We start from the raw sequence: 230,686 nt of genomic DNA on the forward strand, positions 1-230,686 counted from the left end.
ATCGGCGTCGATCTGCGGCACGCTCACCTGATAGCTGGAGAACAGGCCGGCCAGGGTCGGCACCTTGGTGCTGGCCTGGATCAGCCCTTGCGTCTGCTTGTACAGCTCCTCGAAGCCGGCGTCGGAACGATCCTCCACTTGCAGGCGGAAGCCGCCGATCGTGCCGAGTCCATTGACCGGCGGAGGCGGGAAAATCGCAATGTAGGCGTCCTGAATACCGGCGTACTTCTGCTGCAGGGCCGCCGTGATCGCACCGGCCGATAGCGACGCGTCACGACGCTCCTCGAACGGCTTGAGCGTGACGAACACGATGCCCGAGTTGGTGCTGTTGGTGAAACCGTTGATCGACAGGCCCGGGAACGCCACCGCGCTCTCCACGCCCGGCTGCTTGAGCGCGATATCGCTCATGCGCCGGATCACGTCTTCCGAGCGGTCGAGCGACGCGGCGTCCGGCAGCTGCGCGAACGACACCAGGTACTGCTTGTCCTGCGGCGGTACGAAGCCGGTCGGCACATGCGCAAACCCAAACAGGCCCAGCAGCACCAAACCGCCATAGACCACCAGGGCAATCGAACCCGAACGCAGGATGCGCTTCACGCCACCCACGTAACCGTTCGCACTGCGCTCGAACAAGCGATTGAACGGACGGAACAGCCAGCCGAACGCACGATCGATGAAGAGGCTGAGCTTGTCCTTCGGTGCACCGCGTTCCTGCAGCAACAGGGCGGCCAGCGCGGGGCTAAGGGTGAGCGAATTGAAGGCGGAGATCACCGTGGAGATCGCGATGGTCAGCGCGAACTGGCGATAGAACTGGCCGGTGAGGCCGCTGATGAAGGCGGCCGGCACGAACACCGCGCACAGCACCAGCGCCGTGGCCACGATGGGCCCGGTCACTTCGGTCATCGCCTTGCGCGTCGCTTCCTTCGGCGAGAGTCCATGCTCGATATGTCGCTCGACGTTCTCCACCACCACGATGGCATCGTCCACCACGATGCCGATGGCCAGCACCAGGCCAAACAACGACAGCGCGTTGAGCGAGAAGCCCACCAGCAACATCACCGCGAAAGTGCCGATTAACGAGACGGGAACGGCCACCAACGGAATGACCGACGCGCGCCAGGTCTGCAGGAACAGGATCACCACCAGCACGACCAGCGCAATCGCCTCGAACAGCGTATGCACCACGGCTTCGATCGAGCCGCGCACGAATACCGTCGGGTCATACACGATCTGATAGTCGACACCCTGCGGGAAGTCCTTCTTCAGAGCCGCCATCGTGGCGCGCACTTCGTTGGAAATCTGGATCGCGTTGGAACCCGGGCGGGCAAAGATCGGCAACGCCACCGCGGGGTGGTTGTTGAGCAGGCTGCGCAGCGCGTAGTTGTCGGCGCCAAGCTCGACGCGTGCCACGTCGCGCAGGTGGGTCACGCCGCCGTTCGTGTCCGTGCGCACGATGATATTGAGGAAGTCTTCCTCGTTGATCAGGCGGCCCTGCGTGTTGATGTTGAGCTGAAAGGCGGCACTGTTCGGGCCTGGCGGTGCGTTCAGCGCACCGGCAGCTACGGCCACGTTCTGCTCTTCGATCGCGTGCACGACGTCACCGGTGGTCAACTGGCGCACGGCCAGGCGCTGCGGATCGAGCCATACGCGCATGCTGTATTCGCCAGCACCGAAAATCTGCGCGTCGCCAACGCCATCGAGACGGGCCAGCTGGTCCTTGATGTGCAGGCGCGCATAGTTCGACAGGTAGAGCATGTCGTAACGCTGATCCGGCGAGATCAGATGCACCACCATGGTCAGGTCGGGTGAACTCTTCTGCGTGGTCACGCCGAGCCGCTGTACTTCCTGCGGCAGGCGCGGTTGCGCCTGCGCCACGCGGTTCTGCACCTGCACCTGGGCATTGTCCAGGTCGGTGCCCAGCGCGAACGTGACGGTAAGCGTCATCGCACCGTCGCTGGTGGACTGCGAGCTGGTATAGAGCATGCCTTCCACGCCGTTGATCTGTTCTTCCAGCGGTGTGGCGACGGTTTCGGCGATCACCTTGGGGTTGGCGCCGGGATAGCTGGCGCGCACCACCACGGTGGGCGGCACCACTTCGGGGTATTCGCTGATCGGCAGCCGGAACAGCGCGATGCCGCCGGCAATCACGATCAGCACGGAGAGGACGCCAGCCAGAATCGGCCTGTCCACGAAAAATTGGGCGATTTTCATTGCATTCGTCCTGGTTGCTCTTTGGCACCATTCCCGCGCTGGGCGGGGATTTGGGAGATGCATCCTTCAAACGCGAGGTTGCAGGTTCCCTGGCCCTCTCCCGTTGGGCGGGAGAAGCGTCGTTGTGTGCTGCTTCGAGGAAGATTCGGTAGAACCGTCATCCCAGCGTTCGCTGGAATGACGAATTAGGAGCCGTGGTTACGGGTTCCGCGCCGCGTTCTGCACCGAGCTACCACCGGCCTGCGCCAGCTGCTTGTTCGGATCGAGGCTGCGCGTTTCCATCGCCACCTTGGTCGGGTTCACTTCCACACCCGGCCGCACGTGCTGTAGGCCGTTGACGATGACCACGTCCTTGGCGTCGAGGCCTTCCGTCACCACGCGCAGGCCATCGAGCAGGGGGCCGGTAACCACGCGGCGGTATTCAACCTTGCGATCCTTGTCGATCACGTAGACGAACTTGTTGCCGAGGTCGGTGGCGACAGCGCGGTCGTCGACCAGGGCACGTGGCTCGCGGCTATCGCTGCGCAGCTGGATGCGTACGTAGAGGCCCGGGGTGTAGCGCGCGTCAGCGTTGTCGAACACGGCACGCAGTCGGATCGTGCCGCTGCCCGCGCGCAGCTGGTTGTCGACGAAGTCGATGCGGCCGGTATGCGGAAAGCCCTTCTCGTCGGCCAGCGCCATGGTGATCTGCGGCGAGCTGCCATGTTCGCGACGCTGACGATCGAACTTCAGGTAGCTGTGTTCGTCCACATCGAAGTAGGCGTAGACCGGGTCGATGCTCACCACGCTGGTCAGCACGTCGCTGCTGGTGACCAGGTTGCCCGGCGTCACCAGGGCATTGCTGACGCGGCCATCGATCGGTGCGCGCACCTCGGTGAAGCTGAGATTGAGATGGGCGGCATCCAGCGCGGCCGTGGTCGAGGCGACCTGGGCCTTGGCGCTTTCGGCAGCGGTGGCCAGGCGGTCGGCTTCTTCACGGGCGACGGCGTGCTGTTCCAGCAGCCGGCGCCCGCGTTCGGCATTGGCCTGGGCCAGCACCTGCTCGGACCGGGCCTGGCTCAGGTTCGCGCTGAGGCGATCGACTTCGGCCTGGTAAGGGCGCGGGTCGATGCGAAACAGCAGCTGCCCCTTGCGCACGGCGGCGCCTTCCTGGAAGTGCACCGAGTCGACATAGCCGCCGACGCGTGGCCGCAACTGGATGGTGTCGACGGCCTGCAGGCGGCCGGTGAACTCGTCGGCGTCGTCGACCGGGCGGACCAGCACCTGAGAAACGGTGACCGGAGGCGGTGCCCCCGCAGGCGCCGTTTGGGCGTGGGTGTCAGCGCTATGGCCGAGCAAGCCCCAGCTGCCAGCCACCACGGCCAGGGCAAGAATGGCGAGGATCCATTGTTTCTTCATGTCGCGCTCCCAGATTGAAGTCGTCGGGGCAGGGGCACGCCGACGAACAGGGCCGAGAGATTAGGTGTACCATCGGGTTCAATAAATACGTTTTGGTGCAACGCAATAGTGACTGCGAGTCACGAATGGGGTGAGAAGCCAGCCTATGGAAGACTTTGCCGCAATCTCCGCCTTTGTCCGCGTCGTCGAGGCCAAAAGCTTTGCCGCCGCTGCCGCCCAACTGGGCATGACCCCTTCCGGGGTCAGTCGCGCCGTGTCGCGGCTGGAGGAACAGCTGGGCGCCCGGCTGCTGTTCCGCTCGACGCGTTCGCTGCGATTGACCGACGATGGGGCCTCGTTCCACGCACGTTGCAAGGAAATCCTTGCCGATCTCACCGAGGCCACTGAGGCGCTGGGCTATGCCAGCCGAAAGCCCAGCGGCAAGTTGCGGATCGGTGTCCCGGCTGCCGTGGGGCGTGCCGTGCTGATTCCGCGACTGGCCGAGTTCGAGCAGCGCTACCCGGATATCCGCCTCGAACTGTCGATGTGCGACTACGCCTATGACCTCAATGAGGAAGGCATCGACTGTGCCATTCGCCTGGGCCCGCTGGAAGATTCCAGCCTCATCGCACGCAAGATCGGCTACCTGCGCAACGTGGTATGCGCCTCGCCCGAGTATCTCGCGCGCTACGGGGCGCCGCAGAGCATCGAAGATCTCAAGCAGCATCGCTGCATCAACTACGTCGCTCCCAACGGCCGCCCACGACAGTGGCAGTTCGATACACCCAGTGGACAGGTCAGTGTCGACATCGATGCGCACATGCTGATCAATGATGCCGAGTCGGTGATCCAGGCCGTGGTGTCGGGGCTGGGCATCACTCAGACGCCGCACATCATTGCTGCCTGCATGCTCGACTTTGGCAAGCTAGAACTGGTGATGACCGACACCATGTCCACTGGCAAGCCAGTATGGATCGTCTATCCGCAGAAAAAGCACCTGTCGGCGCGCGTGCAGGCTTTCATCGAATGGGTGCGCGAGGTATTTGAACGTACCAATGAGCCGGAGCGGCACAAGAAACCAGTGGCAGTGACGGCGGAGCCCGAGCGCATCCGCGCTTGAGCACGGGCGCTTACGCGCCCGCCGGCACCAGCAGCAACAGGGCAATGCCCAGGGCGATGCGGTAGATCGCAAACGGCGTGAAGCGGTGGCTGCGGATATAGCCGAGCAGCCACTTCACGGCGATAAAGCCCACGATGCCGGACACGATGAAGCCGACCACCAGGGCAGTCCAGTCTTCGTGCACGCCACCTTCCTTCACCACCTTCAGCAACTCATAGCCGGAGGCGGCATACATGGTGGGAATACCGACCAGGAAGGCGAATTCGGTGGCGGCCGCGCGGTTGCTGGTACCCGCCAGCATGGCGGTGAAGATGGTGGCGGCGGAGCGCGAGGTGCCCGGGAAGATACCCGCCACCATCTGCGCGATACCGACCAGGATGGCCACCCGCCAGGTCACTTCCGTGCGATCCGGCTGCCGCGCCGCCAGGCGCTCGGCCGCAAGCATCCAGACACCGCCGATCACCAGCGCCCAGGCCACCGGTGTCACGGCTTCCGGCAGCTTGAAGCCGAGCTTCACCGCGACCAGACCCAGCACGGCCGTAATCAGAAAGGCCACCACCAGCTTCAGCAGATAGTCGCGATTGGCCGGTTCGCGCCAGCGGGTGAACAGCTCCCAGATGCGGCTCCAATAGATAAAGGTCACCGCCAGGATGGCGCCGGCCTGAATGCCTACATTGAACAGGTCCGAGCGTCCGCCGAGACCAAACTTCTCGGCAATCAGCAGATGCCCCGTGCTCGAGATCGGCAGAAACTCGGTAATGCCTTCGATGATGCCGAGCAGGATGACGTTGATCAGGTCACTCACGGGGAACGGACTCCGGATAAGGTGGCTGCCAGCTACGTAGCGGCACGCGGTGGCATAGCATAAGGGCAAGCATCACGATGCGCTTCACCGGTCACCCGACAAGGCACGAGCGACGATTGTGAATGGCAGGACGATCGTGCAGCGCAGTCGATTCAACGGTGAGCCGATCGTGGGCGTGCTTGCCTGATTTCTGCTATCCATGGAAGAAATCTACGATGGGTGTCCCGGTCTTGCCCGATGTCCCCGTTCCATCCCCGCTTCGAGTGCTTGTGCTTGAAGATGATGACTTGTTGCGGGATCACGTGCTCACGCCCCAGCTGCGCAGGTTCGGCTTCGATGTCGTGGCCATTGGCAGGGCCTCGGACCTTGCGGTTCATACCGCGGAAAACTGGCCCGATATCCTGGTACTGGACGTGGGCCTGCCGGATGGGGACGGCTTTGACCTGGCCCGCCAGGTTCGCGCGCTGCGGCCGGAGGTGGGCATCGTCATGCTGACGGGGCGGCATGAGAACATCGATCGAGTACGTGGGCTGACCGAAGGGGCCGACGCCTACCTTTCGAAGCCGGTCGACATCGACGTGCTGGCCGCGACACTTTTCAGCCTGGCGCGCCGTTTGCGGAGCACACCGTCACCAGCGACGGGACGATGGCGACTGGATGCTGACGGCTGGTGCCTGCTTTCACCGGGGGGTGGCGTCGTTGCCATCACCAAGGCCGAGAGCCGGCTGCTGGCCGCGCTCCTCGAGACCCCGAATCAATTGGTCCTACGCAGCGAATTGATTGCCAAGTTCACGCCCAATGCCTACGACTTTGATCCGCACCGGCTGGATTCGCTCATCCACAGGTTGCGCAAAAAAGTAGAGCGCGTGCTTGGCGTGCCGTTGCCGTTGAATGCCGTGCACGGCGAAGGCTATGTGTTCGTGCTCATTTGACGCGTTGCGAAGCGGTCGCCGTCATCCTGAGACTCATGAAGGAACATCCTGGAGTGCGAGCCCTGCCCGCGCCATTTCCCCTGTTCCTGCAGGACTTTCGCTAGCCAGCGGAAGTCGGATCTGAAACCTGGTGCCGATGCCTGGCGCACTGTGTACCTCGATCCATCCATGAGCGTGGCGGACGAGGTTGTAGACGACAGTCAAGCCGACACCCGTGCCGCTGCCGATCGGCTTGGTCGTAAAGAACGGCTCGAAGATCCGGGATTTCGTCTCCTCGTTCATCCCGGCACCGTCATCGCGCAGCGTCAGCGACACGGTCTCCCGACCGTCCGGCGCCACGACGATTTCAAACCCGCCGCCCTCTGGCATAGCGTCCCGGGCGTTGGCCGCAATGTTCAGGATCGCCAGTTCGAACTGGCTGCGATCAAAGCGGATGGGCAGCGGGTAGCCGGGAGTCTGGATGGACATCGAGACATTTGACGGAAACAACTGGCGCAACAACGGATGCAGGTCCGACGTGGCCTCTGCCACATCGAAGATCTCGACGTGGGGAGAGTCGCGTCGACTGAAATTGAGCAGCTTGCGACTGATCGAGTCGGCACGACGTGCAGCCATCTCGACGCCGGCAAGCGCTTGCGCAAGCGCCATCGCGTCCGCGCGAGGTTCGGCGTCGGGCTCGTCCAGCCGGTGACGTTCTCTCGCAAAGCCCAGGATGATGCCGAGCACATTGTTGAAATCATGCGCAATGCCCTGTGCCAGCTGGCCGACGGCTTCCATCTTGTGGGCGTGCAGCAATTGTTCCTGCGCGCGTTCGCGTTCCAACATCTCCAGCTGCAATTGCCGCCGATGCATATCCGATTCCGCCAGCGCCTCGCGCAGCGCGCCGATGCTTCGGTCCAGGATGATCGTGATCAGCGCATAGCTGAACGTGCGGAACAGCAGGCTGCTATACGCGGCGAACACACCGCGATGCACGCTCGGATCGTGCAGGTAATCCGACGTCATGCCTGCCGCGAAGATCAGCAGTATCGAGACATAAATCGCCCATAGCGCACGACGCCCGAGCATTAGGCCGCCCAGGGCCAGCGCCATGACCAGCAGCGAATCGCCTGGTGACACCTTGTATCCGAAGGTCCCGTAAGCAAACAGACCCGAGACAAGTTGTACGGCAAGGAATTGTGTAACGGCCTGTTTGAACTTGCCGATGCGGATCAGGTAGACGCCAAGCCAGGCGGCCACCGTCATGGCCAGGTCGGTTCCCAGGTCGACGGTAATGGAAAGGCTCTTGCCCGATGCCGTCTTCTCGAAAAAGGCGGCTGTCATGTAAGCCCACTCGGACGACAACAAGTAGATCTTCATCAGTGGCGTTCGGCAGCCTTCGAAGGCCAGGAAGATCTGCATGAAGACGGCGTTGCGCCGATCGACAGGGTCACTGATCGGAATACGGTCTAACCAGGCTTTAAGGCGGTGCCACATCGCTTTTCTCGATGAGTGGTCAGTACTGAGGCGAATGTGCATGTCCGCATGCCAGGTCTTCGGCGGCTTGCCGATGTTGCGCGATGAGATTTGGTAAGTCGAGCGAAGAAGTCGTGCGTGACGGGGAACAGTGTCTTCCCTACTTTCCGTAGGGAGCCCTCTTGTGCCAGCCCCCGGCGTTGGCACAGTGCGGGTTTGGGGAAAACGGCAGTGAAAGTCGCAGGGGGCCTGCATCTGTGGTCCGCCAGTCACCATCGTGCGGCCCATGGATGGAGTGGGACGAAGCGATTTCATCGTTGAATGATGTCAGTGCGATGAAACCGTGCCGAGCTGGGCTTGTGTGAGACGCCGGTGCGCGATGTTGCCCAGAAACGGGTGGGCACACATCAATTTGTGGACGCACGTCCATCTTTGGGAGGAAAGAACATGCCTATGATTCGATACGGCGGCTTGCTCGCCGCAGGATTCTTATTGCTTGGCGCCATACCGCTTGGCGCCACGGCGGCCACCGCGCCTGCCACTGCGGTGCCGGCGCTCGCGCCGGACACTGCACGCATTACCGATGCGGTGGATAACAAGCGCCTGGTCACGGTGCAAGGCAGCCGTGCACTCAGGGCCGCCATTGCCAATGATGCGGGTGCGCTGTCCAGCGCCGTGCCTATCCACAACATGACGCTGCTACTCAAGCGCAGTCCGGAAAAGCAAGGCCGATTCGACGCCTATGTCAATGAGCTGAACAATCCGAGCTCGCCGCATTATCACCAGTGGCTGACGGCCACGCAGGTCGGCTCGATGTTTGGCCCGGCGCAATCGGACATTACCAAGGTGACGCAGTGGCTGACCTCGCAGGGCCTGAAGGTCGACAAGGTCCTGCCCACGGGCATGATGATCCGCTTCTCGGGCACGGCGTCGGCAGTCGGCAACGCCTTCCATACCCAGATGCATAGCTACCAGCTCAACGGCGAGTCGCATTTCGCGAATACGAGCGAGCAACAAATTCCTGAGGCGCTGTCGCCGGTGGTGATGGGTGTTGCGTCGCTGGACAACTTTTTTCCAAAACCGCAGTACCACAATGTCGGTGTGGTCCGTAAAGATAAGCACTCGGGCAAGTGGCAGCAGGTGGCCTTGAGCCCGGACTACACCGTCCCGCCGGGCGATCTGAACAAGCAGACCATCTACGACGTCGCGCCGGCAGATTTCAACAAGATCTACAACGTGGAGCCGCTTTGGGGCCAGGCCACGCCGATTCGTGGCGCGGGCCAGACGGTGGCGGTGCTCGAGCGTACCGACGTGCTGCCAGCTGACATCGCGACTTTCCGCAGCGCCTTCCTGCCGGCTGACGCCAAGGGCACGGTCAGTTATCTCAATCCGGTCGCGTTTGCCGGCGACACCAGCTGCGCAGACCCGGGCCGCAATGGGGACGAGGGCGAGGCGGCGCTGGATGCGGAATGGATCGGAGCCGCGGCACCGGATGCGCACGTGGTGTTCGCTTCCTGCGATGACAGCAACAGCCCCACGTTCGGCCCGTTCACGGCGGCGCTCAACATGCTCAACAATCAGGACGCGCCTCCACCGCCGGTATTCAGCCTCAGCTACGGTGAATGCGAAGTCCTCAGCATCACCAATGTCGTCAACACGGTGGGGCTGATCTGGCAGCAGGCTGCAGCCGAAGGCGTCACGGTCTATGTGTCTTCCGGCGATGCAGGCTCGGCTGGCTGCGACCAGAACCAACGCGCCGCATCATTCGGCATCAACGTCAATGCGATGTCATCCACGCCGTTCAACGTGTCGGTAGGTGGCACGGACTTCGACGACTTCGGCAAGACGGCCCATTACTGGACCTCGACCAACCTGGCTGGCGGGCTTTCCGCGCTGGGCTATATCCCGGAGCAGACCTGGAACGACTCCTGCGCCAGCAGCAAGCTCGATGCGGTACTCAATCTCAAGAACGGCGTGACGGCGTGCAACGCCGCCACAGGCCAAAACTACATGAACACCGCGGGCGGCAGCGGGGGCCCCAGCGTCTTGTGGAGCCAGCCGATCTGGCAGACGGGCGTCTACGGCGCGCCATCCAGCGCTACGCGCATGCAACCGGATATCGCCCTGTTCGCGGCCAACGGCCTGTATGGCCATGCGCTGATCTTCTGCATGTCCGACCCGAATGTTGGGGGCACCTCGTGTGACTACAGCAATCCGGACAACGTGTTGTTCAACAGCGCTGGTGGCACGTCCTTCGCAGCGCCGGCCATGGCTGGCATCCAGGCCTTGATCAACCAGGCCTCGGGTCAGAGCCATGGCAACATCGCACCGGCACTGTATGAGCTGGGCGCGAGGGAATACGGCACGAACGCATCACCGAACAAGGCCAAGCTGAGTGCGTGCAATTCGTCCAACGGCACGTCGCTCACCAACCATTGCGTATTCAACGACATCACCCAGGGCGACATCGACGAGCCCTGCTACGTCGGCACGAGCGACTGCTTTAGCGGTGCGGCACGCAACAGCTTTGGTGTGCTCAGCCACGGCGGCGATGTCGCGCTGGCACCGGCCTGGAAGACCGGCGCCGGCTACGATTACGCGACCGGCCTGGGCAGCGTCAATGTGGCAAACCTGGTCAATGCGATGGTGGCCTACGACCAGCCTCGCAAGCGCGGTTACGCCTCTCCGGGCGACTTCCTGAGTCCGTATCTGCCGGGGCAGGATGGCTACAGCGACATCGCGCTGGTCGATCCGGTGGCGGGTATCTTCACCGACATCGCGATGAAGGGCAGTATCGCGCTACAAACCAAGTCGCAGTCGGTCGCCAAGGGTTACACGATCGGCGCGATCGGCGCCTTCTATCCTCACATCGACGATCCGTCGGGCACCGGGCCGAACTTCTTCGTGCCCGGATTCGATCTGGCCAGCCTGGCCTGGACCGGCCCCGACGATCAACTCAAGGTCTGGCTGTCCAGTGGTTCGGGCGGGCAAGGCAGCTACCTGGCCCATGCTGTAGGCAACCCTTACGATCCGAACTGGACCCTGGTGGGTGCGGGCGACTTCGATGGCGTCGGCAAGGACGAACTGCTGTGGATGAACAACAGCACGGGCCAGATCGAGTGGTGGCAGCTCGATCTCGGACTGGTCTTCGTCCGCGGTGCTCGCAGCTACCACTTCGGCGTGGAAACCCCGACCCCGATGGCTTCCATGCCGGGCTATGTGCCCACCGTGGCTGACGTCAACGGCGACGGCTACGCCGATATCGTCTGGACCAATCCTTCCAACAACAATGTCTACGTATGGATCAACAACCAGGCGGGTGACTTCGTCAGGCAGCGCGTCGCCGATCACCAAGCTGGCTTCGTCCTGTATGGCGCCGGTGACCTCAATGGTGACGGCAAGACCGACTTGATCTGGACCAATCCGGCACACAACAAGATGGGTTGGTGGATCATGAATGGCTTCACCGTGGTCGACCAGCAGACTCGCGACGTGCCCAAGGGTTATGCGATGTCCAGCATCGCCGACTACGACGGCGACGGCCTGGCCGACATCCTGTGGGTAGGCAGCACGGGTGACGTCTACCAGTGGCAGAGCACCGGCAACGGTTTCCAGTCGCTCCGCGTGGTGGACTCCACCGGTGCGCCGCTGGTCATCCCGACCGGTGCCAAGGTGCAGGCCGTGCGACTGCAGGGCACCGCAGCCTCGGGTGGCGTGACGCTGCCGGCCTCGCCGTAAGTCTGGCCAGTGGCGGCGGAGCCTTGCTTCGCGGCCGGAACCAAGAGGGTCGGGCACATGCCCGACCCTTTTCGTTCCAAGCTTGGTCGAGCGATGCCAAGGCTGCCAGGCCATGGGCCTTAACGCGGAGAAGGCGACTGCCGCGCTTTGCTGGATGTCCGGTGCCGTGGCTGTGCGCTAAGCTGGGCAGTGCGCTGTCCGGTTGCCGCAATTTTGGGCAAGCTCCAGTCAACATTGCACCATTAATGTGCAAATCGGTCTTGGCCGTTGCTGGCCTGACCCTTTAAGTCACTGTCGTGCCAGGTTTTTATGGCGTGGCACACGCCTTGCTAATAAGGGTCATTGTTCTCTCCTTTCAACCCTCGAGGTTTGCCATGTCCGCCCAGAAAGTTCTCGATCTGATCCAGGAACACGAAGTCGAATTCGTCGACTTCCGCTTTGCCGACATGCTCGGCAAGCATCACCACGTCACGTTCCCGGCGCATTCCATCGACGAAGGCACCTTCGAGGACGGCAAGATGTTCGACGGCTCGTCGATCACCGGCTGGAAGGGCATCAACGAGTCCGACATGATCCTGCTGCCGGATCCGGACACCGCTTACATCGACCCGTTCAGCTCGCACACCCAGATGGTGCTGCATTGCGATGTGCTCGAGCCGTCGACCATGCAGGCCTACGGCCGCGACCCGCGCTCCATCGCCAAGCGCGGCGAGGCTTTCCTGAAGTCCACCGGCATTGCCGACACGGCCTTCTTCGGCCCAGAGCCGGAGTTCTTCATTTTCGATTCCGTGCGGTGGCAGAACGACATGGGCCGCGTGTTCTACGAAATCGGCTCCGAAGAAGCTGCGTGGAGCTCGCGCTACAAGTACGAGGACAACAACACCGGTCATCGCCCGGGTGTGAAGGGCGGCTACTTCCCGGTCAGCCCGGTCGATTCGCTGGGTGACCTTCGCGCCGACATGTGCAAGGTGCTGGAGTCGCTCGGCCAAGTCGTCGAAGTGCATCACCACGAAGTGGCCAATGCCGGCCAGTGTGAGATCGGCGTGCGCTTCAACACCCTGGTGCAGAAGGCCGACGAACTGATGACGATGAAGTACGTCATCAAGAACGTCGCCCACCAGAACGGCAAGACCGTCACCTTCATGCCCAAGCCCATCGTTGGCGACAACGGCAGCGGCATGCACGTGCACCAGTCGCTGGCGAAGGACGGCAATAACCTGTTCGCGGGTGATCTGTACGGCGGCCTGTCGCAGACGGCGCTGTGGTACATCGGCGGCATCTTCAAGCACGCCAGGGCCATCAATGCATTCGCCAACTCCACCACCAACAGCTACAAGCGCCTGGTGCCGGGTTACGAAGCGCCGGTGATGCTGGCCTACTCGGCCCGCAACCGCTCGGCCAGCTGCCGCATCCCGTACGTGTCCAGCCCGAAGGGCCGTCGTATCGAAGTGCGCTTCCCTGATCCGATGAACTCGGGCTACCTGGTGTTCACCGCGCTGATGATGGCCGGCCTCGACGGCATCATCAACAAGATCGACCCGGGTGCACCGGCCGACAAGGATCTGTACGACCTGCCGCCGGAAGAAGAGAAGAACATCCCGCAGGTGTGCTCCAGCCTCGACCAGGCGCTGGAAGCGCTCGACAAGGACCGCGACTTCCTCAAGGCCGGTGGCGTGTTCACCGACGACTTCATCGACGCCTACATCGGCGTGAAGATGCAGGAAGTGACCCGCTACCGCGCCAGCACGCATCCGCTGGAGTTCCAGATGTACTACGCGCTCTGATCGCGTAGCTCTGAGGCTGGGAAAAACAACGGGCGCCTAGGCGCCCGTTGTGCTTTTCAAAGCTGCGCGAAGTGCCGTGCGTCGCCCTGGATCGTTCTTGCTTGGCAGGGATTTCAGGCGGACAGCGACCGAATAGCAGGCAGTGCACCGGCTCCCTCGACCAAGTCGGAGGCGTACCTTCAGCATCTGGAACAGGTTGCGATAGGGGAACGTCATGCGCCAGCCCGCCAGATCCAGCGCCGTTCTCGGTGTGTTATTCATTTTGCTCGCGCTTGTCACGAGCCCACCCGCGCTCGCAGAGCAGGTGGCGTCGCCGATCATGTTGGCGAACGTCTATCACGCTGGCATCGCGCTTGACGATTATTGGGTCAGCGAAAAATACGATGGCGTGCGCGGCTATTGGGACGGCGAAAAACTCCTCACGCGCAGTGGCGCCTCCATCCATTCACCCGCCTGGTTCACGGCTGGCTGGCCAAAGACGCCGCTGGATGGCGAGCTTTGGGTAGGGCGTGGGGAATTCGAGGTGGCGTCGGCGATCATTCGCCAACAGCCCGCCGACGATGCCGCATGGCGTCGCGTTCGTTACATGGTGTTCGATCTGCCGGCACATCACGGCCCATTTACCGAACGCATCGCGGTGCTGAAGCGAACGGTAGATAGGCTCAACGTATCCTGGGTGCAGTACGTCCCGCAATACAAAGTTGCCAACGACGCCGCACTTAAAGCGAGGCTGGATCAGGTGGCGCAACTAGGTGGCGAAGGTCTGATGCTGCACCGTGGCGCCTCCCTCTATCGCGCAGGGCGCAACGATGATCTGTTGAAGTTCAAACCCTATGACGACGCGGAGGCCCGCGTGATCGCGCATCTCCCCGGCAAGGGAAAATACAGCGGCATGCTGGGTGCATTGCTGGTCGAAACGCCGGACGGAATGCGTTTCCGATTGGGCTCGGGCTTCACCGACGAACAGCGCGGCAACCCACCGCCCGTCGGCAGTCAGGTGACCTATCGATACCGCGGCACGACCTCAAGCGGCAAGCCTCGCTTCGCCACCTTCATGAGGATTCGTGAAGACAGGTGAACGCGGTCCACGAGGTGAAGGGCAACGGGCGTCGTAGTGTGACGTTCGAGGCCACGAAGAAAACACCTTCGTCCAGCACGGTCACTGGCCACCGGGCAGCCCGATCAGCAAGTTCATCCGTGATGGTTTTGCCGTTCGCGCAGCAGGATCCACAGGACCACGGCCGCCATGATATCCAGCACACCCAAGCTCGCAAACAAAGGGTGATAGCCGAGCTGGTCCGCCAACGCGCCGACCACGAGCGAGAACGCGAGTCCCCCTATCCATGCCGCCGAACCCGCCATGCCGGTCGCGGTGGCTACGACGCGGCTATCGAAAATGTCGGCTGAGAGTGTCATCAGTGCGCCCGATAACATCTGGTGAGCAAAGCCGCCCACGCAAAAAAGCACGATGGCCAAGGTCGCGCTATCAGCGAGTCCAATAGCAGCGGGACCCATCATCAGCGATGCGCCGAGCGTCATGACCAGCTTGCGCGAGGTCAGTAACGAAGCGCCGAAGCGACGCATCAGCCACGGCGCCAGGTAGCCGCCGAAGAGCGAACCGGCGTCCGCCGCCAGGAAGGGAAGCCATGCAAACGCCGCCACCTGCTGCAGGTCCATGTGGCGGGCTTCGTACAAGTAGAGCGGAATGAAGAAATTGAACGTTTGCCAGGCGGGCTCTGCCAGGAAGCGTGGAATGGCAATGCTCCAGAACTCGCGTGACGCCAACACGGTGTGCCACGCATCTGCCTTGCCCACGGGTGGGCTCATCGACCGGCCGTCAAGAATGTACGCGCGCTCAGCGGCGCCCAGCTTCGGGTCATGCTCAGGTTGACGATAGCCCGCATACCACAGGGCCGCCCATAAGAATCCCAAACCGCCCGTGACGACGAACGCGACCTGCCATCCCCAGTGCAAGATGCAAAAGATCACCAGGGGCGGCGCGATCATGCCGCCGAGCGACGAGCCGATATTGAACCAACCGGTGGCCACCGTACGTTCCTTGGGAGGGAACCACTCGGAGACGACCTTCAATCCGCTCGGTATGGCGGCGGATTCGGTCATGCCCAACAGCCCGCGAAAGAAGGCGAGGCTCAGCCAGCCGTTTGCGAACGCGTGAGCGCAATTGGAAAGAGACCAACCTACGGCAAATAAGGCAAAGCCCAGGCGCAGGCCAACTTGGTCCAGCAACCAGCCGGCGATGGGTTGCATGACCGTATACGCCCCTTGGAACGTCGCCACCACCCAGCTGTACTCGCGCGTCGACATGTCGAACGCCGCCTTGAGGGTAGGGGCGGCCACCGACAGGGAGGAGCGCGCGAGGTAATTGAGAACGGTGCCGAGGGCGACCAGGGAAATAATCCACCAGCGCCGGCCGTGGGTGAACATCAGATGGACCTCGCGCCGAAAGGACGAGCAAACAACACTTGAAGGGTGAACGCCGCCGCCGGACTCAGTTGGGCGTTACGGCGATGGCCGACACGATGGCCGACCCGCCCTCGGGCACGAAATCGAGAACGAGCTTGCCGTCCTTGACCTCCACGGGGAAGTGGCGCTCAACCGCCTTGAATGCACCGCCGGCGGCAGTCGACGGATTGAAGTGATCGAGCACGGTTGTAGCGCCGGTCTTCACCGAGAAGGTGCGCGACGCTGCTGCCGTGGCATCAGGCTCGGCAAAGAACAAGGTCACCTGCCAGCGCCCGTTGGGCAAGGGGATGCGGTACTGGAACGCTCCCTCACGATAGGCCGCATAAAGCGCCGGCTCTTTAGCGTCTTTGATCTGTCTTGGCGACACGTCGGGCCGCGACTCGTTGGAGCCATGCGGGAACGGGTTCAAGGTCTTGCCTTCGCCGCCGGCAAAAAAATTGTCCGAACCGAAGCGCTGACCATCAGCGGTCATCAGCCCACTCAAGCTGCCCGACTTGATATGCATGCCATGGGCGGCGTCAGGTGCGTTCCAGGTGATGGTGTCGCTAAGCGCGTGGCCATGAATCAGGGCGCTCACACGCACCTCATTCTTGCCAGGCCTCAAGGCAATGTTTGACCAGACACAGATGCGCTCGGGACAAGCTGCCTCGCCCAGTGCCACGCCATTTACGGCCAGGGTAGCCTTATCGGCATTGCTGTAGACCCGAACGTCGGTCACCGGGTAAGCGCGATCGACGTAACGGCGACTGGTGATATGGAGCACCGGCTCCGTCGACCACTGCGCCTTGTAGAAATAGAAGACGTCCTTTCTCACCTTGCGATCGAAACTGACCATGCCTTTATCGTTGAGATAAATGGCGTCTCCTTCCTCGCGCAGATCGGAAGGAAAATCGAACATGTTCCAGATCCACACGCCGGCCAGGTAATGGCGCGCTTCAAGTGCCTTCCATGACTGCTCATGCACCCAGCTCTGATATTCCTCCGGATGCGGCCGACCGAAGACATTGATCGGGCCCCCCAGCGGATTGTCCGTGTGCTGGCTAAGGCCGCCGCCTGCGCCATACTCACTCACGCCGACGGGCATCGCCGGATAGCGCGCATGCATCTTGTCCAGAAACGCGCCAAGGTCTTCGGGTTTGCCGTAGTACCAACCAAAGTAACGGTTGTAGCCAATCACATCGGTGACATTGCTGAGGATCTGTTGGCCTGGAATCGCATCCTCGCAGCAGTCTGCGTAGGCGGTCGGGCGGGACGGATCTTCCTGCTTGGCTCGATCGTTGAGCGCCTTGAGCATCACCAGCGATTGCGCCGGTGTTTTTATGCCCAATTGCACCGGCCGGATATCGGTCTCGTTGCCGACCGACCAGGTCACGATGGACGGATGGTTGTAGTTCTGCCGGATCAGTTCAACCAGCTGGGACTTGCCGTTATCGATGAGCGCCTTCGTCGGCGCCTCGTTGCTGAGCGAGGACTGATGCACAAACGGTACTTCGGCCCACATGACCATGCCCGTTCTGTCGGCCGCGTCATACCACTCCTGGGCGTGCTGGTAGTGTGCGCCACGAATGGTATTCACGCCCATTTCGGCCATGATCGCCATGTCTTCGGCGTGATCCTGAGGCGACAGCGCCCAACCTTTGCCGAGTCGGTCCTGATGTCGCGACGCGCCACGTAGGGGAAGCGGCTGGCCGTTCAAGCTGAAGCCGTTGTTGGCATCGAAATGAAACGTGCGTACGCCGAGCGGTTGCTTCACTCGATCGATGAGGCGATCACGCTCGCGTAGTTCCACCGTCACGGCATAGAGATAGGGGTCTTCGCGACCACGCCAACGTCTTGGCTTCGGCAGTGTGAGCACCCGACGCACATCCGTAGCGGAAGCACCGGTCAGCTTGACGGCGACGCTGTCGCTGGCGACAGCGTGGTTGGCGGCGTCGCGCACGGTGGTCACCAAGGTCAAGGCGCGTTCCGACCCGGCGAGGTTGCGCAGTTTGGTAAGCACCATCACCTTTGCTTCGGTGTCGGTAACTTCCGGCGTGCTGAGATACACACCCGGGCTGCCGTAGTCGAGCAAATCGATCTGGGCGCTATCCGTATCGATAAGCGCGGCTTGGCGATAGATACCACCATTGACGAAGAAGTCGCCGCCGAGCGGAATGATGTTTTCGGTCGACGCGCCGATGGCCGGCTTGCTGTTGTCGGCCTTCACGACGATGACGTTGGTTGCCCCTGGCTTGAGCTGGTCCGTGACATCAAAACGGAAACGCGAGAAGGCGCCTTCATGTCGTCCGACATGGACACCGTTTACCCAGACCTCGGCGATATTGCCGACCGCATCGAACTGCAGGAATAGATGTCGCCCGGCAACATTCGCGGGCACATCCAGGTGCAAGCGATACCAGCCAATGCCATGGCTGTTATTCATCGCCGGTGATGGCGTCAGCCCGTATTCCCCGACGCGATTCCAGGTGTGGGGAATCGTGACGGTCTCCCAGCTGCGATCGTCGTAGCCAGCATCCGTGACCCCTGCCGGGTCGCCTCCAAAACGGAAACGCCAGCCGGCGGCAAGTTCGTGGACAGAACGCCCGGCATCGCCCTTGGTTGGGGTGGCGCTTTCAGCGCGCGATGCTAACGCTCCGGCAAAAACCAGGAATCCCATGAGCGATGCGGAGACAAGGACGTGCCGAAAACTCTGCCACAGCATTGCCGGTATTCCTGTTGTCGACATATTGGTTTGACCAATACTCCGGCAAGGATGTGGTCATGTCATGACGCGGAGCAACACACCGCCCCGCTCACCCCGCTGCCCATCGACGTGCCCGACCGGTGCTTCCGGCCAGCCGAATTCACCAGTTCCACATCGTCCCGTCTTCCAGTCGAGCAACCGGGAGATACGCTGGGTTATAGGGGTATTTCGCGGCCTCGGCCTCATCGATATCCACGCCATGTCCGACCGCGTCGCCGGGATACAGATAGCCTTGATCGAAGTGATAGGCGTGGGGGAACACGGCGTCTGTCTCGGCGGAATGACGCATGTATTCCTGGATGCCGAAGTTCGGCACCCAGCTGTCGAAGTGCAATGCCGCGCCCATGGTGACCGGCGACAGGTCGGTCGCGCCGTGACTGCCGGTGCGTATCTGATACAACGCCGCCAGATCGGCGATGCGCCGAAGGTGGGTGATGCCGCCCGCGCGCACGACGGTGGTGCGGATATAGTCGATCAGCTGATTCTGAATCAGGTCCTTGGCATCCCAGATCGTATTGAAGATCTCGCCCACGGCCAGCGGCGTGGTGGTGTGCTCGCGAATCAGACGGAAGGCCTCTTGGTTCTCGGCAGGCGTTGCGTCTTCCAGCCAAAACAGCGCATAAGGTTCGAGCGCCTTGCCGAGCCTTGCCGCTTCGATAGGCGTGAGCCGGTGATGTGCGTCGTGAAGCAACTCGATATCGAAACCGAACTTTTCGCGCAGCTTCTCAAACAGGGTCGGCACGAATCTGAGGTATTTACACGTGTTCCACATCGTTTCCTGAGGCAGTCCGATGCCGGCGGGTTCGTAGAACAGCTTGCCACGCCCCACGCCGTATACATCCTTCATGCCCGGCACGCCCGACTGCGCGCGGATGGCTTTGTAACCGAGGTCGATGTAGCGAGCGACTTCGTCCAACGTTTCCGCGAGGTCGGAGCCATTGGCATGACCATAGACCAGGACGCGATCGCGGCTTTGGCCGCCGAGCAAGTCGTACAGTGGCATACCGGCCATCTTGGCCTTGATGTCCCACAGCGCGGTATCTACCGCCGCAATGGCTGACATGGTTACCGGACCGCGCCGCCAGTAGGCGCCGCGATAAAGGTATTGCCAAATATCCTCGATGCGGCGCGGATCCTTGCCGATCAGGCAGGGGATGACGTGCTCTTCAAGATAGGCAACGACTGCCTTCTCGCGACCGTTGAGGGTAGCATCGCCAATGCCATGGACCCCCTGATCTGTCTCGATTTTCAACGTCACGAAATTGCGACCTGGGCAGCTGACGATCACTCGGGCGCGTTCAATCTTCATGGAGGGTATGGCTCTTCCATTTCGGTGGAGGGGGACTATACTGAATTTATCTTATTCTGCCTTTCCAATTTAGACAATATTGGTCTTACTACTTTTGTGACGCGATATGACCACGACTAAGAAAGGCCGCAAGCCCGCCACCAGTGAAGCCCCGGCGACCCCGGCCAACGGTCGCCTCTATCAGCGCGTCGCTCACCAGTTGTTCCAGGACTTGGCCAAGGGCAAATATGGCGTTGGCGATCGGTTGCCCGCTGAGCGCGAATTGGCCATCGAGCATGACGTCAGCCGCCCGGCGGTACGCGAGGCGATGATTGCGCTCGAGGTGCAGGGGTTGATCGACGTGCGGGTAGGTTCCGGCGCTTATGTACGACGGCTGCCAGGCATCAATGACCGACCCGGCTTCAATGTGACGGCGTTTGAGCTGACCGAGGCGCGACTGTTGTTCGAGGGCGAAAGCGCGGCCTTGGCGGCGACCAATATCACCGACGCCGAACTGGACGAACTCGAGGCACTCGTGCGGGAGATCTCGGACGAGAATCGGCGCCGCAGCGTCAGCGAGAATGCCGATCGCGATTTCCACATGTCGATTGCACGGGCAACGCGCAACCTCGCCATCATCAACGCCATTGAAGAGCTGTGGCGCCTGCGCTCGACGTCGCCCGAGTGCGCGTTGCTGCACGCCAAAGCGCGCGCAGCCAATGTGCGACCGGTAGTCGAAGAGCACAGCGCCATCGTCGAAGCGCTGCGCACTCGCGACCCGGCCAAGGCGCGCGCTGCCATGCGGGCTCACCTGGCCGCGGTCATCGATCACCTGCTGTTTGCAACCGAGGAGCAGGCGTTGGCCAAGGCACGCGAGGCGGTGGCTTCAACGCGCCGCCGTTTCGGCAGTATCGCTTCGATCTGACCCCCATGGCGCATCCATGGGTGCGCCATCCGAATCGGGTCTCGCCCCGATGACCTGATCCAGCGATTCACCCATCCGGCTCCGCCGCACAAGTTGCGGCCAATCGCCATGGACGGGTCGCGAAAGATCCCTCAGCCCCTGGTTGGCCACATTGAGCTGGCATAGCGCTCGCGCTCAGACCTGCCTGGCCATCCTGACGGCGTTGGGCGGCTCGCTGACCTTTGGCGAACCGAGGGAACGCATGGAGTCGTCTCGGCGATTTTCGGTCCACGCGGACTATTGGCGACCTCATGGACGTGTTCCGAGGCGGATGGCGCCGGGCTCACCTCGCTTTTAACCCGAATTGATCTTTGGCCACCGAATTGTTGCTACGCATCATCTTTGCCGTGGCATCAGCATGCCGGAATGAGCGTTTCCCCGCTAAAGGGGCCATTGGCGGCGATTTGCGTATGGGTCAATCGCTTGCCGCAATGCACAAGCTGCATCGCAACACCGCGCGGATGTTGAAAAAAGAACACGTTGGGCAACCGAATTGATTGACGCCTCTATATAGCATTGGCAGTATTTGGTCTTACCAATATGGCTAATGGGGAGAGGCCAATCTATGAACAGGAAAATTTTGAGCCAGTGGGTTCAAGCTGTACTCGCTGGGTGCCTGCTCGTAAACCTGCCGGCCATGGCTGCTGACACTGACGCTTCTGCGCAAGCGCAACCGAACGCCGCCACCGGCCAAACGCCACCATCGGCCCCGGCTCCGACCAAGGAGTTGGCGGCCGTCACGGTGACAGCGGAAAAGCGAGTCGAGAACCTTCAGAAGGTGCCGGTTGCGGTGACGGTGGTGAATACCGATCAGATCGCCGCGTTTGGCGTTCGCGACTTCAATGACTTGAATCGCGTGGCACCGTCCCTTGTCATAAAGCCAGCGGAGAACCCGGTAAACGCCTCGCTTTCGGTCCGCGGCGTCGGGACCTTCGCCTTCTCCATCGGTGTCGAACCCAGCGTGGCGGTTGTCGTGGACGACGTGCCGATCGGCTTCCAGCCGCGTGCATTCACTGACCTTACCGACATCGCGCAAATCGAAGTGCTTCGCGGACCTCAGAGCACGCTATACGGCAAGTCCGCTTCGGCGGGCCTCATCAACATCACCACCTTGCCACCCTCCGACAAATTGACGGCGCAGGTCAGCGCGTTGGCCACCGGTGACGGCGAAACTAGTGGCACGGCGGTGTTTTCCGGGCCAATCACCGATCACCTCGGTTTCCGCAGCAGCTTCAACTACGACGACTTCGGCGGCAATGTCACCAATCTGTACAACGGCAACGATGTCAACGGACGCCGTGTATCCGCCACGCGCAACAAACTCGTGTGGGACCCCACGGATGCCCTCAATGTCACCTTTGGCTTCGACTACATCGACGGCCATACCACGACCGGTCGCCCCTTCATCGCACTCGGTCCCACTGCCAATTTACGCGGAAAATTCGCGCCGTCGGTGTTTGCGCCGGGTGTCGATGTCGGGCCGGACAATACCAATGTGGTGAACAACTACACGACGGGTACTGACTACACCGATACGGCTGGCTCGGTGAAAGTCTCTTATGACTTGGGCGGCCCAACGCTAATGTCCATTACTTCGCTGGACAGCTACAAAATGTTCGACCGACTCGATCAGGACGAGTCGGCCCTTCCGCAACTTGATAACCGTCAGTTCGGTACTTTCGCATCGCATCAGACGACGCAGGAATTCCGCCTGCTTTCGCCCGGTCAGGATCGTTTCCGCTATACCTTGGGTCTGTTCTACGCGGACGTGGATTACAGCCGAAACTTCGGCCGCGGCCCGTACTTCTCGCTGGCCTCGTGGTACGCGACCTCTACTTCGAAACAGTATGCGGGCTTTGGACAGCTCGAATACGACGTGCTTCCCGAAACCACCCTGATCCTGGGCGGCCGACAGAGCTACGAGAAGATCGGCTACACCTTCAGCGATTTCTTGGCCAAGGCATCATTTGCCGGAAGCAACAGCGATACGTTCGGCACGTACAAGATTGGTGTCCAACAGCAGGTCAGCGACGACATCATGCTGTATTTCACCAATGCGACCGGACACAAAGGCGAGACCTACGATCTCTCGACGGGATTCAATGCGCTGCGAGCCGCCGGTGGTCCCGTCAAGCCGGAGACGTCGACCGACTACGAGTTGGGCGCTCGTATGCAGTTCCTCGATCGGCACCTGACCCTCAACACGACGTTGTTCAATACCAATTACAAGGATTTTCAGGCCCAAGGTATCGAGACGCTCGCTGACGGCACCACCAACTACCGCCTCGCCAACGTCGGCAAGCTGCGTACGCGCGGCATCGAATTGGAGAGCGCCTACCATGTGAACCAAGACCTGACCTTCGGTGGGTCGGTGACCTATCTCGACGCCAAGATCACCAGCTTTCCCTACGCACAGTGCTATCCCAACCAGACCCTGGCCGAAGGCTGTGTTGGCACGTCGGTGAAGAGCCAGAATCTCGCGGGGGCGCGGCCGCCCTTGGCGCCAAAGTGGAAGTTGACGGCGAACGTCGATTACACCCATCCCCTTGGATCGACGGGTCTGCTCGGTGTCGTGACGGGTGCGTATACCTTCCAGAGCGCGGTGAACTATTCGCTCAGCCAGGATCCGTTGACGGTGCAGGGGGCGTATGGCATCGCGAATTTCCAGATTGGTGTGCGTGAAGAAACAGGTCGCTGGGAAGTCATGGGCTTCGTCAACAACGCATTCAACAAGCACTACTACTCCAACTTGACCAACTCGACGAGCAACTACAGTAGCCAGTTGGCCGTGCAGTCGTATTTGCCGCGGGACTTCGAACGCTACTTCGGAGTGCGTGCGACCTACAATTTCCAATGATTAGCCGGCGTCGCTAAGGCGCGGTGGAGCAGTAGACCCATTAGGAGAAGTATCGTGTGTCCGGGACTTTTGCCCGGCGCACGATGCCCGGCCATGATCGAACCAGTGAGGTGCCGTGCTCGCATCATCGACGATCACAAGGAATGGCGCGGACGTCGTGTGTTTCGGCGAGTTGTTGATGCGCCTTTCGCCTCCGGGGAACGAACTTCTGCTCCAGTCTCCGGGGCTCAAGGTCCATTTTGGCGGCGCAGAGGCCAACGTCGCGGCGTCACTCGCCATCCTGGGGCACCGCAGCGTCATGGTCAGCACGCTACCCGACCATGCGATTGGCCGGGCATGTGCCGGTGAGCTACAGCGCCACGGTGTCGGCACGGCCATCCGCTTTGTGGACGGGCGCATGGGCTTGTACTTCCTCACGCCGGGTGCGATGCAACGTCCCGCCGAGGTGCTCTACGACCGCGCTGGGTCGGCTTTTGCCTCCGCTTCCCGCGACTCTTACGATTGGCCAAGCCTTCTGTCAGGAGCGCAATGGCTGCACCTTTCCGGCATCAACCTCGCCCTTGGGCCGAACACGGCACAGGCCGCGCTCGATGCCGCTCGCGCCGCGCGTGTCGCAGGTGTTTCGATATCGTTTGACTGCAACTATCACGGCAAGCTGTGGGGAGCACGCGCCAACGAAGCTCCGGCCCTGTTGCACGAAATGGTCACCGAGTGCAATCTGGTTTTCGGGGACGACCGCGATATCGCCCTTATCCTGGGCAATGATTTCGCTTACGACAAGGTAGCCGATCGCTTTAGCGCCGCCGCCGCGGCGGCGTTCAAGGCCTGGCCGCATCTGCGGCGCCTGGCAACGACCGAACGCCACTATCACAGCGTCGATCGCCAGGACGTTCGCGCGATGTGCGCGTCCAACGATGCCATCGTCACAACGCGGTCATTCGCACTGAACGGCATCGTCGACCGCATGGGTGCTGGTGACGCGTTCGCCGCCGGATTTCTTCATGGGCTGCTTGGCCGTACTGAAGATGCAGCGACATTGGATTTCGCCATCGCGGCGTTCTGTCTCAAGCACTCCGTGGCCGGTGACGTGAATCTGCTGCGCGAGTCCGAGATACGGTCGTTCCTGACGGAGCAGGGTTTCGAGGTGAGGCGTTAGGCGAGGCTGTCTTAAGAGCACGATGAGCCGCGCCTGTTGAGTACAGATCGCGAGATCTTCCATGGCAGCCTCGACATCCACGAGGGCCGATCTTGGAGCGACTCGACGCTCGAGAGCACCGTCCCTGCGAAGCACGACGACGCTAATCTTAAAAGCGAAGTCGCCCACTCTGGTGAATCAGGCTTCGACCATAGGGCTGTTCTCGCTATCGGCAATCACACGATTACGGCCGGCGTGTTTGGCGCGATATAGCGCGGCATCCGCGTCCATGCAGAGCCGCTGCAAGCCGTGGCCGGACGCATCGGTGGAGGCCAGGCCAAAGCTCGCAGAAAACGATACGACCGTACCGTCTCTATCCACTTCGGTCGCTCCAATGGCTATCCGGATGCGATCGGCGATGGCCATGCCCTGATCGCGTAGCTCTAGGCTGGAAAAGCAACGGGCGCCTAGGCGCCCGTTGCTTTTTATTGAAGGTGCGAGGAAGAATGCGGCCTCACCCGTGCCATGGCCATGGGTATCGCAGGCCTATATTAGGGGCCAGGGAATCGTCTGGGAGCTTTGAGGGCTATACATCGGCCTGTGCCCGAACTCTTCGTATAGCCGGGAGCTGTCAGCATTCGCCACGGCAGCGGTCAATGCCTGAGATGCCTTTGCCTGCTCGAGGATGCGCGTCAGTTCGGCCGCCGAGGCGTGACGCAGCGAGGCGTCCCGACCGATGGCTTCCAGCAATTCAATCGTGTCCGACATGTGTCTGTCCTTTTCGGTGATTGTCATCGTGTTGCCGAGCAACTCGCGCCCAGTCATCCAAACAAGTCGACTGAGCGCAACGGCCGTTGGAAGATAGCACCTACAACTCAGAGCGGCGCCCCCAAGGCGTGACCATGGGTATCGTTGACCTACAAGGGCCAGGGAACGTTCTGGGTAACTTGGGGTGAGTACATGAGTTTTTGTCCAAACTCCTCGGATAGACGGGAGCTGTCAGCATTCGCCACGGCAGCGGTCAGAGCCTGAGATGCTTTTGCCTGCTCGAGGATGCGGATCAGCTCGGCCGCCGATGCGTGACGCAGCGAGGCGTCCCGACCGATGGCTTCCAACAATTCAATCGTGTCCGACATGTGTCTGTCCTTTTCCCTGTGATGGTCATGCAACAACGTAATGGATCCAGCGCGCCGATGTCATGCAGTCACCAATTTGATCAAGCTTGATAGCGACCGTCATTAGTGCCTACTGACATTTCAGAGTTGCCATCGGGGCCTATTTTTCCGAGGTAGCGATTGCAGGAATGTTTGTTGCCTGCACGGCGTCTCTCCTCTCACGAGGTGACGCTTGCCTTGTGTTGCTCGTCCAGTGCTTCAAGTCGTTCTAGAACCGCGCGGTTTGGCTTCAAGGTTTTGGCAGGGGGCAATACCACAGTTTCCTCGACAGGCAAGTCGACATGCGGCAGGTCGCGCAAGGCGATGCGGCGGATGCGCGGTTGCTCGATCGGCAGCGTCGCTCCGCGGTAGAGGATGATTTCGTGGTCGAGCGGATAGTCCTGGCTCAACAGGTCCACCAACACCTGCCGGTACGCAGCCCCAGTCTCGAAGCGCGCTAGCGACCGATCGCCGACCAGGCCGACCTGCCATAGCACCAGATAGCCGGCGGGGTCGATGCGACGTTCAAAGAACAGCAGCTGACTGGCCTCGAAGTGCTGGCACCCGAAGGTGCCGGGATCGATGCCCAGGTCGGCATAGAGGCAATCCTCGGCGGAAATGCCTGGCTCCATATGCGCCTGGAAACCTTCCGCTCTGGCGACCTCGATGGCTTTGTGCGGCGACAAGGCAAAGATGCCGGGATGCCCGTAGAAGACGCCGCAAACGCGTTTGCCGGCACGCACCTCGGCCATCATCAGGTCGACCCACTGCTGATAAGTTTGCCTTCTCGATTTGCCTTCCTGGTAGTAGGGCTGAAGGCTGCGCACATCCGGGTGCATGCGTTGCAGCCAAATCTCCACGACGTTGTCGGAAAGCCCAGCGAATATCACATCCGCCTGCTCGATATAGCTACGGGCCAGCGGCGTAAGGTGCGATCCTAGGGTCATGCCCAGTCCGACACAGGATAGGCTGCCGCGGTTTTCGTCGTTCGGTGGTAGTAGCGAGGATGTTTTCATCGCCTGATAGTAGCGTAGCGCAATCGAAATGGGAGCATGCCGAGGAGACGAACGACAGAGCCATTTAGCAGTCCAGGCGCCTGAGGCGCCAAGCACGCAAGGGGGGTGTCCGTGAGGCCTTTAAAGCCGCACGGTGGCGGCCTGGGTTTTGCCCTGACGCGCGAGATGGCGAGCCGGCACGGTGGCGAACTGCGCTATGTCAGCCGGCCCGGTGAATCGCCATTTCGCCGGTGACCTATGTCACTGTATAAGAGCTAATGGCTCAGACGGACTGCTGCTCTCGGTATCGGCAATGACGCGATTGCGGCCGGCGTGTTTGGCGCGATATAGCGCGGCATCCGCGTCCATGCAGAGCCGCTGCAAGCCGTGGCCGGACGCATCGGTGGAGGCCAGGCCAAAGCTCGCAGAAAACGATACGACCGTACCGTCTCTATCCACTTCGGTCGCTCCAATGGCTATCCGGATGCGATCGGCGATGGCCATGCCCTGGTCGCGAGAGCAGTCGAGCAGCAGGATGCCGAACTCCTCGCCGCCCAGGCGTCCGAACAGGTCGATGGGACGCAATTGCTGTTGGCAGATGGCGACGGTGCGCCTCAGCACAGCATCTCCCATGGCGTGGCCATAGGTATCGTTAACCTGCTTGAAGTGGTCCAGGTCGAGCGAAATCAGGCAGGCCTGACCGAGTTTTTTCTCCAGCAGGCGCAGGGCAAGATCAGCCTCGCTGATGAAATGCTGGTGGTTGAAGATACCGGTGAGACCGTCGTGAAAGGACAGCTTTTTAAAGCGGAGCTGTGAGCGTTTGAGCCGGAACAGCCAGAAGACAATGGATACCAACACCGACAGCAGCAGGACGATATAGAGCCGGCTGGTTTCGACCGCCCTGGTGTCCAGTGCCTGCTGCAATCGCAGGATATCGTTCTGCTTGCTCAAGCCTTCCGTCGTGAGTTTCTGGACGTGCATGTGCTGTTGTGCCACCTCGTAGGCCAGCGTCCTGGCGCTGATGTCACTGAGATAACCTTTGTCCTGAACGGCATAGTGTTCGTAGTACGAGAGTGCGGCGGGGCTATTGCCCTTACTTTTCTCGATCCGGTAGAGCACCTCATAGGCATCTCTGAGCGACTCGCTGATGTCGTCCTGGCCAAACATCGCCACGGCAGCGAGGGCCGCTTTCCTTGCATCGTCGTCATGGCCGAGTTTTGCAAAGGCTCGGGCCCGCTGCACCTCTGCAGACAGCGCGTGGGGGTAGTAGTGGTTGACGCGAATGCTGGGGCCAATACGGTCAAGCAGGGCTAGGTCCTTGGCTGGCCGGTCTTCTTCGAGATAGACATCGCCGAGGATCAGCCACACGGTGTTTGAGATGACCGGTTGCCGATCGGCTACGCAGGTGTCGATAGCTCGTTGCAGTTCAGGGCTTGATGATGTGAGCTGCTTGCTGTTGTAGAGCGCCGCAACCTGTAGAGAGAGCGGGCGACACTGGGTTTCTCCAGGAGGAATGGCGCTCGTCATCATCTGCGCATACTTGATGGCCAGATCGGTCTGACCGGCTAAATCCAGCATCTGCGACAGATTCATCAGGACGGTGAAGCGGGCTAGCGGGTCCTTTGTCTGAGGCAAGTCGGCTGCCAGACGATTGGCCAGTACGAAGGCCTCTTCGTAACGTCGATTGACGCCCAGATTGGTCAAGAGGAGTGCCGACGCCTTGGCTGCCAGATTTACGTCACCGGAATGATCTGCGATATCGTGAAGCTGGGACTCCGATTTGCTGTAGTTCCCTTGAAACATGGTCTCCCATGCGTCGAGGTAACGCAGATGCCATTGCGCGCCCGGGCTTAGCTGGGGTGCTTCGCGATGAATCTGCTCCAGCATCTGCACGAACCGTGGATGATCTTTGGTGCGTAGACTCTCGATCTGGTCGAGGACTGATGCTGGATCCGTAACGGGTGTGGTGGCATGGCCTATTGGCACGAGCGCGCACCAAATCAGGCCCACCAAGTTGGGCCATGACTTGAGGCGGCCCGGCAGCCGGGACACGTTGACTTCGTCTATGTCTTCAGCGGCAACTGCGACTAGCCGAGGTCGGTCGACGGGGGAGGCTGAGGCGCATCCTCATCTTCCTGCTCCGGCTCCTCATCTTCATGCCCCGGAGACTGGGAAATCTGCGGCGTAAGCATCAGCTTTTGTCCGAACTCTTCGGCTAGCCGTGTACTGTCACCGGATGCCACCGCGGCGGTGAGCGCCTCGGATGCTTGCGCCTGTTCGAGCATGTCGGCGAGGTCGTCGGTCGATGCATGTCGCAGCGATGCGTCTTGGCCGATCGCCACCAGCAAATCAATCGTGTCTGTCATGTTTTTCCCCTGTTTCTTGAAATCGTCATACAGCTGCTTGACGGATCTGGCGTGCCGATACTGCGTGGTCAGCCGCACTTATTCATAGCACAAGCTGCTATCGGATAAGGCCTTCGCCCGAAGCTGGTATCTGCGGCAAGGCCATCCCCCGATGGCGTTCCTCGGTTCACGCCAGGGCGGTGGCCTTTTCCAGCTTGTCCAGGGCCTCCAATCGCTCTTGAACGGCTAGGTTCGGCCGTAAGGCTTCAGCTGGGGGCAGCACCACGGTTTCCTCGGTAGGCAGCTCGACGTGGGGCAGATCGCGCAAGGCGATGCGCCGGATCCGAGGCTTCTGGATCGGCAGCGTCGCCCCGCGGTAGATAATGATCTCGTGGTCGAGTGGATAGTCCTGGCTCAGTACATCGACCAGGACTTGCCGGTAGGCCGGCCCCGTCTGAAAGCGTCCCAGCGAGCGATCGCCGACCAGTCCAACCTGCCAAAGCACTAGATAGCCGGTGGGATCGATACGCCGCTCGTAGAAAAGCAGCTGACTGGCCTCGAAGTGCTGACAGCCGACGCGGCCGGGATCGATCCCCAGATCGGCGTAGAGGCAGTCTTCGGCGGAGATGCCCGGTTCCATATGTGCGGCGAACCCCTCCCCTCGGGCCGTCTCGATGGCCTTGTGCGGGGACCAGGCGAAGATACCGGGATGCCCGTAGAACACCCCGCAAACATGTTTGCCTGCGCGTACCTCGGCCATCATCAGCTCGACCCACTGTCGATAGGTCTTCATGCGCGACTTGCCTTCCTGGTAGTAGGCCTGAAGACTGCGCACATCCGGGTGCATGCGTTGCAGCCACACCTCCACGACGTTATCGGAAAGGCCCGCGAACACCACGTCCGCCTGCTCGATATGGCTGCGTGCCAGCGGCGTCAAATGGGAGCCCAGGGTCATGCCCATGCCGACGCAGGCAAGGCTACCGCGGCGCTCGTTGTTCGCTGGAAGTGGCGTAGGTGTGCTCATCGCCTGATAGTAGGGCAACTCGCGGGGGCGGCGCTGCTCGAGGTGACGAACGACACAGCCAAGAGCAGTCCAGCGTGCTAAACGCGCCAAGGCCGCCATCTTGTACCTAAGGTCGTTGAAGCGGTATGCGATCGGCGACACCGGCAAGCGCTTCAGTCGAGTGCTCTGAACCCCAAAGTCTGTGCTGCTCTAAATGCCATAGTCTGTGCCGTTAGATGGATCGCGGCACAGACTTTGCGCTGCAAGCGCAGGCAAAGTTTGGGTTAAGTCCTATAAATCAACGTGATATGGCAGCCTCGTCGCGCCAGAATGGGCAAGGAGCGGGTCATAGTCCGTACTTTCCTGCTTAATTTCTGGCGGAAACGAAGAACTTACTGACCTTTCACTGAGCGCCCGAGTCGCCACACGTCAGCCCATGCAACCACCGACCGGTTGAAGCCAGGTCAAGCCAGGTGGCGGGCTCCGTCAGACCCAACATGAGGCAGAGGGGTGTGCCGGCAGGCGAATAACCCGGATAAAAACCGCCCGGAAGATGCCACTCTGCCCTGGTACGAAGGACGAACTTATTGGACACATGCCGCCCGTAAACGCCCATAAAGGTCGGGCAGTGGAAGGCCAGAGAACGCCGCCGGGCGTCTGGTCGTGCGAGTCGCGCATCACTGGGGTTGGTGAACGAATAAGTACGTGTTCGTCATGATCACTAAGCGAAGCGTGCCCGTAAGGCAGCGCTCGAAGCATTCTTCCATGTCCACAACGTACGCTTTGCCACGGTCATTGCCGAACGCGTGCAGGCGATCCAGACGGCCATGCCGCTGACGTGCGCCGTAACTACTCGTTCAAGCCAGCCTGCTTCGCCGCCGCTTAACTCCAATGATGATTTCCCGTCGCTGGCCGTTAGCGGACCTTGCGGTTGAGGCCGCCGTCAGAAGCGAACCCTAGGGAAGACCTACCGCCCATTCAATTAGGGCTCGCTGCCACGCCAGCAGGTTCGAGAATTTCCCTGGTTTACGAGCCAAATCAGCAAACGGAAATTCCCGCAGCACTAGACCAATGACATCACTGGCCCGCTTCTGGACCTATGACTCCATGTAGAAGACATACTCGTCGGCCTTAATCATTTGTTGTCGCCAGAGTTCGGCCATGGGCATCGGCCGCAAGATCTGCCGGTGAAGAACTGGTCCAAAGAGCCCACATGAGGCGCATCTCCGCTCTCTGGAAGACATCGTCTGTACGTTGACGCGACAACGACGAGCACTAGTTCACCTTGCGCCAAACCTCAATCCTATGCCCCTCCCTCACGAGTTTAAGCGGACAGGCATGGTTACGCCGACTCCACCGGTGAAATATCCGGGCTAAAGCACCCCAGATTCATCCACTCGATTCCTTCAATAGCCCGAAGTCACGTTCCTTCACAGATACGAAAAAGGAGAGTTGCTTCATGAATATGACTTCGCCGCAACGCTGGACCGCCCGCACCACACGTTTCCTGACGTCTGTCCTAGCGCTCGCCGTGAGCCTGGTCGCGTCGGTTGCCGCACAGGCGCCGCAGCCCGCGACAGTGCTGTTCGACAACGTGCGCATCTTCGACGGCAAGAGTGCGTCGCTGACGGGGCCGTCAAACGTGCTGGTACGCGGCAACCGGATCGAGCGGATTTCGACCACACCCATCTCTCCCGACGCGGCCAAGGGCGCCACCGTCATCGACGGCGGCGGCCGTACCCTGATGCCGGGGCTTATCGATGCGCACTGGCACGCAACCTTGGTGCGGCCTACGCCCGCGCAGGCGCTGACCGCCGATATCGGTTACACCATGCTCATCGCCGGTGCCGAGGCCACCGACACACTTATGCGCGGCTTCACCACCGTACGCGACTTAGGCGGCCCCTCCTTCGCCTTGAAGCGCGCCATTGACGAAGGCGTAGTGGTGGGCCCGCGTATCTTTCCGTCGGGGGCCATACTCACGGTCACCGGCGGTCACGGCGACTTCCGTCAATTGTTCGAAGTGCCGCGGATTGAAGGCATGCCGCTGGCGCGCATGGAGCAACTTGGCGCGGCCAAAGTCACCGATTCGCCCGACGAGGTAACGCGGCGTGCCCGCGAGCAAATGATGCTGGGCGCGTCACAGATCAAGCTGACGGCCAGCGGCGGCGTTTCGTCGCCACACAGCCCGATCGACGTTATTACGTTCACCACAGCCGAGCTGAGCGCCGCTGTGAAAGTGGCCAACGACCGAGGCACCTACGTCGCCGCACACGCGTACACGCCGGCGGCGATGCAGCGCGCCATTCTCGCTGGCGTCCAATGCATCGAGCACGGGCAGTTGATGGACGAGGCGACCGCGAAGCTCATGGCCGAAAAGGGCACCTGGCTCAGCATCCAGCCGTTTCCTGACGGGATGGAACAAATCTTCCCGCCCGGCTCCGACGAGCGCGAGAAGGCGCTCGAGGTGATGAACGGCACGGATCGCGCGTACGAGCTCGCGAAGAAATATCACCTCAAGACAGCGTTTGGCTCCGACGTCCTATTCTCGCCTGAACTGGCCAAGCGCCAAGGTTCGCTGCTGGCGAGTCTCACCAAGTGGTACACGCCGGCCGAGGCGCTGGGTATGGCCACGGGCGCCAACGGCGAGCTGCTTGCACTATCGGGTGAGCGTAGCCCCTACCGGGGCAAGCTTGGCGTGGTCGAGGAAGGTGCGCTCGCCGATCTGCTATTGGTCGACGGCGATCCGATCGCCAACATCAAGCTTGTCGCCGACCCGGCGAAGAACTTCGTTGTGATCATGAAGGACGGCAAGATCTACAAGAACACGGTGGGGCAACACCCGTAGCACATCACGCGCCCCCGCGGCCAAAGGAAAACGGCTAACAAAGTCCATCAACCATCGCATACATCACAGACTCTACCGACGCTCAACGCCCTCGCGCTGCCGGCTGACCAGCCCAGTGCATCCGCAAACAAAAAGAGGCCTTGCATCGCTGCAAGGTCTTCAGTGGGTTCTCGGCGGGGAACCGAACTTGGTCCATGAAACTTTGATCTACGCAGCTAAACCTCCTGGCCGCACTCGACACCCTGGCAATTCTGATCAGCGTGGATTGCTGCGATAACAACCAACTGAGAGGACTTTGGGCATATCCGTCTTGGGTTGCTCCTTCAGACGGTCGTTGCGACACACTGCAAATAGAAAGGTCCGAACTGGGGTATCCGTAATATAGTGCGGCGCAGGGTCCGGGCGGCTAGCTCTTCGGATAAAGGGCGACAGTTCGTCTGCAGGACCTTAGCGGCCAGCGAACACGACAGCTGGTGATAGCTTCAGCACGGGGCGCACGCTGAGCAATGCAGCCGCCAGACTGACCAGCGTCACCATGGCCATGCCGAAGATGGGCGTGAACCACATCATGCGGAATGGGTAGTGCAGCGCACCGAAGGCCTTTCCGGCTGCACTGCACAGTCCGAGGCCCAGCCCTGTGCCCAGCAAGGCACATAAGCCCGCCTGGGCGAACAGCATGTGCACCAGTTGCTTCGACGTGGCGCCCATGGCCCCCAGTACGGCGTACTGCTTGAGATTCTCGTTGGTGAAGATGTAGAGCATCACGCCGGTCACGCCAAAACCCACGATCATCGCCAGGAACAGCATGGTGGCGACGTCGCCGACGTCCTCCGAGTTGCGAAGGAACCAGTAGACCGTATCGGTCTTGAAGTCGGCGGCCGTGCGTGCGCGCAAGCCTGTGCGCGCCTCAATGCGCCGCGCCAGTTCGCGCGGGGCGGTTCCAGGTGTCGCGGTAGCGAGCACAAAGGTGAGGCGATGGCGTTCCGATGGAAGGAACCGGCTGGCATTGGCCACCGTGGTGTAGAGCAGAGGACGGGCGGGGTAGCGGGGAAGTGCCTGCACGTTATCCACCACCAGTGCGCGCCGATCATTGATCTGCAGCGTGTCGCCCGCTTGCAGTTCACGGCTCGGTACATCGAGGTGGGCCCGGCCATAGGGCCACTGGTCCCGTCGCCGCGAGGGAGTCTTGAGCTTGCCGTCAGTCCCTCCCGCGCTGACGAGCACTGCATCGGGCGTGCGCAGCAGGACAGTTGCAGCCTTGTTCTTCGTCGCGGGCACGCCGGCCAGCGAGGCGTCGTCCATGCCAACGATCTGATAGGACTGGAAACTCCCGTTTGGGAAATGGATGTCCGTGGTACCCAGCGTCATGGGCACGGCCGCACGGACGCCCTCCACGCTGCGCACGCGATAGAGCGCAGCATCGGGCATGTTGATGGTCTGCTCCACCGACGCCACCGAAGGATCCATGATCCACACGTCTGCATACGGGTGCTCCGAGATCAGCGCGAAGCCCCACGTCATGAAGCCGCTGAAATAAGACAGCGCAAACGTCACCAGAAACGACGTGAAGGTGATGCCGAAAATCAGGCCGGCGTACTTCGCACGGTCGCCCAGCAACATTCGGATGGCGAGGCGAAACATCAGCGGCTCTCCCCGTTCCAGCCGCCGCCCAATGCCTTATAAAGCACAATGAGATCCGTGCGTTGCGTCGTCAGGCTCTGTTCCATCGCGCTTTCGGACTGCAGCACACGCCGTTGTTGGTCCAGCACGGCGCGAAAGTCCGTGATGCCGCCCTGATAGAGCGCACGGGCGTGTGCCAGTGCACGCATCTGGGCGGCATGGGATGCGGCCAGTGCATCATGGCGCTTGTGTTCCTCCTGGCAGGCGGCCAGCGCGTCTTCGACTTCCTGCATGGCGGTGAGGATGGACAGGCGATAGGCGATCAGCGCCTGCTGTGCCTGTTCGTCGCGCACATGGATCATGGCCTTGATCTGGCCATGGCGGAACACCGGCCAACTGAAGGCGGGGCCGATAGACCAGAGCGTGCTCTGCCGGTTGAAGAAGTTGTCTGCGGTAAAACTTGCCAGTCCCATCGATGCGTTGAGCGAGAACTGAGGATAGAGTTCGGCCGTGGCCGCACCGACGCGGGCCGTCGCCGCCGCGACTTGCCGCTCGGCGTGCTGGAGGTCAGGCCGGCGACGCAGGAGATCCGACGGCATGTCGGCGTCCGGAGCGGCCGGCATGGGGCCGAACGCGCGCGCCTGCGTCAGTTCACTGGCAAGGTCCCCGGGTGACGTGCCGAGCAGAACGGCAAGTTGGTGGATGGCCTGCTCGGCCTGTGCATCTCGCGGTGGCAAGGCGGCATCGGCATCGCGCAGCTGCGCTTCGGCTTGCGCCACGTCCTCGTCGGTTGCCATGCCTCCGGCGTAGCGGGCCTGCGCCAAGGTGAGGGCATCCCGTTGCAGGTCACTGCCACGTTGGGCCAGTGCGTGCTGCACCTGTGCATCGCGCAGTGTCATGTACGTGCGCGCAACCTCCGCCACCAGTGATAGCTGCACGGCGTCGCGATCGAAGGCCACCCCTTCGGCGTCCGCCTTCGCCGCTTCGACGCTGCGTCGGGTCCCGCCGAAAAGATCCAGTTCCCAGCTCGCGTCGAAGCCGGCCTGGAAAAGATTCTCCACGCCCGTGCCGTTGCCCAGTTCGCCGCCTCGTCCAAACGGTGACACCCCCGGCGCATTCTTGCTCTGGCCACCACGTTGTGCCGAGCCTCTGGCATCCACACTGGGCCACAAGTGTGCGGAAGACGCGGTGGCCAACGCGCGTGCTTCGCGAATCCGCGAATCGGCGAGTTGCAGGCTGGGATTGGCCTGGAGTGCGCGCTCGATCAGTGCGTCCAGCTCCCGGTCGCCAAATGCCGACCACCATTGGGCAGAGACGGACACGTGCGTGCCTCCCTGCGTATTTGGCTCGCTCCAGTGCGCGGGTATCGGTTCGGACGGGCGGTGGTACTCCGGGCCAACAGTGCACGCGGTTGCCGCGATGGTGATCGCCAGCACGGCCGGCGCGCGCAAAAACGATGGGGACGATTCCCGGTCGTTCATCGGCGAGACTCCGCTGCCTTGTCTCCTGGCAGGGCGGGCGCTTCAATGTAGACGTCCATCCATTGACCCACGTACACGGGCAGCCTGGCGGGGTCGAAGCTGTAGACGACCTGCAACACGCGCGAGTCGACGCGTTCCGTGCTGTCGCCCGTCACGACGGCACGGGGAACGATGGCCGGCTCGATGTGCTCGAAGTGCAGCGGCATGCTGATCCGTGGATTCCCACGGAGGAACGCCGTCGCCTTCGCGCCCGGCTGGACGCGCCACGCATCGTTCTGGTCGATGCTCGCGCGTACCCAGAGGCGACGAACGTCGCCTAACAGCAGCAACGGCGTGCCTCCAACCGACGTGACGGCTTCCCCGGGATGGATGTTGATCTGGAGCACCTTGCCGGTGGCCGGCGCAAGTACGGTACGAAGGGCCATCTCTTTCCGAAGGCGGTCGACTTCTGCCTGTGCGCTGGCCACGGCCGCGACCGTCATCGCGACATGGGCGCGACGAGTCTTCATCTCCTCCGCGCTGACGGCACGGTGGTCGGGCACCTGTTCGGCGAGCTCGAGCATCCCGGTGGCCTGGTCCGCGGCAGCCCTGGCTTCTTGCACCTTCGCGGACGCCGGCAGGAGTTGTGCCTCCAGGTCGCGCTTGTCGAGCTCGAAGAGCGGGGTGCCTGCGTCCACGAGGGCGCCCCATGTCACCCGCACGGCGGTGACGATGCCGGCGACCGGCGAACCGACGGCGATGTCTCCCGACTGCGATTCGACCACGCCTGGGCCAGCAACATACGCGGCATACGGAACGTTGGGGAAGTCCACCGACGCGGTGGTAGACGTAGCCTCGCCTTGTCCGTCGAAAACGATTGCAGCGAGGGTGACGCCGACACCCAGCACAGCCAGTGCGGGAATCAGGTTACTAGCTTTCATGGAACCCCTCGGGTGGCGCGGTTCTCAGGTCGACGATGCGGCCGTCATCCATGTGCGCAATGCGGTCAGCGAACGAAAGAATGCGGGTATCGTGCGTCACGATGATCAGGGCGCGTTCCTCTTCCCTGGCGAGGTCTCGCAGCAGCTCGATCACGGCGTGCCCGGTGGCGTGATCCAGGCTGCTGGTGGGCTCGTCGCACAGAATGATCTGCGGCGCATGCACGAGCGCACGCGCGATAGCGACGCGCTGCTGTTGTCCGCCGCTGAGCTTAGGTGGCGGCACGTGAACACGATCGCCCAGGCCCACGCGCTCAAGCAGGCGACGCGACCGCGCTTCCGCTTCCTGCCGAGGCACGCCCTGTATCAACAGCGGAACGGCCACGTTATCGAGGGCCGGCAGCGCCGGCAGCAAGTTGAATGCCTGGAAGACGAAACCAATGTGGCGGCCGCGGAATACGGTGCGCGCCTGTCGTTCCATATGCCGCAAGTTCTCGCCGAGGATTTCGCACTCGCCCGCATCTGGATCGAGCAGGGCGGCCAGGATCGAGATCAGGCTGGTCTTGCCGCACCCCGAGGGGCCCACCAGCATTAGCAGCTCGCGCTTGTTCACCTCGAGATTTACGCCGCGCAAAGCCGGCACGCTGGCGTCGCCCGTTCCATAGGACTTGTGTAGATTCCTGCAACGAACGGCGAGATGGGGTGGCCAGGTCATGACGGAGTGAACAGGACGCATCATTCGACAAAAGCCAGCTTGGACGACCAGACTTAGCTGGGCATTAGGGCATCCAGCGTATGTGCCGGCATGTCGCGACCCACGTCGCTGCGCCTACAATGCAGCATGCGCATACTGGTGGTGGAAGACGACGCGATGATTGCCGACGCGGTGCTGCAGGCATTGCGCGATGCTGCTTACGCGGCCGATCGCGTGGGCGATGGCCAGTCCGCCGTGGCCGCGCTGGCCAACCACGAATACGACGCCGTGCTGCTGGATCTTGGCCTGCCCCGCAAGGACGGCATGGATGTGCTTCGGCACATCCGCCAGGCGGGTGACTCCGTGCCAGTTTTGGTAATGACGGCGCGTGACGCGATCGCCGAGCGCATTGCCACACTCGATCTAGGCGCTGACGATTACCTCATCAAGCCATTCGACGTGAACGAATTGCTCGCCAGGTTGCGCGCCGTGGGTCGGCGGCTCGCGGGGCAGGCATCCAGCGAACTGGTGCATGGCCTGTTGTCGCTGAACCCCGTCACGCACCGCGCGCGTTTCGGTGACGTGGAATGCGAATTATCGGCACGAGAGTTCGCGCTGCTGCAGGCGCTGGTGTTGCGCCGCGGTGCCATTACTTCGCGCGAGAGCCTCGAAACCGCGCTGTATGGATGGAACGAAGAGGTGGAGAGCAACGCCGTGGAATTTCTCATCCATCGCGTGCGCCGGAAGCTGGGCACGTCGGTGATTCGGAACGTGAGAGGAGTCGGATGGACGCTAGGCAATTCCCCGCCGCACGATCCCTGAGAATTCAGCTTTCGCTAGGGATGGCCGCGGCCATTCTGGTCGTGGGAAGCGTGGCTGGCATCGCATCGTTCTACTTCGCGTTCGACGAAGCGCACAGCCTGCAAGACGAAACCTTGCAACAGGTGGGACGGATCATCGTCCGCATGCCACCGGAACTTGCCGACCGATGGGGTGTGCTGGGTGCGGATGCCGCCTCGCCCGAGTCGGTGGTCGTCGCCCATCTCGGCGAGGCCGGTCCCGATGGCGCGTGCGGAACCTCGCAAGGCATCACGCTGCCATGTCAACTTGGCGATGGCTTTCATACGCTGGACCTGGGGCACAAGCGTTGGCGGGTGCTGGTGGCATCCACTTCGGCGGGCCAGCGTTTTGCGATTACCCAGCCCACGTCCCTTCGCGACGAGATCGCCCGCGACGGAGCACTGCGCATTGTGACGCTCATGTTGTGCTTGCTGGCGGCGCTGGTTCCGTTAATGGCGCTGATCGTGCGCCGCATGCTGTCGCCCGTGGCGCAACTGGCCGACCGGCTGGACAGAGCGGACGACCACGCCATTGACGCACTGCCGGAGATAAACATCCCGTCCGAAGTGGCGCCGTTCGTGCGGTCGATCAACCGCCTGCTCGCGCGGCTGCGAGAGTCGATGGCGCAACAGCGTCGCTTTGTCGCGGACGCGGCCCACGAGCTTCGCTCACCACTGGCTGCACTCAACCTGCAAATGCAAAACCTGGGCAAGGCCGATCTTCCTGCGGATACGCTGGCCCGACTGGAATCGGTACGCGCGGGCCTTTCGCGCAGTACGCATCTCATCGGCCAGCTGCTCTCGCTCGCGCGACTGCAGCACGAGACATCGTCTTTGCGTGGAGTCACGCCCGTGCATGACGTGATCCGCCAGGTAGTAGTCGAAGCAGATACCTACGCCACGAGCAAACAGATCGATCTCGGTGTGGAACGGCTCGTAGCCATCGATCTACCAGTCGAAAGGCAGGCGCTGCATAGCGCCTTGCGCAACCTCGTCGACAACGCCATTCGCTACACGCCACCGGGAGGGCGGGTGGATATACGCGTTCAACGCGAGGACCCGTGGGTACGGATTGACGTTGAGGACAGTGGCCCGGGCATGTCGCCGGACGAGTTGGCACGGGCCTGCGAGCCGTTCTTCCGTGGACAAGGTTCGGGAGAGGCTGGCAGCGGACTCGGCCTAGCCATCGTTTGTGACGCTGCTCGGACGATAAACGGAAAGTTCACGCTGACCTCTAAAGGAACGGGCCTGCTCGCGACGCTTCGACTCCCCATCACGTAGCCCTTATACCGACACGCTGGTACCAGCAGCCAGGTGCTTTTGGCATGTTTGAGCACGAGCCATGGCAAGTAACAGCCAGTAATTTTCGCTAGTGTTGTGAGGGGCGCTTGGAATATCGATGGGGATCGGGTGCCATAGCGCTCTTGCTGTCAGAGGGGCATATGCCCGACCGCAGCGAGTGACATGGCTCCAACCATCGCGCTACCAAGCAACGTCCATCCCATGCCGACCTTGAATCGGAGCATCGCGAGCATGGAGGCGGCCGCTAACGCCGTGGCCAGCACGTGCAGCGTGGACCATTGCGGCACTTCCATTGCCAGGGCGCCTAAGCGCTCCGTGCGCACCGTTCCGAACAGCGTGTGCAGGGCGAACCAGACCGAGAGGTTCAGCACGACGCCCACGATGGCAGCGGTGACGGCCGAGAGCGCTGCATTGAGCGTGTGCTGACTGCGCAGGGATTCCACGTAGGGGGCGCCGAGGAAGATCCACAAGAAGCACGGCGCAAAAGTCACCCAAGTGGCGAGCACGGATCCGATGACGCCCGCCGTCATGGGCGACACGCCTACCTGGTGATGGAAGGCCCCAAGGAACGCCACAAACTGCAACACCATGATCAGCGGACCCGGCGTGGTTTCCGCCAAGGCCAGTCCATCGAGCATCTGTCCGGGGCTGATCCATTGAAAGTGTTCGACGGCACGCTGGGCAACGTAGGCCAGCACCGCATACGCGCCGCCGAATGTCACCACGGCCGTTTGCGAAAAGAAGATGCCCTGCTGAGCCACCACGCTATGCAAGCCAAAGCTGCCGATCACCAGGGCGACCGGCAGTAGCCAGATGACCAGCCAGGTCAGCAAGATGCGCACGGCACGACGAGCTGACGGCATCGTGTGCCGAAGGTGGCCCTGACCGAGCAGTCGGTCAATCAGGTATTCCGAGGACGCATCAGCTTCCGTGGACTTGGGTGGCGGAAAGCTCTGGGGCAACCACCAGCGCCCGACCACGCCCAACAATGCGGCCGTGACAACGATGAGCGGGAACGGCACCTTGAACACATAGATGGCCACGAACGCCAAGCCGGCAATGCCGACCATTACCCGGTTCTTCAGGGCCTTTCGACCGATGCGCAGCACCGCTTCCACCACAACCGCCAACACCGCTGCCTTCAACCCAAAGAACACGGCCGCGATGAGCGGAACATTTCCAAACAGGGCATAGATGATGCTGAGCCCTAGGATGGTGATGAAGCCGGGCAATACAAAGAGAAAGCCTGCGATGAGGCCACCCGTGGTTCGGTGGAGCATCCAGCCAATGTAGATGGCCAATTGCGCAGCCTCGGGGCCTGGCAGCAACATGCAGTAGTTCAGAGCATGCAGAAACCGTGCATCGCTGATCCATTTGTGTCGCTCGACCAGTTCACGATGCATCACTGCAATCTGGCCAGCGGGGCCGCCGAAACTGAGCATGCCCACCTTGGCCCACACCAAAGTCGCCTCGCGCAAGGAGGGCTTTTCTGCCTCAAGAACAGTGGCGGCGGTGTCCATCATGGCGGCCATGGGGTGGTGCTCGATGCTCAACGAGGTGATCAGTGCGATGCGTGGTGTGCTTGGGCGTCCAACGCGGCACGGAAGCCCTGGGCCAGATCCGTCGCTTTGCCCTTGCCCCAGAAATGAGTGAAGTAGAAGTTGGGGCTCTCACCGATCATGTGGTTGTGTAAAGCCACTACGTGGATGCCGGCATGGCGCAACGCCATCAGCACGGGGCGAACATCTTCGGCGCGCATGATGAAGTCGCCATCGACGGCGGCCAGTTCATCGCTGCCACTGAACGCAGCCCAGGTGGTCAGGCCCATCGAGGCGCCGACCTTCTGGCCGTGCATCTGACCTTCCGTGCCGATCGTGACCTTGGCCACGCCGTCGGTGACCGGAGCCGGATGGCCCACGATTGTGGCGAGGGCATCAGCATTCATGGCGCCGGGTGAGGGCGTCGGGCCACCGAACCCATCAGCGGGTTGTGTATGCGCCGCGCGCACCGCCTTGATGGCATCCCACACCGCTTTCACGCCGGCTGCCAACTGGGTCGGTGAACCATCGCCGCCGATGTGCATGAAGTAGACGTGGGGCTGGTCGTAGAAGAAGTGGTTGTGTAGACCGGTGACCTGCAACCCATGGGCGAAGGCGGCATCCATCGCTGCATCCACTTCGTCCTGGAACACCACCGTGTCACCCATCACCATCGCCTCGTTACCCATCGAGGTGAAGGCAGCCCAAGACCCGAGTCCGGCGGCGGGCGGCAAGCGCATGCCGTCCACCGTGACCTGCACGTCGCTGCGGCTCCAACCGATCTTCACGACGCCATCGGGTTGCGCCTTGGCTTCCACGCCGGCCGCTTTGCTGATCGTTGCTGGATCTAAGGTCGCGGCGGCGGCTGGCAAGGTAGCGACCATGCTTAGCGTCAACAACATCGCACTCAGCGGGCGCGCGCAGCGTCCAACGAACGTCTTCGTCATTAGGATTCTCCGGGGGTGTCGAGGTAGGCGGCGTACAAGCTGTCGAGGACAATGCTGATGTCGGCCAGGAGGCCGTCATCGTCATCTCCGCGTCGGGAGCGGGCGCCCGTCATCACGCTGGCAAATCCGGCGGCATCCGCCATGGGCACGCCACCCACATCGAGGTAGTGCACTAGGCGGCCGACGCGAACCAGACCGGGGTCGTTGTCCAAGCCGAAACTGGCGGCCAGCACTTCAAAGCTGACTCGCGGACCCACGTGCGTGAACGTGGCCCCGTCGAAATCAAAGCCCAGGGCGTCCGCCGGCCAGTCGACAGGACTAGCCAGCCACAAGAACTGGGCCTCTGGATCAATGAAACGGCGGATCAACCAGGCCGAAGCGACTCGATCCACCCATAGGTGCCGACGGGTGGCCCAGCATCGACCTCGATGGTCGACCGGATCGCGGCGAGTGATGGCCCCTTGGGCGGGGTGCGGCTCGTCCGGGGAGAACTGGGCATTGATCGCCTGTTCGACATCACGCAGGGCACCTTCCGCCTGATCCCGAGCGGGGCCGGGGAAGAAGTCGATGGCGGCCACCCCGTCCACCTCCCGACGTAGAGCGGCCAGTTGGCGTCGCGCCTCTACTTCCGACAAACCCGAGAGGCTGGTCGTCAGTTGAGTCAGTCGTTCCAGGCTGTCGGCATAGAGCGCCGTGCGGTCAAAGGCTTGGCGCAGCTCGGCTTCCTGCCCGTCATCGGCAGCCGTGAACGGAATGACGTGGGCCGATCCGCCAGCCTCCGTGACTTCGGCGGCCTGGCCCCGAAGAAAGACCCAGCTTGCTTCGTTGGAGGGGAGGACGTAGACGCCGTCGCGAATAGGGACCGCGCCGGCCGCTTTGAGGGCGCGCCAGAGCCGCATGCGGGGGTTCGGACTACGCCCCGTCAGCGAGGCGACCAGCATGACCCAGGTGGCTTGACTCCATGGCATGTTATGAATACTACATCTACGTTATAGTCATAACAACATAGATTGGGCTAAGGCCAATGTCAGGGCGAAGCTCCGATCATGGGGGCTCATCAGGATCCGGGAGGTTCGGCATGACCCAGCAGTTAGTCTTACGGCGCAGACGGACGGGGGCGCTCATGGCCCTCTTGGCGATGGCTACCACGGTGGCCTGCAGCAGTCCGGCGACGGGACACCTCCCGCTCACCACGGTGGCCGATGCGCCTCTGACCGGCGGCACCACGCGCTGGGATTACGCCAGTTTCGATCCAGCCATGCATCGCCTTTACTTGGCGCATCTGGGCGACAGCGTGGTCACCGTGTTCGACACACAGACCCAGAAAGTGGTGGCCGACGTGTCCAACATCAGCCACGTGCATGGCGTGCTGTTCGTGCCGGAGCTCGGGCGCGTCTACGCGTCAGCCACGGGCACCAATGAAGTCGTCGCCATTGATCCCGCCACGTTGAAGATCACCGCGCGCGTGCCGGCGGGGGACTACCCCGATGGCATGGCCTACGCCCCCGAGGTCCACAAGCTTTATGTGTCCGATGAGCATGGGGGCACCGACACGGCGATTGATGTGCGCACCAACACGCGGGTGGCCAGCATTCCCTTGGGCGGCGAGGTGGGCAACACGCAATACGATCCGGTGTCCCACCACATCTTTGCGAACGCACAGACCCGCAAACAGTTGGTCGAGATTGATCCGGCCAGCGACAAAGTCATCAGCCGGACGGATCTCCCGGGCGCAGAGGGCAACCATGGCCTCTACATTGATCCCGCTACGCACTTGGCCTTTATTGCATGCGAAGACAACCATAAGTTGATCGTGGTGAATCTCACGGAGAAACGCGTGCTTTTCACCTTCGATGTGGCTAAGGATCCAGACGTGCTGGCGTTCGATCGCGCCTTGGGTTGGCTGTATGTGGCGGGTGAGAGCGGTGAGGTCTCCGTATTCAATGTCCAGGGGCAGACAGTCAGCCCGGTGGCCACCGGTATGCTGGGTCCCAACGCCCACGTCGTGGCAGTGGACGAAGCCACACACCGCGCCTATTTCCCGCTGAAATCCCTGGCAGGGAAACCCATATTGCGGATCACCGAACCGCAGCGATGATCCGCAGCGGGAGGCGCGCCCTCAGGCGTGCTGCTTGCTGGGAAAGAACACCGTGGCCGGCGCATTGGCCTGGGCGATTTCGACCGTGACGTGCGCCAGCTCCTCATGGATCGCCAAATACCCCCGCACCACCGCCGGTGTCAGCGGCTTGTCGGTGACCAGGCCCAGGATGCACGCATAACGACCTTTGCCGACCCGCCAGACGTGCAGGTCAGTGATGGCCGCGCCGGGGAGTTTGTCCGCCACCACCTCCCGGACTTCTTCGACAACCGGCGCATCCATGTCCGCATCAAGCAGGATGCGGCCGGATTGCTTGATCAGGCTGACGGCCCACTGGGCGACCAGCACGGCGCCCACGATGCCCATCACCGGATCCAACCAGCCAATGTTGAGGAACTTGCCGCCTAGCAGCGCCATGATGGCCAACACGGAGGTGGCCGCATCCGCCACCACATGCAGGTAGGCCGAACGGAGATTGAGATCGTGGTGGTGGCCATGGCCGGCGTGATCGCGAGCGTGGCCGTGATCATGTCCGTGCCCATGGTCGTGATCGTGATGGTGGCCGTCCTGCAATAGCCAGGCGCACAGCAGATTCACCAGCAGGCCCACCACCGCAATCGGGATAGCTTGGTCGTAGTGGATGAGGGCTGGGTGCACCAAGTGCTCCACGGACTGGACGAGCATGAGCATCGCCACGACACCCAGCAGGAGTGCGCTGCTATAACCACCCAGCACTTCGATCTTCCACGTGCCGAACGCAAAGCGCCGATCCGTGGCCAGTCGGCGGGCGAGAACGTAGGCACCCGCAGACACGCCCAGCGCCAGAGCGTGGGAACTCATGTGCCAACCGTCCGCCAGGAGCGCCATCGAGTTAAGGGCATAACCGCTGACGATCTCCACCACCATCATGATCGCGGTTATGACGACGGCCCGCAGCGTGTTCTTCTCGGCCAGCGGGTTGCCTTCGTTGAATTGATGGGAGTGCTGGAACGGCGCGGGGTCGGGCCTGGTCATGAGAGCTATCTCACATAAGGTATACCCCCCTATACTATGTTGATCGCCAGGAGATCGCCATGTCTCACACCATCCAGAACAAGAAAGCGCTGATCACCCGGGTGCGCCGGATCGGCGGCCAGGTGGCTTCGTTGGAAAAGGCACTGGAAGCCGATGCGGACTGTGACGCGGTGTTGCAGCAGGCGGCTTCGATCCGCGGGGCCGTCCAGGGGCTCATGGGCCTACTGCTAGAAGACCACCTAAAAGAGCATGTGGCCGCCAGTAACCCAAAGGCATTGCGGGAACTGGAGCCGGTCATGGCCGTACTGCGCAGCTATCTGCGTTAGCAGGAACACGAGCAAGGAATTCATTACCGCTAAAGGCACCCCGGGATTGCACCATGACGGCGCATTGTCCATGATGGTGCAATGAACGATGCGACCTCGCGTGGTTGGGCTGAGCCGCTGGCGACCGGAGTCGCGCTGGCGGATGCGCAACTGCGCCTGCTGTGGGTCAATCCTGCGTTGGCCGAGCTGCTGGCGGTTGGGCCGCGCAGCGCGGTGGGGCAGTCGCTGGCGGTGCTGCTCCATCGGCCGGAATGGATGGCGCTGGCGGAGCGCGCCTTGCTCGAACCATCGCCGCTGCAATTGCGCGGCATCGAGGTGCCTTCCTTACGCGGTGATGCGGGGCGCATGGATGTCTCGATGCAGCCGCTGTCGACGGGCGAACTGTTGCTGGAGGTGCATGCGCTGGCACCACCCGTGCCGTCGGACACGCCGCTGTCGGCCACCCTGCGTGGCTTCGCGCATGAAGTGAAGAACCCGCTGGCGGGCCTGCGCGGCGCCGCGCAGCTGCTGCAGCGCCGTGTGGATGACGAAGACCTGCGTTCGCTCGCCGGCCTGGTCATCGCCGAGGCCGATCGGTTGACAGCCTTGGCCAACCGGCTGTTGCGGCACGGTGGTGCCGTGCAGCTGGGACCCGTCAACGTGCATGAGCGACTGGAACGGCTGGGCGATCTGTTGCTGGCCGAGCCGTCCGCACCTGGCGTGCGGCACGACTACGATCCGAGCCTGCCGGATGTCTATGGCGACGACGATCGTCTGCTGCAGCTGCTGCTCAATCTCGCGCGCAACGCCATCGAGGCGGGCGCACAGACGCTCGTTTTCCGCACGCGCGCGGAACCCGCCGTGCGCTTGGGTGAGCGCACGGCGCGCATGGCCTTGCGGGTGGACGTGATCGACGACGGCCCGGGCGTGCCTGCGAGCTTGCGCGACACCTTGTTCGAACCCCTGGTATCCGGTCGCGCGGACGGCAGCGGCCTGGGTCTTGCGCTGGCGCGGGAGATCGCGCGCGAGCATGGGGGCGAACTGCGTTATGTCAGCCGCCCTGGTGAGACGGTGTTTTCCCTGTATCTGCCGATGGGCCATGCACATGAATGAGTCCCGCCCCGACATCTGGATTGCCGACGACGATCGCGGTGTGCGCTTCGTGTTGGCGGAGGCGCTGCGCGATGCGGGTCTGCACGTGCGCGAATTCAGCACCGGCGAGGAAGTGCGACTCGCCTTGCGCGATGCTCGTCCGGCCCTGTTGTTGACCGACGTACGCATGCCTGGGGAAGGGGGGCTTGCCTTGCTCGCTGCGCTAAAGGCGCAAGGCGTGGGGCCGGTGATCGTGATGAGTGCTTACACTGACGTCGCCACCGCCGCCGCTGCCTACCGTGCCGGCGCGGTGGACTACCTGGCCAAGCCGTTCGATCTCGATCAGGCTGTCGCCGCGGTGCAGCGCGCGCTGGCCGATGTCCCGGTGACCGCGTCGCCGCCGGTCGACGTGCCTCCCGCGCATGCGCTGCTCGGCGAGAGCGCGGCGATGCGTGAGGTGTTTCGCCTGATCGGTCGGGTCGCGGCCAGTGATCTCAACGTGCTGATCACCGGCGAGACCGGCACCGGCAAGGAGCTGGTGGCGCGGGCGCTGCACGAGGAAAGTGCGCGCCGCGGCAAGCCATTCGTCGCGCTCAATACCGCCGCCATCCCCAGCGAGTTGCTGGAAAGTGAGTTGTTTGGTCATGAAGCGGGCGCCTTCACCGGTGCCACGCGCCGCCACGCGGGCCGCTTCGAGCAGGCCGAGGGCGGCAGCTTGTTTCTCGATGAAATCGGCGACATGCCCTTGGCCTTGCAGACGCGGCTGCTGCGCGTACTGGCGGGCGGCGAGTTCTATCGCGTGGGTGGGCGCGAACTGATGCGCGGCAATGTGCGCATCATTGCCGCCACGCATCAGGATCTGGATATACGCGTCGCCACCGGCCAGTTTCGTCCTGACCTCAAGCATCGCCTCGACGTCGTGCGCATCGACTTGCCGCCATTGCGCGAGCGCCGCACCGATATTCCCTTGCTCGCGCAGCACTTCCTCGCCGCGGCGGCGCAGGAGCTGAGGCTGCCGGCCAAGCGTTTTTCCAAACCCGCACTCAAGGCGATTGCCCAACGGGATTTCCCGGGCAATGTGCGCGAGCTCGAAAACCTGTGCCGCCGCCTGGCAGTGATCGCACCGGGCACGGAAATCCTGCCATCCGATCTGGGCGCTTCCGCCGCCGTGCCCGCCGCCGGCGGCTGGACCGATGCGCTGCGCGAATGGGCGACCCAGGCGATCGCCGAAGGCGAGCTGGATATCCACACACGCGCCCGCGAGGCGCTCGACCAGACGCTGTTGCAAGCCGCGCTGGCCGCGCACGATGGACATCGGCAGCACGCGGCCGCTGCGCTTGGCGTGGGCCGCAATACCTTGACCCGCAAACTGGGCGCCTCGCGCAAGCGACGCCCCAGCCAAACCTGAGTAATCGCGCATGACCGTCACGATCCGGCCCGCAGAACGATCCGACCTTCCCCTGCTGGTGCAGTGGAACGCCGCCATGGCATGGGAAACCGAACAAAAGGCACTCGACCTCGCGGTGCTCGAACGCGGCGTGAAGGCCGTGTTCGACGAGCCGAGACGTGGTTTTTACCTGGTCGCGGATCACGACGGCGTGCCCGCAGGCTGCCTGCTCGTCACCTACGAATGGAGTGATTGGCGCGCCGGCGATTTCTGGTGGATACAGAGCGTGTATGTGGTGGCGGAAGCACGTCGCGCGGGCGTGTTCCGCAGCCTCTATGCGCACGTCGAACAGCGTGCGCGCGACGTCGGTGCCGTGGGCTTACGCCTTTACGTGGAAACCGAAAACGAACGCGCGCAGCGCACTTATGCGGGGCTGGGCATGGATCGCTGCCATTACTTCATGTATGAAACGGAGTTCGCCGCGTCATCGTGATTGCTTCAGGCGGGCAATAGATCGCGCCCGAAATCCCCGGCCGGTTGTGCCGAGCCGAACAGGAAGCCCTGCAGCAGCGAGCAGCCGGCGCGACGCAGGTGGTCGGCCTGCTCGCGCGTCTCCACGCCTTCGGCGACCACGGTCATGCCGAGCCCATGGGCCATCGCGATGATCGCGTCGGTGATGGCGGCATTGTCGGCATCGGTCGCGATATCTCGCACGAAGGTGCGATCGATCTTCAATGCGTCGATGGGGAAGTACTTCAGGTACGACAAGCTGCAATAGCCGGTGCCGAAGTCGTCCAGCGCCAGGCTCACGCCGAGATCCTTGATGCGCTGCATGAGCGCACGGCTCTGGTCGCCAGCCGACATCACCATGCGCTCGGTCAGCTCCAGCTCGATCAGCGAAGGCGGCAGGTCCGCTTCCTGCAGCGATGCCTGCAGCGCCGCGTGGAAGCCGGGGTGCTGGAACTGGGGTGCGGACACGTTCATCGCCACCACAATGGGGCGGCCCTCGCCATGCCATTCGCCGGCCTGGCGGCAGGCCTCGCGCATCACCCATTCGCCGAGCGGCACGATCAGCCCGGTTTCCTCGGCCACCGGAATGAACTGGTCGGGCGTGTAGACGTCGCGACCATCCACCTGCCAGCGCAGCAAGGCCTCCGCGCCGACGATGGCGCCGGTGTGCGCATTCACTTTCGGTTGGTAATGCAGGCGAAGGTCGCCTTGGCGCAGCGCCTTGCGCAAATCCTGTTCGATGCGCAGGCGCGCGGCGGGACGTTCGCTCATGGACGGGGTGAAGAAGCGGTAGCCGTTGCGGCCTTGCATCTTCACCTCGTACGTGGCGACGTCGGCGTTGCGCAGCATGGACTCGGCATCCTTCGCGTCATCCGGATAAACGCTGATGCCAGCGCTGAAATTGATCGTCAGATCGGCCAGCCTGCTCGCGCTGGATGCCTGCCACTCGCGCATCAGCTTCTCGCACAGCTGGCTCGCGCCGATGCGCCCATCCACATGCGACAGCAGCACCACGAATTCATCGCCGCCGACCCGGCTGACGGTGTCCTCATTGCGCAGGCTGTTGCGCAGGTGCGCGGCGAACGCGCGCAGCAAGGTATCGCCTGCGGTATGGCCAAGCGTGTCGTTGACCTGCTTGAAGTGGTCGATGTCGATATGCAGCAGCGCCGCCTGGTCGTTACGGCGCATGGCGGCGGCCAGCACTTGTTCCAGTCGCGATTGCAACAGGCTACGGTTGGGCAGTCCGGTGAGTGTGTCGTGCTGGGCAAGATGGGCCATCTTCAGCGCCAGCGCGCGCGTTTCGCTCACATCGTGAAAGACCAGGACGCCGCCGATCACGCTGCCCGCATGATCGTGGATCGAGGCGGCCGAGTCTTCGATGGGGGTCTCGAAGCCATTGCGGTGGAGCAGTACCGCATCCCCTTTCAGCTCGACGATGGCATCGCGTGCAATCGCGTCCAGCAACGGGTTGTACAGCGGCTCGCGCGTGCGGCTGTCGATCAGCTTGAACACCTCGCTCATCGGTCGCCCGATCGCCTCGGCATGGGTCCAACCGGTCATCGCCTCGGCGATCGGATTGAGCGACGTCACCCGATGCTGCAGGTCGGTGGTGATGACGGCGTCGCCGATCGAACGCAGGGTCACTTCGGCCAGCTCGCGTTCGCGGAACAGCGCTTCCTCGTAGGCCTTGCGCTGGCTGATGTCCTGGATCTGCGCCACGACGTGATATGGCGAGCCATCCCAGGTGCGCACGAGCGACACGCTCAGCTGCACGTGCACGCTGTGGCCGTCACGATGGAAGTAGCGCTTCTCCAGCTGGTAGTTCTCGCGCTTGCCCTCCATCAGCTCGCCGGCCAGCAATCGACTGGCGGCGAGGTCGTCGGTGTGGGTAATGTCGATGATCGTCTTGGACAGCAGCTCTTCTTCACCGTAACCAAGCATCTGGCACAGGGCGTCGTTGACGCGCAGCAGATGACCACCGGGCGCGACCAGTGCCATGCCGATCGAGGCGTGTTGAAACGCGCCATAGAAGCGCTGCTCGCTCTCGCGCAGCTGGGTTTCCAGCGCGTGGCGCTCGGTGATGTCGATGAATACGGTGAACACGCCACGCACCTGGCCGTCGTCGTCCAGGTCGGGCTGAAAATTGCCGTGCACGTAGCAGCGCGCCGAGCCGCTGAACAGTTCACCTTCGTACACCGCGGGCTCACCGGCGAGGGCCTGGGTCAAGCACGAACCGGCGCGTTGCATGCTCCAGGGATCGAGCACCTCGTCCACCGTGCGCCCGAGCATGTGTGCGGGGTCGACGCTCAGCCATTGTTGGTGGGTGGCATTGACGAAGCGGAAGCGCCGCTGACTGTCGATATAGGTGATGAGCGCGGGCGCACCTTCCACCACGTGCGCCGCCCATTGAGCCTCGCCACCGGCTGGTACGAACTCGCGATCAGTCTGTCGCATGCCTGTCGCCGCCGCCGGCGCTCCCCCTGCGCCTCCAGCGCGCATCATGCGACAAGTATGGTCGTCTGTGCAGGTGCTGGGTAGGCGAAATCCGACGTCGTTGTGATCTGGTGCGCGAGGCACCTTCAGGGCAAGCTCAATGCAAGCTTTCCGTCGGCGCGCCGAGCTGGCCTTCCGTATCAAGCAGGATGCGACCCAGGGCGTGCAGATCGGAGGCGATGCCGTAGCGGCCGGACAGGTCCGCCACCAGTGGTCCCAGGGCGCGCGGATGCAGCGGATAACCATGCGCCAGCACGCGGGCACGCCCGCCATGACCACGCTGCGCCAGGGTCACCGCGACCACGCCCAGTCCGGGCGCTTCGTGCGCGTAGAGCGCGGGCGCGTCGTAAGCGGCATCGGCTGCCGCGAAGGTCTCGAGCAAATAACCCGTCGCCGGTTCGGCCGCGTCGGTGCCTGGCAGCACAAGCGGCAGGTGATGGGCGTCCAGCAGGGCGGCATACTGGCGCAGCTCGAACACGAGGCCGGCCAGGTCATGCCCGCGCTGGCTGATATCGGTGTTCTGGCTACTCAACCAGTCGGCCGGGGACTGCACCTCAACGCGGCCTTCGACGTAGCGCATCCGCAGGCCGCGGGCGCTCAGGGCGGACTCGTCGCGATACGGCGTCAGTAAGGCGGCTTCCAACAAAGTCCACAGCGGCGCGAGGTTGACGTGCTCGTACTGCACGCAGGTCAGCGCCAGCAAGTCATTGCGGCTCAGGTAGCGGGCGTGCTCCAGCTGCACGCCGAGCGTACGCATAAGCCAGTCGGCCGTACGCTGTCCGGCCTCACCGCGGCCGACCAGCTCCACTTCGAGCTTCTCCGACAAGGGGTCGGCCAGCGACTCGGGGGCCAGCACGGTGATCGGCAGTAGCCGCATCGGGCCATCGGCGAAGGCCGCTTCGGGTTCCAGTGGCTGCGCCGGCATGTGGCCGTCATGCGTGCCGAAGGCCACCACGTTTTCCAGATGACCGCGCGGCACGCGCCGTGCCAGCTCGTCCAAGGTGGCCCAGACGGGAAAGCCCGGTCGCAGCAGCTCGACGGCGTCGAACAGCGCCCCAGCCACCGCGAGACGGGCCTGGCCGACCTGTGGAACCAGCGCATGCAGGTCCTCGGCCATCAAGGCGGCCAGTTCCGCCGCTTCGTCTCGGCTCAGCGTTCGGCGCGGCGACGCATCGCCGGAGGTCAGCTCCAGGGCCAGCACGATGGGCAGGGCGGTGAGTGTTGATGCTTCCACGGCTGGCAAATCCGAACGGCAAAGAACCAAATTCTAGCATTCGCCGGTTTTTGGGCTTCCGTGCCGTTGCACGGCGGGTTAGCCTTGAGGACTCGGCTTTTCGGACTTGTTTTGGCCATGGAAAACACGCTCAAGCGCGTCGGTGTGATCGGCGGCATCCGCATCCCGTTCTGCCGCAACAACACCGCCTACGCCGATGTCGGCAATTTCGGCATGTCGGTCAAGGTGCTTGGGTCGCTGGTGGAACGCTATGCCCTGCATGGCGTCGAGCTGGGCGAAGTGGCCATGGGCGCCGTGATCAAGCACCCGTCCGAGTGGAACCTGGCCCGCGAGGCGGTGCTTTCCTCGGGGCTGGCCCCGACCACGCCAGGCATCACCACGGCGCGCGCCTGCGGCACCTCGCTGGACAATGCCATCATCATCGCCAACAAGATCGCCACCGGGCAGATCGAGGCGGGCATGGCCGGCGGTTCGGACACCACCAGCGACGTGCCGATCGTGCTGGGCGAACGCCTGCGCAAGCGCCTGCTCGCGGTCAACCGCGGAAAGTCCTGGCAGGACAAGCTGCGCGCGGCTACCCAGGGTTTCTCGTTCAAGGAATTCAAGCCGGCGTTCCCGGGCGTGGCCGAGCCGCGCACGGGCATGTCGATGGGCGATCACTGCGAGAAGATGGCCAAGGAATGGCATATCGCCCGCCAGGCGCAGGACCAACTGGCGCTGGAAAGCCACCAGAAACTGGCCGCTGCCTATGAGGCGGGCTTCTTCGATGACCTGGTGGTGCCGTTCCGTGGGCTTAAGCGCGACGGTTTCCTGCGTGCGGATTCCAGCCTGGAAAAATTGGGCTCGTTGAAACCGGCGTTCGACAAAACCTCGGGCCACGGCACGCTCACGGCCGGCAATTCCACCGGTTTGTCCGATGGCGCGGCGGTGGTGCTGCTGGCCAGCGATGACTGGGCGGCCAAGCGCGGGCTCAAGGTCCAGGCATATTTCCGCGACGCCGAAGTGGCGGCGGTCGATTTTGTCCATGGCGAGGGCTTGTTGATGGCGCCCACCGTGGCGGTGCCGCGCATGCTGGCGCGCCATGGACTAACCCTGCAGGATTTCGATTTCTACGAAATCCACGAAGCCTTTGCCGCCCAGGTGCTGTGCACGTTGCGCGCGTGGGAAAGCGCTGAATACTGCAAGCATCGCCTCGGCCTCGAGCAGCCGCTGGGCTCGATCGATCCGGCCAAGCTCAATGTGCATGGCTCCAGCCTCGCCGCGGGTCATCCGTTTGCCGCCACCGGCGCACGCGTGGTCGCCACGCTGGCCAAGTTGCTGGAGCAGAAGGGTTCGGGCCGTGGCCTGATCTCCATTTGTACCGCCGGCGGCATGGGCGTTACCGCCATCCTGGAACGCTGAGCGGCCCGGTCCGGCCGCCGTTTTCGTGGTGAAACTGCGCACTACCGCCAGCCTGAGTCTCCTGGTGCTGGCCGTTGGCGTGGTCGGCACGGCATGGCTGAGCAGCCTGACCGACCACTGGCAGGGTCCCGCGGCTGCGCAGCCCGCGCATGTCGCGCGCGCACGCGCGCCGGCGCCGCGGCATGTGCGCCCCATGCATGAGGCCCGGCGCGCCGTGGCGGCGGCCAAGCCACATAAGGTGGCCGCCAAACCCGTTCGCCCCACGCCCTTGCCGACCTTGACCCCCGTCGACATGCCATCGGCTTCCGCCGCCTGGTTTGGCGCGCCGGAAGCGGTCAGTGGCCGCGTCCTCCTGCATCTCTCGGTCGACGGCAGTGGCCGGGTCAAACGCGCTTCGGTCGCCGAATCCAGTGGCCATGCCGGGCTGGATGACCGCGCCGTGCGCACCGCGCTGGGCTGGCGCTTTGCCGTGCCGGCGAATCATCCCGATGGGCTGGACGGCGTCCTGGTGATGCGCTTTGGCGACGATGCGGGCCCTGTCGCGCGTCTCCCTTGAGATAGAGAACAGGCCCCGAGTAGACAGCCAGCGTTCTACAACACACCCATGGCGCTCGATCCAAACGCGGTGATCAAGCGCGTATAGATCAGCTTGGGCGAACTGGCGACATCGGGGAAGTCGCCCACCGGTGTGTAACAGCTGAAGAACGCAGGATCGCTCGGGCGCATCGGCGTGCAGCCTGCCTTGAGCTCGTAGCTGGTGGCATAGCGGTAGGGCCACAGGTCGAAGATCGGCAGGCTGGCGGAGATATTGCCGATCGCCAGGCTCAGGCTGCTCTGCTGGCGTGGAGCGACGACCCAGGCGTTTTCGGGCTGGGTGTCGCGCAGGATGCTTTCGCGCAACTCGTTGGCAAAGCGCGCGTCATAGACGATCACGCCGGCCTCGGTGTTGTAGTGGTCCGAGCGCGGGTCGAAGTTGTGCGAGCCAACCATGGCGAAGTCGTCATCCACCACGAGGGATTTGGCATGCAGTCCGAAGCGTCGTCCTTCGCCGGTCAGCGGCGCCGGCCGATTGCGCCGGGCCTGGCTACGACTGCCAAGCAGTCCGCGTTCCGTGCCGATGCGACGTCGGGCTGCCTTGCCGTGCTCGCCTTGTTCGGCCGGTGGCGGTGCATCGTCCGCACTGGCCTCGGCATTGTCATCGGCCGGGCCGGCGGCGCGCGGTTTCATTTCGTAGATCTCGAAACCGAGGTCCTTGAGATAACGCTTGCGGTGTTTATACGAGATGGCGTACACGGCGAACGCATCCGTCGAGGCCAGTGAATTGGTCGACACGATGATGCGTGGCGGCGTCTCGCGCTGGTGCAGGTTCGCGAAAATGTCCTGCGCGCGTTGACTCAGTACGAGGTACGGCGTCTGCATCACGACCTCGTGCTTGGCGGCGCCGACCAGTCGCATCACATGCGCGGTGAACTCGCGCGCGTCGTGTTGCTGCGGCTGTTCGGTCTTGGCGGGCAAGTCGCTGAAATAGTCGACGCGACCGGTGCGCAAGGTCTCGCTGACCAAGGCATCGTCCAGCCACTCGCCGTCTTCGGCTTCGTCCAGCACGCGCGCCACGCGCTGCGGATGCGCGTAATGCGGCGGCGGCCAGGGCTGCGCTCCGTCGCCGTCGAGGATGCGCCGGTTGACGTCGCGCAGGTGGGTCAATGGGGTTGAGCGTTTGTGCTTCCAGAACGTTTCAAAGCTCGCTGCCATCGCGAGCGCGGCCGGACCGCCGACCATCACGTCGCGATCGACATAGTCGAAATCGGCGTCCCAGTCGAAGTAGCGATCCTGGTAGTTGCGCCCGCCGGTGATGCCAATGGCGTTGTCCACCAGCAACAGCTTGTTGTGCATGCGCTGGTTGAATTTGCGAAAACAGCAGACGATGCCGGCGGTGAATTCCACCGCGGAGGTCTGCGCCTCATGGAAGGTGGGGTTGTACAGGCGCACCTCGAGGTTCTCGTGCGCGCTGGCGAGACGATTGAGCAGGGCCGGGTCGCCGAATGAAAACAGCTGGTCGGCAAGAATGCGCACCTTGACGCCACGCCGCGCGGCTTTCAGCAGTTCGTTGAGCACCAGTTGGCCGGCATCGTCCTGATCCCAGATATAGGTCTGCACATCGATCGAGTGCTGCGCAGCGCGAATCAGGTTGAGGCGCGCCACCATCGCGGCCTCGCTGTCATTGAGCAGGGTGACCGCGTGTACCGGTTGCGCTTCGGTGGAGCTGGCCAGCGCATCGTGCGCGGCATCGAGCAGCGGGGAATCGATGGCGCAGTGATCGGCGCGGTCGCAGTCCAGCGGGTGCTGCATGTCCGCGGCGACGATGGCGTCGGCGCGATGGATGCGTGTAGGCGACACACTGCATCCCGAGGAGACCAGGATCGCGACAAGCAAAATGGAAAAGGCGATCCAGCGCTGAATCATGCGCCGATGATACGGGCTGCTGTTATCTCTTGGCGTAATCCAGGCTGATCGACATGCCCAGGTCGACACGATCCGACACCGCCGTGTGATGTCCGTTCATGCCGAAGTCGCTGCGTTGGATCGTGCCACGCACGGAGATGACGCAGTCCTGGGGTGCGCTTAGCGGGCAGCTCGATGGCAGCAGTTCGAAATGCGCCGGGCGCGTGACGCCGCGCAAGGTCAGCGTGCCACCCAGCTCGCCGCCCTTTTCCAGTTTGGCCAGCGAGATGGGATCGGAAACGAAGTGGATCGCAGGATAGTGCGCCACATCGAAGAATTCCGGGGCCAACACCCAGCGGCGAAATCGGTCCGAACTCATCTGGATGCTGTCGACGGCGATTTGCGCATCGACCACGGCGGTGTCGTGCAAGCTGCTCAAGGTCACGTCGCCGTTGATCTGCTCGAAACGGCCGGTAACCTGGGTCAGCCAAAGCAGGCGCACGCCGAAGGCGGCGTGCGAGCGGGCGGGATCAATACGGTAATCAGCGGCATGTACTGGCAGGACGGCCAGCAGAAGAACGGCAAGCAAGCCTGGAAAGCGCGGAATCACGGCGACCAGAAGGCATCCAGTCGTGCGTTACCCGGTTCCAGCGCGCCGCTGAGATGCAGCACGGCGAGACCGGCGGGCGGCATGCCGCGGAACTCATCCGAGCGGCCTTCGACCAGCAGGGCGACCAAGCGTTCGATACCGGGGTTGTGACCGATCAGCATGACGGTGCTGGCATCGCCGTGTTGATCGAGCAGGGCGAGCAACTCACCCGGGGTGGCGTCGTAGATGTCGTCCGTGAACTCGGGCTCGGGCACATGCTTCATCGCGGACAAGGCCAGGGTGGCCGTGTTGCGGGTGCGCTCGGATGGAGAGCACAGCACGCGATCGGGCTTCACGCCATGCGAGGCCAACCATTTGCCGGCAGCCCGGGCTTCCTGCTCGCCGCGTCCGCTGAGGCGCCGGTTGTGATCGTCGCCGCCGGTCGTGGCGGGCTGGGCTTCGGCGTGACGCAACAGGATGAGTTCGTGCATGGTTTTTGACTCCAAGGTGGCGCGGCATTGCGGTCACTGCTGGCGCTTGATCCAACGCAGGAGGTGCTTCCAGTCCTCCTGCTGGCTCCGGACGTTTTCCGAAGCGTAATCAAAGATGCCCTTACCGAGTGCGGTGAGCAACACATACGCCTGACTGTCGCGCAGTTGCGCCACGATCGGGAACGGTGAGCGCTCCGCCAGCTGCTCCATGGCGTCCTGGCTGGCGTGGGTCCAAGGTTTCAGCCGATTGCCGACCAGGCCGACCGGTAGCTTGCCGCGCTTGATGCGATTGATCTCCCGCAAGTGCTCCAGGAAATCGAACGTGGCATTGAGGTCGAAGGTTGACGGCAACACCGGCACCAGCAGCACGTCGGCCTTCTCAAGATAGGGTTCGAGGTCCCGTTCCTGCGATCCGGCAGGCGTGTCGATGAGCACGCGTTGGGTATCGGGGGGGAGTTTCTCCAGCGATCTACGACCGCCTTCCAGCGCCAGCACGCCCGGCACGTTATCCGGGCGCTGCGCGGCCCAGCGAAAGCCGGACTTTTGTCGGTCGGCGTCGACGATGGCCGTGTGCTTGCCATCCTGTGCCCAATGGGAAGCCAGCTGGGTGACCAGCGTGCTCTTGCCACAACCGCCTTTGCTGCTTGCTACCAGTACCGTCAGCATGATGCTGCCCCTGTGTCCAAGCTGGCGCCCAGCCTACACGAAGGGTGGGGCAGCGACGCAAGACCTAGGGATGCTCTGATCTATTCAACGGTAGTGGCATGATGTCCAGAAAGCCCGCCAGGTGTGGGGCGTGGCGCAGCGCAGGCTGGCCGCCTGGGCAAGCCACGCGCCGCGGCTGGCGGGCTTTCTGGACATCACCCGAAGGGCCGGTTCTGTTTGCCCGCAGCTCCGCGCCGCGCCGTCTCGACAGGCAGCCAGCCTGCCTTCCTCGCTCCTCAAAGCCGAGGACATCCATGTCCTCTCCCCGCGTGCGCCGACGCAGCGCGCATCTGCGGGCAAACAGAACCGGTGACACTACCGTTGAATAGATCAGAGCATCCCTAGAGCCTGTTAACGGGGCTCCCATCGTCATCCCGCCTTGTTCGGCTCCCAATCGGCAGGTGCATCGACGGTGATGTTGAAGTCGTGCAAGGCGGTCAGCAGCAGGCTCATCTCGGTGCCGCCGGAGCGCGCCAGCGTCAGCAGATGCTGGGCCAGGCCCAAATCGCCCTGGGCGCGTGCGGACAGTTGCCCGAAATTCTCCACCTGCCATACCAGGTTGCGGCGGGCGCGGCGGGCATCTTCCTGTTGGGCCGGGTCGTCCGAGAGGACCTCGCGCAAATGCAGGCCGAGCGAACGGGCCAAGGGGCTGGAACTCCATTCCAGGATCTTGCCCAGCTTCAGGCAGTCGTCCTTGATCGACTTGTCGTCCCCGGCGCCCTCGCACAATCGTGCGGTGGCCTGCAGCCCAGGCTGCGGTTGCGTGCCGGCCAGGCCGAACACCATCATCACCTGCACGCCTGAGGCGCCGGTGGCGGAGAGCGGGTTGATCACCGCGGGCGGCGGCGGCAGCAAGGTCACCGTGGTGGCCAGTGCCTTGAGGCTGGCGCCGGTGTAGTCGTCATAGAGCTTGCCCGCGGCTGCCTTGGCCAGGTCCTCGCGAGCCACCGCGCCCTTGTCGTCATGGCTATCGAGGCCCAGCTTCAGCAGCCACACGGCGGCGTTGTCCGGCGCCTGGGCGACGAGCTTGGTGAGGGCGTCGGGATTCGGGCAGGCGTCCGCCTTGGCGTCGCAATCGGTCAGCCGGGTCCAGCTGATCTCGGGGCCGGCATTGGGCGCCTGGGCCGCGCGCTCGATCAGGCTGTGGAAGCTGTTGAAGTCGGGCTGGTCGGCCAAGGGGCGTGCCAGCAAGGCGCCGCCGAGCAGTGGCAGGGGCTCCGCCTGGGGCGCGATGACGCTGACGAGGTCGCGTTGAAAGGCGACCAGGGCCTTGCGACGCGCGGCTTGTTGGGCCTCCGTGGACGTCGCCGAATGGCCGGTGGCGCGTGATTGAGCCGCAAAAACCGGGTTCGCAACGGCGGCAAAAACCAGGCCGAGCGTTAGGAGGCGCCGTCCGAGCATCGTGTCATCCTTCGCAAAACGAAGCACGCAGCATACTGCTCCCGCATTAAGCTCGCCTGATCCAGGGGTAGGCCTGGGGCGGGAGAAAGCGTCTGGGCTTGATAGCATGGCCGCTTCGCAGCGTTCGGGGTGTCTCTATCATCCTGCGCAGAACAGGAGACGGGTAGTGAACGACTTTTCGATGTTGGCCGATGGGCGTGCGGCGCCCTGGTTTGTCGGCTGGGGCACGCTGGCGCTGATCAATGCGGGTCTTGCCCAGGGCAAGAATCGCAGCGGCCTGCTGTGGTTTCTGCTGTCTCTGGTGATCGGGCCGCTCGCGACGCTGCTCCTGGTGGTGCTGCCCAAGGTCCGGTCGACGCTGTTCTGAGTTCAAGCTTGTGTAGGAGCGCACCCTGTGCGCTCCTACCGATACGGCGAGGACTATTCGCCCAGCGCTTCGCGCATGAATTCCGGCTGGGCCAGTGCGCCCTTGTGGATCTCGGCGTTGTAATAGCGGGTCGGGAAGTTCTTGCTGAGAGCGCCGCGCTCGCGGAAGCCTGCCAGGTCGCCACCCTTGCGCACCATGGTGCAACTCCACCAGCCGGTGGGGTAGCACGGCTGCGGGAACGGCAAGGTCTTCACGGCGCTGAAGCCGGCCGTACGCATGGCCGAGCGCATCGACTTGATCAGTTCCAGGTGCACCAGCGGCGATTCGCTCTGCTGCACCAGGATGCCGCCATGGCGCAGGGCCTTGTAGCAACTGGAGTAGAACGCGGCGTTGAACAGACCTTCAGCCGGACCCACCGGGTCGGTGGAGTCGACGATGATCAGGTCCAGCGATTCGGGCTCGGCCTCGGCCATGTACTTGATGCCGTCGATGAACAGCAGCTCGGCGCGCGGGTCGTGGTTGGAATCGCACAGCTCCGGGAAGTACTCCTCGGCCAGGCGCGTGACGCGTTCGTCGATCTCGACCTGCACGGCCGATTCCACTTCCTCGTGCTTGAGCACTTCACGCAAGGTGCCGCAGTCGCCGCCGCCAATGATTACCACGCGCTTGGCGCGCGCATGGGTGAACAGCGCCGGGTGGGTCATCATCTCGTGATAAAGGAAGTTGTCGCGGCTGGTCAGCATCACGCAGCCGTCGATGACCATCAGGTTGCCCCAGTCCGTGGTCTGGTAGATCTCGATGGTCTGGAACGGGGTTTTCTCGGCATGAAGCAGCTTCTCCACGCGGTAACCGATGGAGGAGCCGGAGGCCTGGTGGGCCTCGGTGAACCAGCTGGGATGCTGCGACATGGCGAATCCTGGGGAATCTTGACGGGTTAAGGGCCGCAGATTGTAGCCGTAATGGCCTCAAGGGGGCGCCTACTGGGCGCCAACGGAGCCAACCGCCGCAGGCACATTGTCACAGCAGGCCGTTACAATACCGGTCCGGCCCGTCACGCGATTCCGCCAGCGGGCCAAGGGATGCTCTGGCCCATTTCCTGAGGGCGTCACCGGTTCTGTCTGTCCTCCGGTGCGTGTTGCGTTGATGAAGACAGGCTGGTTGCCTGTCGAAACGACGCGGCGCGCACCGGAGGACAGACAGAACCGGCCCTTCGGGTGATGCCCAGAAAGCCCGCAGGCTGTAGCGCGCGGCTCGCCCAGGCAGCCAGCCTGCGCAGCGCCACGCCCCACACCCTGCAGGCTTTCTGGACATCATGCCGCCCTCAGGAAATGGGTCAGAGCATCCCTTAAGTCAACCCGGCCCCGCGGCGTGCGAGGCTTCCGGCCGGCTGACTTCGTGCTCTTACCGAGCAAGCGCGTCAAGGCTCGCCGCTGCGACGACATGTTCAGGGTGTCACACGCCCGTTGTACAAGGAGCCCTCCATGTCGAAGCACTGGAACATTGATGCTGCCCGCCACACCTACGCCGTCCCGCATTGGGGCGACGGCTACGTGGACGTGGATGCAGCAGGTCATATCGTCATGCGCCCGCGCGGCGCCCAAGGCCCGGCGCTATCGCTGCCGGCCATCGTGGACCGCGCCCGCGCCGAAGGCTTGCGCCTGCCGCTGCTTGTGCGCTTCCCCGACATCCTTGCCGACCGCCTGAAGCGGCTGCAGGATGCGTTCGCCAAGGCCATCGGCGAGTGGAGCTACGCGGGCGGCTACACGGCCGTCTATCCGATCAAGGTGAACCAGCAGCGCGGCGTGGCCGGCGAGTTGGTGGCGGCCGGCGAGCATGGCTTCGGTCTCGAAGCGGGCTCCAAGCCCGAGCTGATGGCCGTGCTGGCCATGGCCCGCCCCGGCAGCATCGTGATCTGCAACGGCTACAAGGATCGCGAATACGTGCGGCTGGCGCTGATCGGCCTCAAGCTCGGCCTGCGCGTGCACATCGTGATCGAGAAGCTGTCCGAGCTGGATCATGTATTCAGCGAAGCGAAGGCGCTGAATGTCGAGCCGCTGCTCGGCGTGCGCGTGCGCCTCGCCTCGATCGGCGCCGGCAAATGGCAAAACACCGGCGGCGACAAGGGCAAGTTCGGCCTCTCGCCCAGCCAGGTGCTGACCCTGGTGGAGCGCCTCGACCAGGCCGGCCTCAAGCACACGCTGAAGCTGCAGCATTTCCACATGGGTTCGCAGATTTCCAACGTGCGCGACATCGCCTCGGGCATGCGCGAGGCCACACGCTACTTCGTGGAGCTCAAGCGCATGGGCGTGCCGCTGGAGATCGTCGACGTCGGCGGCGGCCTTGGCGTGGACTACGAAGGCTCGCGTTCGCGCAGCCACAACTCCATCAACTATTCGATCGAACAATACGCGGCGACCATCGTGCAGTCGCTGGCCGAAGCGGTCGCCGAAGAAAACCTGCCGGCGCCGCACATCATCACCGAGGCCGGTCGCGCGATGACCGCTCACCACGCCGTGATGGTGGTGAACGTGACCGAGGTGGAGCCGGTCCCCGCCGGCAATATTCCGGCACCACACGAAGCCGAACCGGCCGTGTTGCGTCGCCTGCGCGAGACCTGGGCGGAACTCGACGCGCGTCCCGCGCTTGAGTTGTTCCATGAGGCGCAGCATCACCTCGTCGAAGGCCAGACCTTGTATGCGCTGGGTCAGCTCACGCTGGACGACCGCGCGCGGCTGGACGATATGTACTACGCCATTGCCAATGCTGTGCGTCTGCGCCTGTTGCCCGCCGAGCGTTCGCATCGTCAGGCGCTGGACGAGCTGGACGAGAAGCTGGTCGACAAGTACTTCGTCAATTTCTCGGTGTTCGAGTCGGTGCCGGACATCTGGGCAATCGAGCAGATCTTCCCGATCGCACCGATTGCGCGCCTGGATGAAGAGCCCACCCGCCGCGGCGTCATCGTCGATCTCACCTGCGACTCCGATGGCCGCATCGATCACTACGTCGATGCCGACGGTGTCGACGTGAGCCTGCCGCTGCATGCGTTGAACGAGGACGAGAGCTATCGCCTCGGCATCTTCATGGTCGGTGCCTACCAGGAGACGTTGGGCGACATCCACAACCTGTTCGGCGATACCGATGCGGTGAACGTGAGAGTGGACGGCGACTCGTACGTCTTTGCGCACAAGCGTCGTGGCGATACCACCGATCTCATGCTCGATTACGTCGGCTACGACCTGGAAGTCCTGCGTCGCAGCTATCGCGAGCGCATCGCTGCCGCGGGCGTCCAGGGCGATGCGGCCGAGCAGCTCTTCGTCACGCTCAACGAAGGTTTGACCGGCTATACCTATCTGTCCGAGGGCGTGCGCTAAACGTTCAAGCCACCGCCCTGTGAGGTGTGCCAGCCCGAGTCGCTAGACAAGGGCTGGTTGCACAACCAGCAACTGTTCAAGCTTCCCCGTTCCCCATCAATGCAGGAGTGGTTATGGCAAGTCTCGACGGCAAGGTGGCACTTATCACTGGCGCGGCCAGTGGCCTCGGCAAGGCAATCGCCGAGTTGTATGCGAAGAACGGTGCGGCGGTCGCCATCGCCGATATCAATCAGCAGGCGGCAGACGCCACGGCAGACGAAATCAAGGCAGCCGGCGGCAAGGCCATCGGTATCGCGATGGACGTGACCGACGAGGCCGCTGTCAACGCCGGCACCGACAAGGTGGTCGCCGCGTTTGGTCATTTGGACATTCTCATTTCCAACGCCGGCGTGCAGATCATCAATCCGATCGAGCAGTTCGCCTTCGCCGACTGGAAGAAGATGCTGGCCATCCATCTCGATGGCGGTTTTCTTACCACCAAGGCCGCGCTCCAGCACATGTACAAGGACGACCGCGGCGGCATCGTGATCTATATGGGCTCGGTGCATTCGCACGAAGCGTCCAAACTAAAGTCGGCCTACGTCACCGCCAAGCATGGCTTGCTCGGCCTGGCGCGCACGCTGGCGAAAGAAGGCGCGGCGCACAATGTGCGATCGCATGTGATCTGCCCCGGCTTCGTGCGCACGCCGCTGGTGGAAAAGCAGATTCCCGAGCAGGCCAAGGAGCTGGGTATCAGCGAGGCCGACGTGATCAAGAACGTGATGCTCAAGGACACCGTGGATGGCGTGTTCACCACGGTCGAGGACATCGCGCAGACGGCGCTGTATCTCGCTACGTTCCCGTCGGCCGCGTTGACCGGGCAATCCATCGTGGTCAGCCACGGCTGGTATATGCAGTAGCGCACCGCGCGCCGCATGCAGCCAGCAACGAGCGCCAGAGACGAGTAGCGAGGATGCCCGAACGAAGGGACGCGCCGGCGGGCTTGCTTGCCGGCATGGTTGTCGCGGTGCCGGAAACGGCCTGCCGCGAAGCATCTTCGTTGCGTGTCCCCGCTCGCGGACCGATCGGGCATGCATGCGGCTCGGCCTCCCCGCCCTCACCTCGCCCCTAACAGAGGATTGCCAGTGAAGATTGCCGACGTCATAGCCAATGCTTTCGCCATGCCGCTGACCAGCCCGGCGTTTCCACCGGGCCCGTATCGATTCGTCAACCGCGAATTCCTCGTCGTCACCTATCGTACCGATCTGGACGCGTTGCGCGCGGTGGTACCCGAACCGCTGGAGATCGATCAAGCGCTGGTGAAGTACGAATTCATCCGCATGCCCGACTCCACCGGCTTCGGCGATTACACCGAGTCGGGCCAGGTGATCCCCGTGAGCTTCCGCGGCGAGCGCGGCAGCTATGTGCACTCGATGTACCTCAACGACCACCCACCGATCGCCGGCGGCCGCGAGTTGTGGGGTTTCCCGAAGAAACTCGCCAGCCCGGTGCTGGATACCGAGATCGACACCATTGTCGGTACGCTCGACTACGGCAAGGTGCGCGTGGCCAAGGCCACCATGGGCTTCAAGCACCGCGAGGCCGATCGCGATGCGATCCTGGCCGGACTGGCGGCACCCAACTACCTCTTGAAGATCATCCCGCATGTGGATGGCACGCCGCGCATTTGCGAGCTGGTCCGCTACTACACCACCAACGTCACGCTCAAAGGTGCCTGGACCGGCCCGGCCTCACTGGAACTACACCCGCATGCGCTGGCACCAGTAGCCGACCTGCCGGTGCTGAAAGTGGAGTCGGCCCTCCACTTCATCACCGACCTGACCCTCGACCTGGGCACCGTCGTGTACGACTATCTAGCCGATTGAACCGGGGTTTATCCGTATGGACGTCCGTAAGAACAGTTCAGCACTTGAGTTGACCGATCTTGACCTTGTGCGAGAGCACCATAAGCAATACCAGGTCACTGCCCTGGTATTGCAGGGCGGGGGCGCGCTGGGAGCGTATCAGGCAGGCGTATACCAGTCGCTGGATGAGGCTGGCATCCATCCTAACTGGGTTGCAGGCATCTCCATCGGTGCGCTCAACGCGGCGATCATCGCCGGCAACGCGCCGGAGCATCGGGTCGAACGCTTGCGCGAGTTCTGGCAAACCATATGCCGCCCGCAGCTGATGCCGGTGTGGCCCACGCCGCCGCTGGAACCGGGTGCGTGGGAGCTGTCCTGGCAAAATGCCCTAAGCGGCTGGGCCGCGTTGCGCGCGCTCACCGAGGGGCAGCCCGGCTTCTTCTATCCGCGACCCTTTCCACTGCTGCAGTGGAATGCTTCGCCGGCAACGACAAGCTGGTACGACACGGCGCCGTTGAAGCTCACGCTGGAGCGACTGGTCGATTTCGATCGCATCAATCACAAGACGTCGATGCGCGTGTCGGTGGGCGCAGTCAATGTGCGCACCGGTAACTTCGCCTACTTCGACAACACGGAAGGCCCGCTGCGGGTCGAGCACTTCATGGCGTCAGGTGCCTTGCCGCCCGGTTTTCCCGCGATCGAGATCGATGGCGAGTTCTACTGGGATGGCGGCATGGTCTCCAATACGCCGCTCTACAAGGTGTTATCGGACGGAACGCGGCGCGACGCACTGATCTTCCAGGTGGATTTGTGGAGTTCACGGGGCGGGTTGCCGCGCGATCTGGCGGAAGTGACCTCACGCACGAAGGACATTCAGTTCTCCAGCCGCACACGCCTCATCACCGAATATATGGGGCTGCGGCAACGGCAGGAGCGGGTATTGCACGATGTGATGGCCCTGGTGCCGGAAGACCAGCGCAACCATCCCGCCTATCGCCACGCCGAGATCTACGCCAGCGGTGCCCTGGTTAACCTGTTCCACCTCATCTATCGCAACAAGCCTTACGAAGGACACTACAAAGACTACGAGTTCAGCATCGACAGCATGCGCCAGCACTGGAATGCCGGGTTGGACGACATGCAATGCACCATGGCCGAGCCGACTTGGTTCGAACGGCCGAGCGCCGAACATCCCTTTATTACCCACGACGTCCACTGCGACGACTGATCAACCAGGAAACACCATGAGTCTCAAGGCAGCATTTATCGGGCTCGGCGCCATGGGCACGCCGATGGCAGGGCATCTGAAGGCGCGCGGCCTGCTTCATGCGGTAGCCAGCCGCACCCAGGCCAACGCCGATGCCGTGGCGAAAGCGTTGGGCGTCATCGCGCCGCCGTTGGCCGAGCTTGCTGCGCAGTGCGATGTGATCGCGCTGTGCGTCACCGCCGACGCCGACGTGCTCGGCACGATCGACGCGCTTGCTCCGCATCTCAAGCCGGGCGCCATCGTGGTGGATCATTCCACCGTGGCACCCGACACGGCCAAGCAGGCTGCCGCACGATTGGCCGCGGTCGGTGCGCGCTTTCTCGACGCACCGGTATCCGGCGGCGTGGAAGGTGCGAAAAACGGCAAGCTATCGGTGATGGTGGGTGGCGATGCCGACGTGCTCGAACGCGCCCGCCCGGTACTGGAAGCCTATGCGTTGCGCATTACGCATCTGGGCGCCGTTGGCGCCGGCCAGGCGACCAAGGCCGTGAACCAGGTGCTGGTGGCGGGCATCGCGCAAGGCGTGTGCGAAGGCCTCGCGCTCGCCGAAGCCTTGGGCCTCGATCCCGAACGCCTGCTGCCCACGCTTGGGGCCGGCGCAGCCGGCAACTGGTTTCTGGAAAAGCGCGGCGCCACCATGCTGCGCAACGAGTTCAGCGTCGGCTTCAAGCTGGGCCTGCTGCACAAGGACTTGGGGATCGTGCAGCGCATTGCCGAAGGTGCCGGTACCAGCCGCAACGTGATCGAACGCTCGCTGGCCGACTACGCGGAACTGATGAGCCAGGGCTATGGCGATGATGACATTTCGGCGTTGATTCGTTTGAAGCGCAAGAGCTAAGTTGTACCGCGGGGAGGCCTGAAAAAGGCCTTTTCCCGTCATTCCAGCTTGACCAGCCCTTCGGCTGTTGAGAGCCGCTGGGATGACGACTTCGTTCAGACAACCCCTGGCGTTTCGAAAAAAAGGCCGTGTCGGGAGACACGGCCTTTCTTGTTTCGCCGAGTGCAGAAGATGCCTTACTTGCCTTCCTTCAACGCAATCGCATTGATGCCGGCCGAAGCGAGGCGCTGCTTGGCGGTTTCCAGTTCGGTGGCCGAGTGGAACGGGCCGAGGCGTACGCGGTTGTAGGTCTGGCCGTTGACGTTGACGGCGGCGACATTGGCGACGAAACCCTGCATGGCGAGCTTGGCCTTGAGCGTCTCAGCATCGGACGGGCTCGGGAACGCGCCGACCTGCAACAGGTAGCCACTCGCACCGGCTGCCGGCGCCGGCGCTTTCACTGCTGCCTCCGGGGCGGCGGTAATGGCCTCGGCGACCGCGACCGGCGCATTCACCGGTTTCTGGGCGGCCTGCTGCTGGGCAGCGCTCTGGGCCTCCTGCTGGGCCTGCTGCTTCTGCTGCTGCTCGGCCTTCGCCTGGGCGCTGATCACGGCATCGGGAATGCGCACTTCCTTTTCCGATAGCACGGAATAGAAGTCGTATTGCGGCTTCTTCGGCGCCGGCGCGTTGTCGGTGGCCGAGGTGGATTCCGAGGCCGCGGCACCGGCGTCACTGCCGCGCTGGGCGGTGGCCTGAGGATTGGGTTGCGGGCCATCGTTGGGGCGCGGTGCCATCGGCAGATGACCACGTGCCACGAACATCAGCACGGCACCGATCAGGATGCCGATGACGGCCCAACCCCAGCCCGGCATGCCACCGCTGTTATTGCGGACGGCCTGCCGACCTTTGCCCTTGCGTGCTGCCATTTACATCTTCTCCGGGGCGCTGAGGCCCAGCAAATCAAGACCGTTACGTATGACCTGGCGCGTAGCGACGGCGAGCGTAATGCGCGCATTGCGCAATTCCACGTCATCCACGATCCATTTGTGCTCGTGATAATAACTATGCAGGGCGCCCGCGAGCTCGCGCAGATATTGCGCGATCAGGTGCGGTTCCAGATTGCTGGCGGCGGCCTCGACCACTTCGGGGTAGCGCGACAGCTCGGTGAACAGTGCCTGCTCGTGTTCGCTGTCCAGCCGCGCGAGCTGCTTGATGCCGGCCACCGTGTCGAGCGCCGGCAGGCCGCGTTCGGCCAGTTCTTCCAGCACGCGGCAGACGCGGGCGTGGGCGTACTGGATGTAGTACACCGGGTTGTCATTGCTCTGCGAGCGCGCCAGGTCGATGTCGAAGACCAGCTGCGAGTCGGCCTTGCGCGAAATGAGGAAGTAGCGCGTGGCATCGCGGCCGGCTTCCTCGATCAGGTCGCGCAAGGTGAGGTAGCTGCCGGCGCGCTTGGACAGCTTCACTTCCTCGCCGCCGCGCATCACCGTCACCATCTGGTACAGCACGTAATGCGGCCAGTCCTTGGGAATACCGACATCCAGCGCCTGCAGGCCGGCCTTCACACGGGCCAGCGAGCCATGGTGATCGGAGCCCAGCACGGTCACGGCGTTCTCGTAGCCGCGCTGCCACTTGGTCAGGTGATAGGCCACGTCCGGCACGAAATAGGTGTAGCTGCCGTCGGACTTGCGCATGACGCGGTCTTTGTCGTCATTGAAGTCGGTCGAGCGCAGCCACAGCGCGCCGCCTTCCTCGTAGGTGTGGCCATGGGCGACCAGCCCGCGCACGGTCTCTTCCACCTTGCCGTCGGTGTAGAGCGAGGATTCCAGGAAGTACACGTCGAAGCCGACGCCGAAGGCCTTGAGGTCCAGGTCCTGCTCGTGGCGCAGCGCGGCGACGGCGAACTGGCGAATCGCTTCCAGATTCTCCGGATCCCTGGCACCGGTCACGCTATGGCCATCGGCCATCACCGACTCGCCGGCCAGGTAGGCCTTGGCCACCTCAGCGATGTAGTCACCGCGATAACCGTCCTGGGGCCAACCGGCATCGTCCGGCGTGAGGCCGCGCGCGCGCGCCTGCGTCGAGACAGCCAGGTTCTGGATCTGCACGCCGGCGTCGTTGTAGTAGAACTCGCGCTTGACCTTCCAGCCGGTGGCCTCGAGCAGGCGGCTCAGGCAGTCGCCGAGCACCGCGTTACGGCCGTGGCCGACGTGCAGCGGGCCGGTCGGGTTGGCCGAGACGAACTCGACGCCCACGGTCTTGCCGCCGCCGCTGGTGCTACGGCCGTAGGCATCGCCCTCGGCCATGATGCGGCCCAATTCGTCGTGGTACGCGCCGGGCGCCAGGAAGAAGTTGATGAAGCCGGGGCCGGCGATCTCCACCTTTTTCACCAGTGTATTGGCGGGCAGGGCAGCGACCAGCTTCTCGGCCAGCTCGCGCGGCTTGGCCCGCGCCGGCTTGGCCAGCAGCATGGCGGCGTTGGCGGCGAAATCGCCATGCTCAAGACTGCGCGCGCGCTCGATCACGAAGTTGGGCACTTCGAGATCCGCCGGCAGGGTGGAATCGTTCTGCAGGGTACGGATAGCCTGCAGCAGCAGTTCGCGCAGCTGTTCTTTCACGGCATTAGTCGGGCGACGATGGAACCGACAATCCTATCAGACCGGCGTCGACTGAGCCGGTCTGGCCAGGGCCATCCGACATGCTGCGTTGCGGATGGGCAGCCTGTGGATAAGTCTGTGGGGAAGATGACAGCGTGCATTGGCGCACCCCTCTGTTTTCCGACAGAAATTGCATTGTCATGAAAAATAGCACGATATTTCATGTATTTGCGATGTACATCTGAGGAGCGAGGCAGTAGTGGACTGGAAAGGGCCGCCCGCAGCCAAATGTGCATAAGTCGCAAAGCGCAAGCCGCGGGAGAAAGTCGTCGCCACGTCATTTCGCTGTCATGCGGCACTGCCACACTTATCTCGTTCCCCCGGCACCTCCCCGCTGGCGGGGACAGGGAGATTGCCGTTCCTCTCCTTTCTCCCCACAAGACGGCTACACGGCGCGGCCTCCCCCGCGCCGTTGTTCTTTTTTTTGCCGTCAAAGCATCCCCAGTGCCGCCATGGATGCCGGTTCTCCGCTACCAATCACCAGATGATCGAGTACGCGCACGCCGATCAATTGCAGTGCATCGCGCAGTTCGCAGGTGATCGCGCGATCGGCGGCGCTCGGCTCGGCCACGCCCGAGGGATGGTTGTGCGCAAAGATCACCGCCGACGCGTTGTGGCGGAGGCAAGCGCGGACGACCTCGCGCGGATGCACGCTGGCACCATCAATGGTGCCGCGAAACAACTCCTCGAACGCCAGCACGCGGTGGCGATTGTCGAGATAAAGGCAGCCGAACACTTCGTAGGGCAGGTGGCGCAGCCGGGCGCGCAGATAGAGACCGCTGTCGCGTGGGTTGCCCAGGCTGGGGCGTTCGGTCAGTTGTTCGCCCAGGGAGCGGCGCGCCAGTTCCAGTGCCGCGATGAGGCGGGCCCGCTTGGCCGGACCGATGCCGCGCAACCGCACCGTGCCGCTGGGGTCGCCCAGCAGCGCGGTCAGTCCGCCGCTGCTGCTCAGCAGTTCCCGGCCCAGCGCGATGGCGTCCTTGCCGGGCAGGCCGCTGCCCAGCAGCACGGCAATCAGTTCGGCATCGGATAGTGCCTGGCAGCCCCGCTCCAGCAGCTTCTCGCGGGGACGTTCCTGTTCCGGCCATTCACGAATGCTCATCCACGCATCCTCATGGCGGGATCAACCGTTGCCCATCAGGGCGGCGCTGAGCCTCGTGTCGGAGGGACTGCCGGGGAACGGTGAGTCCAGGCTGGCGGTAAACAGGGTTTCAAGAGTCGGCCCGCGGCGGCATGCGCGTGGCGAACTCGGCGGCCAGCCAGTCAACGAATACCCGCACCCGCGGAGATAACTGCCGATTCTGAGGATAGAGCACGTAGACCGGTGACGATGAGGGCGGAAAGCCAGGCAGTACGTCGACCAAACTACCGCGGGCGAAATCCTCCTGCAGGCGGTAACGCGGCACCTGGATCAGGCCCAGGCCCAGCCGCGCCATGGCGACGTAGGTTTCTGCCCCGGCCACGCTGGTGGTGACTGGCAGTGTGATCTGCCGTAGCGCCCCGTTTAGCAGGAACTCCAGCGGCATCACGCTACCGGTCGCGGATGAGACGAAGCCAATCATGCAGTGACCGGCGAGATCGTCGGGCGATCGCGGCATGCCGTGGCGTTCGAGATACCCGGGGCTGGCGCAGGTGGCCTCCTCCAGCACGGTCACCTGGCGGCCGACCATGCTGCTGTCGGCCGGCTTGCCGACACGCAAGACACAGTCGACGCCCTCGCGCACGAGATCGACATAGCGGTCGCCTTCGCCGATGCGCAACTGGATACCGGGGTAGCGCTCCAGGAAGCTGGGCAGGCCGGGGAGCATGAAGTGGCGCGCGAGCGTGCCCTGTACGTGCACACGCAACAGGCCGCTCGGTTTGGCGCCGGTGAAGGCGGCCTCGGCCTCCTCGATCTCGGCAAGAATGGCCACGCAGCGCTGGTAATAAGCCTCGCCATCCAAGGTGGGGCGGACCTGCCGGGTGGTGCGTTCCAGCAGACGCGCACCCAGGCGCGACTCCAGCCGCTTCACCACCTCGGTCACCGTGGATCGCGGCAGTTCGAGATCCTGCGCCGCGAGCGTGAAGCTACGGCGCTCCACGATACGTGCGAACAGGCGCATGGCATCGACCTTGTCCACGGCTTTGTTCCCAAAAACCGAATGATGATGGCGGATTTGAGCAGATTATCCGCCCGATGGAAAAGTCCATCCTCTCTCCACCGACAAACCGTCGGCCTTATCGAGGATGACTCCCATGTCTGCACAAACGTCCAAAGTTGCGATGGTCACCGGTGGTTCGCGCGGTATCGGCGCCGCCATCGCCGAGCGCCTGGCCCGCGATGGCTTTACCGTTGTCATCAATTACGCCGGCGATATGGCCTCCGCCGAGGCCTTGACGCGCAAGATCGAGGCAGCAGGTGGTCGTGCGCTGACCGCGCAGGCCGACGTGGCCGATCCAGCGGCGGTGCAGCGCCTGTTCGACGCGGCAGAGGCGGCCTTCGGTGGTGTGGACGTGCTGGTCAATGCCGCCGGTGTCATGCAACTGGCCACCATCGCCGCCAGCGATGACGCATTGTTTGATCGCACCATCGCGGTCAACCTGAAAGGCAGCTTCAACACGATGCGCGAAGCGGCCAAGCGCCTGCGCAACGGTGGCCGGGTGGTCAACTTCTCCACCAGCGTCGTGGGCCTGAATATGCCGACTTATGCCGTCTACGTGGCGACCAAGGCGGGTGTGGAAGCGCTGACCCATGTGATGTCCAAGGAGATGCGTGGTCGCCAGATCACCGTCAACGCCGTGGCGCCGGGGCCGACGGCCACGGACCTGTTCCTCAAGGGCAAGTCGCCGGAGCTGATCGACCAGCTCGCCAAGATGCCGCCGCTGGAGCGTCTGGGCCAACCGGAGGACATCGCCAATGTCGTGGCCTTTCTTGCCGGCCCGGACGGCGGCTGGGTGAATGGCCAGGTACTGCGCGCCAATGGCGGCATGGTCTGAAGCCAACTTCCTCGTGCCGCCCTGGTGCGGTGCGCTTTTTCAGCTAGGAGATCACCTCATGAAATACGTCATTGTCGTGACCGGCGCGTCCAGCGGCTTCGGCCTGATGAGCGCCCGTGCCCTGGCCCATGCCGGCCACACCGTTTACGCCGGCATGCGCGAAACGCTGGGCCGTAACGCAACCCGCGTGGCTGACGTGCAGCACGATGCGCGCGAACGCGGCATCGACCTGCGCCCGATCGAGATGGATGTGGCGTCGCAGGCGTCGGTCGACGCCGCCATCGCGCAGATCGTTGCCGCGCATGGCCGCCTCGACGTGGTGGTGCACAACGCCGGCCATATGTCGTACGGGCCGGCCGAGGCGTTCACGCCCGAGCAGTTTGCGGAACTTTATGATGTCAATGTCTTGAGCACCCAGCGCGTGAATCGCGCCGCGTTGCCACAACTGCGCAAACAGGGGCAAGGGCTGGTGGTGTGGGTGTCGTCCAGTAGCGTTCGTGGTGGTACGCCGCCCTATCTGGCACCGTACTTCGCCGCCAAGGCGGCCATGGATTCGCTGGCGGTGAGCTACGCGGGCGAGCTGGCGCGCTGGGGAATCGAGACAACCATCGTCGTACCCGGTGCCTTCACCCAGGGCACCAATCACTTCGCCCATGCCGGCGCGCCCGCCGATACCTCCGTGGCGCAAGTCTATGCCAGCGGCCCGACCGCCGACTTCGGCGAGGTGGCCTTCAAAGGCCTGGCCGCGCTGGAGCCGGCCGATGCCGACCCGCAAGCGGTGGCAGACGCGATCGTCGCCCTCGTCGATGCGCCGTTCGGCAAGCGCCCGTTCCGCGTGCATATCGATCCGTCGCAGGACGGCGCGGAAATCGTCAACGGTGTGGCCGATCGGGTAAGAGCCGAACTGCTCCGCCGCATCGGCTTGGAAGACATCCTCAGGCCGCATACCGTGGCATGAAGCGTGGAGCCGGGGAGCATCAGCTTCACCGGCTTTCACCCGCTGCACGAGCCAATGGTTTCCACCACGCGGTGTCACCGGGAGAACCTTGCGATTCCGGTAAGCTACGCCCCTAACCGGTTGTCAGGTCCCACACCATGAGTCTTGCCCAACGCCGCATCCTGCTGGGCGTATCCGGCGGCATCGCTGCCTACAAGTCGTGCGAACTGGTGCGCCGGCTGCGCGATCTCGACGCCGACGTCCGCGTGGTGATGACCGAGGGCGCGACGCATTTCGTCAGCGCCACCACCTTCCAGGCACTTTCCGGTCAGCCGGTACGCATGAGCCTGTGGGACGCCGAGGCCGAAGCGGCCATGGGCCATATCGAGCTGGCGCGTTGGGCCGAGCGCATCCTGATCGCACCGGCCAGCGCCGACCTGATCGCCCGCCTCGCCCACGGCATGGCCAACGACCTGCTCACCACGGTGTGCCTGGCCAGCGCCGCACCTGTCTACGTGGCGCCGGCGATGAACCAGCAGATGTGGGCGCATCCGGCCGTGCAGGCCAATATCGATACCTTGCGCCAGCGCGGCGTGCGCTTGCTGGGTCCCGCCTCGGGCGACCAGGCCTGTGGCGATATCGGCTCGGGTCGCATGCTGGAGCCGCTGGCGTTGCGTGAGGCGATGGTGGCGTCGTTCGGCCAGGCGGTGCTGCGCGGCTTGAAAGTGGTGGTGAGCGCGGGCCCGACCTACGAAGACATCGATCCGGTGCGCTTCATCGGCAACCGTAGTTCCGGTCAGATGGGTTTCGCTGTGGCTGACGCGGCCGCACAAGAAGGTGCCGAGGTCACCCTGGTGGCCGGCCCGGTGAGTTTGCCGACACCGCAAGGTATCGCGAGGCGCGTTGACGTTCGCAGCGCGGCGCAGATGCGCGATGCCGTGGTGGCTGCGGCCGCGCAGGCCGACATCTATATCGCCGCCGCCGCGGTGGGCGATTACCGCCCCGCGAGCGTGGCCAGCCAGAAGATCAAGAAGCATGACGGCGCGGCCCTGGTCCTGAACCTGGCGGAGAATCCGGACATCCTCGCCACACTGGCCGCGCAAACCGTGCGCCCCTTCTTGGTTGGATTCGCTGCCGAGACGCATGATGTGGAGCAATACGCGCGCGATAAACTGCAGCGCAAGGGACTGGACATGATTGCCGCCAACCAGGTCGGTGGTGGCCTCGGTTTCGAGGCTGCCGACAACGCGTTGACCCTCTACTGGCCCGACGGCGTCGCCGAGCTGGGGCGCACCTCCAAGACGGAGCTGGCGCATCAGCTGGTCGCCAAGGTGGCTGAGCGTTACCGGGCGGTGCGCGCATGAGGGGTGGGCAGGGCGTTGATGTCGAGCTGAAAATTCTTGATCCGCGGCTTGGGGATGTCATTCCGTTGCCCGAGCCGGCGACCGCGGGAAGCGCGGGGATGGATTTGCGTGCCGCCATCGAAGCGCCGCTGACCCTGCAGCCCGGCGAGAGCATGCTGGTGCCGAGCGGCATGGCCATACATATTGGTGATCCAGGCTGGTGCGCGCTGATCGTGCCGCGTTCGGGCCTGGGACATAAACACGGCCTGGTGATGGGAAACCTGGTCGGCGTGATCGATGCCGACTACCAGGGGCCACTGATGATTTCGTGCTGGAACCGTGGCACGCAGCCGTACACCATTGCCGTCGGTGATCGCATCGCCCAGCTGTTGCTGGTGCCGGTGGGGCAGGTGCGGTTGAACGTGGTGCAGGAGTTCGCGCCATCGCAGAGGGGCGAGGGCGGTTTCGGTTCGACCGGAGTTAACTAGGCTTTCCATCCGGCCGCCGAAGGCGCCCGCGATGCCGAACGGCCGCACTACCTGCTTGGGGACAGGGCATGGCAACAATCAGCGCACAAAGGCGATCGTTCGCCGGGACCATCGAGTGGCGCAGCCTGCTGCCACTGGCAGTGGGCACCTTCTTGGTGTTGATCGGGCTGTTCTGCCTGTGGCAGACCTGGCTGATCGCCGGCGAAAGCAGCGCCATCGAGCGGGTCCATGCGGCCCAGAAGCAGGTGGCCCAGTTGCTGGCCGCGGAGATCGCCAGCGAGCGCGGCCGTGTCCAGGCGGTGCTCGACGCCGACGACGCCGCCACTCTTGTCGCCGATCCTGCCGAGGCGGCCGTCGCCCTGCACCAGCAAATCCCGCAGGCGCTCGCACTGAATGTCTATAGCGGCGGCCTCGACGAAGTCATCCACGCCAATTACCGCGTGTTCGGCTACGGCAAAGCCGCCCAGTTGATGGCCGCGCAAACGGCTGACGGCGAGACGCTGGCGCAAACCGTCGCCGGTGGCCAGGGCGAACGCCACCTGACCCTGGTGCTGCCGGTTGGCCCATCCCGGCACCCGCAGGCCTGGGTCTGGGTGGAGTTGCCGTTCGGGCCCTTGCAGCAGCGTTTCGAATCCATTCCGCTTGCAGGCGGCAGACTGGAACTCCGGCAGGGTGACGATCGCGGCGATATGCGGTTGTTGTCGTCGGGCGAGCCATCGGCCGAGCGCGAGGCTGATCGAAGCGAACCGGTGGATGGCAGTACGTTGAGCGTGGTGGCCGCCTTGCCGGCGGCGTACATCGTGCTACCGAAAGTGTGGCCGCTGACGGCGTTGCTGAGTCTGCTCGCCCTTGGCGGCGGGTTATATCTGTTCTGGCTGCGCAGTCACCCGCGTCGCCAGTCTGGCGTGCAAGTTGAGGAAACTGTTTTGTCCGACATGATCGACAACAACCCGGAGCCAGCGAAGCTCGCGGCTCCCCGCCCCACCAAGTCCGCGCCGGCCGCGCCGGTAAAGGTGACGGTCGATCCCACCATCTTCCGCGCCTATGACGTGCGCGGCGTCGTGGGTACCTCGCTGACCAAGGACGTGGCCCGCCTGCTCGGTCAGGCGATCGGCGCCGTCATGCGCGAAAAGGGACTGGCGGAGATCGTGGTGGGCCGTGATGGTCGCCTTTCCGGCCCTGAACTGGCTGGCGCCCTGTCCGACGGACTGCGCATGGCGGGCATCGATGTGATCGACATTGGTGCCGTGCCGACGCCGGTGGTCTATTACGCCGCCTACCGTTTCAACACGGGCTCCGGCGTGGCGGTCACCGGCAGCCACAATCCCCCCGACTACAACGGCTTCAAGATCGTGGTGGGCGGAGAGACACTGTCCGAAGGCGCCATCCAGGATCTTTACCGTCGTATCACCGCGAACGGGCTCGAACGCGACGGCAAGGGCAATCTGCGCCATGTCGATGTGCTGCCCGACTACATCGAGCGCATTACCTCCGACGTGCAGGCCGAGCGTCGCCTGAAGATCGTGGTCGATAGCGGCAATGGCATCGCGGGCGCGGTCGCGCCGCAGGTGCTCGAAGGCATCGGTTGCGACGTGATCCCGCTTTACTGCGACGTCGATGGCACCTTTCCGAACCATCACCCCGATCCGTCCGATCCGCACAATCTGGAAGACCTGATCTTCGCGGTGAAGGAGACCGGCGCCGACCTGGGCATCGCCTTCGACGGCGATGGCGATCGCCTGGGCGTGGTCACCAAGGAAGGCGAAATCATCTTCCCCGATCGCACGCTGATGCTGTTTGCGCGCGATGTGTTGTCGCGCCAGCCCGGTGCCACGGTCATCTACGACGTCAAATGCACGGGTCACTTGAAGGGTGAAATCCTCGACGCCGGCGGCAGCCCGCTGATGTGGCGCACCGGTCACTCGCTGATCAAGGCCAAGATGCGCGAGACCGGTGCTGAACTGGCCGGCGAAATGAGCGGCCACTTCTTCTTCAAGGAGCGCTGGTACGGCTTCGACGACGGCATCTACGCGGGCGCGCGACTGCTTGAAATCCTGTCGGGCGATCCGGAAGAGCGTACCCCCGAAGCGATCTTCGCCACCTGTCCGAAGGGCGTTTCCACACCAGAACTCAAGGTGGAGATGGTGGAAGGCGAGCACTACCGCTTTATCGAGAAATTCCGCCAGCGCGCGACGTTTGGCGACGCCACGCTCACCACTATCGACGGTGTCCGCGCCGACTGGCCGGATGGCTGGGGCCTGGTGCGTCCGTCCAACACCACGCCAATCCTGGTGCTGCGTTTCGACGCGGACAATGCGGCGGCGCTGGAGCGCATCCAGAACGTGTTCCGTGCGCAGTTGCTGGCCATTGACCCGTCGTTGAAACTGCCGTTCTAGAGCGGGTTGAAGGCGGGTTGCGGGGGCTCCAAAACCGTCCACCGAGGCCAGCCGTTGCACCGCTTTCACGGTGCCCCGGTGAGCGGCTTTCGCGCCCCGCTACCCGCTTCCATCTCTACTGCTTGTCCTGCGCCGCCTTCACATCACGGTAGTGCTGAAGATCCTGCCCATTCTTCTGCTCCGCGGCGTCACGGGCATTCTGCTGGCGCTCGAGTGTATTGCGCAGGCCTGCCACGACATTGCGCTGCTTGCTGATGCTGTCGCTCAAGAACTTGGGAAGCGGCTGCTTGGCGCGTTCCAGATCGCCGGCGCGCGTCAGTAGATCTGCCAGCGCCTTTTCCTGGCTATGCAGATTGACGCGCGTGGTGTTCATCTGCTGGTCGATGCTGCCCAGGTTCTGCTGCTGGGAAGTCTTGTAGGCATCTTCAGTCGGATAAGCGGCAAGCGTCTGCGAGTCCGCGCGGGTGCGCTCCTCCTCCGCTCGTCGCTGGGCGGCCTGTTCGTCAGCCAGCTTGTGGGCGGCGGCGCGCTCCTCTGGATTGAGCTGACGATCGACGTGCTGGATTACCAGGCCGCGATCACTGACCAGCTCATAGCCGTATTTCAGCGCATCGGACGACAGGCTGTCGCTGTAATGCGGCAGGCCGCTGGCATCTCGCCAGCGATAGCGGACGCCACCCTGGTTACTGTTCTGTGCCTGCGCCTGCAGGCCGGCTGCCAGCGCGAGCGTCGCGATGACAAAAACTGTTCTACGCATGGATTTCCCCCTTGTCGGCGGAAGTATAGCCGGCGTACGGCGACGACCAAGACCTTGCCACGCCGATGTGACCGCTGATGTGACTGACGTCGCCAACGTGCTCCACAAGGGTCAGCCGTTGACGCCGTAGCGCGCGCGATAGGACACCAGCCGCGCATGCTCCGTGGCCAGTTCCGGGCGCTCGCCCGCATAAGCCAGCACGTCGCCGAGGCTGGTGATGGCGACCACCGGAATGCCGAATTCGACGGTGACTTCCTGTGCCGCAGACAGCTCACCCTGGCCGCGCTCCTGGCGATCGAGCGCAATCAGCACGCCGGCCGGGGTGGCGCCGTGGGCGCGGATCAGCGCCAGCGATTCGCGCACGGCCGTACCCGCCGTCATCACATCGTCGACAATCAGCACGCGGCCCTTGAGCGGTGCGCCGACCAGCACGCCGCCCTCACCATGGTCCTTGGCTTCCTTGCGGTTATAGGCCCAGGGCAGGTCGCGGCCGTGCTGATCGGCCAGCGCGATGGCGGTGGCCGCAGCGAGTGCGATGCCCTTGTAGGCCGGGCCGAACAGCATGTCGACCTCGATGCTCGAGTTGACCACGGCCGCCGCGTATGCGCGGCCGAGCTGCGCCAGCGCGGCACCGGAATCGATCCGACCCATATTGAAGAAGTAGGGACTCTGGCGCCCCGACTTCAGCGTGAAATCGCCGAAGCGCAGCACCTCGCGCTGCAGGGTGAGGTCGATGAAGTCGCGCTGGTAATCGTGCACGGAAAGGCTCTCGATGGTTTGTCAGGCGGTGAGGGCGCGCACCAGCAGGTGCTGCGGCCCGGAACGGCCGCCATGGTACAGCTCGCCAGTGTCCACGAAGCCGGCGCGGTGATAAAGCGCCAGGCCGACGGTATTGCGGCTGTTCACGGTAAGCGCCAGGTCACGCGCCGTGGGGTGCCGTATGGCGAGGTCGCCGAATATCGCCGCGAGAGCGAGCCCGCCGAAGCCGCGGCCCTGCCACTGGCGGTCGATGAAGAATGCGCGCAAGCCCAGCGTAGGACGCACGAAATCACGCCCGGCAATGCAGCGCGCCTGTGTTTCGATGCGGTAATAGCCGATCGGCATGGCGCCGTGCAGGATAACCATCGGCTCGCTGCCGTCGCAGCTCTCGGCGTCGGCCAGCAAGTCCGCGATATGTCCTACGAAATCATGCTGTGTCTCATGAACGCTCAGGTGGAGCAGGGCCTGGCGAAGCGATGCCTCGACCGGCGCGACGCGGATATCGGGCTCGTTATGCATGGTTGGTATGATGGCGCATCACCAGGGAGCCCGCATGCGCATCATCAGTCTTAACGCCAATGGCATTCGTTCGGCCGCCAACAAAGGGGTGTTCGAGTGGTTGCGCAAGCAGAAGGCGGATGTGGTCTGCCTGCAGGAAACCAAGGCGCAGGAAGACCAGCTCAGCGATCCGATGTTCCGCCCCGACGGCCATCATTGCTTCTATCGCGATGCCTCCAGCAAGAAGGGCTATAGCGGCGTGGCGATCTACGCCAAGCGTGAGCCGGACAAGGTGCTGACCGAGCTAGGCTGGGACGAGTTCGATAACGAAGGCCGTTACATCGAGGCGCGTTTCGGAAACCTCTCGGTGGTGTCGCTGTACTTCCCCTCGGGTTCGTCCGGCGATGAGCGCCAGCAATTCAAGTTCAAGGCGATGGAGTGGATCACGCCGATCTTCGACCAGTGGCTGAAGAGCGGCCGCGAGTACATCATCTGCGGCGACTGGAACATCGTCCACACCAAGAACGACATCAAGAACTGGTCCTCCAACCAGAAGAACTCCGGTTGCCTGCCGGAGGAGCGCGCCTGGCTGGACCTGTTGTTCCAGCAACGCGGCTGGGTGGACAGCTTCCGCGCGATCAAGCCCGAGGCCGTGGAATACACCTGGTGGTCCAATCGTGGCCAGGCCCGCGCAAACAATGTGGGGTGGCGCATCGACTATCAGGTGGTCTCGCCGTCGCTGCGCGCGCGCCTGAAGCACTGCTCGATCTACCGTGACGAGCGCTTCTCCGACCACGCACCATTCACGGTCGACTATGCCGAATAAGCCCGTGCCGGCTGGCAAGCCGGCCAAGGTATCGGTGTGGCACGCGTTCACGCAGCCTGCCGCCTGGACCATGTTCCTGCTCGGTTTCTCCTCCGGCCTGCCATTTCTGCTGGTCGCCGGCACCTTGGCCTATTGGCTCAAGGAAAAGGGCATCGAGCTCAAAGACATCACCATGATTGCCAGCGCGGGCTTGACCTATGCGTTCAAGTTCCTGTGGGCGCCGCTGCTCGACCACTGGCGCCTGCCGGTCTTCTGTCGGCTGGGTCAGCGCCGTGGTTGGCTATTGCTCGCCCAGCTGGGCGTCGTGGTGGGCCTGGTCGGCATGGCCTTGCTAACGCCGACCCAGCTGGGGCCATTCGTTGCGGCGACGCTGGTGGTGGCCTTTTTCGGCGCCACCCAGGATATCGCCGTTGATGCCTACCGCATCGAGATCGCCCCCGTGGCCGCGCAAGGTGCGTTGGTGGCCACCTACGCCTTGGGTTACCGCATTGCTTTGATTGTCGCCGGCGCAGTGGCGCTGATCCTGGCCGACCATATGGTCTGGCAGAGGGTCTATCTGATCATGGCGGTCGCCATGATCGTGCCGATCGCCACCACCTTGTGGGCCGCGGAACCGCAAGTTACCCGCGTGAGACCCCACAGCTGGGGCGAGGCCATGCGCGAGAGCGTCATCGAGCCCTTCGCCGACTTCTTCCGCCGCTACGGCTGGCATCTGGCTGGCGTGACGCTGCTCTTCATCCTGCTGTTCAAGATCCCCGAACAGGCCACCATCGGCGGTGTGATGAGCCCGTTCTATCGCGACATGGGTTTCACCAAGACGCAGATCGGCACCATTACCAAGATCTACGGTATCTGGATCGGCATCCTTGGCGCGTTTGTCGGCGGCGCCGCCGTGGCGCGCTGGGGCGCCTGGCGCACGCTCGGGGTATCGATCGTGCTGGCTGGCATCAGCAACCTGCTTTATTTGTGGTTGATCGGTCATCCCGGCAACCTGCTGGTACTTACCCTGGTGATTTCCAGCGACAACTTCACCCTGGGCGTGCTGGGGCCACCCACGGTGGCCTTCCTGTCGTCGCTGGTCAATCGCCAGCACACCGCCACCCAATACGCCCTGCTCAGTTCGATGGTGAACCTGCCTGGCAAGCTCCTGGGCTTCTTCGCGGGCGGCATTGCGGAAGCCACCGGCTACGGCAGCTTTTTCATCCTTACCGTGGTGTCAGTGCTACCGGCTGGCCTGTTGTTTCTGTACCTGTGGCGCTGGTTCGGCCGGCAGGACCCGGCCGACGAGGGCAGCGCTGCGAGCTGAGGCGCGTGACAGAGCAATCAGCCAAGCGATCGATATTCCGCGGGGTTCTTCTGTGCCAAGATAATCCGCACAGGGGGCTTGTGACCGGGGAGAGAAGTCCGTGCCGGACCTCGTCATACGCCATATCGACAACTCCATGGCTGAGCGCATCAAGGCGCTGGCCAAGGAGCGACAGTGGTCGATCAATGACGTGGTGCTCTATGCACTGCGGCACGGCCTCGGCTTGGCCTCATCCAACCTTTTTGCCGAAACCATGCTCGACCCGGGCGACCTCACCACGCTGAGTGGCCAATGGGACGCCAAGGAGCGGGCCGCGTTCATGGAGGCCATGCAGGCGCTTTCGCGCACGCCGGCCACCCAGCTGGCACCCGGCAACCGCACGCTGGGCGATAGCGACTAGAGCGGAGCCGGGTAGACGGCGCCGAGCACGCGGGGACCGCGGGCTCCGGTGACGGCAGGCAGGTTGCCCGGCAAGCCCAGCAGCCGCTGCCGCGCCAACCAGGCAAACGCCGTCGCTTCCAGATAGTCCGGGTCGACCCCATGCTCGGCCGTACTCGCGAGCACGCGCGGAGCCAGCAGCTCGCCCAGTCGATGCATCAACACTTCGTTATGCACGCCGCCACCGCAGGCGAGCACATCGACCGCATCCGCGGCATGCCGCGAAATGGCCTCCGCCACACTGCGTGCAGACAGCTCAAGCAGGGTCGCCTGCACGTCGGCGGGTGGCAGCGAGAGCAAACGTGGATGCGTCTCGAGCCATGCCAGGTGGAAATGCTCGCGCCCGGTACTCTTCGGCGGTGGCAATGCGAAATACGGATCGGCCAGCAAACTGGCCAGCAGCGTCGCGTCGATGTGGCCGGAAGCGGCAAAGCTGCCGTTCGCGTCGAAGGGCACACCGAGGTGACGCAGGCACCAGCCATCCATCAGACCATTCGCCGGGCCGGTGTCGAAACCAAGGACGCTGCCGTCCGCGCCGAGCACGGTGATATTGGCGATGCCGCCTAGATTCAGCACGACGCGCGTGCGATCGGTCTGCGCCAGCAACATGGCGTGTACAGCGGGGAGCAGTGGTGCACCCTGGCCACCCGCAGCCACGTCGGCACGGCGAAAATCGGCTACCACATCGATACCACAGCGTTCGGCAATCACCGAGGGATCACCCACCTGCAGGGTGAACGGGTGTTCGCCGGAAGGTCGGTGGCGCAGGGTCTGGCCATGCGAGCCGATCGCACGAACGGCTGATCGAAGGCCTTCATGGCGCGCCAATAGTTGTGCGGCGGCATCCGCAAAGCACTGGCCGATGGCCACGTCGAGACGTCCGTAGGCATCGAGGTCGAGACGGGTTTCATCCTGCGCCACGGCAAGAATGCGCGTGCGCAGTGCATCCGGCCACGGATGCGTCAGCGCGTCCACCAATTGGGGCGTGTCGTTCTCGAAGCGCACCAGCGCGGCGTCAATGCCGTCGGCGCTGGTGCCCGAGATCAGGCCGAGGTAAAGCGCCGAAGCATCGTTCACGCGAAATGGTTACTCAGTCGTCGTTGCGCTTGTTGCCGCTGGCGCGGGCCAGCTTGATATTCGCGTCCAGGGTCTTCAAACGAGCCAGCTGCGGCTGCACCACCTGGGCCCTGAACTTTGCCAGCTGTGCGCCCGGCAATGGTTCAGGCTTGGGCAGCGTCACCTTCTGCGGATCGCGCTGCACGTTGTTGACGCGGAATTCGTAGTGCAAATGCGGGCCGGTGGCCAGACCCGTCATGCCGACATAGCCGATCACCGAACCCTGGCTCACGCGCTGGCCCACCTTCTCGTTGGCAAACTTGGACATGTGGCCATAGGCCGTGCTGATGCTGCCGTCGTGCTGGATGATCACGAAGTTGCCGTAACCGTTCATCCAACCCTTGAACTTGACCACACCATCGCCCGCGGCGTGGATCGGCGTACCGGTCGGCGCTGCATAGTCCACACCCTGGTGCGCGCGCATCAGGCCGAGAATCGGATGCATGCGTGCCGCGCTGAACTGCGAGGAGATGCGGGTGAAGTCCACCGGAATGCGCAGGAAGGATTTCTGGATCGGACGGCCGTCCTCGCTGAACCAGCCGTAGCTGCCATCGTCCTTCTTGAAGCGATAAGCCGTATAGCGGTCACCCTGGTTCACGAACTCGGCCGCCACGATCTCGCCTTCATGCAGATAGGCGCCATCGCGATACACGTCGTCGTAGATCACGGTGAAGCTGTCGCCCTCGCGCAGATCCTGCACAAAGTCGATGTCGTATTTGAACAGCTCAGCGAGCTTGAGCACCATCTGCGTGCTCATGCCGGCCTTGGAGCCAGCGGCGAACAGGGAGCTGTCGATGGTGCCGTGGGCGACGTGCTCGCGACGCTCCACTTCACGCGTCTGCGCCGTCACCGTCGCCTTGTCGCCGTCGAAGCGCATGACGGCGCGGCTGGCTTCATCTTTGTCGAAACGAATGCCCCTCAAGCTGCCATCGCTACCCAGCAGGAAATCGAACTCCTGACCCGGGCGGATGTTGTGCAAGGCCTTGGTGTCGCCGGCTTGCTCGACCACATGCTGCAAATCGGTAAGGCTCAGGCCCTGGCCCTGAAAGATATCGGACAGCGTCTGGCCCGGCTGCACCTGCACGATGTGCCAATCCTCAACGGTAGGCACTTGCGCGGTTTCGGGTGCGGCGCGCGGTAGTGCGAGCGGCAGCATGGCATGCGCCGTGGACACCGTGTCCGGGCGCATCGCGCTGGCCCACGCCGGAATGATGAAGCCGGATAGCGCGGTGATCAGCAGCGCCGTGCCAGCAAGCATCCAGCGTTCGCGATGCCAGCGGATCGGTTCCGCATCGCCATGACAACCGAACGACCAGTGCGCACAGCGTTCATAAAAGTGAGAGTGACGACGCTGCGCCTTGCGGCGCATAGCCTGTTTGCGCGCAGCGCGCGCGATCCCTTTACTCTCACCCATGCCCGGTGTTCCCCGAGGTACAAATTTCTAGTTGGGCCGTACCATAGCGGTCATGTGTAAAGGGCGTCAACGCCTTTTCCATCAATGGTTTGCGCGATCTTCGGGGTTAACGCACAATTAACGGTATCGAGGGGGCAGCTATGCTCTCGCAGCTGTCCAGACAACCCGTGGATCGAGGAATACATGAACGAGCTTGAGCAGGCGCTAGCCACCATCGCGCGCGGCGCCGACGAAATTATCAAGCAGGAAGAGCTGGTCGAGCGCTTGAAGCTCGGGCGCCCGCTGCGCATCAAGGCCGGCTTCGATCCGACCGCGCCGGACCTGCATCTGGGCCACACCGTGCTGCTCAACAAGATGCGCCAGTTCCAGGATCTGGGGCATGAGGTGATTTTCCTGATTGGCGATTTCACCGGCATGATCGGTGACCCCACGGGCAAGAACATCACGCGCAAGCCGCTGACTCGCGACGACGTGCTCGCCAATGCCCGGACCTATGCCGAGCAGGTCTTCAAGGTGCTCGACAGGGAGCGCACCGAGCTGCGCTTCAATTCCGAGTGGTTCGGCCAGATGACGGCCGCCGACATGATCAAGCTCGCTGCGCAGCACACGGTAGCGCGCATGCTCGAGCGCGACGATTTCGCCAAGCGCTATGCCGGGCAGCAGCCGATCGCCATCCACGAGTTCCTGTACCCCTTGGTGCAGGGTTACGACTCCGTCGCGCTCCAGTGCGACGTCGAGCTGGGTGGCACCGACCAGAAGTTCAACCTGCTGATGGGCCGTGCCCTGCAGGAGCACCATGGGCAGCCGGCCCAGATCGTGCTGACCATGCCGCTGCTGGAAGGCCTGGATGGCGTCAACAAGATGTCCAAGTCCTTGGGCAACTACATAGGTATCAACGAGCCCGCCATCGACATGGTCACCAAGACCATGAAGATCGGTGACGAGTTGATGTGGCGCTGGTTCGAGCTGCTCAGCTTCGAGACCTCGCTGGACGACCTCGCACGTATGAAGCAAGACATCGCGAGGGGCGCGCTCCATCCGCGTGACGCCAAGCTGCGCCTGGCGCGCGAACTGACCACGCGTTTCCATGATGCTGCTGCCGCGGAGCAGGCGATTGCTGGCTGGCATGCGGTCGTCACCGGCGAAGGCGATACGAGTCTGTTGCCGCTCACCGAAATTGCCGTGCCTGCGGAAGGCCTGCGTTTGCCTGCACTACTTACTGCGGCAGGACTCACGGCAAGCAACTCCGAAGCGAATCGCAAGCTCAAGGAACGCGCCGTGCGCATTGACTCAGAAGTCGTCGAAGACGCGCAACGCGTGTTTCCTGCCGGATTCGAAGCGGTTTTGCAGGTCGGTAAGCGAAATTTCGCACGCGTGTTGTTGACGTCTGCGTGAGTCGATCGCGACGACGCCAGCTCGTCGCGATGCATTCGCGAACAGAGTTTCGCGTGAGAACAACGTCTTACGCGAAACGCGAAAAATAATTTGAAAAATTGCTTGTCAAAGGTGGGGGGTCTACCTATTATTCGCCTCCCGCCGCTGGCAACGTCTTCCACGGCAACAACGACAGCAAAAAGTTCCACGCTGAAGGTGTTGACGGACCGGAAAAACGATGTAAGATGAGCGGCTCACTCGGAACGAAATGTTCCAACGCGACATCGGCAACGAGTCGCAAGTGATTGAGATCTTTGACAGTGTGCGCAGGTGACTTGTGTGGACGCCTTGCAGTGGACGGAATGACTGTCCAAAGTAATGCAAGGGTCCAACATAAAGTCAGCAATGACGTTTTACGTTGGGACAATCCCTTCAGAAAGATAGATGATCTTCGGATCATCGAAAACTTAAGTGAAGAGTTTGATCCTGGCTCAGATTGAACGCTGGCGGCATGCCTAACACATGCAAGTCGAACGGCAGCACAGCAGTAGCAATACTGTGGGTGGCGAGTGGCGGACGGGTGAGTAATGCATCGGGATCTACCTAAACGTGGGGGATAACGTAGGGAAACTTACGCTAATACCGCATACGTCCTACGGGAGAAAGCGGGGGATCGCAAGACCTCGCGCGGTTAGACGAACCGATGTTCGATTAGCTAGTTGGTAGGGTAATGGCCTACCAAGGCGACGATCGATAGCTGGTCTGAGAGGATGATCAGCCACACTGGAACTGAGACACGGTCCAGACTCCTACGGGAGGCAGCAGTGGGGAATATTGGACAATGGGCGCAAGCCTGATCCAGCAATGCCGCGTGTGTGAAGAAGGCCTTCGGGTTGTAAAGCACTTTTATCAGGAGCGAAACGCTGTCGATTAATACTCGGCGGAACTGACGGTACCTGAGGAATAAGCACCGGCTAACTTCGTGCCAGCAGCCGCGGTAATACGAAGGGTGCAAGCGTTAATCGGAATTACTGGGCGTAAAGCGTGCGTAGGCGGTGAGTTAAGTCTGTCGTGAAATCCCCGGGCTCAACCTGGGAATGGCGATGGATACTGGCTCGCTAGAGTGTGATAGAGGATGGTGGAATTCCCGGTGTAGCGGTGAAATGCGTAGAGATCGGGAGGAACATCAGTGGCGAAGGCGGCCATCTGGATCAACACTGACGCTGAGGCACGAAAGCGTGGGGAGCAAACAGGATTAGATACCCTGGTAGTCCACGCCCTAAACGATGCGAACTGGATGTTGGTCTCAACTCGGAGATCAGTGTCGAAGCTAACGCGTTAAGTTCGCCGCCTGGGGAGTACGGTCGCAAGACTGAAACTCAAAGGAATTGACGGGGGCCCGCACAAGCGGTGGAGTATGTGGTTTAATTCGATGCAACGCGAAGAACCTTACCTGGCCTTGACATGTCTGGAATCCTGCAGAGATGCGGGAGTGCCTTCGGGAATCAGAACACAGGTGCTGCATGGCTGTCGTCAGCTCGTGTCGTGAGATGTTGGGTTAAGTCCCGCAACGAGCGCAACCCTTGTCCTTAGTTGCCAGCACGTAATGGTGGGAACTCTAAGGAGACTGCCGGTGACAAACCGGAGGAAGGTGGGGATGACGTCAAGTCATCATGGCCCTTACGGCCAGGGCTACACACGTACTACAATGGTCGGTACAGAGGGTTGCAATACCGCGAGGTGGAGCCAATCCCAGAAAGCCGATCCCAGTCCGGATCGAAGTCTGCAACTCGACTTCGTGAAGTCGGAATCGCTAGTAATCGCGGATCAGCTATGCCGCGGTGAATACGTTCCCGGGCCTTGTACACACCGCCCGTCACACCATGGGAGTGAGTTGCTCCAGAAGCCGTTAGTCTAACCGCAAGGGGGACGACGACCACGGAGTGGTTCATGACTGGGGTGAAGTCGTAACAAGGTAGCCGTATCGGAAGGTGCGGCTGGATCACCTCCTTTAGAGATAGGCAGCTTTCGCTGCTGCAAGACGTCCACACAAGACACCTGCCCTTAATTTCACGCAAAGCGTTTGCTTCACGCGGCTTCCGTGCCGCGAAAAGCAAAACCAGCCTTCCCTGGCTGGACTTTTCAATGAAACCCACGCGCTGATGCTGGTCATTGGCTGCGTTATTTTCGTTGGAGAGGTACAAAGGTTCCCGGGTCTGTAGCTCAGGTGGTTAGAGCGCACCCCTGATAAGGGTGAGGCCGGTGGTTCGAGTCCTCCCAGACCCACCACCAAATCACTTGGGGCCATAGCTCAGCTGGGAGAGCACCTGCTTTGCAAGCAGGGGGTCGTCAGTTCGATCCTGACTGGCTCCACCATTTGGTGACCGGACGTGAAAGGTAAGGCAGCGCACACATAAAGATTTAGAAACGAGGCGGCATTGTGGCCGTTCTTGTGTTCTTTGAAAAACTGTAAACGAGTGACAAGCGTCTTGGTTCGAAACCGAATCGAGATGTGTCGAAGAGGCAATTAAGCGAATCGTTGTTTGGCATGAGTTGGCATCCCCTCGTAAGGGATGTGCAATCCGGCCCCGAGGCGACTTGGGGTTATATGGTCAAGCGACTAAGCGTATACGGTGGATGCCTTGGCAGTCAGAGGCGATGAAGGACGTGGCAGCCTGCGAAAAGTGTCGGGGAGCTGGCAACAAGCTTTGATCCGGCAATGTCCGAATGGGGAAACCCACTCCGCAAGGAGTACTGCATGGTGAATACATAGCCATGCAGGGCGAACCCGGGGAACTGAAATATCTAAGTACCCGGAGGAAAAGAAATCAACCGAGATTCCGTCAGTAGCGACGAGCGAACGCGGACTAGCCCAAAAGTTTCTAGTGTTTTAGCCGAACGGTTTGGAAAGGCCGGCCATAGCGGGTGATAGCCCCGTAGGCGAAAGGGCATTAGAGATGAAATTGAGTAAGGCGGGGCACGAGAAACCCTGTCTGAACATGGGGGGACCATCCTCCAAGGCTAAATACTCCTGACTGACCGATAGCGAACTAGTACCGTGAGGGAAAGGCGAAAAGAACCCCGGAGAGGGGAGTGAAATAGACCCTGAAACCGTATACGTACAAGCAGTGGAAGCCCGCAAGGGTGACTGCGTACCTTTTGTATAATGGGTCAGCGACTTACTGTCAGTGGCAAGCTTAACCGTATAGGGGAGGCGAAGGGAAACCGAGTCTGAATAGGGCGCATAGTCTCTGGCAGTAGACCCGAAACCGAGTGATCTATCCATGGCCAGGTTGAAGGTGCGGTAACACGCACTGGAGGACCGAACCCACATCTGTTGCAATAGATGGGGATGAGCTGTGGATAGGAGTGAAAGGCTAATCAAACTCGGAGATAGCTGGTTCTCCTCGAAAGCTATTTAGGTAGCGCCTCGTATGAATCTTCCTGGGGGTAGAGCACTGTTATGGCTAGCGGGCCATCGCGGCTTAGTAAACCATGGCAAACTCCGAATACCAGGACAGAATGTACGGGAGACACACGGCGGGTGCTAACGTCCGTCGTGAAAAGGGAAACAACCCAGACCCGCAGCTAAGGTCCCCAAGTTATCGCTAAGTGGAAAACGATGTGGAAAGGCATAGACAGCCAGGAGGTTGGCTTAGAAGCAGCCACCCTTTAAAGAAAGCGTAATAGCTCACTGGTCGAGTCGGTCTGCGCGGAAGATTTAACGGGGCTAAGCGATACACCGAAGCTCGGGGTGCACATTTAGGTGTGCGCGGTAGAGGAGCGTTCCGTAAGCCTGTGAAGGTGGATTGAGAAGTCTGCTGGAGGTATCGGAAGTGCGAATGCTGACATGAGTAACGTTAATGGGGGTGAAAAGCCCCCACGCCGAAAGCCCAAGGTTTCCTCGCGCAACGTTAATCGGCGCAGGGTGAGTCGGCCCCTAAGGCGAGGCAGAAATGCGTAGTCGATGGGAAGCAGGTTAATATTCCTGCACTTGTCTGTAGTGCGATGTGGGGACGGAGAAGGTTAGGTCTACCGGGCGTTGGTTGTCCCGGGGAAAGGCGGTAGGCATGAGGGTTAGGCAAATCCGGCCCTCTTTATGCCGAGCACCGAGACGAGCCCTTTTGGGCGAAGTGACTGATACCACGCTTCCAGGAAAAGCCACTAAGCTTCAGCTACAGAGAAACCGTACCGTAAACCGACACTGGTAGGCAGGGTGAGAATCCCAAGGCGCTTGAGAGAACTCGGGTGAAGGAACTAGGCAAAATGGCACCGTAACTTCGGGAGAAGGTGCGCCCTTTTTGGTGGCTACATGCGTAGCTGAGCTGAGAAGGGTCGCAGTAACCTGGCCGCTGCGACTGTTTATCAAAAACACAGCACTCTGCAAACACGAAAGTGGACGTATAGGGTGTGACGCCTGCCCGGTGCTGGAAGGTTAATTGATGGGGTCAGCCGCAAGGCGAAGCTCTTGATCGAAGCCCCAGTAAACGGCGGCCGTAACTATAACGGTCCTAAGGTAGCGAAATTCCTTGTCGGGTAAGTTCCGACCTGCACGAATGGCGTAACGACAGCGGCGCTGTCTCCACCCGAGACTCAGTGAAATTGAAATCGCTGTGAAGATGCAGCGTTCCCGCGGCAAGACGGAAAGACCCCGTGAACCTTTACTATAGCTTTACACTGAACGTTGAGTTCTTCTGTGTAGGATAGGTGGGAGGCTATGAAACCGAGACGCTAGTTTCGGTGGAGCCATCCTTGAAATACCACCCTGAAGTGCTTGACGTTCTAACCTAGGTCCGTAATCCGGATCAGGGACCGTGTATGGTGGGTAGTTTGACTGGGGCGGTCTCCTCCCAAAGAGTAACGGAGGAGCACGAAGGTACGCTCAGCGCGGTCGGACATCGCGCACTGTGTGCAAAGGCATAAGCGTGCTTGACTGCGAGATCGACGGATCAAGCAGGTACGAAAGTAGGTCTTAGTGATCCGGTGGTTCTGTATGGAAGGGCCATCGCTCAACGGATAAAAGGTACTCCGGGGATAACAGGCTGATACCGCCCAAGAGTTCATATCGACGGCGGTGTTTGGCACCTCGATGTCGGCTCATCACATCCTGGGGCTGTAGCCGGTCCCAAGGGTATGGCTGTTCGCCATTTAAAGTGGTACGCGAGCTGGGTTCAGAACGTCGTGAGACAGTTCGGTCCCTATCTGTCGTGGGCGTTGGAGATTTGAGGGGGGCTGCTCCTAGTACGAGAGGACCGGAGTGGACGTTCCGCTGGTGTTCGGGTTGTCATGCCCATGGCATTGCCCGGTAGCTACGAACGGAAGTGATAACCGCTGAAAGCATCTAAGCGGGAAGCACGCCCCAAGATGAGATCTCCCGAGACTTCGAGTCTCCTTAAGGCACCATCAAGACTAGGTGGTTGATAGGCGCGGTGTGGAAGTGCAGCAATGCATTGAGCTTACGCGTACTAATGAGCCGTGCGGCTTGACCATATAACCCCAAGACGCTTCGCTAGAGATAATTCCTCGCGATACATCTAAATCCGATTTCACCTCGACGCTTGTCACTCGTTTACATCCTTATTCCACGTGAGATCCGTCTCACGGAAGAGCAAAAATCGGCCATCCATGGCCGAACTCTTCAAAGTTTGAAGCGGGCGCTGTTTAAGCGCTGCTTTAACCCTTTCCCTGGCGGCTATAGCGCTGTGGTCCCACCCGATCCCATCCCGAACTCGGAAGTGAAACGCAGCTGCGCCGATGGTAGTGTGGCATTGCCCATGCAAGAGTAGGTCACCGCCAGGGGCTTTATCCTCAAACGCCTTCCCATTTGGGAAGGCGTTTGTCTTTATCCCGAACCCTCGTCGCTCACGCGGCGGGGGTTTGTTTTTTTGGCGATTCAAAAACATCGGGCCTCGCGACGACGCCCAGACACACCTCACCGTCATCCCAGCGAACGCTGGAGGCGCTTTACAACAGCGAAGCTGGTCATCCAGCGCCTTCGGCGTGCGCGCACGCCGTTCGATCTCCTGTTGCGTTGTCTGCATCGCGCACAGCTAGCGTTCGCTGGGATGACGGTGAGGGGACGGGGACGGTGAGGAAGAGTCCAGTTCGCGTTGCCATGCACGGATGCAGTCTCCGGTTATCGCCTATCATGCAGAATGCCGTTGACCGGCGTCCCGCGGAGCGACCTTCACGTGTTTGTCCATGTCGAAACCCGACGTCGTAAGCATGTGCAATGGGCCTCAACCTTGCTGGTCGTCGCGTGCGTGATCAGTTTTGTCTGGCTGGCCCTGATGCCGGCGCCGCAACGTGTCTCGATGTGGTTGGAATGGGGCACGGTGCCGGCGGATATTTTCGATGCGAAGCAGCCGATCCTTCCGCAATTGCACGACCCGTCTTTGTTGCGTCTCGCCACGGCCCTGTTTATTCACCTTGCATGGCTGCACCTGCTGGGCAACCTCTTGTTCCTGGTGATCTTCGGAATTCCGGCGGAACGAGCTCTGGGCTCGCTGCGCTTCCTGTTGCTGTTCATGCTTGGTGGCATCGTTGCCAATCTGGTGGGTGCGCTGTCGCTTGCCGGCGTGCGTGCGCCGATCATCGGGTGCAGTGGCGCGGTGTCGGCCGTGCTAGGTGCCTATATCGCACTATTTCCGCGTGCCCGACTTGGCCTGGTACTGCCGCTGGGCCTATACCTCGAGTTTGTACGGGTACCCGCTTTCCTGTTGATCGGCATCTGGGTCTTGTTGCAGCTGCTTTTCACCTATGCGGGCCCGAGCTATGGGGCTGTGGTGTGGTGGACGCATATCGCAGGGTTTTTGTTCGGCGTGGCGTTCGCGTTGTTTTCCCGAGATTCGATCGCGCGTCGTCTACGCGGGTAACATAGGCCGATGCGTAACAAGAAACTCTACAAGGTGACCTTCCTCCATCTGGGCAAGTGCTACGAGCTCTACGCTCGCCACGTGGCCTCCAGCAGCTTGTGGGGGTTTACCGAAGTTGGCGAGCTGGTCTTCGAGCCGGTAGGCGAGGGCTTGTTGGTCGACCCGACGGAAGAGCGTCTGCGCGAGGAGTTTAAGGACACCCACGTACTCCATCTTCCGATGCAGTCGGTTGTGCGCATCGAAGAGGTCGAGAGCAAGGGCGCGCTGATCATTCGCGATGCCAGTGACGGGCAGAAGATCACGCCGTTTCCGATGCCACCGCGGAACCGTTGAGGTCCGCGCTGTGAACGTCTACACGTGCCGCATCACGGCGATCACGATCTCCACCACGATCAGCAAGATGATCGCCAACTCCAGCAATTCGCCGCGCTTGCTCGACGCTTCTTCATAAAGCGCTGCGTAGCTGTCGCGGATGATGGCCAGCTTGCGGTCGACCGCCTTGCTCACGTGTGAGACGCGGAACAGTTCCAACGCGGAGGCATAGACGCGGGCGAGATAGACGTCTTCGGTCACTTGCAACGCGTTGTCCACCTTCTCGGTGATCTCAGTGACTTCGGCGACCAGCGTATAAAGATGCCGGGCCAGGTCCGCGTAGCGGCGCGCAGCGAAGGGACTGGCCACATGTAGGGTGGCTTCGACGAGGTCGTACATGCGCGGCAGTTCGGCATCGAGCAGTTCGTCGTAATAGCGCAGCTCCAGCAGCTGTGCGTTGGCAACCTCGAGGATGTCCACGACATCGGAGTCGTTGCGCGGCTCGACGATGAAGGCGCGATCCCACGTAAGCACGACCAGGTCATCGGCATAGTAGGAAAAGCGCTGTCGCAACAGGTCCTGGCGGGCCTGCTCGGACAGGGGCCGCGACTCGCCGGACAGCAGCGGCACGAGGTCGATGTCGTGATGCAACGAAGCCGTCGTGCTCACGCCCTCCATCGCGTGAACGAGACCCAGCAGATAGTCCTCCTGCAACGGAACGAGGCTTGGCCGCGAGAGCGCAGGACGCATGATCGTCGTGATCTGCTCCACCAGCTTTGGCCACACCGGTGCGTCGGAAGCCAGCCCTAGCGCGGCATCGACGGCGTTGACGCGCGAGCTGAAGTCCGCCCAGGAAAGTTCATCGGCCGCTATGCGCAATGAAAAGGCGACCGCGCCAAAATCATAAAGCCGCGCCATGACGGTGGCTTGCATGGGCTGCCCGCCGATGTCGATCAGCTGGGGATCAAGCGTGAGTTGAACTGGCGGCACACCAAACGCCACCGCCTTGGGAGGCGCATTGGTCAGCCGACCGCGTGCAGCGGCGGTGCGTGCGTGATGTGCCCATAGCGATTCGGCGGCCGTCAGATCAATGGCGTCGGCAATGTCGACGAGACGCATCGCGATCACGGCGGCGCGATGTACATGCGGCTGCTTCAATGCCATATCGCCCATCCTTTCCCGGAGGGCGCGCTAATCGCAGGAATGCGCCCGGCCGAGCCATTCTAGGCTGACACTGTGACTAAGAGCCTGTGCCCTCTCTCCGCTTGGCCCGATCCGGGTCTGTTTGCCCGCATGCCGGCGTCATCACTCGGTTGTGTACGGACGTACACGCCCTCGTTCTTCCTTGGCCTGCGCGCAAACAGCTCCCGGCGCGGGCCAAGCGGAGAGAGGGCACAGGCTCACCCGTGTAGGTCAGCCCTTGGCGAGCCCATGGTGCCGAGAGAACTGTCGCATCAGCCGCCTTGCCAGCGGGGTGGCTGCCACTTGGCGGAACGTGTGATGCGGATCGAAGCCTTCCCTGTCCATGGCATCGCGTTTGCGATGGATATACGCGCGCATGACGTCGGCATTGAACTCGGGATGGAACTGGACGCTGACTGCGTTCGCCCCATAACGAAGCAAGTGGTGCGGGTCGCGTTCCGAGCTGGCCAGGACGGCGGCGCCCTTGGGAACCTCCAGCACGCTTTGCTCGTGCGTGGTGTGGGCGCGAAATTCGGACGGCAGATCGGCGGCGAGTGGATCCTGCTTGGCGGCATCGAGCAGCTTGATCGGCAGCGTGCCAATCTCGCGTCCACCAGGCAGGTAGTCGACGCGGCCACCGAGTGCGTGAGACATCAGCTGGTGGCCGTAGCAGACGCCGAACATCGGCAGCTCAAGATCCATCGCGTCGCGAATCCAGCCCGCGGTGCGCTCGCTCCAGGGCGCGCGCTCGGTAATCATGGCAGCGGATCCCGTGATCAGCGCACCCGCTACCTCAGACGCTGCTGGAAGTGTCTCGCCTGCTTCGACATCGATGATTCGTACACGTTCGGGCGACAGATTGGCGCCCAGGCGGAACCAGTGTGGAAAATCGCCGTGCCGTGCCCGGATGGAATCAGGTGCACGGCCGGTGCGGATGATCAGGACGGGCTTCATGCGATGCGACGACTTCGTAGGCAGGGAGACAGTGTGATGATGCGGATTCAGACTGAACTGTGTTCGATCGGCGGTATCACGGTGAGCACTTCCTTCACGGTGGTCACGCCGCGCGCGACCTGTGCAGCGGCGGAAATGCGCAACGGACTCATGCCTTCGGCCAGCGCGGCATGACCGAAATGGCCAAGATCCAGTTGTGAAGAGATAAGGCCACGCAGGCGCGAAGACAGCTGCATCATTTCGTAGATGCCGGTGCGCCCCATGAAGCCGGTATTGCGGCATTCCAGGCAACCCAGCGGTTTGTAGACTTTATCCGGCAACGGTATGGACCAGCCGTGGGTCAACGCCGTCCACTCGTGCGGATCCTGCGTGGTTTCCTGCTTGCAGTGCGCACACAGCGTGCGCACCAGACGCTGCGCCACCACGCCGGAAAGCGTGGACTGGATCAGATAATGGGGTACACCCAGATCCAGTAGGCGGGTGACCGCGCTGGGTGCATCGTTGGTATGCAGGGTCGAGAGCACCAGGTGGCCGGTGAGCGAGGCCTGCACCGCCATCTGCGCGGTCTCCAGGTCGCGAATTTCGCCGACCATGATGATGTCCGGGTCCTGGCGCAGCAGGGTGCGCACACCCGCGGCAAAATCGAGATCGATCGCCGCCTGCACCTGCATCTGGTTGAACTCGGGCGAGACCATTTCGATGGGGTCTTCCACCGTGCACACGTTGAGCTCGGGCGTGGCCAGATGGCGGAGCGTCGAGTAGAGCGTGGTGGTCTTGCCGGAGCCGGTCGGGCCGGTGACCAGGACGATGCCATGCGGGCGCTCCACCATCGAACGCCAGATGGCGCCCTCCTCGGGGGAAAAGCCCAGTTGCCCGAAATCCTTGGCCACGAGGTCAGGGTCGAAGATTCGCATCACCACCTTCTCGCCGAAGGCCGTGGGCATGGTCGAAAGTCGCAGCTCGACCTCGCGGCCCGACGATGAGCGGGTCTTGATGCGGCCGTCCTGAGGGCGCCGCTTCTCGGCCACGTCCATGCGCGAAAGGATCTTGATGCGCGCGGTGACGGCGGTCATCACCGGCGGCGGCAGCTCAAACACCTTGTGCATCACGCCGTCGATGCGAAAACGCATTCGGCCAGCGTCGCGGCGTGGCTCCAGGTGGATGTCCGAAGCGCGTTGCTCGAACGCGTATTGCAGCAGCCAATCGACGATATGCACGACGTGGCGGTCGTCCGCGCCGATTTCGCCACCCTTGCCCAACTCCACCAACTGCTCGAAGTTGAGGATGGCGGAAGAGTCGTAGCCGGTGCCCTTGGCGTCCTGCGCGAGCTGGATCGAGCGCTGGACGCCGTAGAACTCCAGCAGATAGCGGTTGATATCCAGCGGATTGGACACCACGCGACGCACGTCCCGGCGAATCATCTGAGCCAGGTCCTTGGCCCAGCTGGCGTCAAAAGGCTCGCAGGTGGCGAACGTGACCTCGCCCGGCGCGACTCCCACGGGCAGGATGCGATGCCGTTGCGCATAGGCGTGGCTGACCACCTGGGTCACGGCCGCCGCGTTGATCTTCATCGGGTCGATCTTGAGATACGGCAGGCTGGCGTGGCCGGCCAGCCATTCCGTCAAAGCTTCGAGGCTCAGGGGGCGGCCCGGTTCCCGCTGGTTGGAGAGCTTGGCATTGGCTACCAGCACCAGCGGATGCAGCTCAACCGCGCTGCGGCCGCTGCGCGCGCCCATGCGCACCTGCTTGGCATCCTCGGCAAGCAGGTAGCCATCGACCACCAGCGTTGCCAGCAGCTCGTCCAGTTCCAGCCGGCCACGGCGGCCAAGCAGGGACACGGATTGCGGTGAAGCAGCCATGCGGCAATCTCTCTGATGAGGTCTCGCGCCGAAACGCCAGCGCCGAAAGCGGTCGCGGCTATACTAACGCGCTTTATTCAAGCCCACGGAAAGCCATGTCCGCGCGCACATTCCAGGATGTGATCCAGACCCTGAACCGCTATTGGGCGGCCCAGGGTTGTGTCTTGCTGCAGCCCCTCGATACCGAGGTCGGCGCCGGCACCTTCCACCCCGCTACGTTTCTGCGCTCGCTCGGTCCGGAGCCGTGGGCCGCTGCCTATGTGCAGCCCTCGCGCCGCCCGACCGACGGCCGCTACGGCCAGAACCCGAACCGCCTGCAGCATTACTACCAGTACCAGGTGGTGATGAAGCCCAATCCGGACAACATCCTGGACCTGTACATCGGTTCGCTGAAGGAGCTGGGCCTGGATCCGCTGGTGCACGACCTGCGCTTCGTCGAGGACAACTGGGAATCGCCCACCCTGGGCGCCTGGGGCCTGGGCTGGGAAGTCTGGCTCAATGGCATGGAAGTCACCCAGTTCACCTACTTCCAGCAGGCCGGTGGCCTGGAATGCCGTCCGGTGACGGGCGAGATCACCTACGGTCTCGAGCGTCTGGCCATGTACCTGCAGAACGTGGACAACGTCTACGACCTGATCTGGACCGAAGGCCCGCATGGCACCGTGACCTACGGCGACGTGTTCCTTCAGAACGAGGTGGAACAGAGCACCTACAACTTCGAGCACGCCAATGTGCCCGAGCTGTTGCGCTGGTTCGACGTTTGCGAGGGCGAGGCGAACAAGTTGATTGCCGTCGGCCTGCCGCTACCTGCCTATGAGCAGGTGATGAAGGCCAGCCACACGTTCAACCTGCTCGATGCACGCCGTGCCATCAGCGTGACCGAGCGCCAACGCTACATCCTGCGTGTACGCACACTGGCCCGCAGCGTGGCCGAGGCCTATGTGGCGCAGCGCGAGAAGCTCGGTTTTCCGGGCCTCAAAAAGAACCTGAAGGAGCAGGCTGCATGAGCGCCGCCAGCAAGCCATTGTTGATCGAACTGGGTACCGAAGAACTGCCGCCCAAGGCGCTGGATGAACTTGCCGCAGCCTTCCTGCGCGGCATCTGCGATGGCCTCGCCAAGCGCGGTGTGAGCGCCGCGCTGGATGTCGCCAGGTCCTACGCATCGCCGCGCCGTCTGGCCGTCTATATACCGGAGGTGGCGGTGCAGCAGCCGGCGCAGACGATCGAACGTCGTGGCCCGGCGGTGAATGCCGCACTCGACGCCGATGGCCAGCCGGGCAAGGCCTTGCTGGGTTTCGCGCAGTCCTGCGGTGTCACCGTCGAGCAGCTGGAAAAGCTGGAAACCGACAAGGGTTCCTGGTTCGTCTTCCGCGCCACCAAGCCCGGCCAGCCCGTGGCTGCGTTGCTGTCGGACGTCGTGGAAGAGGCGCTGAAAGGCCTGCCTATCCCGAAGCCGATGCGTTGGAGCGACCACGAGTACAGCTTCGTGCGTCCCGTGCATTGGCTGGTGATGCTGCATGGCGCCGATATCATCGACGGCGCCGTACTGGGCCTCAGCAGCGGGCGCAAGTCGCGTGGTCATCGCTTCATGCACCCGCAGCCGCTGCATGTGGTCGATGCCGACAGCTGGCTGGACGGCTTGCGTTCGGCCAAGGTGCTGGCCGATCCGCTCGAGCGGCGCCAGAAGATACGCGATGAAGTGGCGCGCGTCGCGAAGGAGACCGGCGGCGTGCCGCAGCTCGATGACGCGCTGCTCGACGAGATCGCCAACCTTACCGAATGGCCGGTGGCCATTGCCTGCACGTTCGAGCGCGACTTCCTCGCGGTGCCGCCGGAAGCCTTGGTCACCACCATGGAGACCAACCAGAAGTTCGTGCCGGTGTTCGATGCGCAAGGCAAACTCACCGAGCACTTCATCGGCGTTGCCAATATCGACAGCAAGCAGCCCGGCGAAATTCGCAAGGGTTATGAGCGCGTGATCCGTCCGCGTTTTGCCGATGCGAAGTTCTTCTGGGATGAGGACCTGAAGACGCCGTTGGCCGGCTACCAGGACCAGCTCAAGAACGTCACCTACCAGCAGTCGCTGGGCAGCCTGTGGGATAAGAGCATTCGCGTGGCCGAGCTGGCCCGCATCATCGCCAACCGCGTCGATGTCGATGCCGGCGAAGCGACGCGCGCGGCCGCGCTCAGCAAGTGCGATCTGCTCACACGCATGGTCGGCGAGTTTCCCGAGCTGCAAGGCGTGATGGGTCGTTACTACGCTGCGCATCATGGCGAAACTGCGGAAGTGGCCAACGCGCTGGACAGTTACTACCAGCCGCGCTTTGCCGGTGACGCCATTGCCGCGGGCAAGGTGGGGCGCGTACTCGCCGTCGCCGATCGCCTCGATACGCTATCTGGCATCTTTGCCGTGGGCCTCAAGCCCAGCGGCAACAAGGACCCGTTCGCGCTGCGTCGCGCAGCGCTGGGTCTGGCGCGCACGCTGGTCGAGGGCGGGCTCGAACTGGATCTGCGCGGCAGTCTGGTCGAAGCGCTGGAGCTGCTGCCGGAAGCCGCCCTGGCGGCCGGCCTCAAGCCCGGCAAGGACGGCAAGGCTCCGCTGTTGGAGGCGGGCAAGCGCCGTGCGGCCCTGGTCGACGAGCTATATGACTTCGTGCTTGAGCGTCTGCGCGGTTATTACGCCGAGCAGGGCTTTACCGGCGAACAGTTCGAAGCGGTTTTGGCGGTGTCGCCCACAAGCCTGGTCGACTTCGATCGCCGCTTGCGCGCCGTGGCCGAGTTTGGCCGGCGCCCGGAAGCGCTGAGCCTGGCGGCGGCCAACAAGCGTGTAGCGAACATCCTGCGCAAGCAGGCGGAAGAGGCGGGCGCGCCAGCCGTGGGTGCCACGGTCGATGCCGCGCATTTCGAGGCCGATGCCGAGCGTGCGCTGGCGGCAGCGCTCGCTGGCGCGCGTGCGGATACCGCCGCACCGCTGCAAGCAGGCGACTATGCCGCCGTGCTCACGCGGCTTGCCCAGCTGCAGGCGCCGGTGGATGCCTTTTTCGACAGCGTGCTGGTCAATGCGGAGAACCCGGCTGTGCGCGCGAATCGACTCGCCTTGCTGGGCCAGCTCAAGGCCCAGTTCGGCGCTATTGCCGATATCGCGCGCTTGTAGTGCGCTGATGGGGTAAGCCCCACAAGAAAGCGGCAGCCGTTGAGGGCTGCCGCTTTTTTTCGTGCCTGCGAGAGTGTCTCTTGCTTAGCCAATCACCTGGCGGCCGCGCTTCACGCGTTCGGCCAGACGGTGCGTGAAGGCCACCATCGAGGTGGCGTCGACATCCGCGCCACCCGGGCCAAGGATGTCGTAGAGATCAGCCAGCATGTCGGCATTGTCGGCCAGGGTCAGGTGACTTTCGGCCAAGTCCAGTTCCGACTGCAGGATGCGCAGCGCGGTATTCAGGCGCTGCGGGTCCATGGCCATGCCACTGGCGTGCAAGGTGTCGGCGGCAGTACGCAGCTTGGTGCGGTGACGGTTGGCGGTGGACTCCGCATTCGGCAGGTCTTCCCCTGAGCTGATGGTGTCCGTCTGGATCGAGCCCTCGCCGGCGACGAGCCATACCAGCGATATGCCCAGTGTCTTCGCCAGGGTCACGCAGCGGGCGCGCGAAGGATCGGTGTTGCCGTCGCGCCAACTGCGCACCACGCCCTCCGAAAAACCGCACATCCGGGCGATCTCGGTGACGCTGCCCACGCGCTGAATCAGCACTTTGATGCGATCGGCGAAGGTGTTTGCCGTCTCGAGCGGCGTAATTTTTTGCATGTTCATCGCAGTTTCCTGGCGGATGGCGACAAGTTGTGGTGAGCGTGAACCCAAAAATGGGATGCCAACGTCAATCAAGTGTTAGAAAGCCGTTGACAATCGTAAGATCTTTCCGATAGGTTCGTAAGTTCTTGGGAATCGTCGCGATATTCAGCAACATCGCCAAGTCCAACAACGCAATTGTCGTTGATTGGTAACCACAAACTCGCCGGCTTGTTCAGCTGGCAGACAGGAAAGTTTGAGGGCGCAACACCCTTAAATCCTGCGACTTGCGACGTGAAAAGCAAGTTCTAGACCCCCCGGTTGGGGCCGGGGTTCTTTTGATTGGGGAGAAGAAATGCTGTTTCGTAAAAATTCCAACAACAAACTTACGGTTGCCGTGCGCCTTGCTCTGTCCGCAGGTACCTTCGTGGCCATGGCTCCGGCCCTCGCCCAGGACGCCACCGGCCCGGCACCGGCCAGCCAGGACAATGCGAAGAGGCTCGAGGCGGTCACCGTGACCGGCTCGCGTATCCCGCGCGTGGATGTGGAAACCGCGCAGCCGGTGGTGATCATCGACCGCAAGCAGATCGAGAACCAGGGCTTTATCTCGGTCGCCGACATTCTGCAGAACCTGACCGAAGTCGGTTCGCCGCCGCTCAGTCGCGCCAATGCGCTGTCCTCAGGTGAAGACGTCGGTGGTTACTACGTCGATCTGCGCAACCTGGGTCCCAACCGCACTCTGATCCTGGTCAACGGCAAGCGCCTTGGCGCCAACACCTCCGGCCTGCAGGACCTTGGCCAGATTCCGGTGTCGACCATTGAACGCATCGAAGTGCTGAAGGACGGCGGTTCGTCCATCTACGGCTCCGACGCCATTGCGGGCGTGGTGAACGTGATCACCCGCAGCAATTTCACCGGCGCCGAAGCCAATGCCTACGTCGGTGAATACGACAAGAACGACGGCAAGAAGCAGAGTTACGACTTCACGCTTGGCACGGCGAACGAGCGCGGCTCGATCATGCTGAGTGCCCAGTACCAGAAAGACGATCCTGTATGGGCGAAGGATCGCGAATTCAGTGCCTATCCGTCGGGTCCGAATCACCCGACCGCTGGTTGGAGTCCGGTAAGCCAATACGGCTACATCGTGAATGCTCCCTGCGGTCCGGCGAATGCGAAGGGCGTGTACCCGAACTGCACGCTGACGCCGGGCACCGATCCGCGCAACTTCGCCAACTACCACCCGCAGACCCCGGACCAGTACGCCGATTCCAATCAGCAGATGACGCTGCAGACGGGTCAGGAGAGGACGTCGCTGTTTGTCGCTGGCAAGTACAACCTGTCCGACAACATCGCTTTCAAGACGGACTTCCTCTACAACAAGCGCAGCACCCTGCAGCAGATCGCGGGTTATCCGTACCAGTCGTCTTCGTTCAAGACCCCGCTGTCGGGTCAGAGCTATTTCAACCCGCTGGGCAAAGACCTGAGCTTTGCTCGCCGCGGCTGGGAGGTGCCTCGCACCACCGATAGCCAATTGGAAACCTACCGCTGGACGGCCGGCCTCGAGGGCTATTTTGATCTGGGCGGACGCGCCTTCAACTGGGATGTTGGTGCGATGACCAATCGCAACAATATGCTCAAGACCGGTCATGGCGACTTCAACCTGGTGGCGTCCAAGCAGGCGCTGGGTCCCTCCTTCCTTGGTTCCGATGGCAAGGTGCACTGCGGTACTGTGGCCAGCCCGATCAATGGTTGCGTGCCCTGGAATCCGCTGCTGCCGTACGGCCAGGCGGGTGCGGGTTCATTGGCCGACTCGGATTTGCAGAGTTTCATGTTCCCCGAGTATCACGACACCGGCAGGACCACCACGGTCGACTACACCGGCAACCTGGCCGGCACGCTGTTCTCACTGCCGGCGGGTGATCTCGGCGTCGCCGTGGGTGTGGAGCATCGCGAGGAAGAAGGCCGCTTTGTCCCGGATGCGTTCAATCAGGCCGGTCTGAGCTCAGGCCTGGCGGCCACGACCACCTCGGGCAAGTACCGTGTGAACGAGGCTTACCTGGAGCTGGATGCGCCGCTGCTGAAGGACATGACGATGGCTCGCGAGCTGTCGGTCAATGTCGCCACGCGTTATTCCGATTACAACAATTTCGGCAATACCACCAACAGCAAGTTCGGTGTCAAATGGAAACCGATCGATGACTTGCTGGTCCGTGGCAGTTGGGCACAGGGCTTCCGTGCCCCGACCATCTCGGACCTCTACGGTGGCATCGGCAGCAGCTTCGAGTCCTATATTGATCCCTGCGACACGAAGAACGGGGCGGCGGCGAAAAACCCGTCGGTGGCTGCGCGGTGTGGCTCCGGTTTCGGCGGACAGCCAACGGTGGCAGCCAACTTCCGCCAGCTGGGTCAGGGCGGCCTACTCTGCACGACCTATCCGTGCCAGACGGGTTACCAGTTCACCAATGGTTCCAACCCCAACCTGACACCGGAAACGGCCACGACTCGTACGCTGGGTCTGATCTACAGCCCGCACTACGTGGAAGGCTTCGACGTCTCGCTGGACTGGTACAAGATCGATATCAAGAACCTGATCAGCAGCGATAGCGTGCAGAACATCCTGGATGACTGCTATGCGGCCGGTATTGCGTCGCGCTGCACGGGGTTTAGCCGTGATCCATCCACGGGTGTCATCACCAATATGTACTACGGCTTGACCAACAAGGGTTGGGAGAAGACCGAGGGTTACGACCTTGGTGTGAACTACCGCTTCTCGGTCGCTTCCGCCGGCCAGTTCGCGGTACGTTGGAACACCACCTATGTCGACTACCTCAACATCAAGGCTGACGACAATCCTGCTACCAAGGTCCAGCCTTTGATCGGCACAACCGTCAACGGCGCCAACTTCCGCGTGCGCTCCAACCTGACGCTGGACTGGACCCGCGGCATCTTTGGCGCGACCTGGACCATGCGCTATTACTCGGGCCTGATGGAGAAGTGCTCGTTCATGACCGAATGCAACGAGCCCAACCACGTCGACCCGTTCAACGGCGTACAGCCGATGCGGCATGTCGCCAGCACCACGTTCAACGATGTGCAGTTCCGCTGGACCATGCCGTGGAAGGGTATTGTCTCGGTCGGCGCGAACAACGTCTTCGACAAGGTTGGTCCGATCTTGTACTCGAAGCCGAACAGCTCCTTCGTGTACTACGGCGGCTTTGATATCGGTCGCTCCTATTACCTGAAATATACCCAGCGTTTCTAAGTCGTATTAATGCCGTATTAGGGGGTGGCCTGTAATGGGCCACCCTTTTTGTTTATGCGCCAATGGACTGGCGATTAATTGCTGCATACGCTCGCGAATGGAGTAAACTTTTACATGGGATATCCTTTGGGCTATCCTCAGAGCTTCCCCCGTGTAGAGTCGTGGCGTGTTGGTCGCCGGTTGGTTCTCGCGCTTCGCTCTGACATTTCGATAGAGGTTTTCCCCATGCGCAGGTTGGTTTGGTCGCTGATGTCGGTCGCTGCACTGGCTCTCGCCGGTTGCAGTAATTCTTCGGACTCATCGCAGACCGCGACCCAGGGGGGCGCGACGGCTCCCGCAACGACGCCTGCCAGCGCGAACGCGGTCACCGGCTCGGTGACGCTGCGCGAGGCTGCCAATGTATCGGCAGCGGCCAAACTGGAACTTACCCTGGTCGACGTGTCGAACGCGGACGCGGCCCCGCTGGCGACCAAGACGATCGATTCGGCGAATACCTTCCCGCTGTCGTTCTCCCTTGAGTTCAACCCCACCGACGTGAACCCGGCAGGCATGTATGTGGTGAAGGCGGTGCTGGTCGATGGCGACCGCCATTACACGCCGCCGCTGCAGGCCCAGGTGCTTACCAAGGGTGCGCCGAGTCAGGTGAACATCCAGCTGGTGGCCGAGCAGACCGCGGGTGAGAAGGAATTCGCAGCCTTCACCGCCGTGCAGAAGCAGATCGGCGGCATGAAGATCACCAGCGGCACCAAGCTGGAGGCGAATGTTTCGCGCGGCTGGCAGGTATTCCACGAAGCGGGTGAAGTGAAGTTCATCCGTGAGCAGGTCGACTACGGCGACAAGGGCTTCACCAGCACCGACTTTGCGTTCAAGGATGGCAAGCCGTGGGTCGTTGTGCAGCAGAAGAAGGCCAGCAAGGACGCCAAGCCGACCTCGACCGAGCGCGCTGCGTGGAGTCAGGACGGCACGCTCGTGCTGAAGACCTCCGAAGCGGGTGGCAAGACCTCGCCCTTGGGCGATGACGCCGCTGCCGACCTGCAGAAGCAGGCCTTGGCCATCCTGAATCTGGCCACCGGCGGCAAGGGCAAGTAAGCCCTTCCCGTAACCGGGCATAAAAAAAGCCGTCCGCTCACGCGGACGGCTTTTTTGTTGGATGAAGCTCGCCTTAGAAGGCGTACTTCATGCCGAGGTTGACGCTGCTGTAGCGCTGGCTGCTGTCGTCGAAGCGGCCGCTGTAACCGAACCAGCCGCTGATCGTCTGGGTGAACTGTGCGCTGACGCCAAGGTCACCGGTACCCCAGGTCTTGTCCGGTGAGAAGCCGGCCAGGCTGAAGGAGCCGGGCATATTGTTGAGGCCGGCCGTGATGTCGCGCGGATCGGCCTTGCTGTCATGGTTCCAGGCCAGTTCGGCGTAGGGCTTGAGCAGGATGTTGCCGGCCTGCCATTGACCTTCCAGGCGCCAACCGACGACGGAGAGCAGCGAATCACGCTGCTGGCGGCCGAACCACATCGCCGTGCTGGCGTTGCCGGCTTCGTTGTAGCCGTTGACCTTGACCGTCTGCCATTCGACCGTGGCGAACGGACCGCTGCGCAAGGTCGACATGTCGAACCAGTAGCCACCGGTCACGCCGCCACCGAGGTGGTTGCCGTCGGCCTTGGCGGTCTCGGTACGCTGGGCGCTACCGAGCTGGATGCGACGCTCGATGTTGGAGAAGTTGTCCGAGCCGAAGTCGACGTAACCACCGACGTAGGCGCCGCCCTGGTGATAGGTGAGGTAGCCCAGGCCGGAGATGTCCTGCAGCTTGTAACCGCCGCCGCCCGTGTAGCTGGCGTTGTGCTGGCCGATGTTCAATGCCACGCCGGCCGACAGGTTGTCAGTGGCGCGCACGTCGGCACCGAGCGTCAGGTTGACGTTGTTGCTGCTGGTGCGGGGCGAGCTGCTGCTGCCGTCGAAGGTCTGGTCGCCGTAGTCGACGTTGGCGAAGAAGCGCGTTTCGCCACCCTGGCCGTCAGCCAGCATCTGGGTGCGGATGGCGCGGTTCTGCGCCGCGATCGAAGCCAGCGGTGCCTCGGCCAGGATGGACGCGTAACCTGGTGCGCTGAGCACCGAAACCACGTATTGGCCCAGCAACACGTCGGCACCGGTGGTCGGGTGCACGCCGTCGGCGAACAAATAGGTCTGGTTGGTGCCGGGCGCCCAGGTGTACGGCAGGCCGGAGCCCTGCGGGCCGCACATCACCGAGCTCGAGCCCACGCCGCAAGCCGGTGTGGTCACGTTGGTGAAGCCGTAGACCGTCGGGTTGGCGATGACTTCGTTGAGCAGGGTGTAGGTATCGAGCGGAACGATGCCCTTGCCGAGCGTGGCCAAGCCGGCATTTAGCTGCCCGTTGAAGACCAGGCTTAGGCCGGTCAGCGATGCGGAGGCAGCGGCACCCTGCGCTGTACCGTCAGGAGTCGCGCCGATATTGGGCAGGTTGAAGACCAGGATGTTCTTCACACCGGCAGCCTGCAGCTGACCGATCAGCTTCACTTCCTGCTGCGCGGCGGCGGCGATGGACGCCTGGGCCTGGTCCGGGGTCAGCAGGGATGACACGCCTGCGGCGGCCAGCACTGCCTGGGTCACCTGGGCGGTCACCGCCTGGGTGATCTGCGGGGTAAGCGCCTGGATCTGCGCGGCAGGTACGCCAGCAGCCTGAAGCTGGGCGATCTGGGCGGCAACGTTCTGGGTGATCAGCTGCTGCGCCGTAGCGGCAGCGCCGACCGAGGTGGCAGCGGCGAAGATGTCGTTAGCACCGCCCCAGATCGAGTACAGCGCCTTGCTGTCGACCTGGCCGCCAGCGAGGTAGGCGTTCACCTGGGTGGTGATGGTGGGCACAGCCGACGGCGTGCCGGGCGAGTTGGTGAGCACGCCAGCGCCGCCCCAGGCGAAATCGCTGCCGCCAACGAGCGACGGGCCCAGGGCGATGCCGTAATGGCCGGCCACGTTCTGCACCGTCACCGAACCCGGGTTGGTGGTGAACTGCAGCGGCGGCTGGATGGCGGGGTTGAGCGCCAAGGAGATGTTGCCGGCGTCGCTCAAGCTGTCGCCGAACACGATGACGTTGCTGAACTGCGAATTGGCGGCGAAGGCCGGGGTGCTGAAGATCAGTGCGGCGGCAATGGCGCCGGCAATAGTGCGAATGCGGGGCATGTTTGTAACGCTCCTGGACCGGAATGGCCTTTGTTATACCCGCGTTACGGTAATGCATGCCCATACGTAAGCGCATGCTGCGCCGCATCGCGATTGGTTTCCCCTGTTTTGGGGTCCTAAAAACCCCTGGCCGGGGCCCACGGTGTGGGCACCCGGCAGGTCGTCCTTGAGGCGACGCTGATTAAGTATCGCCATCGTCATGATGCCTGGAAGGCCCGCAGGCTGTACTGCATGGCGCCGGGAAGACTGGCCGTCTTGCCAAGCCGTGCGGTGCAGCCTGCGGGCCTTCCAGGCATCACCCCGTCCCCTGAATTGAAATGTTGGGGCCGCCCCTGTCTGCCCGCACCTCTTCGGTGCGCCGGCTCGACAGCCAGCCAGGCTGCCTTCCTCGCTCCTCAAGGCCGAGGACATCCATGTCCTCTCCCCGCGTGCGCCGACGCCCCTGTGAGCTGCGCGCAGACAGGGGCGGTGACGATGGCGATACTTAATCAGCGTCGCCTTAACTACGACCGCCCATGAGGCGGGTTCCTAAATAGGTTAGGGCTCAGCGCTTCATCGCGCGGGACATGGCATCGGCGAAGGCGCTGTTGGAGGGGGTGGCTGCCGGTTTGGGTGCGCCACCGCTGCCACCGCCGCCACCGGGACGTGGTCCACGGTTGTCGCGCGGGTTGCCGCGGACGTCCTTGCCATCCGCCGGGCGGGCGCCGCGGACCTGCTGGCCGGGCTCGTCGTCCAGGCGCATGGAGAGGCCGATGCGCTGGCGCGGCAGGTCAACCTCCATCACCTTGACCTTGACGATATCGCCAGCCTTCACGGCGTCGCGCGGGTCCTTCACGAAGGTGTGCGATAGCGCGGACACGTGCACCAGGCCGTCCTGATGGACGCCGATATCGACGAAGGCACCGAACGCCGCCACATTCGTCACGCGGCCTTCCAGCACCATGCCGGGACGCAGGTCCTTCACATCTTCCACGCCCTCGGCAAAGCTGGGCGCGACGAACGCCGGACGCGGATCACGGCCGGGCTTCTCAAGCTCCTTGAGGATGTCGCGCACCGTCGGCACACCGAACTTTTCATCGGTGAACTGCTCGGCCTTGAGGCTGCGCAGGAAGCTGGCGTCGCCAATGATGGAACGCACTTCGCGGCCGCACTGGGCGATGATGCGCTCGACCACCGGATAGGCTTCCGGATGCACCGCGCTGGCGTCGAGCGGATTGTCGCCGCTGGCCACGCGCAGGAAGCCGGCGCACTGCTCGTACGCCTTGTCGCCAAGGCGCGGCACTTTCAGCAGTGCCTTGCGATTGGCGAACGGACCGTTGGCGTCGCGATGCTTCACCACGTTTTCGGCGACGCTGGCGCTGAGGCCGGCGACGCGCGAGAGCAGCGCCGCGGATGCGGTGTTTACATCGACACCCACGGCATTGACGCAGTCTTCGACCCTGGCATCCAACGCGCGCGCCAACTTCACCTGATTCACATCGTGCTGATATTGGCCGACGCCGATCGCCTTCGGCTCAATCTTCACCAGTTCGGCCAGCGGGTCTTGCAGGCGGCGTGCGATCGATACGGCACCGCGCAAACTCACGTCGACATCCGGGAATTCCTTGGCCGCGATTTCAGACGCCGAGTACACCGACGCGCCTGCCTCGCTCACCACGATCTTCGAGAGCTTGAGGTCGGCATGCTTCTTCATCAGCTCGGCCGCTAGCTTGTCGGTTTCACGCGAGGCGGTGCCGTTGCCGATGGCGATCAGGTCCACACCATGCTGCTTGCTGAGCACGGCCAGGCGCGCGATGGATTGGTCCCACTGTTTGCGCGGCTCGTGCGGATAGATGGTGTCGGTAGCCAGCAGTTTGCCGGTGGCATCGACCACGGCCACCTTCACGCCGGTACGAATACCCGGGTCCAGGCCCATCACGGTCTTGGCACCGGCCGGTGCGGCCAGCATCAAGTCCTTGAGGTTGTCGCCGAATACACGAATCGCTTCGTCCTCTGCGCCCTCGCGCACGCGGCCGAACAGGTCGAGCGTGAGATGCAGGTGCAGCTTCACGCGCCAGGTGAGGCGCACGGTTTCGCGCAGCCAGGCATCGGCGGGACGACCGCGATCGAGGATGCCGGCATGTGCGGCCACGCGGCCTTCGCCTTCCAGGTGGCCTTGTTCCATGTCGACGGTGGGCGCGAGCTCAAGTTCGATCACGCCTTCATTGCGCGCGCGCATGAGGGCGAGCAGGCGATGCGAAGGGATCTTGCCGATCGGCTCGATGTGATCGAAGTAGTCGCGGAACTTCGCGCCTTCATGCTCTTTGCCGGGCACGAGTTTGGCGCGAATCTGGGCTTTCTCCCACATCCAGTCGCGCAGCTCGCCGAGCAGGCCGGCGTTTTCGGCGATGCTCTCCATCAGGATCGCCCGTGCGCCATCGAGCGCCGCGCGCACGTCGGCCACGCCCTTTTCAACATCGACGTACGGGGCGGCAACCGACTCCGGTGATTGCGTAGGGTCTTCGCGCAGGCTGAGCGCCAGCGGCTCCAGGCCCGCTTCGCGCGCGATCTGCGCCTTGGTGCGGCGCTTGGGCTTGTACGGCAGGTACAAGTCTTCCAGGCGTGCCTTGGTATCGGCGTAAAGAATGTCGCCCTTCAGCGCGTCGGTGAGCTTGCCCTGTTCCTCGATGCTGGCCAGGATCGCACTGCGGCGCTCCTCCAGCTCGCGCAGGTAGCGCAGGCGTTCCTCCAGCAGGCGCAGCTGGGTGTCGTCGAGACCGCCGGTGGCTTCCTTGCGGTAGCGGGCGATAAACGGCACGGTGGCGCCGCCATCGAGCAGATCCACCGCGGCGTTGACCTGTTCCGGCTTGGCGGCAATGTCCTGGGCAATACGTTGTTCGATGCTGAGCATGAGCATGAGGCTGAAACGATTCCTGTGCATTCGACAAAGCGGCGCGCCCACTGCAAGGCATGCCGAGCTGCCGATCATAGCAAGTCGCTCCCTCGCTCAATCCTGCGCCGCGGGGGCCTGCTCCGGACGAAGCGTCAGATAGCCTCGGGCCAGCGCCTGCGATCGTTCATCCGAATGGAGTGATGGGTAGGCGGTGGCGACACGGCGGTTGCGCGGCCAATGCCGCGGGTGCAGCGAGCGCGGATCGGACGTATGGGTAAACGGCAGCTCGACCAGGGCCGGGCGCGGTCCGGTACTCGGCAAGGACAGGTGATCGTGCGGCGGCAGTCCAATGCTCACCGCGGCCAGCATGGCGGCAATGATGGCCAGCGTGATGGCTGCGGGTAGCCAATGCGAGAGCATGAGACTGAGCCAGGGCTTCGGCTTGGGCCCGGGCGTGGGCGTGGGGGGAATCGCTTCGAGCTCGATGCCGGCGGGTGCCCCGGCCGCCGTATGCCCGTTGGGCGCTTCGTTGGGCGAAGCTGGGGAGGCTATGCGCCGGACATCGCCAATGAAGCGATAACCAAGGCTATGCACGGTGGCAATGTAATGAGGGTCGGCCGCGCAATCGCCCAGCGCGCGCCGTAGCTGCGAAATGGCGCGCGAGAGTACGCCGGATGTGACGTGCCGATGACCCCAGGCGGCGTCGAGCAAGTCGTCCTTGCTGACGACCTGGCCGGCGTGCTGCAGGAGCGTCGTCAATACCGCGTAGGCCTTGGGTTCGACCGCTACGGGGACGCCCGCGCGCTCAACACGATGCGCGCGCGGCTCGACGATGATGTCGTCGCATTGGTAGATCCAGCCACCGTCTGGTTGGGACTGGGCCATGACCTTGCCTGATGGGCGGCCCCCCGCAGCAACAAGCATGCGCTCAGTCGATCAGGCACGCATCCGCCATTCGTCATAACCGGCGCTATTCGTGCGCCGTGGCATGCATGGAGCACAGGCCACGGCGTGCGTGTCGCTTATGCGTCATCTGCCCGGCGGATGTATGGCGAAAGGCGCACACGTGCTGTCTCCGTCGCCATGATCTTCCGTCAGGCGTTGAAGGAGCCCTCATGGGTACCCGTTCGCTTGCTGGCGTCCTTGAGCTCGCTGGCGCGGCCGTTAAGCACGAGTGTGTTGGCGATCAAATCGTGCAGAGCCTGCTTGCGTTGCGTCCACCCAACCATCAGGAAGCCGACGCCAAGAATGAGTGCGCTGAGGTACTTGGCCGGATAGCGGCCAAACGCGCGCAGAAAGCTGATGCGCTGACCCTGCATATCGGTCACTCGGATACGAAGCGCGAGCTTGCCGATCGTCGCCTGCCAGGCCGAGCTTTCACAAACCGCGAAATACAGCCAGATCATCGCAGTGATGATGAGAAAGGACGGCATCATCGTGGTGTAGTACTGGCTGAGCGCGGCCATCATCGCTTGCGCATCGTTCGAGGCAGAGAGTTGCGCCTGTTCCAGTGTGGCCTGGGCCGCGTCGCCGCCCATCATTTTTTCGATCAGTGCGCTTGGGATGTAAAGAAGGACGCTATCGATCAAGTAGGCGGCGACACGCTTCCAGAATCCCGCGTTATCGTCCAGCGAGGCGGACGTGGTTTGCGACGGCCGTGCCTGGGAAATCGGCGGCGGAGGGGCAGCGGGTTGAGTCTGCTCCTCCGGAAACAGTGCGGATAGCGGCTGCCAGTCGGCGAGGCCTTCGTACCAGCCGAGGTCGCTCGCGCTTACCTGCCCGCTGCGTAGCCACTGGCGCACTTCGACTTCCGTGTATGGGCCATGCCGCTCGCCGTCCCGTCCGATCCATACTTCCATAAACGCATGCTCCGCATAGTCGATGGCATCCATGATGCCATGCGCGGCACGGCTGCGGCTTTCACCCTGATGCCATCTGGATTGAAGCGTTTCATCGCAAGTCAGCCCGGATCAGGCGGCGTGGCGCTTCAAATGCACGAGCAGCAGCGAGATGGCCGCGGGCGTCACGCCGCTGATCCGCGATGCGTGGCCAATCGTTTCCGGCCGCGCACGCTTGAGCTTCAACAGCACTTCGGCCGACAGCCCGCGCACCTTGTCGTAGTCGAAGCTGCCGGGAATCGCGGTCTGCTCGTGGCGGCGCTGCTTGTCGATTTCATGCCGCTGGCGCTCGAGGTAGCCGGCGTACTTGGTCTGCACTTCGACCTGGGCAGCCACGTTCTCGTCGACCACGGCGGGTGCAATGCCGTCGACGGAAGTCAGCTTGGCGTAGTCCAGTTCGGGACGACGCAGCAGGTCGAGCGCATGGGTTTCGCGGCTCAGCGTGATACCGAGCTGACGCTCGATGGCCGCACCCAGCGTGTTGGTCGGTGCAGCCCATAGCGCACCCAGGCGATGAATCTCGCGTTCCACGGCGTCGCGCTTGGCACGCAGCGCGTCGTAGCGCGCCTGCGGAACGACGCCCAGGCGATGCCCGGTTTCGGTAAGCCGCAGGTCCGCGTTGTCCTCGCGCAAATGCAGCCGATACTCGGCGCGCGAGGTGAACATGCGATACGGCTCGATGGTGCCGTTGCTGGTGAGATCATCGATCAGCACACCGACATAGGCCTCGTCGCGGCGCGGATACCACGGCGATTCGCCCTTGACCGCGAGCGCTGCATTGAGTCCCGCGATCAGCCCCTGCGCGCCGGCTTCTTCATAGCCGGTAGTGCCATTGATCTGGCCGGCGAAGTAGAGGCCGGGGATGGTCTTGGTCTCGAGCCACGGGTGCAGGCCGCGCGGATCGAAATAGTCGTACTCGATCGCATAACCGGGGCGCGTGATATGCGCGTTCTCGAAACCCTTGATCGAACGCACGAGCGCCAGCTGCACGTCATAAGGCAGCGAGGTGGAAATCCCGTTCGGGTAAATCTCGAACGTGTCGAGACCTTCGGGCTCGATAAAGATCTGGTGCGAGCTCTTCTCCGCGAAGCGCACCACCTTGTCCTCGATCGACGGACAGTAGCGCGGACCGATGCCTTCGATCTGGCCGCTGTATAGCGGCGAGCGATCCAGCGAACCGCGGATCAGCTCATGAGTGTGCTCGCTGGTGTGGGTGATCCAGCAACTGACCTGGCGCGGGTGCTCGGCGCGCGAGCCCAGGTAGGAGAACACCGGGGCGGGGCTGTCGCCCGGCTGCTCCTCCAGGCCCGAAAAATCGATGCTGCGCAGATCGATGCGCGGCGGCGTACCGGTCTTCAGGCGATCAGCAGCCACCGGCAGTTCGCGTAGCTTCTGGGCTAGCGTGCTGGCGGGCGGATCGCCGGCACGGCCGCCGGCGTACTGCGCGGGGCCGATATGGATCTTGCCGGCCAGAAAGGTGCCGGCGGTCAGCACCACGGCCCGTGCGTGGAAGTTCAGGCCCATCTGGGTCACCACGCCGGTGACGCGGCCACCGTCCAGGATCAGGTCGTCTACCGCCTGCTGGAACAGCTCCAGATTGGGCTGGGTTTCCACCAGGCGCCGGATGGCGGCCTTGTACAGCGAGCGGTCGGCCTGGCAACGGGTGGCGCGCACGGCCGGCCCCTTGGAGGCATTCAGCGTGCGCCACTGGATGCCGGCGCGATCGGCGGCGTGCGCCATGGCACCGCCTAGGGCGTCGATCTCCTTCACCAGGTGACCCTTGCCGATGCCGCCGATGGCCGGGTTGCAGCTCATCTGCCCGATCGTCTCGATGTTGTGGCTGAGCAGAAGGGTGCGCGCACCCGTGCGCGCCGAGGCGAGCGCGGCTTCGGTGCCGGCATGGCCGCCGCCGATCACGATGACGTCGTAGTGGGTCGGATGAAACATGAAACTGCCCCGAAAGCGCAGGAATGGACCAAATGCGACGCCTATGGTAACTCCACAAGCCTTGCCTGGATGCTGGCACGCTTCCTGCTTGCACAACGCAGCACTTTCACGGGCAGAAGCTGCGCGGCAACGCGCGCCGAGATCGAACGACAGGGGTTCGATTGTGTGCCGGGAGAGGAAGCAAGACGGCGCCCCTAGGGGCGCCGTCGCCTTTTTCAGGTCTTGAATAAGATCTGGCGCCCGGCGGTCTCAGGAACAGGGGGAATCCAGGATGACCGTGTTGCCGGGCGCCAGAAACCGTGAAAACGGAAAGCTGGCAGCAGCCAATCGCTGCGCTACGGGTTGGATATTTACGCCTGACGCGTGAACGTAAAGTGACTAAAACGCTCGTTTGTGCCGAGTCTCGGCACCTCATGACGTACAGCGTCATTTCGTGATCCAAGCCCTCGATGAATGTGATCTGCGTCACATCGATGGCACGGGCATTGCTTCAGCAGTCAAGCCAGCCAAGACAACTGTTCTGAGGAGCTCGTGTGATGGAATGCAACTTCGATCTTCAGCCGGTTTACCAGCACCACGATCTGCTCATCGAGCTGGGCCGTGTCGAAATGGCCATGGAGCATTTGGAGGCACGCAGCGAGAACGAGCGTCAGACGCTGCGTCCGCGCCTGTTGACCCGGATGAGCCGGCTTCGCGACGCATTGGAAAGTTTGCCTGCCTGATGGCTTGCGCAGGCTGAGCAGGCTTTGGCCGGATGGACGGCTAAACGCTTATAGAGTGGTGCGCGACTGAGACCCGGACGCATGGTCCTTGCGAGGACTTCGACGAGCGGGTGGCGTACTCCCGGCAATAGCATTACGCCCGGGTGCCCCGTCCTAGGCGGGTAGCACTCGGGCGTTTTCTTTTGCGCGCTTAGCGCGGGCTACGCAGCGGGGGCGATGACGCGCTTTGCTCCTTCTCCCGGAGGGGAGAGGGAGAAGGAGCGAGAGCGATATCGCTCAAAGATCAGGCACTTAGTCGTGCAGCATGCTGCGCACGATCTCGGTGAGGTTGCGGGATAGCCCGGGCTGCCCCGCCAGCGAGTCAATCGCGGCCTTGGCCACGGCGTGCCGCGTGGGCTCCAGGCGTTGCCAGCCATTGAAGGCGGTAGCCAGCCTCGCTGCGACCTGAGGATTGATCGTATCGAGCTGGACAAGCCGTTCGGCAAGCAGGCGATAGCCGCTGCCGTCGGGGCGATGAAAGCCGTCGGGGTTATTGCGTGCCCACGCGCCGAACAAGGCGTTGACGCGATTCGGATTCTTGAGCGTGAAAGCCGCATCGGCGTCCAGCTGGCGCACGCGATCGAGTACGCGATCGCCGGGCAGCTGTGTCTGCACCGAGAACCACTTGTCCATCGCCAGCGGGTTGTCCGCATAGCGCTGGCGGAAGTGGACCAGCGCGGCGCCGGACTGTGGCGCATCGCCTCGCACCAGCACCGCCAGTGCGGCGAGACGGTCGGTCATGCTCGGCGCGTCGTCGTACTGGAGGGTGGCAAGCTTCTGCGCAGCGTTGGCATCGATCAGTGCGAGCAGGTCCAGCACGCGGCGCTTGAGGCGGCGTTGCGCCTGGCTGGCGGCGTCGAGATCCCGATTCGTGTGTGCGGCAAGTGCTTCATACCGCTGCCGCAACGTTTCGCCGCCGATGCGCCGGGCCACGCGTTCCTGCAACTGCAGGCGCAACACGTGCACGCGCGAGGGATCGACCAGGCGCTCGCGCTCGGACAGTTCAATTTCGCCGGGTGGCGTCAGCAGATCGGCGAGCAGCGCCGCATCGAGCGCGGTCTCGCCAAACAAGGCCGCCAGCGCGTCGCACCAGGCGTCCAGGGCGGAGGTGCCCGCGCCATCGCGCAGATTGTCGAAAGCACGCGCGGCGAGCTGTTGGCCAGCCTCCCAACGATTGAAGCCGTCCACGTCGTGGCGCAGCAGCAAGGCGAGATCAGCCGGCGCGACATCGCATTCGAGGATGACCGGTGCGGAAAATCCACGCAGCAAAGAGGGTACCGGCGACGAGTCCACCTGGCGGAACACGAACGTCTGTTCGGCGCGGTCCAATACCACGACGCGCTCCGTCGTCTCCGTCGGCGCCGCGGCGTCACCTGCGAGATGCAGCGGCAGCATGCGGCCGTGACGGTCGAACAGCGCCAGTTTCACCGGAATCGGCAGCGGCTGCTTTTGCGGTTGCGCCGCGGTGGGTGGCGTGTGCTGCGACAGGGTCAGCGTATAGGTGCGCTGCGCGGCATCGTAGTGGCCGCGTGCGGTCAGGCGCGGCGTGCCGGACTGGCTGTACCACGCTAGATATGGCATCAGGTCGATGGCATTGGCATCGCCCAGCGCGCGCAGGAAATCCTCCAGCGTGGCGGCGTGGCCGTCGTGACGCGAAAAGTACAAATCCATGCCACGACGGAAGCCGTCGCGGCCTAGATGGCCGGCCACCATGCGCACCAATTCCGAGCCTTTTTCGTAGACGGTGGCGGTGTAGAAATTGTTGATCTCGCTGTATTGCGCGGGACGCACCGGGTGCGCCAGCGGGCCGGCATCTTCGGGGAACTGGGCGCGACGCAGCAGGGCGACATCCTCGATGCGCTTGAGCGAGGGCGAGTTCATCTCGGCGGAGAATTGTTGTTCGCGAAAAACCGTGAGGCCTTCCTTCAGCGACAGCTGGAACCAATCGCGGCAGGTGACGCGATTGCCGCTCCAGTTGTGGAAGTACTCGTGGGCCACCACGGCCTCAACGGCGCGGTACTCGTCGTCGGTGCTGGAGTCGGGGTCGGCCAGCAGGTACTTCGCGTTGAAGATATTGAGGCCCTTGTTCTCCATCGCACCCATGTTGAAGTCGTGCGTGGCGACGACATGGAATACGTCGAGGTCGTATTCGCGACCATAGGCCTGCTCGTCCCAGCGCATCGAGCGCTCCAGCGCATCCATGGCGTAATGGCAGTGACCGATGGCATCGGGCTCGGCCCAGATCACCAGTTTCACCACGCGACCGCTGGAGGTGACGTAGTCCTGCTCGATCTTCTGCAGCCGTCCGGCGACCAGGGCGAACAGATAGCTCGGCTTGGGGTGCGGGTCGACAAAGCGTGCCCAGTGGCGGCCGTTCTCCAGCTCGCCCTGGCCATCCGGATTACCGCCGGCCAGCAGTACCGGGAAACGGTCACGGTCGGCGCACAGGGTGACGGTAAAGCTGGACAGCACGTCCGGCCGGTCGGGGAAGAAGGTGATATGGCGGAAGCCCTGCGCCTCGCACTGGGTCAGCAGGAAGCCACTCTCGCGCTTACCGGACAGATACAGGCCTTCGAGCGCCGTATTGGCGGCAGGCTGCACGCGCACCCGCGTCTCCAGCACGCTACCGTCCTGGGCACCGTCCACTTCCAGCACCTGGTCCGCGTAGCGCCAGGCGGTGGCAGGCAGTGCCTCACCGTCCAGCGTGATCGACAGCAACTCCAGGCCCTCGCCATCCAGGCGCAGGGGTTCCTGCTGGTCGGGATCGCGCAGCAGATGCAGGCGCGAGGTCACCTCGGTCGTGTCGATACCGAGGTCGAAGGCCAGTTCCAGCTGCGCCACCCGCCAGGCAGGAGCGCGGTATTCGTTGAGCCGGATAAGCGTGGGTGGGGCGTCGCTACGAGTAGTCATCGAGACAGCTGGGGCTAGGGAGACCGATCAGGCTAACATGCGGCCCTTTCCAGGCAGGACAAGGCAATGGCGGACTATCTTGCGGAACGCGAGCAGTGGGGCGTCCACGAACTCGCCGTATTGCGCGACCGGGCCCATGGCCGGTGCGTGCGTATTGCCCGGCGCGGGGCAACCCTGGTCAATTTTACCGTGCCGACCCGCGATGGCTCGCATGATCTTGCCGATGGTTACCGCGACGCCGGCGAGCTGGATTCCCGGCCCAGTTCCCGCTTCGCCATCATGGTGCCGTTCGCCAACCGCATTGCCGATGCGCGCTATCGCTTCGATGGCGAGGCACTCGACCTGCAGCCCGGCGTGGAAGGCGCCCTGCGCGCGGCCCGGCATGGCTTTGTGCGTGGCGTGGATTTCGACATCACCGAGCTATCGGCGGATGCGCAGGCGGCGCGCGTCAGCTTCGCCACGCAGTCGATCCGTTCAGGGGCGCACCCCGGGTATCCGTTCGCCATCGATCTGGCGGTGACCTTCACGCTCGATGCCGCCGGCCTCACGCTGGAAGCGCAGATGCGCAACGTGGGCGAGCAGCCGGCACCGTGCTTCTTCGGCTGGCACCCATATTTCCGTCTTGGCGACAGCCCGGTCGACAGCTGGATGTTGCAGGTTCCCGCCGCCAGCGTGGTGCGCACGGATACGGACTTCATCCCCTTGCCTGGCGACGCCGCGCGCGTGGCCCTGGAACATGCACCCGAACTCGACTTCCGCCAGGCGCAGGCCATCGGTACACGCGAGCTCAATCATGCCTTTACGGATTTGCGCTGCGACACGGACGGTCGCGCGCGCACCCGCCTGAGCGATCCTTCGAGTGGACTGGCGATCGCCATGTGGCAGACATCCGGTGTGATGCTGGCCTTTACGGCCGATACGGTGACGCGCGATATACGCCGCGCGGTCGCACTGGAGCCGATGGAAAGCTGGGCAGATGCCTTCAATCGTCCCGATTGCGCTGCAAGCATTCGCCTCGAACCCGGCGCCGAAAGGCGCTTCCTCTGCGGCGTGGAGATCGCATCAACATGAGCCCCAACGTCAATCCGGCTGCCCTGCCCAGCTTCGATCAGGTCCAGCAGGCGGCCGCGCGCATCGCGCCTTATGCCGTGCTCACGCCGGTGCTCCGCAGCGCTACGTTGAATGCGCTGACTGGTGCCGACCTGCACTTCAAATGCGAAAACCTGCAACGTGGTGGCGCATTCAAATTTCGCGGCGCCTGCAATGCGGTGTGGTCACTGAATGATGAGCAGGCGGCGCGCGGCGTGGTCACGCATTCGTCCGGCAACCATGGCAACGCGTTGGCGCTGGCTGCAGCGACGCGCGGCATCGCCGCGCACGTGATCGTGCCGGATGGCGCGGTGCGTACCAAGGTGGAAGCCATCGAGCGGGCCGGGGCGATCCTGCATCGCTGCGAGGCGACCCAGGCCGCACGCGAAGCCAAGGCCGAGGAGGTGCGTCATGCCACGGGCGCCGAACTGGTGCATCCGTATGCCGATACCCGCGTGATGGCCGGCCAGGGCACCGCCGCTTTGGAATTACTGCAGCAAAGCGGTGGACTGGATGCGCTGATCACGCCGGTCGGTGGTGGCGGCCTCGCGGCTGGCACCGCCATTGCCGCGCATGGCTTGGTCCCGCAACTGGTGCTGCATGGTGCGGAGCCGGAAGGCGCGGACGATGCCGCCCGTTCGCTGGCGCAGGGGCAGCGAGTGGGTCCGTTTACGGCCCACACGATTTGCGATGGTCTGCGCACCTTGATCGGCGAAACCAACTTCGACGCGCTGCGCATGCATCGCGTGCAGGTGGCCACGGTGAGTGATGACGAAGTCATCGTTGCCATGAAGCTGCTGTGGAATGAGTTGAAGCTGGTGGTGGAACCTTCCAGCGCTACGGTGCTGGCGGCGGTGCTGAAGTATCCGGAGCGTTTTGCGGGGCGGCGCGTGGGGCTTGTGCTCAGTGGCGGCAATGTCGATCTTGACGCGTTGCCTTGGTGAGGTTCCTTTACTTCCTCTCCCCTATGGGGAGAGGGACAAGAGCTGCGCCTCAGACCTTCTAGATGAAACAAGTCTTCAACACCAGCGTCGAACGCCCATCACGACATTCGACTTCTTCCGGATTGTCCTCGTCCACGCGAATGGACTTCAACACCGCGCCGCGCTTGAGCGTCTGCGACGAGCCTTTGACCTTGAGGTCTTTGATGACCTGTACCGAGTCGCCGTCGAGCAACACGGCGCCATTGCTGTCTTTCACGTTCAAGATGACGTTCCTGCGGGAAACCAGGCGCTTATTGTAGCGCCGCGCCGGTGAGGCGACTCAGCCACGGCGCAGCCGCAAGCCACTCACGGCGACCAGTCCGAGCAAGACAAACACGATGCCTACCACTTCCATCGCGCTGGGACGCTCGTGCAGGATTGCCCACGCCAGCAGCACGCTGACGATGGGCACGCCAAGGCTGGCCAGGCTGGCGACTGCTGTTGGCATGCGTTGAAGCACGACCAGCCACAAGCCCCAGGCGATACTTGAGGCCATCACCACGCTGTAGGCGAGTCCGCCGATAAAGCCCCAGCTCCAGTCGATCGAGCGCTGCGGTACGCAGAGCGCGACGATCACCAGGGCGATCGCACCAAACAACATTTGCCACGCGGTGAGATTGAGCGGCGTCGGTGCGTGATGCGTAAACACCCGCTTGCTCAATACCGTGCCCATCGCCCAGGCCATGCCGGCGCCAATCGCCAGCAGGGTGCTGCTGGTGTTCCCCAGCCCGTGCCAGGGCTCGATGATGCAAACCAGCCCGACCGCGGCAAGACCGAGGCCCAGCCAACGGCGCGGCGTGAGCCGTTCGCTCAGGATCAGCCATGCCAGCAGCACGGCCCAGAACGGCATGGTGTAAGCCAGCAGGGCGATACGGCCCGCACCGCCATTTACCAGCGCCCATTGTCCCAGCCCCTGGAAGGCGGCGGTCTGGCATAGGCCGATCATGGCGGTGGGCAGCAGTGGCGGCGGTCGCAGCGATTGGCGTGTCGCCAGCAAGGCGCCGAACAACAGCAGCGCCCCCAGCACGTAGCGCAACGCGGCGAAATCAAAGGGGCCGGCGTGTTGCAACACCTGCTTCATCACGACCCAGCTATAGGCCCAGATCAGGATGGTCGCGAGCAGCGCCAGCTCGGCGCCACGCGGATGCGGTGATGCAGTCATGGATTCCGGCCAGGCAGATGGGGTGTAGCGCGAGCGAAGGGCTCTTGCCCTTGTGACACGCCAAGCGGTGGGATAGCGTCGTGGCTTACCCGGAAACTTACAAGGGGAGAGGCATGGCCGGAGCGAGTTCATGGAACGCACCCGTGGCCTGTGCAGGGCTGGCGGCCTACGTCGGCATGCTGTTTCGCTTTCCACTCCTGGTGCGGATGGTGCAGGCCGGCGAGATCGCCCTGCTCAGTGCCGTGCCGACCGTGCTCGGTGCCTTGTTGCTGCTGGTGGCCTGCTTTGGCCTGCTGCTGAGGCGGCCGGTTCGCGCCTGGCTGTTTGCCACCACCGCCGTCGCCTTGCTCATTGGCTTGATAGGGTTGCCCACCCTGGTGTTTTCGTTCTGGCTTTGGTTGGCGGTGACGGTCGCGGTGGCAGGGACGATTATCGGTTTCCGCGCCAAGCGCAGCGCCGGTGTGCCCGACTGAATCAGAATCGACCCATGGCCCGCAGGTCATTACAAGGAGTTCATCACATGCAACGTTGCCACTGGGGCGAAAGCGCCGACATGCACGATTACCACGACACGGAGTGGGGCCTTCCGCTGCACGATGATCGCGCGTTATTCGAATTCCTGTGCCTGGAAGGTGCGCAGGCCGGCCTGTCGTGGCGCACCGTTCTGCTCAAGCGCGACAACTATCGTCGTGCGTTCCATAACTTCGACATCGCCAAGGTGGCGGCGATGAAGGATCGCGAACTGGAGAAGCTGCTGCTCGATCCGGGCATCATTCGTAACCGCCTCAAGGTGACCGCCACGCGCGACAACGCGATCACCGCGCTCGATGTCATCGGCGAGCACGGCAGCCTGGATCGCTATCTGTGGTCGTTCGTCGACGGCAAGCCCATGCGCAATCGCTGGACGGGCCAGGGCGATGTTCCCGCCAGCACGCCGCTATCGGACCGCATGAGCAAAGAGCTGAAGAAGCGCGGCTTCCGCTTCGTCGGCACCACCATCTGCTATGCCTTCATGCAGGCTACCGGCATGGTCAACGACCATCTGGTGGGGTGTTTTCGGTACAAGCAGGTGTGAAGTTGTCGGCTACAACATAGCTACAATCAACCGTCATCCCAGCGGCTCTCAACAGCTGAATGGCTGGTCAAGCTGGGATGACGAGCAAAAAGAGACGAGCGAAACCTCTTCTGTGACGCTCTAGCGCCGCCGCGATCCGCGCAGGCTATCCACCGAGAAACTGGCCATCTCGCCGCCACCGGGCGTGCGGCGCGATTGTCCGTGGGGCGGGCCCCAGGCGTGTGCCGTGACGACTTCCCAGGTCGCGGGAATGCGGCCGTCGATACGCAAGCTTTCGTAGGCAGCCAGCATGCGCTGATAGTGGCGCTTGCCGAGCAGGTGGCGTTCGCGCTCGCGGTCGGCATTGGTGGCGCCCAGGCCCTGCAATTCCTTCAGCAGCAGGCGCGGCTCGCTGTAGGTGAGCGTGTAGCGGTCCACATCGAGCACGGGATCGCGCAGGCCCGCATTGATCATCGCGTCGCCCAGGTCATGCATGTCGAGGAAGCGGCTCACGTGCGGCTGCTGGTCGGCCTCGGCCCAGGCGGCGCGCAGTTCCTTCAGCGTGTCGGGGCCGAAGGTGGAGAACACCAGCAAGCCGCCGGGCTTGAGCACGCGCACGCATTCGCCGAACAACGCGGGCAGATCATCGATCCACTGGAAGCACAGGTTGGAATGCAGCACATCCACGCTGTGGTCGGGCAGGGGCAGCGAGGTGGCATCGGCGCATACGCGCTGAAACGGTTTCAGCCAGCTGATGTGCTTTTTCGCCGTGCGCAACATGGGCAGCGCGAGGTCGGCCGCGATCACCTGCGCCTTCGGGTAGCGCTTGCGCAACAACGCCGTGCCGCGCCCGGTGCCCGCACCCACATCGAGCACGCGCGTGGGCGCCTCGAGATAGAAGCCGAGCCGATCCAGCAGCAGTCCCTGCACTTCTTGCTGCAGGGCATCGTGCTGCTCATAGGTGTTGGCGGCGCGCCCGAAGTTCCGGCGCACCTGGCGCTTGTCGAAATGCGATTCGCTCATCGCATCGAATCCAGCAACGGCGCCAGTACGTTCGCTACGTCGTTGGCATAACCGAAGAACGGCGCGTGGCCGGCGTGGGCGATCTCGTGATAGGTGCCGCGACCGTGTTCGGCGGACCACGCCATGGCGGGCGGCGGCACCAAGCGGTCGCGGTGTCCGGCAATCCACGTGTTCGGCACGGCGAGCGAGGCGAGGTCGGCGCGGCGGTCGGTGGTTTCCAGGATACGGATACCTTCCTGTAGCACGCGCATATTGGGTTCGCCGCGGGTAAACATCAGGCTGCGCAAATGGCGTAGCTCGGCGCGCGGATCGGGACTGCCCATCGCTTCAAGGGCAATGAATCGTTCGAGCGTGGCGTGGTAGTCGGTTTCCAGATCGTCGGCGAGCTGGCGCACCAGCTTCAGGTCGCTGCCGTAGGGCCAGTCTTCGCCACGCGAGAACTTGGGCGTGCCGCAAATCACGCCAAGGGCGCAGGCATGCTGCGGGTGTTCCAGTGCGGCCGTGAGCGCCACCAGGCCGCCAAGCGACCAGCCGATCCACACGGCGGGCGGGGTACGCTCGGCAATCGCCCGGGCGCAGGCCGAGGGTTCCAGCGGCAGCGTGCTGTCGCGCGAATAGCCGTGGCCGGGGAGATCGACCACATGCATCGAGCAGCGATCCGCCAGCGCGTCGACCAGCGGTTCCATCATGCCGCCGTGCATGGCCCAGCCGTGCAGGATCACCACGGGGATCGGGCCGCGGCCGTGGGTTTCGATGTGCAGAATCACAGATCCTTCTCCCTTACGGGGAGAAGGTGCCCCGAAGGGGCGGATGAGGGGCGGGTGCTCGCGGTGGCGTTCAACGAAGCTCGCTCTTCTGATGCGTCATGGCTAGATTGGCCCCTCACCCCAGCCCTCTCCCCGACGGGGAGAGGGAGCAAAGGCGCGGGTGCGAGGTCCTTGTCGACGGCCCCACGCTCATCAAACACGAAACAATCGCCACGCCAGTGCGTACCATCGGTTTCCTCGAAGTATTTCAGGATGCCGCCTTCCAGCTGGTACACGTTGCCGATGCCGATGTCCTGCATATGCAGCGCGGCCTTTTCGCAGCGAATGCCGCCGGTGCAGTACGACACCACGGTCTTGTTCTCGAAGCGCGCGCGGTCGGCGGCGATCGCTTCGGGAAAGTCGGTGAAGCTGCTCAGGCGATAGTCCACGGCGCTCTCGAACAAGCCGACGTCGGTTTCGTAATCGTTGCGCGTATCCAGCAGCACCACTTCGCGGCCATCGTCGTCACGACCCTGCGCCAGCCAGCGTTGTAGAGTGCTTGGAGCTACGGCAGGTGCACGCGTGCCTTCGGGACGAATCGCCGGCATGCGCATGGTGATGATTTCCTTCTTGAGGCGCACGCGCATGCGGCCGAACGGGACGTCGTCGGAGATCGACTCCTTCGGCTCCAGTCCGGCGAATCGTGGGTCGCTGCGCAGCCAGTCCATGAAGGCATCAATGGGTTCGCGCGGGCCGGCCAGGAACAGGTTGATACCTTCGGGCGCCAGCAGGATGGTGCCCTTCAGCGCGAGAGACTCGCAGCGTTCGAGCACGCGCTCGCGCAGCGCGGGAAGGTCGTCCAGGCTGACGAAGCGGTAAGCGGAAAGATTAATGATGAGCATGGGCAGAGGGGTACGGCAAGGCCACCATTATACGGGGCGTGCCAAAGGGGCCCCCGAGGGCAGGCGAGACAGCGCGTCCAGCAGCCGGTCTACGTCGGCTTCCGTGTGCATGACGGAGAGCGTGATACGCAGGCGCGCCTTGCCCTGCGGCACCGTCGGCGGACGGATCGCGGTGACCAGCAAACCCTGTTGTTCCAAGGCTTCCGCGGCGCCCAGTGCGGCCTGGGCATCACCCAGCAGCAGCGGCTGGATGGCCGTGGGCGAGGGCATCAGGGGCAGGCCCAGCTGCGCCGCGCCCTGGCGGAAGCGATCGATCAACTGGTTCAGCTTGTCGCGTCGCCAGCCTTCCGCCTGTGCCAGCCGTACCGCTGCCAAGCTGGCGGCGGCCAGCGCCGGGGGCGTGGCGGTCGTATAGATATAGGTGCGTGCCGATTGCACCAGTCCATCGATCAGCTCGGCCGAGCCGGCCACGAAGGCGCCGCTGCAACCCAGCGCCTTGCCCAGCGTGGCCATCAGGACGGGCACATCGCGCTGACTGAGGCCGCTGTTGATCACGCTGCCTGCGCCCTGGGCGCCGAGTACGCCCAGGCCATGCGCGTCATCCACCATGAAGGTGACGCCTTCGCGCTGGCATAGCGCCGCGAGCGCGGGCAGCGGTGCAATATCGCCATCCATGCTGAAGACGCCATCGGTGGCGAGCAGGGCCGCGACATCGCTACGACGGCCGAGCTGGCGCGCCGCGCCGTCCACATCGGCGTGCGGATAGCGCTTGAGTTCCGCGCCCGCGAGTTGGGCGCCATCGAGCAGGCAGGCGTGGTTGAGCTTGTCCTGCACGCACAGGTCGTCGCGTTGCAGCAGCGCCTGCATCACGCCCAGATTCGCCATATAGCCGGTGGAGAACAGCAAGGCGCGCTCGCGCCCGGTCCATTCGGCCAGCGCTTCTTCCAGTGCGGCATGCGCCGTGCGATGGCCGCAGATCAGATGGGCGGAGCCGCTGCCGACGCCGTCGCTATCGGCGGCCTGCTTGAGCGCGGCGATCAGCTGCGGATGCTGGGCCAGGCCAAGGTAGTCGTTGCTGCAGAACGCGAGCAGGCGTTGCCCGTCGCGTTCCACCCAGGCGCCATCGGCACGCTCGATGGTGCGTAAGCGGCGTAGCAGACCTGCCTGCGCACGCTGTTGCGTGTTTGCGGCGAGGCGACTGAGTAGATCGGGACGCGATGTCATGCGGGCCTTTTGTAGAGGCGCACCCTGTGCGCGACAACCTGACGGAGCGTTACGCCACAACGTTGCGGTCGCGCACAGGGTGCGCTCCTACATCAAAGCGGCAAGTCAGACGGCGCAGGGCGCGAGGATGTCTGCGTGCACGGTGTCCGCTTCCTCTACCACTTCCAGCGGATGCAGGTCGAGGCGGGCGAACAGCCGGCGGTCGTGTTCCACGTCGGGGTTGCCGGTGGTCAGCAACTTCTCGCCGTAGAAGATGGAGTTGGCGCCGGCGAAGAAGCACAGCGCCTGCACGGCGTCATCCATCTGCTGGCGCCCGGCCGAGAGACGCACCATCGAAGCCGGCATCAGGATGCGCGCCACGGCAATCGTGCGCACGAAATCGAACGGGTCCAGCGCCTGCGTGCCGTTCAGCGGCGTGCCTTCCACCTGCACCAGCTGATTGATCGGCACCGACTGCGGATGCTCGGGCAGGGTGGCCAGGGTCTGCAGCAGGCCGGCGCGTTGGTCGCGCGTCTCGCCCATGCCGACGATGCCGCCGCAGCAAGTCTTCAGGCCCGCTTCGCGCACGTGGTCCAGCGTGTCCAGGCGGTCCTGGAACTGGCGCGTGTGGATGATCTCGCCGTAGAACTCCGGCGCGGTGTCCAGGTTGTGGTTGTAGTAGTCCAGGCCTGCCTGTTTCAGCGTCTGCGCCTGTTCGCCACTGAGCATGCCCAGGGTGGCGCAGGTTTCCAGGCCCAGACCCTTCACCGCGCGCACGATCTCGGCCACCTTCTCCACGTCCCGGTCCTTGGGGCTGCGCCAGGCGGCGCCCATGCAGAAGCGGCTGGCGCCGGCGCTCTTGGCGGCCTGCGCCTGTGCCACCACGGCGTCCACGCTCATCAACTTTTGTGCCTGCACACCCGTGTCATAACGCGCCGCCTGCGGGCAATAGGCGCAATCCTCGGGGCAGCCGCCGGTCTTGATCGACAGCAGGGTCGACACCTGCACCGCGTTCGGGTCGTGGTACTCGCGATGCACGGAATGGGCGCGATGCAGCAGCTCGTTGAACGGCAGGGCGAACAGGGCGGCCACTTCGGCGCGGGTCCAGTCGTGGCGGATGGGTTGGGCCATGGCGGGCATTCCGGGGTAGGGAAGCGGGACAGTTTGGCAGGGCCGTTCTTACTGTCAACTTTCACATGCCATCACGGGTTGACGATGCGCAAACGTATGGCTGCCGCTACCATCGGGTCATCCACGTCATGGAGTAACTGGCATGCTTGCAGGACATGGCCGCATCGGCGCCGTGCCAGCAGCCGTCTGTAGCGCGATTGTTCCCGGTTTGGGACAGCTGCTACAGCGGCGCCCGGGGATTGCGTTGGTCATGATTGTGCTTGCTTCGGTGCTATGGAAAATCCGGATGGGATGGATCATTCACTTATGGTCTTGTCTCGACGCAGCGCTGTTCAATCCCAAAACCTGAGCACGGAGGCCGCGCATGGAGGCGCTTTCCTGGTGGCGATCGGCGGCGGATGCGCTGCAACGCTTTGCCTTGCCCTTGCATTGCCTGCTCTGTGGCGGACCGGGTGAGGATGGCCTGGATCTCTGCCGCGACTGCGCAGCCGAACTACCGCGCAACCGCAGCTGCTGCGCTCGATGCGCCTTGCCGCTGGCGCTGCCGGCAGCCTTGTGCGGGCAATGCCAGCGCCGCCCGCCGCCATGGGACGCGGCCTGGGTACCGTTCCGCTACGCCTGGCCGCTGGATCGCCTGGAGTCGCGCTTCAAGTTCGGCGCAGACCTCGCGGCGGGTCGCGTGCTGTCGACGCTGTGGTTGCGCGACATGCCTGCGGTGGCGCGCCCTGAACTGATCGTGCCGGTGCCGCTGCATCGTTCGCGCTTGCGCCAGCGCGGCTACAACCAGGCCTGGGAGCTGACGAGACCGTTGGCGCGCGAGCTGCGCCTGCCCGCGCGACATGACCTGCTGCAACGCGCCCGCGCGACCGCCGCACAAACCGAACTGGGCGCCGTATCGCGTCGCCGCAACGTGCGCGGCGCCTTCTCGGCGAAGGCCGGAGCGATCTGGCCAGCCCATGTTGCCCTGCTTGATGACGTGATGACCACCGGCGCCACCGTGGCCGAGTGCGCCCGTGTGCTCAAGCGTGCGGGGGTGCAACGCGTCGATATATGGGCGCTGGCGCGCGCGCCAGCGTCGCGCGGCTAGTCTCTGCGACACCTTGGCATCGATCCCTGTCGAGCTTCAGCTAGGATGCAACGCGATCCCTACCTGGAGTGTGCATCGTGGCGCAGCGTCGTTCTCTTCTGGCCGTCCTTTTGCTGGCATGTCTTCCCGCGGCCGCGTCACTCGCGGCGGACACCAAGCCCGCGACCGACAAAGACTTCGTTGCCTATGCGCAACCGGTAATCGCGTTCACGCATGCGGACATCGTCGATGGCACGGGCCACAAGGCCGCCCACGACCAAACCCTCGTTATCGACAAGGGCCGCATTGCGGCGCTGGGCAAATCCAGTCGGGTGAAAGTACCCGAGGGCGCCACCGTGATCGACGCGCGTGGCAAGACCTTGCTGCCGGGTTTCGTGCTGATGCACGAGCACATGTTCTATCCCGCGGGCGAAGCCGCCTATAACGAGATGACCTTCAGCTTCCCGCGGCTGTACCTCGCGGGCGGCGTCACCACCATGCGCACGGCCGGCACGATGATGCCGTATGCCGACATCAACGTGCGCGATGCCATCGCACGGGGTGAGCTGGTCGGTCCGGACATGGACGTCACCGGTCCATACCTCAACGGCCCCGGCCTGCCCATTCCGGGCGTGCATGTGCTCAGCGGTGTCGATGATGCCGAGCGCACCGTCAACTATTGGGCCGACGAAGGCGTCACGTCGTACAAGGCGTATATGCAGATCACCCGCGCCGAACTTCAGCGCGCCATCGAAGTGGCGCACCAGCGCGGTCACAAGATCACCGCGCACCTGTGTTCCTTAACCTATCGCGAAGCGGTGGACCTGGGCATCGACAATCTGGAACACGGCTTCTTCGTCGCCAGCGATTTTGTGAAGGACAAGAAGCCGGACACCTGTCCTTCCGGTGCCGCCGTGCAAAAGTCACTGGTCGATATGGATCCCTCGTCGCCCGAAGCGAAGGCGCTGATCAAACTGCTGATCGACCACCATGTGGCGCTTACCTCCACGCTCACCGTCTTCGAAACCTTCGTGCCGGGTCGACCCAAGGCGGCACAAGGCGCGCTTGACCTGATGATTCCCGAAGTGCGCGCGCAATATGAGGCGCAGTGGAACAAGGTCCAGGGCAGCAAGACCGCTTGGGCCACGCTATACCCGAAGCTCGCCAAGCTCGAAAAGCAGTTCGTGGACGCCGGCGGTACGCTGATGGCTGGCACCGACCCAACCGGCTACGGCGGCGTGGTGCCTGGCTATTCCGCCCAGCGCGAGATCGAATTGCTGGTGGAGGCGGGTTTCAGCTTCGAGCAGGCCGTGCACATTGCCACCTTCAACGGTGCGCACTATATGGGCCGCGATGCCGAGGTCGGCACGCTTGCCGTCGGCAAGCGCGCCGATATCGTGGTCATCGACGGCAATCCGCTCAAAGACACGGCCGCCATCGAACACATGCCGCTCGTGTTCAAGAACGGCGTCGGCTATGACAGGCACGCCATCCTCGGCGCGATGAGCAATACGGTGGGCTTGCACTGAGCGGCATGCTGTTTCGATGACGAGCCTTTAGGCAAGGCGGGGAGTGGCAGGTTTCGCCACCACGCCGGCCAGGCGAAGCCATAGATAGGGAGTATCAGGACGAGTGGCCATCCACCTGTTTCACGCCGACACCGATGAACAGATCGCGGCGACTTTCGAGGTCATGCAGCAGCTTCGCCCGCATCTCCAGCGTGCCGAATACGGGCCGTTGATGCGCAGCCTGATGGCGAGCGATGGGCTAAGGCTGCTGGCGCTTGCGGATGGCGACGCGGTCCGGGCCGTAGCCGCCTACCGCGTCATGAATATGCTTTATTGCGGTCGGGCGCTCTTTGTCGACGATCTCGTCTCGGACGAACGGGCCCGCTCGCTTGGCTATGGCGCCTCGGTGATCGCCGCGTTGAAGGACGAAGCGCGAGCGCTCGGCTGCACCGAAATCCAGCTGATCTCGCGTGTCACCAGGGAGCAGGCACATCGCTTCTATTTCCGCGAAGGATTCGGCATCGAATGCTTCCACTTTCGCAACAAGCTCTCGTGAGCGTCGCCTAGTCCGGCAACCCTGCAAACCCCTGGAACACGACCACCTAAGGCTCGGGACGACTCTCTGGCCTCGGGTGCGCTGGCGTCTGCAACCGCCAAGCATGCCACCACTGCCGTCGACCCACGCGGTCGGTCCCGCCGTATTGCTGGTCGTCCGCTCGGCTCCCTCGATGGAGATGACATGGCTTGCAGTCGTCTGGAACGGCGGGCAAGCTAGATCGTTTTAGCAAACGGAGGTTTCATGTCTAGCGAAGAAACAATCATCCAGATCATGCCCGCTACCGGCTGGGTCGCTGTATACGACATCGATGGCGAGGAAAGCGCCGAAGCCATTGTCTGCTTTGCGCTGGTCGAAGCGGTCGAGGATGGCGTCAAGAGCCGCGACGTTCGCCCCATGTGCGCTGACGGCAAGCTCATCGATTTCGCCGACGCTGCCGAGAATTTTCTTCGGGTCGAAGAGTTGGCGGAGTTCGAAGAAGAGGAAGACGAGGAAGACGAGGAAGACGAGGTAGAGGAGTAATCAGGGCGTTTCATCGGCCTGAGCATGCCCGCCTTCGATCCAAGGCGGGCATCTCCAAGGCTCGCACCGCCTACCAGGTCAGGTCGTCGGGCACCTGGAACTGCTTGTAGTACGCGTCGTCTTCGTCAGGCTCGCCGCTAGCGCTGGCGAGGCCGTGATCGAGCGCGATGGCCGTCGTGTCGCGCGCATAGATCTTTTCCGCGGCGGCGCGTGGCAACAGCTCATAGCCCTGGTCGTGACGGGCGATGACCAGGGTGCCCTTGGACAGCTGCGCGCGTTGCACGTCGCTCACCAGCACGCTCTGGATCTTGTCGTCGACCGTGAAGCGATAGGCGATCTCACCGTCGCGCTTGATCTTGTGCGCCTCGATAATCTGGCGGATCTGGGCGCGCAGTTCGTTGGCCCTGATCTGCGCGTTGTGTTCCGCGGCCAGCGCGCGATCGCGTTCGACACGTTCCGCCTGTAAGCGCTGTGCATCCACCTGTTCGGTGCTGGCGGGCGCCGGCGCCTTGCCCTGGCGTTGTTTGGTCTGTTCGCGCACGACCTGGGCCACCTTGCCCTTCTTTACCAGGCCGGCCTTGAGCAGTTGTTCTTGCAGGGGGTTGCGCATGGGAAAGAGAGTGTGGCTGGGCGAGATCGCGGAGGGTCATTGTAACGCGCCTACCCGAACCCGCAGGTGGGCTGTCCATCGATGACTGGCTTAGGGTTAGCCGTTGCCCCGTACGCGCAGGGTCAAGCCCTTCAGGAAATTGCGCAGGGCCTGGTCGCCGCAGAGACGGAAATTCTTGTGCTCGGGCTGGCGGAACAGGGCAGTCATTTCCGGCTTGGAAATCGGGAAGCCGGCGTCTGCAAAGGCCTGATGCATGTCCACGTCCTTGAGCTGGAATGCGACACGGAGCTTTTTCAGCACCACATTGTTGGTGACCCGCTTTTCGATCGGGCGCTGCGGCTGGCTTTCGTCCTTGCCGCGGTAGTGGAACACCAGGCCATCGAGAAAATGCGCGAGCACGCGGTTGCTGCACTCGACATAGCCTTCCTCGTCTTCCTTCTTGAGGAAGGCCTGTACATCCGTTTTCTCGATCGGAAAATCGGCGTCGGCGAGCTTGGTGATCTCGACCACCTTGATGTCGCTGAGATCGAGCATGTAGCGGATGCTGCGTAGTACGTCGTTGTTGATCATGACTATTCCGTGGTGCAGCGCCTGGTGGCGCCTATGACGATGCCGATTCTAGTGGCTTATAGTCCGCCGGGGCTCGGCTGGCGCGCGCGTTACCAGGCGGGGCGAAGCCCGCCGCGACGCTTCAGTAGCCGATCAACACAGCTGGCGTGGGAAACGCCTTGACGCCGAACCATTTGTCGCGCTCGTCCCGACATCCCGGGCTGCCCATGGTGTACTTGCGGCAAATCGCGGGGCGCTGGTCGTAGATGGTGCAGCGTGAGGTGTTGGGATCCACCGCCGCGCACCAGCCGTCCTCGCCCTTGGCCAAGGTTTCCATGCCGTGGGCATCGCGATCGATCAGCCATTCCGGCACACGATCATCGGGCATCAGCACGACGGTAAGTCGGCAACAGACCGCCTCGCAGTCGTTACAGCTCACGGAGGGGTCGACGCTCTCGGCGTACGGATCGAAGGGAATGCTCACACGACAGTATGACGGCTTTCCCGCGCGGGTTTATGAACCTCGGGCCGGCGCGGCGCCATCGGCAAGCCTCAATCGGGATAATCGAGCTTCGGGTACCAGTGACTGTCGCGGCCCTCGGGCGTCATGTCCAAAACCGTCCAAATCGGCATGAGATCGGGCGCGCCACGCGGATCCTGGCCGGGATCCGCGCTTTCGAAACCCATCTCGCCGGCCCAAAAGTGGCGGATGACGCCGTCGCGGCGAGTGAACACATTGATGGCCGCGTCGTCACCACCGTCTTTGCCGATGCCGTGGTAGTCGCGACTGAAGCCACCGTCGATATCGCTGTACAACTTGAGGTGACGCCAACTGCGCTCGTTCTTGAAGGCCACTAGACGCTCGATCGGCGAGCGCGCCACCACGGCTAGCGCAATGCGCTGCTCCATGTCGCGCGCCTCACCATCCCACGCGCTTAGCAAGGACGTGCACATCGGGCAGGGACGCTCACGCTGGGGTCCGAACATATAGCTGTAGATCACCAACGTTTGCTTGTCGCCGAAGAGGCCGTTGAAATCCACCGGCCCATGTTCGCTGTGGAAGCGGTAGTGGCCGGTGACTTCGCCACCCGGAGGCAAGGCACGGCGTTGCTCCGCTACGCGTTCGATATGCCGGCGCAGTTCAAGCTCCTCGACCAGCAGGGCCTGGCGCGCGCGGCGGTAGTCGGCGCTTTCGTTAGGAAACGTCATGCCGTTGCGCTTGGCGAGTTCGGCAGCGGGAACGAGGGTAGAGTTCTGCGTCATGGTCATCTCCAGAGGGTGGGCCCATCAATCGCGATCGGGCGCGCCAAGCGGGAATAGCGGACGGTATACGCGCGCCTCGTCAACGGCGCGTGCAAACGACGGGCGGGCCAGCAGCCGGCGTCGGTAAGCGAGCACATGCGTGAACGCGGTGTCGATGCGATGTGTCCAGTCGGCATAGAACAAGAATGGTGCGGCAGCGCAATCGGCCACGCTGAAGTCGTCGCCCGCCGCCCATTCGCGCTTGGCCATGACCTGGTCCAGCCAGGCATAGGCGGTGTCGAGCATCTCACGCGCCTCCCTGACGCTACGCGCATCGCGTTCGGCTTCCGGTCGCAGGCTATCCGCCACCACCCTTTGCTGCGGCGTCGAGATGTAATTGTCGAAGAAGCGGTCCATCGCGCGGACCTCGAGCGCCGCACCCGCATTCAGGGGCAGCAGGGACACCGGCCCCGGATAGTGCAAGCCCAGGTACTCGATGATGATGCTCGCCTCCGGAATCGTGCGTTCGCCGTCTACCAGCACGGGAAAGCGCTTCAGCGGCCAAAGCGCCGCGAATTCACCCAGCAGCCGCGGGTTCTCATGATCCAGCAGGCGCCACTCGAAGGGCGTGCCGTTTTCATACAGTGCGATCAGCACCTTCTGGCAGTACGAGGAAAACGGGTGGGCATAGAGCTTCAACGTCATCGTGGTTCACCTGGCTGAAAGGAGGGGTTCTACTCAACGACGAACGGGGCTGGCGCGAATCGACAAGCCGCGGGAAGCGGTGGTGGCCGGGCGGCCAGCCCCTATCTGCGACGCGGCGGGCAGGGGGATTGTCTGGGGGCGCGGCCCGTGGCCGTCAGGCTTATCAGCCTGCATGGCGTACCTTGTTGACGTTGTGGCGCGGAGGTCCCGCCTCGCGCATTAGATGTCACGGGTCAAGCGCAGGTCGTTGAACTTGCGGCGTTCGATAAGCGCATTGACCTTGCCGTGTTCGTCGCGGCGGAAGATCAGCAAGTTGCGCTCGTCGTCGCTGCCCATGAACACGTCCTTGGCGATGGGCTCCAGCACGTTCGCTGCTCCGCCAGGCTTCGTCACATAACTGAGTACACCGTGCGCGTTGCTCACCGTCCAGGCCCGGCCGGGCGCGTAGCGGTAGGTGCCGCTGTAGTCGTCCGGCACCACACCGGCGACGGCGAGCTTTGGCGGCGGGGTGGGCAGCGTCACGTCTTCGTAACCGGCGAGTTTCCACGCGCCCGCCTGCTTCACGAACGTAAGCAGCGACTGGTAACGCACGACGAAGTGCTGGCCAAACACGGTTTCGCGCTCGTATTCCTCTGTTTGCAGGATCGCCGTGTCGCCGTACTGCTGCACGTGAGCATCACGTAGTTCGATGCTGCCTGACAGGCCGGGCGGGAACGGATGGAGCGACGCCACTGTGTCGGCCTTGTGTGCAATACGCCCAAACTCATCGACGATGACGGCATCGTCGGTAAGCGCGCGCTCCCAAACTGCCTTGTCCCCGGTCGGAATCGCGTCGACCAGCGCTTGCGTCATCTGCAGCAGTTCATCGCGCAAGGGTTTCGGCGCTTCGGCAGCTTGTGCTGACAAGGCCGAGATCAACGCAACAGAGAAGGTGAAAAGGAACCCGAGCGATCGCATAGGCATGACGACTCCCCTCTAGGATGGCGCAAAGCATACGCCGGCCACGAAACCCGGGACCCGTGCGTGAAGTCACTACAAGTAAGGCTCCCGCGTGGTCGTGGAATCCCAGCATTTGGCCCGGATCGACGTTGCAGCCACCAGGCATTCCGAGCAAGCTGGAGAAGCCCGATGTCGATCCGACAGCTTCCGTCCAAGCGGTCACTGCGGTTTTACGACGAAAAAGCGTTCAATCCGGCACAGAAGGTTGGCATGAACACCCGAGCTGACGCCCCGGTTTTGGAAAGTACGATCACCTGCCCGATGTGCGGCCAGCAGGCGACGGAAGCGATGCCGACGAACGCGTGCATCTTCTTCTATGACTGCGCCGGCTGCGGTGCCTGCTTGCGCCCAAAGCCGGGCGACTGTTGCGTGTTCTGTTCCTATGGCACGGTGCCATGCCCTCCGGTCCAGCAGCAAAAGTCCTGTTGCAGCGAACACTGATCTGTTCTGGGCGGCGAGCGAGCGCCGAATAGGAGCAACGAATGAAACGGATGAGGTTGTCTTGGTTACTACTCCTTTTCTGTCCGCCGGGACTGTCGGCGGCGGCGCTTGGGGACAGCAAGGTTGTTGAGACGAAGCACAAATTCGCTCCCGTTACGTTTTCAATAGGTTGTGGTGCGAGCACTCGGAACGAAGATAGGCGAGATTTGAAGCGCTCGGATCGTGCTGTGGGCTATTTTCAGCAGATCGAGTGCATTGATGCTGGAAAGCAGGTTGAGGGTGCGAAGGTCGTCGCGGTGGTCATCGGCGAGAACGAGATGGCCGGTCTGTTCGAGGTCATCCTCAAGCTCGTCCCGGAAAGCGCTGTGAAGCTTGCGAAACTTACGGGTCAGGGGAATCCGCAGCGAATCGTGCTGTCGGTAAACGGGCTAGCCGTCGTGGCGAGCATTAACCAAACGCCTTTTCGCGGTGACAAATATTGGATAACCGCAAATACGCTGGACGAAGCGCGTAGGACTGCGGATTTGTTCGACGAATAGGAGTTTGGAAGGCCTGTTTCCGACCAAGAGCGGACTTTTCCCTCCCTGAACCTACCAGGCTCGATGAAGCCAAAACGCGCCCACACCTCTAGCGCTTTCCGCCACCGGTGGTGTTAAGTTGCGCGACTATTCACTCGCTCGTCGGAGCCCTTCATGTCCCTTGTTCGTCCTACCGGTTCGCCGGTTGCTATGCGTCGTAGGTTTTCGCGGCTGGCCTTGGCTTTAGCGACGGCGCTCGCGGCCGGTACGGTGGGTGCGCAGCAGGCGCGGACGGACGAGGTGCCGCCGCCGCAGGACACGCCGTATGTAGGCACCGTGGCCATTCACGTCGATGCCAGCGACACGGCCCAGGGCATCTTCAGGGTCCATGAAACGATTCCGGTGAAGCCGGGTGCGTTGACGCTGCTGTATCCGCAGTGGATTCCCGGCGACCACTCGCCGACTGGCCCCGTCGCCATGCTCGCCGGTCTCACACTCACCGCCAACGGCAAGCCGTTGGCGTGGAAGCGCGACAAGTACAACGTGTACGCGTTCCATCTCGACGTGCCCGCCGGTGTCTCCTCGATCGATGCGGTATTCCAGTACCTGTCCGGCCGCACCGAGAGCGAAGGCTTCGACATCACCGACCGGATGATGGACATGGAATGGAGCAAGGTGGCGCTGTATCCGGCCGGCTACTACTCGCGCGGCATCACCTTCGCGCCCAGCGTGAAGCTGCCGCATGGCTGGCAGCTAGGCACGGCGCTGGAGACGGCCTCGCGCTCGGGCGACACTGTCACCTTCAAGCCGGTGACGTTCAACAACCTGGTCGATTCGCCGATCTATGCGGGCCAGTACTTCAAGCGCGTCGAGCTCAACCCGGGCGGTGATGCGCCGGTTTACCTGGACCTCGTCGCCGATGCGCCGAAGTACCTGGAGATGACGCCCGAGCAGTTGAAGGTGCACCGCGCGCTGGTGACGCAAGCGGTGAGCCTGTTCGGCTCGCACCACTACGACCACTACGACTTCCTGTTCTCGCTGTCGGATCAGATGGGCGGCAACGGCACCGAGCACCACCAGTCGAGCGAGGATGGCCTGGGTAGCGACTACTTCACCGGCTGGAACGACGCCGCGCCCGAGCGCGACCTGTTGGCGCACGAGTACGCGCATTCGTGGAACGGCAAGTTCCGCCGCCCGGCCGACCTATGGACGCCGAACTTCAACGTGCCGATGGGCGATTCGCTGCTATGGGTGTATGAGGGGCAGACGCAGTACTGGGGATTCGTGCTGACCGCACGTTCCGGCATGTGGTCGCCGCAGCAGTTCCGCGATGGCTTGGCCATGGTCGCGGCCAACTACGAGCGCAACCGCGAAGGCTTCAAGTGGCGCACGCTCGAAGACACCACCAACGACGCCACCATCGCCCGTCGCTCCAGTCTGCCGTACCGCAGCTGGCAGATGAGTGAGGACTACTACAGCGGCGGCCAGATGATGTGGCTGGAGGTGGACGCGAAGCTGCGCGCCCTGACGCAGGACCGCAAATCGCTGGACGATTTCGCGCGCGCGTTCTTCGGCGTCGACAACGGCAGCTACGTGACCAAGACCTATACCTTTGACGACGTGGTGGCGACGCTGAATGGCGTGGCCGTATACGACTGGGCGAGTTTCCTGCGTGCGCGCGTTGACACGCTCAATCCGCCGCTGCAGAACGGCCTCGCGGCTACTGGCTGGAAGCTGGTCTACACCGACAAGGAAAGCGAGTACGAGAAGCAGTACAACAGTCGCTCGGAACCGTCGCGCCACCTGTACAACTTCGCCTGGTCGATCGGCCTGACCATGAACGACAAGGCCGAAGTCAACGACGTGCGCTGGAACGGACCGGCGTTCAAGGCCGGCGTCAGCACCGGCGCCACCCTGGTCGCGGTGAACGGCGAGACCTATTCGAGCGATGTGCTGAAGAGTGCGATCGTGGCAGCGAAGGACAACAAGGCGCCGATCCAACTGTTGCTGAAGTACCAGGGCGGTTTCCGCACGGTGTCGGTGGACTACCACGGCGGACTGCAATACCCGCACCTGGTGCGCATCGAAGGCACGCCCGATTACCTGAGCGAGATCATCGCGCCGCGCAAGTAAGTGCAGGGGTCGACGGCAGAGCAGGGCGCGGGCAGGGATGGCATGCGCGCTGCCCTGCGTGTTCTCGCGAGTCGGATCGGCAATGCGCCAGGGCCTCGGCGGCTCTGGCGCACTGCGGCACCCGCTAGAACTTGTACGAGATCATCAAGCGGTTATAGGTGAACGACTCGTTGCCCGGATTCAGATTGCCGCTACCGCCGGTGGAGCGCTCCCAGCGATTGCGCAGGGTCAGGCCCTTCAGCACGCTGTCCATGTTGTAGACGATGTCGAAGTAGATGTTGTGGCTGTTGCCGCGCAGGTCAGTGTTGTACTGCGCGTAGGACGTGACCAGTTGCAGCTTGTTGTCGAAGAAGTTGTAAGAGGCCTTGGCCTTCCAGGCATGGCCGGGTCCGGTTTCGACCAGGCCGCGGATCATTGACGTCGTGAACAGCGGATCCGTGGCGTAGTTCGTGGTGTAGGGGGAGATCAGGGCGCCGCCGCCGACGGCCCCCGACTGCTGGTCGAGCTTGTTGTAGGCCACATCGACCCGCCCGTTGAAGATCGACGTGCCGATGTCCGCACCCCACGCTTCACTGCGCACGCGCGTGCCCGCCAGGCCAAACAATTTCGTGTGGGTGTCGACCAGGGTGTTGTCGTCGCCGCCGGTCTCGTTGACGTACTGCAGCGAAAGGAACGGATTGAAGTGCGTGCCGGTCTTCAGCGTGTACGTGCCTTCCAGGTAGCCCATGTGCGCGAAATTAAGGAAGTCGTAGTACCAGGCCTGCGCTTTCACACTGTCATTGGCGTAAGTCGTGCCCCCTGCCCAAGCGCCATCGGCACGCGGTGCGGTTGCCGGCAACGATCCGTTGTTGCCGAACATCGAGTCGCCATCGAAGGTGGAGGGGTAATAGAGGTTGTTGTAATTCATGCCGGTGGAGGTGCGGCTCTTCCAGCTGTAGGTGCGGATGGCATAGAGGTTCCAGCCCTTCAGTGGAGTGATGTCGATCAGGGCTGCGTTGTACGACGCGGGAAGTACCCGCGAGTCGCTCTTACCCATCCATGGCGTGTCGAGATACTGGTAGCCGCCACGCACCAGGAGCCAATCATCCTTGAATTGCGCGTAGGCCTGGCTAAAGGCACCAACGGAATTGTTGGGCCCCATGAGCGAGGTATCGATCTTCGCCAGCGTGTCCGACTGAGTGCCCAGTGAGTTGGCGGTAACGAACGATCCACCGAAGCTGAAGCCGCCGAGAAAGGCGCCGGTGTTTGCGTTGATCAGTGCTGCCAGCGAAAACGCACTCGCATTGGGTGTGTTCGGTGTGTCGTACAGGCGATCGAAGTTGTACATGCGAAGCTCGCCATCGGCGTGGCCGTTGGCGAAGATGTCGTTCGAGTCTTGGTTGTCGGCATGGGTGACGGTGGTAAAGACGCCCAAGAATACACATGCCACTGCGGCGGCCAGCTTCTGTCGCATACGATCTCTCCCCAGAGTCACCATGCCCATGGCGTACCCGCCATTCGGATTTCGCGTATTTCACCAAAATCCCACGCCCCCGTTGCGCAGATTGTAACCAAATTGCAATAAATGGCGACGTTGCTGGAAACCTGCCCCGCCATCGCGTGCAATGCTCATGAGGCCGCTGCCCCAGCTGTACGCTCATACATCGACAAGGCTTACGGACGGCTAGTCAAAGCGGACATCATCAACCTGGCATGAAAGGTCTCTGCCAAGAGGTACCTACGCTATGCACTACTCAAGACTCTGCGCTGTGCTGATCGACTGCCATTCCCCGGACCTTGATCAGGCCGCCAGCTTTTGGGCCGAGGCTTTGGGCCGCCCCATCGATCCGGATCATCCAGGCACCCGCGGCAACTACCGCATGCTGGAGACCCCGCCCGACGAACCCATCGTGCAGATTCAACGCGTCAGCCACGAGAGCAGGGTTCACATCGACATTGAAACCGACGACATTCCCGCTGAAGTGCTCCGCCTGGAAAAGCTAGGCGCCAGCGTGGCCAGTCGGCTGGAGCGTTGGGTGGTCATGCAGGCGCCGACGGGGCAACGATTCTGTGTCGTACGTGTGCAGCGGCCGGGTTTCCCGAAGAACGCCAACCGCTGGGCCTAAGGCACTTGATGAAGGGGGAGTCGAGCGATTTCTGAAGCCGGCGGAATCGGTGTGCCTGTTTTGCGCCCCCTCGATTGGGTGCATGATGAAACCCCGGGGTCGATGGGCCGGGCACGTTGTCCGCTGCGTCGACCCATGCGGCCATCCTTTGGCCATAGCCAGATCCCTATGCGAAAGATCGAACGAGGTTTTCCTCAAGCCGGTGCCGTTTTGCCAAAGCGGGTACGCGTCGGCAACGCCTGCCGGTTACTGCCCAACCGGGTCGTCGCGCGCGCCCCTCTCCACGGCGTCATGGTTTGAACCGCGTGTGGCCCGTTCCGCAGATCGAAGTGCTCTCGGAAGAAGCCCTGCTGCTGCGTTTTGGCGAGAGCATCGAGTCGTCCGTCAATGCGCGCGTGCATGCGGCGGCGGCACGCTTACGCGAGCAGCTTCCCGGAGTTGAGTGCGTGCCGGCTTATGCGAGCCTGTTGCTGCGCTTCGATCCGGCGCAGTGGGGCGACAGCGACCCGACGACGTCACACCAGCATGTAAGCGAGCGCGTGATGGCGGCGTTGCGGGAACTTCCGGATCGTGCGGACCACGCGCGCGAGGTCAATATTCCCGTGTTGTACGGCGGGGAGGTGGGTCCGGATCTGGCGACGGTCGCAGCCCATGTGGGGCTTTCTTGCGGCGAGGTGATTGCCCGACACAGCGCTGCGGCTTATCGCGTCGCCATGCTTGGCTTCGCTCCCGGTTTTCCTTATCTGCTCGGCCTTGACCCCGCGTTGGCGATGCCGCGCCGAGCCGATCCGCGTCTCAGCGTGCCAGCCGGCAGTGTGGCCATCGGCGGCAGCCAGACCGGTATTTATCCACAGGCCTTGCCCGGCGGCTGGCAACTGATCGGTCGCACGCCGCTGGGCCTGTTCGATATTCAGGCGACATCGCCGTCGCTGTTGCAGCCGGGAGATAGAGTGCGCTTTCGAGTCATCGACGAAGACGAATACCAGCGGCTCGCTGCAAGGGCGAGCCGGTGAGCGTGATCGTGATGAAGCCCGGCCTGTTGACCAGTCTGCAGGATGGCGGACGCCTCGGTTATGCGGCGCTGGGTGTGGGGCGCGCCGGCGCGATGGACTGGCCTGCATGGCGGTTGGCGAATGCTCTCGTCGATAATACGAAAGGCGAAGCCGCCCTTGAGTTCACCTTGACCGGTCCGACCCTGCGCTTCGAGCAGCCGACCGTGATCGCGCTGACCGGCGCGCCGGTGGACGCGCGCGTGGGCGACCAGACCCTTCCGGGCTGGACGCGTTGTGTATTGCCTGCCGGCAGCGTGCTGCAGCTGGGCGGCATGCGGCACGGGTGCCGCGGCTATCTGGCGATTCGAGGTGGGTTCGCGACGGCGGCAGTGCTTGGTAGCCAGAGCACGGACTTGAATGCGCGCATCGGCCCCTTTGACGGACGCTCGCTGCAAAGCGGCGACCGGCTTGAACCAGGTGCGGGCGATCCGTGGCCGCCGCTTCCATCGGCCAAGACGTTGCAGGTGATGCGCTGGGGCCTCGATCCGCAGCCCTGGTTCGACTACGGCCGGACACCGTTGGCGCTGTGGCGCGGCCACCACTTCGACCAGCTCGACGACACGTCGCAACAGGCGCTGTTCAAGGCGACCTTCGCCCTCAGCAAGGACAGCAATCGGGTCGCCAGCCGCCTGGACGGCCAGCGCTTGAACTTGCGCCGGCCGCTGGAGCTGATTTCAGAGGCGAGCGTGCCGGGCACCCTGCAGCTGCCGCCCTCCGGCCAGCCGATTCTGTTGCAGGCGGAGGCACCGGTCACCGGGGGGTATCCTCGTATCGGCCAGCTGGCGGCGGTGGACCTGTCGCGGCTCGCGCAGCGGCGGCCCGGCGATACCGTATGCTTTCGGGAGACCACACTGGACGAGGCTGCTCAGCGCCTGGCCGCGCGCCGGCAACGGCTGCAGCGCCTCCTCGACCACATCGAACGACGGTTGGAATCCGCATGACGCCAGACGTACTCAAGACCATCGACCTCAACAGCGACCTGGGGGAATCCTTCGGTGCATGGCGGATGGGCGACGACGCCGCACTGCTCGCGGTGGTCAGTTCGGCCAATATCGCCTGCGGCTTTCATGCCGGCGATCCGGACATCATGCGCCACACGGTGTCCCTGGCAGCGCAGCACGGCGTAGCCATCGGTGCCCACGTCTCACTGCCCGACCTGCAGGGGTTTGGCCGCCGCGAGATGGCGGTGACGCCGAACGAAGCCTATGCCATGACGCTGTATCAGATCGGCGCGTTGCATGGTTTCGCGCGGGCCGCGGGCACCCGCTTGCGTCACGTGAAGCCGCACGGCGCGCTGTACAACATGGCCGCGCGCGACGCCAAGCTGGCCGACGCCATCGCGCAGGCGACGCGCGATTTCGACCCATCCCTGTGCCTGTTCGGCCTGGCGGGTTCGGCCCTGCTCGGAGCCGGCCTTGAGGCGGGGCTGTCGGTGGCCGCCGAAGCGTTTGCCGACCGCAGCTATCGTGCCGATGGCTCGTTGCAACCGCGCCGCGAACCCGGTGCGGTGATTACCGAGAGCGACCAGGCCATCGCCCAGGCCATGGCGATCGCACGCGAAGGCAGCGTGCGTGCCATCGACGGCCAGATCATCACGCTGCAGGCCGATACCCTGTGCGTACATGGCGATGGTGCACATGCCGTGGCCTTCGCCCGCAGTCTGCATGCGGCGCTGGAAGCTGCCGGCATGATCGTCGCCGCGCCGTATGTCGCAGGCGTTGGCGCATGAATTATTGGCCATTGCTCGGCGTTGCCGTGATCGTGGTCGGCTTCGCCTTGCGCTTCAATCCGGTGCCGGTCGTGGTGTGCGCCGCCCTGGTCAGTGGCCTGCTGGCCGGGTTGCACGTTCCCGATCTGCTCGCGCTGCTCGGCAAGAGCTTCGTCTCAAGCCGCATGCTGATGTTGTTCGTGCTGACCCTGCCGGCGATAGGCCTGCTGGAGCATGCAGGCTTACGTGAACATGCCCAGCGCTGGATGGGGCGACTTCGCGGACTGACCCTGGCGCGATTGCTCATCGGCTATCTGCTGGTGCGGGAGCTATTGGCGATGCTCGGCCTAACCGGCGTCGCGGGCGCCGCGCAGACCGTGCGCCCCTTGCTGGCGCCGATGGGCGAAGGCGCCGTGGAAAAAATCCTGCCTGTCGTGACCGACGCCGACCGCGACGAGTTGCGCGCGGTGGCCGCCGCTACGGACAACATCGGGCGCTTCTTCGGTGAAGATGTCTTCATCGCCTTGGGAGCGGTGCTGTTGATCCAGGGCTTCTACGCGCAACACGGTATCGAATTGACGCCGCTGTCGATCGCGTTGTGGGCCTTGCCCACGGCCATCGCAGCCTTCGTGATCCAGTCCGTTCGCGTGTGGCTGTACCAGCGCCGACTGCAACGTCGCGCGGCCCGCATGCGCGCCGAACAGGCGGCCTGAGCATGTTGCGCATCGAATACGCCTATTGGCTGATCGCGGCCTTCCTCATCTACACCGGCGCGCGCAACCTGCGGGAACGACACGGCTGGCGCGCGGCTTTCTGGCTGCTGCTGGGCGCGCTGTTCGGTGGTGGCGACTATGTGCTCGGCCAGCAGGCGCTGGGTAACCTGCTGCCGGCACAGATCGCGGGCGCCACCGTGATCGCGCTGGCCATGCTTGCACCACGGCTGCATCGACATGCGCACGCGGACAGCGGTCATACGGAATGGCGCCTTCAATCCGCGATACGTCTGGGCCACAAGTTGTTTGTGCCCGCGCTGTTGATTCCGCTGGTGACCCTGCTGGTAGCGCTGTTTGGCGCGTATCTGTCGATCGCCGGCCACGCCGTGTTCGCCAAGCCGCAGATGACCTTGACCGGGCTGGCGCTGGCTTGCGTGGTGGCCCTGTTCGCCGCGGCGAGGGTGGCGCGCACGCCCGTGCGCCATGGCATAGCGGAAGGCCGTCGCCTGCTCGACGCCATCGGCTGGGCGGCCTTGCTGCCGCTGCTGTTGGCGGCCCTGGGCGAGGTGTTCACGCAGAGCGGCGTGGGTGCCGCCATCGCTGCCCTCGCCAGCGACAACATTCCAACGGGAAGCGCCCTGGCGTGCCTGCTCGTGTTCGCGCTGGGCATGGTGTTGTTCACCGTGATCATGGGCAACGCGTTCGCGGCGTTCCCGGTGATGATGGCCGGCATCGGCTTGCCCCTGCTGATCCACCAGCACGGCGCAAACCCGGCGATCCTCGGTTCGATGGGCATGCTGTGCGGCTATTGCGGCACCTTGCTGACGCCGATGGCGGCCGACTACAACCTGGTGCCGGCCGCACTGCTGGAGTTGCGCAACCCCTATGGGGTCATTCGCGCACAGGTCTGGAGCGCCGTATCCATCTTTATCGTCACCTTCGCGATGATGTGGATGCTGGTATTCCGTTGATGGGATGGGACAGACGCTGATGAGCAAGACACCACGCATCCTGCTGACGGGCTTCACCCCGTTCGGTAACGACGTCATCAATCCATCGTGGGAAGCCGTGCGCCTGCTGCATGACGAGCGTATCGCCGATCACCGGGTGGTCGCCCATCTGTTGCCGACGGCGTTCGACGATTCACGCCGTGAGCTGGAGGCTGCCATGCGCGAGGTCGCGCCCAGCATCCTGATCGGCGTCGGTCTGGCAGGTGGTCGCAGTCGGTTGTCGATCGAGCGGGTGGCCATCAACGTGCAGGATGCGCGCTTGCCGGATAACACCGGCGCGCAACCGATCGACGAACCGGTGCTCGCGGGCGGACCGGCGGCGTACTTCAGCACGCTGCCGATCAAGGCTATGCTCGCCGCGCTGCAGGCCGAGGGTCTGCCGGTCGAGATCTCGAATACGGCCGGCACCTATGTCTGCAACCATATCGCTTATCTGATGCTGCACGAGGCGGCTCAGCGTAAGGGTATGCGCGCGGGCTTTATCCATATTCCTTATCTGCCGGAACAGGTCGTGCATCTGCCGCAGGCACCGAGTATGGCCAAGCAGGATGTCGTGCGCGCGCTGACCCTGGCCATGCGTGTCGCGGCCAGCCAGGTCATCGATGACAAGCTGGGCGCCGGCACGCTGGACTGACGATCGCGCTTCGGGGTGGGAGCGACTTCGGTCGCGACAAACACTTGCCTCGATCGCCGCTGTCGCGACTGAAGTCGCTCCCACCAACAAAGCGGGTCTTTCGAGGTCCCCATAGGTGGCGAGGTCGGGTCACAAAGCGGTGCGTCGGAGATGACGCGCTTTATCGTGCAGAGGACAAGCTCACCATACGAAAGGCACAAACCTTTTCACTCTCGCGGCGTACTCCACGTATTCAGGGAAAGCACGGCGCAGAATGTCTTCCTCGACATCGATCCGATAGAGGAAGGCCGGTAGCGTAAATACCGCCAACCATAGCAGCGCGATGACATTGCCAAGCGCTAGCCCAAAACCTACGAACATCAACCACCCGCCAAAATAGCCCGGATGGCGAACCACCCGATAAGGGCCTTTGATCACCAGCCGATGATCGCTCTGCACCGCCACATTGGCTGAAAAGAACTTCTTGAGCATCCACATGCCAGCGAATCGAATCGTGATCCCGGTGAACATCAGGGCCACGCCGATCAGTTTTAGCATCGGTGGGAAAGCTGCCGTGCCGATGGCGAGGAAATACAGTGCGATCGAGAGGAACAGAGCCACCAGATTGCTCGTGACCAGCAAAAGCATGGACCGACGATCGACATTCGAACCGCTGCGGTCCTTCGCCGTCCGAAGAAGCAGCCCCTCGGACATGAACCATGCGGCGAAAAGCAGAATGGCAAAGGATTCGATCTTCATGACTTTTCCCGTGGTCGGCGCATCGCGGTGTGGCGTGTTGAACAACGGAAGGCTCTTGCCCAAGGGTCAAGCGAAGACGCTATGCGGCAGTCGAAACACGAAACGCGTTACCGATGGATCCGACGTTGCCGTGAGCGTCCCGCCATGTGCCTTCGCTATTTCCGACGAGATGAACAAGCCCAATCCCAGGCCTGGCCTCGGTTCGGCGAACGTGCCGCGGGTGAACGGTTGGAACAGGCGGCCCAGGGTTTCAGGGGCAATCGGCGGGCACTCGTTTTCCACGGTGACTTCAAACGCGTGCGCGTCGCTCTCCACGGTGACCTTGACGGGTGCATCCGCACAGCCGTGCACGAGTGCGTTCGACAAGAGATTGCACAGGAGTTGCGCCACGCGCTGACGATCGCAGCAGACCGGATGTCGAAGCGAGGTTGCCAGCTCGATCGTTCGATCCGGATAGATACTGCGTACCTCGGCGACGACGTGTTCCAGGGTCATGGTGAGTTCGTCGCTGACTTCGGGCTCGAGGGCAATGCCTTCGCCGAGACGGCCTCGCGCAAAATCCAGGACATTGTGGGTGAGTTCGCCAATGCGCCTGCAGGTCGCCAGGATATGCCGCGTCAATCGTTGGTCGCGCTCGCTGTCGAGGGTCGAGCTGAGGTGCTCCGCGCACACGATGATCGATTGCACCGGGTTGCCCAGATCGTGCCCCAGTACCGCGACGAACTGCTCGCGCAGCTTGGCTGTCTCCTGCGCATCCATCAGCGCGGCCTCGGCCTTGTGGCGCCGCAGCTCCGCTTCGAACTGCGCGGCGATCAGCGCGGTGAAAAGCTCAAACGTCTTGAGAATCGTGGGGTCGTCCAGCTTGGCCGGGGCGGGATCGATGGCGCAGAGTGTTCCGAAAAAGGAGCCGTCGGAAAGAATGATGGGAATCGACACATAGCTTTCGAAGCCATACATCTTCGGCGTCGGGTGGCCTGAGAAGTAGGGGTGCTCGCTGGCGCGACCAAACACGACCGGTCGCTGGTGCTCGCGGATTTCGTTGCAGATGGTGGTGCCCAGATCCAGCTGGTCCCCCGGCTTCAGGCCGAAATCCATACGGTCGTAGACCGCGCACGCTGTCCAGGAGTGATCGGTGACCCGGGCCACCGCAGTGAAACCCATGCCCGTCGTGTGGGCCACCACCTCCAGTATCTTGGGTATCGCCTCCAGTCGCCCCATCAGCTCGACGACATGGTCGGCGTCTATGGACTCCATAACGTGCCCCCGGCGCTGCTTGGCCGAAGTCTAGCGCGTTGTCCGGGCGATGCCGATGCTACTTTCGATAGCTTCCCGCGTTGGGATTTGCGCTTTCACACAGGCGGCACAGACCTGCCTTTAGCTTGTGGCTCAGCCGGCCCCCGCGCGGGTCGGGCAGCAAGCGCGCAGGGGAGGACAGCCTCGTATCGACGGTCGTCCAGGCGGGCCGGGCGGCCATGCCATGACTCTGTTCGAGTGCGAGAAGAACACCTTGGCCGAGGAGGTTCGATTGCCCTGTTTCGCAACCCGAGTCCGCCGCTGTCTGGCACCAACGACGGTGTTGATGCTTTCGATCGCGTGCCTGGCCTGCAGCAATACGCAAAATGCTCCGGCAGGCGCGGGCCAGCCTTTGACCGTGCTGGTCACCACGGTCACCGCGTCGCCGACGCCCAATATCGTTGAGCTTCCGGGCCGCATCGAGGCGGTGCGAACGGCGGAAGTGCGTGCGCGCGTCGACGGCATCGTCGAACGCCGGCTATACCAGGAAGGGACGGACGTGCCGGCCGGGGCGCCGTTATTCCAGATCGACGCACGCGATTACCGCGCCCAGCTGCAGCAAGGCCAGGCCAGCTTGCAGCGCGCCGAGGCGGTGCAAGTGAACGCCGCCGCCGTCGTCGCGCGGTTCAAGCCGCTGGTCCAGCGGCAGGCGGTGAGCGCACAGGAATACGAGGAGGCCCTGGCCGCACTGCAGCAGGCACAGGCCAACGTGTCGGACGCCCACGCCCAGGTGGACCTGGCGCAATTGCGGCTCGACCGTTGCATCGTCACGGCGCCGATCGCCGGCCGCGTGGGGCGTGCGCAGGTCACCGAGGGCGCCCTGGTCAGCGGCGGCGCGGCCACCTTGCTCACTCAGGTCAATCAGCTGTCGCCGATCAGCGCCGTGTTCACCCAGTCCAATACCTCGCTGCTCGACTTCCAGCAACAGGTGCAGTCCGGTGCGCTCAAGGCGACCGACAAGAAGCACGTCGAGGTGCACCTGATTCTTGCGAACGGGCAGGACTACGGCGAGCGGGGGTTCCTGGATTTCACCGATCTGGTGGTCGATCCGTCCACCGGCACGCAGACCGTGCGCGCCCAGTTCGCCAACCCCGCGCGCACGCTGTTGCCGGGCCAGTTCGTGCGCGGACGCATCGTCACCGGAACACTCAAGTCGGGTATTCGCGTGCCCGAACGGGCTATCCAGATCGACAACGGCGCGGCCAGCGTGGCGATCGTTGCCGACGATGGGACGGTGGTGCGCCGAAACGTGGAACTGGGAGCGCAAGACGGGGGCGAGTGGATTATCAGCGATGGGCTGAAGACCGGTGAGCGCGTGATCGTCGATGGGTGGCACAAGGTCCAGCCAGGGCAGCGGGTGAACGCCCAGCCGTCACCGCCTTCCCCGCCATCCGCGCACTGAGCGGGCGCCGGCTATGAATCGCTTCTTCGTTTACCGCCCGGTCTTTGCCTGGGTCATTGCCTTGTTCGTGACCCTGTTCGGCCTCATCGCCATCATGCTGCTGCCGGTCGAGCAATATCCGGATGTCGCGCCACCATCGCTCACCGTGCAGGCCAGCTACAACGGCGCGGATGCGCAGACACTCGACCGCTCCGTCACGTCCATCATCGAAAACGAGATGAATGGCATCGAGAACTTTCTCTACATGTCCTCGACCAGCCGCTCCAATGGCACCGTCCAGATCACCGTCACGCTGCAACCAGGCACGGATCTGGACATCGCGCGCTCGCAGGTGCAGGACCGTCTGGGTCGGGTCGAGCCGCGGCTGCCGCAGGAGGTTCGCCAGCTCGGCATCACGGTCACCAAGTCCTCGTCCGGCTTCCTCATGTTGATTGCGCTGCAATCGACGGATGGCGCTAGCAATGCCGTGGAGATGGGCAACTTCGCCTCCAACAATATCGTCAACGAGTTGCGCCGCATTGGTGGCGTGGGCGATGTGCAACTGTTCGGCTCGTCCTACGCGATGCGGATCTGGCTCGATCAGAACAAGCTGGCGGGGCTCGGCCTGTCGGGCAGCGAAGTGATGACGGCGGTACGCGAACAAAACAGCCAGACCGCGGGTGGTGGACTGGGCGACCAACCGATCGCGACGGGCTCCGAATTCAATGCCCAGATCGTCACGCAAAGCCGTTTCACCACGCCCGAGCAATTTCGCCAGATCATCGTGCGCGCCAACCCGGATGGCTCGACCGTGCGGGTGGGCGACGTCGCCCGCGTGGAGCTGGGCAACGATAGCTACGGATTTCGGCTGGCGGTGAACGGCAAGGAGTCGGCCGGCATGGCCATCCAGCTCGCCAGTGGCGCCAACGCGCTGGCCGTGGCTACCCAGGTGCGCCGGCGCATGACCGAGTTGCAGCCGATCTTTCCGCGCGGCGTGGTCTGGGCCGTGCCGTTCGATACGACGCCCTTCATCACCACGTCCGTGCACGGCGTAGTGCGCACCATGATCGAGGCGCTGCTGCTGGTGACCGTCGTGGTGTTCCTGTTCCTGCAGAGCTGGCAGGCCACGCTGATTCCCACCCTGGTCGTTCCCATCGCCCTAATCGGCACCTGCTGTGGTCTTTATCTGTTCGGACTGTCGATCAATATCCTTTCGCTGTTCGGCATGGTCGTGGCCATCGGCATCCTCAACGACGATGCCATCGTGGTGGTCGAGAACGTGTCGCGCGTGATGCGCGAAGAGGGCCTCAATGCGCGCCAGGCGACCGTCAAGGCGATCGGGCAAATCTCCGGCGCCGTGATTGGCAGCACCCTGGTACTGATCGCGGTGTTTATTCCGATGGCGTTCTTTCCGGGTTCCACCGGCGGCATCTATCGGCAGTTCTCGGTCACCCTGACCGTGTCGATTTTTCTCTCGACCGTGCTTGCACTGACGCTTGGCGCTGCCTTGTGCGCGGCCCTGCTCAAGGGGGATGCGGAACCGCCGCCCGACACCGAGCCGGCCGCGAAGAGCGCAGCGGCGCGAATGCTGGAGCGGGTATTCAGCGCGTTCAACCGTGGCCTGGATACGGCGACGGTGAAGTATGCCCGCGCGGTCGACGCCATGCTGCGCGCACCCGTGCGTTGGCTGCTGGTGTTCGTCGTCGCGTGCGTGGTCACGGTGATCCTGTTCATGCGCTTGCCGGGAGGTTTCCTACCCACCGAGGACCAGGGCCATATCTTCGTCTCCTACACCGGCGCGCCCGGGTCCACCGTGGCGCGCACCCAGCAGGCGGTCGACCAGGTCGAGAGCTTCCTGCGCCGGCAGCCGCAGGTTCGCAACATCGCCACGGTGATGGGCTTCAGCTTCTTCGGCCAGGGCCAATCGGCGGCGCTCTCGTTCGTGGATTTGAAACCCTGGGGCGAGCGCCCCGGCACTGAGAACTCGGCGAGCGCCCTGGTCCAGCGCAGCAACGCGGCGTTCCGGCAAATCCCCGAGTCGATGATTTTTGCGCTGGACCCTCCCGCGATCCCATCGCTAGGCAACGCGACCGGCTTCACCATGAAGATCCAGGATCGCGGCGGGGCCGGCGGCGCCGCCTTACAACAGGCGGGCCTGCGCATCATGATGGAGGCCGCGCAGAGCCCGGTGCTGATGGGCGTGCGCGCGGAGGGCCTGCCGGCGGCGCCGCAACTCTATGTCGAGATCGATCGGGTGAAGGCGCGTGCGCTGGGGCTGCAGATCGGCCAGGTCAATCAGGCGCTGTCGCTGGCGTTCGGTTCCAACTACGTGAACGACTTTCTCTACGAAGGCAATGTGCTGCGTGTCTTTCTCCAGGCCGATGCAGCGCAGCGCATGCGGCCGGAGGACGTGAGCGCGCTGCGGCTGCGCAACGACCACAACGACATGGTGCCGTTCTCCGCGTTTACGCGTGTGCGCTGGATATCTGGACCGCAACAGCTCGAACGCTACAACGGCTTTCCCTCCGCCACCATTTCGGGTCAGGCCGCGGCCGGCCAGTCAAGCGGCGCGGCGATTGCCGAAATGGAGCGCATCGCCGGCCACGTGCTGACCGGCAACCTCAGCTACGAATGGACCGGCACCGCCTTCGAAGAGAAGCAGGCGAGCGGACAGATCGGCATGTTGCTGGGGCTTTCGCTGATCGTCGTGTTCCTGCTGCTGGCGGCGCTCTATGAAAGCTGGGCCATCCCGGTCTCGGTGCTGCTGATCATCCCGTTCGGTGTCATTGGCGCGGTGGTGCTGACGATGGCGCGCGGTATGTCGGCCGACGTGTATTTCAATATCGGCCTGGTCACCATCATTGGCCTTGCCGCCAAGAACGCGATCCTGATCGTCGAGTTTGCGATCAAGGAAGAGGCCGAGGGCAAGGACACCATCACGGCGGTGAAGAATGGCGCGCAGCAGCGCCTGCGCCCGATCCTGATGACGAGCATCACCTTCGTGCTCGGCATGATGCCGCTGGTGCTGGCGACGGGGGCGGGCGCGGCGAGCCGGCGTGCGGTCGGTACGGGCGTGATGGGCAGCATGCTCACGGCTACCTTCTTCGGCATCTTCTTCACGCCACTGTTCTACGTGGTGGCACGCCGCTGGCTGAGCCGGAAGAAAAGCTACAGCGAGGAGGACGATCTGGCAGCGCTACCGGCGCAGCGCCCCGGGCAGCGCGGAGATCCGGGCGATGCGTAGATGCCTCGTACTGGTGGCCGCGTGCAGCGTAGTTGCCGCCTGCAATCTCGCGCCGGCCTATCGCCAGCCGGATCTTCCGGTGGCCGAGCACTTCGACACCGCCGAAGCGCCGACACCAGAGGCCAGCCATCTCGCCACGGAGATCGCCTGGCCAGCCTTCTTTGGCGATCCCCAGCTCAGGTTTCTGATTGCCGCGGCGCTTGAGCACAACCTCGACCTGGCGGCGTCGGTGGCACGCATCGAGCAGGCCCGCGCGCTGTATCGCATCCGCCAGGCCGAGCGTCTGCCGCAGGTCAACGCCAGCGGCGGGGTGACCCGAACCCAGGCGCCGCTGGGTTCGTTCGATCCGGAATTTGCCGACAGCAACGCGACGGTGATCTTCAACCAGTACAACGTCCAGGCCGTGCTGACCTCGTTCGAGCTGGATTTCTGGGGCCGCGTCAAAAACCTGAGCGAAGCCGCGCGTCGCCGCTATCTGGCGACCGTGGAAGCGCAGCAAGCGTTCCGCCTGTCTTTGATCAGCAACGTCGCGGCCACCTACTACGCCATCCGCGCGGGCGAGGAGGGGATCGAGCTGGCCGAGCGCACGGTGAAAAGTCGCCAGTACGCACTGGACATCGCCAAGCTCCGCCTGGATGCCGGCGTGACCTCCAAAGTGGACTATGAGCAGGCGGCTATTCTCGTCACGCAGGCGCAGACGCAACTGGCGGAGCTGCACCGGTCGACCGGGCAACTGCGCAACCAGTTGACGATCCTGGTGGGCGGTCCGCTCACCGGCCCGCTGCCCGCCGGACGTTCGATCGAAGATCCTGGCCAGTTCGGCGAGCTGGATGCGGGGCTGCCCTCGGCGCTGCTCACGCATCGCCCCGACATCCTTCAGGCGGAGCAGCAGCTGCGGGCAGCGGACGCCGATATTGGCGCCGCGCGTGCCGATTTCTTCCCGCGCATCGCCTTGACCGGCAGTTACGGCTACGCCTCGTCCGAGTTGAGCGAGCTGTTCGATCGCGACAAGCAGTCGTGGTCGGTCGGCGGATTGATCAGCCTGCCCATTTTTGATGGTGGGCAACGCCGGGCGCAGCTCGGCCAGGCCCAGGCGAGACGGGACGAACTGGTGGCGACGTACCAGCGAGCCGTGCAAACCGCCTTCAGCGAAGTGTCGGACGCGCTGATTGGCCGGCAGCGCTACAAGGAGCAGATCGCCGCGCAGGAACAGGCCGTTGAGGCGCAACGGCGGCTCGCCGAAACAGCCGAGCTGCGCTACCAGAACGGTATCTCGATCTATCTCGAAGTGGTCGACGCGCGACGCAACCTGTTCTCGGCCGAGCAGCAGCTGATCCAGCTGCGCGCTACCGCTTTGCAGAATGGCGTCACCCTCTATGTCGCCCTGGGAGGCGGGTCGGAGGCACGGTAACCCAAGTTGGTCGCCCGTCATCGCGGCGGCTCTTGAGAGCCGCTGGGATGACGGCTTGTTGAGAGGACGGGCCATCACGGCGATTTGATGCGAATGGGCAATAAATCGAGCATCAGGGTGTGCACGCAGGGCGCCGCGCGGCGCAGCAAGTTCGACATCGGCCTGGGCATCACGTCCGGGGCGATCATCCACTCGAGGAGACCTCCCATGTTGGATTGGCCTGAATATCGCAACGAATTGATGGGTCGGATTGGCGAGATCGGCAAGCTGAGTCCGGGCACCCTGGCCGGCTACCAGACGCTTTCCAGTGCCGGCCAGAAGACCGGGCGTCTGGACGCGAAGACGCGTGAGCTCATCGCCCTGGCGGTCGCCGTCACCACGCGTTGCGATGGGTGTATCACCGTGCATACGGCCGAAGCGCTCAAACATGGCGCCACTCGGGAAGAAATTGCCGAAGCCTTGGGCGTAGCCGTGGCACTGAACGCCGGCGCGGCGCTGGTGTATTCGGCCCGCGTGATGGATGCCGCCGCTGCCTATAGCGCTGCCACGGCCGCATGAGTTCGGGCATGGACAGGCGGCACCGGAGCTAGCGAACCTGTCCAGTCCCTGGTCGATCTTGACGCCGTCAGCTCCCGCTCGCGACGCGTGCACTGCTGGCTGCACGCTGCAACAGCAGGTCGCGTTCACGCGTGTTGCGCGCGAGCGACGCGGCACGCTCGAACTCTGCGCGCGCTTCGGCATGACGGCCAAGTTTGCCGAGTAAGTCGCCGCGCACGCTGGGCAGCAGGTGATAGTGGCGCAGCAAGGGCTCGTCGCGCAGTTCATCCGCCATCGCCAGGCCTATAGCGGGCCCGAACGCCATGGCGTGTGCAACGGCTCGATTGAGTGCGACCACGGGTGATGGCAGGCGCTGGGCCAGCGTGTCGTACAACGAGGCGATGCGCGACCAGTCGGTCTCGTCGACCGAGCGTGCCCGCGCGTGACAGGCGGCAATGGCGGCTTGCAAGGTGTAGGGGCGTTCCGCGCCGCCCAAGTTTTCGGCGCGCGCCAGGGCATCGAGTCCTCGCCGGATCAGCAACTGGTCCCAGCGTCCGCGCTGCTGTTCGTTGAGCAGGATCGGCTCGCCGTTGGGTCCCGTGCGCGCTGCCGTGCGCGAGGCCTGGATTTCCATCAAGGCGAGCAGCCCATGCACTTCCGGCTCGGCTGGCGCCAGTCCGACCAGCACACGTCCCAGGCGCATCGCCTCCTCGCACAGGGCCGGGCGCATCCAGTCGTCACCCGCGGTGGCCGCATAGCCCTCGTTGAAGATCAGATAGACGACTTCGAGCACGGAGGCGAGCCGCACGCTCAGTTCGTCGCCGCGCGGCACCTCGAACGGTACTTTTGCCTCGCTAAGCGTGCGCTTGGCCCGCACGATGCGCTGCGCCACCGTGGGCTCGGGCACCAGATAAGCGCGCGCGATTTCCATAGTGGTGAGGCCGCCCAGCAGGCGCAAGGTCAGCGCCACCCGCGCTTCGGTAGACAGCACGGGATGACATGCCGTGAACACCAGGCTCAACAAATCGTCGCCAATGGGATCATCCAGCATGACATCGGGGTCCGCCATGGACTGCTCCAGTTGCGCCTCGAGCTCCTGCGTCAGCGCGTAGGCCTTGCGCTGATGCAAGGTGTGCCGACGCAACTGGTCGATGGCGCGGTGCTTGGCCGTCGTCATCAGCCAGGCCCCTGGATTGCGCGGTACGCCGCTGCTCGGCCATTGCTCCAGCGCAACGACCAGTGCGTCCTGTGCCAGTTCCTCGGCCGTACCCACATCGCGCACGATGCGGGCGAGGCCGGCAATCAGTCGTGGCGCCTCCATGCGCCAGACGGCGTCGATGGTGCGATGGATATCGGTGGTCGTCATGGCCACCGATCACAGCACCGCCGCATCGACAACGCAAGTTCGCGCGAATGCCCGAGGTGCTTAGGGAGGTGACATCACCATCCAGTGCACGCCGAAGCGGTCCTTCAGCATGCCGAAGCTGGACGAGAAGAAGGTCTTGGTCAGCGGCATCACGGTCTCGCCACCCTCGGAGAGCGCCCTGAAGCTGCGCTGTGCCTCGGCGTCGTCGGCCACGGTGAGCGAGAGCGAGAAACCCTGCATATTCGGCTTGCCGCTACAGTCGCCATCCGACGCCATGAACGCGGTATCGCCGACCTCGACATGGGCGTGCATGATCTTGTCGGCATGGGCGGGGTTGGCCGAGAGGGAACTCTGATGTTCCGGATTCTCCTTGAAGCGCTTCAGCTGCGACTTGGCGCCGATGGCCTTGCCGTAAAAGGCCAGCGCCTCCTCGCAGTATCCGTCGAAGAACAGATAGGGCTGTACGAGCATGATCTTCCTCCCGGTGGTATTCAGACGCGGTCGCCGATCTGTTCGCGCAACCGTGCCTCCTGTTCGCGCAGTTCCGGCGTGAATTCGGCGCCAAAATCCTCGGCTTCGAAGACCTGGCGGATCTCCACGTCCGACTCGATGCCATCGAAGGGATTGGGCGCGCGCTTTAGCCATTCGATCGCTTCTTCCAGCGAGGCGACCTGGATGAGCCAGAAACCGGCAATCAGCTCCTTGGTTTCGGCGAACGGTCCATCGATGACCGTACGCTGGTCGCCCGCGTAGCGGACGCGTACGCCGCGCGCACTCGGATGCAGACCTTCCGCGGCCAACAGCACGCCAGCCTTCACCAGTTCCTCGTTGAAGCGGCCCATGTCAGCCAGCAGGCGTTCGCTCGGCATCTCACCGGCTTCAGAGCTCCTGGTCGCACGCACCATCACCATGAATCGCATCGTCGTCTCTCCATTGGCTTGCAAAAGCGAGCCGCCAGGTGGCCTTGGGCCCGTCCTCGCGTGGCTCTCAACTCAGCGTCGAACGAAGAGAGCCGGAATCGACACGGCAACGCCACTTTTTCACGACGTCTTTGACGTCGACAGCACGGGCGAGGCTCGCCGCGAGCTGCGGAGCATGCGCCCGCCTACGTCAGCGGGTCGTGAGATGCGGGTCAACGGGCTGGCTTTAGCGCAGCGCCAACGCCAGCACGATGCCGATCCACAGGACCATGCCCAGCCAGTTGTTGTTGCGGAATGCCGTGAGACAGGCGTCCCGCTCGCGCGTGCGGATTTTCCACAACTGGTGGCCGAACTGGCCTGCCGCGGCGACCAGGCTCAGCCAGTACGGCCAGCCCAGCGAGGCGCGCTGGCCTACAAACAACATCGCCAGCAGAAACGTGGCCATCAGGATGCCGAGGATAGGCAGGTCGGCATCGCCGAACAGGATCGCGGTGGATTTGGCGCCCGCCTTGAGGTCGTCATCGCGATCGACCATCGCGTATTGCGTGTCGTAGATCACCGACCACAGGATGTTGGCGATAAACAGCAGCCAGCCCACCGGCGGCACCGCGTTGGACACCGCGGCAAACGCCATCGGTATCGACCAGCCGAACGCCGCACCCAGGACCACCTGCGGGAGGTGCGTGTAGCGCTTGGTGAACGGGTAGATGGCGGCCAATGCCGCACCGACAAAGGACAGCTTGATGGTCAGCGCGTTGGTGAACAGCACCAGCACGAACGACAACACCAACAGGCTCGCGAAAATGATCAACGCCTCACGCGGGGTGACCCGGCCCGAGGCAAGCGGCCGCCCAGCCGTGCGTGCCACCTGCGGATCGAGCTTGCGGTCGGCAAAATCGTTGATGGCGCAACCGGCGGCGCGCATGGCGAACACGCCCACGGTGAAGATCACCAGCAGTTTCACCGGCGGGAAATCCGACGCCGCCAGCCACAACGCCCACCAGGTCGGCCACAGCAACAAGAGTGCGCCGATCGGGCGGTCCATGCGGGTCAGCACCAGATAGTCGCGTGCCTTGGTGCGATAGGCCTCGGGCAACTTCTGCAGCAGCCAATCGAGCACCCGCGTGGCGCGCGTGGAGCTGTCCGCCGGGCGCGGCGGCGCGACGGTCTTCACCGGCGCGGCGGGCCGCGGCCGTGGGCCGGTCGACGGAGACGGGTTGCGCCGCTGGCGCTTGCGTGAGGAAGGAGCCATTGCCCCAGTTTAGCGTGGCCTGCCCGGAGTCGTGACGTGACGCAGCACCGGTTTGTCGGTCTTCGGCACACCGCTTTGTCGTCGGCTTGTCACACCCGGGCCTACACTCGATGCAACCCACGGACCGCAGCAGGTATCGCCATGCCCCAGATGCTCAGCCACATTGCCTTGATCGTCGCCGATCCCGCGCGCACCTCGCACTTGCTTACCGGGGTCTTCGAGGACGCCCGCATCACACGTGAGTTGGACGCCGACGACAGCCACCCCTCGATGACCGTGCGGCTGGCCGGCCTCGATTTCGAGCTGGTCCGCGGCGCCGGCCCGGCCGCGCGCAACGGCGACCATATCGCGTTCCAGGTGAGCAAGGCGGAGCAACTCGCCTGCGCGAAGCGGCTGACGGGACTGGCCCTGGATTTCGATATGGCGCGCGGGGACACGGCGCTGTACTTCAGCGATTACGACAACCATGTGTTTGAGTTGGATGTGGTCGAGGCGTCATAGGCCTCTTCGCGCACCCTGTGCGCGATAAACCACCCATCACTCACGCAACAACAACCGATACGCCGCATTCTCGCTCTCATCGCGAAACGGATAACCCAGGGCATCGAGAAAGGCCTGGAACAGCTCCCGTTCGCTGCGCGGCACCTGGATCCCGACCAGGATGCGGCCGTAGTCGGCGCCCTGGTTGCGGTAGTGGAACAAGCTGATATTCCAGTCCGGGTGCATATGGCCGAGGAAGCGCGTGAGTGCACCGGGCCGTTCAGGAAACTCAAAGCGATAGAGCAGTTCGTCGCTTGCCAGCGGCGTGCGGCCGCCGATCATATGGCGCAGATGCAGCTTGGCGAGCTCGTCGTCGGTGAGATCGAGCACGCCGAAGCCATGCTCATGAAACGCCTCGATCAGGGTCTCGCGCTCGTCGCGCCGAGTCGTTTGCACGCCGACGAAGATATGGGCTTCGGCGGCATTGCCGATGCGGTAATTGAATTCGGTGATGCTGCGTTGGCCCAGCGCTGCGCAGAAACGCCGAAAGCTGCCGCGTTCCTCGGGAATGGTGACGGCGAACACCGCTTCCCGCTGCTCACCCACTTCGGCACGTTCCGCCACGAAACGCAGCCGGTCGAAATTGAGGTTGGCGCCGGAAACTATAGCCACCATCGGGTCCGCCGAAGCACCGTGCGTGGTCACGTACTGCTTGAGACCCGCCAGTGCCAGCGCGCCGGCGGGTTCCGGCACGCTGCGCGTGTCCTGGAACACGTCGCGGATGGCCGCGCAGATGGCGTCGGTATCGACCCGCAGCATGGCATCGACATACTGGCGGCAAAGATTGAAGGTAAGGTTGCCCACGCGCTTCACCGCCGTACCGTCGGCGAACAAGCCGACCTCGGACAGGGTGATCGGCTCGCCCGCTTCGAGCGATCGCGCCATGGCGTCGGAATCGCAGGTTTGCACGCCGATCACTTTCACCTCGGGCCGCAGCGCCTTGATGTAGCCGGCAATACCGGCAAGCAGGCCACCACCGCCCACGGGCACAAAGACCGCGTGCAGCGGGCCCGGATGCTGGCGCAGAATCTCCATGCCAACGGTGGCTTGTCCGGCGATCACCGCCGGATCGTCGAATGGGTGCACGAAGGTGTAGCCGTGTTCGGCCTGCAACTGCGTGGCGGCGGCCTGGGCATCGCTATATGAATCGCCGGCCAGGACCACCTCGACCTGGGGGCCTCCGAGCCGGCGCACGGCATCCACTTTGACCTGCGGCGCCGTCACCGGCATCACGATCACCGCATGAATACCGAGCCTTGCGGCGGCAAGTGCCACGCCCTGTGCATGATTACCGGCAGATGCTGCGATCACCCCACGCGCACGCTCGGCCGCATCGAGGGTGGCCATGCGGTTGTAGGCACCGCGCAGCTTGAACGAGAACACCGGTTGCTGGTCCTCGCGCTTGAGCAGCACGCGCTGGCCGAGCCGGGTGGATAGCAGCTGCGCCGGCTGCAGCGCGGTTTCGCGCGCCACGTCGTAAACGCGTGCGCCTAGCGTCTGGCGCAACAGCTCGTGCTCGCCGAACGTGGTGGGCGCGACCTGTTCGGCGAGGACACTCATGGTGTCATCGTTACCGCGGGGTGACTTACTTCGATCACATCGACCAGCTTGCGCGTCTGCTTGATGATCTGCTCCACCGTTTCATCGGCGCCGTGCATAACCAGGGTCAGCAGAGACACAGCCGGGTCCTGCGTGGCCGCGACGGTCAGCGTGTCGATATTGCAGTGACGCGCGGCGAACAGGCCGGCCACGCGCATCAAGGCGCCGGATTCGTTTTGCAACAGGATGGATAGCGTGTGTTTCATGGCAGGACTCCAGAACCGCCGCGGATCCGTCTTTCCAGCGAACGCTGGAATCCAGTGCCTTTCCGGGACAAGGCAGTGGGTCCCAGCCAACGCCGGGACGACGATACTTAGAACATGTCCGACGTCGAATCCGCGGACGCCGCCGGCGCCACGCGCGACGGAATGAAGTCGCCCGTGATCATCTGCGCATACGTCGCCCCCGGCCCCACCATGGGATACACGCCGGCGTCGGGATCGATCATCACCTCGAGGAACGCCGGGCCATCGAAGGCGAGGAAGTCGGCGATGGTGTCCGCCAGTTCTTCGTTGCGCTCCAGCCGCTTCGCCCATTCGAAGCCATCGGCCTCGGCGGCCTTGACGAAGTCCTTCTTGTGCAGGCTCTTGTCGGAGGAGGCAAAGCGTCCGCGGAAGAACAGCTTCTGCCACTGGCGCACCATACCGTCGCCGATGTTGTTGAGCACGACCACCTTCACCGGTAAACCATACGTGGTGACGGTTTCCAGCTCGCCCAGGTTCATGCGGATGCTGGCGTCGCCGTCGATATCGATGACGATCGCGTCGCGTCGCGCGAATTGGGCGCCTATGGCCGCCGGCAGTCCGAAGCCCATCGTGCCCATCGAGCCTGAGGTGAGCCAATGGCGCGGTTCACGGAAATCGAAGTACTGCGCCGCCCACATCTGATGCTGACCCACGCCCGTGCTGATGATCGCGCGGCCCTGGGTGTGGCGATTGATCGCCTCGATCACCGCCTGCGGCTGGATCAGTTCGCTCTCGCGGTCGTAATTGAGCGCGTGGGTTTGCTTGAGTGCCGCGATATGCGTATGCCACTGGGCGTAGCGGCCGTCAGCGGCAAAGTGCAGCCCATGCCGGATGCCGTACTGCTGCAAGCGCGAAAGTGTGCGGTCCAGATCACCGTGATGGTGCCAGTGCACGGTTTTCACCTTGCCGATCTCGGCAGGATCGATATCGATCTGCGCGATAAAACGCGCGTTCGGCGCGAAGCGATCCGGCACGCTCGCAACGCGGTCATCGAAGCGTGCGCCCAGGGCCAGCAGAAAGTCGCAGTCGTCCACCGCGTAATTGGCGTAGGCCGTGCCGTGCATGCCAAGCATGTGCAACGCCAGGGGCTCGGTGGTATCGAATGCACCAATGCCCATCAAGGTCGTGGTCACCGGCAGGCCGAACTGGTGTACGAAGGAGCGCAAGGTCGCCGCCGATTCGCCCGCGATGATGCCGCCGCCGGCGTAGATCAGCGGGCGCTTCGCTTTCGCCAGCGCCGCGAAGAATGCTTCGCACTCGGCGTCATCGAGTCTTGCGTGTTCAATCGCATGCTGGCGGGCGCGATAGCCGGGAATCGGCAGGCAGCCATCCCCGGCGAAGGTCAGCGAGGTGTTTTGCACATCCTTGGGAATATCCACCACTACCGGGCCGGGGCGTCCGCTGCGCGCAATCTCGAAGGCGGTGCGCAGGGTGGCTTCGAGACGAGCCGGTTCGGTGAGCAGGAAGACATGCTTGGCGCACGCGCTCATGATGTTGCTGACGGGTGCTTCCTGGAAGGCATCGCTGCCCAGTGCAGCGGTCGGCACCTGGCCGCAGATCACCACCAGCGGCACCGAGTCGGCCATGGCATCACGCACCGGCGTGACCATATTGGTGGCGCCCGGACCAGAAGTGACGATAGCGACACCCACCTTGCCCGAGGCGCGTGCATAACCGGCGGCCATGAAACCCGCGCCCTGTTCATTGGCGGGCACGATCAAGGGCATCGGCTCGCCGCCGTTCGGCGACAGGTGCGTGGTGTTGTAACGGAACACCGCGTCGTACACCGGCAGGATCGCACCGCCCGAATAGCCGAACAGCACGTTGACGCCTTCGTCGGCAAGTACCTGCACCACCACCTCCGCGCCGCTCATGGTCTGGCCGGAGAGCGGGTGGGTGGAGTCCGATGCGGGAATCTCCTTTTGCAATGGCAGGTTCACGATGGTCGTGTTTCCTTGAATGTCGTCGCCCGAGCGGCGCTTGGATAGTCGAAAGGCTTACCGAAAAAAACTCCCTCCACTGGACATCCCGAACGATCAAATCCTTCGGGCGCAGGGAGGGTCGACGAGAGGTAACAACCTGCGGGAAAAGCACCCCCTCCTAAACTCCCGCTGCGCGACCTGAGTGGGCACGCAGCGGAGTTACACAACTATCAGCCCACCTTCTTCAGCGGTTCGGCAGCGGGCTTCGGTGCATTGGCCTGCAGCCACGGCATGCGCGCACGCAGCTGCGCGCCGACCTTCTCGATCGGGTGATCGAGATCGGCCTGCTTGAAGCGCTTGTAGTTCGGCAGGCCGGCCTGGTGTTCGGCGATCCAGTTGCGCGCGAAAGTGCCGTCCTGGATCTCGGTAAGCACGTCCTTCATGCGTGCCTTGGTACCGGCGTCGATCACGCGCGGACCGCTCACGTAGTCGCCGTACTGCGCGGTCTCGGAAACGAATTCCAGCATGCGCGCGATACCGCCTTCGTAGAACAGGTCCACGATCAGCTTCAGTTCGTGCAGCACCTCGTAATAGGCGATCTCCGGTTGGTAACCTGCTTCGACCAGGGTTTCGAAGCCGGCCTGCACCAGCGAGCTGGCGCCGCCGCACAGCACGGCCTGCTCGCCGAACAGATCGGTCTCGGTCTCTTCCTTGAAGTCGGTCTTGATCAACAGCGCGCGACCGCCGCCGATACCGTCGGCATAGGCCTTGGCCCTGGCTTCGGCGTGGCCGCTGACGTCCTGGTGGATCGCCCAGATGGAGGGCACGCCACGACCGATTTCATATTCGCGGCGCACCAGCGCGCCCGGGCCCTTCGGTGCGACCAGGATCACGTCGATGTCGTCACGCGGCTCGATCTGCTTGAAGTGCACGTTGAAGCCGTGCGCGAACAGCAGGGCGGCGCCCGGCTTGATGTTCGGCGCGATGGAGTCGCGATACAGCGCCGGCTGCACCATGTCCGGGGTGAGCACGGCGATCAGGTCGGCGTCCTTCACCGCATCGCCAGGCTCGGCCACGCTGAAGCCTTCGGCACGGGCCTTTTCCCACGAGGGGCCGTTCTTGCGCAGGCCAACCACGACATCGAGACCGGAGTCGCGCAGGTTGAGGGCATGGGCGCGGCCCTGGCTGCCATAGCCGAGTACGGCGATGCGGGCCTTGGCGAGTGCGTCGTTCGAGGTCTGGCTGGTCATGCGGTAACTCCTGCGGTCGAGTCTTCGTGGACTGTGTTGGAAGGATGGGGTGCAGAGGTGCTGCGTGAAGCGTCGAATTGAGTGACGGCACCGTCCGAAGCGGAGCCGACCAGGCGTGCGTACTTGGCCAACGCGCCGCGAGTAACTTTCGGTGCCGGCGGGTGCCAGCTGGCGCGACGCGTGACGAGATCGGCGTCGGTGCTGATTTCACGACTGTCGGCGTCGATGCGGATGCGGTCGCCGTTGCGCAGCAGCGCGATGGGGCCACCACGCACCGCCTCGGGCGAGATGTGGCCGACCATGTAGCCGTGCGTGGCCCCGGAGAAGCGGCCGTCAGTGATCAGCGCGACGTCGTCGCCAAGACCGCGACCGACGAGTGCCGCGGTGACGCCAAGCATCTCGCGCATGCCGGGACCACCGGCGGGACCTTCGTTGCGGATAACAATGATGTCGCCCTTTTCGATGGCGCCGCCCTGCACGGCCGCGAACGCCTCTTCCTCGCTTTCGAACACGCGTGCGCGGCCTTCGAAATGATTGGCGCCCTTGCCGGCGAGCTTGAGGATGCAGCCTTCCGGCGCGAGGTTGCCGTACAGGATCGAATAACCACCGCGCGGCTTTAGCGGCTGCGCCACCGCATGTACCACGTCCTGCTGCGCGGCACGCGGTGCGGCTGCGGCTTCTTCGAACAGGCTGCGGCCGGTGATGGTGGGGGCGTCGTCGAGCATGCCGGCGGCGATCAATTCCTGCGCCACGCGAGCGCTGCCGCCGGCGCCGAACAGTTCGACGGCGGTGTAGCGACCACCGGGCAGCAAATCCGCGATTACCGGCGTGTGCTTGGAGGCGGGCTCAAAATCCTCCAGCGTCCAGGGTGTACCCGCTTCGCGGGCAATCGCGAGCAAGTGCAGCACGGCATTGGTGGACCCTGCAGTAGCAGCGACCATGCGCGCCGCGTTGCGGAACGCCGTGGTGGTGAGCATGGCGCGTGGGGTGCGCGCTTCCTTCAGGCACTCCATCACCAGTTCGCCACAGCGACGAGCGGCCGCGGCTTTGGCTGGATGGGTGGCGGGAATATCGTTGAAGCCCATCGGCGATAGGCCCAAGGTGGACAGCACCATCGCCATGGTGTTGGCGGTGAATTGGCCACCACAGGCGCCCGCACCGGGGCAGGCATCGCGCTCGACCGAGGCGAGTTCCGCATCGTCGATCTTGCCGGCGCCATACGCGCCCACCGCTTCGAACACTTGCTGGATGGTGATCGGGTGGTTGTCGTGCGTGCCGTGCGCGATGGTGCCGCCGTACAGCGCCACGCTGGGGATATCCAGGCGTGCCATCGCCATCGCAGCGGCGGGGATGGTCTTGTCGCAGCCGCACAGCACCACCATGGCGTCCAGGCAATGACCGTCGACGGCCAGTTCGATCGAATCGGTGATCACTTCGCGACTGATCAGCGAGGCACGCATGCCCGGCGTGCCCATGGCGATGCCGTCTGTTACTGCAATGGTATTGAACTCGACCGGCGTACCGCCCGCTGCACGAATGCCGTCGGCCACATGTTCGGCCAGCTCGCGCAGGTTGAGATTGCACGGGCTGACGTTGGACCACGTGTGCACCACCGCCACCAATGGCTTGGCGATGGCGGCATCGTCCAGGCCGGTGGCGCGGAGCATGGCGCGGGCAGGTGCGCGATCGGGCCCGGTTTTGATGAGATCACTGCGCATGAGGTTTCCGGGTTGAAGAGAAGGGCAGCTGCATGGCTGCGTTGACGAAGGCGTAGTCGGATTTCATCCGCAGGCGCGCCCCCAACGCAGGAAGGCCGCCGCGTTGCAGGCCTGTTCGTCGAGCGCGGAGAGCACGGCTTCCAGCACCTCGGTAGTCGTCGCCTGGCCGCCGATATCGCGGGTATGCGGACCGTGCTCGAGCACCTCGGCCACGGCGGCTTCGACCGCGGCGGCTTCCTGTTCCAGCTCCAGCGAATGACGTAACAGCATGGCCGCGGACAGGATGGCGCCGATCGGATTGGCCACGCCCTGGCCGGCGATATCCGGCGCGGAACCATGGATCGGCTCGTACAGGCCGGCCTTGGCTTCGCCGATCGATGCGGACGGCAGCAGGCCCAGCGATCCGGCCAGCGCGGCGGCTTCATCGGTGAGGATGTCGCCGAACAGATTTTCGGTCACCACCACGTCGTAATGCGAAGGCTGGGTCAGCAGTAACATGGCCATCGAGTCGACCAGCTGGTGCTCCACTTTCACATCGGGGTATTCAGCCGCAATGCGTTGCACCGTGCTGCGCCACAGGCGCGACGTCTCCAGCACGTTGGCCTTGTCGACCGAGGTGACATGCTTGCGACGACCGCGTGCCAGATTGAACGCGCGGCGCACCACGCGCTCGATCTCGACCACGGTGTACTTGCACTCGTCGATGGCGGTGTCGTCGGTGCGTGTCTTGGCACCGAAGTAGGCGCCACCGGTGAGTTCGCGCACGAACAGCACGTCGACGTTCTTCAGCTTTTCATTCTTCAGCGGCGACAGTGCGGCCAGCTTGGGATGCACCTGCAAGGGGCGCAGGTTCGCGTAAACACCCAGGGCGGCGCGCAGCGCGAGCAAGCCTTGTTCCGGACGCACCGGCGCGTTCGGATCCGACCACTGTGGGCCACCCACGGCGCCGAGCAATACCGCATCGGCCGCCTTGCAGGCGTCCAGCGACGCGGCTGGCAAGGGCTCGCCGGTGGTGTCGATGGCGCAGCCACCGATCAGGTGCTCATCGAAATGAAAACTGTGATCGAAGTGGGCGGCCACCGCGTCGAGCACGGTCACGGCCGCTGCGGTGACTTCAGGGCCGACGCCGTCGCCGGGCAGGATGACGATCTGCGCTCTCATGCGGCTTTCTCCGTGCGTTGTTCATAGGTGGTGATGACGTCGCTGTGCTGCTGCAGGTAGCCGAGCTGGTCGACGCCGTTGAGGATGCAATGGCGCGCGAACGGCTCCATCTGGAAGTGGATGCGTCCGCCGTCGGGCAGGGCGATGTACTGCTCGCGCACGTCGATGCTCAGCTCGACACCCGGATGCTCGAGCAGCCAGTGGTGTTCGGCCTCGTCCAGCACGATGGCAAGCAGGCCATTCTTCAGCGCGTTGTTGCGGAAGATGTCCGCGATCTCGCTGCACAACACGGCGTGGATACCGTAATCGAGCAATGCCCATGGCGCATGTTCACGCGAGGAGCCGCAACCAAAATTGCGTCCCGCGACCAGGATCGAACAACCCGTGGCTTGCGGCTGGTTCAGCGGAAACGCCGGGTTGTCGCTGCCGTCAGCCTGGTAACGCCAGTCGTTGAAGCACAGCTTGCCGAGGCCAGAGCGCTCGGTGGTGGTAAGGAAGCGCGCCGGGATGATGCGGTCGGTATCGATGTTCTCGTCCGGCAGCACCGCAGTGCGGGAGTGGAGGCGGGTGATGGGGCGCATTAAAAAACCTCCGAAGGACAACGTACCTTCTCCCCTCCGGGGAGAAGGTGCCCCGTAGGGGCGGATGAGGGGCGGGTGCTCGCGCTGGCGTACATCGAAGCCCGCTCTGAAGTTGGACCAAGGCAAGAGTGACCCCTCACCCCAACCCTCTCCCCGAAGGGGAGAGGGAGCGAAAAGCAGACGCCGCTCATGCCGCCGCCTCCGTCAAATACTCACGCGGATCAGCGATCCGCCCCGCCAGCGCCGACGCCGCCGCCGTCGCAGGACTGGCCAGCACAGTACGTGCGCCCTTGCCCTGGCGACCTTCAAAATTCCGATTCGATGTGCTCACCACCAGCTGCCCCGGCTGCGCCAAATCGCCGTTCATCGCGATGCACATCGAGCAACCCGGCACGCGCCACTCGGCGCCGGCCTCGGTAAAGACGTGATGCAGGCCTTCGCGCTCCGCATCGCGGCGAACCGCTTCGGAGCCCGGCACCACCAGCATGCGCACGCCTTCGGCGACGTGACGGCCGCGCAACACCCGGGCGGCCTCACGCAGATCGGATAGGCGCGAGTTGGTACAGCTGCCGACGAAAACCACGTCGACCGGCGTGCCCTGCATCGGCTTACCCGCTTCGCTGCGCATATAGTCCAGCGCGCGTTTTTCCTGGGCGTTGCGTGCGGCGGGTACCGGCTTGTCCATGGCAATCGCCATGCCCGGATGGGTGCCGTAGGTGACGGTGGGGCGCACCTTGCTGGCATCGATACGCACTTCGCGGTCGTAGCTGGCGCCGTCGTCGCTGCGCAGCGCGCGCCAACGCGTCACCGCGGCTTCCCATGCATCGCCCTGCGGCACACGGGGTCGGCCCTTGAGCCAGTTGAATGTGGTGTCGTCCGGCGCGATAAGACCTGCGCGTGCGCCGGCCTCGATCGACATATTGCATACGGTCATGCGCTCATCCATCGACATCGCTTCGATGGCATCGCCGCGGTATTCCAGGACGTAGCCGGTACCACCGTCCACGCCGATCTCGCCGATGATGTGCAGAATCAGATCCTTCGCACCCACGCCCGCCGGCAGCTGACCATCCACGTGGATCGCGAAGGTCTTCGCCTTGCGTTGCAGCAGGCACTGCGTGGCCATCACATGACCGACTTCGGTGGTGCCGATGCCGAAGGCCAGTGCTCCGAACGCGCCATGGGTCGAGGTATGGCTGTCGCCGCAAACGATGGTCATGCCCGGCTGGGTCGCGCCGAGCTCCGGACCGAACACATGCACGATGCCGCGATCGTCGCTGTCCCAGCCATGCAATTCGACGCCGAACTCGCGGCAGTTGGTTTCCAGCTGCGATACCTGGGCCTTCGCCTCGGCATTCGCGTAGGGACGCTCGCCATCGGCGCCCGCAGGTAGCGTCGGCGTGGAGTGATCCAGCGTGGCCAGCATGCGATCCGGGCGACGCAGCTTCAGGCCGCGCTCGCGCAGTTCGCTGAAGGCTTGCGGCGAGGTGACTTCGTGCACCAGGTGCAGGTCGATATACAGGATGGCCGGCGTATCGGTGCTTTCAGGCGCGACGACATGCGCGTCCCACACTTTTTCAAACAGGGTCTTGGCCATTACGCGGCCTCCTGCGCGGTTTCCAGCTGCACCGGCGTTAGCCAGCCCCACTGGTCCGGGGTCGTGCCATCGAATAGACCGAAGAAGGCCTTTTGCAGAGCGCGCGTGATTGGACCGGGACGGCCCGCGCCGACCTGTTTGCGATCGACCGAGCGCACCGGCGTGATCTCGGCCGCGGTGCCAGTCATGAAGATCTCATCGGCGGTGTACAGCGCCTCGCGCGGCAGGTCGCGTTCTTCAACCGTGATGCCCAACTCGCCGGCCAAGGTGATTACCGACTCACGCGTGATGCCAGCCAGGATGCCGGCGCTGGTCGGCGGCGTCAGCAGCTTGCCGTTCTTGACCAGGAACAGGTTCTCGCCCGCGCCTTCGCTGAGCAGGCCGTTATGGCCCAGCGCGATGCCTTCGGCATAACCGCCGCGACGCGCTTCGAGCGCGATCAGCTGACTGTTGAGGTAATTGCCACCGGCCTTGGCCCAGCTCGGCAAGGTATTCGGCGCCGGGCGATGCCACGACGACACGCATACGTCGGCGCCGTGCTCGATCGCGTCGCCCAGGTAAGCGCCCCATTCCAGCGCCATGATCGCCACGTCGATCGGCGCATCCGTCTTGGGCAGCACGCCAAGGCCGCCGGCGCCACGAAATACGATCGGTCGCACATAGGCCGACTTCATGCGATTGGCACGGATCAGCTCGTGGCAGGCGGTGTTGATCTCGTCTTCGCTGTAGCCGATCTCGATCTCGTATACGCGCGCTGATTCGAACAGGCGGCGCGTGTGATCGGCGAGGCGGAAATAGGCGGGGCCCTGCGGCGTGGCGTACACGCGCTCGCCCTCGAACACCGAGGAGCCGTAATGCAGCGCGTGGGTGCTGACGTGGACCGTGGCTTCGGTCCAGGGTTTGATCTGGCCGTTGTGCCAGAGGAATGGCGTGGTCATGCGGTGGTCTCCTGTTGCGCGCGTCCATTCGCGCGAGGTTCAAAATGCGGCCTTCCCTGGTCGCTCTCTTCAATGGAAGCATCGCTGCGCGAGGCACTCTGTCGCTCGATGCGGTTGACGATGGCGAGCGCGGCGTGCGCGGTCGCTTCGATGATGTCGGTGCTGACGCCGTTGCCGCGCCAGTCGCGCTCGGCGTGACGTGCGGTGAGCTGGGCCTGACCTTGCGCGTCGCCGCCTTCGCTGACCGCACGCACCTGGAACTGGGTGACGTCGAGGGCGGTGCCGGTGGCGCGTTCGATCGCACGCAGCACGGCATCCACCGGGCCGTCGCCGATCGCCGCTTCGCCTACTTCGTGACCGTTGTCGTGGGTCAGCCGTACCGAGGCCGAGGCGCTGCCCCCCATATGCGAGTTGGTATTGAGCTGGGTGATGCGCCAGGGGCCGGTGGCTTCCGGATCGTGGCCTAGCGCGATCGCTTCCAAGTCCTCGTCATGCACTTCGCGCTTCTTGTCGGCCAGCGTCTTGAAGCGGGCGAAGATGATGTCCATCTCGGTTTCGTCGGGCGTATGACCCAGCACCTGCAAACGCTGGCGCAAGGCGTGGCGACCGGAATGCTTGCCCAGCACCAGGCGCGTCTCGCCCATGCCCACGTCCTGCGCATGCATGATCTCGTAGGTGCCGCGGTGCTTGAGCATGCCGTGCTGATGAATGCCCGACTCGTGCGCAAACGCGTTCTCGCCCACCACCGCCTTGTTGCGCGGCACTGCCTGGCCGGTGAGCTGGGTCAGCAGGCGCGAGGTGGGATAAAGCTTGCGCGTGTCGATGCCGGTATCGACGCCGAAGTGCGGCCGCCGCACGCGCAGCGCCATCACCACTTCTTCCAGCGAGGCATTGCCGGCGCGTTCACCGATGCCGTTGATGGTGCACTCAACCTGGCGCGCGCCGGCGCTGACAGCGGCCAGACTATTGGCGACCGCCATGCCGAGGTCGTCATGGCAATGGCTGGAGAAGATCACGTGTTCGGCGCGATGCACATGCTTGATCAGATAGGCGAAGCGCTCAGCGATCTCCGACGGCGTCATGTAACCCACCGTATCGGGCGCGTTGAGCGTGGTGGCGCCCGCGGCGGCGGCGGCGCTGAACACCTCGATCAGGTATTCCGGCTCGGTGCGCATGGCGTCTTCAGCCGAGAATTCCACTTCGTGGCAGAGCCCCTTGGCCCGCTCGATGGATGCGCAGGCGGTGTCGATCACCTGCTGCTTGCTCATGCCCAGCTTGTGCTCCCGATGCAGCGGGCTGGTCGACAGGAACAGATGGATGCGCGAGTGGCGAGCGCCTTCAAGTGCACGGGCGGTACTGTCGATATCGCCGGTCTGGCAGCGGGCCAGCCCACAGATCGTCGGGCCGCGCAGGGCACGGGCGATTTCTGCCACGGCGTTGAAATCATCGGGCGAGGCGTGCGGAAAGCCTGCTTCGATGATGTCGATGCCCAACGCCTCAAGCGCATGTGCCATGCGTAGTTTCGCGCGGCGATCCATAGAAAAGCCGGGCGCCTGCTCGCCATCGCGCAAGGTGGTGTCGAAGATCCGCACGCGTTCGGCGGCTACATCTGTCACGTCGCTGTTCTCGTTCGTCGGGTTGTGCTGGGTCATCACTTAGCTCCGCTAGGCGCGTCGCTGGGGGCAATAAAAAACCCCGCATCCGTTACCGGGTGCGGGGTTCTTTGGTCGTATTCAGGTTCTTTCTAGTTACCTGGACACACGCCCTCAGCCCGCACCTCCGTTGGTAATAAGGAGTACGAGTACAAGGGCAAGAAGGAGGTTGTTGCGAAGTCGCAGCAGGCCCGCGACCGTCGGGAGACGGATCGGTTCGGCTATGCGGTCATGGTTGTTGCGTTGCGACATGTAGCTGAACGTAAAGGGCGTCCATACGGGTTGTCAACAGTTTCTTTTGTAATTTTTAATATCACGCGTTGCCGATCACATTCGGACGTCCAGATGGCCAGACGCCACGAAGTTATTTTAGGCGCACCAAAGATCAGTCGCTCGCGAGTGTCTTCAGATAGTTCGCCAGGGCGCGGCGCAGCTGGGCTTGCGCGGCATTGCGAAGACTCGCTGGCTGCTCGTTTTGCAGGGCCACCGCAGCCTTCATCAACTGCTGCACCACCATGGCCGCGGGCCGCAGTTCGCCGGCCGCAAGACCAGGGGCTTGAATAGCCAGGATCTGACAGAGATAGTCGCGCATGCGCTGACGTATGGTGCGGGACAGCGAAGGAGGCAGCGATCCCGCCGCCTCGGTCAACGCCACGAACGAGGGATGCCGGCGGCGATAGTCGGCAAAAGTGCGGATTAATCGCGCCGCAAGTTCATCCGTATCCCAGCCGGTCGTTTGCGCCACCAGGCGCTCCATGCGCGCGTTGAGCGCCTCGCCGTGTTCGGCCATCAGTGCTTCGGCCAGCAGCTCCTTGGTCGGAAAGAATTGATACAGCGAGCCGATGGAAGCGCCCGCACGGGCGGCGATTTCGGTCATGGTGGAGGCATCGAAGCCCTTCTCCGCGAAGCAGCCAGAGGCCGCCGCAAGCAGCGCCGCAACGCGCTCGTGGCCGCGCCGGCGTTGTGGCGAGCGTCCGGCTGGACTTGAATTATGTGAGGCCATCCTCATAAACTCCTAAGTGAGGCTATCCTCACATAATTGATCTTACCGGGTCGGCGACAGGGCGTGAAATCCTCCTGGCGGAACGGCGCGGCGATAACGCATTTACTTTCACCTTGGCGTCCGGGGCAAGCTCTAAGCTGCCATTCGACGCCAGACCACGTGGAGCCAAGACCATGGACAAGCTAGACCCGAAAACCACAGCCCTGGTGCTGATTGATCTGCAAAAAGGCATCGCCCCGTACGCCGCCGGCCCGCATACCTCGCAGGAGGTATTCGAACGCGGAGGCCGCCTGGCAGCCCGTTTCCGCGAACTGAAGGCCCCGGTGGCGCTGGTGCGCGTGGGCTGGTCCGCGGATGGCGGCGACGCTCCCCGCCAGCCTGTAGACGCTGCTCCGGCGGGTAAGGGCCCGCTGCCGGCCGACTGGTGGGATTTCGCCGAGCAGCTGGAAGTCGCCGATAGCGACATCCTCATCACCAAGCGTCAATGGGGTGCGTTCTACGGCACCGAGCTGGACCTGCAGCTGCGTCGCCGCGGCATCAAGCGGATCGTGTTGGCCGGCATCGCCACCAATATCGGCGTGGAATCCACCGCCCGCTTTGGCTGGGAACTGGGTTACGAGCTGGTTCTGGTTGAGGATGCGATGAGCTCGACCAGCGCAGAGCATCACCGCTTTGCGGTGGAGAATATTTTCCCGCGCTTGGGCTTGGTCAGGTCGACGGCGGATGTGTTGGGGGCGCTAGGCTGATCCCCTGGATTTGGCCGCCGTCCCGGCGGCCGCATCTGCTCCTTCTCCCCAAGGAGCAGAAGGAGCAGATGCCGAGAAGGGGAGCACCCTGCACAGCGCGTGCGCATCGCCAGGACGTCAAATAACGGATCAAGCCGTAACCCGTCCTCTCAACCACCCCTTCAACAGCTCATCCTCCGCCACCAACGGCTCCGCCGTCGCCCGCGGCTCCAGCATGGCCGCCAGCGCTGGTGGTACCTCCAGCGGGAAGCCGAGCAGCGGCTCCAGCACCGACTCGAACTTGGCAGGATGGGCCGTTGCTACCACCGCCCACGGGGCATGATCGTCCGGCAGGCCATCGAGCACATGCATGGCCGTAGCGGTGTGCGGACAGAACAGCTCGTCGTGGTTCTTTGCGTGGCGGACGATGGTTTCCACAATGCGCTCGTCGCCCACGCTGCTGGCGTGCAGCTCGGCGCGCAGGTCGGCATCGTGAGGGAAGGTCCAGCGCAGGCGTTCAAAATTGCTTGGCGCGCCCACGTCCATCGCGTTCGCCAGGGTGGGGATGGCGGGGCGAGGGGAGTACGGGTCGCCTTCGAAGTAATCGCAGAGCGTCATGTTGGCATTGCAGGCGAGGTGGATCTCACCGATCGGCAAGCCCATTTCGCGCACCCATACGCAGGCCAGGGCATTGCCCAGGTTGCCGGTGGGCACGATAAAGCTCAGTGGCGTGCGGTGGTGATGCCACCAGCCCAGTGCGCTGTGCGCGTAATAGCTCATCTGCGGCAGCAGCCGGCCCAGGCTGATGCTATTGGCGGAGGACAGCGGCACCTGCGCTTGCAGGACTTCATCGTTGAGCGCCGACTTCACCATGCGCTGGCAGTCGTCGAAACTGCCGGCTACGCGCAGCGCATGCACGTTGTCGCCAAAGCAGCCCAGCTGATGAGCCTGGCGCGGTGACACGCGTCCGTCGGGGTAAAGAATCACCACGCGCACGCCGGGTTGGCGATGGAAGGCGGCGGCGACGGCTGCACCGGTGTCCCCGGAAGTCGCCACGAGAATGGTCAGCGGCGTCGAACCCGCCGGACGCAGGCGGCGAAAACACGCCGCCAGGAAGCGCGCGCCCACATCTTTGAAGGCCGCGCTGGGGCCATGGAAGAGTTCCAGCATCATGGCGCCCCGGCGGTGCCGCAATGGACGCAGTGGTACCTCGAAATTGAGTGCTTCGCGGCAAATCTCAGGCAGCGCATCGGACAGCACATTGCCGGCGAAAAATGGGCGGAGCAGGGTGACCGCGGTGTCGGCCAGTGATCCGTGCGCGTCGAAGTCCGCGGGATCGAGGCGGGGCAGCGCTTCGGGTACATACAGGCCGCCATCGGGCGCCAGCCCGGCGGCGATGACGTCGTCGATACGGGCGGCGTGACGGCCGCCGCGCGTGCTTCGGTAAAGCAACGGCTCACTCATGCCGCATGCTCCTCAATAAGATCCGCTGCCGGCCCGTTGATGGGTGAGACGAACGGGTCGCTGGCGAGACCGGCTTCGGCAAACGCGGCCACCATCGCCGATGCGGCGCGTTCGGCGTCTTCGCGGCGCTCATACCAGCCGAATACGCTGGGGCCGCCGCCAGAGATGCTGGCGCCGAGCGCGTGATGATCCAGGGCCGCCTGCTTTACTTGAGCGAATGCCGGCACGAGGGGCGCGCGGCGCGGTTCCACCAGCACGTCCTTGAGTCCTTCGCGAACCAGGGCGGCATCACCGCGATGGCAGCCGACGAGCACCAGGGCGAGATTTCCCTGCTGGGCCACCACGTCGTGCAGCGCGAAGCCGTCGGCCAGGACGGCCCGCGACTCACGCGTCTCCAGCACCACATGCGGGTGCACCAGCGCGCAATGCCAGGCGTCAGGTACCGGCAGGCGCAGCAGGCGCTCGCGCGTGGCCAGCACCAGGCCGCCCAGCAACATGGGGCCGAGGTTGTCACCATGGCGACTGCCGCTGGCTACGGTCTCGCCATCGAGCGCAAAGCCATACAGCGATTCGCGCGGCAGCGGCCGTTCGAGCAGCGCGTTGGCAGCGACCAGGGCGGCCACGCACGACGCGGCCGAGCCGCCCATGCCGGAACCGAGCGCGATGCCCTTGTACAGTTCCAGCTCAAAGCCATGGCGCAGCCCCAATGCCTTGCGCAACGAAAGCAGAGCCGCGCCAGCGGTGTTGCGGCTCGCGTCCAGTGGCAGCCCGGTGACGCAACCATGGATGGCGCTGATGCGCACGGTCGGCTCGTCGATGCGTCGCACCACCGCGCGATCGCCGGTGCCCGCCACGCTGTGTCCCAGGATGTCAAAGCCCACCGCCACGTTGCCCACGCTGGCATACGCCATCGCCTGCGCACTCAGTGCGCGTTGCGGGGCTGGCACGGGGTCGACCAGCTGCGCATTCATGCCCGCACCTCCAGCGATTCGGCGATGCGCAGCAGGTCGGCGAATACGCCGGCGGCGGTGACCTCGGGCCCGGCGCCGGGGCCTTGCACCAGCATCGGGTTGTCGCGATAGCGGTGGGTGGTGAACTGCACGATGTTGTCGGTCAGTCGCGTATGCGCAAAGGAGTGCCCCGCCGGCAACACGGCGAGTCGCACGCCGGCGTGTCCATGCGCGTCGAGGCTGGCGACGTGGCGCAATACGCCGTGTTGCGCCCTGGCCTTGGCGAGCTGCGTGGCCATGGGCGCGTCGAGCAGCTCCAGCTGTTCCATCACGGCATCGGTCGACAGCAACGCGAGTTCAGGGGGTACCAGGCTTTCCACATCCACATCCTCCAACGAGAGCGACCAGCCCGCCTCGCGCGCCAGGATCACCAGTTTGCGCGCCACATCCAGGCCAGACAAATCGTCGCGCGGATCAGGCTCGGTATAACCCAGCGCATGCGCTTCGCGTACCAGGGCGGAGAACGGGCGACTAGCGTCGTAACGATGACAAAGCCAGGCGAGGGTGCCGGAGAACATGCCTTCGACGGCGAGCAATTGGTCGCCCGTGTCGAGCAGGTCGCGCAGCGTCTGCACCACGGGCAGGCCGGCACACACCGTCGCTTCGTAGCGGAAGCGCGCGCCGACACCGCAGGCTGAGCGGATCGCCTGCAGCCGCCGCATCGGGCCGCTGCCCGCCAGTTTGTTCGGCGTCACCACATGCAGGCCGGCGGCCAGCCAGTCCGCATAGCGCGAGGCCACCGCATCGCTGGCGCTGCAATCGATCAGCAGTGCATGGCGGCCGTCGACGCCGCGTACGTGGGCGGCGAATTCGTCGAGATCGCTGGGGCGCCAGGTTTGCGCACTATCGTGGCGGCTATTGAGTTCCGGGTCGTCCGCATCCAGCCACATGCGGCGGCTGGCAGCGACGCCGCACAGTTTCAGTTCCAAACCGGCCCGCGCCAGGCGAGGCTGCGCGGTTCGCAGCTGCTCAAGCAGGGCGCTGCCGACACGGCCGGGTCCGATCAGGCCCACGGCGAGCACGCGTTGGCGTGCGGTGATCGTCGGCAGCGCCATGGCATGTGGCGGTAGCGACGGTTGTTCGGCAGATGGCGATGCAGCAAGGTTCACGGTGGCCTCCAGGTTGGGGCCCGTGCTCGCTGGCGGTCTCGGTGGTGGTCGCCGGCCCGCCTCATCGAGGGCGGGGCCGTTGCGTTGCGTACTTACTCGCGCACGGACTCCCACCCCGACCCGGTGGTAATAGTGGTCGTGGTGGTGGTGGCGAGGGTCATGGTGTCGGCGCAACCCAGCGTCTGACCGGCGGGAGCCGGGCAGGAACTAATGCGTGCTGGTGCGGATGACGGCGACATGAGCTTGACCATAGGTCGATTGCTGCATTGCAGTCAACAGGTACAAATGAAACTTTGGACGGCCAGGCGCCGTGCGCTTACTCGCCCCGGCGCGATCCTGGCGGCTCGCCTTTCAGCCAGCAGACGACGGTGAGCAAGACGCAAAGCACACCGGCATAGATGAGAAACAAGCCGTTCCCACGGTGCGGCTGCAGATAAGCGCCGCCGACGGCCAGCAGGACAAAAAAAGCGAGCACGACGACCCAGCCCTGCCAGGTAGTGGGCAGTCCCCAGCCCCAACCGAAGCGTTTGGCGGGGAACCAGTACTTTTTCTTGTCAGTCATGGTGCTGAGCATCCGTGGGGGATAGGTACCGTGCGGCGGCGGAGTCTACGCCGACCCGAGGCGGCTACAAGTGCTGCCGGAGTGACCCGCACGGTGGCCAGTGCGCGCCGTAAGGCTTGCCTAGCGCGCCAGATCGATGGCGTAAACCGCCGTGCCGTCGCCGTTGTCCTTCAGTTCGCGAACGGCGGTGATGCCGGCCTCGCGTGCCACGTCCTGCTTGCCGGCGGCGCCCTTGAACACCACCTCGCCACGCGTCTTCAGTGGTGCGAAATGCCAGGACGTCGCGGGGAGGTCCTTGGCGCCGATGGTTTGGTGGGCTTGCAGCCACTTGGCCAGTATCTCGCGGGCGCCATCCGGTGCGGCCAGCACGATGTTCTTGCCGTCCAGGCCGGGGAAGTTGCCGCCGCCGCTGGCGCGGTAGTTGTTGGTGGCGACGATGAACTGCTGCTGCGGCGTTACCGGCTTGCCCTTCCAGCTGAGCTTGACGATGCGCTCGCCTACCGGGCGCGACACGTCGATGGTGTAGGCGATATCGCCCTGGATCTGGTCGAAGTTGAAGCCGGGGTAGTGATCGTTGACCAGCGACTGCTGGCCGTCCTTACCCGGGTCGATGCGGTTGAAGCGTTCGGCTGACTTTTCCAGCCACGCCTTGAGGCCGGCACCGTCGACCTGCACGGCTGCGAGGGTGTTCGGATAGAAGTACAGGTCGGCGGCGCTGCGCAGGGTGAGCGGGCCGGGTACGACGTCGGTGTAGTCATCCGGTCCGCCAAAGCCCGTGCGGAATGCCGCCGCGGCCGACAGCACCGGCAGCTTGGCCAGTTCCGGATGCGACTTGGGCAGCTCGCGCTGCACGTAGTCGCGCATGGCGGCGTTGATCGGCGCCAGCGCGGTCATATTGCCCACATCGGCGAAGTAGCTGCTCATGCGCACGCGGGTCTGGCCGATCGGGGTGTTTACGTAGGTCACGGCGGCCTGATGCGGCTGCGCCACCAGCGGGGCGATCACGGGGTCTGCGGGGACGCACTCGTTCTTCTTCGGACAGATCGGGCGCACTTCGCTGTGGGTCTGGCTCTTGTCGATCACCCAGCGCCCGTTCTGGCGATCCAGTGCCAGCTGGATGACGCCGAGATCCTTGCCGAAGAAGCCGCCCATGACGGCTGGCGTGCCGCGCACGAAGCCGCGTTCGGCATCCACGTCCTGCATGCCGACATAGCGCGGCCCCGGGAATTCGGTATGGGCGTGGCCGAGCAGCAGCACGTCGATGCCGGGTACGGCGGCGAGGTACCAGCCGCCGTTTTCCATCTCCGAGGTATAGGTGTCGGTGTTGAGGCCGCCGTGCAGGATGGCCACGACCAGGTCGGGGTGCTGGGCTTCCAGCTCGGGCAGGTATTTTTTGGCCGCCTCGAGCACGCCGGTCACAGTGACCTTGCCGGCCAGGTTCTGCTTGTCCCACTCCATGATCGGCGGCGGCGTGAAGCCGATGATGCCGATCTTAAGCGGCACGCTGTGGGTACGGCCGTCGGGCGCGGTGACGCTGATGTCCTTCTGCACCACGGTCCACGGCTTGAAGATCGGGGCGCCATCGCGGGCGCTGTATACATTGGCCAGCACCAGCGGGAAGTGCGGGCCGGCGCATCGCTCCGTACGGCCGCCTTCGACGTTCATCGGCGTGCCGGTGACCTGGGAGAGGAAGCCCAGGCCGTAGTTGAACTCGTGGTTGCCAGCGGTGCCGCCGTCGTAGCCGAGGGCGTCCATGGCGCGGTAGATGGCCAGCGTCTCGTCGCAGCCAATGGTTTTGACCTGGGCCTGGTAGTCGGCCAGCACGCTGCCCTGGATGGTGTCGCCGCTGTCGAACAGGAAGTTGTTGGGGTATTGCGTGCGGGCCCGGCGGATCAGGGTGGCGGTGCGCTCGTAGCCCATCGATTCGTCTTCGCGCTGCTTGTAATAGTCGTAGCTGAGCACGTTGGCGTGGACGTCGGTGGTTTCCAGGATCGCCACCTGGGCCTTGCTGCCGTCCGGCAGGGCAGTCGTTTTGGGCGTCTGGCTGGCGCAACCGGCCAGCACGGCCGCTGCCAGGGCGGCAAGGGGAAGGAGGCGAGGGGACATGCGGCGATCCGTGGTTGGACGAGCAGGGCGGGCAAGCTACCAGATCCTGGTGACGGATTGTCCGGGCAACGCCGGCTGAACCGCTGCGTGGCGCCGCTAGCCGTTGCCTGCCGTTGTGTCTGTGACGCCAACAAGTCCGTAGAATTGCATCACGATGACAGCAAGGCCACAGGGGGCCTACCCGTATATGCCACGAGAACCACTACGCTTCGTGCGGAAAAGTGCGACATGGCTGTGCGCGGCAGGATTCTTCCTGTTCTGCATCAGCATGACGGCCTTGCGCGAGCCCGACCTGCTTCAGCAGGCCTTTGTGATCGCGCTGATGGTATGTGCTTTCGGCATGTTGCTGTTCGCCTTTGCGCGGCCGGCCACGGCGCTGGTGGTCAGTGGCGGCCTGTTCCTCGGGCTCAACTTCCTATCGGTCCTCAAGCTGCGCTACCTCGATTCGCCGTTGATGCCGGCGGACTTCATCTATTACGCGCGCAGCAGCCTGCTCGAGACCCTGGGGCATTACCCGCACCTTTACGGCCTTTGCCTGATGGTGGGCGTGGTGACGCCGCTGGTGCTGTGGGCGATCTGGCGCTGGGATCGTCGCGTGCTCGCGCACCTGAGTCGGAGTCGTGCGCTGCTGACCCGGGTGGGCGGCGTGGCATTGTGGGCACTGGCGTTTTGGGTGTGCCTGCTGCCGAACGGCCCCTTTGCCCAGGTGCACGCCAAGAACGTGTGGGAGAAACTCTCCGACGACGCGCAGATCACCAACTTCTTCGTCAACTTCAGCGACTCGGACATTCGCCTGCCCGAGCTGGGTGACGACACGGTGGCCGAGCAGGAGTGGGGCCCCACGGCGGCCATCGAGCCTTCGACCAGCCCGCGTTCGGCGGCGGACTACCCGGACATCGTGCAGGTGCTGGAAGAGAGCACCTTCAATCCGTCCAACTTCACCCAGTGCAATATTCCCGAGTGCCGGGTGCAGCTGTTCAAGCCCGATGCGCGCACCCGCGCCACCGGACCGATGCGCGTGCATACGTTTGGTGGTGGTACCTGGGTGAGCGAGTTCGCCACGCTGACCGGCATGCCGCAGGACATTTTCGGGCCGGGCGGCATGTACGCGCCTTACGTGCTGGCGCCGCATGTGCGCGACAGCCTGCCGATGCAGTTGCAGCGGCTTGGTTATCTCACGATAGCGATCTATCCGACCAACGGCGCCTTCCTCAACGGACGCAATGCGTATACGGCCTACGGTTTCGACCAGTTCTACGACGCCGGCCAGCTGGGCCTGCCGGAATGGGAAGAGACCGACGCGCAGATGTTCGTAGCCGCCAAGCGCATCTACGACAAGGTGAAGAAGCCGGGCCAGCCGGTCTTCGTGATGATCCTGACCCTGGCTCAGCACGGCCCGCACGACGGCGATCCGCTGTCGTCGTTGCCGGCGCCGTTCAACAAGGGCGTGCTGAAGGGTCTGCCGACGCGCGAGTCGCTCAACTTCAACACCTACCTGTCCAACCTGCACAACTCCGATGTCGCCATGCGCGGGCTGGAGCACGACTTCCTCGATCGCGCGCAGCCGACCGTGATCGTGCATTTCGGCGACCATCAGCCGTCCTTCAGCGGCCTGATTCGCGAGATGCCGCGCACCTGGCCGACGGCGCTGGGGCAGTACAAGGACTACCTCACGTACTACATGATCAAGAGCAACTTCCAGGGCGCGCCGCTGCCGCACTACCCGATGCTGGATATCGCCTTGTTGCCCAGCATGGTGCTGCAGGCGGCCGATGTCCCGACGGACCCGTATTTCTCGGCGGCCATCTCATTGCGCGCGCGTTGCAATGGTCTATATACCGATTGCGCGCAGCCGGAGCTGGTGAAGTCGTATCACGCGTGGATCTTTGATCGGCTGCATGTGTATCAGTAGAGGCTGGTGACGGTGGCGCTTCTACTTCCTCTCCCCTTGGGGGAGAGGAAGCAAGGCTTAGACCTCGTAGCGCACACCACCCACCCACGTCTCGCGCGTCACCAACCCATCATCCAGCACCGCAAAATCCGCACGCTGCCCAGCCACCAGGCGACCGTGCGTACGATCCAGCCCCAACCACGCGGCGGGATAGCTGCTGGCCATGCGTGAGGCTTCGGCCAGCGGCAGGCCGACCATGTTCACCAGATTGCGCACGCCAGTCGCCATGTCCAGCGCGGAGCCTGCTAATACGCCCGCGTCGCTCTGGCAGATACCGTCGCGCACGATGATGGTCTGGCCGTTGAGCACGTACTCGGGACTGTCCGAACCGACCGGCGGCATCGCGTCGGTGACCAGCACGCTCTTGCCACGCGCCTTGGCCGCAATGGCTACACGCAACGCTACCGGATGCACATGGTGGCCATCGGCAATGAGTCCACACCAGCTATGCGGATCGTCCAGCGCGGCACCGACTACGCCGGGTTCACGGCTGCCCAGCGGTGTCATCGCGTTGTACAGATGGGTGAAGCCGCATACGCCGGCATCGAGTGCGGCGCGGGTGGTCGCGTAATCGGCGGCAGTATGGCCGGCCACCACGATCACGCCGGCTTCGCTGAGCTGGCGGATGGTGTCGAGCGACACTTCCTCGACGGCCAGGGTCAACATCACCACGCCACGGCGATCGCGGGTGATCGCCGCGATATCGTCGGCATCCGGCGGGCGAAACAGTTTCGCGTCGTGAATGCCCTTGCGTGCGGTGGCCAGGAACGGGCCTTCCAGATGGATGCCGAGCACGCCGGGTACGCCTTGCTCGATCGCCGCATCGACGGCGTCGAGCGCCTTGTGCATGACCTCGGCGGTGTCGGTAATCAGCGTGGGCAGAAAGCCGGTGGTGCCGAACTTGCGATGCGCCGCGCCGATCGTGCGCAGTGCGTCGACGGTCGGATCGGCGTTGAACAGTACGCCACCGCCGCCATTGACCTGCACGTCGATGAAGCCGGGCAACAACAGGCGACCCGTGAGGTCGTATGCCTTTGCACTGGCGACACGCGGGTCATCGGCGTGCGTCATGGCTTCGATGCGTTCACCGCGCACCAACACCGCCAGCCCGTCCTGCGGACCATGATCGGAAAGCACGCGGCCGTTGATAAGCGCGATGAGCGGGTGCGGCGTGGCCATCACATCGTCTCCGTGACCTTGCGCAGATGCGGCGGGACGTCGGGATCGTAGCCCCGTGCCAGCGACAACGCACTGGCGGCGCGATAGAAGCTCTGCACCGCCAGCAGCGGCGCCACGATGGGCTCGATGCCGGTGGGCAGAGGCAAGGTGCCCGGTTCGGTGCCGCCCGGTGCGGCCAGCCACACGCGCGCGCCGCGCGCGCGGAACTCGCGCGCCACGGCCAGGGTGTTCTCGAGCGTGCCGTCGTCCTGGGCGAAGAAAAGCACCGGGAAGCCGTCGCCTACCAGCGCCATCGGGCCATGCTTCACTTCGGCAGCGCTAAACGCTTCGGCGTGCAGGCCGCAGGTTTCCTTGAGCTTGAGTGCCGCTTCCAGCGCCGCGCCGAAGCCGTAGCCACGGCCGACCACGAACAGGTTGCGTGCATCGCGCAGGCCCTCGGTGAGTGCGCTCCAATCGGAATCCCAGCCACGACGCAGATCGTCCGGCAGGCGCGCCACGGCGGCGTGCAGCGAGGCGTCGTTGCTCCAGTGTGCAGTGAGCTGAAGAATGGCGGCGAGCGTGGCGAGATAACTCTTGGTCGCCGCCACGCTCAGTTCGGGGCCGGCGCGCAGCGGAATCACCGTGTGCGCCAGTGCGGCAAGCGGCGAGTCTTCCACGTTGACCACGGCCAGCACCTGTGCGCCCGCGTCCTTGGCTGCCTGCGCGCTGCGCAGCAGGTCCGGACTCTTGCCGGACTGCGAGATGGCCACGAACAGGGCGCCTTCCAGATTCAGATCGGCATCGTAGATGGACGAGATCGATGGCGACGCCGACGCGGTGATCAGGCCAAGGCGGGTCTCGAACACGTACTTCGCGTAGGCAGCGGCGTGATCGGAGCTGCCGCGCGCGCACGTGACGATGAAGCGCGGCGGCTTCGCGCGCAATTGTTCGCCCAGCGACTTGAGCACCTCGGCGTTCTCGCGGAGCTGGCGCTCGACCACCGCGGCCGATTCGTGGGCCTCGCGGAACATCAGGGTGGAACTGGCTTCTTTCATGGCTTTCTCGATGGCTTGCGTGTGGGCGCAGGTCGCGGGGGAGGGCGCGCGTGGCGCGCCTTCAGCCCTTGCGTGGCGCCGGTGTGGGCGGCGGTGCGGTGGAACCGCGGACCACCAGTTCGGGAATGAAACATTCGTTGGATGGCATGTCGGCAGCGGCGCCGGCCTTGTGTTGCAGTTCGGCCATCAATTGCAAGGCAGCGTGCTGACCAATATCGCTGGTCGACTGACGCGCCGTGGTCAGCGCAGGCCACGCCTGCTTGGAGAACGGACTGTCCTCGAAGCCGGCGATGGAAAGGTTCCACGGCACGTCCATGCCGCTGGAACGCGCAGCGGCGAGCACGCCAGCGGCGATCTCGTCGTTGCTGCCGAAGATCGCAGTCGGCGGATCCTTGAGTGCGAGCAACTTGCGCGCACCACGGAAACCATCGTCGAACGCGTAGCGACCCGGCAGCACCAGCTTCTTGTCGAGCGGCACGCCGTAGTCCTTCAGCGCGTCGGCATAACCCTGGTAGCGCTCCGGGCTGGAGCGATGGTGCGGTTCGCCCCACAGGAAGCCGATGCGTGTATGACCCAGCTGGATCAGGTGTTCGGTAATCGCATACGCCGCGCTGCGGTCGTCGATGTAGACGCAAGGCGAACCGTCATGCGGATCCTCGCGCGAGGAGATGATGCGCACGAAGCTGATGCCATGGTCGGTCAACTGGGCGATCAGGTCCGCCTGTTCGGACATCGGCGGCGCCAGCACCAGGCCGGCCAGACGATTGCGCTCGACCAGCGAACTCAGTTCGTCGGCGAGGTTCGGCGATGACGAATCGCAGGGATGGATCAGCAGGCCATAGCCGCGCTGGCGGCAGGCCGACAGTACGCCATCCTGCATGCTGATCACGTAGTGCGCGTTGGGATTGTCGTAGACCAGGCCGATCGCATAGGCATGCGTGCTGCGCAGGCCGCGCGCCGACAGATTGGGTTGGTAGCCCAGCGCCTCGATCGCACGCTCGACTTTCTCGCGCGTATCCGTGCGCACCGAGGCTTCCCGGTTGATCACGCGTGAGACCGTTTTGAGCGAAACGCCCGAACGCTTGGCAACGTCCTTGATGGTGGGGCTACGCAACAGGGAAACTCCGGCAGAACGGGAAGGGCATCGTAGCCCAGCGGATGTGTAAGGCGGCAGCGTGACGTTACGTCCGCCGCCTTACCACTCAGGAGACGTGCTGGCCTACGCGATGGCCCTTCAATCCGTAGAAGAGGATGTAGAGGTAGCACGGCACCATCAGCACCAGGAAGACCAGCTGGAAGTTGAAATGCTGCTTGAGGTGCACGAAAAGTTGCGGCACCAGTGCACCACCCGCGATGGCCATGATCAGCATCGCCGAACCGCGCTCGGTCAGCCGACCCAGGCCCTTGATCGCCAGCGGGAAGATCGCCGGCCACATCATCGCATTGGCAAAACCCAGGGCGGCGACGAAGGCCACCGAGACATGGCCGTGGGTGAGATAGGCGCCTAGCGTAAACAGCACACCGAGCACGGCCGACACGGCGAGATAGCTCTGCTGCGAGATCACTCGCGGGATCAGGGCCAGGCCAGCGAGATAGCCCGCCAGCATCGCCATCAGCGTGTACGAGGTGAAATGCTTGGTTTCATCCAGCGGCAGCCCGAAGCCCTGGCCATAGGTGCCAATGGCATCGCCCGCCATCACTTCCACGCCGACATAAAGGAACAGGCACAGCACGCCCAGCCACAGATGCGGGAAGCTGAAGATGCCGCCCTTGTCGTGGCCGATCTCCGCTTCGCTGTTGGCGCCCGAGGGCTTGATCTCCGGCAGCGACGAACGCACCACCCAGATCGCCAGCAACACCAGCAGGCCGGCCATGATCATGTATGGCATGTGCACCTTGGCAGCGAAGGCATTGAGCAACGCTTCGCGTGCTTCTGGCGTGGGCGCGGCCTTCACTTGTTGGTCGAACGTATCGATACCCGAAAGCACCAGCGCGCCGAATACGAAGGGCGCCAGCGCGCCCGCGATCTTGTTGCAGATGCCCATGAACGCAATGCGCTGCGCTGCACTATCGATCGGACCGAGGATGCTGATGTACGGATTGGAAGCCGTCTGCAGCAGCGCGAGTCCCGCACCGATCACGAACAGCCCCACCAGCGCCGGATAGAACACGCGCATGCTGACGAACTGGCCGAACATCACCGCGCCGATGGCCATGAAGAACAGACCCAGGCCCATACCCTTTTTCATACCGGTGCGCCGAAGCACGCTCGACGACGGAATGGCCAGGAAGAAGTACGAGAAGTAGAACACCAGTGGCACCAGGAAGGCCGACACGTCATCCACGTTGAAAGCCAGCTTGACGAAGGTGATTAGCGGCCCGTTGAGCCAAGTGACGAAGCCGAAGATGAAGAACAGCACGCCGATGATCAGCATCGGTACCAGGCTGGAGGATCGCGACTCGCCGGTGGCGAGCGTGGTGGACGACATGGTGAAGGACTCCCCGCGGGCTTTCGATGACTGACTGCATGGCCGATGGCCATGCCTTCCCCGCGCTGTTTATCCGCGTTAACTAGCAACGTTGTCAATTACTGTCGCACGACTGTCAGGTCTGGGCCGGGCCGCGCCTAACGCATGGTACGCCGTTGAGGTGACCTCTTGGCGCAGCGCCGCAAATCATTGTCCAGCGCTGTCATTTGCCCGTCAAACCGCACCAGCCCGATATTCATGCGGTTTTAACAAAGGTCTCTTACGAAACCATCGGGTGCCCTTGCTGCGCCGCAGCAAGGGGCTGGGGCAGCCAGGAAAAAAGTCCTGTTGACAACGTTGTCATCCGTTCCCAGACTCCGGCCAAAACAAGGCACGTTTGACAAAGGCGTGACGAACACATGACGGGAGGGAATGTGGGGGAAGTGGCCAACCACGGCAGTGCGCGCAAGCTGGCGACGCTCGGCGATGTGTTTCTCGCGGCCGACGTCGGCGGCACGCATGCGCGCATCGGGCTGGTAAGCCAGCATCCGGATGGCCAGCGGCCCGTCACCGTGCTGCAGTACCACCGTTACGCCTGCGCCGACTGGCCGAGCCTGACGGCGGTGTTGAAGGACTTCGTCGACCAGCTCGATCGCTCGATCCACGTGCACCGCTGTGCGGTGGCCAGCGCCGGCTATGTGCTGGGCGACGCCATCGTCAACGACAACCTGCCCTGGCCCGTGTCCATCCGGGACATTCGTGACAGCCTGGGCATCGACCAGCTCGCGGTCATCAACGATTTCGAAGCGGTGGCGTATGCCACGCAGTTCCTGGCCCAGGCCGACACCACGCCGGTGATCGAGACCACGGCGGCACCTGCCGTCGGTCCGGTGCTGGTGATGGGGCCGGGCACCGGGCTCGGTTCGGCCGTGTTGCTGCCGGGTCACCCGCGTGCCACGGTGCTGGCGACCGAAGCGGGACAGATCGCGCTGGCGCCGGGTAATGAACGCGAAATCGAGATCCTGCGTTATCTCGCGCGTGATCGCGCCTACGTGTCGTTCGAGCACGCCTTGTCCGGTCCGGGCCTGCTCAATCTCTATAGGGCGATCTGCGATCTGGGCCGGCAGGCTCCGACGCTGACCATGCCCAGCCAGGTGACCCAGGCCGCGCTTGATCGCAGCGATGCCGCGGCCGTCGAGGCGCTTGATGTGTTCTGCAGTTTGCTCGGCAGTTTTGTCGGCGATTTGGTGCTGCTTTACGGCGCACGCGGGGGCGTGTTCCTTGCCGGCGGCATCCTGCCGCAGATCCGCGAGGTGCTGCTCGCCAGCAACTTCCGGCAGCGCTTCTTCAACAAGGGGGTGATGCGCGCCTTCTTGCAGCAGGTTCCTGTACGACTGATGGAGCACGGCCAGCTTGGCGTGATTGGCGCAGCCGGACTGTATTTGGATGGCCAGCACACAGGTTCGGGGGAGAACGCAGCACCAACGTAGTACCGCAGCATTCGTTGCATTGAACCGGGCATTGAGCCCAGACAGCCACGTAGCAGCCGGACGACCCACATACATCCGCTGCCGATATGCCTTCGAGGGGAGGAAACCATGTCACATCGCAAAACTCTGCTAGCAGCTAGCATCATCGCCGGCTTGTGTTTGTCCGGCTCCGTTTACGCCGTTGACAATACCCAGCCTGATGCATCGGGACAGCCGGCTGCGTCCGGCCAGACCAGCACCACGACCCAGGGCCCGCAGACCGCGGCCGAACAGGCCAAGGCCAAGCAGCTCGGCACCGTCACCGTGGTCGGCATTCGCGACTCGGAAGCCGAGTCGTTGAATCTCAAGAAAGCCGCCGACAACATCGTTGAAATCGTCACGGCGGAAGACATCGGCAAGCTGCCGGCCAAGAACGTGGCCGATACGCTGTCGCGCCTGCCGGGCGTGAACATCAGCTCGTCCAGCGCCAGTGAGGGCGGTTTCGACGAGAACGATCGCGTCAGCCTGCGCGGCACCAACCCGAGCCTGACCCAGACCCTGGTCAACGGTCACACCGTGGGCACTGGCGACTGGTTCGTGTTGAGCCAGGTGCAGACCGTGGGCCGCAGCGTCAGCTACAGCCTGCTGCCGGCTGAAATCGTCAGCCAGGTAGTCGTGAACAAGTCGTCCGAAGCCAAGCGTCAGGAAGGCGGCAGCGCCGGTGACGTCGACATCATCACGCGCAAGCCGCTGGAGTTCGCCCAGCAGGTCACCGCGCAGGCCTCGATCGGTGGCGTCTATTCCGATCTGCCCGGTAGCACCCAGCCGCAGTTCAGTGGCCTGTTCAACTGGAAGAACAACGACAACACCTTCGGCGTCATGGCGCAGGCCTTCTTCGAGAAGCGCGAGCTGCAGCGTAACGGCCAGGAAATCGTGGGCGGCTACAATCAGATCAAGGCTACCGACCCGGTGGCGGTGGCACATCCTGATCTTGCCGGCGTTTACTACCCGAACCTGATCGGCCAGACCCTGTTCACCCAGACGCGCGAGCGCAAGGGTGGCACCATCGACCTCGAGTGGAAGCCGCTCGACAACCTCACCTTGAACCTCGACAGCTTCTACTCCGAGCTCAAGGCCGACAACTTCAACCGTAACTACATGTTGTGGTCCAGCCAGTTCGTGCCGAGCGGCGTGGGCCTGCAGCCGGGTTATTCGGTGAAGAACAATGTCCTCAACAATGCCGTTTTCGCAAAGCCAGGAGCAACAGGTAATTGCAATCCCGGCAATCCGACTGCGACCCCACCGGTTGCGCCGACTCTTTGTGCCAATACGCCCTACGGCGTGTATGACCAGATCTCGCGTCCGGGTGCCTCTTCGTCTTCCGCGTTCACCACCCTCGACGCCGAGTGGCGTGCCAACGACCACCTGACGTTCACCGGCCTGATTGGTACGACCACGGGCAAGGGCAACAGCAAGAACCAGGACGTGAGCGAGCTGGGCTTCGGCGGTGGTGCCGGTGCCAGCTGGAACATGCACGGCACGGGTCAGCCGACCAACTGGGCCATTGGCGGCGACAACACCACGCCATCGGGCATCATCCCGTCGGCCGGCTGGATCTTTGGCGACCAGGACATCCACGTCAAGGACAAGGAAAACTTCTATCAGTTTGACGGCGAGTGGGCCGCCGACAGTTCGCCGATCTTCCTTTCCACGCTGGATTTTGGCGTCCGCTACTCCGATCACACGCGCGAGAACAAGAGCGATATCGGCCAGGGCCCGAAGGGTGACTGGCAGAACCCCGCGAACTACCCGCAGACGTGGTCCAACTATCCGAGCAGCTTCAACAGCGATCTCGGCGTGAATGGCCCGGGCCCGGCGTGGTACTACAGCCCCGGCGCGCTGGCAGCGTTCAACAATCAGTTCGCCAACCGCGACCCGGTGGCGCGTTTCAACTGGCAGAACATCTACAAGGTCAACGAAAAGGACACGGCTGGTTACCTGCAGGCGAACTTCACCGGTGACCGTTGGAGTGCGAACGCCGGCTTCCGTTACGTCTATACCAAGGAAGACATCACCTACAACTCCGGCGCGCAGTCGCAGTACACCACGCTTGGTCCGATCACGGGCTCGGCTTTCGGTCCGTACTACGTCAACAACTACAACCACAGTTACGACAAGGTGCTGCCGAGCGCGAACCTGCGCTTCAACCTGACCGACGACGTGCTGGCCCGTTTCGCTGCCTCGCAGACGATGACGCGTCCGGACTACTCGGCCCTGGCCGGTTCGTACTCGCTGGACGACCTGACCCACACCGGCAGCGGCGGTAACCCGCAGTTGAAGCCGCTGATCTCGACCAACTTCAATGCAACGCTGGAGTGGTACTTCGCTCCGCGCGGCCTCGTGTCGGCCGGCGTGTACAACATGGCGCTGAGCGACTACGTCACCTTCGGCAACCAGAACCTGTTGTTCAAGGACCAGATGGCGAGCAACACCGCTGGTCACGACGTGTTCTCGAACTACCAGGTCAGCGTGCCCACCAACACCAACGGCAACGTCAAGGGTGTTGAGCTGAACTACATCCAGCCGATCGGTGAGAACTTCGGCGTTCAGACCAACTACACCTACGCCAGCGGCCATGCCGACGGTGACAAGCCGCTGCAGGGCACCTCGAAGCACACCTACAACATCTCGGGTTACTTCGAGAACCAGATGTTCAACGCCCGTATCAGCTACACCTACCGTTCGTCGTTCTTCGACGGCGTCAGCCGCACGGACACTTACTACCAGGCTGGCATCGGCAACCTGGCGGCATCGGTCGGCTACAACATCAACACGTGGATGTCGGTCACGCTGGACGCGATGAACCTCAACAACCCAAGGCTGCGCTACTACACGGTCAACTCCGCTTACGGCAACCAGCCGGATGCGTTCTACACCAATGGTCGCCAGTACTACCTCAACCTGCGCTTCAAGATCTGACGTAAGGCTTCTGAGTGATTGTTTAAGGCTTCCTCCCCGCCAACGGGCCCGGCACCTTTGCCGGGCCCGATTTTTCTCGCGGGGATGGGTAACAAGACCGCACGTTGCCGGGAGGTAGATGGCATGAGGCAAGCTCGCCATCTCGCGACTGCACTTCTGGCGTTCTTTTTGAACGACGCAAGTGCGTCCGACTTAAAGGTGTTGATCGATCAGGTGGGCTACGACACGCATGCGCCCAAGCAGGCGATCGTGGCCAGCCCGGTGGGCGCATCGCCGCAGCACTTTCGCGTCATGAACGCGGACACCGGAAAGCCCGCCTGGCAAGGCGAGCTTTCGCCAGCGGCCCAGGTGGCGGCATGGGGCCAGAATGGTTATGCCGTTGCCGACTTCAGTGGCCTGAAGACACCGGGCCACTACTACGTGGAACTGGCCGAAGGTGACCGCGATACGCGGTCCGACACGTTCGCCGTTCAAGACAACGTGCTGGAGCGCAACACGCTCTCGAACGTTATCTATTACGTCAAGGGGCAGCGTTCCAGCGGCCTGATGGACAAGGCGGATCGACGCCTGGCGCATCCCGACGGCGAGCCGGGAGTGCTCGATCTTCAGGGTGGCTGGTATGACGCCACCGGAGATTACGGCATTCATCTGTCGCACCAGAATCTCACCAGCTATTTCAATACCCAGCAGCTTCCGCTGGTCGCCTGGAGCCTGCTGCGCAGCTGGCAGCAACTGGACGCCCGGCATGATCCGAATTTCCGCGAGTACCAGCGTCGTCTGCTCGACGAAGGCTTGTTTGGTGCCGATTTCCTGGTGCGCGACAAGCGCCCGGATGGCTCGTTCTACCAGTCCATCGATGCGCCCGGCGCCGGCAAGCTGCCGCAGGATCGCCGCGTCGGCGACCCCAACTGGCGCACGCAGATCAAACTCAAGCCCGGCGACCACACCGAACGGGTGGATCAGCCGGCCCGTGGTCCGCATGCCTACGAGGCAAGTTTTCGCGCGGGTGGCGGGCTGGCCATCGCCGCACTGGCGCTGGCCAGCCGCATGGGTATCGATGGCGACTTCACAGCGCAGGATTACCTTCGCGTCGCCGCAGACGCGTATCGCTTCCTCGACGCGCACAATCGCGAGCTGATCAACGACGGCAAGGAGAACATCGTCGACGACTACAGCGCCCTGCTTGCGGCGGTTGAGCTGTATCGCGCCACGCATGATGAAGCCTGGCGCAAGCTCGCCGATGGACGCGCCGAGCGGCTGATGGCGCGCCTGACCAGTCATGACGGGCATCGCGACTACTGGCGCGCCGACGACGGCGTGCGTCCGTTCTTCCATCCGTCGGACGCGGGCTTGCCTGTCGTTGCCCTGGTCGAATACGCCTCTATCGCGGACACTAAACAACAGCGTGACGTGCGAGACGCGGTCAGGCGTTCGTTGACGGCCGAGCTCGCTGTGACCGCCGAGGTGGCCAATCCGTTCGGCTACGCACGCCAGCTGGTACGCAGCGGCGATGGCCGCGTGCATACCGCTTTCTTTTTTCCCCACGACACCGAGGCTTCACCCTGGTGGCAGGGCGAGAACGCGCGCCTAGCCTCGCTGGCTGCCGCTGCGCGTCTGGCTGCGCCGCTGTATGCCAACGATGCGGCCTTCCAGGCGAAGCTCCATGCCTACGCATGGAACCAGTTGCACTGGATCCTGGGGCGCAATCCCTATGACAGCAGCATGCTGATGGGTAGCGGCCAGAACAACGCGCCTTATATGTTCTTCGACTCCTACGCGTACACCAACGCGCCGGGTGCCATCATCAACGGCATCACCGGCGGCCTCACCGATGAGAACGGTATCGCGTTCAATCTGGGCTATGCGCAGACCGGCAAGGACGAGGACTGGCGCTGGACGGAACAATGGCTGCCGCATGATGCGTGGTATCTATTGGCCATCAGCCTTCCCCACGATTGACGGAACCGTTGCGAGACACCGATGAAAGCGACACGCCACCTTCTCTGCCTTGCCCTGTGCGGCGTTGCCGCCTTTGCCCATGGCGCGGATGTATCGCGCGCGCCGGTCGACGTCATCCCGCTGCCCGCGCAGGTCACCTATGCGGGTGAGCCTTTCAATGTCAGCGCGCAGACTCCCATCGTGGTGGACGGCGGCGACGCGGCAGCACGGCGCGCCGCCGACTATCTTGCCGCGCTTACCGCGCGCACACGGCACCTGCCGCTGCAGGTGAAGAACGCTCCTGTGCCTGGGCCCGCCATCGTGCTCAAGCGCGATCCGCAGGCCCTGGTAGCGAATGCGGAGGGCTATACGCTCGACGTCACGCCGCAAGGCATTCGCGTGGTCGCCCGGGAGGAAGCAGGCCTTTTCTACGGCGCCATCACGCTATGGCAATTGCTGACGCCCGCTCACGGCACCGGCGACGTCAAGGTTGCCGCGGTGCACATCCGCGACGAACCGCGCTTCGGCTGGCGCGGCCTGATGCTCGATTCCGCGCGTCATTTCCAGACGACCGACGAAGTGCGCACCCTGCTTGACCAGATGGCCCAGCACAAACTCAACGTGCTGCACTGGCACCTCACCGATGACCAGGGTTGGCGCATCGAGATCAAGCGTTATCCCGAGCTGACCGGCATCGGTGCCTGGCGCACGCCGCCCGACGCTGGCGAAGGCGGCGAACCCCAGCGTTATGGCGGCTATTACACGCAGGACGATATCCGCGCCATCGTGGCCTATGCGGCCGAACGGCACATCACGGTCGTACCGGAGATCGACATGCCGGGCCACGCGCAGGCAGCGGTGGCCTCGTATCCGCAAGTCGGTGTCACCGGCAGGCGTCCGCCCGTGTCACCGGACTGGGGCGTGAACCCTTACCTCTACAACGTCGATGACGCCAGCTTGCACTTCCTGCAAAACGTGCTCGATGAAGTGATGGCGCTGTTCCCATCCAGCTATATCCATGTGGGTGGCGACGAGGCGGTCAAGGACCAGTGGAAGGCCTCGCCGGCAGTGCAGGCGCGTATGCGCGAGCTGAAGCTGAAAGACGAGAACGCGCTGCAGAGCTGGTTTATCGGCCAGATGGGCCAGTACCTCAGCGCGCATGGCCGACGCCTGATCGGCTGGGACGAAATCCTCGAAGGCGGCTTGCCGGCCAGTGCCAGTGTGATGTCATGGCGTGGCACCCAGGGTGCCATCGACGCGGCGAAGCAGGGCCACGATGTGGTGCTGTCGCCCGCGCCGCAGCTCTATCTCGACCAGATGCAGAGTGATCGCGCGGATGAAACCACCGGCCGCCTGCCTTCGATGTCGCTGGAGAGCATCTACGCGTTCGAAGCGGTGCCCAAGGCGCTGGATGCCAAGCAGGCCAAGCACGTACTCGGCTTGCAGGCGAATATGTGGACGGAGCATATGCCCACGCTCCGGCATATCGAGCACGCGGTGTTCCCGCGTATCGATGCGCTGGCCGAAGCAGCCTGGACGCCCGCGCCATCGCGCGATTGGCATACCTTCCTCGATCGCCTGCCGGCCCAGCTCGCCCGCTACCGCGGGCAGGACATCGGCTATGCAGATAGCGCGTTTGCCGCGTCCATCGAGGTCGACCGTCATGCCGCCATCGCCAATGGGCATGCCAGCGTCACTTTGTCCAACCAGTCGAAGTACGGCAGCCTGCACTACACCACCGATGGCGGTGCGCCTGGCGCCAACTCGCCACTGTATGTCGGGCCGTTCATGGTGAATCTGCCGACGGCGGTGAAGGCCGTGGCCCTCGCGGACGACGGCACGCCGCTGGCTGCCGTACGTGAGCGTGTGCTGGATGTGGCGGCGCTGCGCAGCCGCACCACCGGCGAGCTCGACAATTGCCCGGGCAGCGACTTCCGCCTGCGCGTGCAACCCACGCCGGACGCCACCAGCCTGTCGCCGACCTATCTCATCAACGTGTTCGACAACTGCCGTCTCTACCGCGCGGCCAAACTGGACGGTATCGCGGCGATCAGCGTCGACATTGCGCGCCTGCCGCGCAACTATCAACTGGCGCATGACGCCAAGCTGGTGGTGTCGCACAAGGCTACGACGCCACAGGGTGAGTTGCTTGTGCGCCTCGACAGCTGCAAAGGGCGCACGCTTGCCACGCTGCCCTTGCCCAAGGGCGGCCCGGCGACCTTCACGTTGCAGGGCGCGCTGGCCAGGCAGTCCGGTGTGCACGATCTGTGTTTGGTCTTTACGTCGCCGATCACCGGGCCGCTCTATGGCATCGGCAAGGTTTCGCTGCTGCCGGCCGAGGTCGCCGCCAAGGCGACGCCATGAAAGCGATGTTGCGCCGTCTTGCCTCGGTGGATGCACTCCGCGGCTGCACGGTCGCAGCCATGCTGCTGGTCAACGACCCCGGCGATTGGGACCATGTCTATTCGCCGCTGGAGCATTCGGTGTGGAACGGCTGCACGCCCACTGACCTGGTATTTCCGTTCTTCCTGTTCGTCGTTGGCGTGTCGATCGCCTTGGCGATCGGCCCGCGTGTGGAGCAAGGCGCCGACAAGGCGGCACTGACCCGCGCCGCCCTGAAGCGTGCGCTGCGCATCGTGGTGCTGGGTGTGCTGATCAATGTCTTGGCCTGGTTGATCATGCCCGCTGCGCACCTGCGCTTTCCCGGCGTTCTGCAACGCATAGGCGTGTGTTTCGCAGGCGCCGCGCTGTTTGCTATCCATACGCGGCCGCGCACGCAGTGGCTGGCGATCGGGTTGATCCTGCTCGGCTATTGGGGGCTGCTCGTGCTGGGAGGCTCGCTGGAGCCGTGGGTCAACCTGGTCAGCCGGGTGGACTTCGCGGTATTCGGTCGCTTCGTCTACCAGATCGATCCGGTAAGCGGTCGCGGCCATGATCCGGAGGGCCTGATCGGCTGCATTCCTTCGCTGGCTACCAGCTTGCTGGGCCTGCGCGCCGGGCAGTGGCTGCGGGATGAGAAAACCAGGACGCTGTGGCTAGCCGGCCTGCTTTCCCTGGCGCTGGGCCTGCTGTGGTCGTTGGCGTTTCCCTTCAACAAAAACCTGTGGACCTCATCCTTCGTGCTCTGGTGTGCGGGCTGGGCGATGCTGGCACTCGCGTTGTTCCACGTACTCATCGACCAGCGCGGCTGGCCCGCCATCGGTCGTCGTTTCGGCGTGAATGCTGTCGCCGCCTATGCGGGTTCCGAGTTGATGCAGATCCTGCTGCCAGGCCTGCGCTTGCAGGACCCGATCTATCAACACGTCTTCGCCGGCTGGATCACGCCACGGGCCGGCCCGTACGTGGCATCACTCGCGTTCGCCTTGGTCTTCGTGGCCGTGTGGTGGTTGATCGTCTACGCGATGGACCGACGGCACCTGTACATCAAACTCTGAGCCAGCCGACCGCATCGCTCACCAGGGCGACGCTGCGCTGCTGCTTGAGCGGCCCGGCCGGGCTGACCTTTTGCCTTATTGTCATCGCGCCCCCCGCACTGGCATGCTGAGGCGAATCGGTGGGGGTCGATGCCCGCATCTCGTTGCAGCAGCCAGGGGGCGCCATGCAGCACCAGGAAACCGCGCAGCCGCGCGAGGCGGGCGATTGTCCGATAGCTACGCAACCGCTCGCCACGGCGGGCGAAACGCCCTCGCTCGAGCCGGCGCCAGACGACCACAGCTACCCGCTTCAAGAGGCGTTGCTCAGCTACCTCGACAATCGTCGGAAGGCGCTGCGTCTGTATGGCGAAGCCGTCGATAGCGGTGACGATGCCATCGCCGAGCAGGCGAAAGCGGCCGCCCAGGATGCAGGCAGGGCGCTTGATGAGCTGAAGAAGCTCAGCGCGTCGAATCATTAGAAGATTGCCCACACGTGTTTTCAACGAGGTGCGAAACGTGACCGATCGCCGTGTAATGAATCTGCTGTATGCGCTGCTGGTGCTGGTCGCCTTCAACCTCGGGCTGACGATCTACTTTCAGGCAACGAAACCACAGCCAGTGGCCGACCTCTCGGCAAACCCAGGTGGCGCGGCGGCCCAGATCTCGGATAAGGAGGCCATGGCGCTGGCGCATAGCGTGGTCGACCTCTACAACGCCAACGACACCCACGGCCTCTACCTGAAGTTCGACGACCTGGCCCGCCTGCAGCTCACGGAGCAAAGCCTTGGCGAAAAGCTCGCGAAGCTCCAGAGCATGATAGGTCGCGTGCAGGATTTCGCTTATTCGAATGCGGAAGTTGCCGGAAAAAGTGGCGGCAGGACGTTCCTGACCCTTAACTACAAGGCGCGCTTGACCGGCGGCACGTTCAGCTCAGGCGCCATCAGATTGACCGTGGCCATGAAAGACGGCCATGCGAGTCTGTTTGGTTTCTTCATCAACGGTCAGGCGGATTGAATCCAGGGACGAAGGCGGCTCAAGCGGCGCGTGAGATCGTGCACTTGGCCTGACCTGGATGATTCCATCTGGACGGCCAAAGGTGGCTAACGCCTTCCGGCATGCCCTTCCCGTCACGAGAAGGGCATGCCCGTTGCCTGAGTACGGATTAGTAGGAAATCACCAGATACGGACCCGATCGGCGGGAGCGACATACAGCTTGTCGCCGGGCTGAATGCCAAAGGCCTGATACCAGGCGTCCAGATTGCGCACAGGTCCGTTGACGCGGAAGGCGCGCGGCGAATGCGGATCGCTGGTGACCTGGCGACGGATGGCATCGTCGGTCAGCTTGCCGCGCCACGCCTGCGCCCAGCCGAGGAACACGCGCTGGTCGCCGCTCAGCCCATCGATGACCGGCGCGGGTTTGCCGTGCAGCGAGGCGTGATAGGCGTCCAGCGCCAGGGTGAGGCCGCCGAGATCGGCGATGTTCTCGCCCATGGTCAGGTCGCCGTTGATATGCACGCCTGGCAGCGGCTCGAAGGCAGAATACTGCGCGCCGAGTTGTTTGGCGCGCTGCTCGAACGCCTTTGCATCCGCTTCTGTCCACCAGTCGCGCAGGGCGCCATCGGCGTCGATCTTGCGTCCCTCGTCGTCGAATCCATGCGTGAGCTCATGACCGATGACGCCGCCGATGGCGCCGTAGTTGATCGCGGGATCGGCGTTCGGGTCGAAGATCGGCGGCTGCAGGATGGCCGCGGGAAACACGATGTCGCGCAGCGAGCCGTTGTACGCATCGTTGGTTTGCGGCGACATGATCCAGTCGCTGCGATCCACCGGGCCGTTTAGGCGATTCACGTAAAACGTCCAGTCCGCTTCGGCCGCGCGCAGCACGTTGCCGACCAGGTCGTCGCTGCGCATCTCCACCTTGGAATAGTCGCGTGGGTGCTCGGGGTAGCCGACCTTGATGGTGTAAGTGTCCAGTTTGCGCAGTGCTTCCTGGCGGGTCTGCGGGCCCATCCAGTCGAGCTTCTCGATGCGGACGCGGTAAGCCGCCTTGAGGTTGGCCACCAGCTCCTCGATCTTGGTCTTCGACGATGCGGGGAAATACTTGTCCGTATACAGCTGACCCACGCCCCAGCTCAGGTTGCCGAAGCAGTCCAGCCGTTCGCCCACGCCGCAGTCGCCGCCCGACACGGCCTGGACGCCGCGCTTCCAGCGCACGGACATCTGCTGCTGGCCGGACAAGGTCTTGTTGTGCATGTTGAAGTACGCGTCCTGAAACGGCTGGGACAGGTAGTACGCGGCGTTGTCGGCGATGCGTGCGGCCTGCCAGGCCTGGATCGTCGCTACCGGCGTATGCGCATACACTGCGGCGAGTTTCGGGATCGCGGTCTTTTCGCCGACCACGATGCGTTTGAGCTCGCCCAGCTGCGATGACTTCAGGTAGGCGGACCAGTCGAAGCCAGGTGCCATCTTCTGCAGCTCGAAGACGCTCATCGGGTTGTACATGGCGACGGGATCGCGCTGTTCGACCTTGCTCCAGCTCGCTTGCGCCATGGCGGTCTCAAAGGCCACCACGTCCTTCGCTGCCGCTTCAGGCTGAGGCCAGCCCGCCAAGGTCAGCAGTTGCGTGACATAAGCCTGGTAGGCCGCCTTCTGCTTGGCGAACTCGGGCTTGAGGTAATAGTCACGATCGGGCAGGCCAAGGCCCGCCTGGGTGACGTATACCGCATAGTGCTTGGTGTCCTTGAGATCGACATCGAAGACCAGATTGAACAAGGCACCTTCGAAGTCGACATTGGTGCGACCCATCAAGGCGGCCTGCGTATCGCGGGTGCCGGCCTTGCGCACGGCGTCGAGTTGCGGCGCGATGGCCTTGGCGCCGAGTGCGTTGATGCGCGCCTCATCCATAAAGGACTGGTAGAACGCGCCCACCTTGCTGTCCAGTGAGGTGGGTGAAGGATGGCCGTGCACCGTCGCTTCCATGATGTCGTGCAGGCGCTGCTGGGTGAGGTCGGTCATCGCCAGGCGCAGGCTTACCGCGGGCTTGTCGGCGGGAATCGGCGTGTTATCCAGCCAGGTGCCATTGGCGTAACGGAAAAAGTCGTTGCCCGGCTTCGTCGTCATGGCGGCGCCCGCCTGGTCGAAGCCCCAGCTGCCATATTGCGGCTTGGCACTCGCCGGGTCGGCGGCATTGGCCGTTCCCACGATCAAGGCACTCAAGCAAGCGAACGCGAGAATCCTGCTGCGCATAACCCCTCCGGTCGTGAATGACGTCGGCGGATACTCGCACTTCCTGGCGGCGGGACCAGTGCTGGAAGTTGCAGCCCTCGAACGGGTCGAAGCGGAGTCGCCAGGAAGCCTATATGCCAACGGCCCGGCGGTGAGCCGGGCCGTTGATGGTCTCCCGACCGTCGATGGGCGCGGCGAATAACGCTGCAGCGTTACCGCTTCGACCACCGGCCGGGCCCGGGGCCCGCGTCAGGATTACTTGTCGCGCTGCTTGTGGATGCGCTTGCTGTCCTTGTTCAGCGACTTGTTGAGATTTTTCTGTTCGTTCTTGGTCAGGTGACCGCCGTTCTTGGCTTCGTCCTTGCTCTCGCGCTGGGCGATGTTCGCATCCTGCTTCTCGTCACGAGCCGCCTGCTTCGCATTGAGCTGGCCATCGGCCACGCCGGCCTGAATGCGGTTCTGCTGGTTGTCGAGGCGCTGGTTCACCTCATTGACGCGGGGGTGACCTGGCACATCCTGCGCAGCGGACTGCGCCATGGCACCTGCGCTCGCGAGCGCGGCGGCCATCGTGAAACCGATCAGGCTGAAACGCGACGTCATCTTGGTCTGCATGGCTTTTCCTCAGTGTCTGGGTTAGCTGGAGCAGGGTGTACGCGCCCTTGGAGTAGAACTACCCCATGCCGTAGAGCGTCGTGCCCCTGTGGCCGTCCGATCGTCGGATGGCACAGGCGGAAGAACGGTGTCCGACATACGCGGTTGACCCCTTTTATGGGCTCGGACGGTTTCGTTCAGCGGATAGTGGGGAATCTCGTTTCGATCGTCAGTTAGGCGAAAGCGAGTGCCTGCCGAAGCCTTCATTTCGCGTCGAACGGAGATTTTGGCCGTCTTTTCTGCCGATGCCGTCGGCGCACTCAAATTCCCTGGTGCGCTTCGCCTATGGGGCGGATTTCACGAAATCTGAAGATCTGGGCGGCGCCGCCGGAAAGGTGTCCGGCCACCGTTGCATCACCGCCGACTGCAGTAATCTCTTCCACCATCATCGCCAGCTTCCGGAGGCACGTGGCATGCGCGCGCCAACAGGTTCAGTGGTTGGGTTGTGTTCGGCTTCCGCCACGCTGTGTGCCATGGGCATGGCGTTCCTCGGCTACTGGGGCGTGCACGAACCCTTGCCATGGCGTTGGCACGACGTGGTCGTTATCGCGATCGCCTTCGTCGGTTTCGCCGTACTGCTATGGACACCGTGGATCGCCACCACGCCGGTCGAAGATGAGAGTGCGGAGCGCATCAACGCCGCACGGCGCACGTTCGTCATAGGCGCAGCACTTGTCTGGGCGGCGGCCCTGGTCGCGGCGCTGTGACAACCAGCGCGACCGCGGGCTTCATACCTCGGGCTTGAACGGTTTCCCGAGCGCCGCTCCGCGGCCCACGTAGCGGCGAAAGAGATAGAACAACGGTTGATTGCGCAGGGGAACGATACTGTTGGGAACTCGGTATTGATCCATGGCGACAGTGTGGGAGCCACCGCTAGGGCGATGTTTCGTGCACGAGCGAAGGATCGGCCAGCGAGGCGGCGCTAGACTGCGCGCATGAACGACAGCGTGTCCCCCAGTCGCTACCAGCTGGCCGAGATCGGCGCCCTCCTGGCCGAGCCGGCACGCGCCGCGATGCTGCTCGCGCTGATCGACGGCACGGCGCGTCCTGCCGGGGAGCTGGCGCGCGCGGCCGGCGTCGGCGCTGCCACCACCAGTGCGCATCTCAGGCGACTGCTGGAAGGTGGCCTGCTGGCGGTTCATGCGCAGGGTCGCCATCGGTATTACCGGCTCGCCAGTGACGACGTATCGGCGATGCTTGAAGCGCTGGCCATACCGCGTATGCGACAGGTGCTGCCGGTTGCCGCCGGTATCGATGGTCCACTGCGTCTGGCGCGCACCTGCTATCGCCATCTGGCGGGACGTCTGGGAGTGAGTCTGTGCGATGCGTTGCTGGCGCGCGGCTATCTGCATACCGTGAGTGATGGCTTGCATCTGTTGCCTGATGGCGCGGACGCGCTGATCGCTGCGGGGCTCGATACGATGCCCGTGCACGATCTGCTCAAGCTGCGTGGACGCGGCTGCCTCGACTGGAGTGAGCGGCGCCTGCATATCGGCGGTCCGCTGGGCGTGTCGCTTACCGACACGCTGCTCAACGCCGGTTGGCTGAGGCATCGCGCGGGGAGTCGCGCCCTGCAACCAAGCAGCGACGGACTCCGTCGTTTCGCCGCGCTCGGCGTAAGGCTCGATAACGACGGCTAGCCACGTCTATCGGTTCTGCGTGGACAGCGTAAGGAGCCCCAACGCGGGAGCGCTACAACGAAGCGAACGTCACTGGGCCCCAGGCTTCGCTGGGGCGACGGCAGCAGGCGAGCGCTCAAAGCTCCCCGCATCGCCCGGAAACACCACCGGACTCTCATACCCATCCGCCGACACCGCCGACACCCCAAAGAACCAGTCGTCAATCACCACATCCTTGATCACCGCGGAATCGACATTGCCGACCGAACGGCTGTACTGCCACTGCGGCGCGGTGGTATCGCGCCAATGCACTACGTAGCCGGCGGCGCCCGGCACCTTCTTCCAGTGCACGGTGGTGTCGGTGGCGAGTGCGCCTTCCGTGCTCACGCCGTTCGGCGGCGCGGGAGCGCGGCTGAGGGCGGCCATGGTGACCGTGTTGAGTGCGGTGACGCGCGCGAGATAACGGAAGTCCACACCGTCGATGGTGTCGCCGTAGTGGATACCCTTCTCTGTACGAAGATCCTGATGCTGGCGCGTGTAATCCTCGTGACCCTCGGTCACGCGCACCGCCGGATAGCCGGCTTCGAGGAAGGACACCTGGTCGCCGCCGCGACTGTAACGGTCGGTGCGATAGACCATGTGCACACGCAGGTCGGGCAGATAGTTCGAGGCGACCTGCTCCATGTAGCGAGCGATATTGCGCGAGGGCGAATCGACTTCGCCGCCGTGATAGGCGCGGAACTTGGCCTGTTCGGGCGTCTCGTTGCTCTTGGTGCCTTCGGAGAACACGCGCACCGTGGTGTTGTCGAGCACGCCGTTCTGGCCGTGGCTATTGCCGATGATGTCGTTGTTGAGGTCCGCCTGCACCTGCCAACCCTGAGCGACCGCGTAGTCGGCCAGCACCTTGCCGCCGTACAAGCCTTGTTCCTCGCCGGAAAGCGCGGCGAACACCAGGGTGGCTTCGTTATCCTGCTTCGAGAGCAGACGCGCGGCTTCCATCAGCGCAGCTACGCCAGAAGCGTCGTCATTGGCGCCGGGCGCGTCACTGGTACTGTTCATCACGTCGGTGACGCGCGAGTCGAGATGACCGGTCATCACGATCACACGCTTGGGATCACCCTTGCCGCGCTTGATCGCCACCACGTCCATCACTTCCGTGGGCTGCGGCACGCGCTTGCCGGTAAATACCTGCGACGGCGTCACCACCTCGATGCAGCCGCCGCATTCGCGCGAGATTTCCTCGAAGCGTGATTTCACCCAGCGGCGCGCGGCACCGATGCCGCGCTTGTCCGACTTGGTATCCGACAGCGTCTGCCGGGTGCCGAAGCTCACCAGCTTCTCGATGGTGGCGTGCAGCTCCGCCTCGCTTGGCGCCGTGGCCAGGGCCTGCAGCGACGGCTGCTCGCGTGGCACAACGGGCAGGTCGGCAGCTTGCGAGGCGAAGGTGGCAGTGATCAGCGCAGCAAGGCAGAGGGTTCGGCGGGACACAGGCATCATCCGGGCAGCAGTGTAAGGGGCGACCTTACTACGCTGCTCGCGGGGAGGGATGGGCCGATGGTTGGGGGTGGGCTATTGAGCGACGGGGAAAACGAGTGGAGTCGGCAACGTCTAGAACCGTCATCCCAGCTTGACCAGCCCTTCGGCTGTTGAGAGCCGCTGGGATGACGACTAAGGAATGACGACTCCTACGCCCTCATTGCAACGACCGCACCCGGAAATTGCGCCCCTTGATCTTGCCCGCCCGCAACCGCTCCTGCGCCTTGTTCGCAAGATCGCGACGGATGGCCACATACGCGCGCGTAGCGAACACGTCGATCTTGCCGATGTCCTTGGCGTCGAGCCCGGCGTCGCCGGTGAGCGCACCGAGGATATCGCCGGGACGCAGCTTGTCCTGTCGGCCCGCGTCGATCACCACGGTCTTCATCGGCGCAAGGTTGAGCTGCTTGCCCTTCGCTGCTGCGACCTTGAGCGGCGACCAGGGCAGCGCCTGGCCCAGCTGCTCCTCGATATTGACGGCCTTTGGGCGTTCGCGCGGCGTGACCAGGGTGATGGCGTGCCCGGCTTCGCCCGCACGGCCGGTGCGGCCGATGCGATGGGTATGCGTATCCGGGTCGTGCGCGATGTCGTAGCTCACCACCAGCGGCAGCGCGGCGATGTCCAGTCCGCGTGCAGCCACGTCGGTCGCGACCAGGATGGAGCAACTGCGATTGGCGAACTGCACCAACACTTCATCGCGGTCGCGCTGTTCCATGTCGCCGTGCAAGGCGAGTGCGGAAAAGCCGCGTCGATCCAGTTCGATCGCCACGGCGTCGACGTCCTTGCGCATATTGCAAAACACCAGCGCGTGCTGGGCATGCTCCTTGCCTAGCAGCTGCGCGAGTGCATCGAGCTTCTGTGCCGGGTCCACTTCGTGGAAACGCTGCTCGATGGTGGTCTCCTCGTGCGGTGTCTCCACCGTCACTTCCACCGGATCGCGCTGCAGACGTTTGCTGACCTGGCGAATCTCTTCGGCGTACGTCGCCGAGAACAACAGCGTCTGGTGGTGCTTGGCGATGCGTCCGACGATGTCGTCGATGGCGTCGGAGAAGCCCATGTCCAGCATGCGATCCGCTTCGTCCAGCACCAGCACCTTGATGCCGCCACCATGCAGGCTGCCGCGCTTGAGATGCTCCTGCACGCGGCCGGGGGTGCCGACCACGATATGCGGATCATGCGTGAGCGAAGCCAGCTGCGGCCCCAGGGGCATGCCGCCGCACAGGGTCAGCAGCTTCACATTCGGGATATTGGCGGCCAGCTTGCGGATGGCCTTGCTGACCTGGTCGGCCAGTTCGCGCGTCGGGCACAGCACCAGTACCTGCAGCCGGATGGTGTCCGCGTCGAGGCTTTGCAGCAGGCTCAGGCCAAAGGCCGCGGTCTTGCCGCTGCCCGTGCGTGCCTGCGCGATCACATCGCGCCCTTCCAGCATCGGCGGCAGGCTTTGTGCCTGCACGGGGGTCATCTCGGTGAAGCCGAGGGTTTCCACGCTGGCGAGCAGGGCGGGCTTGAGGGGGAGCGTACGGAAATCAGTCATGCGGCATTGTCGCACGCCGCTTGTGAGTGAAAAGGCGAGGGTGTGTCCCTCGCCCCCAACTCTCAACTTTGCATGTCTTCCAGCTCGATGCCCTTGGTCTCGCGCACGGAAGTCACGACAAACACCAGCGATACCAGCGCGAACAGCGCATACAGGCCATAAGCGAAACTCAGTCCGATCTCGGCCAGCTTGGGGAAGCTGCTGGTGATGGCGAAATTGGCCAGCCACTGCGCCGAAGCCGCCACCGCGAGCGCAATGGCGCGAATGCGGTTGGGGAACATCTCGCCCAGCAACACCCACACCATCGGGCCCCAGCTCAGGCCGAAGAACACCACGTAGGCGTTGGCGGCGATCAGGGCGACGATATTCCAAGGTGCCGGCAGGCTCAGGCTGGCGCCGCTGCCGCTGGCCTGCGAGAAGCACCAGGCCATCAGGCCCAAGGTCAAGGCCATGCCGGCCGAGCCGATCACCAGCAGCGGCTTGCGGCCGATGCGGTCGACCAGGGCGATGGCCACCAGGGTCACCAGCACGTTGACCACCGAGGTGACGACGGTGATGGAGAACGAATCGGCCTCGCTGAAGCCGACCGAATGCCACAGCGTCGACGAGTAATAAAAGATCACGTTGATGCCCACGAACTGCTGGAACACCGACAGCAGGATGCCGATCCACACCACTGGCAGCAGGCCGAAGCTCGAGCCGCGCAGATCGCGCAGCCTCGGACGATATTCGGCGTGCAGGCTCTCCTCGATATCTTTCACCTTGGCGTCGAGCGCGTGTTCGTTGGTCATGTTGAGTACCTGGCGCAGCACGCCACGCGCCTCATCCAGGCGACCCTTGGCCACCAGGTGGCGCGGCGATTCGGGCACGCCCAGCACCAGCGAGCCATAGATCAGCGCAGGTACGACGGCGACCAGGAACATCCAGCGCCATGCCGCCAGGCCCAGCCACAACGGCTGCGAAGCGCCGCCCGCAGAGCCGGCCAGCCATGCATCGCTAAGCAAGGCAGCGAAGATGCCCAGCACGATTGCCAGCTGTTGCAGCGAGCCGAGCCGGCCACGGACCTGGGCAGGCGAGATTTCTGCGATGTAGGTGGGTGCGATGACCGAAGCTATGCCCACGCCGATGCCGCCAACCACGCGCCACAAGACGAGGCTGCCTACGCCACCGACGAGTCCGGAGCCCACCGCACTCAGCGCCAGGAAGACTGCCGCCACCTGCATGCTGCGAACGCGGCCGAGGCGATCAGCCAAGGGACCGGCATACCAGGCACCCGCGGCCGAGCCGAGCAGGGCGCACGACACCGCGAAACCGATTTGACCCGCGCCCAGGCCAAAGTTGCCGCGCACGGCATCGACGGCGCCGTTGATCACCGCCGTATCGAAGCCAAAAAGAAAGCCGCCCAAGGCGGCCGCTGCCGCAATCAGGACCACCCGCGCGGTGGCGTGCTGGCCCAGATCATCCACTGCATTGCTCGTCGTGCTGCTCATCGCCTCTCCCCATGTGAGTCCGGCGATTCTGCGCTGGACGCCTTGGCGGAACGGAGTGAATACGTATGCATTAGTGCGCCGACGATATCGGGTTTTCGCAGATATGGGAGCGAATGATGCAAGCGCGCAAACCCTTTCCGTGTCGTCATCCCAGCGAACGCTGGGATCCAGCGACTCTCGCCGTGCACGGCCGCCGCAGTGCAGCATGGTTCCTGGTAGACGCTGAGTGCGTCCGCGCTTGGCCCATCCCTGTCGCCGGAATGATGGGCGTTGCCTACTTCTCGGGGCCGTGGGTACTCACCACTGCGTGCGCTGAGGCAACAGCCCCTTCAATTCCGCCTCGGTGAGGTTGCGCCACTGGCCCATTTTCAAATGACCAAGCTTCACATTGACGATGCGTACGCGCCGCAGCTGGGTCACGCGATAGCCAAACTCGGCCGCCATCAGGCGGATCTGCCGGTTCAGGCCCTGGGTGAGGATGATGGCGAAACCGTACTTGGCGATACGGCGCACCTTGCACGGCTTGGTCATCTGCCCGTGGATGCGCACACCGCGCGCCATGGCCTTGAGGAATTCATCGGTGACCTCCTTGTTCACCCCCACCAGATATTCCTTCTCGTGGTTGTTCTCCGAGCGCAGGATCTCGTTGACGATGTCGCCGTTGCTGGTCAGCAGGATCAGGCCTTCCGAATCCTTGTCCAGACGGCCAATTGGAAAGACGCGTTCCTGGTGGTCGACGAAATCGACGATATTGTCCTTCACCGTCTGGTCGGTGGTGCAGGTAATGCCCACCGGTTTGTTCAAGGCGATATAGACGCCGCGCTTGGCCGCCGCAGTGGGAGCGAGGATGCGCGCGCGCACGATCTCGCCGTCCACCCGTACTTCGTCACCCTCCAGCGCCTTGGCACCGGTGGTGACCACCTCGCCGTTGATGCTGACGCGCCCGGCCAACAGCAACTCGTCCGCCTCGCGGCGGGAGCAGATACCGGCTTCACTGATGTATTTGTTGACGCGCATGGACTCGAATTCTTTCTTTACTTTTTTGTAGGAGCGCACCCTGTGCGCGATCAGCCAACGAAGCGGTGATGCCGTGATCGCGCACAGGGTGCGCTCCTACAGGGGTTTCGTTTTCGGTCAGGAACGCAGCCCTACGCCGCGCTTCAGCAACTGCAGCGCCACCACGGTCAGGCCGATGACGAAGGCCAGCATCACCGCAAACGCCACGCCGATCTGCACGTCGCTCACACCCAGTACGCCGAAGCGGAACGCGTTGACCATGTACAGGATCGGGTTGACCATCGAGATGGTGCGCCACGGTTCGCCCAGCATGCTCACCGAATAGAACACGCCACCGAGGTAGGTGAGCGGGGTGAGTACGAAGGTTGGCACCAGCGCGATGTCATCGAATTTCTTTGCATAGATCGCATTGACGAAGCCGGCTAGCGAAAAAATGGTCGCGCCAAGAATCACCGAGGCCAGGGTGATCAGCGGATGCACCACATGCAAATGGGTGAAGAGCAGCGCAATGAGCAGCACCAGCGCGCCGACGATGACGCCACGCGTCACCGCGCCCGTGACATAACCGAGCAGGATCACCCAATTCGGCATCGGCGACACCAACATCTCCTCCACCGCGCGGCTGAACTTGGCGCCGAAGAACGAGCTGGAGATGTTGCCGTAGCTGTTGGTGATGATGCTCATCATCACCAGGCCCGGCACGATGTACTGCATATAGGTGAAGCCGCCTTCGATGGTGCCGATGCGGCTGCCGATCAGCTTGCCGAAGATCACGAAGTACAAGGTCATCGTGATGGCGGGCGGAATCAGCGTTTGCGTCCAGATGCGCATGATGCGCACGATTTCGCGCCGGACGATGGTGTTGAGCGCAACGAGGTTGCCGGTACTGTTCATGCGACCTTCTCCACGTTGTCCTTGCCGGTTCGGCCCTGCTCCAATCGACCATTCTCGACCAGGCGCACGAACAGTTCTTCCAGGCGATTGGTCTTGTTGCGCATGGAGGTCACGGTCATGCCCTCGGCGGACAGCACCGCGAACAGCGAGTTGAGGTCATGCGAGCGGGACATCTCCGCTTCCACCGTGTGCTCGTCGAGGCGGCGCAGGCTGATGCCCGGTATCGTCGGCAGCTCGGTCAGCGCCTGTTGGATGTCGAGCACGAAGGTTTCCACGTCCAAGGTGGCCAGCAGGCGCTTCATCGAGGTGTTTTCGATAATGGTGCCGTGGTCGATGATGGCGATGTTGCGGCACAACTGTTCGGCTTCCTCCAGGTAATGCGTGGTGAGGATGACCGTGGTGCCGGCGGCATTGATGCCACTGACGAACTGCCACATCGAGCGGCGGATCTCGATGTCCACGCCCGCGGTGGGCTCGTCGAGGATCAGCAGCCTGGGCTCGTTCATCATCGCGCGGGCGATCATCAGGCGTCGCTTCATGCCGCCAGAGAGCATGCGCGCCTGGTGCTGTGCCTTGTCCCACAGGCGCAGTTCCTTCAGGTACTTCTCCGCCCGCTCCATCGCGATCTTGCGCGGGATGCCGTAGAAGCCGGCTTCGTTCACGCAGATGTCGAACGGTTTCTCGAACTGGTTGAAGTTGATTTCCTGCGGCACCAGGCCAATCAGCTGCATGGCCTTGCCACGCTGCTTGTTGACCGACACGCCAAACACCTGGGCATCGCCGCCGCTGGAATTCACCAGCGAGGACAAAATGCCGATCAGGGTGGACTTGCCGGCGCCGTTGGGTCCCAGCAGGGCGAAGAAATCGCCGGGCTGGACGGTCAGGCTGATGCCTTTGAGGGCTTCAACGCCGTTGCTATAGGTCTTGCGCAGGTTTTCAACGACGAGCGCGGGAGGAGAAGTGGGGGACATGGGCTGCACCGGAGGGGCTAGCCGCTTATTATACGTGGCTTGCCCAAGCCATCCGGCATGGTGCGGCGACCACATCGTTTCCCCGGGAAATTCCATGGCAGACCACTTTCAGCTCCGTCTCGTCGACAGCCATATGCTGGCGCCCAGCGTGCGCCACCTGGCTTTCGAGCGCGTCGACGGTCAGCCATTGGCCTTTGTGCCGGGGCAGTTCCTGCAGATCCACTTCCACTACGCCGACGGTACGGCGACCAAGCGCAGCTACTCGGTAGGCACCGTGGGCGATGGTTCCTCGCCGGTGCAGCGCATCGAAATCGCGGTGAGCTATGTCGAGGGAGGCGCCGCCACCCAGCTGCTGGGCGAGCTGCCGCATGGCGGTGTGATCGACGCCAGCGGACCGTATGGTCGCTTTTGCCTGCAAGCGGGCGACGCCAACGGCCGCTACCTGTTGCTGGCCACTGGCACCGGCGTCACGCCGTATCGCGCCATGCTGCCGCAGATTCAGGCGCTGCTGCAGAAGGGCGACCGCGAGGTGGTCTTGCTCTACGGCGCTCGCAATGAAACCGAGCTGCTGTATGGCGAGGAGTTCGAAGCGTTCGCCCAGGCCAATCCAGGCTTCACCTTCCATGGCTGCCTGAGCCGCCAGCCGCGCGCCGTGCCGCGCCCCGGCGACCGCCAGGGCCACGTGCAGAACGTGCTGGCCGAGCTGGCGCCGAGCGCCGAGCGCGACATCGCCTACCTGTGCGGCAACCCGAACATGGTGGACGCCGCCTTCACGGCGCTGAAGGACGTCGGCCTCGCCGTGGCCCAGATCAGGCGTGAGAAGTACGTCTCCTCGCGCTGAGCCCGTCCGCGCCGGTTTCCTTAACGCATGCCCAACCCCGGCCTCAAGTTGCGACGGGACGTGCCGCTAAATGGAAGGTCTCTAGCAGGCTCTTCGGCCCCTGCGGTGACCTTCATCGTCCAAATTGACCAAAAAATGTGAGCAAGTTCACATTGTGGAGACGTGCGCGGGTTTTGGATTAAAGACCCCGTCGGCCCTGCCGATAGATCCCCAACGTACCTAGCCGACGCGCGGGTGCAGGAAGGGGCCGTCATGAAAGGTTGGATTCGCCGTACCTGGCTGGTTTGCGTGGTCGCCTTGGCGCAGGGCGTGCCGGCGGCGTATGCGAGCGGGGGCACGATTACCTTCGTCGGGGCCATCATGGCGCCTACCTGCTCGACCACGGATGCGCGTATCGAGGGCGTCGCGAACGCATCCGCGAGCCATGCGTCGAACAGCCGGTTTGTTTGCGAGGATCGCAATACGACATTCGATCCCGCGCAATCCTTCACTTTGAACGTCACCACGATCCAGGCCTCAGGGATGGCGGATGACCGGGTGCTGAGCTATTTCGCCGGTTATGCCAAGGCTGCCGGTAGTGACGAGGCCGCGGTGAAGCTGGTCACCCAGACCTTTCAATGATGCTTGCCAGGTGGGGCAAGGCTACTGATAGGTAACGACGAACGTCACCGTGGCGCTCACCAGGCCAGCACTGATCGGCGAGCCCGTCCGGTAGTACTGCGCGTAGTAGGGGATCGAGACCGTGCCGCTGGTGATCGGGACGCCGGTCTGTTTGGTGCCCCGCACATTGACCGGATTCTGGCTTTTATCCAGCAATCGAACGCCCACATTACTGGCGTAGCCCGTGCCTGTGGTTGGCAACACCACGCCCGTCGCCGTCGTGCTTGGATTGCTGGCGGTCATGGCGATGACCAGGCCCTGGCTGGATGATTGGCAGGTAAAGTTGATGTTGAAAGGCGTCGTGTTGGCGGTCGAGCCTGTCGTGGGAAGCGCTGCCGTGCCTACCGCCGGCAAGGCCACGGTAAGGTTCTGCGAGTCGGTATTGACGCTGCAGGCTCCATTCTTGACCTTGCCGGAGGCGATGGTCAGGGCTGCGCTCATCTTGGTGCTGCTGGAGTTCGCCGAGCCACCTGAGATGTACCACCAGAACGGGATCAGCGTGTTCGCGCTGATAGTGCCCGCTGTAATGGGACCAGTGACAACGAGCTGGCCGACATAAGTCGCGCTTGTCGCGCCCGAGAAGGTGCCGATTGTCGTGCCCGCTGGCGCCGTGACTGAACCGACCGGGTAACCCGCCTGACTGTTGGGACCATCGTTGACGTTGCCACTATTGCTGCTGGCGGGAACCGGCGTGGCATTGACCAGCAAAGCGACGCCCGACACGCCCGACACGAACGTAATACCCGGGCCATTGGGGACGTTCGTTGCGTCTAAGGTGGCGAGAGTCTGTCCAGCCTGGACGGTGGCGATGTAGTCCTGTGGCCTGGTGCTAATGGGCAGGCCAGTGCAGGTGAAGGTGATGGTCACCGGGTTGGACGTAGCCAGCACGGTTCCCACGGGGGGCTGGCTGGAGAGAATGGTGACATCGGGGAACGACATCTGTCCGGTGACGCCGGTGCAATTGGCAGCAGCCGTGGCCAGCGGCGCCCAGCCGAGGCTGGCGCTCGCCATGAGCAACCATGTGAGCAGTCGCGCGTAGCGACGAGCGCGATTAAGACGATGCTTCATGTGCCGCTCCTGGTGACTTGTGCGACGACTTGGGGACGTTCGCACGTCACATTGACCTCTTCATAGCTCGTCGCGGTCTTGCCCTTGGCCTTGGGCCCCAACTGGTAGGAGAAGGAGCAAGACTGAGCCTGGCCGGCGTCATCCTGCCAGCGAGCGGTCAGCAAACCGCTCTGCTCGACACCGCGCACCAGAATCTGGCCCGCCTGGCCGACCAGACCAAGCACGATGTTCTTCTCGTTGAACACCTCGGTACCGAACGGAAGCGCCTGCCCGTCTGGCATGCGGGCACGGACCACGATGGTGCGACCGTTGTCGGTCTTGAACTTCAGCATCACCACGGCTCCCGCGTGAGGTGCCACCTGGACGCTGGTGGAGTTGAGCTGCACGTCGAGCGGCAGACCCTTGGGGTCGATCGTGATCGTATTGAGGTTGTAGGGCGTGAGGTATGGCACCAGGGCGTAGCCGAAGCGATCGATACGTGCGCCCGACGAGCTGCCCAACCGCGCGCCGGCGGCACCGGGCACTTCGATAATGCCGACGGTATCGCCCATCGGCTGACCGAAAGTTACGCCGCCCGGATGCGCCACCACGGCGCCGCTCATGCCGAATGAAGCCTGCGAGTAGCCGCTGCCGCTGCCGAAGCTGGCGCTGAGCACGGCGTAGGGGCCGCGATAGCCAGCATTGACGGTGCCTGCGTTACCGGTGCTCCCGCTGTCGCTATGGGACGCGCTGACGCCATAGGTGAACTGGTTGTCCACGCCCGCAGAGCCATTGACCATCGCCTGCTCCTGCGTACCGCCGCTTTCATCATGCGAGGCATTGAAGGAAAGCGTCGGAGCGTGTGGTGTGCTGCCCAGCGGCACACTGAAGCTGGCGAAGTATTGGTTGTCGTAGCGCCCCAGTGGGTCGCGCGCGCGGGTAGCGGAAACGTTGAAACTAAAGTGCCGGAACGCATTGCTGTAACCCACCTGAAACTGGGTGTCGGTACCCGAACGGTTCCAGTAATCGTTAGCTGCCGTGTTTGCATAGAGCGAACCACCACTCTCGCCGAGGCGCTGGCTCAGCGTCAGCGTGAAACGGTTGCGCTGGCGCTGCAGTCCCGTGCCGCTGAGATAGGGGTTGTAGCTGGTGCCCGATAGCGCGGCCTGCTGCGCCGGAGTCAGCAAGCTCTGAACCGGAACACCATCGATCGTCGGAACGGCGGCGGGCGGCACGTAGGTAAAAGCGTCGATGCCACGCTGAGCGTAGTCACGAGCAAGCGCGGCGTCGGTCAGGCTGAGGTAGCCGCTGGTGGAGTAGCGATAGGCTGCGACGGAGAGCGACGTATTGGTTTCCGGCAAGATCTTGCTGTAAGTCAGGCGCGTGCTCTGCCCCGACTGCGTGGCATAGCCCGGTATTTCCGCACGTGCCTGCGTGATATCCAGGGCGATGGCGCCAAACCGGGTGTTGATGGCACTGCCAACCAAGGCGGCGGCATAGCCCTCGGAGCCGATGACGCCGGCATACCCGGTGAGTAGATTGCTGAAGCCGTGCTGGATCGTGGCCTGGCCCACCGTGGGCTTGTCCTTGATCGACGCATAGCGAAGCTCGCCAATGGCGATGTCGAAGCGCGTGGTGCCGGGGCGCAGCAGTTGGGCGACCGAGGCATACGGCACCGAGAATGTGCGGACGCGCCCATCGGCCTCGGTCACGCTCACGTCAAGACTGCCGCCGTAGCCCGTGGGATAGAGATCGTTGACGGTGAACGGGCCAGGCGCGACCGTGGTCTGATAGATGATCTGGCCGTTCTGGCGAACCGTCACCTTGGCATTGGTCTGAGCGATACCTTGTATGACGGGGGCATAGCCACGCAGCGAGTCGGGCAGCATCCGATCGTCGGTAGCGAGCTGCACGCCGCGGAGGCCGTAACTGTCAAACACCTGACCGTCGGTATACGAGTCGCCCACCGTGAGTTGAGCGCGCAGGGACGGCAGATCGCGCTGCACATAGGTGTTGATGTTTTGCCACTGGCTGCGCGAGGGCGAGTTGCTCGTGCTCGACTGCCAGATGACGGTGGAATCCTGGCGCAGATGCCACGCCCCAATGTTGAGGCCGAAGTTCAGTCCCAGGTAGGCCGAGGTCTGGTTAAGACCCTGGCTGCTGGTGTGGTAGCTGTTGAAGTTGTAGTTCAGCAACGCCGCCGGAACGCCGGCATCCCAATATTCCGGGCTGACGTAGCCGCGCGGCGTTTGACCGAGGAAGGCCTGCGGGACGCTGGCTTCCAGCCGCAGATTGGTCATGTCGAACGACAAGCTGGCGCCCGGGATGACACTGTCGATACCCACGCAGGCCGTCGGGTCCTGCATCTGCGCGAGGATCTCCGGGGACAGATTGGCAGGGTGCAGATTCAGTTGATCGAGCAGTTTGCGATCGACGCAAGGCGTGGCGCTCGCTGGTGCCGAGATAGCGGCAAAGCGCACGTTCGCGCGGCCGGTCGGCGCGTTGTTGAGATAGAGGTCGGCGCTATAGCTACCGGGGAGGACAGGGTTGCCGTGCTCGAAGCGTGACAGGTCGGACGTGTTCTGGCCGGCGCCTGACAACAGGGTGCGATCAAAACTCGCCTCTGCGCCGCTCGCCTCGACGGCCGTGGCCGAAGCCGCGTGCGCCAGGTCGATCCACCCGCCAAGCACGGCAGCGATACCCGCGCACAGCATGACCTTGCGGCATGCTGCTAGCGCGTGATATCGAGCCGGTTGGCGAGTGGCGCGCGCGATGCTCACGGCGTGATGGCGCCCTTGAACGGGGTGCCAGCGCCGTAGTCATTGATCACGTCAAAAGCGATCGCCGTACCGGCGGACGGTGCGTGCGTCAGGCCCTTCAACGAAAGGCGTTGATTGCCCATCGGATCGACCATGCCAGGCTCGGCCGTGTACTCCGTTCCGCCAACGCTCAACGACACCTTGGAGAAGGTGATGTAGTAGGGCGTGGGGTTATGCACTTCCAGCGCATAGCCCTGGCCGTCAGCAACGGCCTTCCAGGTCACTTGCTCAGGGGCCTTGCCCGGATCGCCGGACAAGTTGGCCGGGCGATAAAAGAGTTTGAGCCGCGAGCGTATCGCGAACTGCAAGGTATTCTTGCCCTGCATCTCCGGGCCGGTCGGTTTGGGCGGCACTTCCAGCACATTCAGCCAGAACAGTGACTCACGGTCGCGCGGAAGCTGGGAGGGGGTCCCGATGATGCGAAGGCTCTGGTCCTTGTTCGCCTCCATGCGGAACAGGGGCGGCGTGACCAGAAACGGCGCATTGACCTTGTCCGGGGTCGACTGCATGTCGCCGTCGTCGATCCAGGCTTCGATCAGCGCGGGACGGTCGGCCTGATTGGTCAGGCGAACGGTGACTTCATTGTCTTGTGCAGGAAACACCACGCGGGTCCCGCCCACCACCACACTGGCCTGTGCGCTTGCGGCACATAGACAAAGCGCGACCAGACCCGCGCGAATGGCGCAGATGAAGTTCTTCATCGGGGCTTTCCTGATTACGAGGGTTGGGGCTTGAAACTTGGGAAGCGCGCTGCGGCGGACATCGTCCTCCGCAGCGCGATGCGCACACTTACAGGTAGTTCATCGTGAACTGCACCGTGGTGTTCACGGCACCGGCGGTGGAGCCACCTGTCGAGTAGTACTGGGCGAAGTAGCTGAGCGTAGCGCCCTTGGTGGTGGTGCCCGTGAGGGGCACTGCCGGCGAGTTCTGGGCGGCGGCGGTGGCGCCACCCAGGGTCATCACGGCCGAGGCGCTGTTGAGCAGCTGGACTTCGACATTGGTGGCATTACCGGCGAGGACAGGGTTCTTCAAGTTGCCGGTCACCGTATTGATGTTGGGGCCGGAGAAGAACGCCTGCACCGACGAGAGGCTCGGATCGCAATTGGCAACAACCATCTGGAACTGGGTCTTCCCCGCCACGGCGCCGGAAGTAGCCAGCACGGGTGCGAGCACAAGCGGCATGGCCGCGGTCACACTGTTGTCCGGGGTACCAAAGGCGCTGCCATCGACCGTGCAGGTCTGGGCAACAACCTTGCCGGTGATGGTGATGGTGCCGTCAACGGCCGAAGCGGTGCGCGGGGCCAGGGCAGCAACGCCAACGCTGGCGACCAGTGCGGCAGAAAGAAGGAGCTTGTTCATGCGGATTCCTTTAAGCGTGTAGTTGGTTGGATCATGTTTTTTTTGCGCTTCCGGACAAACAGGCGGGTGCCCCCCGATTGCGCTGTACGGCCCCTGGTTCGCGCCCCCTTTGGGCCCGCTTCCAGATCGCTCACCAGGCCCAAAGCAACAGCCGTGCCAGCCTGCAGGAAGCCGCCCTCACGGCTTCACAACGGGCTTTTAATACGGCTGGATGGCTTTGGGCGGTCGGACGATTCTTATGTCGATCCAGGTCACTTCGAGCCCGAGATCAACGGAATGTGCAAATTGTGTCACATTTTTGGATAAATCTAGTTGCCCTGGGCCTCAAGTTCCTGTGCGGTCAAGCCGATATATCTGTAGGGATGTAAAGCGCGCTTGACACGGTGGGCGGCCAGCTCTAGCGTGAGTCAAGGTCACTTGACATGCGGTTTGGGGAGAGGGTCGTGGCGCATCCCGTCGGCATCTATCCGCACTTTTTGTCGCTTATCGGCGTGAGCCCGTGAGCGAACCCGCAAATCGGCCTGTCCTGAGGCTGAAAGGCCTGCTGCTGGCCTATCTGGCGATGTGCCTGGGCGCTACCTCGTGCGCTGCCTGACGCCTTGGCGCACGCGCCGCGAATGAACAACCGCGTGCGCGAGCTACGAAACGAGCGTCGCTGGTCGCAGGCCGACCTGGCCGAGCGCCTGGACGTGTCGCGTCAGACCGTGAACGCCGTCGAGACAGGCAGGTACGATCCGAGCCTGCCGCTGGCGTTCAAGATCGCACGCCTGTTCGGCTGTTCCCTCGAATCGATTTTTCAGCCTGAGCCCGGGAATCACGGCGCGGGTCCGGCGAGTGCAACCCCTACGGAATGAGTGATAACAGCAATGTGGGCAATCAAGGGACGAACGGCTTTGCGGATTGGCGCGGTCGCCGTTGGGCTGGCGGCGCTGGGCTGGCACCAGCTGCACAAGCAAGCCGCCACGGAGGCGGTCGATGCGACGCCGGTCACCGCCGCCACGGCGCCGGTGGCTCCGGCCAAGCCACCGACGTGGCAGCTCGGCTCGCTGACGCTGACACCGTGCGAACTGGGTCAACCCAATAGCGGCCTTTCCACCGCCGCCTGGTGTGCACCGTTCGAGGTACCGGAAAACCGCGACGATCCGCAGAGCCGCCGGATCAAGCTCAGGCTGGCGGTCATCCGCAGCAGTGCCCAGGTGGCGAGCAAGGACATGCTGGTGATGCTGGCGGGCGGCCCTGGTCAGGCGGCGACCGAGTCATGGCCTGGCGTGGCTGGCGCGCTGCAGCCATTGACCGCCCATCGTCACGTGCTGTTGCTCGATCAGCGTGGCACCGGCGGCTCCAATCCGCTTACCTGCAAGGCCGAGGGCGACAACGGCGACGACCAGGACGATCTCGAATTTCATCCGGACCGGCTGCGCGCGGAAACCGCGCAGTGCCTCAAGCAACTCGATGGCCGGGCCGATCCGCGCTTCTACACCACCACCATCGCCGCGCAGGATCTGGAAGACGTGCGCCAGGCGCTCGGCGCGCCCAGCTTCGACCTGGTCGGTGTTTCCTACGGCACGCGCATGGCGCAGCAATACGCCATGCGCCATCCCGAGGCCGTACGCAGCCTGGTGCTCGATGGCGTGGTGCCGAACGAGCTGGTGCTGGGCCAGGACTTCGCGCCGAACCTGGACGACGCGTTGAAGGCACAGTTCGCGCATTGCACCGCGGACGACGCTTGCCATAAACGTTTTGGCGATCCGTACCAGACGCTTTATCAGCTGCGTGATGCCTTGCGTGCCAATCCGCACAAGGTGAGCTTCCGCGACCCGCAGACTTACCAGAGCGTGCAGCGCGTGCTGAGTGAGTATTCGTTGGCCAGCGTGGTGCGCATGTTTGCCTACTCGCCACTCACGGCAGCGCTGTTGCCGCTGTCGATCGACGCCGCGGCGCATGGCGATGTCGGACCGCTGCTGGGCCAGGCGAAGTTGTTGAGCGGCGATCTGTCGGACACCATGAATGGCGGCATGCAGTCGTCGGTGATCTGCAGCGAGGACGCCGACCTGCTGACCATGCGGCCGCAGGATGCCCACACGATACTCGGCACGCGCATGGTCGAGACGCTGCAGGCCGTGTGCTCGGTTTGGCCCAGGGGCGCGCGTCCTGCCGATTTCCATCAGCCGTTGAAGACCGACAAGCCCGTGCTGCTGCTGTCGGGCGAATACGACCCGGTCACGCCGCCGCGCTATGGCGATGCGGTGGCCAGCAACCTGCCGCAATCGCGTCATCTCGTGCTCAAGGGGCAGGGTCACAACGTGATCAATGCCGGCTGCGCACCGCAGATCGTCAAACACTTCATCGAGGGACTCAGTCCGAAAACCCTGGATGTGAAGTGCCTCGATCGACTGCGCGCCACGCCGATGTTCATCGACTTCAACGGAGCAGCGCCATGATCGAGGTAAGAGACCTGCACAAGGCGTTCGGCGTGGTGAAGGCGGTGGATGGCGTCAGCTTTACGGCGCGCGACGGCGAGATCACCGGACTGCTCGGACCCAATGGCGCCGGCAAGACCACCACGTTGCGCATGCTCTACACGTTGATGAAGCCCGATCGTGGCCAGGTCATCGTCGATGGCATCGATGCCGCCGAGGACGCGCTCGCCGTGCGCCGCGCACTGGGTGTCCTGCCCGATGCGCGCGGCCTGTACAAGCGCCTTACTGCAAGCGAGAACATCGACTACTTTGCCAGGCTGCACGGCCTGCCGGATGCGCTACTGGCGAGCCGGCGCGACGCGCTGATCCACGCGCTGGAGATGGAAGACTTCGCCCACCGTCGCACCGAAGGATTCTCGCAGGGCCAGCGCGTGAAGACGGCGATTGCGCGTGCGCTGATCCACGACCCGCGCAACGTGATCCTCGACGAACCTACCAACGGCCTCGACGTGATGGCCACGCGTGCCCTGCGCAAATTCATGCAGCGGCTCAAGGCCGAAGGTCGTTGCGTGCTGTTCTCAAGCCACATCATGCAGGAGGTGGCGGCCTTGTGTGACCGCATCGTGGTCATTGCGCACGGCCGCGTGGTGGCCGACGAATCGCCCGCGGCGCTGCGCGAACAAACCGGTGAGGCCAATCTGGAGGATGCCTTCGTGAAGATTATCGGCAGTGATGAGGGGCTCGCCGCATGAGGGCCGTGACCGCGAAGATCGAACGAAGCCGCGCGTTTGTCACCGTGTTCCTGAAAGAGGTGAAGGAAAACCTGCGCGATCGCCGTACGCTCGTCAGCGCCTTTCTCACCGGTCCCTTGCTCGGGCCGATCATGCTGGTGATGCTGCTCAACATCACGCTCAACCGGGAATTCAACAAGGCCGAACAACCGTTGCCGGTGCCGGTGATCGGTGCCAACTACGCACCCAACCTGATCGCCGCGCTGAAGGCCGGAGGCATCGTGCCCACCGCCGCTATCGGCAATCCCGAAGTGGCCGTGCACAAGCAGGATGCGGATGTGGTGCTGCGCATTTCGCCCGATTTCGTCACGTCCTGGCGCAAGGGCGAGCCGGTGCAGGTGGAGGTGGTCTACGACTCTTCGCAGCGCGACGCCAACACCGCCGTCGAGCGGGTCAGCCAGTTGGTGGAGAGTTACGCGCGCCAGCAGGGTGCGATGCGGCTGGTCGCCCGTGGTCTTGCGCCAAGCACGGCGTGGCCGGTGGTGGCAGCCAGGCGCGACCAGGCCACGGCGCAGGCGCGCGCGGCGTTGATGTTCTCGATCCTGCCGTATTTCTTCGTGCTCACCGTCTTCATGGGCGGCATGTACTTGGCCATCGATCTCACGGCGGGCGAACGCGAGCGCCAGTCACTGGAACCCTTGTTCGCCAATCCGGTATCGCGCTGGAAGATTCTTGCCGGCAAGCTGGCCGCCATTTGCGTGTTCTCGGTAGCGAGCCTGCTGATCAGCCTGGTCGCGTTTGGGGTGGTGGGGCGTTTCCTCCCCACCGAGAAATTGGGCATGGAACTCGACCTTGGCCTGCATTTCAGCGGACACGTGCTGCTGCTGATGCTGCCGCTGATCGTGTTGCTGGCCGCGCTGCAATCGATGGTGGCCGCCTTCGCCAAGAGCTATCGCGAAGCACAGACGTATCTGTCGTTGCTGATGTTCGTGCCGGTGCTTCCGAGCATCCTGTTGTCGACCATGCCGATCAAGGCGCAGGCCTGGATGTACGCCGTGCCCCTGCTCGGCCAGCACCTCGGCATCATGCAGCTGTTGCGCGGCGATGGCATCGACATGCAGCAAATGGCGCTTTGCCTCACCGGCAGCCTGGTGGCTGCCGTGCTTGGCGTGCTGGTGACGGCGCATCTCTATCAGTCCGAGCGGCTGGCGATTTCCAGCTAAGCCACACTTCTTCCTCTCCCCGTTGGGGAGAGGAAGAAGTGTGGGGCGGGTGCTTGCGAGGGAGCCGCAAAAAAGCCCGCTCTAACAAAACGCACCGCAAGCCCGACCCTTCACCCCAACCCTCTCCCCTTTGGGGAGAGGGAGTGGAGCTCTCGCGCTACGATGTCGCTTTCCTCACACCGAGTAAGCCCATGCGCCGCCATCTCCTTGCCCTGAGCCTCGTTGCCGCCCTGGCTGGCTGCAACTCGTCCCATGACAACGCGCCAGCGGCGCAATCCCCCGCTCCTGCATCCACCGCCCCAGCGACGCCTCCGCCGCCCTCGACCGACGCCGAGAACGCACAGCAGCGCATGGCCGCCTATGCGCCGGTCAAGCTCACCGCCGACCTCTCCGGCTTCAACGACAAGCAGAAGCAGATGATCGCGCTGCTGATCGAGGCGGCCGATGTCACCAATGACATCTACTGGCAGCAGTCCTGGGGTGACAAGGCCGCGCTCATGCAGCGCATTCCGGACGACGTTACGCGTCGCTTCGCCGAGATCAACTACGGACCGTGGGACCGTCTCGACAACGACCAGCCCTTCGTTGCCGGCGTCGGTCCGCGTCCGCCTGGTGCGCAGTTCTATCCGGCCGACATGACCAAGGACGAATTCGAGAAGGCCGACCTCAAGGACAAGGCCGGGCTCTACAACGTGCTGCGTCGCGATGCCCAGGGCAAGCTCGTGACCGTGCCGTATCACGAAGCCTACAAGGCGGATCTTGAGCGTGCCGCCGGCCTGTTGCGCCAGGCCGCGGCGCTTTCCGACGACAAGGAATTCGCCGGCTATCTCAAGCAGCGTGCGGACGCCTTGCTCAGCGACGACTACCGCCCCAGCGACTTCGCCTGGATGTCGATGAAGAACAATCCCGTCGACATCGTGATCGGTCCGATCGAAACCTATGAAGACCAGCTCTACGGCTACAAGGCGAGCTATGAGAGCTATGTGCTGGTCAAGGACCAGGCCTGGAGCGCCAAGTTGGCGAGCTTCGCCAAGTATCTCCCCGAACTGCAGCGCGAGCTGCCGGTCGACGACAAATACAAGGCGGAGAAGCCCGGCTCCGATGCCGATCTCAATGCCTATTTCGCCGTTTACTACGCGGGCGATGCCAATGTCGGTGCCAAGACCATCGCCATCAACCTGCCCAACGACGAAGAGGTACAGCTGAAGAAAGGCACGCGCCGCCTGCAGCTGGAAAACGTGATGCAGGCGAAGTTCGACAAGATCATGCTGCCGATTGCCAAGGAGTTGATTGCGGACGACCAGCAGTCGCACCTGACCTTCGATGCGTTCTTCGAAAACACCATGTTCCACGAAGTAGCGCACGGTCTTGGTATCAAGGAGACGCTCACCGGCAAGGGACTCGTGCGCGGCGCGCTAAAGGACCAGGCCTCGAGCTTCGAGGAGGGCAAGGCCGATATTCTCGGCCTGTACATGGTCACAAAGCTTGCCGAGAAGGGCGAGCTGGACAAGTCCAAGTTGATGGACAACTACGTCACCTTCCTTGCCGGCATCCTGCGTTCGGTGCGCTTCGGCGCCAGTGATGCGCATGCCAAGGCGAACATGGTGCGCTTCAATTTCTTCAAGCAGCAGGGCGCGTTCTCGCGTGACGACGCCACCGGCCGCTACCGCGTCGACTTCGACAAGATGACCGCAGCCATGAATGCCTTGTCGGCCAAGCTACTGACCATCCAGGGCGATGGCGATTACGCGGCGGCCAAGCAGCTCACCGCGACCATGGGCATCGTCGACGCGCAGCTGGCCGGTGATTTGAAGCGCCTGGACCAGGCGAAGATTCCGGTGGACATCACCTTCGAGCAAGGCCTGGACGTGCTGGGTCTGTCCAAACCCTGACAGTCCCCATAGGCATTATGTAGCGCACCCTGTGCGCGATAAGCCAACGGAGCGATGACGCCGTGATCGCGCACGGGGTGCGCCCTACATCTCGCCTTGCGAATCGGCGATCCAGGATGCTACGGCTTCGGGATGTTCGAGATGCAGATGATGGCCGCCGTCCATATGGCTCACCACGATATCGTCCACGCAGGTAGCACGCGCCTGCAATTGCGCCTCCGGTAGATACGGCGCCTCCGGCTTGGCCAACAGCAACGCCGCGGGCGCCTCGATCCCGCTTAGCAGGGAATGGATCTGTGCCTCCGCCAGCCGCAGTGGTGATGCCCGGTTGAGCCGGGGATCGCTGCGCCATTGCCAGCCGTCACCGGCCTTGCGCAAACCGCGCTCCACGATCGGGCGCGCCTGCTCGGCAGGCAGGCCGCTGGCGATGGCGCGCGCGCTGACGGCGGCGTCGATGGAGGGGAAGGCGCGCAACGTACGGCCTGAGGCGGGAGCGACCGCAAAGGCGCTGCGAAAACGATGCAGGGTCTGTCGGCCGTCGTCGCCCATGGGTCCCAGGCCTTCGATCAACAGCAGGCGCTCGACGCCATCGGGCATGGCTGCCGCCACCATCGATGCAATGCCAGCGCCAAGCGAATGGCCAAGTAGCTGGTAGCGCGCCAGTCCAAGCGCTTCAGCTACCGCGAGTACGACGCCGACGTAATCGATGAAGTGGTAGTGCGCGCCCGCCGGTAAGTGGTCCGAATGGCCATGGCCAGGCAGATCGAGCGCGATGACTTGCCAGCGGTCAGTCAGCAAGGGCGCCAGACGGGCAAAGCTGCCGGCATTGTCCAGCCAGCCATGCAGGGCGAGTAGCGGTGGTGCATCGGCCTCGCCCCAGACCTGGGCGCTCAAGCGAAGATGCGGCAGGGTGATAGCGCGTTCGGCCGGTGCACTCATGGGATCACCGAATAGGGGCGGGCTGTGGTCGTGCGGTATGGCCAGGACGGTAGTCGGCGGCGAACTCCTCCCAGCCCTGGGTATGGCGCAGCACCAGTGCGGCCAGGCTGCTGACCTGTCCGGGCGTGTCGTTGAGCGCCGGGATATAGCGCAGCTCGTTGCCGCCCGCGGCGCGGAAGAACTCGTGATTCTGCATGGCGATTTCTTCCAGGGTTTCCAGGCAATCCACCGCGAAGCCGGGGCAGGCGACGTCGAGCGTCTTGATGCCGGCGGCGGCCAGTTCGCGCACGGTGGCATCGGTATACGGCTGCAGCCAGCGCTCCCGGCCCACGCGCGACTGGAAGCTCACGAGCAGCTGCGACTCGTCCAGTTGCAAGCGCTCGCGCAAGGCGCGCGCGGTGGCTTGGCACTGCGCCTGGTAGGGGTCGCCCAGGCGACCATAGCGTTCCGGAATGCCATGGAAGGACAGCAGCAGCTGGTCACCGCGCCCGTTCACCGCCCACCACTGTTCGATGCTGCGGGCGAGCGCCTCGATGTGTGCCGCGTCATCGTGATAGTCGTTGACGATGCGCAGCTCCGGCGGCCAGCGCAGGGACTTGAACGCATCGGCCACCGCGTCGATGACCGAACCGGTGGAGGTCGCCGAGTACTGCGGATAGAGCGGCAGCACCAGCAGGCGACGCACGCCCTCGCGCTGCCATTGTTCGATCTGGTGTTGCACCGACGGCTCGCCATAGCGCATCGCCAGGGCCACGCGAATCGGGCCTGTCGGACGCAGTCGCTGCAGTTCTTCGCCCAGACGCGCGGTCAGCGACTCGCTGCCGACGCGCAGAGGCGAGCCTTGCGCGGTCCAGATGCGCTGGTAAGCATGGGCCGAGCGGGCCGGCCGCACGCGCAGGATCACGCCGTGCAGGATCAGCCACCAGAGCCAGCGCGGGTAGTCGATCACGCGGGGGTCGCCGAGGAATTGCGCCAGATAGGGTCGCAGCGCTTTCGCGGTGGGCGCGGCTGGTGTGCCCAGGTTCACCAAGAGCACTCCCGCCTGAACGGGCGGGTCATCGGAATCGCCGGCGGGGCCGGTATAGTCGAGGCTATGTGGCATCGTGGCGCTGGCGGTGAGAATCGCCGCAGAGTCTGCCACAAGCCGTTTGCGGTTCCGCATGAAGAGTTGCCGCGGGCCGTGCCTGAAATCAGCTTGGGAGTCATCCATGATCAAAACACCACTGCGTCGTCTTTTGCTTGTCAGTCTGATCCTGCTGCTGCCGGCCATGGCCGTACACGCGGAGGATCCGCCGCTGGTGCGCGCCCAGAATTCGGTGCGCGTGCTGAAGGAGATCATGGAAGCACCGGACAAGTCGATCCCGCAGGACCTGCTCAAGGACGCCAAGGCCATTGCGGTGATTCCCGACCTGCTCAAGGTGGGCTTTGTCTTCGGCGGACGCCGCGGCGAGGGTCTGATCTCGGTGAAGGGCCCCGACGGCACCTGGTCCAACCCCAGCTTTATCACCATGACCGGCGGTAGCTTCGGCTTCCAGGCCGGCGTGTCTTCCACCGACGTGATCCTGGTGTTCCGCACCCAGCGCGGCGTGGACAGCATCGTCAACGGCAAATTCACCCTGGGTGCCGACGCGGCCGCCGCGGCCGGTCCGGTCGGCCGTACGGCCACGGCATCGACCGACGGCCAGTTCAAGGCCGAGATCTACTCTTACTCACGCTCCCGCGGCCTGTTCGCCGGCGTCGCGCTGGACGGTTCGGCCCTGCGTATCGATTACGACGCGAACGAGGCCATCTATGGCGCTGGCATCACCCCGCGACGCATCTTCGAAGGCGGCGTCGGCAACGTGGCAGGGCCGGTGGTCGACTTCAGGGACCGTCTGGAGGAGTACACTCAGCGTTGATATGGAGCGGCGGCGCGGCAGCGTGACGGCTGGTTCCGCCGCTTTGTCGTCCTTGAGGCCAGATTCATGAGCATTACCCATCTACTCATTCTTCTCGTCGTTGTCGTGCTGATCTTCGGCACCAAGAAACTGCGCAATATCGGTGGCGACCTTGGCGGCGCCGTACGCGACTTCAAGAAGGGCCTGGACGGTGACGAGGCCAAGGCGGCTCAGGCAGAGCAGGACGAGCGCCTGCGTGCCGACCCGCCGGTCAGCCCCACGCAGACCCAGAACCAGCACGACAAGACCGAACCGAAGTAACTCGGACGGGTCATGATTGAAATCAGCTTCGGCAAGCTGATCTTGCTCGCGGTCATTGCGCTGATCGTGCTCGGCCCGGAGAAACTTCCCGGAGCCGCCCGCACCGCTGGCGCCTTGCTGCGCCGCGTGCGCACCGGCTGGGATAGCGTGCGCGCCGAGGTCGAGCGCGAATTGCAGGTCGAGGAAATCCGCCGCCAGGCGCGCGAGGCCGCGGACCGGGCCACGGCGGCGCAGGCCGAACTGGACGCGACCCTGCGCAAGATGCAGCCGATCGGCAACGCGGTGGTTTCACCGGCACCGGCCACCAGCGAGGCCCCGCCCGAGAGCGCCGTGCCGGCGCTCGACGCTGCGCCACCCAAGGAAGCTCCGCATGGCGGCGTCTGAGCACGAAAATCCGGAACCTGATGGTTTGGAACAAGGCCTGTTCTCCCATCTGATCGAGCTGCGCACGCGCCTGATGCGTGCGCTGATCACGGTCGTGGTGGTGCTGGTGGCGCTGATTCCGTTCGCCAATCGGCTGTACTCCGAGCTGGCGCAGCCCTTGGTCAAGCGGCTGCCTCAAGGCGCGCACCTGATCGCCACGGAAGTGGCCGGCGGCTTCGTGACGCCGCTGAAGCTGGCGTTCTACACCGCACTGTTCATCGGCATGCCGATGATCCTCTACCAGCTGTGGGCCTTCGTCAGTCCCGGCCTGTATCGCAACGAGAAGCGCCTGGCGCGACCGTTGCTGGCGGCAGCGCTGCTGTTGTTCTACCTGGGTTGCGCGTTCGCTTACTTCCTGGTGCTGCCGGCGGCCTTCCGCTTCCTCACGGCGGTGACGCCGGAGGGCGTGGAGATGATGACGGACATCTCGCATTACCTCGACTTCGTCATGCTGATGTTCTTTGCCTTCGGCCTGTGCTTCCAGGTGCCGGTGATCGTGGTGGTGCTGGCGGCGATCGGCGTGGTCAACCTCGAACAGCTGCGCAGCGGACGCCGTTATGCCATCGTCGGCGCGTTTGCGATTTCCGCCTTCATCACGCCGCCGGATATCACCTCGATGATCATGCTGGCCATTCCGATGTGTCTGCTCTACGAACTGGGCGTGCTGGCGGTGCGCTGGCTGCTGAAGCCGGGTCAGACGGAGGCGGCATGAGCGACACCGCGGCGCGCATCGAAGAGCTGAAGGCCGCCTTGCAGCTGCAGCCGCATGTGGAAGGTGGCCATTACCGCCGCGTCCACCCGCAGCCGTCGGCTTCGGATAATCCGGACGGCCGTTCCGCCCTGAGCGCAATCCATTACCTGCTCGAGGCGGGTGAATACAGCAGCTGGCATCGGGTGGATGCTGAGGAAGCCTGGCACTTCGTCGAAGGCGAGCCGCTGGAGTTGTTGATCTACGACCCGGACAACAAGAGCCTGGAGCGCTGCTGTCTCGGGCCACTGGCGCCCGGGGTGCGGCCGATGGCGGTGGTGCCGGCGGGCGCATGGCAGGCCGCTCGGCCCTTGGGCAGCCATGCCTTGATGACGTGCCTGGTGGCGCCCGCTTTCGAGTACGACGGCTTCGAACTGCTGGACGAGCATCATCCGCTGGCCGGCCACCTGGCCGGCCTGGCCCCCGAGATCGGCGACCTGTCGTAGGAGCGCACCCTGTGCGCGAAAACCCTGCGAGGTGGATCGCCGCGATCGCGCACAGGGTGCGCTCCTACACGACGCGGGATAGGTGGCGGCTCAGTGCTTGCTGGTCGCTGCTGGCGCCACGCGGTTCAGTGCCAGGCCCTTCAAGACGTTGAGCGCCTGCGACAAGGCGTAGTCCTGCGTGGCGAGCTTGGCGTTCTCGGCGCTGCCGTCGTTGTCGATATCCCGGCCCAGCTTGGTGTCTTCGTTGGCGAGGTGGTTGGGCAGGTCGGCCTCGGAGCTGACCAGCACCGGCGCGCTGTCGGCCTTGTTCACCGCCAGATCTGCCAGGGCAATATCGGGCTTGATGCCTTCGGCCTGGATCGAGGTGCCGCTGGGCGTGTAGTAACGCGCCGTGGTGATCTTTACCGCATGCTCGCTGTCCAGCGGCAGCACGGTCTGCACGACGCCCTTGCCAAACGTGCGCCGGCCCACGATCAGGGCGCGGCGGTTGTCCTTGAGTGCGCCGGAGACGATCTCGGCTGCCGAGGCCGTGCCGTTGTCGACCAGCACCACCATCGGTGCGCCATTGAGGATGTCGCCCGGGTGTGCCTCGAAGCTGAGGTTGGCATCCTGCAGGCGGCCGCGCGTGGTTACGATGGTGCCGCTATTGAGGAAATCGTCGCTGACGCCGACCGCCGCCGTGAGCAGGCCGCCCGGGTTAGAACGCAGATCGAGGATGACGCCCTTGGGCTGGCCATGCTTCTTGATGAACTCGCCCAGCTTCTTCTCGAGGTCGGGGGTGGTGTCGTCCTGGAACTGGCTGATGCGCACATAGGCGTAGCCGGGCTCCAGTTCGCGCACTTTCACGCTGGTGATCGAGATGCGTTCGCGCACCAGCGGCATGTCGATCGGCTTGTCGCTCTTCTCGTGCAGGATGGTCAGGGTGACCTTGCTGCCCGCGTCGCCGCGCAGCTGCTTGAACATCTCGTCGATATTCTCGGCATCCACCGGCTTGCCATCAATCTTGATGATGGTGTCGCCAGGCTTGATGCCGGCGCGGGCAGCCGGGGTGTCGTCGATGGGGGCGATGATGCGCAGCGTGCCGTCCACCTGCAGCACCTCGATGCCGAGGCCGCCGTACTGGCCGGTGGTGTCCTCGTTGAGCTCGTTCAGGCCCTCCTTGTCCAGGTACTCGCTGTGCGGGTCCAGACCGGTGAGCATGCCGCTGATGGCGGCCTTCATCAGGGTCTTGTTGTCCACCGGCTCCACATAGGCCTGGCGCACGATTTCGTAAACGCGACTGAAGTTGCGGATATCGTCCAGATCCACGCGATCAGGCACGGACGCCGCAATCGCCGGGGCAGCCGATGGCTTGGCGCCCTTGGCCTGTGCGGGCGCGGTCTGGGCCTGCGCCAGCGGCGTCGCCAGCAGCAGGACGGCGAGGCTCAAGGTGGAAAACCGCATGGGTGGGGGACTCCGGGAAAACCAAGGGGGGCGGGGCTGATGATTCAACAGCGCAACGCGCTTAGACCGCCAGACCGCGCTGAAATTCAATGTCACGACATGCAGGTTAGCCTGCGACCCTGCGTAGCTGGCGTCAACGCTGGCGGCCGAGCCAGCTGCGCGGGTCCATCGGTTTGTTGTTCTGGCGCAGCTCGAAATACACGCCGGTGTTGACGCCGGTAGGGGCGCTGGCGGTACCGATCACCTGACCGGGCTCCACTTGGTCGCCCACGCCGCGCAGCAGGGTCTCGTTATTGCCGTACATGCTCATCCAGCCGCTGCCATGGCTGACGATGAGCAGCATCCCGTAACCGCGCAGGAACGCAGCGTAGACCACCCGACCGCTGGCCACCGCGTGCACTTCGCTGCCCCCGATGGCCTTGATCAGCACACCGTTGCCATAGGTGTTCACCACGCCATTGGCGGGCCAGGGCAGGTTGCCACGGATGTTGGCAAGTCCCTTGCCGGGCGGCGGCAGCGCTGTCGTGGCATTGGCACGGGCGGCGCGTTCGGCTTCCTTGGCAGCTTCGTCGATGGCCTTCTGCAGCTTTTCCAGCAGCTGGTTGAGCGAGGCCTCGTTCTGCTTCAAGGCAGCCAGGCGCTGGGCCTGGTCCTTGTATTGGGCATTGGTGTCGGCCACCAGCTTGGCTTGGCTGGCGCGCTGCTGCTCCAGCGTCTTGGCCTGTGTCTCGCGTTCGGCCCGAATGGCTTGTAGCGCCTGCTGCTGGGCCACGATCTCGGTTTCCAGGTCCTGCAGCCTGGCCAGGTCACCCATCAGCTTCTGCACACGCTGGACGCGATCTTCCTGGAAGTATTTGGAGTAGGCCAAGGCCTGGGCGATGCGTGCGACATCATCATCACCCATCAACAAGCGCAGGTCCGAGCCACGGCCCAGGGCGTAAGTGGCACGGAGCAGGTCGGCGATGGCCGCGCGCTGGCCTTCGAGACCCTTGTTCAGCTCCGCCCGCTGCTGCTGCAGCTGCTCCAGGTCGTGCTGTTTGGTCGCAAGCTGGGCGTCGGTCTCGCGCACGGCTTTGGCCGCGCTGGCCACCGCATTGGCCTGCTTGGCCAGTTCGACGTTGGCGCTGTCGCGGCGGGCGGCCGTCTCGGCCTGTTCCTTCGAGAGCGCCTCCATCTTGCTGCGCACGTCCGACAATCGCTTCTCGGCCTCGGCCTGGTCGGCCTTGGTCTTGACGTCCTGGGCGGCCCAGGCCGGCATGGCCATCAAGGAGAGCACCAGAGCGCCGGTCAGGGCGCGGGCGTAGGAACGGACATGGCGGGGTGGCTTTGACATCGGTGGATTATCACCGAGCTAGATGACGACACGCGAGCCTGGGGTGGGCCATCGTCCCCTCTAGGAGCGCACCCTGTGCGCGATCACGGGTTTACGGCTACGTAGGTTTTTCACTCGGGCCATCCTTGGCCCTCGCCCTGCGGGCAGCTGGCGCTGTGCAAACTGGCAGTCCTGCCAGATGGTCACGCACAGGGTGCGCTCCTACAGAATGACGAGCAGAGACGTCTTCATACCTCCTTCGTTCGAACCTTCTGAGGCGACAAAAATCACTTGCGAATGAAACTTTCATTTGGACGTATAGATTGCTTTGACGCGACGCAACAATTGTGCTTTAGTCGAGGCCACACTCGTACACGTGGCAGCGGCGCCCTTGGCACCGTTGAGACTACGTGTCTCCTTCCATCGGCCGGGGAGGCAAGATGGTGCAGGCAGTTCCAGCGACGCTTTACGACGCTGCGTTTGAGCACGACAGCTGTGGTTTTGGTCTGGTCGCACAGATCGACGGGCGCTCTAGTGCCTGGGTGGTGGACACCGCCTTTTCGGCGTTGGCCAAACTTTCCCACCGTGGCGGCGTTAACGCCGACGGCGTCAGTGGCGACGGCTGCGGCGTGCTCTTCCATCGTCCGCTGGACTGGTTGAAGGCGTTGGCGGCCGAGGCAGGCATTGCGCTCGGCGAACGTTTTGCGGCAGGCATGGTGTTTCTCGATCCGACGGATGGCGAGGCCGCTGCCGCGACGCTGGAGAAGCGTCTGCGCGAGGAAGGCCTTCATGTCGCGGGTTGGCGCGATGTTTCGGTGAACGCCGAGGCCTGCGGCCCGCTGGCCGCCGCGGCCAAGCCGCGTGTGCGCCAGGTGTTCGTCGAACCCGCCGCAGGCATGGACGACGCCGTGTTCGAGCGTGCCTTGTTCCGCGCGCGCCGTCGCGCGGAAAGCTCGCTGGCCGATGATGATCATTTTTACGTGGTGACCTTGTCGGCCCAGGTCGTGGGCTACAAGGCGATGGCTGCGCCGGGTCGTCTGCGCGAGGTGTTTGCGGATCTCGCGCATCCGGCGCTGGCATCTGATGCCGTGGTATTCCATCAGCGCTTCTCGACCAATACGACGCCGCAGTGGCGCTTGGCCCAGCCATTCCGCCTGCTCGCCCACAACGGCGAGATCAATACCATTCGCGCGAATCGGCGCTGGATGCAGGCGCGCACAACGATCCTGCATTCGCCGCTGCTGGACCTGTCGGATATCGGTCCGCTGGTACGCCAGACCGGTTCCGATTCGGAGAGTCTCGACAACGCGCTCGAAGTGCTGCTGGCTGGTGGTCTGGATCTGCTTGCCGCCATGCGCGTGCTGGTCCCGCCGGCGTTCGCCGCGCGCGAGGGCATCGACGAGGACCTCGCTGCGTTCTATGAGTACTACGCCTTGCACAGCGAGCCGTGGGATGGGCCGGCCGGCCTGGTGATGTGCGATGGCCACTACGCCGCGTGTACCCTGGATCGTAACGGCCTGCGTCCCGCGCGTTGGGCCTTGTCGGCCGACAACCACCTGATCGTCGCTTCCGAAGCGGGTCTGTGGGACGTGCCGTCGTCACAGGTGGTGGCCAAGGGACGACTGGCGCCGGGCGAAATG

Annotated in this window: 197 protein-coding genes, 2 tRNA genes and 3 rRNA genes (2 of these 202 cut by a window edge); 95 read left to right on the plus strand and 107 right to left on the minus strand. The window is 63.6% G+C overall.

Annotated features, from left to right (window positions below; genetic code table 11):
- Nucleotides 1-2,211 carry the 5' portion of an efflux RND transporter permease subunit gene (locus tag ACT01B_RS00270; RefSeq protein WP_445145410.1) on the minus strand. 990 nt of this gene lie to the left of the window's left edge, so 2,211 of the gene's 3,201 nt are visible here — the first part of the coding sequence; its start codon is at nt 2,209-2,211; its stop codon lies off the left edge, out of view.
- A gap of 198 nt (nt 2,212-2,409) precedes the next feature.
- Nucleotides 2,410-3,609: an efflux RND transporter periplasmic adaptor subunit gene (locus ACT01B_RS00275; RefSeq protein ID WP_445145411.1), complete on the minus strand. Its 1,200-nt coding sequence runs from the start codon at nt 3,607-3,609 to the stop codon at nt 2,410-2,412.
- A 145-nt stretch (nt 3,610-3,754) separates the two neighbouring features.
- On the opposite strand from ACT01B_RS00275, the gene ACT01B_RS00280 reads away from it, so the two are divergent.
- Nucleotides 3,755-4,708, plus strand: coding sequence for a LysR family transcriptional regulator (locus tag ACT01B_RS00280; protein ID WP_445145412.1), 954 nt, complete (start codon nt 3,755-3,757; stop codon nt 4,706-4,708).
- A gap of 10 nt (nt 4,709-4,718) precedes the next feature.
- On the opposite strand, the gene ACT01B_RS00285 is transcribed toward ACT01B_RS00280, so the two are convergent.
- Complete coding sequence (locus ACT01B_RS00285) at nt 4,719-5,513, minus strand: undecaprenyl-diphosphate phosphatase (RefSeq protein ID WP_445145413.1); 795 nt, start codon at nt 5,511-5,513, stop codon at nt 4,719-4,721.
- 269 nt (nt 5,514-5,782) lie between these two features.
- On the opposite strand from ACT01B_RS00285, the gene ACT01B_RS00290 reads away from it, so the two are divergent.
- Nucleotides 5,783-6,445, plus strand: a complete 663-nt coding sequence (locus ACT01B_RS00290) for a response regulator transcription factor (protein ID WP_445145414.1) — start codon at nt 5,783-5,785, stop codon at nt 6,443-6,445.
- Nucleotides 6,446-6,478: 33 nt separating this feature from the next.
- Here ACT01B_RS00290 and ACT01B_RS00295 read toward each other — a convergent pair whose 3' ends face one another.
- Nucleotides 6,479-8,188, minus strand: a complete 1,710-nt coding sequence (locus ACT01B_RS00295; RefSeq protein ID WP_445145415.1) for a sensor histidine kinase — start codon at nt 8,186-8,188, stop codon at nt 6,479-6,481.
- A gap of 159 nt (nt 8,189-8,347) precedes the next feature.
- Between ACT01B_RS00295 and ACT01B_RS00300 the strand changes: the two genes are divergently transcribed.
- The 3 genes from ACT01B_RS00300 to ACT01B_RS00310 all read left to right on the plus strand — a co-directional run bounded on the left by ACT01B_RS00300 (nt 8,348) and on the right by ACT01B_RS00310 (nt 14,500).
- Complete coding sequence (locus ACT01B_RS00300) at nt 8,348-11,638, plus strand: protease pro-enzyme activation domain-containing protein (protein ID WP_445145416.1); 3,291 nt, start codon at nt 8,348-8,350, stop codon at nt 11,636-11,638.
- Between the two features lie 374 nt (nt 11,639-12,012).
- Nucleotides 12,013-13,422: a type I glutamate--ammonia ligase gene (gene glnA / locus ACT01B_RS00305; protein WP_445145417.1), complete on the plus strand. Its 1,410-nt coding sequence runs from the start codon at nt 12,013-12,015 to the stop codon at nt 13,420-13,422.
- Between the two features lie 214 nt (nt 13,423-13,636).
- Nucleotides 13,637-14,500, plus strand: a complete 864-nt coding sequence (locus ACT01B_RS00310) for a DNA ligase (RefSeq protein ID WP_445145418.1) — start codon at nt 13,637-13,639, stop codon at nt 14,498-14,500.
- 113 nt (nt 14,501-14,613) lie between these two features.
- Here the strand turns inward: ACT01B_RS00310 and ACT01B_RS00315 are convergent, their stop codons facing one another.
- From ACT01B_RS00315 to manD, 3 genes are all read right to left on the minus strand, one after another.
- Complete coding sequence (locus ACT01B_RS00315; RefSeq protein WP_445145419.1) at nt 14,614-15,867, minus strand: MFS transporter; 1,254 nt, start codon at nt 15,865-15,867, stop codon at nt 14,614-14,616.
- 64 nt (nt 15,868-15,931) lie between these two features.
- Nucleotides 15,932-18,562 carry a glycoside hydrolase family 2 TIM barrel-domain containing protein gene (locus ACT01B_RS00320; RefSeq protein ID WP_445145420.1) on the minus strand — a complete coding sequence of 877 codons (2,631 nt, stop codon included), beginning with the start codon at nt 18,560-18,562 and terminating at the stop codon, nt 15,932-15,934.
- A 187-nt stretch (nt 18,563-18,749) separates the two neighbouring features.
- The gene (manD, locus tag ACT01B_RS00325) at nt 18,750-19,958 is read right to left on the minus strand and encodes a D-mannonate dehydratase ManD (protein ID WP_445145421.1); all 1,209 of its coding nucleotides are present in this window, start codon (nt 19,956-19,958) and stop codon (nt 18,750-18,752) included.
- A gap of 106 nt (nt 19,959-20,064) precedes the next feature.
- Between manD and ACT01B_RS00330 the strand changes: the two genes are divergently transcribed.
- The 4 genes from ACT01B_RS00330 to ACT01B_RS00345 all read left to right on the plus strand — a co-directional run bounded on the left by ACT01B_RS00330 (nt 20,065) and on the right by ACT01B_RS00345 (nt 24,914).
- Nucleotides 20,065-20,862 (plus strand): FadR/GntR family transcriptional regulator, encoded by a 798-nt coding sequence (locus tag ACT01B_RS00330; RefSeq protein WP_445145422.1) that lies wholly within the window; start codon nt 20,065-20,067, stop codon nt 20,860-20,862.
- 350 nt (nt 20,863-21,212) lie between these two features.
- The gene (locus ACT01B_RS00335) at nt 21,213-21,398 is read left to right on the plus strand and encodes a hypothetical protein (protein WP_445145423.1); all 186 of its coding nucleotides are present in this window, start codon (nt 21,213-21,215) and stop codon (nt 21,396-21,398) included.
- Nucleotides 21,399-21,466: 68 nt separating this feature from the next.
- Nucleotides 21,467-23,758, plus strand: coding sequence for a TonB-dependent receptor (locus ACT01B_RS00340; protein ID WP_445145424.1), 2,292 nt, complete (start codon nt 21,467-21,469; stop codon nt 23,756-23,758).
- Between the two features lie 178 nt (nt 23,759-23,936).
- The gene (locus ACT01B_RS00345; RefSeq protein WP_445145425.1) at nt 23,937-24,914 is read left to right on the plus strand and encodes a sugar kinase; all 978 of its coding nucleotides are present in this window, start codon (nt 23,937-23,939) and stop codon (nt 24,912-24,914) included.
- Between the two features lie 177 nt (nt 24,915-25,091).
- Here ACT01B_RS00345 and ACT01B_RS00350 read toward each other — a convergent pair whose 3' ends face one another.
- From ACT01B_RS00350 to ACT01B_RS00365, 4 genes are all read right to left on the minus strand, one after another.
- Nucleotides 25,092-25,319 (minus strand): GGDEF domain-containing protein, encoded by a 228-nt coding sequence (locus ACT01B_RS00350; protein ID WP_445145426.1) that lies wholly within the window; start codon nt 25,317-25,319, stop codon nt 25,092-25,094.
- A 120-nt stretch (nt 25,320-25,439) separates the two neighbouring features.
- Nucleotides 25,440-25,661: a hypothetical protein gene (locus ACT01B_RS00355; RefSeq protein ID WP_445145427.1), complete on the minus strand. Its 222-nt coding sequence runs from the start codon at nt 25,659-25,661 to the stop codon at nt 25,440-25,442.
- Nucleotides 25,662-25,810: 149 nt separating this feature from the next.
- On the minus strand, nt 25,811-26,029 hold the full coding sequence (locus tag ACT01B_RS00360; RefSeq protein ID WP_445145428.1) for a hypothetical protein: 219 nt from the start codon (nt 26,027-26,029) through the stop codon (nt 25,811-25,813).
- Nucleotides 26,030-26,226: 197 nt separating this feature from the next.
- Nucleotides 26,227-26,994 carry an SAM-dependent methyltransferase gene (locus ACT01B_RS00365; protein ID WP_445145429.1) on the minus strand — a complete coding sequence of 256 codons (768 nt, stop codon included), beginning with the start codon at nt 26,992-26,994 and terminating at the stop codon, nt 26,227-26,229.
- Nucleotides 26,995-27,174: 180 nt separating this feature from the next.
- On the opposite strand from ACT01B_RS00365, the gene ACT01B_RS00370 reads away from it, so the two are divergent.
- Nucleotides 27,175-27,297, plus strand: a complete 123-nt coding sequence (locus ACT01B_RS00370) for a hypothetical protein (protein ID WP_445145430.1) — start codon at nt 27,175-27,177, stop codon at nt 27,295-27,297.
- A gap of 6 nt (nt 27,298-27,303) precedes the next feature.
- On the opposite strand, the gene ACT01B_RS00375 is transcribed toward ACT01B_RS00370, so the two are convergent.
- From ACT01B_RS00375 to ACT01B_RS00385, 3 genes are all read right to left on the minus strand, one after another.
- Nucleotides 27,304-29,094 carry a GGDEF domain-containing protein gene (locus tag ACT01B_RS00375; RefSeq protein ID WP_445145431.1) on the minus strand — a complete coding sequence of 597 codons (1,791 nt, stop codon included), beginning with the start codon at nt 29,092-29,094 and terminating at the stop codon, nt 27,304-27,306.
- A 35-nt stretch (nt 29,095-29,129) separates the two neighbouring features.
- Entirely contained in the window at nt 29,130-29,486 is a 357-nt protein-coding gene (locus ACT01B_RS00380; RefSeq protein ID WP_445145432.1) for a hypothetical protein, read from the minus strand.
- 88 nt (nt 29,487-29,574) lie between these two features.
- Entirely contained in the window at nt 29,575-30,342 is a 768-nt protein-coding gene (locus tag ACT01B_RS00385; RefSeq protein ID WP_445147550.1) for an SAM-dependent methyltransferase, read from the minus strand.
- Between the two features lie 1,507 nt (nt 30,343-31,849).
- Here ACT01B_RS00385 and ACT01B_RS00390 point away from each other — a divergent pair.
- Complete coding sequence (locus ACT01B_RS00390; protein WP_445145433.1) at nt 31,850-33,238, plus strand: amidohydrolase family protein; 1,389 nt, start codon at nt 31,850-31,852, stop codon at nt 33,236-33,238.
- A gap of 447 nt (nt 33,239-33,685) precedes the next feature.
- On the opposite strand, the gene ACT01B_RS00395 is transcribed toward ACT01B_RS00390, so the two are convergent.
- Genes ACT01B_RS00395 through ACT01B_RS00410 form a run of 4 tightly spaced genes read right to left on the minus strand, consistent with a single transcriptional unit; the run spans nt 33,686 to nt 37,971 of the window.
- Nucleotides 33,686-34,879, minus strand: a complete 1,194-nt coding sequence (locus ACT01B_RS00395) for an FtsX-like permease family protein (RefSeq protein ID WP_445145434.1) — start codon at nt 34,877-34,879, stop codon at nt 33,686-33,688.
- Nucleotides 34,879-36,339: an efflux transporter outer membrane subunit gene (locus tag ACT01B_RS00400; protein ID WP_445145435.1), complete on the minus strand. Its 1,461-nt coding sequence runs from the start codon at nt 36,337-36,339 to the stop codon at nt 34,879-34,881. The genes ACT01B_RS00395 and ACT01B_RS00400 overlap by 1 nt, the downstream gene beginning before the upstream one ends.
- A complete protein-coding gene (locus tag ACT01B_RS00405) occupies nt 36,336-37,259 on the minus strand; it encodes an efflux RND transporter periplasmic adaptor subunit (RefSeq protein WP_445145436.1) in 924 nt (307 codons plus the stop codon). The genes ACT01B_RS00400 and ACT01B_RS00405 overlap by 4 nt, the downstream gene beginning before the upstream one ends.
- Nucleotides 37,249-37,971, minus strand: a complete 723-nt coding sequence (locus tag ACT01B_RS00410) for an ABC transporter ATP-binding protein (protein ID WP_445145437.1) — start codon at nt 37,969-37,971, stop codon at nt 37,249-37,251. The genes ACT01B_RS00405 and ACT01B_RS00410 overlap by 11 nt, the downstream gene beginning before the upstream one ends.
- Before the next feature lie 126 nt (nt 37,972-38,097).
- On the opposite strand from ACT01B_RS00410, the gene ACT01B_RS00415 reads away from it, so the two are divergent.
- Nucleotides 38,098-38,772: a response regulator gene (locus tag ACT01B_RS00415; protein ID WP_445145438.1), complete on the plus strand. Its 675-nt coding sequence runs from the start codon at nt 38,098-38,100 to the stop codon at nt 38,770-38,772.
- A 20-nt stretch (nt 38,773-38,792) separates the two neighbouring features.
- Nucleotides 38,793-40,070 (plus strand): ATP-binding protein, encoded by a 1,278-nt coding sequence (locus tag ACT01B_RS00420; RefSeq protein WP_445145439.1) that lies wholly within the window; start codon nt 38,793-38,795, stop codon nt 40,068-40,070.
- Nucleotides 40,071-40,219: 149 nt separating this feature from the next.
- Here the strand turns inward: ACT01B_RS00420 and chrA are convergent, their stop codons facing one another.
- The 3 genes from chrA to ACT01B_RS00435 are packed head-to-tail and all read right to left on the minus strand — an operon-like array spanning nt 40,220 to nt 43,475.
- Nucleotides 40,220-41,623, minus strand: a complete 1,404-nt coding sequence (gene chrA / locus ACT01B_RS00425; RefSeq protein WP_445145440.1) for a chromate efflux transporter — start codon at nt 41,621-41,623, stop codon at nt 40,220-40,222.
- A 29-nt stretch (nt 41,624-41,652) separates the two neighbouring features.
- Nucleotides 41,653-42,576 (minus strand): DUF1259 domain-containing protein, encoded by a 924-nt coding sequence (locus ACT01B_RS00430; RefSeq protein WP_445145441.1) that lies wholly within the window; start codon nt 42,574-42,576, stop codon nt 41,653-41,655.
- Nucleotides 42,576-43,475: a chromate resistance protein ChrB domain-containing protein gene (locus tag ACT01B_RS00435; protein WP_445145442.1), complete on the minus strand. Its 900-nt coding sequence runs from the start codon at nt 43,473-43,475 to the stop codon at nt 42,576-42,578. The genes ACT01B_RS00430 and ACT01B_RS00435 overlap by 1 nt, the downstream gene beginning before the upstream one ends.
- A gap of 224 nt (nt 43,476-43,699) precedes the next feature.
- Between ACT01B_RS00435 and ACT01B_RS00440 the strand changes: the two genes are divergently transcribed.
- The gene (locus ACT01B_RS00440) at nt 43,700-44,674 is read left to right on the plus strand and encodes a hypothetical protein (protein ID WP_445145443.1); all 975 of its coding nucleotides are present in this window, start codon (nt 43,700-43,702) and stop codon (nt 44,672-44,674) included.
- Between the two features lie 21 nt (nt 44,675-44,695).
- Here ACT01B_RS00440 and dmeF read toward each other — a convergent pair whose 3' ends face one another.
- Nucleotides 44,696-45,688 carry a CDF family Co(II)/Ni(II) efflux transporter DmeF gene (gene dmeF / locus ACT01B_RS00445; protein ID WP_445145444.1) on the minus strand — a complete coding sequence of 331 codons (993 nt, stop codon included), beginning with the start codon at nt 45,686-45,688 and terminating at the stop codon, nt 44,696-44,698.
- Between the two features lie 59 nt (nt 45,689-45,747).
- Between dmeF and ACT01B_RS00450 the strand changes: the two genes are divergently transcribed.
- The 4 genes from ACT01B_RS00450 (at nt 45,748) to ACT01B_RS00465 (ending at nt 48,965) form a co-directional block, all read left to right on the plus strand.
- Entirely contained in the window at nt 45,748-46,014 is a 267-nt protein-coding gene (locus ACT01B_RS00450; RefSeq protein ID WP_445145445.1) for a metal/formaldehyde-sensitive transcriptional repressor, read from the plus strand.
- 81 nt (nt 46,015-46,095) lie between these two features.
- Complete coding sequence (locus tag ACT01B_RS00455) at nt 46,096-47,106, plus strand: two-component system sensor histidine kinase NtrB (RefSeq protein ID WP_445145446.1); 1,011 nt, start codon at nt 46,096-46,098, stop codon at nt 47,104-47,106.
- Entirely contained in the window at nt 47,093-48,493 is a 1,401-nt protein-coding gene (ntrC, locus tag ACT01B_RS00460; RefSeq protein ID WP_445145447.1) for a nitrogen regulation protein NR(I), read from the plus strand. Before ACT01B_RS00455 ends, ntrC begins: the two co-directional genes overlap by 14 nt.
- A 10-nt stretch (nt 48,494-48,503) precedes the next feature.
- Nucleotides 48,504-48,965: a GNAT family N-acetyltransferase gene (locus ACT01B_RS00465; RefSeq protein ID WP_445145448.1), complete on the plus strand. Its 462-nt coding sequence runs from the start codon at nt 48,504-48,506 to the stop codon at nt 48,963-48,965.
- Between the two features lie 5 nt (nt 48,966-48,970).
- Here the strand turns inward: ACT01B_RS00465 and ACT01B_RS00470 are convergent, their stop codons facing one another.
- Together ACT01B_RS00470 and ACT01B_RS00475 are read right to left on the minus strand one after the other, a co-directional pair.
- Nucleotides 48,971-51,436, minus strand: coding sequence for a sensor domain-containing protein (locus ACT01B_RS00470; RefSeq protein ID WP_445145449.1), 2,466 nt, complete (start codon nt 51,434-51,436; stop codon nt 48,971-48,973).
- 136 nt (nt 51,437-51,572) lie between these two features.
- On the minus strand, nt 51,573-52,709 hold the full coding sequence (locus tag ACT01B_RS00475) for a hypothetical protein (protein ID WP_445145450.1): 1,137 nt from the start codon (nt 52,707-52,709) through the stop codon (nt 51,573-51,575).
- Nucleotides 52,710-52,826: 117 nt separating this feature from the next.
- Here ACT01B_RS00475 and ACT01B_RS00480 point away from each other — a divergent pair, with 117 nt between their 5' ends.
- Both ACT01B_RS00480 and ACT01B_RS00485 read left to right on the plus strand, forming a co-directional pair.
- The gene (locus ACT01B_RS00480; protein ID WP_445145451.1) at nt 52,827-54,110 is read left to right on the plus strand and encodes an acetyl-CoA C-acetyltransferase; all 1,284 of its coding nucleotides are present in this window, start codon (nt 52,827-52,829) and stop codon (nt 54,108-54,110) included.
- A 28-nt stretch (nt 54,111-54,138) separates the two neighbouring features.
- Nucleotides 54,139-54,666: an energy transducer TonB gene (locus tag ACT01B_RS00485; protein WP_445145452.1), complete on the plus strand. Its 528-nt coding sequence runs from the start codon at nt 54,139-54,141 to the stop codon at nt 54,664-54,666.
- A 35-nt stretch (nt 54,667-54,701) separates the two neighbouring features.
- Here the strand turns inward: ACT01B_RS00485 and ACT01B_RS00490 are convergent, their stop codons facing one another.
- The 5 genes from ACT01B_RS00490 to ACT01B_RS00510 all read right to left on the minus strand — a co-directional run bounded on the left by ACT01B_RS00490 (nt 54,702) and on the right by ACT01B_RS00510 (nt 59,738).
- A complete protein-coding gene (locus ACT01B_RS00490; protein ID WP_445145453.1) occupies nt 54,702-56,573 on the minus strand; it encodes a phospholipase D-like domain-containing protein in 1,872 nt (623 codons plus the stop codon).
- Nucleotides 56,574-56,595: 22 nt separating this feature from the next.
- The gene (locus ACT01B_RS00495; RefSeq protein WP_445145454.1) at nt 56,596-57,141 is read right to left on the minus strand and encodes a YceI family protein; all 546 of its coding nucleotides are present in this window, start codon (nt 57,139-57,141) and stop codon (nt 56,596-56,598) included.
- A 17-nt stretch (nt 57,142-57,158) separates the two neighbouring features.
- A complete protein-coding gene (locus ACT01B_RS00500) occupies nt 57,159-57,632 on the minus strand; it encodes a SixA phosphatase family protein (RefSeq protein ID WP_445145455.1) in 474 nt (157 codons plus the stop codon).
- Nucleotides 57,633-57,665: 33 nt separating this feature from the next.
- Entirely contained in the window at nt 57,666-58,298 is a 633-nt protein-coding gene (locus ACT01B_RS00505; RefSeq protein ID WP_445145456.1) for a nucleotide-binding protein, read from the minus strand.
- A gap of 408 nt (nt 58,299-58,706) precedes the next feature.
- On the minus strand, nt 58,707-59,738 hold the full coding sequence (locus ACT01B_RS00510) for a hypothetical protein (RefSeq protein ID WP_445145457.1): 1,032 nt from the start codon (nt 59,736-59,738) through the stop codon (nt 58,707-58,709).
- A gap of 181 nt (nt 59,739-59,919) precedes the next feature.
- Between ACT01B_RS00510 and ACT01B_RS00515 the strand changes: the two genes are divergently transcribed.
- Nucleotides 59,920-60,105, plus strand: coding sequence for an antitermination protein NusB (locus ACT01B_RS00515; RefSeq protein WP_445147551.1), 186 nt, complete (start codon nt 59,920-59,922; stop codon nt 60,103-60,105).
- Nucleotides 60,106-60,158: 53 nt separating this feature from the next.
- Here the strand turns inward: ACT01B_RS00515 and speE are convergent, their stop codons facing one another.
- Complete coding sequence (speE, locus tag ACT01B_RS00520) at nt 60,159-61,013, minus strand: polyamine aminopropyltransferase (RefSeq protein ID WP_445145458.1); 855 nt, start codon at nt 61,011-61,013, stop codon at nt 60,159-60,161.
- A 573-nt stretch (nt 61,014-61,586) separates the two neighbouring features.
- Here speE and speA point away from each other — a divergent pair.
- The 5 genes from speA (at nt 61,587) to ACT01B_RS00545 (ending at nt 67,425) form a co-directional block, all read left to right on the plus strand.
- The gene (gene speA, locus ACT01B_RS00525; protein WP_445145459.1) at nt 61,587-63,476 is read left to right on the plus strand and encodes a biosynthetic arginine decarboxylase; all 1,890 of its coding nucleotides are present in this window, start codon (nt 61,587-61,589) and stop codon (nt 63,474-63,476) included.
- Between the two features lie 113 nt (nt 63,477-63,589).
- Nucleotides 63,590-64,375 carry a 3-hydroxybutyrate dehydrogenase gene (locus ACT01B_RS00530; protein WP_445145460.1) on the plus strand — a complete coding sequence of 262 codons (786 nt, stop codon included), beginning with the start codon at nt 63,590-63,592 and terminating at the stop codon, nt 64,373-64,375.
- Between the two features lie 225 nt (nt 64,376-64,600).
- Entirely contained in the window at nt 64,601-65,341 is a 741-nt protein-coding gene (locus ACT01B_RS00535; RefSeq protein ID WP_445145461.1) for an acetoacetate decarboxylase, read from the plus strand.
- Nucleotides 65,342-65,357: 16 nt separating this feature from the next.
- Nucleotides 65,358-66,548 (plus strand): DUF3734 domain-containing protein, encoded by a 1,191-nt coding sequence (locus ACT01B_RS00540; protein ID WP_445145462.1) that lies wholly within the window; start codon nt 65,358-65,360, stop codon nt 66,546-66,548.
- A gap of 16 nt (nt 66,549-66,564) precedes the next feature.
- Nucleotides 66,565-67,425, plus strand: coding sequence for an NAD(P)-dependent oxidoreductase (locus tag ACT01B_RS00545; protein ID WP_445145463.1), 861 nt, complete (start codon nt 66,565-66,567; stop codon nt 67,423-67,425).
- Nucleotides 67,426-67,601: 176 nt separating this feature from the next.
- Here ACT01B_RS00545 and ACT01B_RS00550 read toward each other — a convergent pair whose 3' ends face one another.
- The 4 genes from ACT01B_RS00550 to ACT01B_RS00565 form a co-directional block, all read right to left on the minus strand.
- The gene (locus ACT01B_RS00550; protein WP_445145464.1) at nt 67,602-68,330 is read right to left on the minus strand and encodes an SPOR domain-containing protein; all 729 of its coding nucleotides are present in this window, start codon (nt 68,328-68,330) and stop codon (nt 67,602-67,604) included.
- The gene (gene argS / locus ACT01B_RS00555; protein ID WP_445145465.1) at nt 68,331-70,022 is read right to left on the minus strand and encodes an arginine--tRNA ligase; all 1,692 of its coding nucleotides are present in this window, start codon (nt 70,020-70,022) and stop codon (nt 68,331-68,333) included.
- 469 nt (nt 70,023-70,491) lie between these two features.
- On the minus strand, nt 70,492-71,163 hold the full coding sequence (gene radC, locus ACT01B_RS00560) for a RadC family protein (protein ID WP_445145466.1): 672 nt from the start codon (nt 71,161-71,163) through the stop codon (nt 70,492-70,494).
- 109 nt (nt 71,164-71,272) lie between these two features.
- Nucleotides 71,273-72,181, minus strand: a complete 909-nt coding sequence (locus tag ACT01B_RS00565) for a LysR family transcriptional regulator (protein WP_445145467.1) — start codon at nt 72,179-72,181, stop codon at nt 71,273-71,275.
- Nucleotides 72,182-72,296: 115 nt separating this feature from the next.
- Here ACT01B_RS00565 and ACT01B_RS00570 point away from each other — a divergent pair, with 115 nt between their 5' ends.
- The 5 genes from ACT01B_RS00570 (at nt 72,297) to ACT01B_RS00590 (ending at nt 78,201) form a co-directional block, all read left to right on the plus strand.
- Nucleotides 72,297-73,037: an SDR family oxidoreductase gene (locus ACT01B_RS00570; protein ID WP_445145468.1), complete on the plus strand. Its 741-nt coding sequence runs from the start codon at nt 72,297-72,299 to the stop codon at nt 73,035-73,037.
- Nucleotides 73,038-73,095: 58 nt separating this feature from the next.
- Nucleotides 73,096-73,995 carry an SDR family oxidoreductase gene (locus tag ACT01B_RS00575; RefSeq protein ID WP_445145469.1) on the plus strand — a complete coding sequence of 300 codons (900 nt, stop codon included), beginning with the start codon at nt 73,096-73,098 and terminating at the stop codon, nt 73,993-73,995.
- 137 nt (nt 73,996-74,132) lie between these two features.
- Complete coding sequence (gene coaBC, locus ACT01B_RS00580; RefSeq protein WP_445145470.1) at nt 74,133-75,338, plus strand: bifunctional phosphopantothenoylcysteine decarboxylase/phosphopantothenate--cysteine ligase CoaBC; 1,206 nt, start codon at nt 74,133-74,135, stop codon at nt 75,336-75,338.
- Entirely contained in the window at nt 75,335-75,805 is a 471-nt protein-coding gene (gene dut, locus ACT01B_RS00585) for a dUTP diphosphatase (RefSeq protein ID WP_445145471.1), read from the plus strand. Before coaBC ends, dut begins: the two co-directional genes overlap by 4 nt.
- 68 nt (nt 75,806-75,873) lie before the next feature.
- On the plus strand, nt 75,874-78,201 hold the full coding sequence (locus tag ACT01B_RS00590; RefSeq protein WP_445145472.1) for a phosphomannomutase/phosphoglucomutase: 2,328 nt from the start codon (nt 75,874-75,876) through the stop codon (nt 78,199-78,201).
- A gap of 115 nt (nt 78,202-78,316) precedes the next feature.
- On the opposite strand, the gene ACT01B_RS00595 is transcribed toward ACT01B_RS00590, so the two are convergent.
- The 3 genes from ACT01B_RS00595 to ACT01B_RS00605 form a co-directional block, all read right to left on the minus strand.
- Nucleotides 78,317-78,958 (minus strand): DUF4124 domain-containing protein, encoded by a 642-nt coding sequence (locus ACT01B_RS00595; protein WP_445145473.1) that lies wholly within the window; start codon nt 78,956-78,958, stop codon nt 78,317-78,319.
- 111 nt (nt 78,959-79,069) lie between these two features.
- A complete protein-coding gene (gene pyrE / locus ACT01B_RS00600; protein ID WP_445145474.1) occupies nt 79,070-79,717 on the minus strand; it encodes an orotate phosphoribosyltransferase in 648 nt (215 codons plus the stop codon).
- Nucleotides 79,718-79,738: 21 nt separating this feature from the next.
- On the minus strand, nt 79,739-80,236 hold the full coding sequence (locus tag ACT01B_RS00605) for a GNAT family N-acetyltransferase (protein WP_445145475.1): 498 nt from the start codon (nt 80,234-80,236) through the stop codon (nt 79,739-79,741).
- Between the two features lie 34 nt (nt 80,237-80,270).
- Between ACT01B_RS00605 and ACT01B_RS00610 the strand changes: the two genes are divergently transcribed.
- The 3 genes from ACT01B_RS00610 (at nt 80,271) to ACT01B_RS00620 (ending at nt 82,747) form a co-directional block, all read left to right on the plus strand.
- Nucleotides 80,271-81,041, plus strand: coding sequence for an exodeoxyribonuclease III (locus ACT01B_RS00610; protein WP_445145476.1), 771 nt, complete (start codon nt 80,271-80,273; stop codon nt 81,039-81,041).
- A complete protein-coding gene (locus tag ACT01B_RS00615; protein ID WP_445145477.1) occupies nt 81,031-82,347 on the plus strand; it encodes an AmpG family muropeptide MFS transporter in 1,317 nt (438 codons plus the stop codon). The genes ACT01B_RS00610 and ACT01B_RS00615 overlap by 11 nt, the downstream gene beginning before the upstream one ends.
- A gap of 100 nt (nt 82,348-82,447) precedes the next feature.
- Nucleotides 82,448-82,747, plus strand: coding sequence for a hypothetical protein (locus ACT01B_RS00620; RefSeq protein WP_266184124.1), 300 nt, complete (start codon nt 82,448-82,450; stop codon nt 82,745-82,747).
- Here ACT01B_RS00620 and ACT01B_RS00625 read toward each other — a convergent pair.
- On the minus strand, nt 82,744-83,862 hold the full coding sequence (locus ACT01B_RS00625; protein ID WP_445145478.1) for an anhydro-N-acetylmuramic acid kinase: 1,119 nt from the start codon (nt 83,860-83,862) through the stop codon (nt 82,744-82,746). The genes ACT01B_RS00620 and ACT01B_RS00625 overlap by 4 nt on opposite strands.
- A gap of 13 nt (nt 83,863-83,875) precedes the next feature.
- Nucleotides 83,876-85,315, minus strand: coding sequence for an OapA family protein (locus ACT01B_RS00630; protein ID WP_445145479.1), 1,440 nt, complete (start codon nt 85,313-85,315; stop codon nt 83,876-83,878).
- Nucleotides 85,316-85,498: 183 nt separating this feature from the next.
- Between ACT01B_RS00630 and tyrS the strand changes: the two genes are divergently transcribed.
- The 8 genes from tyrS (at nt 85,499) to ACT01B_RS00670 (ending at nt 93,897) form a co-directional block, all read left to right on the plus strand.
- Nucleotides 85,499-86,710, plus strand: a complete 1,212-nt coding sequence (gene tyrS / locus ACT01B_RS00635; protein WP_445145480.1) for a tyrosine--tRNA ligase — start codon at nt 85,499-85,501, stop codon at nt 86,708-86,710.
- Between the two features lie 447 nt (nt 86,711-87,157).
- Nucleotides 87,158-88,702 (plus strand): 16S ribosomal RNA (locus ACT01B_RS00640).
- 199 nt (nt 88,703-88,901) lie between these two features.
- A tRNA-Ile gene (locus ACT01B_RS00645) sits at nt 88,902-88,978 on the plus strand.
- Between the two features lie 11 nt (nt 88,979-88,989).
- Nucleotides 88,990-89,065: transfer RNA gene (locus ACT01B_RS00650), tRNA-Ala, on the plus strand.
- Nucleotides 89,066-89,299: 234 nt separating this feature from the next.
- Nucleotides 89,300-92,179 (plus strand): 23S ribosomal RNA (locus ACT01B_RS00655).
- 194 nt (nt 92,180-92,373) lie between these two features.
- A 5S ribosomal RNA gene (rrf, locus tag ACT01B_RS00660) occupies nt 92,374-92,488 on the plus strand.
- Together the 16S, 23S and 5S rRNA genes with 2 tRNA genes alongside form the textbook arrangement of a ribosomal RNA operon.
- 392 nt (nt 92,489-92,880) lie before the next feature.
- On the plus strand, nt 92,881-93,564 hold the full coding sequence (locus ACT01B_RS00665) for a rhomboid family intramembrane serine protease (RefSeq protein WP_445145481.1): 684 nt from the start codon (nt 92,881-92,883) through the stop codon (nt 93,562-93,564).
- Between the two features lie 9 nt (nt 93,565-93,573).
- Nucleotides 93,574-93,897 carry a DUF1820 family protein gene (locus ACT01B_RS00670; protein ID WP_445145482.1) on the plus strand — a complete coding sequence of 108 codons (324 nt, stop codon included), beginning with the start codon at nt 93,574-93,576 and terminating at the stop codon, nt 93,895-93,897.
- 18 nt (nt 93,898-93,915) lie between these two features.
- On the opposite strand, the gene ACT01B_RS00675 is transcribed toward ACT01B_RS00670, so the two are convergent.
- The 3 genes from ACT01B_RS00675 to ACT01B_RS00685 form a co-directional block, all read right to left on the minus strand.
- Nucleotides 93,916-95,040, minus strand: a complete 1,125-nt coding sequence (locus tag ACT01B_RS00675) for a hypothetical protein (RefSeq protein WP_445145483.1) — start codon at nt 95,038-95,040, stop codon at nt 93,916-93,918.
- Nucleotides 95,041-95,289: 249 nt separating this feature from the next.
- Nucleotides 95,290-96,012, minus strand: a complete 723-nt coding sequence (locus ACT01B_RS00680) for a glutamine amidotransferase (RefSeq protein ID WP_445145484.1) — start codon at nt 96,010-96,012, stop codon at nt 95,290-95,292.
- A gap of 47 nt (nt 96,013-96,059) precedes the next feature.
- Nucleotides 96,060-97,871, minus strand: coding sequence for a GspE/PulE family protein (locus ACT01B_RS00685; RefSeq protein ID WP_445145485.1), 1,812 nt, complete (start codon nt 97,869-97,871; stop codon nt 96,060-96,062).
- 95 nt (nt 97,872-97,966) lie between these two features.
- Here ACT01B_RS00685 and glyQ point away from each other — a divergent pair, with 95 nt between their 5' ends.
- On the plus strand, nt 97,967-98,878 hold the full coding sequence (gene glyQ, locus ACT01B_RS00690) for a glycine--tRNA ligase subunit alpha (protein ID WP_445145486.1): 912 nt from the start codon (nt 97,967-97,969) through the stop codon (nt 98,876-98,878).
- On the plus strand, nt 98,875-101,025 hold the full coding sequence (gene glyS, locus ACT01B_RS00695) for a glycine--tRNA ligase subunit beta (RefSeq protein ID WP_445145487.1): 2,151 nt from the start codon (nt 98,875-98,877) through the stop codon (nt 101,023-101,025). The genes glyQ and glyS overlap by 4 nt, the downstream gene beginning before the upstream one ends.
- An 84-nt stretch (nt 101,026-101,109) precedes the next feature.
- Here the strand turns inward: glyS and ACT01B_RS00700 are convergent, their stop codons facing one another.
- A complete protein-coding gene (locus ACT01B_RS00700) occupies nt 101,110-101,676 on the minus strand; it encodes a helix-turn-helix domain-containing protein (protein WP_445145488.1) in 567 nt (188 codons plus the stop codon).
- Nucleotides 101,677-102,007: 331 nt separating this feature from the next.
- On the opposite strand from ACT01B_RS00700, the gene ACT01B_RS00705 reads away from it, so the two are divergent.
- Both ACT01B_RS00705 and ACT01B_RS00710 read left to right on the plus strand, forming a co-directional pair.
- The gene (locus ACT01B_RS00705; RefSeq protein ID WP_445145489.1) at nt 102,008-104,914 is read left to right on the plus strand and encodes a TonB-dependent receptor plug domain-containing protein; all 2,907 of its coding nucleotides are present in this window, start codon (nt 102,008-102,010) and stop codon (nt 104,912-104,914) included.
- 225 nt (nt 104,915-105,139) lie between these two features.
- Nucleotides 105,140-106,003, plus strand: a complete 864-nt coding sequence (locus tag ACT01B_RS00710) for a YbaY family lipoprotein (protein WP_445145490.1) — start codon at nt 105,140-105,142, stop codon at nt 106,001-106,003.
- 73 nt (nt 106,004-106,076) lie between these two features.
- On the opposite strand, the gene ACT01B_RS00715 is transcribed toward ACT01B_RS00710, so the two are convergent.
- The 5 genes from ACT01B_RS00715 to mnmG form a co-directional block, all read right to left on the minus strand.
- Complete coding sequence (locus ACT01B_RS00715) at nt 106,077-108,101, minus strand: autotransporter outer membrane beta-barrel domain-containing protein (RefSeq protein WP_445145491.1); 2,025 nt, start codon at nt 108,099-108,101, stop codon at nt 106,077-106,079.
- Between the two features lie 544 nt (nt 108,102-108,645).
- Nucleotides 108,646-110,991 carry a Tex family protein gene (locus ACT01B_RS00720; RefSeq protein WP_445147389.1) on the minus strand — a complete coding sequence of 782 codons (2,346 nt, stop codon included), beginning with the start codon at nt 110,989-110,991 and terminating at the stop codon, nt 108,646-108,648.
- Nucleotides 110,992-111,087: 96 nt separating this feature from the next.
- Entirely contained in the window at nt 111,088-111,858 is a 771-nt protein-coding gene (locus tag ACT01B_RS00725) for a winged helix-turn-helix domain-containing protein (RefSeq protein WP_445145492.1), read from the minus strand.
- Nucleotides 111,859-112,067: 209 nt separating this feature from the next.
- Nucleotides 112,068-112,865, minus strand: a complete 798-nt coding sequence (locus tag ACT01B_RS00730) for an RDD family protein (protein WP_445145493.1) — start codon at nt 112,863-112,865, stop codon at nt 112,068-112,070.
- 78 nt (nt 112,866-112,943) lie between these two features.
- Nucleotides 112,944-114,818, minus strand: coding sequence for a tRNA uridine-5-carboxymethylaminomethyl(34) synthesis enzyme MnmG (mnmG, locus tag ACT01B_RS00735; protein WP_445145494.1), 1,875 nt, complete (start codon nt 114,816-114,818; stop codon nt 112,944-112,946).
- Between the two features lie 536 nt (nt 114,819-115,354).
- Here mnmG and ACT01B_RS00740 point away from each other — a divergent pair.
- The gene (locus ACT01B_RS00740) at nt 115,355-115,540 is read left to right on the plus strand and encodes a hypothetical protein (protein ID WP_445145495.1); all 186 of its coding nucleotides are present in this window, start codon (nt 115,355-115,357) and stop codon (nt 115,538-115,540) included.
- 291 nt (nt 115,541-115,831) lie between these two features.
- On the opposite strand, the gene pepN is transcribed toward ACT01B_RS00740, so the two are convergent.
- Nucleotides 115,832-118,489 (minus strand): aminopeptidase N, encoded by a 2,658-nt coding sequence (gene pepN / locus ACT01B_RS00745; protein WP_445145496.1) that lies wholly within the window; start codon nt 118,487-118,489, stop codon nt 115,832-115,834.
- Nucleotides 118,490-118,555: 66 nt separating this feature from the next.
- On the opposite strand from pepN, the gene ACT01B_RS00750 reads away from it, so the two are divergent.
- Together ACT01B_RS00750 and ACT01B_RS00755 are read left to right on the plus strand one after the other, a co-directional pair.
- Nucleotides 118,556-119,560: an aldose 1-epimerase gene (locus tag ACT01B_RS00750; protein ID WP_445145497.1), complete on the plus strand. Its 1,005-nt coding sequence runs from the start codon at nt 118,556-118,558 to the stop codon at nt 119,558-119,560.
- Nucleotides 119,557-120,522, plus strand: coding sequence for a pyridoxal-phosphate dependent enzyme (locus ACT01B_RS00755; RefSeq protein ID WP_445145498.1), 966 nt, complete (start codon nt 119,557-119,559; stop codon nt 120,520-120,522). Before ACT01B_RS00750 ends, ACT01B_RS00755 begins: the two co-directional genes overlap by 4 nt.
- Before the next feature lie 58 nt (nt 120,523-120,580).
- Here ACT01B_RS00755 and ACT01B_RS00760 read toward each other — a convergent pair whose 3' ends face one another.
- Both ACT01B_RS00760 and ACT01B_RS00765 read right to left on the minus strand, forming a co-directional pair.
- The gene (locus ACT01B_RS00760; protein ID WP_445147390.1) at nt 120,581-120,778 is read right to left on the minus strand and encodes a PhnA domain-containing protein; all 198 of its coding nucleotides are present in this window, start codon (nt 120,776-120,778) and stop codon (nt 120,581-120,583) included.
- Between the two features lie 63 nt (nt 120,779-120,841).
- Nucleotides 120,842-121,723, minus strand: coding sequence for a DMT family transporter (locus tag ACT01B_RS00765; RefSeq protein WP_445145499.1), 882 nt, complete (start codon nt 121,721-121,723; stop codon nt 120,842-120,844).
- Nucleotides 121,724-121,803: 80 nt separating this feature from the next.
- Between ACT01B_RS00765 and ACT01B_RS00770 the strand changes: the two genes are divergently transcribed.
- Nucleotides 121,804-122,196 (plus strand): hypothetical protein, encoded by a 393-nt coding sequence (locus tag ACT01B_RS00770; RefSeq protein ID WP_445145500.1) that lies wholly within the window; start codon nt 121,804-121,806, stop codon nt 122,194-122,196.
- A gap of 47 nt (nt 122,197-122,243) precedes the next feature.
- Nucleotides 122,244-122,798 (plus strand): DNA-3-methyladenine glycosylase I, encoded by a 555-nt coding sequence (locus ACT01B_RS00775; protein WP_445145501.1) that lies wholly within the window; start codon nt 122,244-122,246, stop codon nt 122,796-122,798.
- Between the two features lie 120 nt (nt 122,799-122,918).
- Here ACT01B_RS00775 and bioC read toward each other — a convergent pair whose 3' ends face one another.
- The 5 genes from bioC to bioB form a co-directional block, all read right to left on the minus strand.
- Nucleotides 122,919-123,800 carry a malonyl-ACP O-methyltransferase BioC gene (gene bioC, locus ACT01B_RS00780; protein WP_445145502.1) on the minus strand — a complete coding sequence of 294 codons (882 nt, stop codon included), beginning with the start codon at nt 123,798-123,800 and terminating at the stop codon, nt 122,919-122,921.
- Nucleotides 123,797-124,567: a pimeloyl-ACP methyl ester esterase BioH gene (gene bioH, locus ACT01B_RS00785; protein ID WP_445145503.1), complete on the minus strand. Its 771-nt coding sequence runs from the start codon at nt 124,565-124,567 to the stop codon at nt 123,797-123,799. Before bioH ends, bioC begins: the two co-directional genes overlap by 4 nt.
- Nucleotides 124,564-125,448 carry a sulfurtransferase gene (locus ACT01B_RS00790; protein ID WP_445145504.1) on the minus strand — a complete coding sequence of 295 codons (885 nt, stop codon included), beginning with the start codon at nt 125,446-125,448 and terminating at the stop codon, nt 124,564-124,566. The genes bioH and ACT01B_RS00790 overlap by 4 nt, the downstream gene beginning before the upstream one ends.
- A gap of 27 nt (nt 125,449-125,475) precedes the next feature.
- Nucleotides 125,476-126,672 carry an 8-amino-7-oxononanoate synthase gene (bioF, locus tag ACT01B_RS00795; protein WP_445145505.1) on the minus strand — a complete coding sequence of 399 codons (1,197 nt, stop codon included), beginning with the start codon at nt 126,670-126,672 and terminating at the stop codon, nt 125,476-125,478.
- 105 nt (nt 126,673-126,777) lie between these two features.
- Nucleotides 126,778-127,782, minus strand: coding sequence for a biotin synthase BioB (bioB, locus tag ACT01B_RS00800; protein ID WP_445145506.1), 1,005 nt, complete (start codon nt 127,780-127,782; stop codon nt 126,778-126,780).
- Nucleotides 127,783-127,924: 142 nt separating this feature from the next.
- Here bioB and ACT01B_RS00805 point away from each other — a divergent pair, with 142 nt between their 5' ends.
- From ACT01B_RS00805 to ACT01B_RS00825, 5 genes are all read left to right on the plus strand, one after another.
- A complete protein-coding gene (locus ACT01B_RS00805) occupies nt 127,925-128,131 on the plus strand; it encodes a hypothetical protein (protein ID WP_445145507.1) in 207 nt (68 codons plus the stop codon).
- Nucleotides 128,132-128,146: 15 nt separating this feature from the next.
- Nucleotides 128,147-128,869, plus strand: a complete 723-nt coding sequence (locus tag ACT01B_RS00810; protein WP_445145508.1) for a ComF family protein — start codon at nt 128,147-128,149, stop codon at nt 128,867-128,869.
- Nucleotides 128,870-128,946: 77 nt separating this feature from the next.
- Entirely contained in the window at nt 128,947-130,377 is a 1,431-nt protein-coding gene (locus tag ACT01B_RS00815; protein ID WP_445145509.1) for an amidohydrolase family protein, read from the plus strand.
- A 103-nt stretch (nt 130,378-130,480) separates the two neighbouring features.
- The gene (locus ACT01B_RS00820; RefSeq protein ID WP_445145510.1) at nt 130,481-130,912 is read left to right on the plus strand and encodes a GNAT family N-acetyltransferase; all 432 of its coding nucleotides are present in this window, start codon (nt 130,481-130,483) and stop codon (nt 130,910-130,912) included.
- A 243-nt stretch (nt 130,913-131,155) separates the two neighbouring features.
- Complete coding sequence (locus tag ACT01B_RS00825) at nt 131,156-131,434, plus strand: hypothetical protein (protein ID WP_445145511.1); 279 nt, start codon at nt 131,156-131,158, stop codon at nt 131,432-131,434.
- A 70-nt stretch (nt 131,435-131,504) separates the two neighbouring features.
- Here the strand turns inward: ACT01B_RS00825 and ACT01B_RS00830 are convergent, their stop codons facing one another.
- The 6 genes from ACT01B_RS00830 to ACT01B_RS00855 form a co-directional block, all read right to left on the minus strand.
- Nucleotides 131,505-132,044 (minus strand): DUF2058 domain-containing protein, encoded by a 540-nt coding sequence (locus ACT01B_RS00830; protein WP_445145512.1) that lies wholly within the window; start codon nt 132,042-132,044, stop codon nt 131,505-131,507.
- Between the two features lie 96 nt (nt 132,045-132,140).
- Complete coding sequence (locus ACT01B_RS00835) at nt 132,141-132,614, minus strand: DUF1456 family protein (RefSeq protein WP_445145513.1); 474 nt, start codon at nt 132,612-132,614, stop codon at nt 132,141-132,143.
- Between the two features lie 121 nt (nt 132,615-132,735).
- A complete protein-coding gene (locus tag ACT01B_RS00840) occupies nt 132,736-133,032 on the minus strand; it encodes a YkgJ family cysteine cluster protein (protein WP_445145514.1) in 297 nt (98 codons plus the stop codon).
- Between the two features lie 113 nt (nt 133,033-133,145).
- On the minus strand, nt 133,146-133,856 hold the full coding sequence (locus ACT01B_RS00845) for a DUF899 family protein (RefSeq protein ID WP_445145515.1): 711 nt from the start codon (nt 133,854-133,856) through the stop codon (nt 133,146-133,148).
- A gap of 24 nt (nt 133,857-133,880) precedes the next feature.
- Entirely contained in the window at nt 133,881-134,540 is a 660-nt protein-coding gene (locus tag ACT01B_RS00850; protein WP_445145516.1) for a glutathione S-transferase family protein, read from the minus strand.
- A 219-nt stretch (nt 134,541-134,759) separates the two neighbouring features.
- The gene (locus tag ACT01B_RS00855) at nt 134,760-135,503 is read right to left on the minus strand and encodes a nuclear transport factor 2 family protein (RefSeq protein ID WP_445145517.1); all 744 of its coding nucleotides are present in this window, start codon (nt 135,501-135,503) and stop codon (nt 134,760-134,762) included.
- A gap of 246 nt (nt 135,504-135,749) precedes the next feature.
- Here ACT01B_RS00855 and ACT01B_RS00860 point away from each other — a divergent pair, with 246 nt between their 5' ends.
- From ACT01B_RS00860 to ACT01B_RS00870, 3 genes are all read left to right on the plus strand, one after another.
- On the plus strand, nt 135,750-135,980 hold the full coding sequence (locus ACT01B_RS00860) for a GDCCVxC domain-containing (seleno)protein (protein WP_445147391.1): 231 nt from the start codon (nt 135,750-135,752) through the stop codon (nt 135,978-135,980).
- Nucleotides 135,981-136,186: 206 nt separating this feature from the next.
- On the plus strand, nt 136,187-136,519 hold the full coding sequence (locus tag ACT01B_RS00865; protein WP_445145518.1) for a hypothetical protein: 333 nt from the start codon (nt 136,187-136,189) through the stop codon (nt 136,517-136,519).
- A 153-nt stretch (nt 136,520-136,672) separates the two neighbouring features.
- On the plus strand, nt 136,673-138,631 hold the full coding sequence (locus ACT01B_RS00870) for a M61 family metallopeptidase (RefSeq protein WP_445145519.1): 1,959 nt from the start codon (nt 136,673-136,675) through the stop codon (nt 138,629-138,631).
- A 124-nt stretch (nt 138,632-138,755) separates the two neighbouring features.
- On the opposite strand, the gene ACT01B_RS00875 is transcribed toward ACT01B_RS00870, so the two are convergent.
- Nucleotides 138,756-140,084 carry a hypothetical protein gene (locus ACT01B_RS00875; protein WP_445145520.1) on the minus strand — a complete coding sequence of 443 codons (1,329 nt, stop codon included), beginning with the start codon at nt 140,082-140,084 and terminating at the stop codon, nt 138,756-138,758.
- A 271-nt stretch (nt 140,085-140,355) separates the two neighbouring features.
- Between ACT01B_RS00875 and ACT01B_RS00880 the strand changes: the two genes are divergently transcribed.
- The 7 genes from ACT01B_RS00880 to pcp all read left to right on the plus strand — a co-directional run bounded on the left by ACT01B_RS00880 (nt 140,356) and on the right by pcp (nt 145,853).
- Nucleotides 140,356-140,736: a VOC family protein gene (locus ACT01B_RS00880; protein ID WP_445145521.1), complete on the plus strand. Its 381-nt coding sequence runs from the start codon at nt 140,356-140,358 to the stop codon at nt 140,734-140,736.
- A 305-nt stretch (nt 140,737-141,041) separates the two neighbouring features.
- Nucleotides 141,042-141,749, plus strand: coding sequence for a 5-oxoprolinase subunit PxpB (gene pxpB / locus ACT01B_RS00885; RefSeq protein ID WP_445145522.1), 708 nt, complete (start codon nt 141,042-141,044; stop codon nt 141,747-141,749).
- The gene (locus tag ACT01B_RS00890; protein ID WP_445145523.1) at nt 141,746-142,729 is read left to right on the plus strand and encodes a biotin-dependent carboxyltransferase family protein; all 984 of its coding nucleotides are present in this window, start codon (nt 141,746-141,748) and stop codon (nt 142,727-142,729) included. Before pxpB ends, ACT01B_RS00890 begins: the two co-directional genes overlap by 4 nt.
- Nucleotides 142,726-143,517: a LamB/YcsF family protein gene (locus ACT01B_RS00895; protein WP_445145524.1), complete on the plus strand. Its 792-nt coding sequence runs from the start codon at nt 142,726-142,728 to the stop codon at nt 143,515-143,517. Before ACT01B_RS00890 ends, ACT01B_RS00895 begins: the two co-directional genes overlap by 4 nt.
- Nucleotides 143,514-144,209, plus strand: a complete 696-nt coding sequence (locus tag ACT01B_RS00900; RefSeq protein ID WP_445145525.1) for a DUF969 domain-containing protein — start codon at nt 143,514-143,516, stop codon at nt 144,207-144,209. The genes ACT01B_RS00895 and ACT01B_RS00900 overlap by 4 nt, the downstream gene beginning before the upstream one ends.
- Before the next feature lie 2 nt (nt 144,210-144,211).
- Nucleotides 144,212-145,180, plus strand: coding sequence for a 5-oxoproline transporter, DUF979 family subunit (locus ACT01B_RS00905; protein WP_445145526.1), 969 nt, complete (start codon nt 144,212-144,214; stop codon nt 145,178-145,180).
- Between the two features lie 19 nt (nt 145,181-145,199).
- Nucleotides 145,200-145,853, plus strand: coding sequence for a pyroglutamyl-peptidase I (pcp, locus tag ACT01B_RS00910; protein ID WP_445145527.1), 654 nt, complete (start codon nt 145,200-145,202; stop codon nt 145,851-145,853).
- A gap of 180 nt (nt 145,854-146,033) precedes the next feature.
- On the opposite strand, the gene ACT01B_RS00915 is transcribed toward pcp, so the two are convergent.
- Nucleotides 146,034-146,591: a methyltransferase family protein gene (locus ACT01B_RS00915; protein WP_445145528.1), complete on the minus strand. Its 558-nt coding sequence runs from the start codon at nt 146,589-146,591 to the stop codon at nt 146,034-146,036.
- A gap of 66 nt (nt 146,592-146,657) precedes the next feature.
- Nucleotides 146,658-147,845 carry a GAF domain-containing sensor histidine kinase gene (locus tag ACT01B_RS00920; RefSeq protein WP_445145529.1) on the minus strand — a complete coding sequence of 396 codons (1,188 nt, stop codon included), beginning with the start codon at nt 147,843-147,845 and terminating at the stop codon, nt 146,658-146,660.
- Between the two features lie 325 nt (nt 147,846-148,170).
- Between ACT01B_RS00920 and ACT01B_RS00925 the strand changes: the two genes are divergently transcribed.
- From ACT01B_RS00925 to ACT01B_RS00935, 3 genes are read left to right on the plus strand one after another with little or no spacing between them, the layout of a single operon-like run.
- Nucleotides 148,171-149,286 carry an efflux RND transporter periplasmic adaptor subunit gene (locus ACT01B_RS00925; RefSeq protein WP_445145530.1) on the plus strand — a complete coding sequence of 372 codons (1,116 nt, stop codon included), beginning with the start codon at nt 148,171-148,173 and terminating at the stop codon, nt 149,284-149,286.
- A gap of 13 nt (nt 149,287-149,299) precedes the next feature.
- Nucleotides 149,300-152,509, plus strand: a complete 3,210-nt coding sequence (locus ACT01B_RS00930; RefSeq protein WP_445145531.1) for a multidrug efflux RND transporter permease subunit — start codon at nt 149,300-149,302, stop codon at nt 152,507-152,509.
- A complete protein-coding gene (locus tag ACT01B_RS00935) occupies nt 152,502-153,920 on the plus strand; it encodes an efflux transporter outer membrane subunit (RefSeq protein WP_445145532.1) in 1,419 nt (472 codons plus the stop codon). Before ACT01B_RS00930 ends, ACT01B_RS00935 begins: the two co-directional genes overlap by 8 nt.
- A gap of 74 nt (nt 153,921-153,994) precedes the next feature.
- On the opposite strand, the gene ACT01B_RS00940 is transcribed toward ACT01B_RS00935, so the two are convergent.
- Entirely contained in the window at nt 153,995-154,129 is a 135-nt protein-coding gene (locus tag ACT01B_RS00940; RefSeq protein ID WP_445145533.1) for a hypothetical protein, read from the minus strand.
- Between ACT01B_RS00940 and ACT01B_RS00945 the strand changes: the two genes are divergently transcribed.
- On the plus strand, nt 154,128-154,478 hold the full coding sequence (locus ACT01B_RS00945; RefSeq protein WP_445145534.1) for a carboxymuconolactone decarboxylase family protein: 351 nt from the start codon (nt 154,128-154,130) through the stop codon (nt 154,476-154,478). The genes ACT01B_RS00940 and ACT01B_RS00945 overlap by 2 nt on opposite strands.
- 67 nt (nt 154,479-154,545) lie before the next feature.
- On the opposite strand, the gene ACT01B_RS00950 is transcribed toward ACT01B_RS00945, so the two are convergent.
- The 4 genes from ACT01B_RS00950 to ubiA all read right to left on the minus strand — a co-directional run bounded on the left by ACT01B_RS00950 (nt 154,546) and on the right by ubiA (nt 157,863).
- Complete coding sequence (locus tag ACT01B_RS00950; protein WP_445145535.1) at nt 154,546-155,823, minus strand: RNA polymerase sigma factor; 1,278 nt, start codon at nt 155,821-155,823, stop codon at nt 154,546-154,548.
- Nucleotides 155,824-155,883: 60 nt separating this feature from the next.
- Nucleotides 155,884-156,294: a VOC family protein gene (locus ACT01B_RS00955; protein WP_445145536.1), complete on the minus strand. Its 411-nt coding sequence runs from the start codon at nt 156,292-156,294 to the stop codon at nt 155,884-155,886.
- A gap of 20 nt (nt 156,295-156,314) precedes the next feature.
- Nucleotides 156,315-156,743, minus strand: a complete 429-nt coding sequence (locus tag ACT01B_RS00960) for a YciI family protein (RefSeq protein ID WP_445145537.1) — start codon at nt 156,741-156,743, stop codon at nt 156,315-156,317.
- A gap of 226 nt (nt 156,744-156,969) precedes the next feature.
- Nucleotides 156,970-157,863 (minus strand): 4-hydroxybenzoate octaprenyltransferase, encoded by an 894-nt coding sequence (ubiA, locus tag ACT01B_RS00965; protein WP_445147392.1) that lies wholly within the window; start codon nt 157,861-157,863, stop codon nt 156,970-156,972.
- A 273-nt stretch (nt 157,864-158,136) separates the two neighbouring features.
- Here ubiA and ACT01B_RS00970 point away from each other — a divergent pair, with 273 nt between their 5' ends.
- Nucleotides 158,137-158,496 (plus strand): hypothetical protein, encoded by a 360-nt coding sequence (locus ACT01B_RS00970; protein ID WP_445145538.1) that lies wholly within the window; start codon nt 158,137-158,139, stop codon nt 158,494-158,496.
- 36 nt (nt 158,497-158,532) lie between these two features.
- Here the strand turns inward: ACT01B_RS00970 and ilvA are convergent, their stop codons facing one another.
- The 11 genes from ilvA to ACT01B_RS01025 all read right to left on the minus strand — a co-directional run bounded on the left by ilvA (nt 158,533) and on the right by ACT01B_RS01025 (nt 172,201).
- A complete protein-coding gene (ilvA, locus tag ACT01B_RS00975; RefSeq protein WP_445145539.1) occupies nt 158,533-160,095 on the minus strand; it encodes a threonine ammonia-lyase, biosynthetic in 1,563 nt (520 codons plus the stop codon).
- Nucleotides 160,092-160,340, minus strand: a complete 249-nt coding sequence (gene ilvN / locus ACT01B_RS00980; protein WP_445145540.1) for an acetolactate synthase small subunit — start codon at nt 160,338-160,340, stop codon at nt 160,092-160,094. Before ilvN ends, ilvA begins: the two co-directional genes overlap by 4 nt.
- A gap of 107 nt (nt 160,341-160,447) precedes the next feature.
- A complete protein-coding gene (gene ilvB / locus ACT01B_RS00985) occupies nt 160,448-162,253 on the minus strand; it encodes a biosynthetic-type acetolactate synthase large subunit (RefSeq protein ID WP_445147393.1) in 1,806 nt (601 codons plus the stop codon).
- Between the two features lie 278 nt (nt 162,254-162,531).
- The gene (gene ilvC, locus ACT01B_RS00990; protein WP_445145541.1) at nt 162,532-163,551 is read right to left on the minus strand and encodes a ketol-acid reductoisomerase; all 1,020 of its coding nucleotides are present in this window, start codon (nt 163,549-163,551) and stop codon (nt 162,532-162,534) included.
- The gene (ilvD, locus tag ACT01B_RS00995) at nt 163,548-165,269 is read right to left on the minus strand and encodes a dihydroxy-acid dehydratase (protein WP_445145542.1); all 1,722 of its coding nucleotides are present in this window, start codon (nt 165,267-165,269) and stop codon (nt 163,548-163,550) included. Before ilvD ends, ilvC begins: the two co-directional genes overlap by 4 nt.
- Nucleotides 165,270-165,332: 63 nt before the next feature.
- A complete protein-coding gene (leuB, locus tag ACT01B_RS01000; RefSeq protein WP_445145543.1) occupies nt 165,333-166,430 on the minus strand; it encodes a 3-isopropylmalate dehydrogenase in 1,098 nt (365 codons plus the stop codon).
- The gene (gene leuD, locus ACT01B_RS01005) at nt 166,427-167,011 is read right to left on the minus strand and encodes a 3-isopropylmalate dehydratase small subunit (protein WP_445145544.1); all 585 of its coding nucleotides are present in this window, start codon (nt 167,009-167,011) and stop codon (nt 166,427-166,429) included. The genes leuB and leuD overlap by 4 nt, the downstream gene beginning before the upstream one ends.
- Nucleotides 167,012-167,198: 187 nt before the next feature.
- Nucleotides 167,199-168,608: a 3-isopropylmalate dehydratase large subunit gene (leuC, locus tag ACT01B_RS01010; RefSeq protein WP_445145545.1), complete on the minus strand. Its 1,410-nt coding sequence runs from the start codon at nt 168,606-168,608 to the stop codon at nt 167,199-167,201.
- A complete protein-coding gene (locus tag ACT01B_RS01015) occupies nt 168,608-169,546 on the minus strand; it encodes a branched-chain amino acid transaminase (RefSeq protein ID WP_445145546.1) in 939 nt (312 codons plus the stop codon). Before ACT01B_RS01015 ends, leuC begins: the two co-directional genes overlap by 1 nt.
- The gene (locus ACT01B_RS01020; RefSeq protein ID WP_445145547.1) at nt 169,543-171,198 is read right to left on the minus strand and encodes a 2-isopropylmalate synthase; all 1,656 of its coding nucleotides are present in this window, start codon (nt 171,196-171,198) and stop codon (nt 169,543-169,545) included. Before ACT01B_RS01020 ends, ACT01B_RS01015 begins: the two co-directional genes overlap by 4 nt.
- A gap of 385 nt (nt 171,199-171,583) precedes the next feature.
- On the minus strand, nt 171,584-172,201 hold the full coding sequence (locus ACT01B_RS01025; protein ID WP_445145548.1) for a TetR/AcrR family transcriptional regulator: 618 nt from the start codon (nt 172,199-172,201) through the stop codon (nt 171,584-171,586).
- A gap of 173 nt (nt 172,202-172,374) precedes the next feature.
- Between ACT01B_RS01025 and ACT01B_RS01030 the strand changes: the two genes are divergently transcribed.
- Nucleotides 172,375-172,947, plus strand: coding sequence for a hydrolase (locus ACT01B_RS01030; protein ID WP_445145549.1), 573 nt, complete (start codon nt 172,375-172,377; stop codon nt 172,945-172,947).
- Between the two features lie 129 nt (nt 172,948-173,076).
- Here the strand turns inward: ACT01B_RS01030 and thrC are convergent, their stop codons facing one another.
- The 5 genes from thrC to ACT01B_RS01055 form a co-directional block, all read right to left on the minus strand.
- Nucleotides 173,077-174,390: a threonine synthase gene (gene thrC, locus ACT01B_RS01035; RefSeq protein WP_445145550.1), complete on the minus strand. Its 1,314-nt coding sequence runs from the start codon at nt 174,388-174,390 to the stop codon at nt 173,077-173,079.
- Nucleotides 174,387-175,361, minus strand: a complete 975-nt coding sequence (locus tag ACT01B_RS01040; protein WP_445145551.1) for a homoserine kinase — start codon at nt 175,359-175,361, stop codon at nt 174,387-174,389. Before ACT01B_RS01040 ends, thrC begins: the two co-directional genes overlap by 4 nt.
- Nucleotides 175,358-176,455 carry a homoserine dehydrogenase gene (locus tag ACT01B_RS01045; protein ID WP_445147394.1) on the minus strand — a complete coding sequence of 366 codons (1,098 nt, stop codon included), beginning with the start codon at nt 176,453-176,455 and terminating at the stop codon, nt 175,358-175,360. The genes ACT01B_RS01040 and ACT01B_RS01045 overlap by 4 nt, the downstream gene beginning before the upstream one ends.
- A gap of 370 nt (nt 176,456-176,825) precedes the next feature.
- Complete coding sequence (locus tag ACT01B_RS01050; protein WP_445145552.1) at nt 176,826-177,071, minus strand: hypothetical protein; 246 nt, start codon at nt 177,069-177,071, stop codon at nt 176,826-176,828.
- A gap of 120 nt (nt 177,072-177,191) precedes the next feature.
- Nucleotides 177,192-179,177, minus strand: a complete 1,986-nt coding sequence (locus ACT01B_RS01055) for a bifunctional 2',3'-cyclic-nucleotide 2'-phosphodiesterase/3'-nucleotidase (protein ID WP_445145553.1) — start codon at nt 179,175-179,177, stop codon at nt 177,192-177,194.
- A gap of 187 nt (nt 179,178-179,364) precedes the next feature.
- Between ACT01B_RS01055 and ACT01B_RS01060 the strand changes: the two genes are divergently transcribed.
- Complete coding sequence (locus ACT01B_RS01060; protein ID WP_445145554.1) at nt 179,365-181,089, plus strand: sulfatase-like hydrolase/transferase; 1,725 nt, start codon at nt 179,365-179,367, stop codon at nt 181,087-181,089.
- Between the two features lie 57 nt (nt 181,090-181,146).
- On the opposite strand, the gene nagA is transcribed toward ACT01B_RS01060, so the two are convergent.
- The 4 genes from nagA to ACT01B_RS01080 all read right to left on the minus strand — a co-directional run bounded on the left by nagA (nt 181,147) and on the right by ACT01B_RS01080 (nt 185,830).
- Nucleotides 181,147-182,307, minus strand: coding sequence for an N-acetylglucosamine-6-phosphate deacetylase (gene nagA / locus ACT01B_RS01065; RefSeq protein WP_445145555.1), 1,161 nt, complete (start codon nt 182,305-182,307; stop codon nt 181,147-181,149).
- Nucleotides 182,307-183,341 carry an SIS domain-containing protein gene (locus tag ACT01B_RS01070; RefSeq protein ID WP_445145556.1) on the minus strand — a complete coding sequence of 345 codons (1,035 nt, stop codon included), beginning with the start codon at nt 183,339-183,341 and terminating at the stop codon, nt 182,307-182,309. Before ACT01B_RS01070 ends, nagA begins: the two co-directional genes overlap by 1 nt.
- Nucleotides 183,342-183,402: 61 nt before the next feature.
- Nucleotides 183,403-184,455 carry a LacI family DNA-binding transcriptional regulator gene (locus ACT01B_RS01075; protein WP_445145557.1) on the minus strand — a complete coding sequence of 351 codons (1,053 nt, stop codon included), beginning with the start codon at nt 184,453-184,455 and terminating at the stop codon, nt 183,403-183,405.
- An 88-nt stretch (nt 184,456-184,543) separates the two neighbouring features.
- On the minus strand, nt 184,544-185,830 hold the full coding sequence (locus ACT01B_RS01080; RefSeq protein ID WP_445145558.1) for a sugar MFS transporter: 1,287 nt from the start codon (nt 185,828-185,830) through the stop codon (nt 184,544-184,546).
- A gap of 398 nt (nt 185,831-186,228) precedes the next feature.
- On the opposite strand from ACT01B_RS01080, the gene glk reads away from it, so the two are divergent.
- The 7 genes from glk to ACT01B_RS01115 all read left to right on the plus strand — a co-directional run bounded on the left by glk (nt 186,229) and on the right by ACT01B_RS01115 (nt 196,622).
- On the plus strand, nt 186,229-187,299 hold the full coding sequence (gene glk / locus ACT01B_RS01085) for a glucokinase (RefSeq protein ID WP_445145559.1): 1,071 nt from the start codon (nt 186,229-186,231) through the stop codon (nt 187,297-187,299).
- A 108-nt stretch (nt 187,300-187,407) separates the two neighbouring features.
- On the plus strand, nt 187,408-190,257 hold the full coding sequence (locus ACT01B_RS01090) for a TonB-dependent receptor (RefSeq protein WP_445145560.1): 2,850 nt from the start codon (nt 187,408-187,410) through the stop codon (nt 190,255-190,257).
- Between the two features lie 168 nt (nt 190,258-190,425).
- The gene (locus ACT01B_RS01095; RefSeq protein WP_445145561.1) at nt 190,426-192,216 is read left to right on the plus strand and encodes a glycoside hydrolase family 9 protein; all 1,791 of its coding nucleotides are present in this window, start codon (nt 190,426-190,428) and stop codon (nt 192,214-192,216) included.
- A gap of 21 nt (nt 192,217-192,237) precedes the next feature.
- Nucleotides 192,238-194,559 (plus strand): family 20 glycosylhydrolase, encoded by a 2,322-nt coding sequence (locus ACT01B_RS01100; RefSeq protein WP_445145562.1) that lies wholly within the window; start codon nt 192,238-192,240, stop codon nt 194,557-194,559.
- Between the two features lie 5 nt (nt 194,560-194,564).
- The gene (locus tag ACT01B_RS01105; protein ID WP_445147395.1) at nt 194,565-195,629 is read left to right on the plus strand and encodes an acyltransferase family protein; all 1,065 of its coding nucleotides are present in this window, start codon (nt 194,565-194,567) and stop codon (nt 195,627-195,629) included.
- Between the two features lie 119 nt (nt 195,630-195,748).
- The gene (locus tag ACT01B_RS01110; protein WP_445145563.1) at nt 195,749-196,087 is read left to right on the plus strand and encodes a hypothetical protein; all 339 of its coding nucleotides are present in this window, start codon (nt 195,749-195,751) and stop codon (nt 196,085-196,087) included.
- Nucleotides 196,088-196,124: 37 nt separating this feature from the next.
- On the plus strand, nt 196,125-196,622 hold the full coding sequence (locus tag ACT01B_RS01115; protein WP_445145564.1) for a hypothetical protein: 498 nt from the start codon (nt 196,125-196,127) through the stop codon (nt 196,620-196,622).
- A 159-nt stretch (nt 196,623-196,781) separates the two neighbouring features.
- Here ACT01B_RS01115 and ACT01B_RS01120 read toward each other — a convergent pair whose 3' ends face one another.
- The 3 genes from ACT01B_RS01120 to ACT01B_RS01130 form a co-directional block, all read right to left on the minus strand.
- Nucleotides 196,782-198,854: a M13 family metallopeptidase gene (locus ACT01B_RS01120; protein ID WP_445145565.1), complete on the minus strand. Its 2,073-nt coding sequence runs from the start codon at nt 198,852-198,854 to the stop codon at nt 196,782-196,784.
- A gap of 234 nt (nt 198,855-199,088) precedes the next feature.
- The gene (locus ACT01B_RS01125; protein WP_445145566.1) at nt 199,089-199,445 is read right to left on the minus strand and encodes a hypothetical protein; all 357 of its coding nucleotides are present in this window, start codon (nt 199,443-199,445) and stop codon (nt 199,089-199,091) included.
- A 299-nt stretch (nt 199,446-199,744) separates the two neighbouring features.
- Nucleotides 199,745-199,873, minus strand: coding sequence for a hypothetical protein (locus ACT01B_RS01130; protein ID WP_445145567.1), 129 nt, complete (start codon nt 199,871-199,873; stop codon nt 199,745-199,747).
- Between the two features lie 24 nt (nt 199,874-199,897).
- Here ACT01B_RS01130 and ACT01B_RS01135 point away from each other — a divergent pair, with 24 nt between their 5' ends.
- Nucleotides 199,898-200,191: a hypothetical protein gene (locus ACT01B_RS01135; protein WP_445145568.1), complete on the plus strand. Its 294-nt coding sequence runs from the start codon at nt 199,898-199,900 to the stop codon at nt 200,189-200,191.
- 228 nt (nt 200,192-200,419) lie between these two features.
- Nucleotides 200,420-201,124, plus strand: coding sequence for an ArsR/SmtB family transcription factor (locus tag ACT01B_RS01140; protein WP_445145569.1), 705 nt, complete (start codon nt 200,420-200,422; stop codon nt 201,122-201,124).
- 69 nt (nt 201,125-201,193) lie between these two features.
- Here ACT01B_RS01140 and ACT01B_RS01145 read toward each other — a convergent pair whose 3' ends face one another.
- From ACT01B_RS01145 to ACT01B_RS01170, 6 genes are all read right to left on the minus strand, one after another.
- On the minus strand, nt 201,194-202,597 hold the full coding sequence (locus tag ACT01B_RS01145; RefSeq protein WP_445147396.1) for a M20/M25/M40 family metallo-hydrolase: 1,404 nt from the start codon (nt 202,595-202,597) through the stop codon (nt 201,194-201,196).
- Nucleotides 202,598-202,796: 199 nt separating this feature from the next.
- Complete coding sequence (gene dbpA, locus ACT01B_RS01150) at nt 202,797-204,173, minus strand: ATP-dependent RNA helicase DbpA (protein WP_445145570.1); 1,377 nt, start codon at nt 204,171-204,173, stop codon at nt 202,797-202,799.
- A gap of 62 nt (nt 204,174-204,235) precedes the next feature.
- Entirely contained in the window at nt 204,236-205,663 is a 1,428-nt protein-coding gene (locus tag ACT01B_RS01155; protein ID WP_445145571.1) for a sugar porter family MFS transporter, read from the minus strand.
- A gap of 297 nt (nt 205,664-205,960) precedes the next feature.
- Nucleotides 205,961-206,680, minus strand: a complete 720-nt coding sequence (locus tag ACT01B_RS01160; protein WP_445145572.1) for a pseudouridine synthase — start codon at nt 206,678-206,680, stop codon at nt 205,961-205,963.
- 117 nt (nt 206,681-206,797) lie between these two features.
- Complete coding sequence (locus ACT01B_RS01165) at nt 206,798-207,574, minus strand: ABC transporter permease (protein ID WP_445145573.1); 777 nt, start codon at nt 207,572-207,574, stop codon at nt 206,798-206,800.
- Nucleotides 207,571-208,545, minus strand: coding sequence for an ABC transporter ATP-binding protein (locus ACT01B_RS01170; protein WP_445145574.1), 975 nt, complete (start codon nt 208,543-208,545; stop codon nt 207,571-207,573). Before ACT01B_RS01170 ends, ACT01B_RS01165 begins: the two co-directional genes overlap by 4 nt.
- Before the next feature lie 94 nt (nt 208,546-208,639).
- Here ACT01B_RS01170 and ACT01B_RS01175 point away from each other — a divergent pair, with 94 nt between their 5' ends.
- The gene (locus ACT01B_RS01175; RefSeq protein WP_445145575.1) at nt 208,640-209,386 is read left to right on the plus strand and encodes an FAD-binding oxidoreductase; all 747 of its coding nucleotides are present in this window, start codon (nt 208,640-208,642) and stop codon (nt 209,384-209,386) included.
- 252 nt (nt 209,387-209,638) lie between these two features.
- The gene (locus ACT01B_RS01180) at nt 209,639-210,007 is read left to right on the plus strand and encodes a hypothetical protein (protein WP_445145576.1); all 369 of its coding nucleotides are present in this window, start codon (nt 209,639-209,641) and stop codon (nt 210,005-210,007) included.
- Between the two features lie 21 nt (nt 210,008-210,028).
- On the opposite strand, the gene ACT01B_RS01185 is transcribed toward ACT01B_RS01180, so the two are convergent.
- From ACT01B_RS01185 to ACT01B_RS01200, 4 genes are all read right to left on the minus strand, one after another.
- Nucleotides 210,029-211,114: a fimbrial protein gene (locus tag ACT01B_RS01185; RefSeq protein ID WP_445145577.1), complete on the minus strand. Its 1,086-nt coding sequence runs from the start codon at nt 211,112-211,114 to the stop codon at nt 210,029-210,031.
- Complete coding sequence (locus ACT01B_RS01190; RefSeq protein ID WP_445145578.1) at nt 211,111-213,873, minus strand: fimbria/pilus outer membrane usher protein; 2,763 nt, start codon at nt 213,871-213,873, stop codon at nt 211,111-211,113. Before ACT01B_RS01190 ends, ACT01B_RS01185 begins: the two co-directional genes overlap by 4 nt.
- Nucleotides 213,870-214,613, minus strand: a complete 744-nt coding sequence (locus tag ACT01B_RS01195; RefSeq protein WP_445145579.1) for a fimbrial biogenesis chaperone — start codon at nt 214,611-214,613, stop codon at nt 213,870-213,872. The genes ACT01B_RS01190 and ACT01B_RS01195 overlap by 4 nt, the downstream gene beginning before the upstream one ends.
- A gap of 88 nt (nt 214,614-214,701) precedes the next feature.
- Nucleotides 214,702-215,271 carry a fimbrial protein gene (locus ACT01B_RS01200; RefSeq protein ID WP_445145580.1) on the minus strand — a complete coding sequence of 190 codons (570 nt, stop codon included), beginning with the start codon at nt 215,269-215,271 and terminating at the stop codon, nt 214,702-214,704.
- 617 nt (nt 215,272-215,888) lie between these two features.
- Here ACT01B_RS01200 and ACT01B_RS01205 point away from each other — a divergent pair.
- The 5 genes from ACT01B_RS01205 to ACT01B_RS01225 all read left to right on the plus strand — a co-directional run bounded on the left by ACT01B_RS01205 (nt 215,889) and on the right by ACT01B_RS01225 (nt 221,537).
- Nucleotides 215,889-216,125, plus strand: coding sequence for a helix-turn-helix transcriptional regulator (locus ACT01B_RS01205; protein WP_445145581.1), 237 nt, complete (start codon nt 215,889-215,891; stop codon nt 216,123-216,125).
- Between the two features lie 12 nt (nt 216,126-216,137).
- Nucleotides 216,138-217,712 carry an alpha/beta hydrolase gene (locus ACT01B_RS01210; RefSeq protein ID WP_445145582.1) on the plus strand — a complete coding sequence of 525 codons (1,575 nt, stop codon included), beginning with the start codon at nt 216,138-216,140 and terminating at the stop codon, nt 217,710-217,712.
- Nucleotides 217,709-218,443: an ABC transporter ATP-binding protein gene (locus ACT01B_RS01215; protein ID WP_445145583.1), complete on the plus strand. Its 735-nt coding sequence runs from the start codon at nt 217,709-217,711 to the stop codon at nt 218,441-218,443. The genes ACT01B_RS01210 and ACT01B_RS01215 overlap by 4 nt, the downstream gene beginning before the upstream one ends.
- Nucleotides 218,440-219,645, plus strand: a complete 1,206-nt coding sequence (locus ACT01B_RS01220; RefSeq protein ID WP_445145584.1) for an ABC transporter permease — start codon at nt 218,440-218,442, stop codon at nt 219,643-219,645. Before ACT01B_RS01215 ends, ACT01B_RS01220 begins: the two co-directional genes overlap by 4 nt.
- Before the next feature lie 191 nt (nt 219,646-219,836).
- On the plus strand, nt 219,837-221,537 hold the full coding sequence (locus ACT01B_RS01225; protein ID WP_445145585.1) for a dipeptidyl-peptidase 3 family protein: 1,701 nt from the start codon (nt 219,837-219,839) through the stop codon (nt 221,535-221,537).
- An 84-nt stretch (nt 221,538-221,621) separates the two neighbouring features.
- On the opposite strand, the gene ACT01B_RS01230 is transcribed toward ACT01B_RS01225, so the two are convergent.
- Both ACT01B_RS01230 and hemH read right to left on the minus strand, forming a co-directional pair.
- The gene (locus tag ACT01B_RS01230) at nt 221,622-222,476 is read right to left on the minus strand and encodes an alpha/beta fold hydrolase (protein ID WP_445145586.1); all 855 of its coding nucleotides are present in this window, start codon (nt 222,474-222,476) and stop codon (nt 221,622-221,624) included.
- 4 nt (nt 222,477-222,480) lie between these two features.
- A complete protein-coding gene (hemH, locus tag ACT01B_RS01235; protein WP_445147397.1) occupies nt 222,481-223,578 on the minus strand; it encodes a ferrochelatase in 1,098 nt (365 codons plus the stop codon).
- Between the two features lie 106 nt (nt 223,579-223,684).
- Here hemH and ACT01B_RS01240 point away from each other — a divergent pair, with 106 nt between their 5' ends.
- The 5 genes from ACT01B_RS01240 to ACT01B_RS01260 all read left to right on the plus strand — a co-directional run bounded on the left by ACT01B_RS01240 (nt 223,685) and on the right by ACT01B_RS01260 (nt 226,291).
- On the plus strand, nt 223,685-224,374 hold the full coding sequence (locus ACT01B_RS01240; RefSeq protein WP_445145587.1) for a lipid-binding SYLF domain-containing protein: 690 nt from the start codon (nt 223,685-223,687) through the stop codon (nt 224,372-224,374).
- A gap of 66 nt (nt 224,375-224,440) precedes the next feature.
- A complete protein-coding gene (gene tatA / locus ACT01B_RS01245; RefSeq protein ID WP_445145588.1) occupies nt 224,441-224,674 on the plus strand; it encodes a Sec-independent protein translocase subunit TatA in 234 nt (77 codons plus the stop codon).
- Between the two features lie 12 nt (nt 224,675-224,686).
- Nucleotides 224,687-225,058 carry a Sec-independent protein translocase protein TatB gene (gene tatB, locus ACT01B_RS01250; protein WP_445145589.1) on the plus strand — a complete coding sequence of 124 codons (372 nt, stop codon included), beginning with the start codon at nt 224,687-224,689 and terminating at the stop codon, nt 225,056-225,058.
- A complete protein-coding gene (gene tatC, locus ACT01B_RS01255; RefSeq protein WP_445145590.1) occupies nt 225,045-225,809 on the plus strand; it encodes a twin-arginine translocase subunit TatC in 765 nt (254 codons plus the stop codon). The genes tatB and tatC overlap by 14 nt, the downstream gene beginning before the upstream one ends.
- Nucleotides 225,806-226,291, plus strand: a complete 486-nt coding sequence (locus ACT01B_RS01260) for a cupin domain-containing protein (RefSeq protein WP_445145591.1) — start codon at nt 225,806-225,808, stop codon at nt 226,289-226,291. Before tatC ends, ACT01B_RS01260 begins: the two co-directional genes overlap by 4 nt.
- Nucleotides 226,292-226,381: 90 nt before the next feature.
- Here the strand turns inward: ACT01B_RS01260 and ACT01B_RS01265 are convergent, their stop codons facing one another.
- Nucleotides 226,382-227,734 (minus strand): S41 family peptidase, encoded by a 1,353-nt coding sequence (locus tag ACT01B_RS01265; RefSeq protein WP_445145592.1) that lies wholly within the window; start codon nt 227,732-227,734, stop codon nt 226,382-226,384.
- 133 nt (nt 227,735-227,867) lie between these two features.
- The gene (locus ACT01B_RS01270) at nt 227,868-229,067 is read right to left on the minus strand and encodes a murein hydrolase activator EnvC family protein (RefSeq protein WP_445145593.1); all 1,200 of its coding nucleotides are present in this window, start codon (nt 229,065-229,067) and stop codon (nt 227,868-227,870) included.
- Nucleotides 229,068-229,486: 419 nt separating this feature from the next.
- On the opposite strand from ACT01B_RS01270, the gene gltB reads away from it, so the two are divergent.
- A protein-coding gene (gene gltB / locus ACT01B_RS01275) for a glutamate synthase large subunit (protein WP_445145594.1) crosses the window boundary here: on the plus strand, nt 229,487-230,686 show its 5' portion. The gene runs 3,246 nt beyond the window's last position; only the first 1,200 of its 4,446 coding nucleotides appear in the window; its start codon is at nt 229,487-229,489; its stop codon lies beyond the right edge, outside the window.

Source organism: Dyella sp. Tek66A03, assembly GCF_052567735.1.

Bases quoted from the DNA above. Each gene is read 5' to 3' on its own strand.
- ACT01B_RS00945 (WP_445145534.1), top strand. From the start codon at position 154,128: ATGTTGGATTGGCCTGAATATCGCAACGAATTGATGGGTCGGATTGGC.
- ACT01B_RS00835 (WP_445145513.1), bottom strand. From the start codon at position 132,614: ATGATCAACAACGACGTACTACGCAGCATCCGCTACATGCTCGATCTC.
- mnmG (WP_445145494.1), bottom strand. From the start codon at position 114,818: ATGTTTCATCCGACCCACTACGACGTCATCGTGATCGGCGGCGGCCAT.
- ACT01B_RS00895 (WP_445145524.1), top strand. From the start codon at position 142,726: ATGACGCCAGACGTACTCAAGACCATCGACCTCAACAGCGACCTGGGG.
- ACT01B_RS00550 (WP_445145464.1), bottom strand. From the start codon at position 68,330: ATGGCAGCACGCAAGGGCAAAGGTCGGCAGGCCGTCCGCAATAACAGC.
- ACT01B_RS00505 (WP_445145456.1), bottom strand. From the start codon at position 58,298: ATGCTGACGGTACTGGTAGCAAGCAGCAAAGGCGGTTGTGGCAAGAGC.
- ACT01B_RS01055 (WP_445145553.1), bottom strand. From the start codon at position 179,177: ATGTCCCCTCGCCTCCTTCCCCTTGCCGCCCTGGCAGCGGCCGTGCTG.
- ACT01B_RS00860 (WP_445147391.1), top strand. From the start codon at position 135,750: ATGAACACCCGAGCTGACGCCCCGGTTTTGGAAAGTACGATCACCTGC.
- ACT01B_RS00630 (WP_445145479.1), bottom strand. From the start codon at position 85,315: ATGGGTGAGAGTAAAGGGATCGCGCGCGCTGCGCGCAAACAGGCTATG.
- ACT01B_RS01195 (WP_445145579.1), bottom strand. From the start codon at position 214,613: ATGAAGAACTTCATCTGCGCCATTCGCGCGGGTCTGGTCGCGCTTTGT.
- ACT01B_RS01215 (WP_445145583.1), top strand. From the start codon at position 217,709: ATGATCGAGGTAAGAGACCTGCACAAGGCGTTCGGCGTGGTGAAGGCG.
- ACT01B_RS00470 (WP_445145449.1), bottom strand. From the start codon at position 51,436: ATGCGACAGACTGATCGCGAGTTCGTACCAGCCGGTGGCGAGGCTCAA.
- ACT01B_RS00855 (WP_445145517.1), bottom strand. From the start codon at position 135,503: ATGCCTATGCGATCGCTCGGGTTCCTTTTCACCTTCTCTGTTGCGTTG.
- ACT01B_RS01090 (WP_445145560.1), top strand. From the start codon at position 187,408: ATGTCACATCGCAAAACTCTGCTAGCAGCTAGCATCATCGCCGGCTTG.
- ACT01B_RS01100 (WP_445145562.1), top strand. From the start codon at position 192,238: ATGAAAGCGACACGCCACCTTCTCTGCCTTGCCCTGTGCGGCGTTGCC.
- ilvB (WP_445147393.1), bottom strand. From the start codon at position 162,253: ATGAGCGGCGCGGAGGTGGTGGTGCAGGTACTTGCCGACGAAGGCGTC.
- ACT01B_RS00465 (WP_445145448.1), top strand. From the start codon at position 48,504: ATGACCGTCACGATCCGGCCCGCAGAACGATCCGACCTTCCCCTGCTG.
- manD (WP_445145421.1), bottom strand. From the start codon at position 19,958: ATGAAGATTGAACGCGCCCGAGTGATCGTCAGCTGCCCAGGTCGCAAT.
- ACT01B_RS00430 (WP_445145441.1), bottom strand. From the start codon at position 42,576: ATGACGAAGACGTTCGTTGGACGCTGCGCGCGCCCGCTGAGTGCGATG.
- bioB (WP_445145506.1), bottom strand. From the start codon at position 127,782: ATGGCCCAACCCATCCGCCACGACTGGACCCGCGCCGAAGTGGCCGCC.
- ACT01B_RS00295 (WP_445145415.1), bottom strand. From the start codon at position 8,188: ATGGGCCGCACGATGGTGACTGGCGGACCACAGATGCAGGCCCCCTGC.
- leuC (WP_445145545.1), bottom strand. From the start codon at position 168,608: ATGGCCAAGACCCTGTTTGAAAAAGTGTGGGACGCGCATGTCGTCGCG.
- ACT01B_RS01270 (WP_445145593.1), bottom strand. From the start codon at position 229,067: ATGTCAAAGCCACCCCGCCATGTCCGTTCCTACGCCCGCGCCCTGACC.
- ACT01B_RS01070 (WP_445145556.1), bottom strand. From the start codon at position 183,341: ATGAAAGAAGCCAGTTCCACCCTGATGTTCCGCGAGGCCCACGAATCG.
- ACT01B_RS00530 (WP_445145460.1), top strand. From the start codon at position 63,590: ATGGCAAGTCTCGACGGCAAGGTGGCACTTATCACTGGCGCGGCCAGT.
- ACT01B_RS00345 (WP_445145425.1), top strand. From the start codon at position 23,937: ATGCGCCTTTCGCCTCCGGGGAACGAACTTCTGCTCCAGTCTCCGGGG.
- ACT01B_RS00775 (WP_445145501.1), top strand. From the start codon at position 122,244: ATGCAACGTTGCCACTGGGGCGAAAGCGCCGACATGCACGATTACCAC.
- bioF (WP_445145505.1), bottom strand. From the start codon at position 126,672: ATGACATCGCGTCCCGATCTACTCAGTCGCCTCGCCGCAAACACGCAA.
- ACT01B_RS00825 (WP_445145511.1), top strand. From the start codon at position 131,156: ATGTCTAGCGAAGAAACAATCATCCAGATCATGCCCGCTACCGGCTGG.
- ACT01B_RS00490 (WP_445145453.1), bottom strand. From the start codon at position 56,573: ATGATTCAGCGCTGGATCGCCTTTTCCATTTTGCTTGTCGCGATCCTG.
- ACT01B_RS00280 (WP_445145412.1), top strand. From the start codon at position 3,755: ATGGAAGACTTTGCCGCAATCTCCGCCTTTGTCCGCGTCGTCGAGGCC.
- ACT01B_RS00950 (WP_445145535.1), bottom strand. From the start codon at position 155,823: ATGACGACCACCGATATCCATCGCACCATCGACGCCGTCTGGCGCATG.
- ACT01B_RS00880 (WP_445145521.1), top strand. From the start codon at position 140,356: ATGCACTACTCAAGACTCTGCGCTGTGCTGATCGACTGCCATTCCCCG.
- ACT01B_RS00710 (WP_445145490.1), top strand. From the start codon at position 105,140: ATGCGCAGGTTGGTTTGGTCGCTGATGTCGGTCGCTGCACTGGCTCTC.
- ilvA (WP_445145539.1), bottom strand. From the start codon at position 160,095: ATGAGTGTCCTCGCCGAACAGGTCGCGCCCACCACGTTCGGCGAGCAC.
- ACT01B_RS01130 (WP_445145567.1), bottom strand. From the start codon at position 199,873: ATGATGGTGGAAGAGATTACTGCAGTCGGCGGTGATGCAACGGTGGCC.
- nagA (WP_445145555.1), bottom strand. From the start codon at position 182,307: ATGGCCACGCCGCACCCGCTCATCGCGCTTATCAACGGCCGCGTGCTT.
- ntrC (WP_445145447.1), top strand. From the start codon at position 47,093: ATGCACATGAATGAGTCCCGCCCCGACATCTGGATTGCCGACGACGAT.
- ACT01B_RS00875 (WP_445145520.1), bottom strand. From the start codon at position 140,084: ATGCGACAGAAGCTGGCCGCCGCAGTGGCATGTGTATTCTTGGGCGTC.
- ACT01B_RS00450 (WP_445145445.1), top strand. From the start codon at position 45,748: ATGTCTCACACCATCCAGAACAAGAAAGCGCTGATCACCCGGGTGCGC.
- ACT01B_RS01155 (WP_445145571.1), bottom strand. From the start codon at position 205,663: ATGAGCAGCACGACGAGCAATGCAGTGGATGATCTGGGCCAGCACGCC.
- ACT01B_RS00435 (WP_445145442.1), bottom strand. From the start codon at position 43,475: ATGCGGCTCTGGCGCGCCCTCAAAGCGGCCGGCGCGGTCCCTATTCGC.
- ACT01B_RS01240 (WP_445145587.1), top strand. From the start codon at position 223,685: ATGATCAAAACACCACTGCGTCGTCTTTTGCTTGTCAGTCTGATCCTG.
- ilvD (WP_445145542.1), bottom strand. From the start codon at position 165,269: ATGCGCAGTGATCTCATCAAAACCGGGCCCGATCGCGCACCTGCCCGC.
- chrA (WP_445145440.1), bottom strand. From the start codon at position 41,623: ATGGCCGCCATGATGGACACCGCCGCCACTGTTCTTGAGGCAGAAAAG.
- ACT01B_RS00440 (WP_445145443.1), top strand. From the start codon at position 43,700: ATGGCCCTCTTGGCGATGGCTACCACGGTGGCCTGCAGCAGTCCGGCG.
- ACT01B_RS00680 (WP_445145484.1), bottom strand. From the start codon at position 96,012: ATGAAGCCCGTCCTGATCATCCGCACCGGCCGTGCACCTGATTCCATC.
- hemH (WP_445147397.1), bottom strand. From the start codon at position 223,578: ATGCCACATAGCCTCGACTATACCGGCCCCGCCGGCGATTCCGATGAC.
- ACT01B_RS00810 (WP_445145508.1), top strand. From the start codon at position 128,147: ATGGAGGCGCTTTCCTGGTGGCGATCGGCGGCGGATGCGCTGCAACGC.
- ACT01B_RS01125 (WP_445145566.1), bottom strand. From the start codon at position 199,445: ATGCAGACCAAGATGACGTCGCGTTTCAGCCTGATCGGTTTCACGATG.
- ACT01B_RS00310 (WP_445145418.1), top strand. From the start codon at position 13,637: ATGCGCCAGCCCGCCAGATCCAGCGCCGTTCTCGGTGTGTTATTCATT.
- ACT01B_RS00610 (WP_445145476.1), top strand. From the start codon at position 80,271: ATGCGCATCATCAGTCTTAACGCCAATGGCATTCGTTCGGCCGCCAAC.
- ACT01B_RS00355 (WP_445145427.1), bottom strand. From the start codon at position 25,661: ATGTCGGACACGATTGAATTGCTGGAAGCCATCGGTCGGGACGCCTCG.
- ACT01B_RS01170 (WP_445145574.1), bottom strand. From the start codon at position 208,545: ATGTCCCCCACTTCTCCTCCCGCGCTCGTCGTTGAAAACCTGCGCAAG.
- ACT01B_RS00330 (WP_445145422.1), top strand. From the start codon at position 20,065: ATGACCACGACTAAGAAAGGCCGCAAGCCCGCCACCAGTGAAGCCCCG.
- ACT01B_RS01205 (WP_445145581.1), top strand. From the start codon at position 215,889: ATGAACAACCGCGTGCGCGAGCTACGAAACGAGCGTCGCTGGTCGCAG.
- ACT01B_RS01185 (WP_445145577.1), bottom strand. From the start codon at position 211,114: ATGAAGCATCGTCTTAATCGCGCTCGTCGCTACGCGCGACTGCTCACA.
- ACT01B_RS00300 (WP_445145416.1), top strand. From the start codon at position 8,348: ATGCCTATGATTCGATACGGCGGCTTGCTCGCCGCAGGATTCTTATTG.
- ACT01B_RS00960 (WP_445145537.1), bottom strand. From the start codon at position 156,743: ATGCGATTCATGGTGATGGTGCGTGCGACCAGGAGCTCTGAAGCCGGT.
- tatC (WP_445145590.1), top strand. From the start codon at position 225,045: ATGGCGGCGTCTGAGCACGAAAATCCGGAACCTGATGGTTTGGAACAA.
- ACT01B_RS00340 (WP_445145424.1), top strand. From the start codon at position 21,467: ATGAACAGGAAAATTTTGAGCCAGTGGGTTCAAGCTGTACTCGCTGGG.
- ACT01B_RS01060 (WP_445145554.1), top strand. From the start codon at position 179,365: ATGCCACGAGAACCACTACGCTTCGTGCGGAAAAGTGCGACATGGCTG.
- ACT01B_RS00805 (WP_445145507.1), top strand. From the start codon at position 127,925: ATGCTTGCAGGACATGGCCGCATCGGCGCCGTGCCAGCAGCCGTCTGT.
- ACT01B_RS01160 (WP_445145572.1), bottom strand. From the start codon at position 206,680: ATGCGCGTCAACAAATACATCAGTGAAGCCGGTATCTGCTCCCGCCGC.
- ACT01B_RS00850 (WP_445145516.1), bottom strand. From the start codon at position 134,540: ATGACGTTGAAGCTCTATGCCCACCCGTTTTCCTCGTACTGCCAGAAG.
- ACT01B_RS00790 (WP_445145504.1), bottom strand. From the start codon at position 125,448: ATGCTCATCATTAATCTTTCCGCTTACCGCTTCGTCAGCCTGGACGAC.
- ACT01B_RS01040 (WP_445145551.1), bottom strand. From the start codon at position 175,361: ATGAATGCGCAGCTGGTCGACCCCGTGCCAGCCCCGCAACGCGCACTG.
- ACT01B_RS00385 (WP_445147550.1), bottom strand. From the start codon at position 30,342: ATGACCCTGGGCTCCCATTTGACGCCGCTGGCACGCAGCCATATCGAG.
- dut (WP_445145471.1), top strand. From the start codon at position 75,335: ATGAGGGGTGGGCAGGGCGTTGATGTCGAGCTGAAAATTCTTGATCCG.
- speA (WP_445145459.1), top strand. From the start codon at position 61,587: ATGTCGAAGCACTGGAACATTGATGCTGCCCGCCACACCTACGCCGTC.
- ACT01B_RS00410 (WP_445145437.1), bottom strand. From the start codon at position 37,971: ATGACCTGGCCACCCCATCTCGCCGTTCGTTGCAGGAATCTACACAAG.
- ACT01B_RS01080 (WP_445145558.1), bottom strand. From the start codon at position 185,830: ATGTCGTCCACCACGCTCGCCACCGGCGAGTCGCGATCCTCCAGCCTG.
- ACT01B_RS00545 (WP_445145463.1), top strand. From the start codon at position 66,565: ATGAGTCTCAAGGCAGCATTTATCGGGCTCGGCGCCATGGGCACGCCG.
- ACT01B_RS01210 (WP_445145582.1), top strand. From the start codon at position 216,138: ATGTGGGCAATCAAGGGACGAACGGCTTTGCGGATTGGCGCGGTCGCC.
- ACT01B_RS00870 (WP_445145519.1), top strand. From the start codon at position 136,673: ATGTCCCTTGTTCGTCCTACCGGTTCGCCGGTTGCTATGCGTCGTAGG.
- ilvC (WP_445145541.1), bottom strand. From the start codon at position 163,551: ATGACCAGCCAGACCTCGAACGACGCACTCGCCAAGGCCCGCATCGCC.
- radC (WP_445145466.1), bottom strand. From the start codon at position 71,163: ATGAGCATTCGTGAATGGCCGGAACAGGAACGTCCCCGCGAGAAGCTG.
- ACT01B_RS00320 (WP_445145420.1), bottom strand. From the start codon at position 18,562: ATGGGATTCCTGGTTTTTGCCGGAGCGTTAGCATCGCGCGCTGAAAGC.
- pepN (WP_445145496.1), bottom strand. From the start codon at position 118,489: ATGACTACTCGTAGCGACGCCCCACCCACGCTTATCCGGCTCAACGAA.
- ACT01B_RS00275 (WP_445145411.1), bottom strand. From the start codon at position 3,609: ATGAAGAAACAATGGATCCTCGCCATTCTTGCCCTGGCCGTGGTGGCT.
- ACT01B_RS01020 (WP_445145547.1), bottom strand. From the start codon at position 171,198: ATGACCCAGCACAACCCGACGAACGAGAACAGCGACGTGACAGATGTA.
- ACT01B_RS00900 (WP_445145525.1), top strand. From the start codon at position 143,514: ATGAATTATTGGCCATTGCTCGGCGTTGCCGTGATCGTGGTCGGCTTC.
- ACT01B_RS00500 (WP_445145455.1), bottom strand. From the start codon at position 57,632: ATGCACGAACTCATCCTGTTGCGTCACGCCGAAGCCCAGCCCGCCACG.
- ACT01B_RS01200 (WP_445145580.1), bottom strand. From the start codon at position 215,271: ATGAACAAGCTCCTTCTTTCTGCCGCACTGGTCGCCAGCGTTGGCGTT.
- ACT01B_RS00420 (WP_445145439.1), top strand. From the start codon at position 38,793: ATGGCCGCGGCCATTCTGGTCGTGGGAAGCGTGGCTGGCATCGCATCG.
- ACT01B_RS00415 (WP_445145438.1), top strand. From the start codon at position 38,098: ATGCGCATACTGGTGGTGGAAGACGACGCGATGATTGCCGACGCGGTG.
- ACT01B_RS00730 (WP_445145493.1), bottom strand. From the start codon at position 112,865: ATGGATGCCATCGACTATGCGGAGCATGCGTTTATGGAAGTATGGATC.
- glnA (WP_445145417.1), top strand. From the start codon at position 12,013: ATGTCCGCCCAGAAAGTTCTCGATCTGATCCAGGAACACGAAGTCGAA.
- ACT01B_RS01105 (WP_445147395.1), top strand. From the start codon at position 194,565: ATGTTGCGCCGTCTTGCCTCGGTGGATGCACTCCGCGGCTGCACGGTC.
- ACT01B_RS01265 (WP_445145592.1), bottom strand. From the start codon at position 227,734: ATGCGGTTTTCCACCTTGAGCCTCGCCGTCCTGCTGCTGGCGACGCCG.
- ACT01B_RS00915 (WP_445145528.1), bottom strand. From the start codon at position 146,591: ATGAAGATCGAATCCTTTGCCATTCTGCTTTTCGCCGCATGGTTCATG.
- thrC (WP_445145550.1), bottom strand. From the start codon at position 174,390: ATGAGTGAGCCGTTGCTTTACCGAAGCACGCGCGGCGGCCGTCACGCC.
- ACT01B_RS00930 (WP_445145531.1), top strand. From the start codon at position 149,300: ATGAATCGCTTCTTCGTTTACCGCCCGGTCTTTGCCTGGGTCATTGCC.
- ilvN (WP_445145540.1), bottom strand. From the start codon at position 160,340: ATGAAACACACGCTATCCATCCTGTTGCAAAACGAATCCGGCGCCTTG.
- ACT01B_RS00955 (WP_445145536.1), bottom strand. From the start codon at position 156,294: ATGCTCGTACAGCCCTATCTGTTCTTCGACGGATACTGCGAGGAGGCG.
- ACT01B_RS00755 (WP_445145498.1), top strand. From the start codon at position 119,557: ATGAGCCCCAACGTCAATCCGGCTGCCCTGCCCAGCTTCGATCAGGTC.
- ACT01B_RS00675 (WP_445145483.1), bottom strand. From the start codon at position 95,040: ATGGCATTGAAGCAGCCGCATGTACATCGCGCCGCCGTGATCGCGATG.
- ACT01B_RS00365 (WP_445145429.1), bottom strand. From the start codon at position 26,994: ATGACCCTAGGATCGCACCTTACGCCGCTGGCCCGTAGCTATATCGAG.
- tatA (WP_445145588.1), top strand. From the start codon at position 224,441: ATGAGCATTACCCATCTACTCATTCTTCTCGTCGTTGTCGTGCTGATC.
- ACT01B_RS00540 (WP_445145462.1), top strand. From the start codon at position 65,358: ATGGACGTCCGTAAGAACAGTTCAGCACTTGAGTTGACCGATCTTGAC.
- ACT01B_RS00590 (WP_445145472.1), top strand. From the start codon at position 75,874: ATGGCAACAATCAGCGCACAAAGGCGATCGTTCGCCGGGACCATCGAG.
- ACT01B_RS00705 (WP_445145489.1), top strand. From the start codon at position 102,008: ATGCTGTTTCGTAAAAATTCCAACAACAAACTTACGGTTGCCGTGCGC.
- ACT01B_RS00715 (WP_445145491.1), bottom strand. From the start codon at position 108,101: ATGCCCCGCATTCGCACTATTGCCGGCGCCATTGCCGCCGCACTGATC.
- glk (WP_445145559.1), top strand. From the start codon at position 186,229: ATGACGGGAGGGAATGTGGGGGAAGTGGCCAACCACGGCAGTGCGCGC.
- ACT01B_RS00570 (WP_445145468.1), top strand. From the start codon at position 72,297: ATGTCTGCACAAACGTCCAAAGTTGCGATGGTCACCGGTGGTTCGCGC.
- ACT01B_RS01045 (WP_445147394.1), bottom strand. From the start codon at position 176,455: ATGGCGCTGCCGACGATCACCGCACGCCAACGCGTGCTCGCCGTGGGC.
- tyrS (WP_445145480.1), top strand. From the start codon at position 85,499: ATGAACGAGCTTGAGCAGGCGCTAGCCACCATCGCGCGCGGCGCCGAC.
- ACT01B_RS00480 (WP_445145451.1), top strand. From the start codon at position 52,827: ATGGAAAACACGCTCAAGCGCGTCGGTGTGATCGGCGGCATCCGCATC.
- leuD (WP_445145544.1), bottom strand. From the start codon at position 167,011: ATGCGCCCCATCACCCGCCTCCACTCCCGCACTGCGGTGCTGCCGGAC.
- ACT01B_RS00350 (WP_445145426.1), bottom strand. From the start codon at position 25,319: ATGGCCATCGCCGATCGCATCCGGATAGCCATTGGAGCGACCGAAGTG.
- ACT01B_RS01165 (WP_445145573.1), bottom strand. From the start codon at position 207,574: ATGAACAGTACCGGCAACCTCGTTGCGCTCAACACCATCGTCCGGCGC.
- bioC (WP_445145502.1), bottom strand. From the start codon at position 123,800: ATGAGCGAATCGCATTTCGACAAGCGCCAGGTGCGCCGGAACTTCGGG.
- glyQ (WP_445145486.1), top strand. From the start codon at position 97,967: ATGTCCGCGCGCACATTCCAGGATGTGATCCAGACCCTGAACCGCTAT.
- ACT01B_RS00405 (WP_445145436.1), bottom strand. From the start codon at position 37,259: ATGAAAGCTAGTAACCTGATTCCCGCACTGGCTGTGCTGGGTGTCGGC.
- ACT01B_RS00400 (WP_445145435.1), bottom strand. From the start codon at position 36,339: ATGAACGACCGGGAATCGTCCCCATCGTTTTTGCGCGCGCCGGCCGTG.
- ACT01B_RS00940 (WP_445145533.1), bottom strand. From the start codon at position 154,129: ATGGGAGGTCTCCTCGAGTGGATGATCGCCCCGGACGTGATGCCCAGG.
- ACT01B_RS00700 (WP_445145488.1), bottom strand. From the start codon at position 101,676: ATGAACATGCAAAAAATTACGCCGCTCGAGACGGCAAACACCTTCGCC.
- ACT01B_RS00970 (WP_445145538.1), top strand. From the start codon at position 158,137: ATGCCCCAGATGCTCAGCCACATTGCCTTGATCGTCGCCGATCCCGCG.
- ACT01B_RS00720 (WP_445147389.1), bottom strand. From the start codon at position 110,991: ATGCTCAGCATCGAACAACGTATTGCCCAGGACATTGCCGCCAAGCCG.
- ACT01B_RS00935 (WP_445145532.1), top strand. From the start codon at position 152,502: ATGCGTAGATGCCTCGTACTGGTGGCCGCGTGCAGCGTAGTTGCCGCC.
- ACT01B_RS00905 (WP_445145526.1), top strand. From the start codon at position 144,212: ATGTTGCGCATCGAATACGCCTATTGGCTGATCGCGGCCTTCCTCATC.
- ACT01B_RS00670 (WP_445145482.1), top strand. From the start codon at position 93,574: ATGCGTAACAAGAAACTCTACAAGGTGACCTTCCTCCATCTGGGCAAG.
- ACT01B_RS00740 (WP_445145495.1), top strand. From the start codon at position 115,355: ATGGAATGCAACTTCGATCTTCAGCCGGTTTACCAGCACCACGATCTG.
- ACT01B_RS01140 (WP_445145569.1), top strand. From the start codon at position 200,420: ATGAACGACAGCGTGTCCCCCAGTCGCTACCAGCTGGCCGAGATCGGC.
- coaBC (WP_445145470.1), top strand. From the start codon at position 74,133: ATGAGTCTTGCCCAACGCCGCATCCTGCTGGGCGTATCCGGCGGCATC.
- ACT01B_RS01145 (WP_445147396.1), bottom strand. From the start codon at position 202,597: ATGCCTGTGTCCCGCCGAACCCTCTGCCTTGCTGCGCTGATCACTGCC.
- ACT01B_RS01175 (WP_445145575.1), top strand. From the start codon at position 208,640: ATGGCAGACCACTTTCAGCTCCGTCTCGTCGACAGCCATATGCTGGCG.
- ACT01B_RS00725 (WP_445145492.1), bottom strand. From the start codon at position 111,858: ATGGCCCAGTCCCAACCAGACGGTGGCTGGATCTACCAATGCGACGAC.
- pcp (WP_445145527.1), top strand. From the start codon at position 145,200: ATGAGCAAGACACCACGCATCCTGCTGACGGGCTTCACCCCGTTCGGT.
- dbpA (WP_445145570.1), bottom strand. From the start codon at position 204,173: ATGACTGATTTCCGTACGCTCCCCCTCAAGCCCGCCCTGCTCGCCAGC.
- ACT01B_RS00510 (WP_445145457.1), bottom strand. From the start codon at position 59,738: ATGCTCGGACGGCGCCTCCTAACGCTCGGCCTGGTTTTTGCCGCCGTT.
- leuB (WP_445145543.1), bottom strand. From the start codon at position 166,430: ATGAGAGCGCAGATCGTCATCCTGCCCGGCGACGGCGTCGGCCCTGAA.
- ACT01B_RS01230 (WP_445145586.1), bottom strand. From the start codon at position 222,476: ATGAGTGCACCGGCCGAACGCGCTATCACCCTGCCGCATCTTCGCTTG.
- ACT01B_RS01260 (WP_445145591.1), top strand. From the start codon at position 225,806: ATGAGCGACACCGCGGCGCGCATCGAAGAGCTGAAGGCCGCCTTGCAG.
- glyS (WP_445145487.1), top strand. From the start codon at position 98,875: ATGAGCGCCGCCAGCAAGCCATTGTTGATCGAACTGGGTACCGAAGAA.
- ACT01B_RS00765 (WP_445145499.1), bottom strand. From the start codon at position 121,723: ATGACTGCATCACCGCATCCGCGTGGCGCCGAGCTGGCGCTGCTCGCG.
- ACT01B_RS01180 (WP_445145576.1), top strand. From the start codon at position 209,639: ATGAAAGGTTGGATTCGCCGTACCTGGCTGGTTTGCGTGGTCGCCTTG.
- ACT01B_RS00395 (WP_445145434.1), bottom strand. From the start codon at position 34,879: ATGTTTCGCCTCGCCATCCGAATGTTGCTGGGCGACCGTGCGAAGTAC.
- ACT01B_RS00615 (WP_445145477.1), top strand. From the start codon at position 81,031: ATGCCGAATAAGCCCGTGCCGGCTGGCAAGCCGGCCAAGGTATCGGTG.
- ACT01B_RS00605 (WP_445145475.1), bottom strand. From the start codon at position 80,236: ATGCATAACGAGCCCGATATCCGCGTCGCGCCGGTCGAGGCATCGCTT.
- ACT01B_RS01030 (WP_445145549.1), top strand. From the start codon at position 172,375: ATGGACAAGCTAGACCCGAAAACCACAGCCCTGGTGCTGATTGATCTG.
- ACT01B_RS01120 (WP_445145565.1), bottom strand. From the start codon at position 198,854: ATGCGCAGCAGGATTCTCGCGTTCGCTTGCTTGAGTGCCTTGATCGTG.
- ACT01B_RS00575 (WP_445145469.1), top strand. From the start codon at position 73,096: ATGAAATACGTCATTGTCGTGACCGGCGCGTCCAGCGGCTTCGGCCTG.
- ACT01B_RS00360 (WP_445145428.1), bottom strand. From the start codon at position 26,029: ATGTCGGACACGATTGAATTGTTGGAAGCCATCGGTCGGGACGCCTCG.
- ACT01B_RS00515 (WP_445147551.1), top strand. From the start codon at position 59,920: ATGTTGGCCGATGGGCGTGCGGCGCCCTGGTTTGTCGGCTGGGGCACG.
- ACT01B_RS01050 (WP_445145552.1), bottom strand. From the start codon at position 177,071: ATGACTGACAAGAAAAAGTACTGGTTCCCCGCCAAACGCTTCGGTTGG.
- speE (WP_445145458.1), bottom strand. From the start codon at position 61,013: ATGTCGCAGCATCCCAGCTGGTTCACCGAGGCCCACCAGGCCTCCGGC.
- ACT01B_RS00315 (WP_445145419.1), bottom strand. From the start codon at position 15,867: ATGTTCACCCACGGCCGGCGCTGGTGGATTATTTCCCTGGTCGCCCTC.
- ACT01B_RS00845 (WP_445145515.1), bottom strand. From the start codon at position 133,856: ATGACGCAGAACTCTACCCTCGTTCCCGCTGCCGAACTCGCCAAGCGC.
- ACT01B_RS01225 (WP_445145585.1), top strand. From the start codon at position 219,837: ATGCGCCGCCATCTCCTTGCCCTGAGCCTCGTTGCCGCCCTGGCTGGC.
- ACT01B_RS00830 (WP_445145512.1), bottom strand. From the start codon at position 132,044: ATGCGCAACCCCCTGCAAGAACAACTGCTCAAGGCCGGCCTGGTAAAG.
- tatB (WP_445145589.1), top strand. From the start codon at position 224,687: ATGATTGAAATCAGCTTCGGCAAGCTGATCTTGCTCGCGGTCATTGCG.
- ACT01B_RS00750 (WP_445145497.1), top strand. From the start codon at position 118,556: ATGGCGGACTATCTTGCGGAACGCGAGCAGTGGGGCGTCCACGAACTC.
- ACT01B_RS01135 (WP_445145568.1), top strand. From the start codon at position 199,898: ATGCGCGCGCCAACAGGTTCAGTGGTTGGGTTGTGTTCGGCTTCCGCC.
- dmeF (WP_445145444.1), bottom strand. From the start codon at position 45,688: ATGACCAGGCCCGACCCCGCGCCGTTCCAGCACTCCCATCAATTCAAC.
- ACT01B_RS01015 (WP_445145546.1), bottom strand. From the start codon at position 169,546: ATGACCACGCCATTCCTCTGGCACAACGGCCAGATCAAACCCTGGACC.
- ACT01B_RS00595 (WP_445145473.1), bottom strand. From the start codon at position 78,958: ATGCGTAGAACAGTTTTTGTCATCGCGACGCTCGCGCTGGCAGCCGGC.
- ACT01B_RS00455 (WP_445145446.1), top strand. From the start codon at position 46,096: ATGAACGATGCGACCTCGCGTGGTTGGGCTGAGCCGCTGGCGACCGGA.
- ACT01B_RS01220 (WP_445145584.1), top strand. From the start codon at position 218,440: ATGAGGGCCGTGACCGCGAAGATCGAACGAAGCCGCGCGTTTGTCACC.
- ACT01B_RS00390 (WP_445145433.1), top strand. From the start codon at position 31,850: ATGAATATGACTTCGCCGCAACGCTGGACCGCCCGCACCACACGTTTC.
- ACT01B_RS00685 (WP_445145485.1), bottom strand. From the start codon at position 97,871: ATGGCTGCTTCACCGCAATCCGTGTCCCTGCTTGGCCGCCGTGGCCGG.
- ACT01B_RS00925 (WP_445145530.1), top strand. From the start codon at position 148,171: ATGCTTTCGATCGCGTGCCTGGCCTGCAGCAATACGCAAAATGCTCCG.
- ACT01B_RS01025 (WP_445145548.1), bottom strand. From the start codon at position 172,201: ATGGCCTCACATAATTCAAGTCCAGCCGGACGCTCGCCACAACGCCGG.
- ACT01B_RS00920 (WP_445145529.1), bottom strand. From the start codon at position 147,845: ATGGAGTCCATAGACGCCGACCATGTCGTCGAGCTGATGGGGCGACTG.